Origin of the sequence: Ensifer sp. B1-9 (genome assembly GCF_050474445.1) — a bacterium.
In the GTDB taxonomy this organism is placed as follows: Bacteria; Pseudomonadota; Alphaproteobacteria; order Rhizobiales; family Rhizobiaceae; genus Ensifer.
The window spans coordinates 114,197-336,410 of record NZ_JBCHVG010000010.1; the positions used below are offsets into that span (position 1 = coordinate 114,197).

Sequence of the window (222,214 nt, forward strand, 5' to 3'; positions counted from 1 at the left end):
CCACGTTTCCGGCGAGTTGATCGCCACCGGAAACCAGAAGGAAGTAAGAATGTTCGAGAGCCTCCAGGACCGCCTTGGTTCCATATTGAATGGACTGACCGGCCGCGGCGCATTGTCGGAAGCCGATGTTTCCGCCGCGCTCCGCGAGGTTCGCCGTGCGCTGCTCGAAGCCGACGTCGCGCTCGATGTCGTGCGCTCCTTTACTGAAAAGGTTCGCGAGAAGGCCGTCGGCGCCGAGATCCTGAAGTCGATCAAGCCCGGCCAGATGGTCGTCAAGATCGTCCATGACGAGCTCGTCGAGATGCTCGGTTCCGAGGGGGTCACCATCGACCTCAATGCGCCGGCGCCCGTCGTCATCATGATGGTCGGTCTGCAGGGCTCGGGTAAGACGACGACGACAGGCAAGATCGCCAACCGGATGAAGTCGCGGGACAAGAAAAAGGTCCTGATGGCTTCGCTCGACACGCGCCGTCCGGCCGCGCAGGAGCAACTGCGTCAGCTGGGCGTGCAGACCGGCGTCGACACGCTGCCGATCATTGCCGGCCAGTCGCCGACCGATATCGCCGCGCGCGCCGTCCAGGCTGCCAAGCTCGGCGGTCACGACGTCGTCATCCTCGACACTGCCGGCCGTACCCATATCGACGAGCCGCTGATGATCGAGATGGCGGAGATCAAGCGGAAGTCCAATCCGCATGAAATCCTGCTCGTCGCCGATGCGTTGACCGGTCAGGACGCCGTCAACCTCGCCCGCAACTTCGACGAACGCGTCGGCATCACCGGCCTGGTGCTCACCCGCATGGATGGCGACGGCCGCGGCGGCGCGGCGCTCTCGATGCGGGCCGTCACCGGCAAGCCGATCAAGCTCATCGGTGTCGGCGAGAAGATGGGCGAGCTCGAAGAGTTCCATCCCCGCCGCGTCGCCGACCGCATCCTCGGCATGGGTGACATCGTTTCGCTGGTCGAAAAGGCGGCCGAGAACATCGACGCCGAGAAGGCGGCGGCCATGGCCGCCAAGATGGCCAAGGGCAAGTTCGACCTGAACGATCTCGCCGACCAGCTCAAGCAGATGCAGAAGATGGGCGGCATGGGCGGCATCATGGGCCTGATGCCCGGCATGGCCGGCATGAAGGACAAGATGGCTGCGGCCGGTCTCGACGACACGCTCTTCAAGCGTCAGCTCGCGATCATCTCGTCGATGACCAAGGCCGAGCGCACCAATCCGGACCTTCTCAAGCACTCGCGCAAGAAGCGCATCGCCGCCGGTTCCGGCACCGATGCCGCCGACATCAACAAGCTTCTGAAGATGCACCGCCAGATGGCGGACATGATGAAGATGATGGGCGGCAAGGGCAAAGGCGGCATGATGAAGCAGATGATGGGCGGCCTTGCCAACAAGATGGGCCTCGGTGGCGGCGGCATGCCTGACCTGTCGAAGCTCGACCCGAAGCAGCTCGAAGCGCTGCAGAAGCAGGCGGAAGCCGCCGGCCTCAAGCCGGGCGGAATGCCGGGCCTCGGTGGCGGTGGTCTGCCGGGTCTGGGCGGCGCCAAGCTTCCGGGCCTCGGTGGCGGTTTCCCCGGCCTTCCCGGCCTGCCGAAGAAGAAGTGAGGATCGGTAAGAGATGATTGATCCCGAAATCAAACAGGAATTGGCGGGCTACCGGCAGTCGATCGACAACATCGATGCCGCGCTCGTCCACATGCTGGCCGAACGTTTTCGCTGCACCCAGGCAGTCGGCGTTCTCAAGGCCAAGCATGATCTGCCGCCGGCCGACCCGGCGCGCGAAGAATACCAGATCGAACGCCTGCGCCGCCTGGCCAAGGATGCCAATCTGGATCCGGATTTCGCCGAGAAGTTCCTGAACTTCATCATCAAGGAAGTCATCCGGCATCATGAAGCCATCGCCGCCGATCGTTCGCATAACGCGGGCAACGCCGGCACAAACCATTCCGCTTGAACGAAGCGGTCAAGAAAGCCTGCAAGGAGTAACTGAAATGGCACTGAAAATTCGTCTCGCCCGTGGCGGTTCCAAGAAGCGTCCGTACTACCAGATCGTCGTTGCCGACGCCCGCAGCCCGCGCGACGGCCGCTTCCTCGAGAAGATCGGCTCCTGGAACCCGATGCTCGGCAAGGACGACGAAAAGCGCGTCGAGCTCGACGCCGAGCGCGTCGCCCACTGGATCGCCCAGGGCGCTCAGCCGACCGACCGCGTTCTGCGCTTCCTCGACCAGGCTGGCCTGGCAAAGCGTCCGGCTCGCAACAACCCGGCCAAGGCCGTTCCGGGCAAGAAGGCTCAGGAGCGCGCTGCTGAAGCCAAGCAGAAGGCTGAAGAAGCCGCTGCTGCCGCTGCAGAAGCTGCCGCGGAATAATCGCCGGCAAACGGTTCGGAGCGGGATCGGCGGTCTTTCGACCGCATCCCCGCTCCGGCTTGCCGTGACATAAGGAAACGGGTGGCATTTCCATGCCGCCCGTTTTCCGTTATGTGCACCGATATATCCCGAAACGGACGAGGACGATGAGCAAACTCGAAAACCCGGTTCTGATGGCGACGATCGGCGCGGCGCAAGGCTTGCGCGGCGAGGTCAGGGTCAAGTCCTTTACCGACGATCCGACGGCGCTTGGCGACTACGGCAACCTGCACAGTGCCGACGGCCGCGTGTTCGAGGTGCTCGAAATCCGCGAGGCGAAGAACGTCGTCATCGTGCGCTTCCGCGGCGTCAACGACCGCAATGCCGCCGAGGCGCTCAATGGCCTCGAGCTCTTCATCGAGCGGGACAACCTTCCGGACGAGGATCTCGACGAGGACGAGTTTTTCTATGCCGATCTCGAGGGCCTGGAAGCGATCGACGGCAATGGCACCAGCTACGGCAAGGTCAGCGGCGTTTTCGACTTCGGCGCCGGTGATCTCCTGGAGCTGAAGGGTCCGGGCAGGCGTCCGGTGCTGATCCCCTTTACCGAGTGGTCGGTGCTGGAAATCGATCTGGAAGCGGGCAAGCTGCTGGTCGATCCGGTTGCCGCCGGTCTTTCCGACGACAAGGACCAGGATTCGGGCAATCCGTTTTCCGCAAAACGCAAGTGAGCGATGCGGCGATGACCTTTCGTGCGACTGTTCTGACGCTCTATCCCGAAATGTTTCCGGGCCATCTCGGCGTTTCCCTTTCGGGCAAGGCGCTGGAGCGCGGCCAATGGTCGATCGAGGCGGTGCAGATCCGCGATTTTGCCGAGGACAAGCACCGCACCGTCGATGATACGCCGGCGGGCGGTGGTGCCGGCATGGTGCTGAAGCCCGACGTGCTCGCCCGGGCGATCGACCATGTTTCTGAGGGCGATGATCGCCCTCGGCTGCTGATGAGCCCGCGCGGCCGGCCGCTGACGCAGGCGCGGGTGCGCGAACTTGCCGCCGGTCCCGGTGTCGTCATCGTCTGCGGACGCTTTGAAGGCGTCGACCAGCGGGTGATCGATGCCCGCGGCCTCGAAGAGGTTTCGATCGGCGACTATATTCTTTCCGGCGGCGAGCCGGCGGCGCTGACGCTGCTCGATGCCGTGGTGCGCATCCTGCCAGGCGTCATGGGCAACGAGCTTTCGGGTGTTCATGAAAGCTTCGAAGGCGGCCTGCTCGAGCATCCGCATTATACCCGGCCGCAGGTCTTCGAAGGCCGCGAAATCCCGGCGGTGCTGACCTCGGGCAACCACGGCGCGATTGCCAAGTGGCGCGAGGCGGAGGCGAAACGCCTCACCGCCGAGCGCAGGCCCGACCTTCTCGATCAGCTCGTGAAGAAATAATAGGCGGCCAGCAGCAGGCCGACGGCGACGACGAGGGCGCGGATGATCACCTGCGGCACGCGCCTAGCCGCCCAGACGCCGGAGTAACCGCCAAGGGCCGCTCCCGGCACCATGATCGCCGCATGCAGCCAGGAGACGACGCCGCCGGCGGCAAAGACGACGATGGCGATGGCGGCAATCACGATCGAGATGAAGTTCTTGAGGGCGTTCAGCCGGTGGTAGCCGCCACCGGTGGCCAGCCCCAGCACTGCCAGCATCATGATGCCCATGCCGGCGCCGAAGAAGCCGCCATAGACGGAGGTGACGAACTGGGCGCCGATGCCGGCCGGATTGATCGCATGCTCGTCAACGCGCGCCTTGGGCTTCAAGAGCGGCCCGGCGGCGAAGATCGCCGTTGCCGCAAGCAGCAGCCAGGGGACCAGCGCGCGGAAGGAGGCGTTGGAAAGCGAGACGAGTAGCAGCGCGCCGCCCAGGCCGCCGAGCGCCGAGATTACACCGAGCAGCATTGCATAGCGCTTGTCGGCGCGGATCTCCTTGGCATAGGCGAGTGCCGAGGTGATATAGCCCGGGAACTGGATGATCGACGAGGTCGCATTGGCGACGATCGGCGAAAGGCCGCCAAGGGTCATCGCCCCGAAGGTCAGGAACGTTCCGCCGCCGGCGATGGCATTGACGACACCGGACAGGAAGCCGGCCGCAAAAAGCATGAGAACTTCGAAGATATGCATGGTCTCCCCCGACCCACCACGCTCGGGATAGCCGGTGGTTGTGGCGGCCGCAAGTCCGTTGCGTCCGATAATCGCCCGCGCCTATTTGCGGATTTTCTGATAGAATCATCATGTTCGGCGCGGATCGCCGAGAAAATATGGCTTCCGGGGATGACAAGCCGAACCGATTGGTGTATGTGCCGCCCCGGTTCGGGTTCTGTGCCCGTCGACCACAACAAAGAATGGCGAATCCGCTCCTGTCGGTTTCCGGCAAGACCTGAAGGCAAGCCCGACAGGTTCATCGAGAGCGCTCTGGCTGTTTCAGAAGAACTTGAAAGGTTAGACCGATGAACATCATCCAGCAGCTGGAAGCCGAACAGGCCGCCAAGATCGCCGCCAAGCGCACGCTCCCCGAATTCTCCGCAGGCGACACGCTGCGCGTCAACGTCCGCGTTGTCGAAGGCAACCGTACCCGCGTACAGGCCTATGAAGGCGTCTGCATCGCCCGTTCGGGCGGCGGCATCAACGAAAGCTTCACCGTTCGCAAGATCTCCTACGGCGAAGGCGTCGAGCGCGTATTCCCGGTTTACTCTCCGCTCGTCGAGAGCGTCGAAGTGGTTCGCCGCGGTAAGGTTCGCCGCGCCAAGCTCTACTACCTGCGCGACCGTCGCGGCAAGTCGGCTCGTATCGTCGAGAACACCGGCACGCGCGCCCGCAAGCTGAACGAAGCCGAGCGCCAGGCGATTGCCGAGGAAAAAGCACGTATCGAGGCTGAAAAGGTTGCAGCAGCTCAGGCGCTCGCCGCCGAGAAGGCAGCAGCCGAAGCCGCCGAAGCAAAGGCAGCAGCGGAAGCCGCAGCAGAATAAGATTTCAATCCCTACAGCGCCGCGCGTCTTAGACGCGCAAAGGTCGCTGTGGAAAATTGAGTTGCTGCATGTTCTTGTCCCTAAGCCGGTAAGACTTAAGGGAACATGCAGCGGCGGATTGTTGGAAGGGCGGCCTCGGCCGCCTTTCTTTTTTGGTACTATCCGCTTGTCTTTTCGACGGAATTTGTGACATTTTCCGCTGCCACAATTTTCGGGAGCCCTCCAATGACAATCCGTCGCCACGTGCTTGCGGGCATCGCAGCCGCACTTGCCGTTCCTTTCGCATTTTCTGCACCGGCCACTGCCAGCGACCTGCCCGATCTTGGCGGCAAGACGGTCGTCGTCGTCACGGAGAACGCCTACCCGCCGCTGCAGTTCGTGGATCCGAAGACCGGCGAAGCCAAGGGCTGGGAATACGACGCCATGAACGAGATCGCCAAGCGGTTGAATTTCAAGGTCGAATACCAGAACACGAGCTGGGACGCGATGATCCAGGCGGTGCATGACGGCCAGTACCAGATCGGCATGACCGGCATCACCATCAAGGATGACCGCAAGGAGAAGGTCGACTTCTCGGACCCCTATATGCGTTCGCAGCAGTTCATGCTGGTGCGCAGCGACGAAAACCGCTTCAACGACGGCAAGAGCTTCGGCGCCTTTGCCGACGGTCTGGTCGGCGCCCAGCCGGGCACCTCGCCGTTCTACACTGCCGTCTACGAAATGCTTGACGGCAACGAGCAGAACCCGCGCGTCAAGCTGTTCGAGACCTTCGGTGCGACCGTCCAGGCGCTGAAGGCCGGCGACGTCGACGTGGTACTGACCGACAGCGTCGCCGCCAAGGGCTATGTCGATTCCTCCGAAGGCAAGCTCAAGGTCGTCGGTGGCCCGCTCGGCACCGAGGATTTCGGCTTCATCTTCCCGAAGGGCTCGGATCTCGTCGCTCCGGTCAACGCCGCGATCAAGGCATTGAAGGAAGACGGCACATTCGATGCCCTCGATAAGAAGTGGTTCCTCGAATACAAGATGGGCGGCTGACCTGAGTGGCTGCCCCGCAATCTCCTGATATGTCCGGCAAGGGCGACTATCCCTGGTGGTTGGTCGCCCTTCTTGTGATCGCGGTGGCGCTTGCCGCCGTGATCGTCAGCAATGACATCTTTTCCGAAGTTTTCACTGTCGTCTTCAAGGGCCTCGGCGTCACCGTTTTCGTGACCCTCATGGGCTTCGTGCTGGCGACGACGCTCGGCCTCGGTATCGCGCTGATGGCGCTCTCCGAGCACACGGCGCCTCGGCAGATCGCGCGCTTCTATACCGAAGTCATCCGCGGCGTGCCGATCCTGGTTCTGCTGTTCTACATTGCCTTCGTCGGGGCGCCGGCGCTGGTCGTCGCCGCCAATTTCGTCTGCGCGCCATTGATCAGTGCCGGCTGGATGGACCCGGTCGTTGTGCGTGACATCTCGCTGATGTGGCGTGCAATCATCGCCTTGATGATCGGCTATTCCGCCTTCATCGCCGAGGTATTCCGGGCCGGCATCCTTTCGGTCGACAAGGGGCAGGTCGAGGCTGCGAAGGCGCTGGGACTTACGCGCTATCAGCGTTTTCGCCTCGTCATCTTCCCGCAGGCGGTCCGCGTGATCCTGCCGCCGCTCGGCAACGACTTCGTCGCCATGGTCAAGGATTCTTCGCTGGTGTCGGTGCTCGGCGTCGCCGACATCACGCAGATGGGCAAGGTTTACGCCTCCGGCTCCTTCCGCTTCTTCGAGACCTACTCGATCGTCGCCTATGTCTACCTGGTGCTGACCATCGGCCTGTCTCTGGCATTGCGGATGCTGGAGCGGCGGCTGCGACGTGCCGAGCAGCGCTGAGGCCGCTTCCACCGATTGCCGACCTGTCAGAAAATTGATATGAACACGGCCATGGAATCCAAATTCGGATGTCGCGAACAGAAAATCGTCGTGCTGCAGGATCACAAGCGCCTGCCGGCACGTTTCTTTGCGCGCGTCCACGGGGCGCTTACAAGCCGCCTATCCTGATCTCCTGATCAGCGTTCCCGGCCGCCCTGCCGCGCCGGACTCCCCTACCTTTTGAAAACTCGATGGATATACCGCCATGAGCGCACCGCGTACCCTCTATGACAAGATCTGGGACGACCACCTGGTCAACGAACAGGAAGACGGCACCTGTCTTCTCTATATCGATCGTCACCTCGTTCACGAAGTGACGAGCCCGCAGGCCTTCGAAGGCCTGCGCATGGCCGGCCGCCAGGTCCGCGCACCGGAAAAGACGCTCGCCGTTGTCGACCACAACGTTCCGACTTCGGCCGACCGCCATCTCGGCATCAAGAACGAGGAAAGCCGCATCCAGGTCGAGGCGCTCGCCAAGAACGCCGCCGACTTTGGTGTCGAATACTATTCCGAGAACGACAAGCGCCAGGGCATCGTGCACATCGTCGGCCCGGAGCAGGGCTTCACCCTGCCGGGCATGACCATCGTCTGCGGTGACAGCCACACCTCGACGCATGGCGCCTTCGGTTCGCTGGCCCACGGCATCGGCACCTCTGAGGTCGAGCACGTGCTCGCCACCCAGACGCTGATCCAGAAGAAGGCGAAGAATATGCTGGTTCGCGTCGACGGCCAGCTTCCGCCCGGCGTCACCGCCAAGGACATCATTCTCGCGATCATCGGCGAGATCGGCACCGCCGGCGGCACCGGCCACGTCATCGAATTTGCCGGCGAGGCGATCCGCTCGCTGTCGATGGAAGGCCGCATGACCATCTGCAACATGACGATCGAAGGCGGCGCCCGTGCCGGCCTGATCGCGCCCGACGAGACGACGTTTGCCTATATCAAGGACAAGCCGCGCGCCCCAAAGGGCAAGGCCTGGGACATGGCGCTCGACTACTGGAAGACGCTGCACACGGACGAAGGCGCGCATTATGATCGCGTCGTCGTGCTCGACGCCGCCAACCTGCCGCCGATCGTTTCCTGGGGCTCCTCGCCGGAAGACGTCATTTCGGTTCAGGGCATCGTTCCCAATCCGGACGAAATCCAGGAAGAGACCAAGCGGGCCTCCAAGTGGCGCGCGCTCGACTATATGGGCCTGAAGCCGGGCACGAAGATCACCGACATTGCCATCGATCGCGTCTTCATCGGTTCCTGCACCAACGGCCGCATCGAGGACCTGCGGGCGGTCGCCCAGGTCGTCGAAGGCCGCAAGGTCGCCTCGACCGTTTCGGCGATGATCGTTCCAGGCTCCGGCCTCGTGAAGGAACAGGCCGAGGCCGAGGGCCTCGACAAGATCTTCAAGGAAGCCGGTTTCGACTGGCGCGAGCCGGGCTGCTCCATGTGCCTGGCGATGAACGACGACCGGCTGAAGCCCGGCGAGCGTTGCGCGTCGACGTCGAACCGCAACTTCGAAGGTCGCCAGGGCTTCAAGGGCCGCACGCATCTGGTCTCGCCGGCCATGGCAGCCGCCGCGGCGGTGGCGGGCCACTTCGTCGACATCCGCGAATGGAAATAAGCCGGATCTGAGCTTTTCCGGCGCAAATGGCCGCCCTTCGGGGCGGCCTTTTTTGTCTGCGGGCCGCGGTCTTATCGGACGCGCAAAGGTGACTGAGCACTTTGATTTGCTGCATGTCTTTGTCGTTAAACCGAGGTCGATTTAAGGAGACATGCAGCAGGCATTCCGCGCGGCTCGGCGAAATGCGCTAAGCTGTCCACTCGTGACCTGAAGAGCCGTGGGAGGACGATGGATGAGCGACGATCTGCCTGTTCACAACTACTGCCTGATGCTGCTTCGGCATGCCAAGTCCGCCTGGCCGGCGGGCGTCGCCGATATCAATCGCCCACTTGGCGAGCGTGGCCGCAAGGCGGCGCCCCGGATGGGCGACTACATGAAGCAGCATGAGCTCGTGCCGGAACGCGCCCTTGTCTCGACGGCGAAACGTGCACAGGAGACCTGGCAATTGGTGGCGGCGGCTTTGCCGACGGGAATCGCGGTCGAGAATACCCGCGCGATCTACGAAGTGGGGGCGGCCCAGATCCTGAGCGTCCTCCGCGCCACCGATCCGGCCGTCAGGACGCTGCTCGTCGTCGGCCACAATCCCGGTTTGGAGGACCTGGCGTTCCAACTCGTCGGTTCCGGCGATGCGGACTTGCGCATGCGTATGGCGGACAAGTTTCCGACGGCTGCCCTTGCCGTGCTCGAATTCGAAGCAACGGGTTGGCGGGAGCTAGCGCCCGGCGGCGCCAAGCTCCGGCGTTTCGTGACGCCCCGGTCGCTGGCCTGACTGACACTAGCGTGTCGCGATCAGATTCGCTCCTTGCTTTAAGTCTTTGATATTTTGCATGTCGTTATCGCAAAACCGCCGCACACTTTTGCGCGACATGCTTTCGCCCTGGCCGGTATCAGAGAACCTGGATAATGGTGCCGCGCCGCATATGCGGGATCAGCCGCGACATGGCCGGCAGGCTGACCGCGACGCAGCCCTGCGTCGGCTCATAACCCGGCCGGATCAGGTGGAAGAAGATCGCCGAGCCGGCATTTCGCCGGCGAGCGATGAGGTTCCAATCCATCACCAGGCAGATGTCATAGAGCCCGTCCTCGCGCATCATCTCTTCATGGCTCGGCGTGAAAGGTGCCATGACCGGACGATTGTATTGGGCGTGGCCTGACGCGTCGCACCACAGCATGCCCCTGCGCGTGGTCCGCGTCGGCAGCGGCGTCGGCGGCAGGGAGAGCCGATCGCGCCTGACATAACCGCCGATCAGCTTCATTGCGGCGCGGGGGGTGGCGCCGTCACCCTCGCGCTTCAGGCTGGTGATGCCGCTTCGTCCGATCGCCGCCTGCTCGACGCGGCCGTCGAAGCACACCAGTGCCCGCCTTCGATCGCGCGGCGCCGGGCGGACTGTAATGATGGATTTGGCTGGTCTTTTTCCCGACGTTTTCTTGCGCATCATTCTCACGGATTTTTGCATTGCCCGTGATTTGGGGGGCACCATAAGCACGGTTGCGAATATAACGATCTGCTGCATGTCTCCTTAAATCGACCTCGATTTAAGGACAAAGACATGCCGCAAATCAAAGTGCGACAGCGACCTTTGCGCGTCTGATAAGACGCGCGGCGCTGTAGCAATGCTGGTTCGCTTGCCAACACAGGCATTTGAGCTAGTTTGAAAATGGAAGCAAACAGGAATTGTCCAATGGCGACCCGTACCATTCTTCTTGTCGATGACGACAATGACCTGCGCGAGACATTGGTCGAGCAACTCTCGCTCTACGAAGAATTCGATCTCATCCAGGAGGCGACCGCCGCCAAGGGTATCCAGACCGCACGTGGGCAGCAGGTGGATCTGCTGATCATGGATGTCGGCCTACCCGACATGGATGGCCGCGAGGCGGTAAAGCTTCTGCGCAAGGGCGGTTTCAAGGCGCCGATCATCATGCTGACCGGCCACGACACCGATTCGGACACGATCCTCGGACTCGAGGCCGGCGCCAACGACTATGTGACAAAGCCGTTCCGCTTCGCCGTGCTGCTTGCCCGCATTCGGGCGCAGTTGCGCCAGCACGAGCAGAGCGAGGACGCGACCTTCAGCGTCGGGCCCTACACGTTCAAGCCCAGCCAGAAGTTGCTGACGCTTGAGAACGGCCAGAAGATTCGTCTCACCGAGAAGGAAGCGGCGATCATCCGCTACCTCTACCGCGCCGACCAGAAGGTGGTGACGCGCGACGTGCTTCTGGAAGAGGTCTGGGGCTACAATTCCGGCGTCACCACCCACACGCTGGAAACCCATGTCTACCGGCTGCGCCAGAAAATCGAGCGGGACCCTTCCAATGCCGAGATTTTGGTGACAGAGAACGGCGGCTACAAGATCGTTCCGTAGCCGGGGTATGCATGGCGCGAAACAGCTCCACGCCATGTTCCGTTTTCCGTTACCGCCCTGCCGGGTCGGCAGCGACGTGACTTCCGGAGGTTAGCCGCTTGGCGCTCAACGATGATATCGTGCTTCTGTCCAACGTGCCGCTGTTTGCCGATATCAGCGAGGACAAGCTGCGGCTGATCGCCTTCGGCGCGGAGCGGCGCCGCATATTCAAGGGGCAGGAACTGTTTCGCGAAGGGGCGCCCGCCGATTGCGCCTATGCGATCGCGAGCGGCAGCCTGTCCTTGTCGAAGGCAGGCGCCGACGGTTCCCTGGCGCAGGTCACCACGGTCGGCCGTGGTGCACTTCTGTCGGAACTGGCCCTGATCTCGATGGTCGAACGCAAGTTCACGGCAACCGCCGAGGAAGACAGCGAGGTCATCCGCATCAACCGGCCGCTCTTCCGCCGCATGCTGGAAGAATACCCGGAAGTGGCAGAACTCGTCGAAGTGCGCATCCGCGAGAACCTGCAGGCGATGATCCGCCGGGCCGGCGCGCTCGCCGGCCGCTTTGCCTGAACTCCGATAACTGGCTTCCTTCCGTTACCACCGGTATTTCAGCGAACCGAGCACCGTGCGGCCCTGGCCGAAATAGCAGTAGCCATCGGTGCAGATCTCTTCGCGGCGGTCGCCGAGATTGGTGGCGCTGACGGCGAGCGTCAGCCCGTCGAGCTCGGGGTTCCTGACGCCGAAGTCGTAGGCGATCGAGGCGTCGAAATAGACGGCGCCGCCGTTCTTGGCCGTGTTGGCATCGGATGTGTAGGAGCTCGATGCCAGACGCATGCCGCCGCCGAGGCTCAAGCCCGCAAGCTCAGTATCGTCGGGCAGCAGATAGTTGACCCAGAGCGATGCGACATGGCGCGGCTTCGTTGACGGCACATTGCCGATCAGCGACGGGTCGACGTTCCCGGTGATTTCGGCGTCGTTGTAGTTATAGGCGGCGATAAAGCTCAGGCCGTTATCGAATTCCCTTCGTCCTTCCACCTCGAAGCCATTGGTCGTCACTTCGCCTGATGACTTGTAATAGTAGCCGGCGGGGAAGGACGCGTCCGACACATATTGCGGCGCGCCGGTCTCGACGATCCGGTAGTAGGCAGCACTCAGCGAGTAGGCCTCGCCTTCCGGCTGGTACTTCACGCCAAGCTCGATCTGCTCGCCGCTCGTCGGATCGAGCACGGTGCCGTCCGCCGAGAGTTCGGTGCGTGGCATGAAGGAAGTGCTGTAGCTGGCATAGGGCGCGATGCCGCTGTCGAAGAGGTAGAGAAGGCCCGCCTGTCCGGTCAGTTCGCCATCGTCCTTGCGATCGACGACGCCGGTGTTCTTGTTGGTGCTGGTCTGGTCGACCCAGTCGTAGCGAAGGCCGCCGACGGCGCGCCAGTTGCCGAACTCCACCTGGTCCTGGACATAGATGCCGGTCTGGCGGAGATCCCGCCCGCTGAAGCTGGTGAGAGCAGGCGTCGGGCCGCTGACGCCGAAGGTGGGGTTGTTGAGGTCTAAACGATAGGCCGGATCGACGGCGCCGAAGCCGAGGCCGAAGTCGGAGGTGATCCAGGTATAGTCGAGGCCGGTCAGGAGCGTGTGGGAGACCGCGCCGGTGTCGAAGACTGCCTCGAGCTGATTGTCGATCTGGTAGGCGCGCTGGTCGTCCTTGATGGCGACGGGAGAGCGGTCAAAGACGTGGGGTGCCACCTCGGCCCCGAATTGCAGGTAACGGGCCTTCAGGTCGAGATCGCTGACGCGGCCGTGCTGGCGGAAGGTCAGGCCGTTGTCGAATTCATGTTCGAACTTGTAGCCCGCCTGATACTGCCGGACCTTCTGATAGTCGTAGTCCGGATCGCTGTAGCGCAGCAGCCGGCCATCATGTTCGAGCACCCTCGGGCTGGCGTCGCTCTCGCCTTTCTGGCCGAGACCGTAGACGGTCAGCGACGTGCCTTCGTCCGGCCTCCAGGTAAAGGAGGGTTGCAGCAGGTAACGGTCGTCGGCGACGTCGTAGTTGGTCTCGCCGTTCCTGAAGAGCCCGACGAAGCGGTAGAGGAAATCGCCCTCGGCCGTTGTCGGGCCACCGAAATCGAAGGCGGCCTGGGTGCGGCCGATCGTGCCATATTGTAGCTCGACCTCGCTGTGCGTCTCCTCCCCAGGCATCTTCGAGATGCGATTGACGATGCCGCCGACGCCGGCTGCGCCATACATGACGGAGACCGGCCCCTTCAGGATCTCGATTCGTTCGAGGCCGTAGACCTCGGTCGGGAAGGTGCCGTAGTTCATGTAGGGCTGGCGCAGGCCGTCGCGGAAGTCGCCGGTCGTCGTCGTCTCGAAGCCGCGGATGTAGATCTGGTCGAAGCGCGGATCGAAGCCGAAGGCGCCCGTCGTGACGCCGGCGGCGTAACGCGTCGCCTGGATCATGTCCTGTACGCTGCGCTCTTCGAGTTCCTTGCGTGTGATCACCGAGACTGAGCGCGGCGTTTCGACCAGCGGCGTATCGATCTTGAATGCCGAGACATTGCGCGTCGGCGCAATCGTGTCGTTATCCTCGGCGATCGTCGCGGCTGTCTTGCCGGCCGTCACCTCGATCTTTTCCAACCGTGTCGTCTTCTGGCTTTCGGCCGATTGCGCATAAGCTGCGGTTGGCGAAAGGAACACGACGACAACGCTTGCGGCCAGGACAATGGTTGCGGAGAATGCGCGGCGCGACGCGCGCGTGAAGTGGATCGGCAAGGTCTTCGACATGTCTGGCCCTCTTGCGGGCGCACGAAAGCCCTCCGGCGAAAGCCAGAGCGGAGCACCCGAGTATCAGTGAAAACGGCAGCCCAGCGGCTGCTGGAGGCGGTGTCCCCGCCGCCCGAAAAGAGGGATAGTCCGTTTGGAAATGCGCATCAAGAAAAATATGATTCTTTTAGTCATGTTTTTCTTGATGAATCGGCAAGCACCGAAGGCCCGCGCCGCCGCTCAGGGAAGCGTCAGATATCGAAGTGGGCGATGACCGGCACGTGGTCGGAGGGGCGCTCCCAGCCGCGGGCTTCGCGCAGGATGTCGACGTGCTTCAGCGCCGGCGCCAGGTCGGCGGAGGACCAGATGTGGTCGAGCCGGCGACCGCGGTCGGCAGCTTCCCAGTCCTTCGCCCGGTAGCTCCACCAGGTGTAGAGCTTGGTCGGGGCCGGTGTGTGCTGGCGCATCAGGTCGACCCAGCCGCCACCGGTCATGACCGTGGTCAGCCCCTCGGTTTCGATCGGCGTATGGCTGACGATCTTCAGGAGCTGCTTGTGCGACCAGACGTCGTCTTCGAGTGGCGCGATGTTGAGGTCGCCGACGAGGATCGAGGAAATGCCGGCCTCGGCCTCCGCGTGCAGCAGCTTCATCTCCTCGACGAAGTCGAGCTTGTGGCCGAATTTCGGGTTGATGGTGCGGTCCGGCTCGTCGCCGCCTGCCGGAACATAGAAATTGTGCAGCCGGATCTTCTTGCCGCCGGCCTCGAAGACGACCGACAGGTGGCGGGCATCGCCGACGCCGCAATAGTCACGGCGGTCGCTGAGCTCATGTAGCGGCAGGCGCGAGATCGTCGCCACGCCGTGATAGCCCTTCTGGCCGTGCATCTCGATATGGTTGTAGCCGAGCGCCTTCAGCGGCTTCGAAGGGAACTGGTCGTTCGGGCACTTGGTTTCCTGCAGGCAGAGGATGTCCGGCTGCCACGTCTTCAGGAGATGCTCGACAAGCGGCATGCGCAGGCGAACGGAATTGATGTTCCATGTGGCGACGGAAAGGGCCATTCGTCATTCCCTGATCGGCTGGAGCCGGACGTTCGCGAAGGGAAGGCCGGCTTGAGATGGATGTTTGACATGAGCTTTAAGCAGGTCCGACGCGCCGGGACAAGGAATGCGCGAACGGGATCGCACGAAAAAGGCCGCCATCCGGCGGCCTCATGTCCGTCATGCCCGCGGTCGGGATGCCGGCGGTTGGATCTCTCTAGCCGCCCCGCTTGTTGCGGACCTCGTCGTAGGGGATCTGGAAGACCTTGTCGTCCAACGGCATCCCGGTCTGGACGTTGAAGATCATGACCGAGGTATCCTTCTTCTGCGCGTCGGTGATCGTCCATTGGCGCAGATCGTAGGTCTTCGGATCGAACATCATGGTGATGGTCGAATCGCCGAAGATCGAGCGGTCGCCAAGCACGATGGTAATGAGGTCGGACTCTTCCTTGACGTCGCGCACCATCTTGCCGGTCAGGTCGATCTTCTCGCTGAGCAGCAGGTTGAGCGGCGTCTTCGACAGCGGATAGATGTCCCAGGTCTTGAGCTTCATGTTGCCGATGACCACGGACTTGCCGTCGGCGATGACGCGCATCGGCGAGGGGGCCTCGTAGTTGAAGCGGATGCGGCCGGGGCGGCGGATATAGAACTTGCCGCCGGTCTGTTCGCCGCGCGGGCCGAACTGCACGAATTCACCGGACATGGTCTTCACCGAGGAGAAGTGATCGGCGATCTTTTGGGCGGCACTCGGCGCCTGGGCGAAGGCCTGGGTGAGATCGAGACCGGTGCCGCCGATGCCGGCAAGCGCCGCAAGCCCGCACACGAAGAGGCGGCGCGAAATCACCGGAGGATTGCGCTCGCCGATTTTGGTCTCTGTCATCTCAGTCTCCTTCATTTACCGATCATCTGGAGCGCAAGTGCGGCGCCTTCAAGGCGCCATTTTCGAGCTTTGCGGCTTGTGCTCTCACATGACCGTTACCGGTTCGACCCCTGGTCCGGGGCGTCTGCCCTTGTCTGTCGGCCGCATCAGCGGCCGGTGATTTCCGCTTCGGTCGGAACCAGGATCTCGCGCTTTCCGGCGTGGTTCGCCGGGCCGATGATGCCTTCCTGCTCCATGCGCTCGATCAGCGATGCGGCCCGATTATAGCCGATGCCGAGGCGGCGCTGCACGTAGGAGGTGGAAGCCTTGCCGTCGCGCAGAACGATCGCGACCGCCTGATCATAGGGGTCGTCGGAATCGGCGAGGTTGGAGGTGCCGGCCGGTCCGCCGCCGTCACCATCCTCGTCATCGTCCTCGGTGATGGCATCGAGATATTGCGGCACGCCCTGGGTCTTCAGATAGGCGACGACCTCCTCGACCTCGGTGTCGGAGACGAAGGGGCCGTGGACGCGCTGGATGCGGCCGCCACCGGCCATGTAGAGCATGTCGCCCATGCCGAGCAGCTGCTCGGCGCCCTGTTCGCCGAGGATCGTGCGGCTGTCGATCTTCGATGTGACCTGGAATGAGATGCGCGTCGGGAAGTTGGCCTTGATTGTGCCGGTGATGACATCGACCGAGGGGCGCTGCGTCGCCATGATGACATGGATGCCGGCGGCACGCGCCATCTGGGCGAGGCGCTGCACGGCGCCTTCGATGTCCTTGCCGGCGACCATCATCAGGTCGGCCATTTCGTCGATGATGACGACGATGTAGGGCATCGGCGACAGATCGAATTCTTCCGTTTCGTACATCGCCTCGCCGGTCTGGCGGTCGAAGCCGGTCTGTACCGTGCGGGTGATCGATTCACCCTTGGCAAGCGCCTGCTCGACGCGGCTGTTGAAACCGTCGATGTTGCGCACGCCGATCTTCGACATCTTCTTGTAGCGCTCTTCCATCTCGCGCACCGTCCACTTCAGCGCGACGACCGCCTTCTTGGGATCGGTCACGACGGGCGAAAGCAGGTGCGGGATGCCGTCATACACGGAGAGTTCGAGCATCTTCGGGTCGATCATGATCAGGCGGCACTGATCCGGGCGCAGGCGATAGAGCAGCGACAGGATCATCGTGTTGATCGCCACCGACTTGCCCGAGCCGGTGGTACCGGCGACGAGCAGATGCGGCATCTTGGCGAGATCGGCAACCACGGGCTCGCCACCGATCGTCTTGCCGAGCGCCATGGCAAGGCGTGCCTTGGAAGTCTCGAAGTCACGCGAGCCGATGAGTTCGCGCAGGTAGACGGTTTCGCGCCGCTGGTTCGGCAGTTCGATGCCGATGGCATTGCGGCCGGGAACGACGGCGACGCGGGCAGCGATCGCGCTCATCGAACGGGCGATGTCGTCGGCAAGGCCGATAACGCGGGACGACTTGATGCCGGGCGCCGGCTCCAGTTCGTAGAGGGTTACGACCGGACCCGGGCGCACGTGGATGATCTCGCCCTTGACGCCGAAATCCTCGAGCACGCCTTCGAGCATGCGGGCATTCTGTTCGAGTGCGTCGGGCGACAGCGAAGCGTCGCGGCTGACATTCTTCGGTTCGGCGAGAAAATGCATCGGCGGCAGCGTGAAATCGCCATCGTCCTCGACGAAGGAGCGCTGGGCTTCGCGCTCGATCCGCTGGCCGGCTTTCGGGCGGGGTGCCGGCGTTGCCACCCGCGAGCCCGATTTCGGCAGGCCCTGCTTCGGCGGCGCTGCCCGCGGCGCCCAGTCGGATGCCGGATCATCGTCCTCGTCGTCCGGCAGGATGCCGGCGGGGCGGCGCTCGTCGATATCGAAGGGCAGATCGTCGTCCTCGCCGTCGGCCATGATCGACGGCGGCGTGACGATGCGGCGTTCGGAGCGGTCGAGCGAGGGTTCGATGCGGTCGCCGGCAGCCATCGGCTTCGGCCGGACCGGCTCGTTCAGGGTGCCGAACTCGTCATTGTTGAAGTCGTAAGGCTCGTCATACTGACGCTTGGGCGAACTGCGCGTGCCGCTCATGCCGAAAATGCGGCGCACGCGCGCATGCATCGTGTAGCGCATATGGGCGAAGGAGCCCATCAGCAGGGTGAAGGGGCCTTCGCTGTCGTCCTCGTCCAACTCGTCGCGAACGGTACGCGCCTTGCTCGGAGTCGGTTCGGCAATCTCCTCGTCTTCCTCTTCGTCGCTGACGCCGATGAGACCGGCGCTGTAGATCAGGCACCAGGCGGCCGGTGCCGCGAAGATGCAGGCGAGCACGGTCGCGAGCGTGCCGGTCGGGAAGGCGCCGGTGAAGAGTGCGGGAAAGCGGAGAATCATGTCGCCGAAGACGCCGCCAAGACCATTGGGCAAGGGCCAGGTGATGGGCGCGGGCACGCAGCTCAGCGCCGCGCCGGCAAGCACGGAGCCGATGAACCAGGCGCCGAGGCGCTTGAATATCTTGTCGAAGCGCTTGCCGCTGATCAGCACCAGCGCCCAGGCGACGGCCGGCAGCAGCGCGACGACGCTGGCAAGGCCGAAGAATTGCATGAAGATATCGGCAAAGGCCGCACCCGGATAACCAAGCACATTGGTCGGCGCTTCCGATGTGGCATAGGAGAAGCTCGGGTCGGCGACGTTCCATGTCGATAGCGCCGCGACAGCCAGCGCCAATGCGCCGAACAGCGCAAAGCCCGCCAGCGACGCGATCTGTCGCCAAACGAAGGTGGTTAGCACGAACCGGTTGGAACGGCTGTCAAGCGTTGCCGGATTGCTTCTGCTCATATTGCCTGCTGCCCGTGTCGATCTCTAGGGCACATTGCGTGCCATGGAATCAACCTAAGCGGAGTACGGTTAATGCGACATTAACCATGCGTAGTTGCCGCTAAAATAGCGGCGCCTGTCCTGAAGATCCGTACGAAAAAGGCCCGGATCTTGCGATCCGGGCCAAAGGCGATCCGCAAAGACGGATCGCGACGGGACTTGGGTGGGGCCCTTTGTGGCGCCACGATGCGCTTAGCTGGCGTGGTATGCGGCTTCGCCGTGGGACGAGAGGTCGAGGCCTTCGCGTTCGGCTTCGACCGAGACACGCAGGCCGACGATCGAATCGACGATCTTGAAGATGATGAACGAACCGATACCGGACCAGACCACGGTGACAAGGACGCCCTTGAGCTGTGCCAAGACCTGGGTTGCGGTGCCTGCGTAACCGGCTGCGAAGTCGGCCGTCGAATAATCGACGATGCCGGCGCCGCCGAGGGCCGGGTTGACAAGGATGCCGGTGGCAATGGCGCCGAGGATGCCGCCGACGCCATGAACGCCGAAGACGTCGAGGCTGTCGTCGTAGTTGAACTTGTTCTTCACGACGTCGACGAAAAAGTAGCAGACCGGGGAGACGATGAAACCGAGCACGATCGCGCCCATCGGTCCGGCGAAGCCGGCAGCCGGCGTGACGGCGACGAGGCCGGCAACGGCACCGGACGCTGCACCGAGCATCGAGGCCTTGCCGCGCACAAGCGTTTCGACGACGGCCCAGGAGATGATGGCGGCGGCGGTTGCGAGGAAGGTGTTGATCATCGCGAGAGCGGCATAGGCGTTGGCCTCGAGGTTGGAGCCGGCATTGAAGCCGAACCAGCCGACCCAGAGCAGCGACGCGCCGACCATCGTGAGCGTCATCGAGTGCGGCGCCATGATTTCCTTCTTATAGCCGGTGCGCTTGCCGAGCAGGATGGCACCGACGAGGCCGGCGATGCCAGCGTTGATGTGAACCACCGTGCCGCCGGCGAAGTCGATCGCACCGAAGGAGAAGATCAGGCCGGTCGGAGCCGTGTAAGCGCTCGGGCCGCCCCAGAACCAGACCATGTGGGCGATCGGGAAGTAGACGAACGTGACCCAGAGAATGACGAACAGCACGACGGCCGAAAAGCGGATGCGCTCGGCGAAGGCACCGACGATCAGCGCCGGCGTGATGCAGGCAAAGGTCATCTGGAAGACGACGAAAACATATTCGGGGATGAAAACACCCTTGGAGAAGCTCTCGGCGAGCGTGGTCGTGTCGACGCCGGCGAGGAACATCTTCGACAGGCCGCCGACGAACAGGTTGAGCGAGCCGCCGTCCGTGAAGGCCAGTGAGTAACCGTAGGTGACCCAGATGATCATGACGATCGCGGTGATCATCAGAACCTGCATCAGCACGGACAGCATGTTCTTTGCCCGCACCAGGCCGCCATAGAAGAGGGCAAGACCGGGAACCGTCATGAGGAGAACGAGGATGGTGGACAAGAGCATCCAGGTGGTATCGCCCTTGTCCGGAACCGGTACGGCTGCAGCCGCTGCGGCCGGGGCCGCTTCCTGCGCGAAGGCAACGGCCGGCGCAAGCAGGGCGGCGGTGAGTGCGCCCAGGCGTCCAAGAGAGGTGGAAAGCTTAAGTGATGACATCGAGGAGTGCTCCCTGAACGGCGTGATTTACAACGCTTCTGAATCGGTTTCGCCGGTGCGGATGCGCACGGCATGGTCAATGGCATAGACGAAGATCTTGCCGTCGCCGATCTGGCCGGTCTTGGCGGCGGCCGCGATCGCTTCCACGGCCTTGTCGACGAGTTCCGAGGCAACCGCGATTTCGACCTTCAGCTTGGGCAGGAAGCTCACGGCATATTCGGTGCCGCGATAGATTTCGGTATGTCCCTTCTGGCGGCCGTAGCCTTTGACTTCGGTTACGGTCAGGCCCTGGATGCCGACAGCAGTGAGGGCTTCGCGAACCTCATCGAGCTTGAACGGCTTGATAATGGCCATCACAATTTTCATCTGGTTTCATCCTTGTTCGCCTCCGGCGGAGGCCGTCTCTCCTTGCTGCGGAGCGCCAGAGCGCCGTGCAACCGGACAATGACATTCAAGGGGCGTGCCAGATTCAGACGCTTGAGCTAAGCAAATGAAAAACAACGGGAAAAACGAAAGCCGCAGCACGGATGCTGCGGTGCAATAAAAAATCGTCAATTTAGAAGGTTAAAAAATAGGCAGATTATGGAATCTGCTTGTTTTCTATTCAGATGCCTTTTTCCGGATCAACCCTTCCTGGGCGACAGAGGCGATCAGCACGCCGGAACGCGTAAAAAGGCTGCCTCTGGTCATCCCGCGGGCACCGTGTGCACTTGGACTGTCCTGGGTATAGAGCAGCCAGTCGTCCATCTTGCAGGGGCGGTGGAACCACATGGCGTGATCGAGGCTTGCGACCTGCAGGTTCCGATCGAAGACCGAAGTGCCGTGCGCATAGAGCGAGGTGTCGAGCAGGGTCATGTCGGAGAGATAGGCAAGGATGGCCGCCTGGATATGGCGCTCGTCCGGAACGGTGCCGACCGCCTTGACCCAGACGTCCTGGATCGGCTTGCCGTCGTCGCGGGTAAAATAGTGGTGCAGCGAGGCCGGGCGGATTTCGATCGGCCGCGGCCGCTCCCAGTAGCGCCGGATCGCTTCCGGCGCATGGATGAGGAATTTCTCCTTCAGTTCCTGTTCGCCCGGCAAGGTCTCGGGCATCGGCAGCTTCGGCATCTCGATCTGGTGGTCGAAACCGTCCTCGTCGTACTGGAACGAGGCGGACATCGAGAAGATCGCCTTGCCGTGCTGAATGGCGACCACACGGCGGGTGGCGAAGCTCGAGCCGTCGCGGATACGGTCGACCTCGTAGATGATCGGCACCGATGGATCTCCCGGCCGCATGAAATAGGCGTGCAGCGAATGGACGAAGCGGTCGGCGTCGACGGTCCGCTGGGCCGCCACCAGCGCCTGGCCGATGACCTGGCCGCCGAACACGCGCTGCCAGCCGACCTGCGGGCTCAAGCCCCGAAACAGGTTTTCCTCCAGCTTCTCGAGATCGAGAATGGCAAGCAGCGCATCCATGGGTGTGGCGGTCTCAGTGGGGCGCGACATTTCGGCAGTCTCCGATGGTAGGAACGTCGATGGCATTGATCTATATAGACATAAAACGATGCTCAAGTGCGACGGGAGAAAGCGGATGCTCGATGTCTTGATTGCCGGTGGCGGCTATGTCGGCCTTTCGCTCGCCGTTTCCCTGAAGAAGGCCGCGCCGCATCTGAGCGTTATGGTCATCGACGGCGCGCCGGAAGGCGCCTGGAAGAAGGACCAGCGCGCCTCGGCGGTTGCGTCGGCTGCCGAGCGCATGCTCGACGTGCTCGGGGTCTGGGATCAGATCGCGCCGGAGGCGGAGCCGATCCGCCGGATGGTGATTACCGATTCGAAGGCGGCCGATCCGGTGCGCCCGGTGTTCCTGACCTTTGATGGCGACGGCGGCGATGGCCGGCCCTTCGCCCACATGGTGCCGAACACGGCGATGGTCGGCGCGCTGCGCGGAGCATGCGAGGAACTCGGCGTCGTCAATCGCCAGTCGACGATGGTCGAAAGCTTCAAGAGCGGCGACCATGCGGTCGACGTCACGCTTGCCGGCGGCGAAAAGCTGGAAGCGCGCCTGCTTGTGGCCTGTGACGGCGTGCGCTCCAAGCTGCGTGATGCCGCCGGCATCAAGACGGTCGAGTTCGACTACGGTCAGTCCGGCATCGTCACGACGGTCGAGCACGAGCGGCCGCACGACGGCACGGCGGAGGAGCATTTCCTGCCGGCCGGTCCGTTTGCGACGCTGCCGCTCAAGAACAATCGCTCGTCACTGGTCTGGACCGAGCGCACCGAGGACGCCGAACGGCTGGTCAAGGGCGACGATTTCCTGTTCGAAGAGGAGCTGGAGCGCCGTTTTGGCCACAAGCTCGGGCATCTGAAGGTGGTCGGCGGACGGCGGGCCTTTCCGCTCGGCCTGACGCTCGCCCGCGATTTCGTCAAGCCGCGCTTTGCCCTTGCCGGCGATGCGGCCCACGGTATTCACCCGATCTCGGGACAGGGGCTCAATCTCGGCTTCAGGGACGTCGCGGCTCTGGCGGAAACGATCGTCGAGGCGGACCGCCTCGGGCTCGACATCGGCTCGCTCGCCGTGCTCGAGCGCTACCAGAGCTGGCGGCGTTTCGACACCTTCCGCATGGGGGTGACGACCGACGTGCTCAACCGGCTGTTTTCCAACGACATCACCCCGGTCCGTATCGCCCGCGATTTCGGCCTCGGTATCGTCGATCGCTTGCCGTCGCTGAAGAATTTCTTCATCCGCCAGGCCGCCGGCATCGCCGGTGAGACCGATCCGCGGCTGCTGTCGGGTCAGCCGATCTGAACAGCGACCTTGGGATTGCCCCTCACCCTAACCCTCTCCCCGCAGGCAGGGAGAGGGGGCGAGATCTACCCGTTGCGTCGCCGCCATGCGCGACCGGACAGCAAGCAAGCGGCGGTTTGACTTTTCAGGTGCAAGCGCGCCACGCGTTTCCTTCTCCCCGCCTGCGGGGAGAAGGTGGCCGGCAGGCCGGATGAGGGGCAGTTGAGAATTATGCGATCGAGAGCCGCAGCGACCTCAATCCTCGATCTTGCGCGCTTCCGAGACCAGCATGATCGGCACGCCGTCGCGGATCGGATAGGCGAGGCGGGCCTTTTCCGAGACGAGTTCGTTGGCTTCGGCGTGGTAGCTCAAGCGGCCCTTCGTCAGCGGGCAGACGAGCAGCTCAAGCAGTTTCGGGTCGACCTTGCTGGCGTTGATATCCATGATCCGTCGCTCGCTTCACTGCAGGATGCTGTCCATATCGCCGAAGTCGCGCGCGAGCACGATCTCGGTGATGGCGATCAGGGTTTCCGCGCGTGTCTTGAGGTCGGGTGCTTCGAGCAGCGCCTGTTTTTCGGCGGGGCCATAGGGCGACATCATCGCCATGGAATTGACCAGGGTGCGGTTGCTCGCCCGTTCGACGCTTTCCCAATCGGCCTTGAGCTTGTTGGCTTCGAGATAGGCCTTGAAGGCGGCAAGCAGAGCCGCCCGGTCGACGAGGGTTTCATCATCGCGATTCTCGAGATCGGCGGCAAAGGGGCCGATGCGGAAACGGCGGTAGCCGCGCGTGCCGCCGACCTCCGAAAACAGCCGGTAGCGGCAGACCCCGGTGAGCGAGGTGATGTAGCGGCCGTCGCCGGTCTCGGCGAAGGAGGTGATGCGGCCGATGCAACCGACCTCGCAGAGCGCCTGCGTCGGGCCGGTGGCCGTCTCATTTCGGCCTTCGCAGAAGGAAGGCTGCACGATGCCGATCAGGCGGTTGCCGGAGAGCGCATCATCGAGCATCGCGAGATAGCGCGGCTCGAAGATGTTGAGCGGAAGCTGGGCACCGGGAAGCAGCAAGGCACCGGTCAGCGGAAACACCGGAATGATCTCCGGCAAGTCCTGAGGACCGAGATAGCGTGCATTTCCGACGTGCATTTTCCGATAGACCCTGAAGGTATCCGCTCTTGCCCCGCCAAGGAAGCGTGGTCACCAGACCAAAAGATGGTGCGTTCCTTGAAAATCTCAAGAGACACGCACATCGATCTTCATGGGTGAATGCGGATCGTGATCAGGTACGCACAAAAAAGGGCACCGATGGCGCCCTTTATACCTAAGCAATGCCTGACGGTTCAGGAGAACAGGATCGACGAGAGCTTGCGTCGCGCGGCGACCGTTGCCGGATCCTTCGGTCCCCAGACCTCGAAGAAGGACAGGAGTTCGCGCCGGGCGCCGTCGTCGTCGAAGCCGCGATCGCGCTTCATGATCGTCAGCAGGTGGTCGGCGGCAGCCGTCCGGTCGCCTTCGACGTTGCGGATCTTGGCAAGCAGCATGCGCGCCTCGTGATCGTCGGGGTTTGCCGCAAGGCGCCGCTCGAACTCGTCGGGATCACCGAGCTTGCGGGCTTCCTCGATCTGGTCGAGTTTCTTGCCGACCGCTGCGATGCCCGCGTCCTTGGCGAGATCTTCCGGCAGGCCGGAAAGAGCCTCTCGGGCTTCGGCGAGCTGGCCGAGGGCGATCATGCAATCGACCATGCCGGCGATCGCCACGACGTTTTCGGGGTCGGCCTGAAGCACGGCGCCGTAGAGGCCGGCGGCGTTCTGGGCATTGCCGGCATCGAGCAGCGCCTTGGCATCGGTGAGTACGGCTTCGATCTCGGCCTTGCTGTCGTCGACGGCGGGGCCGGCGATCTTTTCGATGAATTGCTTGATCTGGCTTTCCGGCACCGCGCCCATGAAGCCGTCGACCGGTCGTCCGCCGACGAAGGCGATGACGGCGGGGATCGACTGGATGCCGAGCTGGCCGGCGATCGAAGGATGATCGTCGATGTTCATCTTGACGAGCTTGACGCGGCCCGCGGCTTCCGTGACCACCTTTTCGATGACCGGCGTGAGCTGCTTGCAGGGGCCGCACCAGGGTGCCCAGAAATCGACGAGAACCGGCTGCTGGCGGGAGGCCTCGAGCACGTCCTTGGCAAAGTTGGCGGTGGTGGTTTCCTTGATCAGGTCACCGTTCGACGCGGCCGCCGGCTGGCCGAAGGAGGCCGAGCCCGTCATCTGAGTGCCGAAAGACCCTGCATAGGGATTGTCGCTGCCCGTCATTCTTCTCTCCTCGCCGGCTCGCTGGCCGGCTTACTGCATTCGCGCCAAAGATCGTATGTCAGGCCGTGACTTTCAAGACAAGCGGTTCGTGTCCGGTCGCTTCCATGAAGCGCAGCAGATCCCTGGACGCAATCGAGGTCGTCGCGTCATTCGAGAGCGGATGGCAGTTGACGATGTCGAACTTCATCAGCTCCTCGTCGAGGATCATCTTGACGTTGCCGCCGGTGTCGTTGATCGCGCCGAAGGCGGTGACGGCCCCCGGGATGACGCCCAGATATTCCATTAGCTTTTCCGGCTTGCCGAAGGAGACCCGGCTCGCCGCACCGATCACCTGGTGAACGGTCTTCAGGTCCACTGTCGCATGCTCCTCGACGGTGAGCAGGAAATAGTTGTCCTTCTTGTCCTTCACGAAAAGGTTTTTCGTGTGGCCGCCGGGGATCTCGTCACGCAGCGCCACCGATTCGGCGACGGTGAATACCGGCTCATGGTTCTTGGTTTTATGCTCGATCCCAAGTCCGTCGAGAAAACGAAAGAGGTCTTCGGCGGTCTTTGGCTGTGATTCACTCATGATTCTCATCCCTTGGGCGTTCGTTTTCGATCCTGCTTTAGGGGAGAAGCCCGTCGGCGCGCAATCTCACAGGCGGCGACGATGACCGAAAACGCGGCATTTCCGGGCTTTGCGGAGAGTCTCCAAAAAAATATTCGATTTCTCGTCATTTCCCTGTTGCATTCCAAAATCGCTTAGGCCATATACCGCCCGTCGCCGCAAGACAGCGCCGACGCCACGGTCCACCGACTACCCCCGGGCCGCGGAAAATGAGCGGGTGTAGCTCAGGGGTAGAGCACAACCTTGCCAAGGTTGGGGTCGGGCGTTCGAATCGCCTCACCCGCTCCAATTTCTCCCAACCATTTCATTTCACAATTGTTTTGGAAATGAGACGGCATTTGCCGTCAGGCGCGTCGCGCTTCGAATCCGGCCGCGGCGCCGTGCGAACAGGAGCGCTCTGCCGAACACGACGCCGCTCCTTTGGGCCGCTCGCCGCCTTCCACTGCTATAGATCGCCAGCGCCCGTGCGGGCCGCACTCAGCTCTTCATGAAGACGTAATCCGTCTCCTGCCGGCGGTTCTCGCCGGGGCGAAGCACCGCATTCGGGAAGCCGGCATGGTTGACAGCGTCCGGCCAGATCTGGGTTTCCAGGCAGAAACCGGCGAAGGGGCCGTAGCGGCGGCCCTCGAGGCCGGGGACGGGGATGTCGAGCTTCGCGCCGGTATAAAGCTGCACGCCGGGCTCCGTCGTCAGCACTTCCAGCGTGACGCCTGAATTGATGCTGCGGGCCAGCGCCACCGAGTGTTTCGCCATGGGCTCGTTCGAAAGACAGAAATTGTGGTCGTAGGCGATGCGCTCACCTTCGGTCTGGCGGCGAAGCGGCGTCATTTCCCGGAGATCGAAGGCGGTGCCCTCGACCGCACGGATTTCGCCTGTCGGGATCTGCCGTTCGTTGGTCGGCAGATAATGGTCGGCAGCGATCATGATGTCGTGGCCGAGCGCGTCGGCGCTGCCGTCGAGATTGAAGTAGCTGTGCTGGCAGACATTGGCGAGCGTCGGCCGGTCGGTCTCGGTCTCGTAGACGACGCTCAAAACGCCACCGGGCTTCAGCGCGTAGGTGCAGGTGACCTGACAATTGCCCGGATAGCCGGCGCGTCCGTCCGGATCGGTGATGACAAGCGTGACGCTGTCCGCCGTCTGGCGGGCGATCGTCCAGTTGCGCTTACCGATATTGTCGCTGCCGCCATGCAGGTGCGTGACGCCCTTCTCGTTCAATTCGAGCTGATAGGCCTCGCCGTCGAGCGTGAAGCGTCCGTTTCCGATTCGGTTGGCGCAGCGTCCGGGCGTGGCGCCGAGATAGGGCGAATGGGCGAGATAGCTTTCGAGATCGCTGAAACCGAGCACCAGCGGCGGCTCATGGCCTTCCAGCCGCAGATCCTGGATCACAGAGCCCCAGGTCAGCACATGCGCTGTAAGTCCGCCGCCGGAGAGCACCACACGATGGACCGGCTCGCCGGATGGCAGGTGGCCGAAGATTTCCGTGTTCTGATGCATATTCACCGCTGGCTCCCTCTTCGCGACGGCAGCAACCTGCGTCATTTCCGAGGATGCGGCAACCGGAAATCTCAGTGCAGGGCCACGGCGACCCTGGGGCGCTCTGAAAGACACGCGGCGCTGCAGGATATCGCCGTCATTTCAGCGGGATAATTGCTTGGTGGCGTCCTGCAGGCCGGCGAGCGTCAAAGGGAACATCCGCCCTTCGAACAGCTTTCTCACCATGGCGATCGACTGGGTGTAGCCCCAGTGCTGCTCGGGCACGGGATTGAGCCAGATCGAGCGCGGGAAATGTGCCGTCATGCGCGAGAGCCAGAGCGCGCCGGCCTCGTCGTTCCAATGCTCGACCGAGCCGCCGGGATGGCTGATCTCGTAGGGACTCATCGAGGCGTCGCCGACGAAGATCGCGCGATAGTCGCCGCCGAAGGTGCGAAGCACTTCCGTCGTGCGGGTGATGTCGGCGCGCCGGCGCCGGTTGTCCTTCCACAGGCCCTCGTAGATGCAATTGTGGAAGTAGAAATGCTCCATGTGGCGGAACTCGCTGCGGGCGGCTGAGAACAGCTCCTCGACGATGCGGATGTGATCGTCCATCGATCCGCCGACATCGAAGAACATCAAAAGCTTCACGGCATTGCGGCGCTCGGGCCGCGTCACCACGTCGAGATAGCCGTGCTCGGCGGTGGCGCGGATCGTGCCGGAAAGGTCGAACTCGTCGGCAGCGCCCTGGCGCACCCAGCGCCGCAGCCTTTTCAGCGCCACCTTGATGTTGCGGGTGCCGAGTTCGACGGTATCGTCATAATCTCTAAACTCGCGCCGGTCCCAGACTTTGACCGCGCGGCGATGGCGCGACTGGTCCTGGCCGATCCTTATGCCTTCGGGATTGTAGCCATAGGCGCCGAAGGGGGAGGTGCCGGCGGTGCCGATCCATTTCGAGCCGCCCTGGTGCCGGCCCCGCTGTTCGCGCAGCCGCTGGCGCAAGGTCTCCATCAGCTTGTCGAAACCGCCGAGCGCTTCGATCAGGCGCTTTTCTTCCTCGGTCAGGTGCTTTTCCGCGAGCTTGCGTAGCCAGTCCTCGGGGATGACGGCTTCTTCGCCCGCTTCCATCGGATTGACCGCTTCGAGACCGGAAAAGCAATGCTGGAACACCCGGTCGAAACGGTCGATATGGCGCTCGTCCTTCACCAGCGCCGTGCGCGCCAGGTAGTAGAAGGCTTCGATGTCGAAGGCGGCGATACCCGCCTCCATCCCCTCGATCAGGGACAGGAACTCCCGGAGCGTCACCGGGACCTTCGCCGCCTTGAGTTCGAGGAAGAAGGGGACGAACATCGCTAAGCCTCAGTTTTCTCCGGTGCCGATCTCCGAGAGATCGTAGGGCGTCGTCTGGTACATCTCGTTGATCCAGTTGCCGAAGAAGAGATGCGCATGGCTGCGCCAGCGGTTCTGCGGCGGCAGGGTCGAATCGTTGTGCGGGAAATAGTCGTGCGGCAACTTGATCGGCACGCCGGCATCCACGTCCCGGAAGTATTCGTCCGACAACGAGGTCGAATCATACTCCACGTGGTTGAACATGTAGAGCCGGTTGCCCTTTTTCTCGTGCACGAGGCAGACGCCCATCTCCTTCGATTCCATCAGGATTTCGAGGCTCGGCACCTTGTCGATGTCGGCGCGTCGGACCTCGGTCCAGCGTGAGACCGGGACGGCGAAGTCGTCGGAGAAGCCGTTGAGATAGACGGAGGAGCGGTTGAGGTTCTGGTGACGGTAGACGCCGAAGGCCTTCTCGGCGAGTGGATATTTCGGCACGCCGTGGAAATGGTAGATCGCCGCCATCGCGCCCCAGCAGACATTGAGCGTCGAATGCACGTTGGTCGCCGTCCAGTCGAATATCTGCTTCAGCTCTTCCCAATAGGTGACGTCCTCGTATTCCAGCGTCTCGACCGGCGCGCCGGTGATGATGAAGCCATCGAACTTGCGGCCCTTCACCTCGTCCCAGGTCTCGTAGAAGGAGAGCAGGTGATCTTCCGAGGTGTTCTTCGCGCGATGGGCGCCGATGCGCACCAGCGACAGTTCCACCTGCAGCGGCGAGGCGCCGATCAGGCGCGCCATCTGGATCTCGGTCTTGATCTTGTTGGGCATGAGGTTCAGAAGCCCGATCTGGAGCGGGCGAATATCCTGACGGATCGCCACGGTCTCGGTCATCACCCGCACGCCCTCATGCACGAGGGTTTCGAAGGCGGGCAGTGTATCGGGAATCTTGATGGGCATGGGCTTCCACTCGATCAATACAAAAAAACCGGCGGCGATTGATCGCGACCGGTCCTCGGAAATCCAACTTTCCTCGGCCCTTTAGCGACTTGTTTAACGTGGCTGCAAGCCGGCCGGCCAAATCACCACGGGGAATTTGATAGCGCGACAGGGACGCGGGGGTCAAGAAAAACGATTCGGGGGTGCGATAGACCCCTCATTCCGCTGCCGCGACTTTCTCCCCGCAGGTGGGAAGAAGGAAGGTTGCAGCATGCGCTCGGTCCAACACCGCTTGGTTGAACCGGCGGAGCATTCTGGTGATGTCTTGGCTGCTGCGCACGTCCCCTCTCTCCGCTTGCGGCGAGGGGGCTAGGGTGAGGAGCGAATTTACACCAAGTGCAGAGCGTCCCGCATTCCATATCCCAACTGTCGCCCCGCCTCGTCGATGCCGAGCCAGAAGAAGCGGAAGCGGATCGGCGGGCCGCCGCTATCCGGCGTCATCTCGCGGTGCAGCCATGTCTGCCGCTGCTCTCCAGTAAGAGCGACGTGAAAATAGTGTCGCCGATGGCAGATGGTTCTACCGTCCATCCAGTAAGAATAGTCCTGCGTGACGAGGTGCGTGAGCGGCTGCGGTGGCGTCAACCCTGTTTCCTCGACGAACTCGCGCGTTGCCGCGACTTCCGGGCTCTCGCCCGGCTCCATCGTGCCACCGGGCACCTGCAGTTCGATCTCCGGAAAGTCCGGCTCGTCGAAGACCAGCAGGCGGCCCTGCCAGGTGGCATATATCAGCACCTTGTGCGCGTCCGGGCTCATCCGTCGCGGCGCGCCATGAAGGCGAGGCGCTCGAAAAGGTGGACGTCCTGCTCGTTCTTCAGAAGTGCGCCGTGCAGCTTCGGCAGCATGGTCTTGGCATCGGCCCTGAGATCGGCCGGATCGACCTCGTCGGCCACGAGCAGCCGGATCCAGTCGAGCGCTTCGGAAGTGGAGGGCTTCTTCTTGAGGCCCGGCACCTGGCGGATGTCGTAGAAGGCCGCGAGGGCCGCCGAAAGCAGCGTCTTGCGGATGCCGGGATAGTGCACCTCGACGATACGGGCGAGCGTTTCGGCATCGGGAAAGCGGATATAGTGGAAGAAGCAGCGGCGGAGAAATGCGTCCGGCAGTTCCTTCTCGTTGTTGGAGGTGATGATGACGATCGGCCGGTGGCGCGCGCTGATCATCTCGCCGGTCTCGTAGACATGGAATTCCATGCGGTCGAGTTCCTGCAGCAGGTCGTTCGGAAACTCGATATCGGCCTTGTCGATCTCGTCGATCAGAAGCACCACGCGCCGGTCCGCCTCGAAGGCCTGCCAGAGCTTGCCCTTGCGGATGTAGTTTTTGACCTCGTTGACGCGCTCGTCGCCGAGCTGGCTGTCCCGCAGGCGCGAGACTGCGTCGTATTCGTAGAGGCCCTGCTGTGCCTTGGTGGTCGACTTGACGCTCCATTCGATGAGTTCGAGATCGAGGGCGGCAGCGATCTGGCGGGCAAGCTCGGTCTTGCCGGTGCCGGGTTCGCCCTTGACGAGCAGCGGCCGCTCCAGCCGGATCGCAGCATTGACGGCGATCATCAGGTCCTTGTCGGCGATATAGTCGGCGGTGCCTTCGAATTGCATGGTCGTCTTCCGGTTCAGCATAGGTCTAGTGGAATGAATTTGACATTTGAGTCCCGTTTTCCGCACGCGCTCAACTCAAATGTCAAATTCGAAAATTCCACTAGCATCCTAGTGTTACTAGTGGTCCTCAAGATTCCGTCATTTGCTCTCGAGGGCGCTGGGATCGCATGCAAATGTCGGAATCGGACCACTAGCAAAGCGATGCCTATGGACTATCGCATATTGGCTTAATTCGGAATCGATTTGAGAGGAGATGGCGCGAGCAGAGGGGCTCGGCGTCAGCCGCGAAGGGCGGTGACTTCGATCTCGATCAGCATTTCCGGGCGGATCAGGTCGCAGACGATCATGGTTGCGGCCGGCCGGATCTCGCCGAAGACTTCGCCGAAGATGGGGAACACCCGGTCGGCGAAGCTGGCATCGGTGACGTAATAGTGATTGCGCACCACGTCGGAAAGCGAAAAGCCCGCTTCCTTCAGCGCGCCCTCGATCGTCCTGAGGCAATTGCGCGCCTGCTCCTCCACCGTCTCGGGCATGGTCATGGTGGCATAGTCGTAGCCGGTCGTGCCGGAGACGAAGCACCAGTCCCCCATCGCGACGGCACGCGAATAGCCTGCCGTCTTTTCGAAGGGCGAGCCCGAGGAGATGAGCTTGCGCGCCATGTCGCCCGCTTTAGGCCCAGGGACGCGAGGCGCCGACCGACTTCTCAAAACTGTCGATGGCGGTCGCCTTCTCCAGCGTCAGGCCGATATCGTCGAGGCCGTTCAGCAGGCAGTGGCGCTTGAAGGCGTCGATCTCGAACTTGATCGAACCGCCGTCCGGACCGGTGATTTCCTGGGATTCCAGGTCGACCGAAAGGATAGCGTTGGAGCCGCGCGAAGCATCGTCCATCAGCTTGTCGAGGTCGGCCTGGCTGACGACGATCGGCAGAATGCCGTTCTTGAAACAGTTGTTGTAGAAGATATCGGCAAAGGACGTGGAGATCACGCAGCGGATGCCGAAGTCGAGCAGGGCCCAGGGGGCATGTTCGCGCGAGGAGCCGCAGCCGAAGTTGTCGCCGGCAACGAGGATCTTGGCGTTCTGATAGGCGGGCTTGTTGAGCACGAAGTCCGGATTGACCGAGCCATCCTCGTTGTAGCGGGCTTCGGCGAAGAGGCCCTTGCCAAGGCCGGTGCGCTTGATCGTCTTCAGGTAATCCTTCGGAATGATCATGTCCGTGTCGATGTTGACGACGGGGAGGGGTGCTGCGACACCGGTGAGCTTGACGAATTTTTCCATAACTTCAGGCCTTCGATTTCAGAAGAATGTTGCGTAGCGTTTAGAGCAGTTCTACGCAGAAATGAAGGAAAATCTGTCCAAACACGCGTCGTCGGGCGGGTGAAAATGCCCGCCCGCCCAAAGTTCCATCCAGATTTAGTCCCCGTAAGGGTCAGCCTGCCTTCACCGGGCTGTTCATTGCCCAGAGAACGCCGAAGGGATCGCGAACCTGACCATAGCGGTCGCCCCAGAACATCACCTCGACCGGCGTCACCACTTCCGCACCGGCGGCAACCGCGCGGTCCCACCAGGCATCGATGTCGTCGACGGTGAGCGTCAGGGTGAAGGCCTGCGGCTTTTCGAGCGGATGGCCGTATTCCGGATAGGCATCGGCCAGCATCAGCGAGCTGCCGTTGATGTAGAGATGGATGTGCATCGTCCGGCCCTGCTCGTCCACCGGATGCCGGTTGACTTCCTTGGCGCCGAAAGCCCGCGTGTAGAATTCGGCCGCCTTCACGGCGCCATCGACCTGAAGATAGGGCAGAAGGCCGTTCAGAACCGGTGCCGGCTTCTTCGTTTCAGTTTGCTGCGTTTCGATGTCCATGTCGTTCTCCATTCTGTTCGAAGAGCCAGGACCGTGCTGGCCTGTCTCAAGGACGGGGATAACGCGCCCGATCCGACATGGGGACGGAAAAAATTTCGCAGTCAAAATTTCGCAGTTTGGGGAGCTATGGTTTTTTCGCAGGAAGCAATGGTCAGCGAGCCGATCATCGATCGGCCCGATTCCGGATCACAGCCTGAGGATCGATCCCGATCGCTGGGGATCAGAGGTCGATGATCGTGCCGCGACCGTCGTTCCAGATGCGCATCTCGCGCTGGCCAGGGGCGGCGGCTGCGGCGGCCGGACGCGCCGTGGCGCGGGCTGGCTTGAGGTTCAGACGGGCGGCAATGGCGCTGCCGATCACGACGACGGCGGCGATGCCGGCCAGTGCCAGCGCCAGCGAAGCGGTCAGAACAAAGGCCGCGAACGTGATGGTCAAGGCTGCGGCCGTAAAGAGGACAGAGCGAATGCTTTGCATAATCGTTACCTTTCTGGTTGCGATGTGGTGGTTTGCGGCTCCGCTTGCAAGGGGTGGCTCTTATGAAAGGGTGCGGCGGTTCGCCTCGTCTTGCGGAACGAAGGAAAGGCGGGCACAACTGAAACATGAACAAGTCGATCGAACATCACCCCGTGCGCCTGCGCCGCTCGGTGCTCTCGGTGCCGGCCGACAATGCCCGTGCACTTGCCAAAGTCGCTGAACTCGCGACGGACGCCGCGATCTTCGATCTCGAGGATGCGGTGGCGCCCGAGCGCAAGGTGGAAGCGCGCGAGGCGCTGGTGCAGTTTCTGACGGCGAGCCGGTCGGATTGCGAAATCGTCATCCGCATCAATGCGATCGGCTCCGACTTCGGCCAAGGTGACCTCGCTGCGGCACTTTCTGCCAACCCCGACGCCATTCTGCTGCCGAAGGTCGAAAGCCCGGCGGATATCCAGGCGGCGGCCGACTGGCTAGCCGAGAACGATGCGCCGGAGACGCTGCGTCTCTGGGCGATGATCGAGACGCCGCGTGGCGTCATCAACGCGCCTGTTATCGCCGAAACCGGCCGCACTTTCGGCGGACGGCTCGATTGCTTCGTCGTCGGCCTCAACGATCTGCGCAAGGAGACCGGCGTGCCGGATCGCCCAGGCCGGCCCTTTCTCGTCCCCTGGCTGATGCAGATCCTGCTGGCGGCGCGGGGTGGCGGGCTCGACGTCATCGACGCCGTGTTCAACGATTTCCGCGATGCTGATGGTTTCGACGAAGAATGCCGGCAGGGCCGCGACATGGGCTATGACGGCAAGATGCTGATCCATCCGGCCCAGATCGGCCCGGCGAACGAGCGCTTCGGCGTGGAGCAGATCGCCGTCGACGAGGCGCGCGCGATCATCGCCGCCTTCGCGGCTCCGGAAAACACCGGCAAGGGCGTCATCAATCTCAATGGACGCATGGTCGAGCGGCTGCACCTCGACCAGGCCATGGCGCTTGCCGCCAAGGCGGACCTTATCGAGAAACGAAAGGCAAGATCTTGAAACTCTACCGCTTCCTGACCGGCCCCGACGACGCCTCCTTCTGCCACAAGGTGACGGCGGCGCTGAACGAGGGCTGGAGCCTGCACGGCTCACCCACCTATGCCTTCAATGCGGATACGCAGCACATGCAGTGTGGCCAGGCGGTGGTCAAGGAGGTCGAGGGCAAGGATTACACCCCGGATATCAAGTTGTCGGAGCAGTAATCGAGGGTGACTGCCCCTCACCCTAACCCTCTCCCCGCAGGCGGGGCGAGGGAACGAACCCGGCCCGCAGCGTTGTCGAACGGAAGCGTCGTCAGGAGAAATCGAGCGGCTTCTTGTTGACGCGAGCGGAGGCCGCGAGTCTCCTTCGCCCCGCGGGCGGGGAGAAGGTGCCGGCAGGCGGATGAGGGGCAAAATGACGGGTGAGCCGTACTCTCTGAAGTAGCGGAAAACCGCCCCACACTTTTCCTGGAATTGCTTTAGCCGCCGACGTGCTCGACGCTGGCTTCGATCCGTTCCATGTCGTCGTCGGAAAGGCCGAAATGGTGGCCGATCTCGTGGATCAGGACATGGGTGATGATGTCGCCCAGCGTCTCCTCGTTCTCTGCCCAATAATCGATGATCGGACGGCGATAGAGCGTGATCCGGTTGGGGAACTGGCCGGTTTCCATGGTGAAGCGTTCGCCGATGCCGCGGCCTTCGAAGAGGCCGAGCAGGTCGAAGGGCGTTTCCAGCGCCATGTCCTCGAAAACATCGTCGCTCGGAAAGTCGGCGACCTCGATGATGAGGTCGGTTGTCAGCTGACGGAACTCCTGCGGCAGGTGGCCATAGGCTTCCAGCGCGAGCTGTTCGAAAGTGGTAAGCGTCGGTGCGTGGCGTTCCCGCCAATCATCGGTGTGGTCAATGCGGGCCATAGGCACTCCTTGTTGCCCTCCATATAGCGATTTTGCCTTTGTTTTTCGAGTGTTGAATTCCGCAGACACAAGGGCAGGAATAAATTCTTAGAATTGGCTGTTGACTCATTTAGGAAGCTCTGGAATCAATTAGAACATAACATGAACATTTATGATGGGAGTTGACCGTCATGGCCGACAAAGCCGTGCAGCGGGAGACGGTACTTTCGCTCCGAGAGACCATAGCCAGGATCGAAAACCGTCGACTTCCGGGCGTCGTGCGCGCCGCCAAGGCGGCTGATCCCGGCGGCTTCCGTCAGCGCGAGGAAGACGAATCCGGCCGCAAGGCGCTTGCGCTCGGGGTTCCGGATCTGGACGCGCTTCTCGAAGGCGGTCTGCCGCTCGAAGGCATGACGGAAATCCGCAATGCCGAGACGCGTGATGCTGGTGCTGCCGCCGGTTTTGCCGCTGCACTCGGTGTGCTCTGCCAGCAGGCGCGCCTGGAAAAGGGCGAGCCGGCAGCTCCTGTTCTCTGGATCAGCCAATCGATGGCCTCCAACGAAGCGGGCATGCCCTATGGGCTCGGTCTGAAAGCTTACGGGCTCGATGTACGCGGCCTCGTCTTCAGCCTGCCACGCACGGTGAAGGATGCGCTCTGGATCGCTGAAGCCGCGCTTTCCGTTCCAAGCTTCTGTGCCGTCATCCTGGAAATTCGCGGCAATCCTGCTGCCCTTGCTCTCAGCGAAAGCCGGCGCCTGCATGTCCGCTCACGGGCGGGCCACGTTCCTCTTCTGCTCCTGCGCCAATCCGGACACGAGGAGGCCAGCAGCGCCTTCTTTCGCCTCCTCGTCGAGCCGGCGCCGGCGCGTGAGCGCCCTCTACCGGATGGATCGATGCTTCGCGGCAGCATCGGCCATCCCGTCTTTCACGTCATTGCCGAGAAGAGCAGGGCTCCTGCGCCGCTCGGCTTCTTCCTGGAGTGGAATCCCCATGACCGCCGCCTTTACCCCGTCGAGCCCCTACCAGCCGCTGCTGCGGCAGATCCAGAACCAGCGCATTCTGTCGCTCGCCTTTCCGCATCTTCCGGCCGATCGGGTCGCCCGCAAGCGCTGGGGGAACTCGTGGCTTTCCCGCGGGCGTCCTGAGCATCCGCCCGTCGTCTTCGCCGACAAGGTGAAGAGTGCGATGCGTCTCGTCGCGCTCGACGGTTATGCCGAGAAGCGTGGGTTTCACATTGGCCAGGGGGTTGCCGAGGCCCGGGCCATGTGTCCCGAGATCGATGTGCTGCCGGCCGATCCCGCCGCTGACCGGGCTCTGCTCGAGGGCCTTGCCGACTGGTGTTGCCGCTATACGCCGCTGGTCGCGCTCGATGGCGACAACGGCCTCTTTCTCGACATCACCGGCTGCGCCCATCTTCTCGGTGGGGAAAAGGCGCTTCTCGACGATCTGCTCGCCCGCCTTTTCCATCTGGGGGTCGAGGCCTGTGCGGCGATCTCCTCCTCGGCCGGGCTTTCCTGGGCGGTGGCGCGCTTCGGGTCCGAAGGCATCATTGCCCCGGATGAGGCCGCACAGGTCCTGGCGCCGCTGTCGATGGCGGCGCTCCGGCTGCCGCGGGAGACGATCGAAACGCTTGGCCGGGTTGGGCTCAAGCAGGTCGGCGACATCCTCGAAGCGCCGCGCGCGCCGCTTGCCCGCCGGTTCGGCGCGATCCTGCTTCTGCGTCTCGATCAGGCGCTCGGGCGGGAGGACGAACCTTTGTCGCCACGGCTGCCCGTCGCCGCCCTTTCGGTCGAGCGCCGTCTCGGCGAACCGGTCCAGGGCGAAGACGATATTTTAGGCCTGACGGAAGAGCTGGCGCTGCGGCTGAAGCCGGAACTGGAAAAGCGTGGGGAAGGCGGGCGGCTGTTCGAGCTTCTGCTCTTTCGCGTCGACGGCGCGGTCTTCCGCATCGCCGCCGGCACATCCTCGCCGCTCAACGAGCCGCGGCGTGTCGCCGGTCTTTTCCGCGAGCGGCTGCAGGCGGTGCATGAGGATCTCGACGCCGGCTTCGGCTTCGAAATCCTCAGGCTCTCGGTTCCGAAGAGCGAAAAATACGAGGTGATGCAGGAGGATTTTTCCGGCACGCCGGATCGCGAGCGGCCGCTTGCGGCCTTTGCCGATCGGGTCATGGCGCGGTTCGGTGCGGAGAGCCTGCTGGTGCCGGCTCTCGCAGAAAGCCATGTGCCGGAGCGGGCAGCGACTTTCCGCCCGCTCACGGATCTGGCGCTGATCAGCAAGGCTGAGGAGCCGGTGGAAAACATGCCCGCGACCCTGCTTGCCGCCGCGGCCCGGCCACAGCGGCTCTTTCCAAGCCCCGAGCCGGTGGAGGCCGTGGCCGAGGTGCCGGAGGGGCCGCCGAGAAGCTTCCGCTGGCGCCGCACGTTGCATCGCATCGCGCGCGCCGAAGGGCCGGAACGGATTGCCGGCGAATGGTGGCTCGATGGCGAGCCGTCGATGGAGCGCGATTATTTCCGGGTGGAAGATGAGCGCGGCCGGCGGTTCTGGCTGTTTCGCGAGGGCCATTACGGGGCTGCCGCCCCGCCCCGCTGGTTCATGCATGGAGTCTTCGCATGAGCGGCGCTACCCCCTATTTCGAGATCGGTGCCTGGTCGAATTTCTCCTTCCTCGAAGGCGCGTCCCATCCGGGCGAGATGGTCGTTGCGGCAAGCCGCCTCGGCATTGGTGGCCTTGGCATTGCCGACCGCAATACGGTGGCAGGGGTGGTGCGCGCCCATGCACAGGCCAAGGTGGAGAAATATGCCTTCCAGCCCGGCGCACGGCTCTCCTTTGCCGAAGATCTGCCTGACGTGCTTGCCTATCCCTTAAATCGCCGCGGCTGGGGCAATCTCTGCCGGATGCTGAGCGCCGGAAACCTGCGCGCCAAGAAGGGCACCTGCACGCTCTACGAAGCCGATCTCGTCGAATGGGGCGAGGACCTCTTGCTTGTCGTGCTGCCGGATCCGGTGATCGGCGCGCCGGAGGCAACCCTGCTTGCCGATTTCCTCAAGCGGCTGAAACCGCATTTTGCCGATCGGCTCTATCTGGCGCTGGTGCCGCGTTATGACGGCTTCGACCAGCTTGCCTTTGCCGGGCTTGCGACCATCGCCCGCCATGCGGCGGTCAAGCCCGTCGCCACCAACAGTCCGCTGTTTCACGCCGCCGCCCGTCGGCCGCTCGCCGATGTCGTCACCGCCATCCGCGAACATGTGACGATCGCGTCGGCCGGCTACCGGCTGCACGCCAATGCCGAACGGCATCTGAAGACACCTGAGGAAATGGCGCGCATCTTCCGCGACTACCCGGAAGCGATCGCCAATACCGGGCATTTCTTTGGGAGGTTGAAGTTCTCGCTGTCGGAACTCGAATATCAATATCCGGATGAGAGCATTCCGGGCGAGACGCCGACTGAGACCCTGCGGCGGCTGACGATGGAGGGAGCGCGCGAGCGGTATCCTGAAGGCATTCCCGATAAGGTTTCAACGCAGATCGAGTACGAGCTCGAGCTGATCGCGGGCAAACGCTACGAGCCCTATTTCCTGACGGTGCGCAACATCATGCAGTTTGCGCGCAGCGTGCATATCCTGTGTCAGGGCCGCGGGTCGGCGGCGAACTCCACCGTCTGTTATTGCCTGGGCATTACCGAGGTCGATCCATGTGAGACCACCCTGCTCTTCGATCGCTTCCTCTCGACCGAGCGGGACGAGCCGCCGGACATCGACGTCGATTTCGAGCATGAGAAGCGGGAAGAGGTGATCCAGCACATCTACCGCACCTATGGCAAGGAACATGCAGGGCTGACGGCCGCCGTCATCAGTTACCGGGCGCGCTCGGCCGGCCGGGAGACCGCCAAGGCCTTCGGCTTTTCCGAGGACGTGCAATCGGCGCTCGCCGGCTCGGTCTGGGGCTGGTCGGTCGCCGATCTTTCCGAGCGTGAGGCGCAGGCTGCCGGTCTCGACACGAAGGACCCGACGACGGTGAAGGTGCTCAATTATGCCACCGAGCTGATGAGCTTCCCGCGCCATCTTTCCCAGCATGTCGGCGGTTTCGTCATCACCCGCGACCGGCTCGACGAGGTGGTGCCGATCATGAACACGGCAATGCCCGACCGCTACATGATCGAGTGGGACAAGGACGATCTCGACACGCTGAAGATCCTGAAGATCGACGTGCTGGCGCTTGGCATGCTCACCTGCATCGCCCGGGCCTTCGCGCTTCTCGACCGGCATTACGGGGAGAAGAAAACGCTGCACCAGCTCTTCAAGGATGACCAGAAGGCCGTCTACGACATGATCTGCCGGGCCGATACGATCGGCGTCTTCCAGATCGAAAGCCGGGCGCAGATGAGCATGCTGCCGCGGTTGAAACCCAGGAAATTTTACGATCTCGTCATCGAGGTGGCGATCGTCCGACCGGGGCCGATCCAGGGCAACATGGTGCATCCCTATCTGAAGCGACGGGAGCAGCATGCCCGGAAGATCCCCATCGAATATCCGAGTCCTGAACTGGAGGTGGTTCTGAAGCGAACGCTCGGCGTGCCGCTCTTCCAGGAGCAGGCAATGCAGATCGCCATCACCGCCGCCGGTTTCTCGCCCAGCGAGGCCGACCAGTTGCGGCGGGCGATGGCGACCTTCAAGCGCACCGGCACCATCCATACCTTCCACGAGAAGATGATCGAGGGCATGGTCAGGAACAACTATCCGCGCGATTTTGCCGAGCGCTGCTTCAAGCAGATCGAAGGTTTCGGCGAATATGGTTTTCCCGAGAGCCATGCCGCGTCCTTTGCGCTTCTGGTCTATGTCTCCTCCTGGCTCAAGACCTATTATCCCGATGTCTTCTGCGCGGCGCTCCTGAACTCGCAGCCGATGGGTTTTTACGCGCCCGGGCAATTGGTGCGCGATGCGCGAGAACATGGGGTCCGGGTACGGCCCGTCGACATCAACCATTCGGTCTGGGATGCGGACCTTGAAGAAGGAGAGCTCGACAAGGAGGCCATCGAGCCGCGTCATCGCGAGATGGAGGACGTGATCAAGACCGGCAAGGCGATGCGCCTCGGCTTCAACTCGATCAAGGGCCTGAACCAAAAAGAGATGGAGGATAAGCTCGTTGCCAACCGCGGCGCCGGCTACCGGACAGTCCGCGATCTCTGGCTGCGCTCCGGCCTCTCCCGCTCTGCACTCGAAAGGCTTGCGGACGCGGATGCCTTCCGCTCGATCGGGCTCGATCGGCGCAAGGCGCTCTGGGCGGTAAAGGCCTTGGACGAAAAGAGTGCCGCCGAACGGTTGCCGCTCTTCGACCGGGCGGCGAAGCAAGAGTTGCGGCCGGAACCGGCGATGATCCTGCCGGAGATGCTGCCGGGCGAGCAGGTCATCAACGACTATCGCTATCTCTCCTTCTCGCTCAAGGCGCATCCGGTCTCCTTCCTGCGGGCGGCGCTTTCCGAGCAGGGCATCGTCACCAGCCGCACGCTTGCAACGGCCCCGGTCGGGCGGCGGATAACGGTCGCCGGGCTGGTGCTCGTCCGCCAGCGCCCGGGCTCAGCCAAGGGCGTGATCTTCATGACGATCGAGGACGAGACCGGCGTCGCCAATGCGATCGTCTGGCCGAAGGTATTTGCGACCTATCGGCCGGTGGTCATGGGTGCGCGCCTCGTCAAGATCCGCGGCCGGCTGCAGCGCGAAAGCAGCGTCATCCATGTGGTCGCCGAACACATCGAGGACATCACGCCGATGCTGGGACTGCTGCGTGCAGAGGTGAGGCGGTTCGGCGCGAACGACCGTGCCGATGAAGCGCTGAGACCGACCGGCGACGCGCGCGAGAAGAAAGCGCAGGGCGATCTGCGCCTGGCGATGGCGCGGCGTTCCGGCGGCAGTCCGGAGCAAACGACGGCCGAGGTGGCGGACGTGATGCCGAAGGGGCGCAATTTCCATTGAGGGCAGGGCTCGGACCCCGGCTGCCGCACAGGCAGCGGATGGGCCTTCCGGTAAAATGAGCAGGTCATCTTACGTGTGGATCGGGACGGTCCGCATGACCATTCGGCAAAGGCTACAGTCGGCGCGCTCGGCGAAGCGGTCTGATGGTGTGTAAAAATGTCGCAGAAGGCGTGTGGCATGATCGACCTAAGGTCTGCAAGAATAGTCGTTCGTATCTCTCTAAAATTTTGAAAAGACGAAGCTTTTCATCAAGATTAGAGTCGTTCTAATCGATCTGCAACTTCCGCTCGCGGAGTTTTTAGTTGACACTAAATGTCCTGTTTTGCTTTATGCGCTGATACAGGGCGTTGCGTACGACAGGCGAGACGAAATGCTGGTTTGCAGCTGCAATTTCATCACGGAAAAAGAGATCGAGGACACGATTGTCGGCCTCCTCGACGAGGACTGTTGGCAGCTGATCGTGCCGGCGAAAGTCTATCACGCGATGGAAAAGCGCGGCCGTTGCTGCGGCTGCTTCCCCAATGTCGTCGACATCATCATCCGCACCACCGAGCAATATCACGCGCACCGCGACTCGACGGACGCCGAGATATTTGATTTCATGACCCGCCTCAGACAATTCCACGAAGAGAACCGGAGGGCGGACATTGAAAGGCGACAAAAAGGTCATCGAGCAGCTTAACGAGGCGCTCTATCTCGAACTCGGTGCCGTCAACCAATACTGGTTGCACTACCGCCTCCTCGAAGACTGGGGTTACACGCTTCTCGCAAAGAAGGAGCGCGCGGAATCCATCGAGGAGATGCAGCATGCCGACAAGCTGGTCGCGCGCATCATCTTCCTTGAAGGCCACCCCAACCTGCAGACGGTTGCGCCGCTGCGCATCGGCCAGAACGTCAAGGAAGTGCTGAAGGCTGACCTCGCCGGCGAATACGACGCCCGCACCGCCTACAAGAAATCACGCGACATCTGTCACGCCGCCGGGGACTATGTCTCCATGAAGCTCTTCGAAGAACTGCTCGCCGACGAAGAGGGCCACATCGACTTCCTCGAAACCCAGCTCGATCTGCTCGACAAGATCGGTGAAGAAAAATACGGCCAGCTCAATGCCGCACCGGCCAACGAGGCCGAAGCCGACTGAGTTCGGCGCAGCTTTCCAAAGGCAAAGGCCGGCGACATCGCCGGCCTTTTTCGTCTGTGAGACGAACTCCCGCTTGTATCCTTTGAAATTACGCGCTTCCGAACGCAATGCCGCTGCACACTTTTGCGCGGCATCCTTCAGGGCGCGAGATGCGCGAAGGCCGAGACGACCTCCTCATAGACCTTGCGCTTGAATGGCACGATCAGCTCCGGCAATTCGCGCATCGGCTTCCACTCCCACGCGTCGAACTCCGGATCGTGTCCACCCGGCGGCGGGTTGATGGCGATTTCGTCCTCCTCGCCCTCGAAGCGAAAGGCATACCAGCGTTGCGTCTGGCCGCGATACTTGCCCTTGAGGCCGATGCCGATCAGATGCTCCGGCAGATCGTAGTTGATCCAGCCAGGCGCTTCCGCGAGCAGCGAGACTGTTTTCATGCCAGTTTCTTCGTAGAGCTCGCGATAGGCGGCCTTCAACGGATCCTCGTTCTTGTCGATGCCGCCCTGCGGCATCTGCCAGCGCTGCGGCGAGCCATCATATTCGGAATTGCCGACGGCGATCCGGTGCCCGGCCCAGACGAGGCCTGCGCGGTTCAGCACCATGACCCCGACACAGGGGCGATAGGGGAGGTCCTCCGCTCTGAGTTTCTTGCCCTTTTCCTTGCTCATCGGCTGCCTCTTCTTTCAATCGCCAAATCATCCTGTCGGATGGCTGTAAGCTAGTTCTGTTGCGGATCCTTGACGAGCGCGGAAACGCCGACGATCTCGATACCGCGTCCCTGTGCCTCGCCGATCCAGGAGGCAATCGCACCGACGCTTTCGTCGAAGGCGGAAGCGACGCCGATGGCGGTGCCGTTGCGGCGCGCAATCCGCTCCAGTTCGTCGAGCTTCTTCAGGATCGCGCCGCGGCTGAGCTCCGTGTCGAGCGTCAGGTCGGCAAAGCCGTGCGGTACGTCGAAGGCATCGGCAAGCTTGCCCGAGAGCGATTGCGCCGACGTTCCGTCGTCGAGGAACAGCAGGCCGCGCTTGCCGAGATCGCGCATCACCGGTTCCAGCGCATCGGCGTCCGACAGGAAGCGGCCACCGAGATAGTTCATGACGCCGGTGTAATTGGTGATCTCGGCGAGGTTCCGATGCAGCTCCGTCAGGTTCTTCTTGGCGCCGAGATCGACGCGCAACGCATTGGGGCCGGGATCGTTGGCCGGGTAGTCGAAGGGTTCCATCGGTACCTGCAGCAGGATCTCATGGCCGCCCCGGCGTGCCTCCTGCATCCAGCGCTGCAGGCTGTTTCCGGCCGTGGCAAAGCCCAGCGTCACTTCGGCCGGCAGATCGCGGATCGCTTTCTGGGTGCCGGTCTGGCTGAGGCCGAGACCGCCGACGACCAGCGCGATGCGTGTGCCGCGCGCGCCGGACCAGGGCCGGGCATATTGATCCATGGGGCGCAGACCGTCCGGACCGATGATCGGCAGACGTCCGGCCGGGCTGTCTTCCAGGAGATCGTCGTTGGGCATGGCCGCCATTCTCGGATCCTGGCCGCGGATCGGACCGACATTGATCAGGGCCGGGCCCTTGCCGTCGCGGCTGCGCGGAGAAAACTTGGTAACGGTAGAGCCGTCATCGGTGAGCGTGTGTTCGACGTCGGCGCCGGAATAGGCGGTCCCCGGCTTCATTGTTCCGCTCGCACCGGACTGGCCATTTGCCGCCTTCGCCGGCGTCTCGGCGGCGCCCTTGGCGCTCTCGGTTGCTGCCGTTTCAGGCTGGCCTCGCTTCAGTCCGTCCGGCGCAAGCGTGCCCCACAGCGACAGTCCGACAACCGACGCAATACAAATGCCGAGAAAAGAGAGCCCGAGCATCCGTCGGGGATTGCGCCTCGCCGCTGGCTTCACCCGCCGGTTCTGGCCCAGGGGGGCATTGAGATCAGTTCCCAAACGGAGCCTCGGTCGATCTGTGCGATGTTGCCGCTCCTGCATGCCTGCTTTTGATCACGGTCGATCAAAGGGCAAACATGCAGCAATTCAAAGTGCTGCAGCGACTTTGCGCGTCTGACAGGACGTGCGGCGCTCTAGAGCGAGGCGGCGTTGAGACGCTTCGCAGTTCCTCTCTCCGAGCGCACCGGTGCCCTGAGAATCAGCGGCTGCGGCAGCGTCTTTACCCCTATAATTTAGCAGAGTCGCCTTGACCAGTAGATCCGTCTTGGGCCCAGGATGCGCCCTGCTGAAATGCGGAGCGCCGCGTGCTTTTCGAACACGCGGCGCTCTCAATTCGATGCTCGCAGGCTTACTTCTTGAGCTGAGCCTGTTCGGGATTGGCCGGGAAGGCCGGGTCCGTCTTCTTGCCGCGCAGCAGGTCGAGCGCGTAGTTGAGCTGCAGGTCGTCCTTCGTCTCCGGCGGGACATAGGCGACCGAGCCCGACCCTTCTTCGGTCTCGCTCTGGCCCTGGATGTGGCCCCGCAGGTCGGACTCGCCCTGGGCCTCGACCTTGCCGAGCAGTTCCGGCGGCAGCGGCTGTTCGACCTTGATGTCGGGCGAGATGCCCGTGCCCTGGATCGATTTGCCGGACGGCGTGTAGTAGAGCGCCGTCGTCAGACGCAAGGCACCGGCTTCGCCGAGCGGGATGATCGTCTGGACCGATCCCTTGCCGAAGGAGCGGGTGCCAAGCACGGTCGCGCGCTTCAGGTCCTGCAGGGCACCGGCGACGATTTCCGACGCGGAGGCCGAACCGCCGTTGACGAGCACGATGACCGGCTTGCCATCGGTCAGGTCGCCGGGCGTCGCGTTGAAGCGGCGGGTCTCGTCCGGATTGCGGCCGCGGGTCGAAACGACCTCGCCACGCTCGAGGAAGGCGTCGGAGACGTTGATCGCCTGGTCGAGCAGACCGCCCGGGTTGAGACGCAGGTCGAGGACATAGCCCTTGAGCTTGTCGGCCGGCACCTCGGCCTTGATCTTCTCGATGCCCTTCTTCAGGTCGTCATAGGTTTTCTCGGTGAAGGAGATGACGCGCAGATAGCCGACGTCGCCTTCGGTGCGGAACTTGACGGCACGAACGGCGATGACGTCGCGCACGATCGTCAGCTCGATCGGCTTTTCCGCGCCCTTGCGCAGGATGGTCAGCTTGATCGGCGTACCGACCGCGCCGCGCATCTTCTCGACGGCGTCCTCAAGCTTCAGGCCGCGAACGTCTGCACCGTCGATCTTCGAGATGAAGTCACCGGCAAGCACGCCGGCGCGCGCTGCGGGCGTGTCGTCGATCGGGCTCGTCACCTTGACGAGATCGTCTTCCATCGTGACTTCGATACCGAGGCCGCCGAACTCACCGCGGGTCTGGGTGCGCATGTCCTCGGCATCGGCCGAGTTCATGTAGCTGGAATGCGGATCGAGCGAGGAGAGCATGCCGTTGATGGCATTCTCGATCAGCTTGTCGTCCTGCGGCGGCGTCACGTACTGCGCGCGTACGCGCTCGAAGACGTCGCCGAAAATTGCCAGTTCGCGATAGGTCGAGGTGTTGGCCGCGACAGCCGGAACGACAGCCGAATAAACCACGCCCATCGCGGTCGCGCCCATCAGCGCCCCGACCAGAACAAGTGAAGCCCTACGTATCATTTCGCGCCTTTCCAACCTCTGCTGCGGTCCACCACGGTCGGGAATCAACCGGTTTCCCGTCTTTCCGGAATTCAATGTAAAGCGTCGGCCGGTCTGTTTCCAGCGCCAAGGCCGCAGCGCTCGCCACTCTTTTTGCGCCCATCGTTGCCAATGGTTCACCGGCCACGACAAACTGCCCGGGCTGTACGCTCACTCTCTCCATCCCCGACAGCACGACGTGATAGCCGTCGCCCGGGTTGAGAATGATCATCTGCCCATAACTGCGGAAATTGCCTGCATAGACGATCCAGCCATCTGACGGCGCAGTCACCAGCGCGCCCGGATTGGTTTCCAACATGATCCCTTGCAGGGAGTGCCCCGTGCCATCTGCATCGCCGAATTTGCGCAACAGCGATCCCGCAGCCGGATAGGCAAGCTTGTTCCTCAGCTCCGAAAACACATATGCGGGGGCAATGCGGTTTTTGTCGGGCACGGCATTGCGGGCCAATTCGCGCGCCGCCTCGCGCTCGGCCTCGCTCATGCGCCGGCGCTCTTCCTCCTGCGCGCGGGCCGCTTCCGCGGCTTCGCGAACAGAGGCGATCTGGCTTTCGAGAGAGCCGATCAGGCCTTGAAGATTGGTGGCCTGGCCGGCAAGTTCCTGCGCCTTGCGCTGTTCGGCGGCAAGCTCGCTGGCGCTCGACTGGCGCAGCTTCTCCTTTTCGGCGACCAGCATCGACATGCGGCGCTCTTCTTCGAGATTGGCCGTCATCGCTGCGGTCAACTCTTCCCGCTGCCGGTCGATGCCGGTGCGGATGTCCGAGAGCGCCTTGAGGTCCGCCACCAAGTTTTCGGTTTCCTTGCGCAGGCCCGGCACGACGGCGCCGAGCAGGATCGCGCTGCGCACCGAGGCCAGCGCGTCCTCCGGCGTCACCAGGATCGCCGGCGGCGGGTTGCGCCCCATTCGCTGCAGGGCGGCGAGAACCTCGGCAAGCACGCCGCGGCGTGCGTGCAGCGACTTCCGGACGGCGTCCTCCTTGGTTCGCAGATCACTCAGTTTCTTTTCGCCGTCGACGATCTGTTGCTCAAGGCCCTGCCGCTTCTTGGCGGAATCGACAATTGCGGCGCGCAGCGTCTCGTTGGTCTTGTCGATCTCGGCGATGGTTTCGCTCAGCGCGTTGGCGCGCTCCTGCGACAGCGTGATGGTCTTCGAAAGCGCGTCGAGCTCGCTGCGCGTGCTGTTGCGGCGAAGAGTGAGGTCGGCGGCAGGATCCGGCGGGCCCTGTTCCTGGCCGACCATCGTGGCGCCGGGGGGCGCGGCTTCCTGGGCGCCTGCCGGCAGGCCGATCGCGAGCGCGACCGCAAGCGCCGCCGCCTTGCGGCCAAGCCGTCCTGCGTCGTCTCTTCCCATGCTGAAAACGCTGGCCCTGCCTCGGCGCATCATCGGTTCGCGTGCGTCCATCCGAAAAATATGAAGAAAAAACCCTAATCTGATTTGGCGCGCGCGACCAAGCATATTCTCGTTATCGCTGCGTGTGCTGCGCCAGGAATACGGGCGAAGAACCGGCGCATTAGACGCGATGGTAAGGGTGTCCGGAGAGAATGGTGACGGCGCGGTAGAGCTGCTCGGCGATCAGGATACGGACGAGTTGGTGCGGCCAGGTCATCTTTCCAAGATTGAGCACGGCATCGGCGCGGGCATGAAGGCTCGGCTCGAGGCCATCGGCGCCGCCGATCGCGATCATCAGGTCGCGCTTGCCGCTGTCGCGGAATGTCCCGAGCAGCGATGCAAAGCCTTCTGAATCCAGCGCCTTGCCGCGCTCGTCGAGAAGCACGAGCAGGCTGCCATCGGCGAGTGCCCTCTCGAGCTGGGAGGCTTCCTCCCGCTTGCGCGTGTCGGCATTCGAGGCACGGCTTTCGTTGACTTCGACGACACGGGAAAGCTCGAGACCGATTGCCCGGCCGGCCTTGGAAAAACGATCGAGATAGCGGGCCGCGAGATCCTTTTCCGGCCCCGCCTTGAGGCGGCCGACTGCGAACAATCCGATACGCATGACCTTATCCGTCCTCGCTTGCGCTGCACCACGCACTGCATAGTTCCTGAAATCGGGTCGATTCAAGGAGAATTCTGTGCAGCGTCCATGGAGCCTTGCAGCGTCGGTGCGCACCTTGTCCGGTTAACGGGCCTGAACGTCACGATCAGTCGCAACAAACTTCCGGCTGAAAGCGCCGCTCAAGACGGCGACAGCCCTTCAAATTCATGCATGACCGCAACTCGGCTCGTCCGGCATTCAGCTGCGCGGCGACCCGGTCGGTCTCAATGCAGGGTGCCGTCCTCGATCTCAGGAGCCGCCCACATCTTTTCGATGTTGTAGAACTCCCGGATCTCCGGCCGGAAGATGTGAACGATCACATCACCGGTGTCGATCAGCACCCAGTCACCGCCTTCCAGACCTTCGACACGGGCATTGCCAAAGCCCCCGTCCTTGAGGTCGGTCGTCAGGTGATCAGCAATGGCCATCACATGCCTGTTCGATCGCCCGGAGACAACGACCATGAAGTCTCCCAGCGCCGACTTTCCGGCAATGTTGATGCTGACGATATCTTCTGCCTTCGAGTCCTCTAGGCTTTCGAGGACCAGTTGAAGCGCACGGACAGCGGCTTCGTCGCTCGATCCCGTGCTGCGCGGGAATGCGGAGACCGCATATCCCTTGGCGTGTGCTGTTGTCAGGGTCTTTCCTTTCCATATGAACAGAACAGGCACTTTCGATTCGAACAAAGATCGAACCGTCCATGAATGTAGGCATCAAACCGTAGCGGTTTCAAGACAGCAGAACTGATTCCCAGGAAATCATACTCCGCCCGCGGCCCGAAGCGCGGTCGAGCTCATCGACGAACGCGGTCCGTGAATGAAGCTCCAGGCGGGGGCTGCGTGATAGGCCAGGCGGCGTGCGTCGTCCTCGTCGATGCGCGCATGATCGAAGGTCTTGGCCATGCGCGAGGAGAGGTAGGCGAGCGTCGAGCCCGGCCGGTCGATGACGGCGATCGGGAAGGTGCGGGCGATCTTCTGCCAGTTCTGCCAGCGGTGAAAGTTCTTCAGGTTGTCGGCGCCCATGATCCAGACGAAGCGAATGTCGCGATTGCGGGCGCGCACGATCTCCAGCGTGCGGGCCGTATAGCTCTGCCCGAGCGCCTGTTCGAAGGCCGTCACCTTGATGCGCGGGTTGCGCGCGATCGTTTCGCTCATGGCGATGCGGTCGGCGAGGGGCGCCAGATTGTTGTGATCCTTGAGCGGGTTGCCGGGCGTCACCATCCACCAGAGCTGGTCGAGCCCGAGCCGCTGGATCGCCGTATCGGCAACCAGCACATGGCCCTGATGCGGCGGGTTGAAGGATCCACCGAAGAGGCCGACCACCATGCCGCTTTCGACATGGGGCATGCGCAGGTAGCGGGCGTTCACCTTGCCCGCGGTCACCTCAGGGCCTGACCTGTCCAGCACCGCGCACCCGATACTTGAAGGATGTCAACTGCTCGACGCCAACGGGGCCGCGCGCATGCATCTTGCCGGTGGCAATGCCGATTTCGCCGCCCATGCCGAACTCGCCGCCATCGGCAAACTGCGTCGAGGCGTTGTGCAGCAGGATCGCGGAATCGATCTCCGAGAAGAAACGTTCGACCACCGCAGGATCCTCGGCGATCACCGCTTCCGTATGCGCCGAAGACCAGGTGCAGATGTGTTCGATGGCGCCGGAAATGCCGTCGACCAGCTTCACGGAGATGATGGCGTCGAGATACTCCGTCGCCCAATCCTCATCGGTTGCGGTCTTCAGTCCGTCGATAGAGCGTGCGAGTTCATCCGACACCCGCACTTCGCAGCCGGCCGCAAGCAGGGCGCCCAGCAGCGGCTTGGCCAGCCGCTCAGCGTCGTTGCGGTCGATCAGCAGCGTTTCGGCCGCGCCGCAGATACCGGTGCGGCGCATCTTGGCGTTGACGACGATCCTTTCCGCCATGGCAAGGTCGGCCGAGGCGTCGACATAGATGTGGCAGAGACCCTCGAGATGAGCGAAGACCGGCACGCGCGCCTCGTTCTGGACGCGGGCGACGAGGCTCTTGCCGCCCCGCGGCACGATGACGTCGATCGCGCCGGCGAGACCCGAGAGCATGGCGCCGACCGCGGCGCGATCGGCGACCGGCACCATCTGGATGGCATGTTCGGGCAGGCCGGCGGCTTTCAGCCCTTCGACCAGGCAGGCGTGGATCGCGCCGGAGGAATGGAAGCTGTCGGAGCCGCCGCGCAGGATCACGGCATTGCCGGCCTTGAGGCAGAGCGCGCCGGCGTCGGCGGTTACGTTCGGCCGGCTTTCATAGATCACGCCGATCACGCCGAGCGGCGTGCGCACGCGCTCGATATGCAAGCCGTTCGGCCGATCCCATTCGGCGATCACGTCGCCGACCGGATCCTTGAATTCGGCGATCGCGCGAATGCCGTTTGCCATGTCGCGGATGCGGCCTTCGGTGAGCGTCAGGCGGTCGATGAAGGCGGTGGCGACGCCGGTCTCGCGGGCGTTTTCGAGGTCGATCGCATTGGCGGCGAGGATTTCGTCCTTGCGCGCGACGATCGCGTCGGCCATGGCGATGAGGGCTGCATGCTTGCGTTCGGCGCTGGCGACGGCAAGCGGTCGGCTGGCGGCCTTGGCCCGGCGGCCGATCTCCAGCATGATGCTTTCGACGTCGTCCTTGTTCTTCACCTCGTCAAGCATGGATCTCATCCTTCCGGCTGCCCTCGTCCTGGGCGCGTTTTCCGGTCATCACCATATCATCGCGGTGCACCATGGCGGCGCGGCCGGCATAGCCGAGGATCACGGCGATCTCGGCCGATTTCTTGCCGGCGATCTGCCGGGCCTCGTCGGCGTCGTAGCCGGCAAGGCCGCGGGCGATCTCGCGGCCCGATACGCCGAGAATGGCGATCGTGTCGCCGCGGCTGAAGCTGCCGGTGACGGCGCGGACACCGGCCGGCAGCAGGCTCTTGCCCGAGCGCAGCGCCTCTTCGGCGCCGGCGTCGACATCGAGCGTTCCGGCTGGCAGCAATTGCCCGGCGATCCAGGTCTTGCGCGCGGTCACCGGCGAACCCGACGGGGCAAACCAGGAGGAGCGGGCGCCTTCCTCGATCGCGGCGAGCGGATGGTTCGGCTTGCCGGAAGCGATGATCATGGCGCAGCCCGCGGTGGTCGCGATCTTGCCGGCATCGATCTTGGTGCGCATGCCGCCGCGTGAAAGCTCGGAGGCCGCACCGCCGGCCATGGCTTCGATTTCGGGCGTGATCTCGGCGATCGTTTCCAGGAAACGGGCGTTCGGGTCGAGATGCGGCGGGGCAGTGTAGAGCCCATCGATATCGGAGAGCAGCACCAGGAGGTCGGCGCCGACCATGGTGGCAACGCGGGCGGCGAGGCGATCATTGTCGCCATAGCGGATTTCCGTGGTTGCCACAGTGTCGTTCTCGTTGATGATCGGCACGGCGCCGAGCTTCAGCAACTGGCTGATCGTTGCGCGGGCATTGAGGTAGCGGCGGCGCTCCTCGGTATCGCCGAGGGTCAGCAGCACCTGGCCGGCAACGATGGCGTCCGTAGAAAGGCTCTCCGACCAGGCGCGTGCCAGCGCGATCTGGCCGACGGCGGCGGCCGCCTGGCTTTCTTCCAGCTTCAGCGCGCCCGAGGGCAGCTTGAGCACCGTGCGGCCGAGCGCGATTGCGCCTGACGAGACGACCAGCACCTCGACGCCTTTGGCCTTGAGGCCGGCAATGTCGGCGCACATCGCGTCGAGCCAGGATTTCTTCAGCCCTGTGGCGCGGTCGACGAGGAGTGCCGAGCCAATCTTGATGACGACCCGGCGATACTTCAGAAGCGGCTTACGGGTCTTGCTCATGTCAGACGTTCTCCTCGCCGGACTCTTCGCCTGCCTTCGCGGCGACGATGACGCCACGAAGGGCCCTCAGCGCTTCGGTCATACCCTTGCCGACGGCGGCGGAGAGCAAGAGCGGCGGCGAGCCGCAGGCCTTCGCCAGAGCCTTGCTCTTCACCTTCAATTCGTCCTCGTCCAGCACGTCGATCTGCGACAGCGCCAGGATCTGCGGCTTGTCCTCGAGGCCGCCGCCATAGGCTTCAAGCTCGTGTTTCACCGTCTTATAGGCCTTGGCGACATCTTCTTCCTGGGCCGAAACCAGATGCAACAGCACGCGGGTGCGCTCGACATGGCCGAGGAAGCGGTCACCGATGCCGACGCCTTCATGCGCGCCTTCGATGAGGCCCGGGATGTCGGCGATGATGAACTCGTTGCCGTCGATGGTGGCGACGCCGAGATTGGGATGCAGCGTCGTAAAGGGATAGTTGGCGATCTTCGGACGCGCGCGGGTGCAGGCGGCGAGGAAGGTCGACTTGCCGGCATTCGGCAGGCCGACGAGGCCGGCGTCGGCGATCAGCTTCAGCCGCAGCCAGAGCGTTTTCTCGTCGCCTTCGAGGCCCGGATTGGCCCAATTTGGCGCCTGATTGGTGGAAGACTTGAAATGCGCGTTGCCGAAGCCGCCATTGCCGCCGGCGGCGAGCCGGTAGCGCTGGCCCTCGGCCACCATGTCGACGATCAGGGTCTCGTTGTCTTCCTCGAAGATCTGCGTGCCGACCGGCACCTTCAGCGTCACGTCTTCGCCGCCGGCGCCGGTGCGGTTGCGGCCCATGCCGTGCTGGCCGGTCTTGGCCTTGAAGTGCTGCTGGTAGCGGAAGTCGATCAGCGTGTTGAGACCGTTGACGGCCTCCACCCAGACGTCGCCGCCGCGACCGCCATCGCCACCGTCCGGTCCGCCGAACTCGATGAACTTCTCGCGTCGGAACGAGACGGCGCCTGCGCCGCCGTCGCCGGAGCGGATGTAGACTTTCGTTTCGTCGAGAAATTTCATTGGACTGCCATCTGTTCGGTGGAAGGGCGCGGTCTTAATTTGCCGCCATCGATATAGGCGGTTTATTCGGAGGTCAAAGAATATCGTGCGGTTCGTCAGCTACAACATCCAATACGGCCTTGGTCTCGATGGCCGCTTCGATCCCGAAAGGATCGCGGCTTCGATCGGGGACGCCGATATCATCGCGCTGCAGGAAGTGACCCGCGGCTTCCACCGCAACGATCACGTCGATCTTGTTGCTCGCTTCGAAAGGCTGTTCCCGGGTCATTTCACGGTCTTTCACGCACCCTGCGACGTCGACATCGGCTCGGCGATCGAAGACGGCCGGGCCGTCAGCCGCCGCTTTCAATTCGGCAACATGATCCTGTCGCGCTGGCCGATCCTTTCGACGCGGCTGATCTCCCTGCCGCGCACCCGCACGATCAGCCCGATGAACCTGCAGCGCGGCGCGACCGAAGCGTTGATCGCGACACCCAGCGGCCCGCTTCGGGTCTATTCCGTACATCTCGACCATGTGCTGCCGGCCGAGCGCATCGCCCAGATCCGTTATCTCAAGGACCGGCTGCTCGGCTATCCGCTCGAAGGCGGCGCGATCACAGGGGCGGCCGATTTCGGCCTGTCCGAGCCGCCGCATCCGGAGGACTTCGTCGTCATGGGCGATTTCAACATGGAACCGGAGACGCCGGAATACAACACCATGGTCGGTTCGCGCGACGCCTACTACGGTCGCTCGCTGCGGCTCGAGAACCCGGTCGATGCGCTCGCCCATCTCGGTCGGCTGACGCCGGAAAGCTATAGCTGGATTCATCCCGAAAACCCCGAAAGACGCATGCATCTCGACTATTGTTTTCTCAGCGCCGGCCTCGTTTCGCGGCTGACGGACGCCTGGATCGACTATGACGCCAAGGGCTCCGACCACTTGCCTGTCGGATTCGCGCTCGCATGACAAATGCCCCCCGCGAAGTGAGCTTCGCGGGGGGCTTTCAATGTGGTCGACGCAGATCGGCAGCGGTCAGCCGCGTTTCGATATGCGCGACCATGGCATTGCGGGCGAGCGCATAGACCTGGCTGCAGCCGGTGATCTGGAACCCGATCTTCTCCTGCACCTTCAGCGAGCCCGGATTGTCGGCAAAGACGCCCGAATGCAGCGTCGTTTCCGGCATGCGGCGGAAGAAGCGGTCGACCGCCGCATAGGTCGCTTCGGAGGCAAAGCCCTTGCCCCAGTAGAAACGGTTCAGCCAGTAGCCGACATGCCACTGGCCATGCCGGAGCTCGATGCCGACACAGCCGATATGCACGTCGTCGCCTGACGTGACGGCGAAGGTCCAGTCAGGCGTCAGTCCGGAGGTCCGTGACGTGAGCCAGTCGAGCGCATCCTGCAGATCGTAGGGCGCGGGAACGCGCGCCAGCATGCGCGCGACCTGGAAATCGCCGAGCGACTGGGCGATCGCCTCGGCGTCATCTCGCCGGTGCGGGCGCAGGACGAGACGCTTCGTCTCGATGACCGGGCAGGGGCCTAGACCGGGGCGGGCGACGCCCCGCTGGTGTTCGGAAACGAGCGCGTTCATCGCATGCCTCCCCAGCTTCTCAAGGAGACCCAGGTCTTGCGGTCGAGCCGGTACCACTCGACGGCGATCGAGCCGCCGAGCGCGAGGCTGCCGACCATGCCGCTGCCCTGGAATTGGAAGCCGCACTTCTGGATGACCCGGCGGGACGCCAGATTCATGACCCGGCAGCGCGCATCGATCTGGTCGATGTCACGGGTGCGGAAGGCCATGTCGGTCAGGACCTGGGCGGCCTCGGTGGCATAACCCTGGTTCCAGTAGGGCTCGCCCAGCCAGTAGCCGAGTTCCGCCGTCTTGCCGTCCGGATGCGGCTCGATACCGCAGCAACCGAGAAATGCGCCGTTGTCCGCCTTGGTAATCGCGTAGACGCACTTGCCAATCGTGCCGGCTTTCGCGCGTCGCACGAAGTCGGCGGCGTCGGCCGTCGTGTACGGGTGCGGCATGCGCGAGACCATGGTCGCGACATTGGCATTGTTGGCAAGATGGGCAAGGGCGTCGATATCGTCTTCATGGGGCGCGCGCAGAACGAGCCTGGGTGACAACAATATCGGGCAATCGGTCCTTGACCGTTGGGGCCTCAGCCTCTGCTCGGGAGACCGGGATTGGTCTTCCCTCAACAACTCGGTTTGCATGGTTTCCTCCAGAAACGAAAAAGGGGAGTTGGGTCTTGCCCCATCTCCCCTTTTCAAGTCTGGCCTGGAACCATCAGGTGCGTCAGCCGGGTCGATGAGACGCCGGCTGTTTTAGAGCGCTACCGGCTTATTCCGCTGCTTCGGCTTTCGGCATTACAGACACGTACACGCGGCCATTGGCCTTCGTACGGAAGTCCACGTTGCCGGCCGTAAGTGCAAAAATCGTGTGGTCCTTACCGAGGCCGACATTGGCGCCCGGATGCCACTTCGTGCCGCGCTGGCGCACGATGATGTTGCCTGCAACGACGTTTTCGCCGCCGAACTTCTTCACGCCAAGGCGCTTGGACTCAGAATCGCGACCGTTACGCGACGAACCGCCAGCTTTTTTGTGTGCCATTGGTGTTCTCCTTTAAACCTTAGATCCAGGAACTCAGTTTGCAGCGGCTTCGGCGGCAGCTTCGGTCTTCTTCGAAGCCTTCTTCGCCTTGCCACCGGCAGCAGCGATGTCCAGGATGCGGACGGTCGTCTGGTGCTGGCGGTGACCGCGCGAGCGCTTGGAGTTCTGGCGGCGACGCTTCTTGAAGGCGATGACCTTCTTGGCGCGGCCCTGTTCCACAACTTCAGCGCTGACAACGGCGCCTTCGACAAACGGAGCGCCGATGGTTGCATCGGCGCCGACGCCGACCATCAGGATCTCGGTGAATTCGATCTTGTCGCCTGCAACGCCTTCCAGCTTTTCGATGGTGAGGACGTCGTTGGCGGCCACGCGGTACTGCTTACCGCCGGTCTTGATGACTGCGAACATTTTTTATCCTTTCATGTTCGATCCGGCTCTTTGCCCAAGGACAAGGCCGTCTTTTTCTCAGTCGACAGGTAAAGTGGAGACTTTATAGGCTTCCACCGGTGAAAGGGCGCAAATCACACCCGATGCGGAGTAGCCAGGCCACACCACTTCATTGCGCGGATTACAGGGAATCGCGCGTGTGTGTCAAGGCGAAAGCAACAGGGGCGTTACATATTCTTCAAACAGGCACTTGCCAGCACCCGAATCTGCCGCTATGAACCCGACCGCGCTTACCGAGCGCCAACCAGTTATGCGGAGAGGTGGCAGAGTGGTTGAATGCACCGCACTCGAAATGCGGCATAGGTGCAAGCCTATCGGGGGTTCGAATCCCCCCCTCTCCGCCATTGGATCCTGGCTTATCAGTGGTCCGCGCGATGAATTGTTTCCTGTCGCCTTTGAATATCAGAGCCGAAACTGGCTAGGGCCACACTGCCGGCACGAACAAAGCTCAATGCGATAACCGGCATCCGATGCCGGCACACGGCGTCAGGGCGCAACGCTTAGTAATCAAATGCGTCAAACAGCGATGCCACGTCCATCGACGAGTCGTATCCCGGCGCCTGCACGCCTTCGAGGCCGTAGGTGAAAAAATGTTTCCGCGCGGCCCGCCAGCCGCGAACCAAGCTTGGAAAAACTGCCTCAACGTCATCCGCTTCCGCTGCATTGCCCTCGTCGCGCCAAGCAGCTTCGGATAACCATGTTCCGAGCGCAAGCTCCTGGTTGGACGGCGTAGGGCAGTCACGCCCATATTGTGCCACAAGCAACCGCTGTCTGCGCACGCAGGCGCGCCGAACAATATTTAGTGTCCAGCCATCGAGAGCTTTCAACAGCGTTGGGTCTTCAATGAGGCAATAGAAGCCCATTAGTCCTTTCATGCGTTTCAATCGACCGCCGTCGTAAAGGAACCCGGAAATATCTGCTTCCTTCAATCCTCCATAGAAACCTCTCCGCAACTCATAAATTAATCCGAGCAAGTCCCAGTCATATTGGTTTGCTCTGCTTGCTCTGGCCGGATTGAAGCCAAATTGTAGCGCCTGGATGAGATAAATGTTAATTAACCGAGAGACTTTTTGCTTAAGTTTCAAGGACGTTTTCTGGGGCATCGCAAGCCCAGTTTCCTTGAAACTGTATCCCAGATAAGTGAAATCGTTGATCGTCCTGATCTCGTGTTGGTGATCCGCCAGAACAGCTATGCCCGGCGATTTTTTTCGATTCAGTATCAGTCCGCTTTGGCTGCAATGCCGATCGAAACACTTTTCGAGCCTCTGGGCTTCCTCGTAGCTCCCGCATATGGCGACGACGTCATCGGCAAATCTAACAAACTTTCCCGATTCCGCAGCCAACTGACGATCTAAGCCGTCATTTGCAAGGTTCGCCAGAAAAAGAGACGCAGAGGATCCTTGTGGAGTTCCATTGATGCGTCTCTTGAAGGCGCCAGATACATGCGACGCTGCGTCTCCGTATTGATGATGGAGGAAAGCTTCGTATATGTATCGCTCATGAGGCGTCAGGCTAACAATAGCCTTATCAGACAGCTTATTCTTTATGTAATTTGCTGGTATTTTGTCGAAGTATTTCTCAAAATCTATTTGAACCGCAAATAACTTTCCATCCCTGTCGAAGTCATTTAGGGCCAAAATCGCATCGAATACGTTTTTATCTGGATGGTAGGCATAGGAATGAGGTGAAAAGCGCTTTTTGTTGCGTTGCAATGTCTTGCGAAGGACTACATTCGCAACGGCGGCATCAGGGATCCCGAACGCCATTACGCCTCGTTTTGACCCGTCTGACTTAGGGATTTCAAAGTAAAGCGCGGGTTGCGGCTGGTAGTTTGCCGCGAGAACTTTATGCCATATGCCGGAGGCTATAGCATTGGCATGCCTTTTGCAGTGTTCTGGATCGAAGTGTCGATGAGGAAAAGTTACCGTGGAGGCCGGCGGATGACCGGCGTCTAGGCCAGTTCGTTTCTCGAACTTGTCACGATACTTCTGTTCTGTTTGCTGAGCTTTTCTTCTTTTATCGAATGCTTTCTTGCTAAGCCGCTTGATCTCAGCACGTATCTCATTGCGCATACTCAAACTCGCAAACAAAGGCGGTGAGACACAGAGAGTAAGGGAGTCCAGTTGCCTTTCGGCCACCGTCGCCGCCTCAGTTTCCCAAGGCGTCGCCTTCGACATCATAAATGCCGGGTAATTTGTGTCCCACCTAGGCTTCGCGCCATGCAGGCAGACTGCCCCGGCAAAAATCCCAAGTCAATCGGAAATTGTAATCCGTGCAGGCGCGTTGCATGGTTTTTGCAGAATCCGCACTCGTCCGGATGTTCTGCCAAGACTGCCTTGACCGCGACGTCGACTCCGTGTGCTTGACTTCAAGCTCATCACTACCCACTCGACCAGCGGTATCCGACACCTGGATCTAGGCTATCAGGAATTACGTCGGAGAGGATTTCGCACTCACGGAGGGCTCCCGTATAGCACGTGCGCGAGGGGCTAGTTAATCAGCCCACTCATACCGTGCCTTAAGTCCATTCAGATTACGATATGGGATAGCTCCACAGTGCTGAAGCATTCCAACGACTATGCCGGGGTGGATCTCAAGTTGCTGAGCGAAGGCTTTCACTGCAAGCTCAGATCGCGGATTGGTTTTCCTAAAAGCTGCGAACCTAGCTCTACCCACGAGCTTTTCTTCGGCCCAGGAGTCGGCCTCGTCCTCGAGTCCGTCGCCCTCGCCGCCCTTATCGTCAGCGAATGCTCGACCTTTATGAAGCGTTATGTGGGCGGCTTCATGAAAGAATGTCCACCAAAAGTGGTCGTTACTCTTCATTCGCAGGGACATCTGAATGATTGCTCTGTCACCCTCAAGCCATCGCGCGGAGCCGAACAGGCATGTTTTCGATATCGGCTTTTCAAGCACGAACGCCACGCCAGCGTTGCGGCATATATCCACCATGCGGGGATAGAAAACCTCCGGTTCGCTAGTTGTCAGCTTACGGATTTCGAGCACAGCGTTCGCAAACTTCTCAGCATCGAACGCCGGCAGGTTCATCCCGCGCGCCTTCTTCTCTCCAAGGAGCAGCCACGCGGCAACATGATATTGGCTGGTATCGAAGGCCTTAGATTGTCTATGATGGACAGCTAAGTTTGCCCATCTGGCACCGAAAGCATGCGGGCTTCCGACAGCAAAGAACTCCAGGAGGGAGCTTAGAAGTCGGCCGTTATCATTGGTCGCGGGCAGCGCACCACGATCTTTCAGTTCTTTGATTGGGAATTTGGAGAGAACTTGATCCGCATCGGCCAGGGTCTGGTGGTTCGCAGCCTTGGCTTCATGGAGATCCCACTTCGCCTGCAAGCCTGTCCAGATGTTGGCCTTTAAACCAAGAACGCGTTCTAGTTTCAATGCCGTTTCTGCCGTCACCGGGTTGGTGCCGTTGATGATAGTGCTGACATGCTTCGGGCTCATGTCCGCTAGCCTGGAAAATTCGGCTTGGGACCATCCCCGGTCCTCAAGATACTCGGCAAGATGCTCACCAGGATGAGTTGCCCAATCTGGCGCCCAGTCTTCCTTCTTCCCTACAGCAACCATCGCCCAATCCCATCGCCATCACTGTTTGAAAGGTCATTTGGTTTCAATGGTAGTCAACAATAGCGCGAATCCGAATCGCGACAACGGCGGCACGGTCTATGCCTCCGTCGTCGCGACTTGGGACCGGTTCGTGATCAGGCTCAAATATGAGCCGCCAATTCCCGGTGATAGCTACCGCAAAACAGCCAGCCCATTCACCATCAAGCTGATGGCATCGATCTGGCGGATCAGTAGGGACCTCGCTGAGATTGCTCGCCTGCTCCAACACCGCTAGCCGCATTTTCAGGCGGCTAGCGCGATCACCGTATGCCTTCCTCAACTCCTTGTCAGACTCCAGCTGACGTCGAAGTTTGCCATTCGCAAAATCGATTTTCATCAACTGTCGCCCGTTACCCAATAAGTAATAGAATCGGAATCGTTACGCAATAGGTAACACAAGGCGACAAAAGATTAAAGTTCACCATCCGTGAAGTGCCGGGATAATCCTTGGCACCCCAGGGGCGTCCGACGCATGATCTTCGCTATCGATAGGAGATCGCATGGCAACGATCCGAAAACTCAGAGGACGCTGGCAAGCACAGGCGCTGTGAGCGCCGAGAAGTCGTTCGGCGTGATAAGTCTTCTGACGTCCGGTGGGTAGCAATTTCCACCGCCGGTATAGTCTCGAAACGTAGCGCGCGCCTGGGCGTTGGTCAGCACATAGAATGTTGGCGTGAGAGTTCTGAGATCCAGCTCGATGAAGATGAAGAAGTCGGCGCCGCCCTTCGTTGTCATGTCCACTGGCCAGCGCGTGATGTCCCGCGCTGGGCTTGTTCGGAATTGCCTTGTCTTCACCTCGATCGACTTAGCCAAGCCATCAATAACTATGATGACATCATGACCGGGTGCGCCTTCGGGACTGATGTAGGCTGCGTGCCCGAGGCTGTTCAGCTTTGCTACGGTGAGCAGTTCGCCGAGCGTGCCGGCCTGGAGCCTTGAAAGTAGAGTTAGCATGCGAGAGGCTCCTGCTGTTTCTGGATGAGACTGAATTGCTGGTGGCGGGAGTAGATTGTCCGAGCCCGCCCTTTCGTCGGTCGATCTTGGACAGTTATTCGCGACTTTTCTCTTCGTCCAGACGTGCCGGAATTACCCTTGGCGCCCCTCTCGGGGCATCCTACGCATGATCTCCGACACAACAGGAGATCGAAGTGGCAACAATCAGAAAGCTCAGGGGGCGCTGGCAAGCGCAGGTTCGTCGAAGGGGTATGAAGCCCCGAGCGAAGAGTTTCGACAGCAAAGCTGAAGCAGAGAAATGGGCACGTGACCTGGAAGCCCAGGTTGATCGCTTCGGAGCTGCCCCGGACACAAAGATCCTCGAGACCACGACACTCGGCTCGCTCTTGGAACGTTACCAGCGCGAGGTTACTCCTACCAAGCGCGGCGCAGTCCAGGAGGATCAAAGGATCGAGGTGCTCCGTCGCCACGATCTATCGCATCGGACCCTGATCGGTCTCAGCCAGCAAGACATTGCATCCTTTCGAGATGAACGGCTTCAATCCGTTGCTCCATCTACGACGGTTCGAGAGATGGCGATCCTCAGCCACGTCCTCGAGGTTGCAGCTCGCGATTGGGGCATGCCGCTCGCCAAGAACGTCGTGAAACTCGTGCGCCGTCCGGTGATCCGCAATGAGCGCAGCCGTCGCCTGACGGATGATGAGGAGCAGAGGTTGCTCGATGGATGTGACGCCGGACTGGTTCCTTACTTCAAGACGCTGGTAATCCTCGCAGTCGAGACGGGGATGCGTCGTGGTGAGATCCTTGGTCTTGAGTGGTCTGATATCTCGCACAATCGCCGGGTGATCACGTTGACGATGACGAAGAATGGCTCTGGACGGGAGGTGCCGCTATCTCAGCGGGCGTTCGAAGCTCTGACCGACTGGAGGGAAAAAGCTGACGTAGATCAATCTACCGTCTTCCCCATGACAGCCGGGGCGCTTGAACAAGCTTGGCGTCGACTTTTGGCTCGATCGAACGTCAAGGCTCTGCGCTTTCACGATTTGCGGCATGAAGCTGTTAGTCGCATGTTCGAACGTGGGCTGAACATGATCGAGGTCAGCAGCATCTCGGGTCACAAGGAGCTGAGAATGCTGAAGCGCTACACGCATCTGAGCGCTGACGATCTCGTTGCTCGCCTCGGGTAAATCGATCTGCGTATCTCAAAGACTGTTCGGCGGTGATCGAAGTCCTAGAAAGGGCAGACGCCGCCGAACATGATGCTTCCTGCTGGCTGAACAACTTTCGCTCCTGACTACCCATCCCCCTTGAGGCGGCGTGCAACTTCAAGTTATGCTGGCCGGAGGCTCTGGCCCCATAATATTAGCGATCCATCAAGTTGACGGCATGTTGACAGATGTTGACAAGAAGGCCGCCTGTTTTGTTTAGTGGACATCTAATTGAGGCTTCTGATGTTGACGTAAGTTTACGCTACGTTGACACAGAGCCCTCAATTGAAAAATTTCCCGATCTGTCAACATGGCCGGAAGAGCACTCTTGGCGCTCCGTGGAACGGAATTTCTGCCCGGCAGTTCGCGTTATCTGCAACCTGCAATGATCGTGTGATTGGCTGCCGCCTTCATCGCAAGGAGCTTTGTTCCTGGAAGCCGTTCGTTCACGCTTCCCTTCGCACAGATCCTTGGCTAGCCAGTGGACGAAACATAGTTGAGCAGACGCCCGCCTGAGCACCCAACACGATACGGTTTGTGATGGCTGCGAGGGAAAGCGCGTGACGTTTGAGGGCCTGCTCCTCGACTGGCATGCGCGCAGAAGGCTCGGCGTCGGGACGTTGGGCGTCTTCGTCAAAGCCGAACCGCTTCGCGAGAAAGGCGCCGCGCCTGTGCTCTGGCGTCGATTGAGAAGGCAGACTACCTGAGCCTGGTGCCGTCGATGTAGGTCCAGGCAAATGCGACGAGTGGCGTAACAGAGATCGGTTCGACGAGAGGGCGAGCGAGGAGCAATTGCTCATAGCACGGCAAGTTGGCCGGCGGTCGCATAGCCGGTCACTGGCTGCGACCGTTGTTCGACCATAGCGGAACTCGCGACAGATCCACGAAACGCGCCGGTGACGATCCTCGTGTCAACCTGAGCACGCCGGTTCCTTCTTCTCGCCGGAGAAGGTCTTAACACCGAGTCGGATGGTTTAGAGGCCGCAAGAAAAACGAAGATCACGCCGGAGAGAGTTTGAATCAGTCGGACGCCGAAGGCGTCCGGCAAGCCCGAAGGGCGCGCAGGCGAGCGAAGCGAGCGTGACCTGCTTCTTTGTGTCCGAATTTCTGACGTTGCCTCTTCAGATAATAAATATCTGAGAGATAATATGTAAGTAATGGCACATATGGGAAAACAGCAAGTTTTCGGACGAATGCTCCCCATCCAAAAAAATCGCGCATCCGGGCCTCAAGCTGACTATTCATTGATCGGAATAGCCAGAAAGGCTGTCTACTTTGAAACACGTGACCTTGAGTGAAGCTGATGATGATCGTAAGCAGAGTATCCTACGCAATCTGGTCGGCTTCTACTACGGTGAACTAGACGCCGGTGATGAAATTCGTTCGTCGGCGACAAATATGTCAGGCCTCGATGAACTCCTCGCCTCGATCGATGAGAGTCCCTTGGATCGGGTCGAACGCACGTGCCCTCCGATGTCCGTGAAACTTCGCGACGTGATCGCCGCCAAGTTGGTCGAGATCGAGGAATACCTTAAACAGAATCGGCAGCCCTATCTCGAAGCCAGGCGCAGGCAGGCTCGGCAGGACTACGCCCATGAGCGAGCCGCTGAAGGTCGATGCGTTCGTCCCTACCGACAACATCCCATCCTTCCAGGAGAAAGCTCAGACGACCGGGAGCGGCGTCTTCACCGGGTAGGCACTCGGCGCCGCGCCGGCAGGGACGAATGCACCACTCGTAGTTATGTCGACCGGTCTGGGATGACCGAGGAAGAGAAGAGGGACCGCAAACGTCAGCAGGATGCTGAGTCAAAGCGACGTCGACGAGCTGCAGATAAGGCTGCAAAGCAAGGCACAGGAATGGCGATTGGAGCCGGCCGATGAACGCGCCAAGCAAGAGTTCTATCTATTACCGGATCGGCGACGACGGCGAATGGGAGCAGTGTCGCACGACCGAGTGGCCGCCCTATCGCGCCGCGCGTCAGGCGATAAACATGATCGCTGATGTTCTCGAACGCACCAAGTCGATGTCGCCGGACGAAAGGGAGATCGAGCTCGAACGCGTCGCCTCTTTGGTAGAGCGCCTTTAGCGCCTGGACCTCCCGTTGGTCCGCCCGATCGGTGCCGTCGGTCCAACGATGGCTAAGCGTTGAGCTTACCCTTTGCTTGCGCGAGGGATGCTGCCAAGTCAGCGGCCTTCTGGCGAAGTTCATCTCTTCCTGGAACTTCGCTATCGCCACGACGCTTGTTGCTCTCGTCTTCCGCCAACTTCGTCTTGTCGAGTGGCGACAGCGCGGCGATGACGATCAGCGCGATCAGGTTGAACAGGAAGCCGAGAATGAACCAGCCAAAGGCATCGCGATTCTTGTTGGTCGCGAGGATCGCACATCCGCCTCCGAATACGAAGCCTGACAACCCAACAACTATCAGCAGTTCCATCTTCGCCTCGATCAAATGATTGCCCGAGGGAACGAAAGGGAACCTTTGTCCGATAGACGTTTCCTGTAACCGCCGATCCGGTCGCTACTTGAAGGATCAATGACTTCCGGCTCGGTGCCATTTTAATCCCGACAGAGCGAAAAGGTTCCTTTATGTCAATGGCTTAGTCGCCACCCGAGGATGGAGCACGTCGTTATGAGATCAATCGGTTACGCTCGGGTTTCGACGGTTGAGCAGAACCTGGATCTGCAAATCAACGCGCTGCAGATGGCGGGGTGCGCGGCGATCTTCACGGACCATGGGTTGTCTGGGGCCGATTTTCAGCGTCCGGGCTTGCGGACGGCGCTCCGGCAGCTGAAGTCCGGCGACATGCTCGTGGTTTGGCGGCTCGATCGGCTCGGGCGTTCTTTGATCGATCTTATCGAGACCGTGAACGGGCTTTCGAAACGTGGGTGCGAGTTTCGTTCGCTGACAGAAAACATAGACACCTCATCATCGGGTGGTCGGCTGCTGTTTCATGTCATGGGTGCAATGGCCGAGTTCGAGCGCTCGATCATCAGTGAACGCACGAAGGCCGGCATGGAAGCTGCGAGGGTGCGTGGGTCCCGAATCGGTCGCCGTCCATCAATGACGCGGGAACAGACAGAGGCGGCACGGCATGCAATCGAGATGGAGTTGAAGGCCGTCGCCGAAGTCGCGGCGATATATGGAGTTCATCCGAAGACGCTGGCTCGACTGCTCCGGGATCCGACTAAACCGAAGCATTAGCGGTCAACCAGCTCTCCAGAGCGGCAATCACGTCCGGCCTAAGCTTCGTTCCACGCAACAGTGCCATACTTACTGACGCATCCAATTTGGGATAGCCCATCTCAGCCATTACGTCGCCAGGCTTCAAGCGACGCCTCGACATTATTTCTTCGATGCGCTGTGACGCGGGCACGGTCAGCTTCTGGTCCACTGTGACGGGCGCGATGCCGGTGCCAATTGTTGGCGCAGCTGCCGTCGATGGCAATGTCACTCCCGCGCCCACCAACCATTGCAGGAAGTCATCGCGTTCTGGCCCGTTCGCCTTCGACCAGGCGTTCTTGAGTTCATGCAGCCTCGTCCTGAGCGTCTTCAGTCCGGCGGCGATGGACGCATCTGTGACGGTTGGATACTTGCCAGCTTTCAGATCAGCATAGATCGCCGGATGATCTCGCTTCAGCCTAGCCTCGAAATACTCGTTATCGCGGACCTGCTTCTTCGCCATTCGATGTCCGTTGACATTCGCCCATTCGACTAAGGGACTCGCTGGCGCGTTTGGCATGTCGGGCGCTGCGACGCAACGCCAGAATGCTCGGAGCCAGCCGCTGAGCGGCTGTGAGTCAACCAGAAGCATTCCGTCCAGCAATCAAGGCTTCCTCTTTGACCCTGACTGTTTGACTCGGATCCGGAGTGGCTTACCCTCGAGCTGGTCAACGTCGAAGGCGTCGGTCTTTCGGACGAGGTCACTGAGTTTGCGGAAGCCATAGGTTCGCGGGTCGAAGTCCGGCGCCAAATTGGCAAGCTGAGTTCCGACAGCGCCGAGCGGCACCCAGCCATCCTCGGTTTCCATCTGGCCGATGACCTTCTTGATGATCGGCGTAGCGGCACTCGGCGGCTGGAGCGACTTCGACGTGCTACTCGCGTCGCCGCCGTTGGACGTTGCGGCTGGGAGTAGGTTCTCGGTGTAGATGAATCTACGGCACGCCTGCCGAAAACTCTCCGGTGTTTTCTGCTCGCCAAAGCCGAAGACGTCGACGCCCTGCTCGCGTATGCGAGCGGCCAGACGGGTAAAATCGCTGTCGGACGACACGAGGCAGAAGCCGTCGAGGCGCCCGCTGTGCAGGAGATCCATCGCGTCGATGACAAGCGTGATGTCCGACGCGTTCTTGCCGGTCGTGTAGGCGAACTGCTGCTGTGGAATGATCGCATGCTTTGCGAGCACATCAATCCAGGCCTTCGAGCGTGCACTCGCGAAGTCGCCGTATATTCGCCGGACGCTAGCCTCTCCGATCTTCGCGATCTCCTCGAAAAGACCATCGACGATCTTTGCCGAGGCGTTGTCGGCGTCGATAAGGACGGCCAGGCGCGGCGATCGGGGTTCAACTGCCATGTCTCTGTCTCCGCAGCTCAGTCGTGTTGTGAGCCAACGCATCGCGGGCCCATTGAGCCCAGAGCTTTATGGGGGGCAGCCAAAACCACCCGCCGACCTCATCGCCGACGACCTCAGATTTTCCAACCGCGGCGCAAGCTGCAGTAAGGAGGCAGATCCATGCGGCTCGCTTTTCGTGATCCCTCTCGGCCAACACGGCGTCTATCAGTTCGAGATTCAGCCAACCGATGGTGTGAAACAGGTTCTCGAGAACGCCGCTATCGACAGCATGATCATACAGCCAATCGAATTTCTTGCGCTTGCCCGCTGCTGGCATCGCGAAGCGTGCGTCAGGCAAGAGGACGCCAAGGAATGCGTTAGGGAACGCCTCGATAACTGAAGCACCTTTTCTGATGGCGTTTTCTACAGCAACATTGTGACCGGCCAGATGCAGGACCTGCTCCGCCGTTTCCGCAGCGGCACGCCTCAAGTCGCGCCCATATCCATGATGGCTCAAGCCAGGCTTGCATCGAGACTGAAACGCGCCGCGAATGAACATCCGCTCGCATAGGCGATCGAGACTGTCAGCAGAACCAAGAGGGACGAGCGGACCATCGATCGCGATCACAGAGAACGTTGTCCTCGCCGGAATGTTCTGGCTGCGGCGCTCCCAGTCGGTATGAGTTTTTGCTGCTTTGAACGCTCTGCCTTTGCTCCAGGCAATGCCCGTCGTCGGTCGTGATCTCGAAAAGCCTACGTCGATACCGAGCAGCGCCATCCTGTCCAGGTCGATCATAACCTTTTCACCCCGCAGCGCTATCGTTCAACCCTCGGATCACTTCGACAAGCTTCTTGGTCTTCTCGAAGTCGAAGACCTGCTGCGGTCCTTCCGGCGCGATGTCAATGAACGGGCTTTCGTAGAGCAGGCCGGGATCCATCACGCCCTTCTCGGTCAGGTGCTCGATGACCATGTCGATGAACTCGACCTGGTCGGCCGTGGCGCCGCTGTCGGAGACGAAGCCGGAGAACGCTTCGGCGACGGCTGCGCGGTCGAGGCCGACCGACGAGCGGACAAAGGCACCGAAACCGTGGGCAACTTCCGTTGCCTTCTCCAGGTGCTTGGTGTCGCCGATGCCGGCTGTCAGCAGCATGGCTTGCAGTTCCTCGATATCAGTCGGCGTCAACGGCTTGCCATGGCGCAGTTTAGCGATCGCGATATGGTCCTCGTGCTCACGCAGGAAGTGCCGAGCCTTCCGCTTGAAGCGGGCAAAATCGACCTCGCCCACCTCGGGCAGGTCGATCTCCGCGCCTAGACCGAGCTCGTCCTCGAAGTCGGTGTAGACGATCTTGCGCTTGCCCTTTTCAATATGTTGCACGAGGCCGCGCAGCCTCAGCCGCACCAGTTCGAGCAGCGGAACGGTGATCCCTTCCCACCAATGATCCGAAAGGATGTCGAGGATTAGTGGATGCTGGGTGGCGATGATGGGGATTGCTGTCTGCTCATCCAGCGCGGAGGCGATTTCGATCAGCTGCTTCTTCAGCCGATCGAAGCTCTTCGAGCCCTTGATCAGCGCAAGCTCCAGGCCAAAGATCAGGAGGTCGAAACGCTTGGCTTCTTCCGGCTCGCCCTTCACTTCGCTCGGTAGCGGCGCGACTTCGCCGAGCAGCTCGTCGCGCACCGCGTCGGTCAGTTCGTTCCAGGCTGCGGCGGATTTGTATTTCTCCACGGCACGGCGCTTGCCGCGCACGATGAAATTGTCGAGGTTCATGGCCGTTACATAGGTCCGCAGCACGTCGAGCGCCTCGTCGCGGATCGTCAGTTCATTGAGCGGCTTGCCATTGCCGGCGTCGTAGCCCTCCTGGGTAGGTTCGGCTACGCCCGTAGCGTCCAGCTTGTGCTTCTCGTCCAGAGAACGCACGAGATCGAAGCGGGCGGCAAATAGCCGTTCGTTGAGGCTCTTGGCGTTGCGGCCGTCGTCGGGCTGCGGGTTCTGGCGGAAGAATTCCAGGTTCTGGCAATAGTCGAAGACGCGGAAAAATTCCTTGTCTTCGCCGGGACCGAAGAGGTCCGGGCAAAGGCGCGTGCCCCGGCCGATGATCTGCCAAAACTTCGTCTTGGAGCGGATCAGCTTGAACAGCACTAGGTTGACGACTTCCGGCACGTCGATGCCAGTGTCGAGCATGTCGACGGAGATGGCGATATGCGGGTTACCGTCTTTCTTGGAAAAGTCGTCGATCAGGCTCTGCGCATATTCGGTCTTGAAGGTGATGACGCGGGCGAAGTGGCCGGCAACATGCGGATAGGCGCGGTTGAAACGTTCCTCAATGAATTCGGCATGGCTCTGGTTCTTGGCGAAGACGATCGTCTTGCCGACACGATCGCCACCCGCCACCTTCAGCCCCTCGGTCATCATATGGGCCAGCACCTTGTCGACGGTGTCGGCATTGAACAGCCACTTGTTGACGGCCTCGGCGTTGACGCTGTCGGGCGGGTCGTCATCCTCCTCGTCCCACTCCAGCATGTCCCACTGTTCTTTCTCCGTGTCGGAGAGATCGTCGTAGCGGATGCCCTCACGCTGGAATTTCAGCGGAACGGAGACGGAATGCGGCGGCACGAGATATTCGTCCTCTACCGCCTTGTCGAGAGAATAGGCGTCGGTCGGCACGCCGTCTTCGAGGTCGAACAGGCCGTAGGTATTGCGGTCGATCTCGTCCTTCGGCGTCGCGGTGAGGCCGACGAGCAGGCTGTCGAAATAGTCAAAGATCGCGCCGTAGCGTTGGTAAACTGAACGATGTGCTTCATCGATGATGACAAGATCAAAATGGCCGGGGCCGAAGCGGGCCTGACCACTTAGTCGCTCGTCGATCAGGTTCATCATGGTCGGATAGGTGGAGAGAAAGACCCGGCCCTCACCATTCTTCTCCGTCACCAGGTTGACCGGCGAGGTCTCCGGCAGCTGACGTTTGAACTCGCGCACCGCCTGGTTCACCAGTGCCACGCGGTCGGCGAGGAACAGCACGCGCTTCACCCAGCCGGCGCGCATGAGGAGATCAACTAGGGCGATCACCGTGCGCGTCTTGCCGGAGCCGGTCGCCATGACCAGCAGGCTCTTGCGTTGCTTGTGGGTCTCGAAGGTCTCGGTCACCCGAGAGATGGCGCGGGTCTGGTAATAACGGCCAGCGATCTGCTTGTTGACAGCCAGTCCCGCGATCGGCTTGCGGCTTGTGCGCCGCTGGATCATCAGGGCCAGTTCATCCTTCTTGTAGAAGCCTGAGACGGCGCGCTGCGGATAGCCGATATCGTCCCAGATCCAGTGCTCGTAGCCGTTTGAGGTGAAGATCACGGGCCGCTGGTCGAATTGTTTCTCCAGGCAATCGGCATAAAGCTTGGCCTGCTGCTGGCCGGCGCGGGGATCGCGCTTCGTGCGCTTGGCCTCGATTAGTGCCAAGGGCTTGCCGTCGTGGCCCCAGAGCACGTAGTCGACAAACCCCTTGCCCTCGCTGTTCGGCATGCCTTCGACGGGAAACTCGCGGTCGCGCGGACTGTCCAGTTTCCAGCCGGCTTCCTTCAAGAGCAGGTCGATATAGAGATCGCGGGTCTCGACTTCAGAATAGTCGTGATGGTCGGGTCTCGCCTCGTTCTCACGGCGGGCGGCGGCTACCTCGGAGCGCAGGCGCTTGAGTTCCACGTCGAGATCGGCCTTGTCGCGCAGCATGGTCTCGAAGGCGGCGTCCTTCGCCTCCATCTCGCTCTTCATGCGGGTGAGCTCGGCGAAGGCGCGTTTTACCACCTCGTTCTTGCGGGAAAGCGGCGCCGGATCGAAGGCGATGTCGTCGGCGGGGCGTGTCCTTCGTGCATAAGTGCGGGCCAGCCAGAAACAGAGATGGAACAGTTCGCGCACCGCATTCGCCGCCTCGGCGGGCTTGGTATTGCGGCTTTCGTGAACGGCCTGGTTACCGATCTTGATAATAACGCGCGCCTTGGAAAACACCGCCTGTCCGGCGAGTTTCTGAAAGCTCGGCTCGTGGATCAGTGCCGAAATATTGCTTTGATAGGGAAATTTCAAACTCGGATCGTGCTGGTAGGCCCATTGCACGACCAGTTCGACGGTGCGCCGGGCATAGAATGCGGCCGCCCGCGGATCGCCCTCCGCCAATGCTTCCGCCCGCTTCGCGCTGTCGAAGATTTCGGGAAACTCGGCGGCGAGGAAGGCGAAGTTGGACATGTAGCCTCAGAGCTGACCGGAAAAGGCACGGTGTTGCAGGGAGGAGAAGAGGATATCCGACTGGACAAGCATGAGTTCCATTTGCTTTTTTTCTCTTTCGAGGGCAGCAACATGCTTTGCGAACATAGCTTGTTCCACAACCGACGGAAGTGGAATCTCGATGCTTTTGAGATCTCTGAGAGAAAAACGCGCCCGAGTGGCAGCAACGGTGATGCTCTTTATAAGGTGTTTGCCGAGAGACGAGTTCAGAAACGAACGCAAATATTCCTTGAGGCAAATAGCCTCGTTTACACGTATCCGAATTACGTCCTGCGTCACGATTCCGTCAGGCTCGCCGTCCGGATAAACCGCGGCCACTCCAGGAGGGTCGCCGACCTTTGATATCAACACGTCGCCCGGGCGCACGGCAGATGAACTAAGTGCTTCTGCCTTGGTTTCCGTCACGAAAGATGAGCTGACGCGCTTGTATTCTCCATCTCGGATATCTCGAATGTAAATCACGGGAACTCCGCTATCCTGCAGTTCCGATGTAAGTAGATCACTTCCGAATGGCCCGTTGCCGAAATTACCTGAGCCATTTATAGCAATATCAGAGAAGCGTATCGCTCGCGTGTTTTGAGCAGACCTAGAGTAGCTATGCCAAAAGGTTGCATTGATAGCCTCGTCTAGCAGCGCGATGGCCCGGCGGCGCTTTTTGCGCAACTGATCGGCCTTGTCCAGGATCGCCGCTATCCGTTTTTGTTCATCGATGGGCGGGAGGGGGATACTCAACGTCGCCAAATCGCGAAGAACGATGCGTCGGATTGCGCTCCCAGTCTTTTTCTTTGTTGCGGCGTCAAGCGCAGTCGCTGAACGTAGAAAGTGCGCCAGGTATTCAGGTGCGAGCATCCGGCTTGGACGCAGAATGGCCAATGATGATAAAACTGCGAAGTCTTGCGTTTCTCGGACTAAATGAACCTTTCCAACCGTTCCATCCTTGGAAAAAAGCACGTCCCCAGGCGTGGGGGCTGAGTTTTGCTTTCTTGCATTTTCAAACTCTTCCCGGCTGATCCGAGAACAATTCATGAAATCCAAGCCCTGTTCTGAGACGTCCTTCACAGTAAGAAATGGCACGCCTTTACCCACATTCGGGGGCGTGTAGTGGGTTCCGTCTGTGAGGAGATCGGTGACTTCTGCCAGTGTGAGTTGAGCGATTTTCATAGCATCGCCTCCAACTTCTTCAGCCCGGCGGCAATCTCCTCCTCCAGCTTGAGAAGCTCCGCGATGATCTCTTTCGGCGGGCGGTGGTCGGCAGCTTCGTGCACAACTTCCTTGTAGCGGTTAAGCGAGAGGTCGTAGTCGCCCGCTGCAATCTCTTCGCGCGAAACGGTAAAGCTCTGGTCGGTGCGGGCGTTGGAGCGCTCACCGCCGTTGCGTTCCTGCCAGCGGGAAACGACATCGGGCAAATTGTTCTTTACGTGCTCCTCTGCGCTCAGAGCCTGCCTGGGCACAGGCCCGAATTTTTCCTCTGCCACCAGCATCTGGCGCTTGTCGTCTAGGCTCATGCCGTCGGCTTGTAGGTCGTAGAACCAGACATGATCCGTGCCGCCGGAGTTTGTCTTGGTGAAGCAAACGATCGCCGTGGAGACGCCAGCGTAGGGCCTAAACACGCCGGACGGCAGTTTGATGATCGCGTCGAGCTTATGGTCGTCCACGAGCATCCTGCGGATCGCTTTGTGCGCCGTGGACGAGCCGAACAGGACGCCATCCGGCACGATGACCGCCGCGCGCCCGCCGGGCTTCAGGAGCTTCAGGAACAGCGCCATGAATAGGAGCTCGGTCTTCTTCGTCTTGACGATCGCGAGCAGGTCGTTGGCGGTTGTCTCGTAATCCAGCGAGCCGGCAAAGGGCGGATTGGCGAGGATCAGCGAGTATTTGTCGGCATCGTCGCCATGGGTGGAGGAGAGCGAATCCCGGTAGCGGATGTCGGCTCCCTCGACGCCGTGCAATTGCATGTTCATCGAGCCGATGCGTAACATGGTCTGATCGAAATCATAGCCATGGAACATTGTGTTGTGGAAATGCCGGTTGAGCGAGGTATCCATGAACAGCTTGCTGTGATGCTCACGCAGATGTTCGCCGGCCGCGACCAGGAACCCGCAGGTGCCGCTCGCTGGATCGCAGATCACATCCTGTGGTGTCGGCTTCGTCAGTTCCACCATCAGCTTGATGATATGGCGTGGCGTGCGGAACTGGCCGTTCTGGCCGGCCGAGGCGATCTTGCCGAGCATATATTCGTAGAGGTCGCCCTTGGTGTCGCGATCCTCCAGCGGGATTTCCGCCAGCATGTCGACCACCTTGGCGAGCAGGCCCGACGTCGGGATGGTGAAGCGTGCGCCCTTCATGTGTTCGGAATGTGCGGTCCCTTTCTCCGCCATCTCGCGCAGGAAGGGGAAGACGTTTTCCGAGACGATGAAAAACATGCGGGCTGGATCATCGTTCTTGAATCGCGACCAGCGCAACATGGCAAAGGAGATCTCTTCCTTGATCTCTCCAGTGTCGTCATTCCGGACTGTTCGGTAAACACCTTCCGGAAAGATCACCCGCTCGATCGGTCCGCCGAGCATGTTGGCCTTGTTCTCCTCGCGCGTCTGGATATCGTCCAGGCCGCGCATGAAGAGCAGATAGGTGATCTGCTCGATCACCTCGAGCGGATTGGCTATCCCGCCCGCCCAGAAGGCATTCCAGACCTGATCGACCTTCGAGCGAATTTCACCTGTGAGCATGTTTTCCCCGAATCGGACTGTTCATTTGGGGCGACCCTAAGCTACACAGTTCCAGGTTCAAAGACGGGGACGAGGATGAAAAGAGCCTGGATGGTTCGCGCCGAAAGAAACGGCCGCCTTTATGATGCCTTCAAAGAGAACTCGGTTGTTGCAATTGGGTGGCCGCAACTCGGTCCACTCGACAATCTAACGAACCGAGAGAGGATCGCCGAGCTGGTGAAGCAGGTGTGGCCCGAATGGAAGCCTCAGGCGATAGCGATGTCGGCAGGTCAAGTTCATCGTTTCCGCAATGAGATCAGCGTCGGCGACCCTGTAGTCACTTACGATCCTTCCAGACGTGTTTACCTGATTGGGGAGGTCGTTGGCGACTATCGACACGACCAGAAGTTTGATGCCGAAGATCCAAATCTGCGACCGGTGAAATGGCAAGGTGAGATCTCGCGCGATCTGCTGTCAGCTTCAAGCAAGAACACCCTGGGAGCCATTTCAACGCTCTTCTTGCTGCCACCCGAAGTGATCGAGGATTTAAGACGAGCGTTGACCTCGCACGAGCCGCCAGCCGAGAGCGTCATTGATCAGGCCCCTGAGATTGAAGAAGACATCCTCCGCAATATCCAAGCGAAGGCGCTTGAATTCACGAAAGATCGCGTCTCTGCGCTAGAATGGGACGAGATGCAGGCGCTTGTCGCCGGTCTTCTGCGCGCGATGGGTTACAAGACGCAAATATCTCCGGCCGGTCCCGATCGCGGCAAGGATATTGTGGCGTCGCCGGATGGCTTCGGATTTCAGGCTCCAAGGATAGTTGTCGAAGTCAAGCACCGGCTAGGTGCTATTGGAGCGCCCGAGATCCGTAGCTTCATTGGTGGTCATCGTCACGCGCAGGATCGTGGTCTATATGTCTCAACTGGCGGATTCACACGAGAAGCCTACTACGAAGCCGAGCGCTCGAATGTTCCGCTCGCATTGATGACGATAGACAGCTTGGTTGAGACCCTGATCGACCACTACGAAAAACTTGATCTAGAGACGCAGCAATTGGTGCCCCTCAAGAGAGTCTATTGGCCCACGTAAAAAAGCGGCGCTCTATCGGCACGCGGATATGATTTGCATTGGTCGATGCCAGCACCCGAATCTGCCGCTATGAACCCGACCGCGCTCACCGAGCGCCAACCAGTTATGCGGAGAGGTGGCAGAGTGGTTGAATGCACCGCACTCGAAATGCGGCATAGGTGCAAGCCTATCGGGGGTTCGAATCCCCCCCTCTCCGCCAGCGGCTCCCTGATTTTTCAGCCTTGCGAAAAGATCAGTGCGGCGACAAGGGCGTCCATTGGGCCAAGCTGATAGGCACATCGCTTATTTGTCACATCGTCGGCGCCATCGAAATTGTACACGCCAGTTCAAATGAAAAGCGGTCCTCGTGCCGGCCAAATTCTTGGTCAAGCCGTTTCAAGAGCGCGCTGCAAATTCAGCCATGTCATTAAGTTGCGATCCGCGATTGGAGCTGCCGCCCGTGACGATGACACCGAACCTCAATGATTGATGACGTCGAAAATTGCCTGCTTGCGTGAATCTTCATACGGTCTAAATTCACCCGGCGAGCGGGGGCAATATCACTTTATGCAATCAATAGTAGAATCATTCATCGCACGCTGGCAGAATCAAGAAGGCGGGCAAGAAAGGGCGAACTACGCGCTGTTCCTAACCGAGCTTTGCGATCTCCTTGGGTTGCCCCATGCCGATCCTGCCTCGGCCGGACACGAGGCCAATGACTATGTTTTCGAGCGCACCGTCAGGGAAGTCGCTCGCGACGGATCCAATTCATCTAGGCGCATCGACCTCTACAAGCGTGATTGCTTCATATTGGAGGCCAAGCAAAGCCGGTTTGCAGGTGAGAAGAAGCTTGATGCACCGCAACTGCCTGGTCTAGCGCCGGCTGCTCCTCGCGGCCGTCGGTCGGGCGCGAATCGCGCTTGGGACGTGTTGATGATGAACGCCCGGCAGCAGGCGGAAAATTACGTCCGGCTTCTGCCGGCATCGCATGAACCACCGCCATTTGTATTGGTCTGCGATGTCGGCCACTGCATCGAAGTCTATGCGAATTTCCGCCGCGACGGGAAAGCTTACGACCAGTTCCCAGACCGCCGCTCCTTCCGCATCTATCTAGAGGACCTGCGCGACGAGAAGATTCGCGAACGGCTGAAGGCGATCTGGAGCGATCCGCAGTCGCTCGATCCCTCGCGCCACGCCGCCAAAGTGACACGTGAGATCGCCACCCGCATCGCCAAGGTGTCGAAGGCGTTGGAAGAGCAGGGGCATGCCACCGAAGAAGTGGCGATGTTCCTGATGCGCGTGCTCTTCACCATGTTCGCCGAGGACGTGGAGCTTTTGCCAAGGGGTTGCTTCAAGGACTTGCTGAAAGATTGCGCGGCGAAGCCGGAAATCTTTCCGGGCATGATGGAAGATCTGTGGCGCGCGATGGACGAGGGGGGCTTTACCGCCACGATCCGCGAGAAGGTGAAGCGCTTCAACGGCGAATTCTTCCACAACCGGCGGGCGCTCAAGCTTGACCGCGAAGAGATCGGGGAACTGGCCGCCGCTGCTGCCTACGACTGGAAAGACGTTGAACCGGCGATCTTCGGCACCTTTCTCGAGCAGGCGCTCGACCCGGACGACCGTCGCCGCCTCGGCGCACACTACACGCCACGTGCCTATGTCGAACGCCTTGTGATCGCTACGGTGATCGACCCCTTGCGTGAGGCGTGGGACAATGCTCGCTCCACCGCTGACCGGCAGAGGTCTGAAGGCAAGGGCGAGGCCGCGATCAAGACCGTGCAGGCCTTTCACGACAAGCTGTGCGAGATCCGCGTGCTCGACCCCGCTTGTGGCACCGGCAACTTCCTCTACGTTTCTCTGGAGTTGATGAAGCGGCTGGAAGGGGAGGTTTTGGAGGCGCTGAACGATCTGGGCGGGCAGGAGGCTCTCGCCTATGAAAGCCACACGGTCGATCCGCACCAGTTTCTTGGCATGGAACTCAATCCGCGCGCGGCCGCGATCGCCGAACTGGTGTTGTGGATCGGTCACCTGCAATGGCATTTCCGCAACCGCGGCGTGGCCCCCTCTGAACCGATCTTGAAGGCGTTCCACAATATCCAGAACATGGATGCGCTGCTGGTGTGGGACGGCTACCCGCTGCCTAAGGTGGTGGACGGCAAGGAGACCTATCCAAACGCTCGTAGACCGGAATGGCCCAAGGCGGAATACATTGTCGGCAATCCGCCTTTCGTTGGCGGCAAGGATATCCGCGCCCGTATGGGCTCGGCCTATGCGGAAGCCTTGTGGAAGGCGCACAAGCACATGAACGAAAGCGCCGACTTCGTCATGTATTGGTGGGACCGTTCCGCCGAGATTCTGCTGCGCCCCAAAAGCCCGCTCAAGCGCTTCGGCTTCGTAACTACCAATTCCATCAGCCAGGTCTTCCAGCGTCGGGTGATGGAACCCTACCTGACCGCCAAGAAGCCGCTCTCCATCGTCATGGCGATCCCGGACCACCCATGGACGAAGGTGACCCGCGACAGCGCGGCCGTGCGCATCGCCATGACGGTGGCCCAGGCCGGCAAGCATGACGGTGTGCTGCTGCAGGTGACGGCGGAGGAGGGCGTGGAGACCGACAGCCCGGTGATCCTGTTCGAGGAATTCAGGGGTCAGGTGAATTCGGATTTGACGGTTGGGGTGGATGTGACGAGCGCGGTCGAGCTGAAAGCGAATGCAGCCATCTGCTCACCAGGCATGAAACTGCACGGCTCTGGTTTTATTGTGACGCCGCAGGAAGCCGAATATCTCGGGCTTGGACGTGTGCCTGACCTCGAACGGCATATTCGAATCTATCGCAATGGTCGTGATCTCACCGACCGACCACGCGGCGTGATGGCTATCGATCTGTTCGGGCTGACAGCGGAAGAGGTCCGGGTGCGTTATCCTGCGGTTTATCAACACGTGAAGATTGAAGTGAAGGAGAAAGTCGAGATCGGCGAAAAGGGGAGGAAGAAGTTTGTCGGGCGCGACTGGAACAATCGCGAAACCTATCGCGATAACTGGTGGATTTTCGGCGAACCGCGCCGAGACCTCCGTCCCGCTCTCGCTAACCTCCCTCGCTACATTGCCACCGTCGAAACCGCCAAGCACCGCGTCTTCCAATTCCTTGACGCTGCGATCCTGCCGGATAACATGCTGGTTGCCATCGGCCTGAGTGACGGCTATCCGCTCGGCGTTCTTTCGTCCCGCTTCCATGTGATATGGGCGCTTCGGGCGGGCGGATGGCTCGGCATTGGCAATGACCCGCGCTACTCCAAATCTCGCTGCTTCGATCCCTTCCCATTCCCCGACGCCAGCGAGGCGCAAAAAGCAGCCATCGGCGCCATGGCCGAAGAGCTGGATGCCCATCGCAAGCGGGTGCTGGCCGAGCATAAACACTTGACGTTGACCGGCCTCTACAACGTTCTGGAGCGGCTGAAGGCAGGCGCCAAGCCAGACGATCTCGATGTCAAGGAACGTCAGATCTTCGACGATGGGCTGGTGCTGATCCTGAAGGAACTGCACGAGAAGCTCGACGTCGCTGTGGCAGACGCCTATGGCTGGCCGGTCGACTTGGCCGAAGAGGAGGTGCTCGCCCGCCTCGTCGCGCTCAACAAGGAGCGGGCGAAGGAGGAAATGCGGGGGCTGGTGCGTTGGCTCAGGCCCGATTACCAGATCCCGCGTTTCGGAACGGAGAAGGAGAAGGCGGAGCAACTGGAGGTCGATCTGGGCGAGACGATCATCGTCGCCGGGCCTAAGCCGAACTTTCCCAAGGACGAGCGCGACCAGACTTTTGCGGTGCATCAAGCGCTTATGGAGGCCGATGGACCGCTAGAGCCGGCTATGATCGCGGCGAGCTTCAAGCAAGGGCGAAAATGCCTGCCCGCCATTTCCGCAGTGGTCGTTTCGCTTTACCGATTGGGCCTTGTCTCGACGGCAGACGGCAAAACCTTCTCCTTAAGGCGCGCAGCCTGAGCTATGAAGTTGTCCTGAAGTCGGATTTCTACGAGCGCGACCACCGACACCGCGATTTGCCCGGGCTCGCCTGAAAAAGAGGTGCTACCGGAAATGCCAAACAGCTCCGCGCCAGCTCAATCCGCCGCGTTGTTGCGGAGCCAGGTTTCCAGCGCGGCGATCACCGACAGCCGCAGGCTCGCGCCCTTGGACAGGGCGCGGGTGAGGGACATGTCGTCGCCGGCAAAACCCATCTCGGCCATGATGTCGTTCGCCCGCATTCGGCGGCGGTTCATGACGGTGCGGATTTCGGCGATCGCTTCTGGAAGCAGGTAGCGGCCGCTGGCAATGGCGGAGGGCTGGTGCGCCACGCGTGGCGGATCGACTTCAACCTGCGTTGCGGCCAGTTTCACGGCGTCGTTGCCGCTCAGCCAGTTCAGGAAAGCCTCGCGTTCGGCGGGGCTTGCCTTGGTCCAGGAATTCTTGAGCTTGTCGAGGCGGGTGCGCTCGTCCTTGAGCCCTGCTGCGACGAGCGCCTTGCGCAGTGACGGGATGCGGCCGGAGAGCAGATCCGCATGGATATCAGGGAAATCGAGCTTCAGGCGCTGCATGTCACCGGTTTCGTCGCGCTTGGTTTTCTTCGACATGCTCATTCCCGCGTCGTTCGTCCAGGCCGTTTCAGCGAAACCACATGCCTCGTCTCCGCAACCGCGTGAACTGGCGAAGCAGCGCTTTCGCGTTTCTGGCGCAGTCGCGCGGATGACAATGCCAGGGTGCCTGAGCCGAGGTGATCTCGTCCAAGCCGCCGCCGCGCTCCCACGCTTCTGCGCGACATGCTCTAGCGTGGCCGATCGTCCGGTGCGAGCGAAATAGCCCACTATCCTCTGTCCTTTGCGGACCATTGCCGATAAGAGCCGGGATCGAAGCGGTGCGCGGCGCGATATCCAATCGATATGTTCGCTCGACGCGTTGACGTCATGCATCCAGCTTTACGCAAGTCCCTTCGCCTATCGTCACCTCAATGGCCGGGATGTGACACGGCGAATGAAGGACAATGATATGTCAAACGATATCGAGCATTATCGCGACCCATCCGATTCGATGGTCGCCCTCTATCTCGCCAACAACGACGGCGACGAACTCACCGATGCCTTGGTCGCCGCGCTTGAAGACGCGTTCCGTATTCTGCGCGACGAGATCTCCGGCGAGACGATGCACTGAAGCGGTGCCGCTTATCGCGGCCGCTGGTTGGGTTGCCGCCGTAGCCGCCATGTCCGATGGACGCTGTCCGACGGAAGAATGCTCGTCAGCCCCAGTGCGCAGCTCTTCTCGGTTCGATCGAGATGTCTTGTCGCGTCAGTTTTTCCGCAGCAGCGCCTCCACCGAAAGAGCGGCCGCCAGCACCGCCGCATCCGTTCCTTTCCTGCCGACCAGCATCATGCCGGCCGGGCGCTGGAGGTTCGGCATCGGCAGCGTGATGGCGCTGAGGTCGAACTGGTTGGCGATCTGGCAATTGCGCAGCAACAGATCCTCCACGCGGTTGTATTCCGCCCGGTCCGCTTCGACGCTTGCGATCGGCACGGCGGCGATCGGTGTCGTCGGCAGCGCGATGAGATCGTAGGGCGAAAGCCGCTCGTCCATTGCGGCGGCGAGCCCGCGCCGCGTTTCCAGCAAGGCGGCGATGGCTGCATCGGGTACGGTGAGACGGCGCCGAAGCGGCAGCTTGACCCTGTCGTCGACGGGGGCCGCGGCGTCATTCAGCCAGCCGGCATGGATGCGGCTTGCTTCCAGCCCGGCGATCGAGCCGATTCGCGTCGCTTCGCCGAGCTTCTCCATCAGGTCCTCCAATGTGAAGTCGGCGATTTCCGCGCCGGCCTTGGCCAACCGGCCGAGGCTTGCCGAGAAGGCATCGGCGATTTCGGGCGAGAGGTCTTCGAACAGCCTTCCCCGGGGGATGCCGATGCGAAGGCCTGCAATCGGGCGAGCGACAAGCGGTTTCGGTTGCTCACCGGTCATCACGGCATCAGCCGTCGCGCAATCGGCAACCGTTCGCGCAAGCGGCCCGAGCGAATCGAGGGCGGGCGACAGCGGAAAGGCGCCCTGGAGTGGAATGCGGCTGGCGGTCGGCTTGAAGCCGACGATGCCGTTCAGCGCCGCGGGGATGCGTATGGAGCCGCCAGTGTCGGAACCGATGGCAATGTCGCAAGTGCCTTCGGCTGCCGAAACCCCGGCGCCGGAAGACGAGCCGCCGGGGATGAGGCTCTCGTTTGTGGCGTTGCCGGGCACCGGGTAGTGCGGATTGAGGCCGACCGCGGTGAAGGCGAATTCCGTCATATGGGTCTTGCCGATGATCACAGCGCCGGCGGCGCGCAGTCGCTGAACGACGAGGGCATCTTTCTCTGCCGGGACCGCATTGCGGCGGATGATGGAGCCGGCAAGCGTCGGTTCGCCGGCAACGTCGAAAAGGTCCTTGATCGAAACGATCTTGCCGTCGAGCGGACCAAGGTTCGCGCCGTCCCGTCGGCGGCGGTCGGCGGCATCGGCTTCCGCGCGAGCATTTTCCGCATAGAGGCGCACGAAGGCTTTTTCTTCGCGCCGGCGATCGCTAAGCCGGCTCAGGATCTGTTCCAGGCGGTCGCGGGCGGAAGTGTTGGCGGAGTGAGACACGATGATGACCTGTCGATTTTGGTGTCGCCGCGCGGCAGCATGAGGCGGGATCATTGCCCGGATTCGCATCTGCAGTCAGGCTTTCTTCTTTGATAGCAGCATTGGCGGCGAAAGCCATTGCTCCGATGCCGAACGAGGTGGTCCCCGACCTTCACCGAACTGTCGCCAAATCGTTCAAATAGTTTCATGCGGCTGTTACGTCGCTGACATCGGCATGACCAAAGGTCCGGCACGCGCGGTCGCGCTGCCGAATCGGAGGTCTGTTTGGCCGATATCCTCAAGACGCTTTCCCGGCGTTCTTTCCTGCTTTCCGCCGGTGCCGCGGGCTTCGTCGCCTCATCCGGCCTTGCGACACCCTTCTATGCCAGAGGCTACGGCCGGCCGGAATTCATTCACGGTGTGCAATCGGGTGATGTCGATACCTCCTCCGGCATGATATGGACCCGAGTGGATCGGCCGTCGCGGGTGTCGGTCGAGTATTCGACGACCGAGAGCTTCGCCAATCCGGTTCGGCTCGCCGATCTCACGGCGACGCCCCAAACCGATTGCGCAGTCAAGTGTTCGCTCGACGGGCTGCTGCCGGACCAGGACATCTTCTATCGTTTCACCGCCACGGATCTTTATGATGTCAATCGTGTCTCCGAGCCGGTGATCGGCCGGTTTCGCACCGCCCCCTTGCGCAAGCGCTCGGTCCGGTTTGTCTGGTCCGGCGATACGGCGGGCCAGGGCTGGGGCATCGACGATGTCGGTATGAAGACCTATTCGACCATGCGGCTGCACGAGCCGGATTTCTTCATTCATTCCGGCGATACGATCTATGCCGACAACCCCATCCCCGACGAGATTCCCCTTCGCGATGGCGGCGTCTGGAAGAACCGGGTGGTCACGCATGAGAAGCGCGACGTGGCGCGCACGCTCGAGGAATATCGCGGCCAATGGAAATACAACCTGCTCGACGAGCATGTCCGGCAGTTGAACGCGGTCTGCCCCACCTTCTATCAGTGGGATGACCATGAGGTCCTGAACAACTGGTCGGCCTCGACCGATCTTCGCGACGATCCGCGCTATCCGGAAAAGGACGTCGCCGTCTATGCCGAGCGGGCGGCCCGGGCGTTCCACGAGATGACACCGATCCGCACACCGGCGACGCAGCCCGGCCGCATCTTCCGCAAGGTCGGCTATGGGCCGTTGCTCGACGTGTTCTTCGTCGACCTCAGATCCTATCGCGGCGCCAACCAGGGCGAGGGCGGCGGTGCGCTGTTCGGCTGGCGGCAGGCGGACTGGCTGAAGCGCGAACTTGCCGCCTCGCGCGCGGTCTGGAAGGTGATCGCCTGCGACATGCCGATCGGTCTCGTCGTCTGGGACGATTATGCCAACAGGCGCGGTTCGGACGCGATCGCCAATGGCGACCATGGTGCGCCTCAGGTACGTGAGCGCGAATTCGCCGATCTCCTGCGCTTCATTCGCGACAACGGCATCGACAACCTCGTCTGGCTGACGGCGGACGTGCACTATACCGCCGCGCATCACTACGATCCCGCGCGCGCTGCCTTCAAGGACTTCACGCCTTTCTGGGAGTTTGTGTCGGGTCCGCTGCATTCCGGCACCTATGGGCCGAAGGAACTCGACATGACCTTCGGGCCGGAGGTCCGCTTCATGAAGGCGTCCGGCGGCGGCATCGACAGCAACCTGCCGCCGCCGGCCGGTCTGCAGTTCTTCGGCATCGTCGATATCAACGGTCAGACAGAGCAGATGACGGTCCGTTTGATGGACCGGCAGGATCAGGAACTCTGGCGCGTGACGCTCGATCCGGCCGCGATTGCATGACGAATCTGGTCCAGGCCGGTCGCTTCCCAAACCCTGTTCGCGAGGCCCCCGGCGGGTGCAAACCCATGGCCTACCGGCATTTGAACGCGGCGCTCGTGCGCGCGCCCCCTTTCGCAATCGCAAAAAAACCTGTATGAGCGCGACCATTGAAAAAGCGGCGTGGCCCATCGGGGCTTGCCCTGAACCTCCGAGACGAAAAATGAGCATTCGTAACATCGCGATTATCGCGCACGTCGACCATGGGAAAACGACCCTTGTTGACGAGCTCCTGAAGCAGTCGGGCTCGTTCCGCGAAAACCAGCGCGTTGCCGAACGCGTCATGGACTCCAACGACCTCGAAAAAGAGCGCGGTATCACCATTCTCGCCAAGGCGACTTCGGTCGAATGGAAGGGAACCCGCATCAACATCGTCGACACCCCCGGCCACGCCGACTTCGGCGGTGAAGTCGAGCGCATCCTGTCGATGGTGGACGGCGCCATCGTTCTCGTCGACGCTTCTGAAGGCCCGATGCCGCAGACGAAGTTCGTCGTCGGCAAGGCGCTGAAGGTCGGCCTGAAGCCGATCGTCGCGATCAACAAGATCGACCGTCCGGACGGCCGCCACGAGGAAGTCATCAACGAAGTCTTCGACCTCTTCGCCAATCTCGACGCCTCCGACGAACAGCTCGACTTCCCGATCCTCTACGGTTCGGGCCGCGATGGCTGGATGAACGTCGCTCCCGAAGGTCCGAAGGACCAGGGCATGGCGCCGCTTCTCGACCTCGTTCTGAAGCACGTGCCGGAGCCGACGGTTGCCGAAGGTCCGTTCAGCATGATCGGCACGATCCTTGAAGCCAACCCCTTCCTCGGCCGCATCATCACCGGCCGTATCCATTCGGGCTCGCTGAAGCCGAACCAGGCCGTCAAGGTTCTGGGCCAGGACGGCAAGCTGCTCGAAAATGGCCGTATCTCGAAGATCCTTGCCTTCCGTGGCATTGAGCGTCAGCCGATCGACGAAGCGCATGCGGGCGACATCGTCGCGATCGCCGGTCTCACCAAGGGCACCGTCGCCGATACCTTCTGTGATCCGTCCGTCGCCGAAGCGCTGACCGCGCAGCCGATCGACCCGCCGACCGTCACCATGTCCTTCATCGTCAATGACTCGCCGCTCGCCGGCACCGAAGGCGACAAGGTCACGAGCCGCGTCATCCGCGACCGCCTGTTCAAGGAAGCCGAAGGCAACGTTGCGCTGAAGATCGAAGAATCCTCCGAGAAGGATTCGTTCTTCGTCTCCGGCCGCGGCGAACTGCAGCTTGCGGTTCTGATCGAGACCATGCGCCGCGAAGGCTTCGAACTTGCCGTGTCGCGTCCGCGCGTCGTCATGCACAAGGACGACAACGGCCAGCTGCTCGAGCCGATCGAAGAAGTGGTCATCGACGTCGACGAAGAGCATTCCGGCGTCGTCGTGCAGAAGATGTCGGAGCGCAAGGCCGAAATGGTCGAGCTGCGTCCGTCCGGCGGCAACCGCGTTCGTCTCGTGTTCTTCGCTCCGACCCGTGGCCTCATCGGCTACCAGTCGGAGCTTCTGACCGACACCCGCGGCACGGCGATCATGAACCGCCTGTTCCACGACTACCAGCCCTACAAGGGTGAGATCGGCGGCCGCGTCAACGGCGTTCTCCTGTCGAACGACGCCGGAGAATCGGTCGCCTACGCGATGTTCAACCTGGAAGACCGCGGCCCGATGATCATCGACGCCGGCGAGAAGGTCTATGCCGGCATGATCATCGGCATCCACACCCGCGACAACGATCTCGAAGTGAACGTGCTGAAGGGCAAGAAGCTCACCAACATGCGCGCCGCCGGCAAGGACGAAGCCGTTCGCCTGACGCCGCCGATCCGCATGACGCTCGAGCGCGCGCTCTCCTGGATCCAGGACGACGAACTCGTCGAAGTGACGCCGAAGTCGATCCGCCTGCGCAAGCTGCATCTCGACCCGAACGAGCGCAAGCGCTTCGAAAAGGCCCGCACCGCCGGCGCGGCTTAAGCATCCTGAAATTACCGAGCCCAAAAGAACCCCGGAGCGATCCGGGGTTTTTGCTGTGTGTGCCACGGATGGGCGACTTGCGGATAAAGTTAAAAAGGCGTTAACCTTGCATAGGGTGCCGTTAAAGTTGCCTGTGGGTTAACGCTGGCCGGCAACCGGGCGGGATTCCTGTTCGCCCTGTGTGCGTTTAGAGTCGCGAGTCATGAAGACTGTTTCGATCGAGGTCCGGCCTGGAGAGCCGCAGGAAGCGGCGGCGATTGCCGACGTGCACCGCGTTTCGTGGTTGCAGGCCTATGGCGGTCTCATTCCCCATCGTCCGCTGGTTCAGATGGTCAACCGCCGCGATGAAGTGTGGTGGCGCAAGGCGACGCGTGGGCCGGCGACGCTGCTCGTCGTTGACGTTGCCGGAACCATTGCCGGCTATGCAACGCTCGGCCTCAGCCGCGCCAAGGCGCTGCCGCAGGAAGGCGAGATCTACGAGATCTATCTCAGGCCGGAATATCAGGGCATCGGCCTCGGACGCATCCTCTTCGGCGAAGCCAAGAGCCTGTTGCGTTCGCTCGGCTGCCGCGGCCTTGTCGTCTGGTGCCTCGAGGACAGCGAACACGCCTACCAGTTTTTCCAGGGCGCCGGCGGCACCGATATCGCCGAAGGCATGGAAGACTTCGGCGACAAGCACCTGAAGAAGGTCGGCTTCGTCTGGAACTGACCCGCTCCGCCTTGCGGACAACTTCCTGAAATCGAAGGCTTATTCCGGCAGTTGACTGTTGGGCTCGGCCGCCTTGTCGCCGCGCGTTCCGTGATAGCTGGCCTTGTCGATGCCGCAGCGGAAGGTCGGCGCCACCTCGTCGGCGATCTTGCGCGCAAGGGCGTTCGGATCGGGATTGGCGAGCGCGTCGACATAGCCGGCAACGCAGCCCTTGCCGTCACCCTTCTGCGCGACCTTGGAGACGACGAGGACCTGGCCCTGAAGCGCGGGGACCGAGGCGCCCGAGGCGTCCGTGTTCTCGATGAACCAGCGCAGGATCGTCGCGACCGGGGTGCCGCCCTTGGCAATCCGCCACTCCACCGTCGTGCCGGTATGGTTGAAGGGGATGAAGCTTTCGAAGGCATCGTCGGCGTAGCGCTGGTTCAGGTGGCCGAAGGAGACGCTCTGGCGGATGTCGGCTTCCTTGAACCGAACCGGGTAATCGGCGTGCCCGGGGCAGGTCATCAGCACATACATGCCTTCCTCTTCCGCGATCGTCTTGCACTTGTCGCGGCCGATGTCGATGTAGACGCTCTCATTGGCCATCACCGATCCGGCGGATAACAAAACCAGCGCCAGGGTTGCAACCTTTCCGTTCATCGTCATCTCCCTCCACCGAGATTTGGGCACTCTTGCAAGACGTTTCGCGAAGACAAAACGAGCGGTTGAATCTGCGCTACGGACGAAAGTTATGTTGCATCGCGGCATGTTTCCCTTTATCCGACGGGCACACTTCTCAACTGACCCTGGAGTAGTCCATGCGCATCGACGCGATTTCCATCGGAAAGAATCCACCAGAAGATGTCAACGTCATCGTTGAAGTTCCCGTCGGCGGCCATCCGATCAAGTACGAGATGGACAAGGAAGCCGGCACGCTGGTCGTCGACCGCTTCCTCTACACCCCGATGACCTATCCGGGTAACTACGGCTTCGTGCCGCATACGCTGTCTGACGACGGCGACCCGATCGACGTTCTGATCTGCAACACCCGTCCGCTGGTTCCGGGCTGCGTCATCAACGTCCGCCCGATCGGCGTGATGATGATGGAAGACAATTCCGGACAGGATGAAAAGATCATCGCCGTGCCGTCGTCGCACCTGACCAAGCGTTACGACAAGGTTGTCGAATACACGGATCTGCCGGAAATCACGCTCAAGCAGATCGAGCACTTCTTCGAGCACTACAAGGATCTGGAGCCCGGCAAGTGGGTGAAGATCTTCGGCTGGAAGGATGCTTCCACCGCGAGGCAGTTGATCAAGGAAGCCGTCGAGCGCGCCAAGGGCGCCAAGTAAGCTTCGAGCGGCGCAGGTCCGACGGAGGACCGCTTCAGCCGTTTTTCTGGAACTGCGCTACTGACCGACAAGCTCTGCAAGTCGTCTGAATATGTCCTCCGGGTCGCCGTCGATCCGGAGGATTTTTTTGCGCTGCGTATCGCCTGAGATGAGGGAGAGCTTGCTCTTGGCAAGCCCGAGCTTCTTCGCGAGAAAGGCAATCAGCGCCTGGTTGGCCTTGCCCTTCTCCGGAACCGCGCTGACCCGTACTTTCAGATGTTCTTCTCCGTCGGCGGCCGCTTCCACGCCATCAATGGCATCGCGACCGCCGTTCGGCGTCAGGCGTACCGTCAGGCGGACGTGGTCGCCATGCGCGGTCAAGGCCGGGTTGGCCATCGTCAGCCAAGCAGCGCCTGTGCGATCGTCGTATTTAGGAAATACCAGATAAAGTAGAGGATGACCAAGACAACCAAGGGAGAGAGGTCCACGCCGCCCATATTCGGCAGCATGCGGCGGATAGGCCGATAGAGCGGCTCCGTCAGCTGGTAGAGCGAGCGGCCGATCGTGTTGATCGCCTGGTTGTTCACGTTGATGACGTTGAACGCGTAGAGCCAGGAAAAGATGGCCGACGCGATGACCAGAAACCATACGATGTTGATGATGAAGTTCAGCGTTTCAATGACAGCAAGCATGCCGGTCTCCAAATCGTTATTGACAGACATGTAGACATTGAGACCTAAACGAGCAAGTACGCCGGTTTATCGGGCGCGATCATGTTTAACGTGAGAACGCGTGATATCCGACCCTCAGTAGGAGTCTCTTTCGCATGTCCGCCGTTCATGCCTCGCACCGTTTTGCCGCCTTCCGGCATGTCGGCTATCGCCGCTATTTCTTCTCGCGGTTCCTTGCTTACTTCGCCATCCAGATCATCTCGGTCGCCGTCGGCTGGCAGATCTATGATCTCACCCGCAATCCCTTCGATCTCGGTCTGATCGGCCTCTTCCAGTTTCTGCCGTCTCTGGTGCTGATCCTCGTCACCGGCGCGGCTGCGGACCGCTACAACCGGCGCATGATCATGGGGATCTGCATGGTCGTCAGCACGCTCTGCGCGACGGCATTGCTGTTGCTGACCGTATCCGGGTTGTTTTCACCCTGGCCGGTCTATGCGGTCCTGATCGTCTTCGGCATCGAACGCGCGTTCCTTGCGCCCGCGTCGCAGTCACTGGCGCCCAACCTCGTGCCGCCCGAAGATCTGCCCAATGCGATCGCGTGGAATTCCACGTCCTGGCAAACGGCGATGATCGTCGGTCCGGTTGCCGGCGGCCTGATCTATGCGCTCGGCGCCGTTGCGCCCTATGCCGTCGGTGTCTGCTTCTTTCTGGCCTCGGCGCTGATGGTCTTCGCGATCCCGAAGCCGGCAGCGCGCACGCAAGCCGCCGGCCAAAGCTGGGAGACGATCACCGCAGGTTTCCGCTATATCAAGGCGGAGAAGGTGGTTTTGGGTGCGATATCGCTCGATCTCTTCGCCGTGCTGCTCGGCGGCGCGGTCGCGCTGATGCCGGTCTTTGCCCGCGATATTCTCGATCTCGGTCCCTGGGGTCTCGGCCTCCTGCGCGCCGCCCCCGGCATCGGTGCCGTCAGCATGGCGGTCTGGCTGGCCGCGCACCCGATCCGCCACCGTGCCGGTTTCTACATGTTCACCGGGGTCGCGCTCTTCGGTCTCGGCACCGTTGTCTTCGGTCTTTCGGCGACGCCCTGGATCTCGATCGCCGCGCTCGTCGTCATGGGCGCTGCCGACATGATCTCGGTCTATGTGCGTGAAATCCTGATCACGCTCTGGACGCCGGACGAGCTGCGCGGCCGGGTCAACGCCGTCAACATGGTCTTCATCGGCGCGTCCAACGAGCTCGGCGAATTCCGCGCCGGCATGATGGCATCCGGCTTCGGCGCCGTCTTTGCGGTGGCCTTCGGCGGCCTGGGAACGCTGCTCGTGTCCGGGCTCTGGGCGCTCGGGTTCCCGCAGTTGCGCAAGATCGACACGCTGGACGTGCCTGATCACCACAAGTAGCGGGCACACGGCGCAGGGGACCGGCCGCTTACGCCTTTGTCGGATTTGATTTCGGCCGCTCGTCGCGCAGGAAGATCAGTTCCAGGAAGTTCTCCATCCAGGTGCGCAGCGGCCCGTCGTGCTGCATGCGTCCGTCGAGATGCGCCTTGCCCACCTGGGCGCCCGGCATCTCGAAGCGGTGCGCACCATGTACGACCCAGCGGTGCATCATGGCGCGGGTCAGTTCGCCGTGGAATTGAATGCCCCAGGCATTGTCACCGTAGCGGAACGCCTGGTTGGGATAGGTGTCGCCGGTCGCCAGCAGCTCGGCGCCGGTCGGCAGGTCGAAACCCTCGCGGTGGAAATGGTAGACCATGGCCGGCCAGTCCATCAGCGCCTTGCCGGCTTCGGTCGCGACCAGCGGATACCAGCCGATCTCGGTCATGCCTTCGTGATGCGGCGCCACGGAGCCGCCGAGATTGCGCGCCAGCATCTGGGCGCCGAGGCAGATACCGAGATAGGGCTTGTTCTCCTTGAGCGGCACGGACAGCCAGTCGATCTCGCGGCGAACGAACTCTTCCTCGTCATTGGCGCTCATCGGTCCGCCGAAGATGATCGTGCCGCTATGATGTTCCAGTGTTGGCGGCAGATCGTCGCCGAGTGCCGGCCGACGGATGTCGAGCCGAAAGCCCTTCTGCTCCAGGATCTGGCCGACACGGCCGGCGCTCGACCGCTCCTGATGCAGGATGATCAGTACGGGCTTTCGGGCGCTGGTGTCCGGCATCGGCATTTCAGTTTTCCTGTTGCGGCTCGGTGTCTTCGACGGCGTCGCTTCTCGCCGCAGCCACCTGCCGCTGCAGCACCCGATCGCGACCGGAGACGCCGAGCAGATCGGCGATCCGCCAGATCACGTGGTCTTCCATCTCGCTGCGCTCACCGTCGGCATAGACGATATCCCAGAGCATGCCGACGAGTTCGATCCGTTGCTCTTCCGAGAGGTGGCGCTTGATCTCGGCGGTGAACTGGTAGAAGTCGATCGCCTCGCTTTCCGCAGTCTCACCCGCTTCGATCAGCGCGGCAAGCGAGGCATCGTCGAGCTTGTAGTGTTTCTTGATGACCGACCGCATCTTGCGCCGTTCGGATGCAAGGATCCGGCCGTCGGCTTCCATCACCTGGAAACAGAGGGCGATGACGGCCACGCGCGGATCGCCATGCTCTATCTGCGTCGTCGGGCCGGTCAGGCCGTCGAGAAACGTTCGTAAGCGTTCAAACATGTATTTCGCCACAACCCCTTGAGAGTTCAAAACAGTCGGAAACTAGTCTTTTCCGGCGCCCTCTCGCCGGCGGCTGGATCGCGCACGCCGGGATCATCCGGCGGACGGCCGAAGAAAGGATCGGGTATACGCTCGCCGTTGGTAACCTCTTCCTTCTCCGTCTTCTTGACCGGAGTCTTGTCGGCTATCGGCTCGGATGGCTTGCGCTCCGTAACCTTGATGGGCTGCGGCTCCGGGCGTGCCTCCTCCCGTTCGGCCTCGAGGATGACCGGCGTTTCGCTGCGACGGGCTACGGGTGCCGGTTCATGCGCATGCGGCTCCACCGCCACCGGCGGCAGACTGCGGATCGCCTCGTCGGCATTCGATTGCTCGTGGTCGACGGTCGCCGAAAGCGTATGCGGGGGCGCCTTCCATTCGAACGCATCGAGCCGCCCGCTGACCGGCGACACCGGCAGCCAGGTCGGTGACGTCACGCCGTCGGCCGTCCAAGCGGGGTCGCGTGGGCTGCGCAGGGCCTGCGCCATCCAGTGGCGGATGCGGCCCTCGTCGCCGGTATCCGCCTCTTCGATATCGGCGAGCAGCAGGAAGACGCTCTCGGTCGGGTCGAGCCGGGCGGCGGCTTCCGCCTTGGTCCGCGCCAGAAGCAGTTCGCGCGCTTCGAGCGCGGCTTCGGCGACGGCAGCCATCGCCACGGCATTGTTGGGTTTCAGGGCTTCGAGCTTTCGCGCCCGCTTCAACCGGTCAACGGCGGTGTCGCCGCCACGGGCGCGCACGTAGAGCCGCGCCACGTCCGGATGCGGATCGTGCTTCCAGCTCTTTTCGAGGATCGAGGTTCCCTTGCGCAGATTGTCCTCGCGAAACAGCGCCTTGGCAGCCGTCAGCGCCGCCGGTACCAGATGTTCGTCGAGCTTCAGTGCGGCAAGCGCATCGTCGCGCGCCGCCTTCACGTCGCCGTCGAGCCTGGTGATCGCCCGAGCGGTCAGGAGCACCGCCTTCTTGCGGTCGGCTTCCTTACGCTCGACCACATGGGCGGCGCGGCTCTGGTCGAGGAGACGCAAAGCATCGTCCCACTGTCCGGCCTGGCTCTGGCTGTCGAGCGTCGCGAGCGCTGCCCAGGGCAAATGCGGTGCCTTCTCGGCGGCGCGTTCGGCATATTGCCGGGCGGCCTCGTGGGCGCCGAGGCGTTTGGCTTCGAGGTAGAGGCCACGGAGCCCGAGCTCGCGGGTCTCCGGATCATCTGCCATCAGCTCGAACTTGCGACGCGCATCGTCATACTTGCCTTCGATGAGGGCGGTCTGCGCTTCGAGCAGGTGGATCAGCGGCTCCTGGTCGGCGCTGATCAATCCGCGGGTGCGGGCGGTCATCTTGCGGGCAAGATTGGCGTCGCCGGCGCCGGCAGCGATCAGGCCGGTCGAAAGCGCCTGATAGCCACGGTCGCGCTTGCGGGCGCGGAAATAGCGGGTGACGGTGTGCGGCGAGAGCCAGATGGTGCGTACAAGCCAGACGGCGATCAGCACCGCGGCGATCAGCGAGATCAGCAGTGACGCGGCGCGCATCAGGCTCATCTCGATGAGCTGACCCTGCCAGATCAGCGAAAGTTCACCCGGTCGATCCGCGAGCCACGCGAAGCCGAGGCCGAGACCGAGCACGATCAGGATGAAAATCAGAATGCGGATCATATCTGGTACCCTCAGCCCTCTGTGCCTGGCTTTGCCATCGTCGCGGCGACGGCGGCATCGATCGCGGCTTCGACACGCAAACGCTGGTCGAGCTTGGCCTTGAAGGTCTCGCCCGCCGGTTTGGCGGCATCCGGCAGGCCATCCCACTCCAGAGCGGCGCCCTTGAGGTCGCCGTTGTTCAGCTTGTCCTCGATGCGGGCGATGACGGCTTCGGGCGTTTCACCCTCGACACTGCCGACGGGGCGCACGCGAATGCCGGACAAGGCGCCGGACACCAGCCGGTCGAAGATGCCCTCGTTCGGATCGGGCTGATTGAGGGCGTCGAGCATGGCATCGGCGGTTTTCGGGAATTCGCGGCGCAGGTCGGTGCGGGTCGGCACGCCAACCTGGGCATCCTTAGCCAGAGCGGCGACGGCCGGCTCTTCCGGTGCGATGCTGCGCAGAGCATCGAGTTCGGCAAGGAAGGGGCCGCCGCGATCGATTGCCGACTTCAGCGCCGTGACCGCGACCGCCTTGGCCATCTGGATGTCGTTGACCGGCTCGTTGAGCTTCTGTTCGGCGGATTCGATGCGGTTCGTGAGCTCGGCCTTCTCGGCAGTTGCCGCCTGTTGCGCATCGGCAAGCGCCGTCTTCAGGCCTGCGAGCTCCTTGGTGAGCGTGTCGATCTCCGCCTTCAGCGTTTCGACCTCGGCGCCCGGCGCCCCATTCGTTCCGGGTTGGGAGGCAGACTGCTCCAGAGCGGCGATACGGGCTTCGAGCGCCGTGTTGTCGACGACTGCTGTGGACGTCGGGAGTGCTGCGATCTGGTCGCGCAGGGCCTGCAGTTCACCGGAGATGTTCTGCTCGATGCCGGAACCACGATCCGGGCCAAGTCCGGGGACGATGCCCGCATATTGCAGGCCGCCGAAGCCGAGCAGCGTTACGAGGCCGCCGACGATGCCGGCCGCAAGCGCGCCGGAGTTCGATACCGGTTTCTGTCGCAGCGTCGGCTCCGGCTCATGTGTCGAGTGGGGCGGCTCTTCGGCGAAGACGGCTGCGGCCGCATCGGCGCGCTGCTCCTCGATCTCTTCTTCCAGACGCGATCCGGCGGCACTGTCGTCGCTGCTGTCCGTTGCCGTGTCATCCGCCTTTGCGTCGCTTGCCGGGTTTGCGCTTGCCACGTCCGTCACTGTCTCGCGGCTGGCTTCGGCCTCTGATTCCGCAACGGTTTTTTCCGCTTCGAGGTCGATCGTCAGCGGTTCCTTCTCGGACTTCGAGCGGCGCGGCGGGTTTTCCGATACCATGGTGACCTCTTCCCGTTGGTGCCTGTCGGCTCTTCTCTCAAACCTAGTCAGCCGGATCGGTGAGGGAAAGCCCCTCCGTTCCGTTTTTGGCCGAATCGGCATCGGACTAGCGCGGAATGCGGGCGGAAAACCGGCCACACTTTTCCTCATCCCGATTTAGAGCAATCTAAAAAGGTTTTCCTCATCAGGCCTTGCGGCGATCTGCGACATGACGTTGCCTGGCAGCGCCTCGGCAACGGCAACGCTCAGGCAAAGGTAGCGCGGGCTGAAGGACGCAGCGTCCAGACCAGCCTCCAACAGCAAAGTCGTCAGCCGCCGGGCCGTCTCCCGGGAATAGAGAAGAACGGCGTCGGGCCGGCCGGTTCGCGCGAGATCTCGCAACGCGCCCGGCGGGAGCGTGATCGGTTCCATGCGGTAGCATTCGACCGTTCTATGCTCGACACCGTGCTGGCGGAGCGTGCTCTCGAGACCGTCGGAGCGAGGCGAGCCGGTCAGGTAGAGGAGGGGCTGTTTCGGCAAGGTGCCGACGGCCGAAACGATCAGCCCGGCCAGCGCTTCGCCGGCGCCGTCTCCGACGCGGATATCGGTGAAGCCAAGTTCCGCTGCCGCCCGCGCGGTCGCCTCGCCGACGCAGAAGCACGGGGTTTTCAGATGCTGTTCCATTTCACTGCCCAGCGCTGCGAGCACCCGAACGGCTTCGGCGCTGGTCAGGACGATGGCGGAAAATGGCTGTTCGAGCGCCGCGCTGGCAACGGCCGTGAGATGCGTCGCCTGCATCAACGGCAGGAGGATCGGCTGGTGGCCGGCAGCCTGCAGCCGGCGTGCCGTCGCCTCGGCGGCGGGAAGCGGCCGGGTGACCAGCACGCGCATCGGCTCAGGTCCAGCTTGCAAAGAAGCCGGGGCCGGCCTTGGCGCGGATTTCCTCGCCCGCCTTCTTGCCGAGCGCTTCGGCTTCGGTGGCCTTGCCTTCGATGGTGACGCGATGATGCGTCTGGCCGTCGGGTGTGAGGATCATGCCGGAAAAACTGAGATGTGTGCCATCCGAGATGGCGAGACCGGCGATCGGCGTGCGGCAGGAACCGTCAAGCGTTGCCAGGAAACCGCGCTCGCAGGCGACTGCCTCATGCGTGCGCGCATCGTCGATCGCGGCGAGCAGGTCGTTGATGCGGCTGTCGCCAATCCGGCTCTCGATGCAGATCGCGCCTTGCGCGGGGGCCGGCGGGAAATCCTTGGGATCGAGCAATTCGGTCGGTACGTCGGTCATGCCGAGCCGCTTCAGGCCGGCATAGGCGAGCAGCGTTGCGTCCACCTGGCCCTCAGCGAGCTTTCGCAGCCGCGTTTCCACCTGGCCGCGATAGGTGATGACGTTGAGATCCGGGCGCAGCCGGCGGATCAGCGCCTGGCGGCGCAGCGACGAGGAACCGACGGTCGCGCCCTCGGGCAGTTCCATCAGCTTGCGCGCCGTGCGCCCGATGAAGGCGTCGCGAATGTCCTCGCGCGGCAGGAAGGCGGAAAGACAGAGCCCGTCCGGCAGCTTCGTCGGCATGTCCTTGGACGAATGCACGGCAAAATCGAGTTCGCCCGACAGCAACCGCTGTTCGATCTCCTCGGTGAACAGGCCCTTGCCGCCGATCTCGGCGAGCGAGCGGTCGGTGATCCGGTCGCCCTTGGTCGAGAGGATGACGACCTCGAACATTTCCGGCGCCAAGCCATGCGCCGCTGCGAGCCGATCGCGCGTTTCATGGGCTTGAGCGAGCGCCAGCGGGCTGCCGCGCGTGCCAATCCGGAAAGGTTTTGTTTGCATCAAAGGCTATCCATTGTTACCGGAGTTCCGTGTACCCACCTTTCGGTGTGACCGCAATCTTTGAGTATACCCTGATGTCTCCGCCCCTGCGCATCCTCGGCATAGAAACAAGCTGCGACGAAACCGCCGCTTCCGTCATTTTGCGCGATTCCGGCGGCAAGGGCCACATTCTCGGGGACGTCGTTCTCAGCCAGTTGGAAGAGCACAGCGCCTATGGTGGCGTGGTTCCGGAGATTGCAGCGCGCGCCCATGTCGAGGCGCTCGATACGCTGATCGAGGAAGCGCTGCTGCGCGCCGGTGTGACGCTTTCGGACATCGATGCGATCGCTGCGACAAGTGGTCCCGGTCTGATCGGCGGCCTGATCGTCGGGCTGATGACCGGCAAGGCGATCGCGCGGGCGACGGGCAAGCCGCTCTATGCCGTCAATCATCTCGAAGGACACGCGCTGACGGCGCGGCTGACCGACGGGCTCTCCTTCCCCTATCTGATGCTGCTTGTCTCCGGCGGCCATACGCAGCTCATCCTCGTCAAGGGCGTCGGCGAATACGAACGCTGGGGCACGACGATCGACGATGCACTTGGCGAGGCCTTCGACAAGACGGCGAAACTGCTCGGCCTTCCCTATCCGGGAGGCCCGGCCGTGGAGCGTGCGGCACTTGCCGGCAACCCCGCGCGTTTCGATTTTCCGCGCCCGCTTGTCGGTGACGCGAGGCTCGACTTCTCGTTTTCGGGTCTGAAGACGGCGGTGCGCCAGGCGGCGCAATCGCTGGAGCCGGTGACGGATGAGGACATCGCCGATATCTGCGCCTCCTTCCAGCGCGCGATTTCGCGCACGCTCAAGGATCGCGTCGGACGCGGGCTGAAGCGCTTCAAGGCAGAGCATGCTGGCGTGGCGCGCCCGGCTCTGGTGGTTGCCGGCGGCGTTGCCGCCAATCAGGTGCTGCGTTCGACGCTGCAGACCCTGTGCGCCCAATCCGGTTTCGAGTTTATCGCACCGCCGCTTTCGCTCTGCACCGACAATGCCGCGATGATCGCCTGGGCCGGTGCGGAACGCCTGGCGGCGGGCATGGCGGCCGATGGCCTCGACGTCGCGCCGCGCTCGCGCTGGCCGCTCGACGCTCAGGCACAGGCACTGCTTGGCTCCGGCAAACGCGGCGCCAAGGCATGAAATTCAGCCAAGGGCATGAAGAATTCAGCCAAGGGCATGAGAGGCCCGGCCCAGGGGCTCAGCCCGGCGTGATGCAGGATGTGACGGATAGAGAATGAACGATAATTCCAAGATCGGGCCCAAGATCGTCGTCGTCGGTGCCGGCGCCTTTGGCACCGCGCTTGCCGCGGTTGCGGCCTCGGCCGTTGGCAGCGACGTGACGTTGCTCGCCCGTCGCCGGGAGAGCGTAGAGGCGTGCCAAAGTACCGGTCGCAATGAGGATCACCTGCCGGGCATCGACCTGCCTGCGGCGTTGAAACATACGGCCGATGTCTCTGTTCTGGCCGATGCCGAGGTCGTTCTTTTCGCCATGCCGTCCCAGGCGCATCGCGATGCGGCGCGGCAATATGGCCCGCAGATCAATGCCGCCGCCACGATCGTCACCTGCGCCAAGGGCATGGAACAGGCGACCGGCCGGTTGCTGACCGATGTCCTGTCGGAGGAATTGCCCGGCCGTTCGATCGGCGTGCTTTCGGGGCCCGGTTTTGCTGCCGATATCGCCAAGGGCCTGCCGACTGCGATGGTGATCGCTGCGGCCGATGCCCAAACGGCGACGATGCTGGCAGAGGTGCTTTCAGGCCCGACCTTCCGTCTCTACCCGTCGGAGGATCGCATCGGGGTCCAGCTCGGCGGCGCGCTCAAGAACGTGCTGGCCATCGCCTGCGGCATCGTCGAGGGCGCAGGGCTCGGCGATTCCGCTCGAGCAGCGCTGATCTCGCGCGGCCTTGCCGAGATGTCGCGCTTCATTGCCGCCGAGGGTGGCGAGGCCGACACGGTGCGCGGGCTGTCCGGCCTTGGCGACCTCGTGTTGACGGCCACCAGCCACCAGTCGCGCAATCTGCGCTTCGGCATCGCGCTCGGCAAGAACGGCCGCGCCGATGGGCGCACGAGCGAACTGGTCGAAGGGGCGTTTGCTGCCTCGGTCGCCGCCCGTGTCGCCCATGATCTCGGGGTTGAAATGCCGATCACCGAAGCGGTGGCGGCGATCATCGACGGCAAGCTCGATGTCCGCACCGCACTCGAACAATTGATGACACGCCCGATTACTCAGGAATAATCCCGCAGCGGGATGAGGAAAGCGTAGGCGGGTTTCCGCTTGCATCCCGCGCCAGACGACAACCCCAGGAGGAAGCATGCTCTTCGCACTTCATTGCACCGACCAGCCAGGCGCCTTGCAGCTTCGGCTCGATACCCGCCCCGATCACGTCGCCTATCTCAATGATCTCAACGCAAAGGGCATCCTGAAAATGGCGGGCCCGTTCCTCGGCGACGACGGCAAGCCGACCGGCAGCCTGGTGATCGTCAAGGCCGAGACCATCGACGAAGCCCGTGCTTTCGCCGAAGCGGATCCCTATGCCAAGGCGGGTCTTTTCTCCAATGTCGAGATCAAGGCCTTCAACTGGGTCTTCAATAATCCGGAGGCTTGAGAGGCGATGGCGCACTGGCTCTACAAGTCCGAACCATTCAAATGGTCCTGGCAGATGCAGAAGGATGCGGGCGCCAAGGGCACCGAGTGGACCGGCGTGCGCAACTATCAGGCGCGCAACAACATGCGGGCGATGCAGATCGGCGACAAGGGCTTCTTCTACCACTCGAACGAGGGCCTGGAGATCGTCGGCATCACCGAGGTCTCGGCGCTTTCGCACCCGGATTCGACCGCAGAGGGTGATGCCCGCTGGGACTGCGTCGACATCCGCGCGGTGATGGACATGCCGCGTCCGGTGACGCTGAAGGAGATCAAGGACAATCCGAAGCTCGCCAAGATGTCGCTCGTCACCTCCATGCGCCTTTCGGTGCAGCCGGTGACCGAGGACGAATGGATCGAGGTCTGCCGTATGGGCGGGCTCGACAATCCGCCGCGGTAGTTTGTTTTCCGCGTGATTTGTCCGACCCCGGTTCCCCGCCTTTCGAATCACATCTGGAGAGCTGTTTGAAGACCGATCCGGAAAGCTTCATTCTCGCCAATACCGGCGTTCTCTCGCCGCCGCATGTGCCGGAGGTCCGCCTGCATCTGGCAACCGAGGCGCATGAGCTCTGGCTGAAGACGGAGGAGGAATTGCAGGAGATCGGCCTGCCGCCGCCGTTCTGGGCCTTTGCCTGGGCCGGTGGGCAGGGGCTTGCGCGCTATATCCTCGATCATCCGGAGGTAGTGTGCGGCAGGAAGGTCGTCGATTTCGCCTCCGGTTCCGGTCTGGTGGCGATCGCCGCGATGAAGGCCGGCGCGGCCTCGGTTCTTGCTGCCGATATCGATCCCTGGGCGGAAACGGCGGTCCGGCTCAATGCCGATCTCAACGGCGTCACGCTCTCCTATACGGGCGAGGACGTGACCGGCCGCGATCTCGACGCCGATGTCTACCTCGCCGGCGACGTCTTCTATGACAAGGCTTTCGCCGACCAACTGAAGCCGTGGTTTTCGGATCTGGCGGCAAAAGGCGTGACGGTGATCGTCGGCGATCCCGGCCGCGCCTATTGCCCGCGCGAGATGATGACGGCGCTTGCGACTTACGAGGTTCCCGTGACGCGCGCACTGGAAGACAGCGAGGTCAAGCGCACGACCGTCTGGCGCTTCGGAGCTGCTGCGGACACGGACGGTTGACAGCCCAAAGGCCTTCGATTCCAATCCGTCAAAAAAAGAGGGGATCGAACATGGCATTTGCGGGCATGAACTATCTGGCGGTGCTGATTGCCGCCATCGCGGCTTTCATCATTGGCGCGATCTATTACGGCGTTCTCGGCAAGCCCTGGATGAAGGCCGCGCGCATCGATCCCGCGAGCGCGCAGATGTCGCCGGTACTCTTCGCCATTTCCTTCGCCTCGGAACTGGTGATGGCGACCATGGTCGCCGGCGTCGTCGGCCACCTCGGTCCGGGCGACGTGACACTCGTCAACGGCATCGCCTCGGCCTTCTTCCTCTGGCTCGGCTTCGTCGCCACGACCCTCGTCGTCAACCATCGCTATCAGGGATTCGGCTGGGACCTGTCGCTGATTGACGGGGTGCACTGGCTGCTTGTGCTTCTGGCGATGGGCGCCATCATCGGCGCCATGGGCGTATCGGGCTGATCGGCCGGAAGCGCTGCGACTACCGCCGGATCACGCAGACGCCGTGTTCATAGGCGCAGGAACCGTTCATCGTTTGCGGCGTGACATTGATGATCTTGCCGCGTTTCGTCTGCGGTGGCGGCGCGTACTCGCCGCCGTCGGCATAGCCGTAATCGCCTTCCTGGTTGAAATAGATACCGTTGCCGAGGTCGACATAGGCGGAAATGCCGCCGACATAGGTGCCGATGCCCGGGATGATGTCCGGATATTCATCGCCGCCATAATAGCTCGGGCGATAGTCGCGGCGCTGGCCGCCGGATGTCCAGATCTCGCGTCCGGCCCTGTCGCGAACCCAGCCGCCGCCGGTTCCCCAGTGCTCGGCATAGGCGCCGCGATAGGGGCGATATTGCGGGAGGAGAACATGCCGCGTGCGTGTCTCGACTTCCGGCAGTCCATCGGCGATGCGTGGGCGACCATCGTGGCGGCGGCCCCCGGATGTCCAGATGTCATTGCCTGCCCTGTCGCGAACCCATCCGCCGCGATGCTCCCAGCGCCCGGCATAGGGGCCGGGGTAGGGGCGATATCGGGGGAGACCAATGTGCCGGGTGCGCGTGTTCACTTCCGGCAGCCCATTGTTGGCCATCCAGTCGCGACGCGGCATGTGATTGCGGTTCCAGCCGTTGCGGCCTGAGCGGTCCGAATACATGCGGACATGGTTGCTGCGCGTCTGGAAGCCGCGTGCTCCGCCCCAGTCGCGGGCCTCCAGGGGGATACAGGTTGTGGCGATGACCAGGCCGGCGAGCGCTAGCACTTTGGTCGCATGGATTGCCCTGAACAGAGTCATTCTGTTCGCCCTCCGGATGACGCTTAACAAATCGTTAAGATCACCTTGGGCCACTTTCGCCGGAAAGTCACGGAATTGCTTGGCTTTTTGCCGCTATCGTTAACGGATGCCCATGTCTCCGGCAGGCAGGAAAATGGCGCAATTCGTCTAATCGATTAAATTGATTTTGCACCGCAAACACACTTGTCGTTAAGCATTATGGTGATTAAAGGTCCGAATGACTGAATTGCGCACAATCAGGTGCGATACCGGACTAAAATCGTCCAGTTTTTTGGGCGAAAATCCGGGCATTCCGTGAGGTTCCGATGACGAATGTCACAAGAAGCCGGCCACTCTCGCCGCATCTTCAAATCTATAAACCGATCCCGACGATGGTGATGTCCATTGTGCACCGCATCACCGGCGGCGCGCTCTATTTCGGCACCATCCTCGTTGCCTGGTGGCTGATCGCCGCCGCATCGGGTGCGGCCTACTACGACTGGGTTAGCTGGCTGTTCGGCACGCTGATCGGCAAGTTGGTGCTCTTCGGTTACACCTGGGCGCTGGTGCACCACATGCTCGGTGGCTTGCGCCACTTCGTCTGGGATCTCGGCTACGGCTACGAGAAGCACTTCGCCACGAAGATGGCCAAGGCGACGATCATCTGTTCGGTGGCGCTGACGCTGCTGATCTGGGTGGTCGGCTATCTCGTCCGCTAACTGAGAGGAAAGACACCCATGGATATGCGCACACCTCTCGGCAAGGTCCGCGGTCTCGGTTCCGCCAAGGAAGGCACCGATCACTTCTGGCGTCAGCGCCTGACGGCGGTCGCCAACGTTCCGCTCCTGATCTTCTTCGTCATCTTCCTCGTTCGCTACGCAGGCGCCCCGCACGCGGATGTCGTCGCCGCGCTTGCGAACCCCTTCGTCGCGGTCGTCATGGCCCTCGTCGTGCTCTCGGGCCTGGTCCACATGCGTCTCGGCATGCAGGTGATCATCGAGGACTACGTGCATGGCGAAGGCATGAAGATCGCCCTTCTCATGCTCAATACGTTTTTCACGATCGCGGTTGGCGGGCTCTGTCTCTTCGCCATCCTGAAGATCGCTTTTGCAGGGTAATTTCGCCATGGCATCGAACAGTTCACCCGCTGCAAACGGCAAGGCCTATCAATATGTCGATCACGCCTTCGACGTCGTCGTCGTCGGCGCCGGCGGCGCGGGCTTGCGTGCGACCCTCGGCATGGCCGAGCAGGGTCTGAAGACCGCCTGCATCACCAAGGTCTTCCCGACCCGCTCGCACACGGTTGCCGCCCAGGGCGGGATTGCCGCCTCGCTGCAAAACATGACGCCGGACAGCTGGCAGTGGCACCTCTACGACACCGTCAAGGGTTCCGACTGGCTCGGCGACGTCGACGCCATGCAGTATCTCGCCATGGAAGCGCCGAAGGCGGTCTATGAGCTCGAGCACTACGGCGTGCCGTTCTCGCGCAACGCCGAAGGCAAGATCTACCAGCGCCCCTTCGGCGGCCACATGCAGAACTACGGCGAAGGCCCACCGGTTCAGCGTACCTGCGCTGCCGCCGACCGTACCGGTCACGCGATCCTGCACACGCTCTATGGCCAGTCGCTCAGGAACAACGCCGAGTTCTTCATCGAGTATTTCGCGCTCGACCTGATCATGTCGGATGATGGCCGCTGCACCGGCGTCGTCGCCTGGAACCTCGACGATGGCACGATCCATCGCTTCTCCGCCAAGATGGTGGTGCTGGCGACCGGTGGCTACGGCCGCGCCTATTTCTCGGCGACCTCGGCGCACACCTGCACGGGCGACGGCGGCGGCATGATCGCGCGCGCTGGCCTGCCGCTGCAGGACATGGAGTTCGTGCAGTTCCACCCGACCGGCATCTACGGCGCGGGCTGCCTGATCACCGAAGGCGCACGCGGCGAAGGCGGCTACCTCGTCAACTCCGAAGGCGAGCGCTTCATGGAGCGCTATGCGCCGTCCGCCAAGGACCTTGCCTCGCGTGACGTCGTCTCGCGCTGCATGACGATGGAAATCCGCGAAGGTCGCGGCGTCGGCAAGAACAAGGACCACATCTTCCTGCACCTGGATCACCTCGATCCGGCGGTTCTCCACGAGCGCCTGCCGGGCATCTCGGAATCGGCGAAGATCTTCGCCGGCGTCGACGTGACGCGCGAGCCGATCCCGGTTCTGCCGACGGTGCACTACAACATGGGCGGCGTGCCGACCAACTATTGGGGCGAAGTCCTGAACGCCGACAGCCAGAACCCGGAGCGCGTCGCGCCCGGCCTGATGGCGGTGGGCGAGGCCGGCTGCGCCTCGGTGCACGGCGCCAACCGCCTCGGCTCCAACTCGCTGATCGACCTCGTGGTCTTCGGCCGCGCCGCCGCGATCCGCGCCGGCCAGGTGATCGACCGCAACGAGGCGATCCCGGAACTCAACAAGGCTGCCTGCGACCGGATCATGGACCGCTTCGACCGCCTGCGTAACGCCAATGGCGGCACGCCGACGGCGGTGCTGCGCGAAAAGATGCAGCGCGCCATGCAGGAAGACGCAGCCGTGTTCCGCACCCAGGAATCGCTGGAATCGGGCTGCAAGCGCATCTCGGCGATCTGGAAGGAGATGCCCGACGTCAAGGTCACTGACCGCTCGATGATCTGGAACTCCGACCTGGTCGAGACGCTGGAACTCGAAAACCTCATGGCCAACGCCATCACGACGATCTACGGCGCCGAGGCGCGCAAGGAGAGCCGTGGTTCGCACGCCCGCGAGGACTTCACCGAGGGCCCGCTCGGCGGCCGCGACGACGTCAACTGGCGCAAGCACACGCTCGCCTGGGTGAACGAGGCCGGCGACGTCAAGCTTGACTATCGCCCTGTCCATACCGACCTGATCGCCGACGGCATCGATCCCAAGAAGATCGAGCCGAAGGCGCGCGTCTACTGATCTTGAGGAATAAGCCACATGGTTGAACTCGCTCTCCCCAAGAACTCGCAGATGACGGAAGGCAAGGTCTGGCCGAAGCCTCAGGGCGCGACCAACGTTCGCGAATACCGCATCTATCGCTGGAACCCGGATGACGGCGCCAATCCGCGCATCGATACCTTCTATATCGATATCGACGATTGCGGCCCGATGGTGCTCGACGGTCTGCTCTATATCAAGAACAAGATCGACCCGACGCTGACACTGCGCCGCTCCTGCCGCGAGGGCATCTGCGGTTCCTGCGCGATGAACATCGACGGCACCAACACGCTCGCCTGCACCAAGGGCATGGACGAGATCAAGGGCGCGGTGAAGGTCTATCCGCTGCCGCACATGCCGGTCGTCAAGGATCTGGTGCCGGATCTGACGAACTTCTACGCCCAGCACCGCTCGATCGAGCCGTGGCTGAAGACGGTGTCGCCGACGCCGGCCAAGGAATGGAAGCAGAGCCACGAGGATCGCCTGAAACTCGACGGTCTCTACGAGTGCATTCTGTGCGCCTGCTGCTCGACCTCCTGTCCGAGCTATTGGTGGAACGGCGACCGTTACCTCGGCCCGGCGGTTCTGCTGCAGGCCTATCGCTGGCTGATCGACAGCCGCGACGAAGCAACCGGCGAGCGTCTCGACAATCTCGAGGACCCCTTCCGCCTTTACCGCTGCCACACGATCATGAACTGCGCGCAGGCCTGTCCGAAGGGTCTGAACCCGGCCAAGGCGATCGGCGAAATCAAGAAGATGCTGGTCGAGCGCCGCGTCTGATCGACAGGCAGTATTCGATCGCGAAAGCGGCGGGTCCCGGGCCCGCCGCTTTCATTTCGACATGCCGGCTGGCGGTGCCGACCGAACAATCCGCGATTGTGGGACGGATTTTAGCAGGTCGGCGCTCGCGACCTCGAGTTGAGGCCCGTGTGGCACAGGCTGGCTTGCGCTTTGGCCAGACGTTTCAATCCTGCAACAGGTCGGCAGGAATCGTCGTCCCTTGATTTGGCCGGTGGATTTGCTGTATTTCGGCCTATATTATCGCGTTGCATCATGGTTCGCGGACACGAACAGGAGTAGGGATATGCGGGTTTCTCATGCGGCGGCGGGGCTGGCAATTGTGCTTGCGCTGACCGGATGCCAGCGGACATCGATGGGCGGTTTCAGTTCCCAGGATGCTTCACCCGCTCCCATTCAGGCCGCACCGGTTCCCTCGGTTTCGTCGAACCAGCTTCCGGCGCCGACCGGAAACACCTCACAATTCCCGGCTGCACCGACAAGCGGGACAATGACGCCCGGCACGGTTCAGCAGCCCGGCACGCAGGTCGCTGCCGCGGCGGGCGGCGGACTTGACGTCACCAAGGAGTCGATGGTCGGCAACTGGCGCGTATCGAGCGCCGGCAGCTCCTGCGACATGTTCCTGACGCTTACCAATCTCGGCTCCGGCTCGCGCGGCGGCACGCGCGGCTGCGCCGGCGAGCTGACGACCATGGGGTCCTGGGAAGTGGCCGGCAAGCAGGTGGTTCTCAAGGACCGCAGCGGCAATGCCATCGCCCGTCTCTACAAGACGGCCGATGCCCGTTTCGACGGCTCGACCAATGGCGGCCAGCCGGTCAGCCTCAGCCGCTGACGCTTTTTCAGCCCGGTCTCGCGCCGGGCTTTTGTTTTCCGACCCATCTCGGGTGAGACGTGCTCAATCCTGACGACAGTATCTACCGCAAGCTCGAAACGCTCGTCGAGAGCGGCGAGCGCAAGCGCGACCCCGCACAGTTTACGATTGCGCGGCGTTTCGACCATCTTTCCGCGGAGCTGCTGGCCAGCCGTCCGTCGCGCAAGACCAATGCGCTCGGTTGGCTGTTCGCCTCGCGCAAGAAGGACCATCCGCCGGTCAAGGGCCTCTACATCCATGGCGGCGTCGGGCGCGGCAAGACCATGCTGATGGATCTGTTCTTCGATACGGTGCCGATCCAGCGCAAACGTCGGGCGCACTTCCATGAGTTCATGGCCGACGTACACGAGCGCATCTACAAGCACCGCCAGAAGCTGAAGAACGGCGAGACGAAACAGGCCGATCCGATCCCGCCCGTCGCCTCGGAGCTTTTCGGCGAGGCGCGGCTGCTCTGCTTCGACGAGTTCTCGGTTACCGATATCGCGGATGCGATGATCCTTGGGCGGCTGTTCGGCGAGCTTTTCTCTAAAGGCTGCGTTCTGGTCGCGACGTCGAACGTGGCGCCGGACGATCTTTATCGCGACGGCCTCAATCGCGGCCTGTTCCTGCCCTTCATCGATCTCCTGAAGGCCAATGCCGAGGTCATCTCCCTCGACACGGACACCGACTACCGTCTGACGAAGACGGACGGTAGCCCGGTCTGGCTCTCGCCGCTCGGTCCCGAAGCGGATGCCGCGATGGCGCGGGCCTGGATCCAGGAGACCGGCAACGCTCTGGCCAGCCCCGCCGAGGTGCCGCGCAAGGGTCGCAAGATCCATGTGCCGGTCGCCTCCGGAAAGAGCGCCCGCTTTACCTTCGCCGACCTTTGCCAGCAGCCGCTCGGCGCGGCGGACTACTTGGCCATCCTCGAGCGCTATTCGACGATCTTCGTCGATCACGTGCCGCATCTGGGTCCCCACATGCGCAACGAGACCAAGCGCTTCATCCTCCTGGTCGACACGCTCTACAACAACGGCGCCCGATTGTTCGCTTCGGCCGCGGCCGAGCCACAGGATCTGCTGACCCAGAAGAAGGGCACGGAAGGCTTCGAGTTCGACCGCACGGTTTCGCGCCTGATCGAGATGCAAAGCGAAGAATATGCCGCTGAGCACCCTGCCAATCGTGCTGTTTCATGACGCACTCGTGATGGAAATTCTTACGTTTACGTAAGAATTTTATGTTCTAACCGATTGAAATTGCTCTATCCAAAAGTATCGTTTGATATTTTACCATTTGCCGTTTAATGGCTTTCGGCGAAGGTTTGGCGTTTGCCGCGTTTCAGGCCTCGATCATATTGGGATCACAAAGGAAGCACTTTCATGGCGCGCAACAAGATCGCACTTATCGGTTCAGGGATGATTGGTGGTACGCTGGCCCATCTCGCCGGCCTGAAGGAACTGGGCGACATCGTCCTCTTCGACATCGCCGACGGCATCCCGCAGGGCAAGGGCCTCGACATTGCCCAGTCCTCCCCGGTCGAAGGCTTCGACGCCAACCTCACGGGCGCCAGCGACTACTCGGCAATCGAAGGTGCTGACGTCTGCATCGTCACCGCCGGCGTTCCGCGCAAGCCCGGCATGAGCCGCGACGATCTGCTGGGTATCAACCTCAAGGTTATGGAACAGGTCGGCGCCGGCATCAAGAAGTACGCTCCGAACGCCTTCGTCATCTGCATCACCAACCCGCTCGACGCCATGGTCTGGGCGCTGCAGAAGTTCTCGGGCCTGCCGAAGAACAAGGTCGTCGGCATGGCTGGCGTTCTCGATAGCTCGCGCTTCCGCCTGTTCCTTTCCCAGGAATTCAACGTCTCGGTCCAGGACGTCACCGCCTTCGTTCTCGGCGGCCACGGCGACACCATGGTGCCGCTCGCCCGCTACTCGACCGTTGCCGGCATCCCGCTGACCGACCTCGTGCAGATGGGCTGGGTCACCAAGGAGCGCCTCGAAGAAATCATCCAGCGCACCCGTGACGGCGGCGCCGAAATCGTCGGCCTGCTCAAGACCGGTTCGGCCTACTACGCCCCGGCCGCTTCGGCGATCGAAATGGCCGAAGCCTACCTCAAGGACAAGAAGCGCGTGCTGCCCTGCGCCGCTCACCTGACCGGCCAGTACGGCGTCAAGGACATGTATGTCGGCGTTCCGACCGTTATCGGCGCCGGCGGCGTCGAGCGCATCATCGAGATCGATCTCAACAAGGCCGAGAAGGAAGCGTTCGACAAGTCGGTCGCTTCGGTCGCCGGTCTTTGCGAAGCCTGCATCGGCATTGCGCCGAGCCTGAAGCAGTAATCGCGTCCCGTTGAGCGGATGCCCAAATCCGCTCAACCTCTTTGTTTTTGCCGCATTTGTGCGACGGCAGGTGTTTCGCCTGCCTGCGGAATGCTCCAGACAGGAAAAACACCATGAACATTCATGAATATCAGGCCAAGGCTCTGCTGAAGAGCTATGGCGCACCGGTCGCGGAAGGCGTCGCGATCTTCTCCGCCGACGAAGCCGAGGCTGCTGCCAAGTCGCTCCCGGGTCCGCTCTACGTCGTCAAGAGCCAGATCCATGCCGGCGGCCGCGGCAAGGGCAAGTTCAAGGAACTCTCCGCCGACGCCAAGGGCGGCGTTCGTCTTGCCTTCTCGATCGACGAAGCCAAGGCTCATGCCAAGGAAATGCTCGGCAATACGCTCGTCACCGCGCAGACCGGCCCTGCCGGCAAGCAGGTAAACCGCCTCTACATCGAGGACGGCGCCGATATCGATCGCGAACTCTATCTTTCGCTGCTCGTCGACCGCTCGGTCGGCCAGATCGCCTTCGTCGTTTCGACGGAAGGCGGCATGGACATCGAGGCTGTTGCGCACGACACGCCGGAAAAGATCGTCAACGTCGCGATCAACCCGGAAGCCGGCGTCACCGCCGCCGATCTCGCCAAGCTCACCGCGGCCCTGAAGCTCGAAGGCGAAGCCAAGGCTGACGCCGAAAAGCTCTTCCCGATCCTCTACAAGGCCTTTGTCGAGAAGGACATGAGCCTGCTTGAGATCAACCCGCTGATCGTCATGAAGAACGGCCGTATGCGCGTTCTCGATGCCAAGGTCTCGTTCGACGGCAACGCCCTGTTCCGCCACGACGACATCAAGGCACTGCGCGACGAAACCGAAGAAGACGCCAAGGAAATCGAGGCCTCCAAGTGGGATCTCGCCTATGTGGCGCTCGACGGCAACATCGGCTGCATGGTCAACGGCGCGGGTCTTGCCATGGCGACGATGGACATCATCAAGCTCTACGGCAAGGAGCCGGCGAACTTCTGCGACGTCGGCGGCGGCGCCGGCAAGGATAAGGTCGCGGCAGCCTTCAAGATCATCACGGCCGACCCGAAGGTCGAGGGTATCCTCGTCAACATCTTCGGCGGCATCATGAAGTGCGATGTCATCGCTGAAGGTGTCGTTGCGGCCGTGCAGGAAGTCGGCCTCAAGGTTCCGCTGGTCGTTCGTCTCGAAGGCACGAATGTCGAGCTTGGCAAGAAGATCCTGAACGAATCCGGCCTGGCGATCACCGCCGCCGACGATCTGGATGACGCTGCCAAGAAGATCGTCGCCGCGATCAACGGCTAACTGAAGGACCAGACCTCATGTCAATTCTCGTCAACAAGAACACTAAGGTCCTCGTTCAGGGCCTGACCGGCAAGACCGGCACCTTCCATACCGAACAGGCGCTTGCCTATTACGGCACGCAGATGGTCGGCGGCATTCACCCGAAGAAGGGCGGCGAAACCTGGACCGGCTCCAAGGGCGAAACCCTGCCGATCTTCGCCTCGGTTGCCGAAGGCCGTGAAAAGACCGGTGCGGACGCATCCGTGATCTATGTTCCGCCGGCAGGCGCCGCGGACGCGATCATCGAGGCGATCGATGCGGAGATCCCGTTCATCACCTGCATTACCGAAGGCATCCCGGTTGCCGACATGGTGCGCGTCAAGGCTCGTCTCGACCGCTCCAAGTCGCGCCTGCTCGGCCCGAACTGCCCCGGTATCCTGACGCCGGAAGAATGCAAGATCGGCATCATGCCGGGCTCGATCTTCCGCAAGGGTTCTGTCGGCATCGTCTCGCGCTCCGGCACGCTGACCTATGAAGCCGTGTTCCAGACCTCCAACGAAGGCCTCGGCCAGACGACGGCCGTCGGCATCGGCGGCGACCCGGTCAAGGGCACCGAGTTCATCGACGTGCTGGAGATGTTCCTGGCGGACGAGGCCACGACCTCGATCATCATGATCGGCGAAATCGGCGGCTCGGCCGAAGAGGATGCGGCGCAGTTCCTCATCGACGAGGCCAAGAAGGGCCGCAAGAAGCCGATGGCCGGCTTCATCGCGGGCCGTACCGCGCCGAAGGGCCGCACCATGGGTCACGCCGGCGCCGTTGTTTCCGGCGGCAAGGGCGATGCGGAATCCAAGATCGCTGCGATGGAGCAGGCAGGCATCCGCGTGTCGCCGTCGCCGGCCCGTCTCGGCACGACGCTGGTCGAAGTCCTCAAGGGCTGATCTCAAGACTATGTCCGGGCCGGAGCGATCCGGCCCGGACAAGCTGAGCTGCCGTGTGTTGTCTTGGCTGGTTCAAGATCGGCACAGGCGGCAAACCAAGTGCCACGGTGATCCCGGCGCGTCCCTCCGATGCGCGGCGCCGTAGGAAAGGGCGCGGACCGCGCCGAACGAACATGAACGACCGGGATACCCGGCAACCCAACTTCAGTCAGGAGGCGGACAGAAACGTCCGCGTGAGACCATGACAAGGCAAGAGGCCAACGAGCAATTCCAGCTCACTTCGTTTCTGGACGGCGCCAATGCCGCCTATATCGAGCAGCTCCAAGCACGCTATGAAACGGACCCGGCGTCCGTGTCGGCCGAATGGCAGGCCTTCTTCAAGGCGCTCGCCGACCGGCCGGAAGATGTCGTGAAGGCAGCCAAGGGCGCCTCCTGGAAAAAGAACAACTGGCCGATCCCGGCCAATGGCGAACTCGTCTCCGCGCTCGATGGCGACTGGGGTACGGTCGAAAAGGTCATTGAAAAGAAGGTCAAGGCGAAGGTTGAGGAAGCCGCCGCTGCCACCGGTGTTGCCGTCAGTGCGGCCGATATCCATCAGGCGACGCGCGATTCCGTTCGCGCCATCATGATGATCCGCGCCTATCGCGCCCGCGGCCACCTGCATGCCAAGCTCGACCCGCTTGGCCTTGCTGCCCCGGTCGAGGACTACAACGAGCTTTCGCCCTCGAACTATGGCTTCGAGGACAAGGATCTCGACCGCAAGATCTTCATCGACAACGTGCTCGGCCTCGAATACGCGACCATCCGCGAGATGGTCGAAATCCTCGAGCGCACCTATTGCTCGACGATCGGCGTCGAGTTCATGCACATGTCGAACCCGGACGAGAAGGCCTGGATTCAGGAACGCATCGAAGGGCCGGACAAGGGCGTCGAGTTTACCCCTGAAGGCAAGAAGGCGATCCTGCAGAAGCTGATCGAGGCCGAAGGCTTCGAGCAGTTCATCGACGTCAAGTACAAGGGCACCAAGCGCTTCGGTCTCGACGGCGGCGAATCGCTGATCCCGGCGCTCGAGCAGATCATCAAGCGCGGCGGCCAGGAAGGCCTCAAGGAAATCGTGCTCGGCATGGCCCACCGCGGCCGCCTGAACGTGCTTTCCCAGGTCATGGCCAAGCCGCACCGCGCCATCTTCCACGAGTTCAAGGGCGGTTCCTACGCACCTGACGACGTCGAAGGTTCGGGCGACGTGAAGTACCACCTCGGCGCTTCCTCCGACCGCGAGTTCGACGGCAACAAGGTTCACCTGTCGCTGACGGCGAACCCCTCGCACCTCGAAATCGTCAACCCTGTCGTCATGGGCAAGGCCCGCGCCAAGCAGGACCAGATGGCGACCGTCTTCGAGGGCGACATCATTCCGCTGCGCGAGCGCTCCAAGGTCATGCCGCTGCTGCTGCACGGTGACGCTGCTTTCGCCGGCCAGGGCGTGATCGCCGAAATCCTCGGCCTTTCGGGCCTGCGCGGCCACCGCGTCGCCGGCACCGTGCATTTCATCATCAACAACCAGATCGGCTTCACCACCAATCCGGCCTTCTCGCGTTCGTCGCCCTATCCGTCCGACGTCGCAAAGATGATCGAAGCGCCGATCTTCCACGTCAACGGCGACGATCCGGAAGGCGTCGTCTACGCGGCCAAGATCGCGACCGAATTCCGGATGAAGTTCCACAAGCCGGTCGTCATCGACATGTTCTGCTACCGCCGCTTCGGCCACAACGAAGGCGACGAGCCGGCGTTCACCCAGCCGAAGATGTACAAGGTCATCCGCGCCCATAAGACCGTCGTCCAGCTCTATTCGGACCGACTGATCGCCGAAGGCCTGATCTCCGAAGGCGAAGTCGAGAAGATGAAGGCCGACTGGCGCGCCCACCTCGAGCAGGAGTTCGAGGCCGGCCAGTCCTACAAGCCGAACAAGGCCGACTGGCTCGATGGCGCCTGGTCTGGCCTGCGCTCGGCCGACAACCAGGACGAACAGCGCCGCGGCAAGACCTCGGTGCCGATGAAGCAGCTCAAGGAAGTCGGCCGCAAGATCTCGGAGATCCCGCCAGGCTTCAACGCGCACCGCACCATCCAGCGCTTCATGGAAAACCGCGCCAACATGATCCAGACCGGCGAGGGCATCGACTGGGCTATGGCCGAAGCGCTCGCCTTCGGTACCCTCGTCACCGAAGGCACCAAGATCCGTCTTTCGGGCCAGGACTGCGAACGCGGCACCTTCTCGCAGCGCCATTCGGTGCTCTACGATCAGCAGACCGAAGAGCGCTACATCCCGCTCGCGAACCTGTCGCCGACACAGGCCCGCTACGAAGTCATCAACTCGATGCTCTCCGAAGAGGCGGTCCTCGGCTTCGAATACGGCTACTCGCTCGCCCGCCCGAACGCGCTGACGCTCTGGGAAGCCCAGTTCGGCGACTTCGCCAACGGTGCACAGGTCGTCTTCGACCAGTTCATCTCGTCGGGCGAACGCAAGTGGCTGCGCATGTCGGGTCTCGTCTGCCTGCTGCCGCACGGCTATGAGGGCCAGGGTCCGGAGCACTCCTCCGCCCGCCTTGAACGCTTCCTGCAGCTCTGCGCCGAAGACAACATGCAGGTCGCCAACGTCACCACGCCGGCGAACTACTTCCACATCCTGCGCCGCCAGGTGAAGCGCGACTTCCGCAAGCCGCTGATCCTGATGACGCCCAAGTCGCTGCTGCGCCACAAGCGGGCGATCTCCAGCCTGTCGGAAATGGCCGGCGAGAGCTCGTTCCACCGCCTGCTGTGGGACGACGCCGAAGTCATCAAGGATGGTCCGATCAAGCTGCAGAAGGACTCGAAGATCCGTCGCGTCGTGCTCTGCTCGGGCAAGGTCTACTACGACCTGCTCGAAGAGCGCGAAAAGCGCGGCATCGACGACGTCTACCTGCTGCGTGTCGAGCAGCTCTATCCGTTCCCGGCCAAGGCGCTCATCAACGAGCTCAGCCGCTTCCGCAATGCGGAGATGGTCTGGTGCCAGGAAGAGCCGAAGAACATGGGCGCATGGTCGTTCATCGACCCCTATCTCGAATGGGTTCTCGCCCATATCGACGCCAAGTATCAGCGCGTGCGCTACACTGGCCGTCCGGCCGCCGCCTCGCCGGCGACGGGCCTGATGTCGAAGCACCTGGCGCAGCTTGCCGCTTTCCTCGAGGACGCGCTGGGGGGCTGATGCTCCCCTCGCTCTGAGCCAACAGAAACAGATATCTGATCAACGGAACAAAAATCATGGCAACAGAAATCCGCGTTCCCACCCTTGGCGAATCCGTCAGCGAAGCGACCGTCGGCACCTGGTTCAAGAAGGTCGGCGATGCCATCAAGGCCGACGAACCCCTGCTCGAACTCGAAACCGACAAGGTGACGATCGAAGTGCCGGCCCCTGCTGCCGGCACGCTTTCCGAAATTGTCGCGCAGGCCGGGGAGACCGTCGGCCTCGGCGCGCTGCTCGGCCAGATCGCCGCCGGTGACGGCGCTGCTGCCGCAGCCCCGGCTGCCGCGCCTGAGAAGAAGGCCGAGCCGGCTGCTGCCGCTCCGGCTGCCGCGGCTCCCGCCGCCTCGTCGATGCCGCCGGCACCGGCTGCCGCCAAGCTGCTCGCCGAAAACAACCTCTCGGCCGACCAGGTCGACGGTTCGGGCAAGCGTGGCCAGGTGCTGAAGGGTGACGTGCTTGCCGCCGTCGCCAAGGGCATCACGACGCCGGCCGCCGCAGAGCCGGCCAAGGTCCAGGCCCGTGCGCCGTCGACGGCCGAAGACGCCGTTCGCGAAGAGCGCGTCAAGATGACCCGCCTGCGCCAAACGATCGCCAAGCGCCTCAAGGATGCGCAGAACACCGCCGCCATGCTGACCACCTACAACGAGGTGGACATGAGCGCGGTCATGTCGCTGCGCAACAAGTACAAGGACATCTTCGAGAAGAAGCATGGCGTGAAGCTCGGCTTCATGGGCTTCTTCACCAAGGCCGTCACCCACGCGCTGAAGGAAATCCCGGCCGTCAACGCCGAGATCGACGGCACCGACATCATCTACAAGAACTACTGCCACATCGGCGTTGCCGTCGGCACGGACAAGGGTCTTGTCGTTCCGATCGTGCGCGATGCCGACCAGATGTCGATCGCCGAAATCGAGAAGGACATCGGCCGTCTCGGCAAGGCGGCGCGTGATGGCGCGCTGTCGATGGCTGACATGCAGGGCGGTACCTTCACGATCTCCAACGGCGGCGTCTATGGTTCGCTGATGTCTTCGCCGATCCTGAATGCGCCGCAGTCGGGCATTCTCGGCATGCACAAGATCCAGGACCGTCCGGTCGCCATCGGCGGCCAGGTCGTCATCCGCCCGATGATGTACCTCGCGCTCTCCTACGATCACCGCATCGTTGACGGCAAGGAAGCGGTGACCTTCCTTGTCCGCGTCAAGGAAAGCCTCGAGGATCCGGAGCGTCTGGTTCTCGATCTCTAATCTTGGCAATAGACGCGGGCGCCTCTGCGCGCCCGCGTCTATCCTCATGTCGATCGGAGACGGCGAATGATGGTTCGCCGCCGCCTTTGTCGAGGTGACTTGCCCCGGCGGGGTCGTGATACCGATCTGGATTGATCCTGAGATTGCGAGGGCTGATGGAAGCCGCGGCAGCGTCGACTGAAATCTGGGTGCTCGGCTGGAGCGTCGTGCTGCTGATCGTCCACATCCTGGCGCAGGCGCTGTCACTCGACCTCGCCGGCGACCTCGGCATCAAATACCTGCTCGGACCTCGCGATGAGCAGCGCGTTTCGAAGAGCATCGTGGCGGGACGCCTCTTGCGCTCGCTTCGCAACATGCTGGAAACCTATCCCGCCTTCGTTGCTCTTGCGCTTGCACTGGCGGTGACCGGGAAGACCGGCGGCCTCGGTGCCATTGGCGCCCTAATCTGGATTTTGGCACGGGTGGCCTACATCATCCTCTACGTGGCAGGCGTTCCCGTGTTGCGCTCCATCGTCTGGTTCGTGTCGATCATTGCACTGTTGCTGATGGTCGTCCGGCTCATGGCATAGCATCCCTGCGGCAAGGCAAGAGGAGACTGGCATGGCATTCGAACCCAATGTACCGCCGATCCAGGTGCATCTCTGCGTCAAGGATGGCATGGCGGCGATTGCTTTCTACGAGAAGGCCTTCGGAGCTCAAAACACCTTTTGCCAGTTGGCGGAGGATCGCAAGCGCGTGATGCATTCCAATCTGTCGGTGTTCGGCGGGGAGATCATGCTGCACGACGAATTTCCCGAATTCGGCGGCAGCGTGCTCTCGCCGGAGACGATCGGCGGCACCGGTGTCGCCATCAGCATCAACCTGCCGGCGGCTGCCGCTGTCGACGCGGCCTATGACCGGGCGATTGCCGCAGGGGCATCGACAGTGCTGGAGCCACAGGATACCTTCTGGCACGCACGCTACGCGCGCATCCAGGATCCCTTCGGCCACGTCTGGGCCTTCAACGCACCGGTCGCAAAACCATGAGCCAATATCTCTTTGAACTTGCCTCGCTGATGGCGATCTTCGCCTTCGCCATCGTCTCGCCCGGTGCCGACCTCGCCATGGTCATGCGCCAGTCGATCGTGCATGGCCGCCGTCCGGCCATCATCACATCCTTCGGCATCGGCAGTTCGCTGATGTTCCATGTCACCTATACGATCCTTGGTCTCGGGCTGATCATTTCGCAGTCGATCTACCTGTTCAACATCGTCAAATGGTGCGGCGTCGCTTACCTGATCTATATCGGCATCAAGGCGCTGCGTGCCGGCCAGACCGAGATCAAGGTCGAGCGCGCGGAAGGCGCGGAACCCGCCAAGAGCCAGTCGGCCGCGAAGGCCTTCGGCCTCGGCTTTGCCGCCAATGCGCTCAACCCGAAGCCGGTGTTCTTCTTCCTGTCGATCTTCTCGACCGTCGTCAGCGCCCACACGCCGATCCTCATCAAGTTCGGCTACGGTCTGGTCATGGCTTCCTGCCTGATCCTCTGGTTCGTCGGTGTCAGCCTGTTCCTGACGACGCCGGGCATGCGCGCCGCCTTCACCCGCGCCAGCAAGTGGATCGACCGCATGAGCGGCGTGGTCTTCATCGCCCTCGGCCTCAAGCTCGCGACGGAGAAGGCCGCCTGATCATGGTTCCCAGTCGTTTCGTTCCGACATTGCTTGGTTCGGCTCTGTTCGGCCTTGCGCTCGCCTCACCGGCGATCGCTGCCGACTGCAAGCAGTCGCATGCGATCTATGGCGATCGCGATGGCGGCTACGAGCTGCGTTTCGAACCGGTCGGCTCGGCAAGCGCGGCGACCAGCAATCACTTCAAGGTGGCGGTGCTGAAAGCCGGTGTGCTGCTCGACGGCATCGTGATGCCGGCAGGCGAGCCGGAGCGCGCGACGGGGCTGATCATGCACAACTGCCCGGAAGGCGACGCGACCGGTGAGGAGCTGCGCGCCTGCACCGTCTGGCAGGGCGTCGTCTACGCGCTAAACAAGGCCGGGGCAATCAGCGAGATCCCGGCCGAGACCGAGCCGGCGGCCGAGCAATTGCTGCTTCCCGATTTCGGCCCGTCACTCAGGGCGTCCAGCGCCTGGGGCAAGGGCAAGGCGGAGGCCGATAGCTGGGATTCCTTCACTCTCAAGGGATGCGCCGCATGAGCGCGCGCCCCGTTCTCCTCGTGACCGGCGGCAGCCGCGGCATCGGCGCGGCGATCTGCCTCGGCGCCGCCGAGGCCGGCTGGCGCGTCGCCGTCAACTATGCGAGCAACGACAAAGCCGCCGATGCTGTCGTCCGCATGATCGAGCGGGAAGGCGGTTCGGTAATCGCGGTTCAGGGCGATGTCGGCTCTGAAGCGGATATCCAGGCGATGTTTGCTGCCGTCGATGCGGCTTTCGGCCGCCTCGACGGCCTCGTCAACAACGCCGGCATCGTCGGGCCGACCGAGCGGGTGGACGAAATGTCCATCGACCGGCTCGAGCGCATGTTCCGCGTCAACGTCACCGGCTCCATTCGCTGTGCGGCGGAAGCAATCCGGCGCATGTCGACGCGCTATGGCCACCAGGGCGGGGTCATCGTCAATATCTCCTCGGTCGCCGCGGTGCTCGGCTCGCCGGGGCAATATGTCGACTATGCCGCGTCGAAGGGCGCTATCGACACCTTTACCGTCGGCCTTGCGCGCGAGGTCGCGACCGAGGGCATACGCGTCAACGCGATACGCCCCGGCATCATCGATACCGAGATCCACGCCTCCGGCGGCCTGCCGGACCGGGCGCGCGATCTCGCTTCCACCATTCCCGTTCAGCGACCCGGCACCGCCGAGGAAGTCGCTGACGCGGTTCTCTACCTCCTGTCGGACAAGGCGACTTATGTGACAGGAGCAATTCTCAATGTCAGCGGCGGGCGGTAACCGCCCTGAAGGAAGGATATTCTAATGGCTTATGATCTCATCGTTATCGGCAGCGGCCCCGGCGGCTATGTCTGCGCCGTCAAGGCGGCCCAGCTCGGCCTGAAGGTGGCCGTCGTCGAGAAGCGCGCAACCTATGGCGGCACCTGCCTCAACATCGGCTGCATCCCGTCGAAGGCGCTGCTGCATGCTTCCGAGATGTTCCACCAGGTCGCTCACGGCGTGGACGCGCTCGGCATCGAAGTCGTGGCGCCGAAGCTGAACCTCGAAAAGATGATGGCCCACAAGGACGCGACCGTTAAGGCCAATGTCGACGGCGTCTCGTTCCTTTTCAAGAAGAACAAGATCGACGGCATCCAGGGCACCGGCAGAGTGCTCGGCCAGGGCAAGGTCTCGGTCACCAACGACAAGGGTGAGGAGCAGATCCTCGAAACCAAGAACATCGTGATCGCCACCGGCTCCGACGTGGCGGGCATCCCGGGCGTAAAGGTCGACATCGACGAGAAGGTGATCATCTCGTCAACCGGCGGCATCGCGCTGGACAAGGTTCCGGCGCACATGATCGTCGTCGGCGGCGGCGTCATCGGCCTCGAGCTCGGCTCGGTCTGGGCCCGCCTCGGCGCCAAGGTCACGGTCGTCGAATATCTCGATACCCTCCTCGGCGGCATGGACGGCGAAGTTGCCAAGCAGTTCCAGCGCATGCTTGCCAAGCAGGGCATGGACATCAAGCTCGGCGCCAAGGTGACCGGCGTCGTCAAGGACGGCAAGGGCGCCAAGGTGACCTTCGAGCCGGTCAAGGGCGGCGATGCCGTGACGCTCGACGCCGATGTCGTGCTGATCGCCACCGGTCGCAAGCCCTACACCGATGGCCTCGGCCTGGATAAGGCCGGCGTCGTCATGGACCAGCGCGGCCGCGTCGAGATCGACCATCACTACCAGACGAGCGTTGCCGGCGTCTACGCGATCGGCGACGTGGTGCGCGGCCCGATGCTCGCCCACAAGGCCGAGGATGAAGGTGTGGCCGTTGCGGAAATCCTGGCAGGCCAGGCCGGCCATGTGAACTATGACGTCATCCCGAGCGTGGTCTACACCCAGCCGGAAGTTGCCTCCGTCGGCAAGACCGAGGAAGAGCTGAAGGCCGCAGGCGTTGCCTACAAGGTCGGCAAGTTCCCCTTTACCGCCAATGGCCGTGCGCGCGCGATGCTTACCACCGACGGTTTCGTGAAGATCCTTGCCGACAAGGAAACCGACCGGGTACTCGGCGGCCATATCGTCGGCTTCGGCGCCGGCGAGATGATCCACGAGATCGCCGTGCTGATGGAATTCGGCGGTTCGTCCGAAGACCTCGGCCGCACCTGCCATGCGCATCCGACCATGTCGGAAGCGGTCAAGGAAGCGGCTCTGTCGACCTTCTTCAAGCCGATCCATATGTAATGATTTTGCAGGGGGCTGCGGCGAGCGGCCCCCTCATTCCGGCCGGGCGTTTCGACTTGCCGGCTGCCGTTGCCGACCCATGGCGCATCGGCGCGGACTGACATTGCCGCCACCGACGTCATCCGATGCCGGCGATCCTACTCCTCAGAAGCAGACCGGACCGCGTGGAAGCGCTCCTCGAATTCGCGCCTGAGGCTGCGTCGCGCCTCGGCGGCTCGCTGCCGTTGCTTGCGGTCGGCCGTGTCCGTGACCAGCGGAGGAACAGGCGTCGGGCTGCCATCGGCATCGACCGCGACCATCGTGAAATAGCAGGAATTGGTATGGCGGCGCTCGCCGCTGCGGATGTTTTCGGCCTCGACCCGGATTCCGATTTCCATTGAGGTGCGACCGGCATGGTTGACCGCGGCGCGGAAGGTGACGAGCTCGCCGACGTGGATGGGCTGGCGGAAGATCACCTGGTCGACCGAGAGCGTTACCGCATATTGCTGCGAATAGCGCGAGGCGCAGGAAAACGCTACGCGGTCCAGGAGGTTGAGCAGCGCGCCGCCGTGGACCTTGCCGCTGAAATTCGCCATGTCCGGCGTCATCAGGACGACCATCTCGAGCTCGCGCGGGTCGTGGCTGGTTTCCATAGTCTGTCTCCTTGATGCGATTGGCGGCGTCGTAACAGAGTTATGCAGCTTGTCGCCGCGAAGGGAAGAGCGCGCGGGCTCGTGGCCCATGGGGCGTGAGACGAGGTGTGACGATTGGCCCGAGGGGCTGCGACAAGCGGCGGTCTGTGCGACGACGGTGGAGGCAGCGATCATGTTTCTCGCCTCAGATGACCGGTGTCGCCGAGGCGAAGGAGGGAACATGAAACCGAGAGCCGTGGCCGTTTCGCTGCCGAACCGCCATTTGCCGGAGGCCGATTGGGCCGACCGTTTCGAGCTTGCCCTTGATGGCAAGGGTGTGACCGCCGCGGAAGCGGCCGAACGTTCGCTTGGCCGCTCGCCACGATGGATTCGCGAGCTCTTGCGGCTGCGCAATCGCATGGTGTCCCTCGTCGGCTTGAAATCGGCAGCGCCGAGGTCCGGCCGTTTCGGCCTGGTCGGGGCGTTTCCGGTGCTGTCAAAAACCGACGACGAAGTGGTGCTCGGCTTTGACGACAAGCATCTCGATTTTCGCATCATCGTCGATGTCAGGGCAGGGTCCGCGGTCAATCAGATCGTCGGCGTCACCACGCTCGTTCGGCGGCACAATACGCTCGGTTGGGTTTACCTTGCGGCGATCACGCCGTTTCACAAGGTGATCGTGCCGACGCTGCTCGCCGGCGTCGCCGGTCCAGGCGGCATGATTGGCTGATCAGCCTCTGGCTTGAACGGCCGCCAGTCAGTTGGCGCGCGTCAGAGTGAAGCCCTGGGCACGCAGGAGTTCCACGAGGCCCTCCTTGCCCGGAAGGTGCAGTGCCCCGACCGCCATGAACGCACCGCCGTCCTTCAGGATCGGTTCGGCGCGCGTCGCCATCGTCCTGTTGCGCTCGACGATGATGCGCTGTTCGAAATCGGCATAGCCGAAATCCTCGCTGGAGGCCGTGTCAACGGCCTTCATCATCGGCATGATCATGCCGGTGTCGCCCGCGAGATAGAGATCGGTCATGGTCGCGAAGACGTCGTCGATCGTCTTGCCGAGCGCCAGCGTCTCGATGAGCGCGCGCAGATGCAGTTCGGTCGGAAGCGAATCCATCGCCGAGAGCTGTTCGATCAGCGTTTCCAGACCCTTGAGCGTCTTGCCCTGGCCGACGGCATCCTCTGCGATCTTCTTGTCGAGGAAGGAGGCGCCCGCCGCTTTTCGGGTGATCTCGCAGGCAGGCAATGCCACGAAGCTCGCGATCATCCATGGCTTCATGCGCGCAACGAGCGTCAGCGGAATGCCGCGTGCCTTGAGGCCCGCTTCGAGCTGTTCGCGGTCACCGGGCTTCAGGAAATCGGCGATCGTCTTGTTGTCCGGGAACATGGTGAGGTCGGGCCGCATCAGGATCGCGGCGGCAGATTTCTTTTCGTCGATGATCTCGTCCGATTCGACGATGACGGTCGAGGCTGCCTCGAAGGCGGCCGGCGCCTCGGACGGCAATGCCAGCACGCGCGGATCGGTAACGTGCATGGTGCCGAGCAGCCAGGAGGGCGCAATCCCGTCCTTCTCGATCTTCCAGAAAATGCCCTTGCCGTTCGGCACGGCGGCGGCTTCCGCTTCGAGGGCGGCGAATTTTGTCGGATCCGACTTGGCAAGCGCGGTCAGGACGTTCGAGCCGCGGCATTCCCCATCCTGGACGGCGTCCTGGGCATCGGCTCTGGCGACGAAGAGGAGGGCAACAAAAAGACAAGCCGCAAGGACGACGTGCAGCAGGGCGATCAGCCACAGCGTGCCGTCAGCTACTCGCGCAAGCAGGTTGCGGTGCAGGTTTCGATCAGGTCTCGCAAAGGCTGTCATCATTCTTCCCCGACGGACGGACGGTCGCTGCTGAACCCTAGGCCCGGGCCGGTCACGGCTTCCTTAAAGGGCATGGTTAATCCAAGGTTTCGCCGAAAATCAGGCACGCGGATGGGCACGATCATAGATCTCCAGAAGTCTTGCGGAATCGACGCCGGTATAGACCTGCGTCGTCGACAGGCTGGCGTGGCCGAGCAGTTCCTGAATAGTCCGGAGATCGCCGCCTCCGGCCAGCAGATGGGTGGCGAAGGAGTGGCGCAGTGCATGCGGCGTTGCCGTGTCCGGCAGGCCGAGGGCGCCACGCAGCTTCTGCATCTCGCGCTGGATGATCGCCGGCTGCAGCTTGGCGCCGCGCGCTCCGCGAAACAACGGCTCATCGGCCGCTGGCCGGTAGGGGCAGAGTTTGACATAGGCGGCGACGGCGTCACGTGCAGCCTGAATCAGCGGCACGAGCCGCGTCTTGCCGCCCTTGCCGAGGATGCGCAGCGACGAGGGCCCGCCGGCGAAATCGCCCGATGTCAGCCCGAGCGCCTCGGAAATGCGCAGGCCGCAGCCATAGAGCAGGGTCAGCACCGCGGCATTGCGCGCCGCGATCCAAGGCTCCTCGGCAAGCTGTGCCTCCGAGGTCACGACGTTGAGCGCTTCACGATCGGTCAGCGGTTTCGGCAGCGATTTCGGCTGCTTCGGCGAGCGCACCGCGGTCGCGCCCGCCGCATTGGCGAGGCCATTGCGTTCGAGGAAGCGGAGGAACGAGCGCAGCCCCGCGAGCCCACGGCCGAGCGTTCGTGCGCCAGCGCCACCCTTGCGGCGCTGGGCGAGGAAGCCGCGCAGGTCCGCCGGCCTGAGCGTCCGGATGTCGGAAAGCCGCGGCGGTCCGGCCAGATGCCCGGTCAGGAATGTCAGGAACTGGCGGGTATCGCGCTCATAGGCCTCGACCGTGTTGTCCGAGAGGCGGCGCTCGCGCATGAGCCCATCGAGCCAACGTTGGCGTTCGGCAAGGAGTTCCGGATGGCCGATGACGAGGAGCTCGTTCATTGTCGCTTCCCAAGTTGGTCCATCGGCGACAATGCCCTGACGCATCTTATGTTTTTGCTAATGCGCCCTTGGAATCTGTCATTCTTCGATCATATAGAATTGCGATGGTCAGCCGGAAAGAATCGGATCGGACTATGGCGGGACGGGATTCGGTGAACGGATTCGCGCATTTTGCTGAAGTAATCGCCCTGGTCTCACAGGGGCAGCCTGGTCACATCGTAGACACCCTGATTGCCGAGCGCGGGCAGCGCATCGTCAAGAGTCCGCTATGGCCGCTGATGCGGCCCTTTCTCTACACATTGCTGAACTACCGCAAGGCGCATGAATTCGCCGATGCGGTCGCCAACATGCCTGGCTTTCAGGCCTTCGAACATCTGAGTTCGCTGCTGTCGCTGGAGGTGCGGGTCGATCGGGCCGAGCGCATTCCGGCCAAGGGCGGCTTCCTGCTCGTCAGCAACCATCCGACCGGCATTGCCGACGGGATCGCGGTCTTCGACCTCTTGAAGACCCGGCGGCCGGACATGATGTTCTTCGCCAATCGCGACGCCATCCGCGTCAATCCGCGCTTCGTCGAGATGGTCATTCCGGTCGAATGGCGCGAAGAGCACAAGAGCAAGCTGAAGACCCGCGAGACCTTGCAGGTGACCAACCGGGCGATCGGCGAGGGCAAGGCGACGGTGCTTTTCCCTTCCGGGCGCATCGCCTATTGGGCGGATGGTTGCCTCAACGAGCGGCCATGGAAGACGTCTGCCGTGGGCTTTGCGCGCAAATACGGTTTGCCGATCCTGCCGGTGCATATGAGCGCCCGCAATTCCGGCCTGTTCTACTGGTTCGCCAAATGGTCGACGGAACTGCGCGACATGACCGTGTTCCATGAACTGCTCAACAAGAAGGGTGATCTCTTCGATTTCCGCATTGGCAACCTGATTCCGCCGGAGGCGCTGGAAGGCGAGTCTGGCGAGGTGACGAAAGCGCTCGAGCGGCACACTGTCTTCGATCTCGCAGTGGACGCGGACGCGGCGTTCGAGCCCAGGCTTCAAGTCGCGGCCGGGCTCTAGCGACCAGCCGCGCCATGTGTGCCGGCTTCACGCCGGCTGGCGGATCGGCTAGGTCTTGGCCTATGCAGCTACAATCCATGTTTGCCGAAAACTATCGTTCGCTGAAGTCGATCCGCATGGATCTGACCGGGGTCAACCTGTTCATCGGCGAGAACGGCGTCGGCAAGTCCAATCTCTATCGGGCGCTTCAGCTCGTACAGTCTGCGACACGCGGCACGCTTGCGCGCGAGATCGCCGAAGAGGGCGGCATGTCATCGGCGCTCTGGAGCGGTCGTCGGCGTGCCGACAAGCCGGCGCGCATAAGGCTCGAAACCGAGCTTCTGGACGAGGAGCGGGCGATCACCTTCCGCTACCGGATCGAGGCGGGGTTGCGCCCGCCAACGGCAGCCGCCGGCTTTGCCTATGAGCCGCAGGTCAAGGAAGAGGAACTGACGGTCGAAACCGGCCGCCGGCCGGTGACGATGATGAAGCGATCCGGCCCCGGCATCTTCGTGCGCGGCGAACGCGGGCGGATGGAGGACTATCCGGAGCAGGCGCTGACGTCCGAAACGGCGATCTCGCTGCTCGGCGACGCCGGCCATTATCCCGAGGTCGGCACCTTTCGCCGCGCGGTCGACCAGTGGCGGTTCTTCCACGGCTTCCGCACCGATCGCGATTCGCCCTTGCGCTTGCCTTGCCTCGCCGTCACGGCGCCGATGCTCGACGAGACCGGTGTCAATATGGCTGCGGTCTTCGCGACGCTTCGGCACACGCGTCAGGATACGGTCGATCTCGACCGCGCCGTCGCCGATGCCTTCGGCGGCGCCCATCTCGATGTTCCCGATCCCGGCCAGTTCGCCGAATTCTCGCTGGTCTTTCCGGATTTTCCCAACCGGCGTTTTTCGCCGCGCGAGCTTTCCGACGGGCAGATGCGCTTTCTGGCCTTGGCGGCGGCGCTGCTTTCCTATCGCCGCCCCCGCTTCATCGCACTGAACGAGCCGGAAACGAGCCTGCATCCGGACATGCTGCCGGCGCTTGCCGACATGATCGCCAGCGCCTCCCGCGAAAGCCAGATCTGGATCGTCACCCATTCGGAGCGGCTGGCGGAAGAGGTGCGCCAGCGCTGCGGCATTCGTCCGCGCCGGGTAATCCGCAAGGACAGCGCCACCTGGATCGACGGCATGCGGCTGTCGGGGCTGATGGACGATGACGAGTAGGCAACAAAAAACCCCGCATCGCTGCGGGGTTTTCTCAAACTGCTTGGCGAAGATCAGGCGATCTTCTGGCCGGTCTTGGCCCAATCGGCCAGGAACATTTCCAGGCCCTTGTCGGTCAGCGGGTGCTTGACCAGCGCCTTCAGCGTTGCCGGCGGCGCGGTAACGACGTCGGCGCCGATGAGGGCAGCTTCCTTGACGTGGTTCACGGTGCGGATCGAGGCCGCGAGGATTTCGGTCTCATAGCCGTAGTTGTCGAAGATGTGGCGGATTTCGCGGATCAGGTCCATGCCGTCGAAGGCGATGTCGTCGAGACGGCCGACGAAGGGCGAGACGAAGGTCGCGCCGGCCTTGGCAGCGAGCAGGGCCTGGTTGGCCGAGAAGCACAGCGTCACGTTGGTCTGGTGGCCGTCCGAGGTCAGCGCCTTGCAGGCCTTGAGGCCGTCGAGCGTCAGCGGCAGCTTGATGCAGATGTTGTCGGCGATCTTCGAGAGAACGGCCGCTTCCTTCATCATCTCGGCATATTCGGTTGCAGTCACTTCAGCCGAAACCGGGCCTTCGACGATCGAGCAAATTTCCTTGGTGACTTCCGTGATGTCGCGGCCCGACTTCAGGATCAGCGACGGGTTGGTGGTGACGCCATCGAGAAGGCCGAGATCGTTCAGCTCGCGGATTTCCTTGACGTCGGCGGTATCAACGAAAAATTTCATGGGGGTCACTCCCTTGGGGCACGATTGCCGTTCGGGCGCATATCTACCGCGGAGGAATTCCGTTGGCAGAAATCGCGCGCGTTGAAACTCTGGTGGAACCGTGACAAACCCTGCGGCCTGCAAGGCTGCGGTTCGCAGCGCAGTTTTCTTTAACCGAAACACGTGGCAAGGTCACGGTAAAATGACTCGCGATTCAACCGATTTATTCGGCGATTTGCTCAGGCCCGCTCCGGGCCGTCGCGTCGTGCCGGTCCTGGTGCCCATGCCGGCGCCGAAAGCCTATTCCTATGGGGTTCCTGATGGCATGGCGGTGGAGCCGGGCTCGATCGTGCAGGTGCCCCTCGGACCACGCCTCGTCGTCGGCGTCGTCTGGGATGGTGATGACGACGGCTCCGTCGATCCGAAGAAACTCAAGACGATCGAGAAGGTTTTCGACTGCCCGCCGCTGACGCGGGATATGCGGACCTTTCTCGATTGGGTTGCCGCCTATACCGTCACGCCGCCGGGGCTCGTCGCGCGCATGGCGCTCAGGGCGCCGGCGGCCTTCGATCCGGAGCCGATGGTCGAGGCCTTGCGTCTTACCGAGATGCGGCCGGAGCGCATGACGGCGGCGCGCGAGCGCGTGATAGCCGCCGCCAGCGACGGTTTCTCCTGGACGCGCTCGGGGCTCGCGCACGCGGCCGGCACCTCGTCGAGCGTGATCGACGGGCTGACCCAGCAAGGCGTCTTCGAGACCGTATTCATGCCGCCGCCGCCGGTCGTCGCCTTGCCCGATCCCGATTTCGTCGCCCCTCGGCTCGAAGGCGCTCAGAAGGACGCCGCCGCCGACCTCCTGGCGGCGGTGGAGGAGGGCGGCTTCTCGGTGTCCTTGATCGACGGCATTACCGGGTCCGGCAAGACCGAGGTCTATTTCGAGGCGATCGCGGCGACGCTTCGGGCGGGCAAGCAGGTGTTGATCCTGTTGCCGGAGATCGCGCTGACGTCGAGTTTTCTCGATCGCTTCCAGGATCGTTTCGGCGCAAAGCCGGCGGAGTGGCATTCGGACCTCGCGCCGCGCACGCGTGAAAAGGTCTGGCGTCAGGTGACGACCGGCACGGTGCGTGTCGTTGCCGGCGCCCGCTCGGCGCTGTTCCTGCCCTTCGAGGACCTGGGTCTCATCATCGTCGACGAAGAACACGACCCTGCCTACAAGCAGGAGGACCGCGTCTTCTACAATGCGCGCGACATGGCGGTCGTGCGCGGCCGGATCACCGGCTTTCCGGTCGTACTCGTCTCGGCGACGCCTTCGGTCGAAAGCCGGGTCAATGGCGAGGTCGGCCGCTACAAGCCGATCCATCTGCCGACGCGTTTCGGCGATGCGGCGCTGCCGCGGCTCGGCGTGGTCGATATGCGCCAGCATCCGCCGGCGCGCGGCGGCTTCCTGTCGCCTGTCCTCATCAACCAGATCGGCAAGGCCGTCGAGCGCGGCGAGCAGGCGCTGCTCTTCCTCAATCGCCGCGGCTATGCGCCGCTGACGCTCTGCCGTGTCTGCGGTCATCGCTTCCAGTGCCCGGATTGTGCGAGCTGGCTCGTCGAACACCGCTTCCGCGGCCAGATCCAGTGCCACCATTGCGGCTACTCGGAGAAGACGCCGGAAGCCTGCCCGGAATGCGGTACGCTCGATCACCTGGTTGCCTGCGGTCCCGGTGTCGAGCGCATCGCCGACGAGGTGGAGCGGCATTTTCCCGAGGCACGCACCATCGTGCTGTCCTCGGACCTGATGGGCGTCAAGCGTTTGCGACTGGAACTCGACGCCATTGCCCGCGGCGAAGCCGACATCGTCATCGGCACGCAGCTCGTCGCCAAGGGGCATAATTTCCCGCTGATGACGCTGGTCGGCATCGTCGATGCCGATCTCGGCCTGGCGAACGGCGATCCGCGTGCGGCGGAGCGGACTTTCCAATTGCTCTCGCAGGTCACGGGTCGTGCGGGGCGAACCGGCCTCAAGAGCCTTGGCCTCTTGCAGACCTACCAGCCGCAGCATCCAGTGATGCAGGCGATCGTTTCGGGCGATGCCGACGCCTTCTACGAGCGCGAGATTGCCGAGCGGGAGAAGGCGCTTCTGCCGCCCTTCGGCCGGCTCGCCTCGCTGATCGTCTCGGCCGATACGCGGCAGGATGCCGAGGGCCATGCACGGGGCTTGCGCATGGCCGCACCCCGGACCGATGGCATTACCATTCTCGGCCCGGCGGAAGCGCCGCTGGCGCTGATCCGCGGTCGGCATCGCTTCCGCCTGCTGGTGCATGGCCGGCGCAACAGCGACATGCAGGCCTTCGTCAAGGCGATGATCGCCGCCGGCCCGAAGGAACGCGGCTCGATCAGCGTCCAGCTCGACATCGATCCCCAAAGCTTCCTGTAAATTCAAGTTTCCTGTGATCGCCGCTTTGAAGAGGCTGTGGGCGATTCACAACCGGCGCGACATGCGCTACAGCGCCGCGCGTCTTTCGAGACGCGCAAAGGTGGCTGTAACACTTAAAACTGCTGCATAATTTTGTCCTTAAATCGATTCCGATTTCAGGAATTATGCAGTAGAGGTCAAGGACACGCCGCTTCGGCCGAGGCCGAGGCGGCGAGACAACGGGCTCATCTGTGGGAACGGGCATGGAGTTCTACATTCCGACGGAAACCGGCGAGTTCCTCGCCTTCTGCGCGGCGGCAGCCGCGGCGCTGATCGGCGTCGTGATGCTGTTTGCGCCGCGGCTTACCTTTCGCGCGGCCGGCATCGGCATCGCCGAGGGGCGGCGCGGCGGCTACGCAGAGGCGCGCTCCACCATGGGCGGCATGCATGTCGGGCTCGGCCTTGCCGCCATTCTTTTGGCGCAGCCGATGGTCTATCTTGCCGTTGGAGCGGCCTTTGCGCTTGCCGCCTTCGGCCGGATCCTCTCGATGATGAGTGACAATGGTGGCACGGTCTACAACTGGCTGGCGCTCTTCGTTCAGGCGGCACTCGCCATCCTTCCGCTCGCCTACGTCTTCGGCATGATCTGATCGTGCCCGCGGGTCATTCCGCGATTCACTGTGCAGGAAACGGATTTACGGCAAAATTCGGCCAAAGGTGGCCGACTTATGCCGCATTCCTGCCGTTCGCGTGTTGCGAGTCCAAACATCCTATGCTAGACGAACCGCGAATTGCGGGGGAAGTGGGTCGCCAGGCCTCGATATCCTGCAAGTTATTGCAGCAAATTCAAGAAGTTAAGTTGACGGCTCAACGCCAGCTCGGTTCTTGGATGAAATTGAGAGAAGCTTGTGCCCGTGGCAGACACATCCCAGCTTATTTCCGGTGTTGCAGAAAGATATGCGTCCTCGCTTTTTGAACTCGCGCTCGGCGCCGGTTCCGTCGAGGCAGTCGGTGCGGATCTTACCCGCGTCCAGGCCCTGATCGACGGCAGCGATGATCTGAAGCGGCTGATCGTAAGCCCGGTCTTTTCTGCAGACGACCAGTTCAAGGCCATTTCGGCAGTTGCCGAGAAGGCTGGCATCTCCGGGCTCGTCGGCAACTTCCTCAAGGTCGTTGCCCGCAATCGCCGCCTCTTCGCGCTGCCGGGCATGATCAAGGCTTTCCGCCTGATCGCCGCGCGCCATCGTGGCGAAATCTCTGCCGACGTCACGTCGGCCCATGCGCTCACCGCAGCGCAGGAAACTGAATTGAAGGCGACGCTGAAAAGCGTCACCGGCAAAGACGTGGCGGTCAACGTCACCGTCGACCCGTCTATTCTTGGAGGTCTGATCGTCAAGGTCGGGTCCCGCCAGATTGACACCTCCCTTCGCACCAAACTCTCTACCCTTAAGCTTGCACTGAAAGAGGTCGGCTGATGGATATCCGCGCCGCGGAAATTTCCGCAATTCTCAAAGATCAGATCAAAAATTTCGGCCAGGAAGCAGAAGTCTCCGAAGTCGGTCAGGTGCTTTCCGTCGGTGACGGTATTGCCCGCGTCTACGGCCTCGACAATGTTCAGGCAGGCGAAATGGTCGAATTCCCGGGTGGAATTCGCGGCATGGCGCTGAACCTCGAAGCCGACAACGTCGGTGTCGTTATCTTCGGTTCGGACCGTGACATCAAGGAAGGCGACACCGTCAAGCGGACTGGCGCCATCGTGGACGTCCCGGTTGGTCCGGAACTGCTTGGCCGCGTCGTCGACGCGCTCGGCAACCCGATCGACGGCAAGGGCCCGATCAATGCCAAGCAGCGCGCCCGCGTTGACGTCAAGGCTCCGGGCATCATTCCGCGCAAGTCGGTGCATGAGCCGATGTCGACCGGCCTCAAGGCCATCGACGCTCTGATCCCGGTTGGCCGCGGCCAGCGCGAGCTCGTCATCGGCGACCGCCAGACCGGCAAGACCGCCATCATCCTCGACACGGTCCTCAACCAGAAGGCCATTCACGACAATGGTCCGGAAGGTGACAAGCTGTATTGCGTTTACGTCGCAATCGGCCAGAAGCGTTCGACGGTTGCCCAGTTCGTGAAGGTTCTGGAAGAGCGCGGCGCCCTGCAGTACTCGATCATCGTTGCTGCAACGGCTTCCGATCCGGCCCCGATGCAGTACCTCGCACCGTTCGCCGGCTGCGCGATGGGCGAATACTTCCGTGACAACGGCAAGCACGCTCTCATCGGCTACGACGACCTTTCCAAGCAGGCCGTTGCCTACCGTCAGATGTCGCTCCTGCTGCGCCGCCCGCCGGGCCGCGAAGCCTATCCGGGCGACGTTTTCTACCTGCACTCCCGCCTGCTCGAGCGCGCTGCAAAGCTGAACGACGACATGGGCGCTGGCTCGCTGACGGCTCTGCCGGTCATCGAAACGCAGGGCAACGACGTTTCGGCGTTCATCCCGACCAACGTGATCTCGATCACCGACGGCCAGATCTTCCTTGAAACCGACCTGTTCTACCAGGGTATCCGCCCGGCCGTTAACGTCGGTCTGTCGGTATCGCGCGTCGGCTCGTCGGCCCAGATCAAGGCGATGAAGCAGGTCGCAGGCTCGATCAAGGGTGAACTGGCTCAGTACCGCGAAATGGCGGCCTTCGCTCAGTTCGGCTCGGACCTCGACGCCGCTACGCAGCGCCTCCTGAACCGTGGTGCACGCCTGACCGAACTCCTGAAGCAGCCGCAGTTCTCGCCGCTGAAGACGGAAGAGCAGGTTGCGGTGATCTTCGCCGGCGTCAACGGCTACCTCGACAAGCTTCCGGTCGCCCAGGTCGGCAAGTTCGAACAGGGTCTGCTTTCCTACATGCGTTCGGAAGGCAAGGACGTTCTGGAAACCATCCGCAAGGAAAAGGCGATTTCGGACGACACCAAGGCAAAGCTCAAGGCAGCAATCGACAGCTTCGCCAAGTCTTTCGCCTGAGCGGATTTCATTTAGGACGGACAACGGATGCCTTCACTTAAGGATCTGAAAAACCGGATCGCCTCCGTCAAGGCGACGCAGAAGATCACCAAGGCGATGAAGATGGTCGCCGCGGCGAAGCTTCGGCGTGCGCAGGAGGCGGCCGAGGCCGCCCGGCCTTACTCGCAGCGCATGGCTGCCGTTCTCTCCAACATCGCCCAGGCGGTTGGTGCGGACGACAGCGCGCCTGCGCTGATGACCGGGACCGGTAAGGACGATACGCACCTTCTGGTCGTCTGCACGGCTGAACGCGGCCTTTGCGGCGGCTTCAACTCGCAGATCGCCCGCCATGCCCGCGACCACGTTCGCAAGCTGCTTGCAGCCGGCAAGACGGTCAAGATCATCTGCGTCGGTAAGAAGGGCTTCGATATCCTGCGTCGCGAATATGCGTCGCTGATCATCGATCGCGTCGATCTGCGTGAAGTCAAGAAGATCGGCTTCGAGAACGCCGATCAGATCGGTCACAAGGTCATCGGGCTCTTCGAAAAGGGCGAGTTCGATGTCTGCACGCTGTTCTACTCCGAGTTCAAGTCCGTTATTTCGCAGGTTCCGACTGCGCAGCAGTTGATCCCGGCTTCGGCAGCACCGGTTGCCGCCGACGCATCGGACGCTTCGGCCGTCTACGAATACGAGCCGGACGCGGGCGCCATCCTCACCGATCTCATTCCGCGCAACATCTCCGTGCAGATCTTTAGGGCTCTGCTGGAAAACGTTGCCGGCGAAATGGGCGCGAAGATGAGCGCGATGGACAATGCGACGCGCAATGCTGGTGAGATGATCAACAAGCTGACGCTGAACTACAACCGTCAGCGTCAGGCGCAGATCACCAAGGAACTCATTGAAATCATCTCGGGCGCGGAAGCGCTCTAAGGTCACGAGAAGAGGGTAAGAATTATGGCTAAGGCAGCTACCCCGAAAGAAACCGTAGCGGAGAAGAAGCCCGCTGCACCGAGGAAGGCAGCTTCCGCCAAGACCGCAGCAGTAGCCGCAACCGGCGCTGTGGGTCGTGTAACGCAGGTCATCGGCGCCGTCGTCGACGTCGCGTTCGAAGAAGGCCAGCTTCCTCAGATCCTGAACGCGCTGGAAACCGACAACAACGGCAACCGCCTCGTTCTCGAAGTTGCGCAGCACCTCGGCGAAAACTCCGTCCGCACGATCGCCATGGACTCGACCGAAGGTCTGGTTCGCGGCCAGTCGGTCACCGACACCGGCGGCCCGATCTCGGTTCCGGTCGGCGACGAGACGCTCGGCCGTATCATGAACGTCATCGGCGAGCCGGTTGACGAAGCCGGTCCGCTGGTCACGTCCGCGAAGCGCGCAATCCACCAGGACGCTCCGGCCTATGTCGAACAGTCGACGGAAGCCCAGATCCTCGTCACCGGCATCAAGGTCGTCGACCTTCTCGCTCCTTACGCAAAGGGCGGCAAGATCGGCCTCTTCGGCGGTGCAGGCGTCGGCAAGACCGTTCTCATCATGGAACTGATCAACAACGTCGCCAAGGCGCACGGTGGTTACTCGGTATTCGCAGGCGTGGGTGAACGTACCCGCGAAGGCAACGACCTCTACCACGAAATGATCGAGTCCGGCGTTAACAAGCACGGCGGCGGCGAAGGCTCCAAGGCTGCGCTCGTTTACGGCCAGATGAACGAACCGCCGGGCGCACGCGCACGTGTTGCTCTGACCGGTCTGACGATCGCTGAAGACTTCCGCGACAAGGGCCAGGACGTTCTGTTCTTCGTCGACAACATCTTCCGCTTCACCCAGGCTGGCTCGGAAGTGTCGGCTCTGCTCGGCCGCATTCCGTCAGCCGTGGGTTACCAGCCGACGCTGGCGACCGACATGGGCGCCATGCAGGAACGCATCACCACCACGACCAAGGGCTCGATCACCTCGGTTCAGGCCATCTACGTTCCGGCCGACGACTTGACCGACCCGGCGCCGGCAACCTCGTTCGCGCACCTTGACGCCACGACCGTTCTGTCGCGCTCGATCGCTGAAAAGGGCATCTATCCGGCCGTCGACCCGCTCGACTCCACGTCGCGCATGCTCGACCCGATGATCGTCGGCGAGGACCACTACGAAGTCGCTCGTAAGGTCCAGGGCACGCTGCAGCGCTACAAGGCCCTGCAGGACATCATCGCCATCCTGGGCATGGACGAACTGTCTGAAGAAGACAAGCTGGCCGTTGCTCGCGCTCGTAAGATCGAACGCTTCCTGTCGCAGCCGTTCTTCGTTGCCGAAGTCTTCACCGGTTCGCCGGGCAAGCTCGTCGCCCTCGAAGACACGATCAAGGGCTTCAAGGGCCTGGTCAACGGCGAGTACGACCATCTGCCGGAAGCTGCCTTCTACATGGTCGGCTCGATCGAAGAAGCGATCGAAAAGGCCAAGAAGCTGGCTGCAGAAGCCGCTTGATAGCACTGTTAAGCCTCGGCGCGATGGCGCGCCGAGGCTTTCATCCTGCCTTCTCAGAGGGCAGGGAAGACATGCACAGCCGCCTTCGGGTGGCGCGCCCACGAGAAGTGAATGGTCATGGCCGATTTCAACTTTGAGCTTGTTTCCCCCGAGCGCCTGCTCCTCTCCGAAAAAGTGACGGACGTCGTCATTCCGGCGACCGAGGGCGAGATGACCGTGATGGCCAATCACGCTCCGACGATGACGACGGTCAAGCCCGGCGTGGTCACGGTGAAGACGGCTGACGGCAAGACCGAGCGCTTTGCCGTGTTCGGTGGCTTTGCCGACATCCTGCCGACCGGCTGCACGCTGCTCGCCGAGTCCGCCGTCCACGTCGACGAACTCGACCGTACGATTCTTGAAAACCGTATCGAAGCGGTTCGTGCCGAGCTGGAAGGCGCCAGAGACGAGAAGAAGACCCGTCTCGAACAGTTCATTGCCGAGCTGACGAAGCTTGGCGAGATCGTGATCCCGGCTTGAAAGGGACACCCGGAAGGGTGAAGCGAATGAGAAAGCCCCGCCTTCGAGCGGGGTTTTTTGTTCGCTGTGAGGCCTTTGTCGCGCTTTAGAGCGCAATCTTTGAGCGGGACGCGGGCGCAAAGCCGCATCCGCTTTTCCTCATCCCGCCTAAACCTTCACGTCGGCGAATAGCTTGCCCGGATCGGCGCTTTGGCTATTCTGCATCAGAAACCCTTTTGGTCCCGGAACGTTCAGCTCGAAGAGGAAGAGGCGCCGGTATGACGTCAAAGATTGTTCCGGTGATCATGGCCGGCGGACGCGGTACCCGTCTGTGGCCGCTCTCTCGCGCCGCCGCGCCGAAGCAATTCCTGCAGATTCTCTCCGACCGCTCGCAGTTTCAGCAGACGCTGGAGCGCGTTCGCGACGCCAGCCAGTTCGAGCCGGCCATCATCGTCACCAACAGCGACTTTCGCTTCATTGTCGCGGAGCAGGCCCGGGCGATCGACGTTCACCTGGGCGACATCCTTCTTGAGCCGATGGCCCGCAATACCGCACCGGCGTTGGCCGCTGCTGCCTTCCAGGTTCTCGCCCGCTACGGCAAGGGCGCCATCATGCAGGTCCTTGCCTCCGACCACGAGATCGATGCCGGCGAGGTCTACAGGGATTGCATCCTCAGGGCGCACCAGGCCGCAAGTCACGGCGAGCTGGTGACCTTCGGCATCACGCCGACGGAACCCGCGACCGGCTACGGCTACATCGAGTGCGGCGAAGAGTTGACGGCGGGCACGAACCGTGTGGCTCGCTTCGTCGAGAAGCCGGATCGTGCGAAAGCCGAAGCGATGCTCGAGACCGACCGCTACCTCTGGAACTCCGGCATGTTCATGCTGCCGGTCAATCCCTTTCTGGACGAAATGAAGCGGCACGCGCCGCAGGTCTGGGAAGCGGCGAAGCTCGCGCTGGAAGGGGCACAGAAGGATCTCGATTTCACGCGCCTGGATGCGGCGAGCTTTGCGACTGCGCCCGAGATCTCCGTCGATTATGCGGTGTTTGAAAAGACCGAGCGCGCAGCCGTCGTACCGTCTTCCTTCTTCTGGTCCGATCTCGGCAGTTGGGACGCCGTCTGGAAGACGGGAGAAAAGGACGGTGACGGCAATGTCGTCACCGACAGGGCGACGGTGTCGAACACGCGCAATTCGCTGGTCCTGTCGCGCGACATCCACCTTGCAGTTCAAGGGCTGGACGATGTCGCCGTCATTGCCGGCGAGGATGCCGTTTATGTCGGACGGCTGGCCGACAGCCAGAGCGTCGGTTCCATCGTCAAGACACTGGCGAAGTCGCCGAAGACAACGGTCCTGACCGAGATACACCCGACCTCCTATCGCCCCTGGGGCGCGGTCGCTGCCATTTCGGACGGAGAACGTTTTGCCGTCAAACGCTTGCGCGTGAATCCCGGCAAGAAGATCTCGCTGCAGAAGCATCATCATCGGGCAGAGCATTGGATTGTTGTGCACGGCACGGCGGAGATCACGATGGCCGGAGAAACGCGAATGCTGCACGAGAACGAGTCGGCCTATATTCCGCCGGGGATCGTGCACCGGCTCTCCAACCCGGGCAAGATCCCGCTGGAATTGATCGAAGTGCAGACCGGCTCCTATCTCGGCGAAGACGACATCATCCGCATCGAGGACGAATTCGGCCGAAGCTGAAGGGCTGCCCTTGAAGCATGTCGCACATAGGCGCGCCGCGGTTTTTCGATAGCGGCAGCCGAAATATCAAAGGCTTGAAGCGCAAGGAGCGAAGCTGAAAGATCGCGACCCGCTTGGTGCATCTCGACCTCGCTCCAAGGACAAAGACGTGCAGCAAATCGAGGTGCGGAGGCGACCGTTGCGTGTCTCAGAAGACGTGCGGCGCTCTGGCCCAAATGGCTGGACGACATGAAAAAAGCCCGGGCGAGAACCCGGGCTTTACATAGGTGAGAGCGGGATATCTATCCCGCTCCAAATCTGGCACGCTTCAAGCTGAAGGATCAGCCGGCGACGCGCTCGGTTTCGCCCTTCTGAGCGTAGTAGTGGCCGAAGCGGTTTGCGAGGAAGGTGTCGAGGCTGATGTCTTCCTGGCGGACAAAGCCCTTCGACGCGATCTTGCCTTCGGCGAGCAGGTCGAGCACGGCGCAGATGCTGCCTGCCGTGGTGATCTGGATACCGCTCTGCATGCGGCCGGCAACGACGCCGCTATAGACCTTGTTGGCGTAGGTTTCCTGGATCAGGCGGCCATCGCGGAAGCCCGAAACGGTGACGAAGATCACGACGACGTCCTGGGTCGTGGTCGGCAGCGCATTCTCGAAGATGTCCTTGAGAACTTCGCGGCGGTGGCGCAGGCCGAGGTCGTTGAGGAGCGCCTTCATGATCGCAGCGTGGCCCGGATAGCGGATCGTCTTGTAGTTCAGGGTGCGGACCTTGCCCTTCAGCGATTCGCAGAGAGTGCCGAGGCCGCCCGAGGTGTTGAAGGCTTCGTAGGTGACGCCGTCGAGCGAGAATTCTTCGCGCTCTTCCATGGCCGGCACTTCGATGAGGTTGCCTTCGACGATCGCCTCGCAGGGCTCGATGTATTCGTTGATGACGCCGTCGGTGCTCCAGGTCAGGTTATAGTTCAGAGCGTTCGACGGATACTGCGGCAGGGCGCCGACGCGCATGCGCACGCTTTCGAGCGTCTCGAAGCGGCTGGCGAGATCGTTGGCGACGATCGAGATGAAGCCCGGCGCGAGACCGCACTGCGGGATGAAGGCGGTGTTCGCCTTGGCGGCGATCGCCTTGACCTGGCGGGTGGATTCGACGTCTTCAGTGAGGTCGAGGTAGTGGATGCCAGCTTCGGCAGCGGCTTCGGCGATCGCCACTGTCAGGTGGAACGGAGCGGCGCTGAGCACGGCGAACTTGCCGGAGAGAAGGGCGACGAGCGCCTTCTTGTCGCCGATGTCGACGGTTGCCGTCGTGATCGCGGCATGCTTTTCGATCTGCTCCAGCTGCTCGGCGCTGCGGTCGGCGACGCAGACGCTGTAGTCGCCGGTGTGGGCGAGCATGCGAGCGATGGTGGAGCCGATCTTGCCTGCTCCGATGACGACGATATTCTTCATTCTTTCCCCCAGGGTATGAGAACTGTTTCTTTCTCCATTGTCGGGGGAAGGGTTGTTGATTTGAAGCGCTGAAATGACTAAATCGCCTATAGATATTCGGCAGATTGCCCAAGCGGACCGACGAAATGCAAATCACGGACAAGGATCGGGAGCTGCTCGCCATCCTCAGCGAAAACGCCCGCATGCCAACCGCAACGATCGCGCGGCGGCTCGGCCTGTCGCGTACGACGGTGCAGGCGAGGATCGAGCGGTTGGAGCGCGAGGGCATCATCACCGGCTATGGCGTGCGCCTGTCGGAGAGCTACGAGAAGGGGCTGGTCAAGGCGCATGTGCTGATCACCATCGCGCCGCGGGCGCTCTCCCGCGTCACCCCTGAACTCAGCGCTATCCGTGAAATCCAGACGCTGCATTCCGTCAGCGGCAGTTTCGACCTTATCGCTGTGGTCGCGGCGACGTCGATCAGCGAACTCGATCTTCTAATCGATCGCATCGGCGAGATCGATGGCGTCGACCGGACATTATCTTCGATTATCCTGTCGACCCGGATCGATCGGTAAGTCATTGCTTTCCCCAACCCGGGCGTGACAGGACCGTCACGGCCTGCGGTTGGCGGCGGGCTTGTCACCGGCGCTGGTATCGGGCGCCGGTTGCGTGCCATCCGGCACTTTCACCGGCACGTTCCATTCCGTGGGACCTTTGACGAAGCTGCGTTGACTGGCATCGCCATAGGCGAGCCATTTGCTCCGGTCGAAGTAGAGCTCGGCAATGCTCTTCGGCCGCGCGCGCGGCGGCTGGTTCGCAAGGAAATTGTAGCGTGGCGTCACCTCGTCGGACTCGCGCTTGAACTGAATGCGGCTGCCGAAACGCTTGAGGTCGAATTCCCTCAGTGCCTGGATCTGCAGCGTGACGCTGGCGGCGTCGGCCCAGCGCACATGGTCGAGAAATACGGAGGCCGCCCGTGCTGCTGCGGTGGTCACGGCTTGGCGGTCCTCGGGGCGTTCGATGTTGAGCTTGACGCGGAAGGAGGTGATTTCCTCCTCGCCGCTGCCCTTGACGAAGATGAAGATCGACGAGGGTTTGTCCTCGCCCGGACGCGGGAAGGAGACGAGCGAGGAACATTCCCACTGGGCGCGTTCTCCGGCACCGGCTTTCCATTCGAGTTCGCGGAAGCCGGCGTCACGCAATTCATCGCAAAGCGCCTTTGGATCGCTGCGGATCACGCGCATGAATTGCTGCTCCGGCGTCTGCAGATCCTGGAAGGTCCAGGCGGGCAGGGCGATGCGCGGCGGTTCGCGCCTTGCGGGCTTGTCGGCCATCGGTTCCGAGGGCTTGTTCCTCTCGAGGAAGGTCGTCGGCAGGCCCAATGCGGCGAGAACTTTCCTGAGGTTGCGCTGCTCGTTGGCGAGCAGGGCCGTTGCGAGAATGGCGGTGACGATCAGGACGAGGGCCACAAGAAAGAAGCGCAGTCCCGTCCGGCGGGCGGGCCTTTGAGCCGGCGTCTTGCCACGGGACGTGCTCATGCCGCCTCGCCTGCCCGGCGGGGCGCGATGAGGCGCGGCGCCTCCAGCGAAAGGTGAACGGTCGGCCGGGCTTCCATGGTCTCGGGTTATCAACGGGTCTGGGCCCTCTTCATCCCTGAAATCCGTCGCGGCGGCAATATGCAACCGCCGATATCGGCAAAGGACTATTGCGTCTCGGCACAACGCGCCGCTGAACGGGAGGTGCGGTGGAACTACTGCATCTTTCCTTTAACCGTAGCCGATTAATGGACAAAAACATGCAGCAACTCAAAGTGCTACAGCGACCTTTTGCGCGTCTGATAAGACGCGCGGCGCTGTAGGAAGTTGAAATCCAGGGGCGATCACATAGCTTGGCGCAAATATCGAATGGGATGCGCCATGGCAGTTTCGAGTTCAGCCGAGCTTGTGATCGACGCGTCGCTGGTACGGCGGCTGATCGCAACACAGTTTCCGCAATGGTCGGATCTCGAGGTGCGCCCGATCGAACTCGGCGGCTGGGACAACAGAACCTTCCGGCTCGGCGACCGGATGACCGTGCGCCTGCCGAGCGCCGAGCACTACGTGCAGCAGGTGGAGAAGGAGCACCGCTGGCTGCCGCGTCTGGCGCCGCACCTGCCGCTGCCCATTCCCATGCCCCTGGCCAAGGGCATGCCCGGCGAAGGCTTTCCCTGGCGCTGGTCGGTCTACCGCTGGCTTCCGGGCGAAACATTGGCGGTGGAGCGGGTTGCGGATATCCGCGACGTGGCGAAGGATCTCACGCGGTTTCTGCGCGCCATGCGACAAGTGGATACGGCCGGCGGGCCGTTGCCCGGCGACCACAATTTCCATCGTGGCGGCCCGCCAGGCTTCTATGACGCGCAGACGCGCCAGGCGCTCACGCTGCTCGAAGGCGAGGTCGACACGACGGCCGCCAGGGAGGTGTGGGAAGCCGCTCTTGCTGCACCGTTCGAGGAGCCGCCCGTCTGGTTTCACGGCGATATCGCCTGGGGCAACCTGCTGGTCGAGCACGATCGCTTAAGCGCCGTCATCGATTTCGGCACCTCGGGCATCGGCGATCCGGCCTGCGATCTCGCTATAGCCTGGACGTTCTTCCACGGCGAGAGCCGTGACGTCTTCCGCGACGGCATGGCACTCGATCGCGGCGCCTGGGCGCGCGGGCGGGGCTGGACCCTGTGGAAGGCGCTGATCGTTCTTGCCGGCATGACCGGCGCGCCCGCAAGCGAGAAGGCAAAGCAGCGCGCGGTGATCGAAGACGTGCTTATGGATCATCGCCGCTACGGCTGAGGCCGGTTGCGCTTCGGACAGGCGCGAGCTTGACCGGGCGGCGGCAAATGGCCTTCAGGTCGGGCACACGCGGGACGACCCGCGTCGGTGCTTCGCATAGGGACGGCCCGACTACCTCGACCGAGATACTGGTGTCGATGGCGTCATGCAGCCCCAACGCCCGCGGCACGTCCGCGTGACCTTCCTTCTCCTGGAACAGCCCGATCAATAAGCGCCCGCTTCGTGGAACGATCTCGGTCGTCGGCGCTTATCCAACACATTGACGCGTCGGTGGCCGCCGTTGCGTGCCGCCGATATTTCGTCACCAGCGCACGAGGTTGATGATGGCTGGACCCATCGAACAATTCGAGATCAAGTCGCTCCTTCCGATTGCCGAGGTCGGCGGCCACCAGATCAGCTTTACCAATTCGGCCGCCTACATGGTGCTGACCGTCGCGATCGCCAGTCTCTTCCTGATCCTGTCAACGCGAAGACACGGCCTGGTGCCGAACCGGGCGCAGGCGGCGGCCGAGATCCTCTATGAGTTTGCGGCAAAGACGCTCCGCGACAACGCCGGCGAGAAGGGCATGCGCTTCTTCCCGCTGGTCTTCTCGCTGTTCATGTTCATTCTGGTCGCCAATGTGATCGGCACGTTCCCCTATGCCTTCACGGTGACGAGCCATATTGCCGTGACCTTTGCGCTGGCGATGCTCGTGTTCCTGACGGTCACGCTCGTTGGTATCTACCGGCACGGCTTCGGCTTCCTGCGACTGTTCATGCCGGCGGGCGTGCCATTGATTCTGGCGCCGATCATCATCCCGATCGAGGTGGTCTCCTACCTTGCGCGCCCCGTCAGCCACTCGGTTCGTCTGTTCGCGGTCATGCTGGCCGGCCACATCACCCTCGAGGTTTTCGCCGGCTTCGTCGTGGGGCTCAGTGGCCTCGGGGCACTCGGAATCCTGGCTGCGGTCATGCCCCTCCTGATGACGGTGGCGCTGACCGGGCTCGAACTGCTGATGGCGCTGATCCAGGCCTATATCTTCACCATGCTGACCTGCATGTATCTCAACGACGCGCTTCATCCGAGCCACTGAGAGCAGGCAAAGGCGGCTCCCTGCAACGGGAGCCGCGTCGTCACTCGACCGTCGTTCGCCGCGCTTCGATCCGGTAGGTCCGCCAGGATGACCAGGCGAAGGCGAGCAGGAACATTGCGGTCATAAGCAGCACGATGGTCGGCGCCGGCGCGCTGTCGATGAAGAAGGAGAGGTAGACGCCGCAGAAGGAGGCCGTCATCGCTAGGAGCACGGCAACGACGAGCATCGCGCCCATGGTGCGGGTGATCAGGAAAGCGATGGCGCCCGGTGCGATCAGCATGGCGATGGCAAGGATCAGGCCCACCGCCTTCAGCGCGCCGACGATCGTCAGCGACAGGATCGCGAGCAGCCCGTAATGCAGCCAGTTGACCGGAAGGCCGACGGCCTTGGCCTGGGCGGGATCGAAGGCGTGCAGCAGGAAATCGCGCCATTTAACGGCGAGAATGCCGGTGGCGACCAGCGCGATCACGCCGGTTTCGATTATGTCCGGCCAGCCGATACCGAGCATGTCGCCGAAGAGGATATGGTCGAGGTGCACGTCGCTCTGGATCTTGGTGTAGAGCACCAGCCCGAAACCGAACATGCCGGAGAAGACCACGCCCATGACCGTGTCCTGCTTGATACGGCTGTTCTCCTTGAGATAGCCGGTCAGAAGCGCACAGGACATGCCGGCTGCGAAAGCGCCGACGGCCAGCGGCAGGCCGACGATGTAGGAGATCACGACGCCGGGGAAGACCGCGTGCGAGATCGCGTCGCCCATCAGCGACCAACCCTTCAGCACCAGGAAGCACGAGAGCATCGCCGTCGGGATCGCGACCAGCACCGAGATCAGCAGCGCGTTGCGCATGAACTCGAATTCAAAGACGGCGAGCAGCATGTCGAGCGAGATCATCGGGCCGCCTCCACCGGTTCGGCGCCACGCCTGCGCGCGGCGAGAAGCCCGTGTTTCGGGGCGAAGACGAAGGCCGTCAGGAAGATCAGCGTCTGCAGCACGATGATGATGCCGCCGGTGGCACCATCGAGGAAGTAGCTGAAATAGGCGCCGAAGAAGCTCGTGAGCGCCCCGATGGCGACGCTGATCACGATCAGCCGCGGAAAGCGGTCGGTGAGCAGGTAAGCGGTGGCGCCCGGTGTCACCACCATGGCGATGACGAGGAAGGCGCCGACGGTCTGCAGTGCTGCGACGGTGCAGGCCGAAAGCAGCGTGAAGAACAGCACCTTGAGGAAGGTGGTGGGAATGCCGATCGAGCGGGCATGGCTTTCGTCGAAGAAGGTCACCATCAGGTCCTTCCACTTCGCCGTCAGGATGACGAGCGATACGATGCCGATGATGGCAAGCTGCAGCGTATCGGCGGGCGTGATCGCCAGGATGTTGCCAAGCACGATCGTCTGGATGTTCACCGAAGTCGGCGACAGCGACACCATGAAGAGCCCGAGGCCGAAGAAGGAGGTAAAGATCAGGCCGATGATCGTGTCCTCCTTCAGACGGGTACGCTGATTGAGAAACAGCATGGCGCCGGCCGCGAGCGCGCCGGAGAAAAAGGCGCCGATGGAAAACGGCAGGCCGAGCATGTAGGCGCCGGCGACACCGGGGACGATCGAGTGCGAAAGGGCGTCACCGATCAGCGACCAGCCCTTCAGCATCAGGTAGGAGGAAAGGAAGGCGCAGACGGCGCCGACCAGCGCGCTGACCCACATGGCGTTGAGCATGTAGCCATAGGTGAAGGGTTCCAGGAGCGTGGCCGTCATTTGCCGTTTGGCTCCCCGTCCGTTTCGGGTTTTGCCGGCTGCGCCACCATTCGGTCCTTGTCGCCATACATGACCAGCGGGCGCTCGTCGTCGGTGATGACGGCAAGCTGCCGCGGATCGGCATCGTCATGCAGGTTTTCGCCGCCGAGCACGAAGTGCCGGAGCACGCCGCCGAAGGCGAGTTCGAGGTTTTCGCGGGTGAAGGTGGTTTCGGTCGGGCCATAGGCGAGAACCGTGTTCTTCAGCAGCACGGTGCGGTCGCAGAACTCCGGCACGCTGCCGAGATTGTGGGTCGAAACCAGCATGACCCGGCCCTCGTCGCGAAGGCCGATCAGCAGGCGAATGATCGCGTCCTCGGTCTTGACGTCGACGCCGGTGAAGGGTTCGTCCAGCAGGATGACCTTGCCATCCTGGGCAAGGGCGCGCGCGAGGAAGACGCGCTTCTTCTGGCCGCCGGAGAGTTCGCCGATCTGGCGCTTGCGGTAGTCGCTCATGCCGACGCGCGCGAGCGCTGCCGCGACTGCCTCATGGTCGGCCTTCTTCGGGATGCGCAGCATGTTCATGTGACCGTAGCGGCCCATCATGACGACGTCCTCGACCAGAACCGGGAAGTTCCAGTCGACCTCTTCGGCCTGCGGCACATAGGCAACGAGGTTCTTCCTGAGTGCCTCCGGAACGGAGCGCCCAAGGATCGAGATTTCGCCGCGCGACAGGCGGGCAAAGCCCATGATCGCCTTGAACAGCGTCGACTTGCCGCTGCCGTTGACACCGACGAGCGCCGTGATCGTGCCCGTCGGGATTTCGAAGGTGGCGTCGCGCAGGGCGCGCAGGCCGTTGCGGTAGGTGACGGTGGCTCCTGAGACGCTGATGCCACTGCCCTGTTCGCCGGATGCCGGCGTGGGGCCGGAGCGGGGCTTCACTTGCAGATTCATTGCGAAAGTCCCTTGGCGATGGTTTCCGATGTGACGCGCAGCAGGTCGATATAGGTCGGAACCGGACCGTCCGCTTCGCTCAAGGAATCAACGTAGAGCACGCCGCCGTATTTGGCACCGGTTTCGCGCGCGACCTGCTCGGCCGGGTCGGGAGAAATCGTACTTTCGGAGAAGACGACAGGAATGTGGTTGGCCCGGACGGCGTCGATCACCTTGCGGACTTGCTGCGGGGTGCCCTGCTGGTCGGCGTTGATCGGCCAGAGATAGAGTTCCTTCATGCCGAAATCGCGGATCAGGTAGCTGAAGGCGCCTTCGCTCGAGACCAGCCAGCGCTTGTCCTCGGGGATCTTGGCGATCTCGGCGCGGATCGGCGCAATGGTCGCCTCGATCTTCTGTTTGTAGGCCTCGGCATTGGCCTTGTAGGCCTCGGCATTGGCGGGATCGAACTTCACGAAGGCATCACGGATGTTGTCGACATAGATCAGCGCGGCCGACGGCGACATCCAGGCATGCGGGTTGGGCTTGCCGGTGTAGGGGCCCTCGGCAATGCCCATGGGTTCGACCCCAGTCGAGACGACGACGCCCGGCACATCATCGAAATTCTGGAAGAACTTCTCGAACCAGCGCTCCAGGTTCAGGCCGTTCCACAGGATCAGCTTGGCGTCGTGCGCCTTCAGGATGTCGCGCGGGGTCGGCTGGTAGTTGTGGATCTCGGCACCCGGTTTGGTGATCGATTCGACGACGGCCGCGTCGCCCGCGACGTTTTTTGCCATGTCGGCAATGACCGTGAAGGTCGTCACTGCCTTGAACTTTTCCTGCGCTGAGCTGGTGCCCGGAGCGAGCGCGATGGCTGCCAGGGCAGCGGCCGCTGCCAGGATCGCGCGCCTCGTCTGATCGATCATTCACTACTCCCAGATGTTGACGCCCACAGGAGTAGGCGAATGATTTGCATAAGTCAATGCAAATGAGAAGCATTCGCAACTAGCTATTTTCAAAACCGGTGCCCTTGGCTAGTGTACGACCATGAAACAGAACAAGAATCGTGTCGAAGAGCTGGAAGGCGTTTTGCGGGATGGCGGCGTGCGCGTGACGCGTCAGCGCTCCGCAATCCTGAAGATCCTCGCCACCGCCGAAGACCATCCAGATGCAAACGAACTGCATCGCCGGGCGAAGGAGCTCGACGCCACCGTCTCGCTTTCGACCGTCTACCGGACGCTGTCGGCGCTCGAACAGCAGGGCGTGGTGCATCGCCATGCCTTCGAAAGCGCCACCGCGCGTTTCGAGACCGCCGACGCGCCGCATCACGATCATCTGATCGACATCGATACCGGTGCGGTCATCGAGTTCCGCTCCGACAAGATCGAACAGTTGCAAGCGGAGATTGCCGCCGAGCTCGGCTACGATCTGGTGCGGCACCGGCTCGAGCTCTACTGCCGCAAGCGCAAGGACTGAGCCAAGCTCGTTGGGGCCGCAACGCCTCCTGTTGCCTTCAAATGAAAGAAAGTCAGCCGCGACCCGGGACGGCGGAAGTGCGCCACCGCGCCGGCATGGTCATGGCGGCAACGCCGACAATGACGCAACCGAGGCCGGCCCAGGCGGTGTCCGATAGCCGCTCGCCGAGGAAGAGCGCGCCGATGGCGACGCCGACGGGCACGCGCAGATAGGCCTGGGCCGTGGCGCCGACCGAACCCAGGGCCTGGATCAGCCGGAAATAGATGGCGAAGGCAAGCGCGGTCGAGAAGACGGCAAGGCCGAGAAGGGCGAGCAGCGAAGCCATCGACGGCGCCAGCGTCCAGGGCCGATCGACAACGAGGCTGGTGGGGATCAGCAGCACCGTGCCCGCGATCAGCGAGCCGGCGGCGGGCATCATCGGATCCAGACCCTTGAAGCCGCGCCCGAAGATCGCGGCGCCGGCATAACAGACGGTCGCGAGCACGACGGCGAGCTGCGGCAGCAATTGCGCGCCGAGACCGCCGAAGGCCTCCATGCCGATGATCAGGCTGATACCGGTCATGCCTGCGATGACGCCGACGAGCTTGCGGATAGTGACCGGCTCGTGGCGGGTGATGAGGGCCGTCATCAGGAACGTGAAGATCGGCGTCGTCGCGTTGAGGATCGAGGCGATGCCGGCATCGATCGTCTGTTCGGCCCAGGCAATCAGCGTGAAGGGTACGACGCTGTTGAGGCAGGCCTGGAACAGGAACCGCCGCCAAGTCGCCACGTCGCGCGGCATCGCCAGGCCACGCCAGCGGAGAACCGCGAGAAGCAGGACACCGGCGATCAAGGTGCGGGCAGCAATCAGCGTGACCGGCGGAATGGTTTCAACGCCGATCTTGATAAAGGTGTAGGAAGCGCCCCAGAGCGTTGCAAGCGCAAGCAAGAGGAGGAGCTCGAGGGAGAGATTGGTCTTGGCCATGGCAAGGGAACCTTCGTGTCGTCGTCGTTGCCATTCTCCTAGCGCGGTGGGGACGGCAGATGCTTCGGTGACGGTCGAAGTATCGAAATGTGCATGAGACAACAAAGCCCCGGCCACCTTTCGGGGCCGGGGCAGATGTTTTCGGCATCGCTCAGTGGCTGTCGGCGAGCTTGGCCGGGTCGAGGGAGGCGGACCTTTCAAAGCTCAACCCATTGAAGAAGGCGTTGAGCATCACCGCCGAGATCGAGGCGAGCACGATGCCGGACTCGATGATCGGGTGGATCACATGCGGCAGCCACATCAGGTAGTTCGGCGCAATCAGCGGGATCAGGCCGAAACCGACGGAGACGGCGACGACGAAGAGGTTGTTGCGCGACGACTTGAAGTCGACGGTCGACAGGATGCGCACGCCCGTTGCCGCCACCATGCCGAACATCACGAGGCCGGCGCCGCCGAGAACGAAGGTCGGCACCGCCTCGACCAGCGCGCCCATCTTCGGGATCAGGCCGAGTGCGATCATGATGACGCCGCCCATCACGCAGACATAGCGGCTTTTCACGCCCGTGACGCCGACGAGGCCGACATTCTGCGAGAAGCTCGTATAGGGGAAGGTGTTGAACAGACCACCGATCATGGTGCCGAGGCCATCGACCCTAAGCCCCGCCGTCAATTGCTGCTGCGACACCTCGCGGCTGGTCATTTCACCGAGCGCCAGGAACATGCCGGTCGATTCGATCATGACCACGATCATCACCAGCGACATGGTGGCGATCAGAACCGGATCGAAGATCGGCATGCCGAAGCGCAGCGGCGTGACCACGGCGAACCAGCCGGCGTCCGCCACCCGGTCGAAATGCATCATGCCGAGCGCCGCGGCGACGACACAGCCGACGACGACACCGGTCAGCACTGCGATGTTGCTGATCAGCCCGCGACCGAAGCGTGCGATCACGAGAATGGAGACGAGCACGAAGGCGGCAAGGGCGATATGGCTCGGCTCCGCGTAGAGCGGGTTTGGCACCGTGGCGCCGAGCACCAGGCCATCAGGAATGGCGGGTCCGCCGGCGGCGGCAGCCTTCTTCAATTCGGCCAGCCATTCGGCATGGGTCGGATCGACGAGCTTCGGCGCCGTCGGCCCGAAGGGATTGCCGAAGATCCAGTTCACGCCCACGCGCATCAGCGAGACGCCGATGACGAGAATGATGGTGCCGGTGACGACCGGCGGGAAGAACCTGAGCAATCTGCCCATCAATGGCGCGAGCAGGAGTGCGACGAGGCCGGCTCCGATGATGGCGCCGAAGATCATGCGCGCCCCTTCCTGCCCGGGCGTCATCGCTGCCATCGAAACCATCGGGCCGACGGACGCGAAAGTAACGCCCATCATGACCGGAAGACGGATGCCGATGCCGCGGCCGAGGCCGAGCGACTGGATAATGGTGACGATGCCGCAGACGAACAGGTCGGCCGAGATCAGAAAAGCGACGTCCTCAGGGCTGAGCTGCAGCGCCCGGCCGACGATCAGCGGCACCGCGACGGCACCGCCATACATGACAAGAACATGCTGGATCCCGAGGGTCGCGAGCCTGCCCACCGGCAGCTTCTCGTCCACCGGGTGTATGCTGGAAACGTCGCTCATGGTTCCTCCTCCCATCACGTCGACCAGTCCGGCTCCCCCGTCCTCCAACAGGGGAATGCAATTTTTCCGTGTCGAGGCAGAATGTCGCAAGTATCGCCAGAACGAAAACACTTTCTGGAATCCGGGGGAAATCCGCCAAGATGCGGGCAGGCCGGAACGCGTGTTGCGAGGTCGCGGCGCTTGCCCAAGGCGGCGGCCTGACGAATCCAAAGATCATGCAACGTAGCCGCAATGCGAAGCATCGATGGTTTCTTGCGCCGGTGAAATGCTCCGGTGCGTTCGTTTTGGGATCACGATCAATGGTGTCTTGGAGACAGGCCTTCCGGCATCTGGCCGCTGTACTGTTCACGCTCGCCTTCGCCCTTCCACCGGCTGCTGCGCGCGCCAGCGGTGCGACCTTTCCCGGGCAGTGGCAGCAGGTGGCGTCAGGAACGGACGCATGTGAGACCTGCTGGGTCGAAATCAGGCGGAACGGTCCTGTCCTGAAGGTAACGGGCAAGGACGGATGGTTCGCGGTGGTCCATCTCGGGCGCGCTGGAGGCGGCTATAGCGCCGAGGGGATCGGCCGTTGGAGCGAGGGCGGCGACAGTCACTATCGCGGCCAGCCCTTCGACATCCGGATCGCGATCGTCGACAAACATCTCTACATGGACATGACGGTGCGGATGGACGATGGCTCGACACGGGCGGTCAGGGCGATCTTCGACAAGCGCCGGTCCGAGAAGTCCAGGCGCTTGCGGCTGGCGCGCATGTAGGTCGCGGCCATTTCTTCCGAGGGATGCCGAAAGAAAAACCGGGGCCGTTGCCGACCCCGGTGCCGCATCTCCTGAAGAGAAGAGGCCGCCCGTCTTGCAGGCGGCCCCGTTTTTTACTGCTGCCAGCTCTTGACCAGATCGTCGTAGTTGACGGTCTGCGGCTTGTCCTTCTCGTTCTCGACCTTCAGCTGCGGAGCGAGGTTGCCCTTGGAAGCGGCGTCCTTGTTCCAGTATTCGAGATCGTGCTCTTCGGCGAGCTTCGGGCCGATGTCGCCCTGGACGCCCGAGCGTTCCAGACGGGAGAGAACCTTCTCCTGCTCGGCGCACAGCGAGTCCATGGCTTCCTGGGCAGTCTTCGCACCCGAGGAGGCATCGCCGATCGCCTGCCACCAAAGCTGAGCCAGCTTCGGATAGTCAGGAACGTTCGTGCCGGTCGGCGACCACTGCAGGCGGGCCGGCGAACGGTAGAACTCGATCAGACCGCCGAGCTTCGGAGCGCGATCGGTGAAGCTCTTGTGGTCGAGCGTCGACTGGCGGATGAAGGTGAGGCCGACATGGCTCTTCTTCACGTCGACGGTCTTCGAGGTCACGAACTGCGCATAGAGCCAGGCGGCCTTGGCGCGATCGTCGGGCGTGGACTTCAAGAGCGTCCAGGAACCGGCGTCCTGGTAACCGAGCTTCATGCCGTCCTTCCAGTAGACGCCGTGCGGGCTCGGAGCGAAACGCCACTTCGGCGTGCCGTCTTCGTTGACCACAGGCAGACCCGGCTTGACGAAGTCGGCAGTGAACGCCGTGTAGGTGAACATCTGCTGGGCGACTTCGCCCTGCGACGGAACCGGACCGGATTCGGAGAAGGTCATGCCCTGGGCGGCAGCCGGTGCATAGGCCTTCATCCAGTCGAGATACTTCTGGATCGAGTAGACCGCGGCCGGGCCGTTGGTGTCGCCGCCACGGGCTACGCAGGAGCCGACGGGACGCGAATTCTCGTCGACCTTGATGCCCCACTCGTCGACGGGCTTGCCGTTCGGGATGCCCTTGTCGCCGTTGCCGGCCATCGACAGCCAGGCGTCGGTGAAGCGCCAGCCGAGCGACGGGTCCTTCTTGCCGTAGTCCATGTGGCCATAGACCTTCTTGCCGTCGATTTCGCGGCCGGTGAAGAACTCGGCGATGTCTTCGTAAGCGGACCAGTTGACCGGAACGCCGAGCTCGTAGCCGTACTTGGCCTTGAAGTCCGCCTTGTTCTTCTCGTCGTTGAACCAGTCGTAGCGGAACCAGTAGAGGTTCGCGAACTGCTGGTCGGGCAGCTGGTAGAGCTTGCCGTCCGGCGCCGTCGTGAAGGACTTGCCGATGAAGTCGTCGATGTCGAGGTTCGGGTTGGTGACGTCCTTGCCTTCATTGGCCATGAAGTCGGTCAGGCTGCGGGCCTGCTGGTAGCGCCAGTGGGTACCGATCAGGTCCGAGTCGTTGATGTAGGCGTCGTAGACGTTTTCGCCCGACTGCATCTGCGTCTGCAGCTTTTCGACGACGTCGCCTTCGCCGATCAGGTCGTGGGTGATCTTGATGCCGGTGATGTCGGAGAAGGCCTTGGCGAGAACCTTCGATTCGTATTCATGGGTGGTGATCGTTTCGGAAACGACCTTGATTTCCATGCCGGCGAAGGGCTTGGCCGCATCGACGAACCACTGCATTTCGGCTTCTTGGGCCGCGCGGTCGAGCGAGGACAGGTCGCCGATCTCGCTGTCGAGGAACTTCTTCGCCTCGTCCATGCCGGCGAATGCCGTGCCGGTAAAGGCCAGCAGCATTGCCGCCGTCGTAGTCAAAAGATGCCGTCGCATAATTCCCTCCCTTAGGTTTGCGAGTGCGGTTCTTTAGGTTTTGACGGGCCGCTACCCAGCGGCCCGTCAAATCGGTTCGCCTCAGACGTAGCGGAAGACACCGACGGCATAGACCAGGGAGAGCGCGAGCGCCCACCACAGGTTCTGTCCGCCGACGAAGCCGAGCCACGCGAGGTGAATGAAGGCGCTGCCGAGCAACGACACGAAGAGGCGATCGCCCCGCGTGGTCTCGAAGCGCAGGATGCCGACGCGCGGATTGCCGCCCGGCGAGGCATATTCCCAGACTGCCATCATCGACAGCAGTGCGAAGATCGTCAGGAAGAACATGGCCGATGGGAACGACCAGGCCATCCAGCCCCCGGCGACCAGCGGCGCGAACCAGTCGCGCGCGCCGTCCTTGATCGGCAACATGCTGATCAGCAGCCCGGCGACGGCGGCATAGACGACGAGAACGGCGGCGAAGGGCAGTTGCCAACGGGCCTTGCGATTGGGTTGAGCGGTCATCATACCCTCCCGAGGGCAAAGCCCTTGGCGATGTAGTTGCGAACGAAATAGATCACCAGCGCGCCCGGAATGATGGTGAGCACGCCGGCAGCGGCCAGCACGCCCCAGTCGAGGCCCGAGGCGGAAACCGTGCGGGTCATGGTGGCGGCGATCGGCTTCGCGTCGGTGGTTGTCAGCGTGCGGGCAAGCAGGAGTTCGACCCAGGAGAACATGAAGCAGAAGAAGGCGGCGACACCGATGCCCGAGGCGATCAGCGGCATGAAGATCTTCACGAAGAAGCGCGGGAACGAGTAGCCGTCGATATAGGCGGTTTCGTCGATTTCCTTCGGCACGCCCGACATGAAACCTTCCAGGATCCAGACGGCGAGCGGCACGTTGAACAGGCAGTGGGCGAGCGCCACGGCGATGTGTGTGTCGATCAGGCCAAAGGCCGAATAGAGCTGGAAGAAGGGCAGCGCGAAGACCGCCGGCGGCGCCATGCGGTTGGTCAACAGCCAGAAGAACAGGTGCTTGTCGCCGAGGAAGCGGTAACGCGAGAAGGCGTAGGCCGCCGGCAGCGCTGCCGTCACCGAGATCACCGTGTTCATGACGACGTAGATGATCGAGTTGATGTAGCCGTTGTACCAGGACGGATCGGTGAAGATCACCTGGTAGTTCCGGAGCGTCGGGTTCACTGGCCAGAGCGAGAAGGTGCTGAGGATCTCGCTCGTCTCCTTGAAGCTCATGTTGACGAGCCAGTAGATCGGCAGCAGCAGGAAGACGATGTAGATCGTCGGCACCAGCCAGGACAGGCGTTCGGTAAGCGGTTTTGTCTGCATGTTGGTTCTCCTCCCGCTCACGTCAGCCTTGCGCGTCGCTCGTGGTCATCACGGTGTAGAAGATCCACGAGAGCAGCAGGATGATGAGGAAGTAGATGATCGATAGCGCTGCCGCCGGACCGAGGTCGAACTGGCCGATGGCCGTCTTGACGAGGTCGATCGACAGGAAGGTGGTGGAGTTGCCCGGGCCGCCGCCGGTGACGACGAAGGGTTCGGTATAGATCATGAAACTGTCCATGAAGCGCAGCAGGAAGGCGATCAAAAGCACGCGCTTCATCTTCGGCAGCTGGATGTAGCGGAACACCGACCAGCGCGAGGCCCCATCGATCTTGGCCGCCTGGTAGTAGGCGTCCGGGATCGAGACGAGGCCGGCATAACAGAGCAGCACGACGAGGCTCGTCCAGTGCCAGACGTCCATGACGATCAGCGTCACCCAGGCGGCGACAGGGTTCTGCACGTAGTTATAGTTGATACCCATGCCTTCGAGCGTGCGGCCGAGCAGGCCGATGTCGACGCGGCCGAAGACCTGCCAGATGGTGCCGACGACGTTCCACGGGATCAGGAGCGGCAGCGCCATCAGGACGAGGCAGACCGGCACGCCGAGACCCTTCTTCGGCATGTTGAGGGCAATGATGATGCCGAGCGGGATTTCGATCGCCAGGATGATCGCCGAGAAGATCAGGTTGCGGGTGAGTGCATCCCAGAACCGGTCGGACGTCAGCACCTGGACGTACCAGTCGGTGCCGGCCCAGAAGAACGCGTTATTGCCGAAGGTGTCCTGGACCGAATAGTTGACGACGGTCATCAGCGGGATGACGGCCGAGAAGGCGACCAGCACGAGGACCGGCAGCACCATGAACCAGGCCTTGTTGTTCCAGGTCTTTTCCATGATCAGGCCTCCTCGCCGACGCGCCAGGAATCGGCGTAGATGTTGATGGCTTTCGGATCGAAGCGGACGCGCGGCTCGGCGGGGATCTCGCCGTCCTCGTCGACGATGATCGAGATCGGCTGGTCGGCGAAACGGGCGCGGACGATCTTGTGGCGGCCGATATCCTCGACCTTGGTGATCGCGACCGGCATGCCCTCGCGGCCGATCGAAACGAATTCCGGGCGGATGCCGAGCTCGGTCTTGGCGCCGGCCTTGACCTTGGGCAGGAAGTTCAAGGCCACGTGTTCGCCGCCGACAGTGGCGGTGTTGCCGTCGAGCTTGACCGGCAGCACGTTCATGCCCGGCGAACCGATGAAGTAGCCGACGAAGGTGTGGCGGGGGCGCTCGAAGAGCTCGGCCGGCGTGCCGATCTGGACGATCTGGCCGTCATACATGACGACGACCTTGTCCGCGAAGGTCAGTGCCTCGGTCTGGTCGTGGGTGACGTAGACCATGGTGAAGCCGAACTGCTTGTGCAGCCGCTTGATCTGCGAACGCAGCACCCACTTCATTTCCGGATCGATGACTGTCAGCGGTTCGTCGAACAGGATGGCGCTGACGTCGTTGCGCACGAGACCGCGGCCGAGCGAGATCTTCTGCTTCTGGTCGGCGGTAAGGCCGCGAGCGGTCTTCTTCGCCCAGCCGCCGAGACCGATCATCTCGATCGTCTCCTTGACGCGGCGGTCGACCTCGGCTTCGGGCACGTGCCGGTTCCGCAACGGAAAGGCCAGATTGTCGTAGACGGTCATCGTGTCGTAGATCACCGGGAACTGGAACACCTGGGCGATGTTGCGTTCCTGGGTAGAGAGATGCGTCACGTCCTTGCCGTCGAAGAGGATGCGCCCTTCCGACGGGTTGATCAGGCCGGAGATGATGTTGAGCAGCGTGGTCTTGCCGCAGCCGGACGGGCCGAGCAGCGCATAGGCGCCGCCGTCGTTCCATTCGTGATGCACTTCCTTCAGCGCATAGTCGTTTTCCGACTTCGGTTTTGCGCCGTAGGCGTGGCGGATGTGTTCCAGGTCGATGCGTGCCATGTTTTCCTCCCAACGCCTCCCTTAGGCCGCGCCGCCGATGGCGCGTCCATCGGGCCCGAAGGCCATGAGATGGCGGGTGTCGACGAAGACCTCGAGGGTCGCGTCCGGTTCGATGTCGTGAATGCCCGGCGCCAGCATGACCCAGCGCGCATTGGCGAAACCGACGTGAATGAAGCTCTCCGATCCGGCGATCTCCGAGATCGCGGTCTTCACGGAGAGCGCGTCGCCGCCGCCATTCGGCCGGTCGAAGGAGATGTGGTGCGGCTGGAAGGCGACGGTGCAGGGACCGTCGGCAATCGCCGCCAGGTGCGCCGGGACCGTCAGTACGGACTTGCCGTCGAGCGCAAAGAGTGAACCGGTCTTGACGAGTTCGATCGTGTTCAGCGGCGGGTCGGCGAAGGTGCGGGCGGTGATGAGGTCGGTCGGACGACGATAGACGTCGATCGTCTTGCCGAACTGGGTGACGCGACCCTGGCTGAGAGCTGCGGTGTTGCCGCCAAGCAGCAAGGCTTCCGATGGCTCGGTGGTGGCATAGACGAAGATCGCGCCTGAGGCGGCGAAGATCTTCGGCAGTTCCTCGCGCAGTTCCTCGCGCAGCTTGTAGTCGAGGTTGGCGAGCGGTTCGTCGAGCAGCACGAGATCGGCATTCTTGACGATGGCGCGCGCAAGAGCCGTGCGCTGCTGCTGGCCGCCCGAGAGGTTCAAGGGCGTGCGGTCGAGATAGGGTGTGAGCTTCAGGAGCTCGGCTGCCTTGCGGACTTCGCGGTCGATGGTGGCGGCATCGGCGCCGCTGATGCGCATCGGCGAGGCGATGTTCTCATAGACGGTCATCGCCGGATAGTTGATGAACTGCTGGTAGACCATGGCGACAGAGCGCTTCTGCACCGGCAGGCCGGTGACGTCGGTGCCGTCGAAGATCAGCGAGCCGGAGGCGGGCTTGTCGAGACCGGCCATCAGCCGCATCAGCGACGTCTTGCCGGAAAGGGTCGGGCCGAGCAGCACGTTGAGCGACCCCCTCTCCAGCACCAGGTCGGTCGGGTAGATATGCGTCTCCCCGCCCACGACCTTGGATATCTTCTTCATTTCAAGCATCGAATTCTCCACCCAGCCATCGGCAGTCCAGAGCGTTTCCACGCCGGCGCGGACGCTCCATCTCATCGTTTTCCTGCATTTCCGGACGCAAAACCGCTGCGCACCCTTGCGTCCGGAAATGCTTTAGAATGCGGTCTTCAGGCGGCTGCGTTGGCCGCGCCCCGCATGTACTCCTCCAGTGCTGCCGCCTCGCCGGGCGTCAGCTTCAATCCCAGTTTCGTGCGGCGCCACAGCACGTCCTCGGCGTGCCGCGCCCATTCCTTGGTCATCAGCCACCTGACTTCGGCCTCGTAGAGATCCGCGCCGAAATGGTGGCCGAGTGCGGCCTCGCTCGAAGCAGGGCCGAGGAGCGTGGCGGCGCGTGTGCCGTAGAGGCGCACCAAGCGCCGCGCGTGTGCCGGCGCAAGGAAGGGATACTGCTTCTGCAGCCTTGCGACTTCGTCGGCATAGCCCTGGGCGGGAAAATCGCCGCCCGGCAGCCTCGATCCGGCCGTCCATTTCGATCCCTTGACGCCGATTGCCTCGCCGATCTTGTCGAGCGCGGATTCGCCGAGGCGGCGGTAGGTCGTGAGCTTGCCGCCGAAGACGTTGAGCAACGGCGCCGCACCCTTGTCGCCCTCGACCCGCAGCACGTAGTCGCGGGTTGCCTCCTGCGCCTTGCTGGCGCCGTCGTCATAGAGCGGGCGCACGGCGGAGTAGGTCCAGACGATGTCGTCCTTCGTCACCGGCTCCAGGAAATACTCGCTTGCGGCCTTGCAGAGGTAGTCGACTTCGGCGTCGCTGATGCGGACATCGGCGGGGTTGCCGGTGTAGTCGCGATCGGTGGTGCCGATGAGGGTAAAGTCTTCTTCATAGGGAATGGCGAACATGATGCGGCCATCCGGGTTCTGGAAGAAATAGGCGCGCGGGTCGTCGAACTTCTTCTTCACGACGATGTGGCTGCCCTGGACGAGGCGGACATTGTGAACGTCGTTCTTGCCGAGCGCGCCGGAAAGCACCGTGTCGACCCAGGGGCCGGCCGCATTGATGAGCATGCGGGCCCGCAGGACCTTGCGTTCGCCGCTGGTCTGGTTTTCGGTCTCGACCGTCCAGAGCGCGCCATCACGCCTTGCCGAGACGACACGGGTGCGGGCCATGATGACGGCGCCGCGGTCGGCGGCGTCGCGGGCGTTCAGCACGACGAGGCGGGCGTCGTTGACCCAGCCGTCGGAATATTCGAACGCCTTGTTGAACAGGCGCTTCAGCGGCTTGCCGGCCGGATCGCGGTTCATGTCCAGCGTCGCCGTCGGCGGCAGCAGCTTGCGGCCGCCGATGTGATCGTAAAGGAAGAGGCCGAGGCGGATGAGCCAGGCCGGGCGCAGGCCGCCCTTATGATAGGGTAGCACGAAACGCATCGGCCAGATGACGTGCGGCGCCATCGCCCAGAGCACTTCCCGCTCCATCAGCGCCTCGCGCACGAGGCGGAACTCGTAATGCTCGAGATAGCGCAGGCCGCCGTGAATGAGCTTGGTGGAACCGGAGGAGGTGCCGGAAGCGAAGTCGTTCATTTCGGCCAAGGCGACCGAATATCCACGACCGGCCGCGTCGCGCGCGATGCCGCATCCGTTGATGCCGCCGCCGATAACGAAGACGTCGTAGATTGCCTGCTCTGACACTGCTGTTTCCCCTCCACTTTTCGCGACGCACAAATTGATGCGTCAGCGAAAGTGAAATCAGTTAAAACGAAAACATATCGAATGTCAAACGAATGCTCCCCGAATCTTTAGCGGTGCCTAAACCGCTCGTCTCAGGCGTCGGTTTCGATCAGCCGAACGTCCTGTTCGGCGCAGATTTTCCTGACATTTTCGAGCGTGCAGCGATCGGTGATGAAGGTCTGCACCTGCGAGATGTGACCGATGCGCACCGGCGCGGTTCTTTCGAACTTGGTCGAATCGGAAACGAGGATGACATGGCGCGCATTGGCGATGATTGCCTGTGCGACCTTCACTTCGCGGAAATCGAAATCGAGAAGCGCGCCGTCATGGTCGATTGCCGAGGCGCCGATGACGGCGAAATCGACCTTGAACTGTTTGATGAAGTCGACGGCGGCCTCGCCGACGATACCGCCGTCGGAACCACGCACGACGCCGCCGGTGATCACCACCTCGATCGAGGGGAAGACGCGTAAGCGATTGGCGACATTTATATTGTTGGTGATGACCATCAGTTCCTTGTGGTCGAGAAGGGCCTCGCCCACGGCCTCGGTCGTCGTACCGATATTGATGAACAGCGAGGCATTGTCGGGAATGAGTTCGGCGGCGGCCTTGCCGATTGCCTGTTTCTCCGGTGCTGCGATCTGGCGGCGGGCATCGTATTTGACGTTTTCCTTGCCGCTCGGGAAGATCGCGCCGCCGTGGATACGGTTCAAAACCTTGGCGTCGCAAAGGTCGTTCAGGTCCTTTCGGATGGTTTGCGGCGTGACGGAAAAGCGCTGGGCCAGCTCCTCCACGAGCACGCGACCCTCGCTCTTTGCCAGTTCCAGGATCTCCGCCTGCCGACCCGTCAGATACATTCCATCCTCCCCATTTTCGTTTTGTTTCATAATATGCAAAAACGAAAGTCGCGCAATTTCATAAATTGGCGTTTATCGTGAAACCGGTTTCGCCATGGTTTAAAATGCGGGAGCGCGTTGCATTCGTTTCGGCGATGGGCGACGCTGCCCCGAGGAGCGAAGAGGGGAAAGACATGTTTCATCCGGCCTTGTTCAAGGGCATGACCGTCGTCGTCACCGGCGCCGGGCGCGGCATCGGGCTGGAGGTCGCGCGGCAATTCCTGGACTGCGGCGCGCGCGTACTCGTCCATGCCGGCCGGTCGATCGGCGAGCTGCCCGACTTTCTCGAATCGGCGGCGACCGAGGGGCGGGCGCATGTGGTGACGGCGGATTTTCTGGCGCCGGATGGCGTCGAGAGCTTGGCCGAGGCGGTGCGCAGCCGGTTCGAAAGCGTCGATATCCTCATCAACAATGCCGGCACGATGGTTGGTCGCTTTCCCGCGGCGGAACTCACCGACGAACAATATCGGACCGTCGTGCAGCTCAACCAGACCGCGGTCGTCGAGATGACGCGGGCGATGCTGCCGTTGCTGCGCAAGGGCACGCATCCGGCGATCGTCAACACCGTGTCGATCTCGGCGGTCACAGGCGGCAGTGCCGGCTCTTCGATCTATTCGGCCACCAAGGCCTTCGTCGCCACCTATTCCAAGGCGCTGGCGCGCGAACTCGCGCCCGAGGGCATCCGGGTCAACTGCGTTTCGCCCGGCACGATCACCACCGACTTTCATCAGCGCTATTCGTCGCCGGAAAAGCTGGAGGCGACCCGCAAGACCATTCCGCTCGGCCGGCTGGGAACGGCGGAGGATTGCGCGCCGGCCTACCTCTTCCTCGCCTCGCATGTGCTGTCGGGTTACATCACTGGCCAGGTGCTGGAGGTGAATGGCGGGCAACTGATCGCTTGAGTATGTGTTTGCGGTAGCATTCGCCGCTCATCCCCCTGCCGGGACCTTCTCCCCGCACGTGGGGAGAGAGCTGGGGTGAGGGGCGAACCACCCCGTTAGGGTGAGGGGCAGGGCAGTCCCCAAAGGGTAGACATGATCGATAAGCTGGAAATGTTCCTCGTTCTCGCGCGCGAACGGCACTTCGGCCGCGCGGCGGAGGAGTGTGGGGTGACGCAGCCGACATTGTCCGCCGCCATTCGTCAGCTCGAGGATCAGCTCGGCGTCATGCTCGTCAGTCGCGGGTCACGTTTCCAGGGACTGACGCCCGAGGGACAGCGGGTGCTGGAATGGGCGCGCCGCATCGTCGGAGATGCCCGGACGATGCGGGAGGAGATGCGGGCGGCGCGCAAGGGCCTTTCCGGCCATATCCGCCTGGCGGCGGTGCCGACGACGCTTGCCATGGTGCCGATGATCACGGCGCCGTTCCAGGAAAAGCACCCCGACGTCACCTTCTCCGTGCAGTCGACGACATCGGTGCAAATCCTGGCGCAACTCGAAAATCTCGAGATCGACGCCGGATTGACCTATCTGGAGAACGAACCGCTCGGCCGGGTGACCAGCGTTCCCTTGCAGGTCGAGCGCTACCACCTCGTCACCGCCGCCGGGACGCCGCTTTCGGAGCGGGAAAGCGTGACCTGGAAAGAGGTTAGCGACGTTCGGCTTTGTCTATTGACGGCCGACATGCAGAACCGCCGCATCATCAACCAGCATTTTTCGGAAGCCGGCGCCGTTGCCAGTCCGACGCTCGAATCAAACTCGATGATCGTCCTTTTTTCGCATGTGCGCACCGGTCGCTGGGCCAGCATCATGCCGTTCAACGTCGCGAAATCATTCGGTTTTCACGAGGACATCCGGATGATTCCGATCGTCGATCCGGATGCCCGCCACACGGTTGGCTTGGTTGCGACGCATCGCGAGCCGTTTACGCCACTCGTCTCGGCCCTGCTGCATGAGGCGCGCATTCTCGGCGAGCGAAACCAGGCTCAATAGATTTTTTCTATCGATCGACGGAACAGCCTTATTGACCCATTGGGACATAAGCGCGAAGCTTTTTCGATCATGGCCGGAGACCGCCGGGGAACGGCCTCTGTGAGACAAGTGAAATGTCGGCTGGGCCGGTTGCTCGTTTCGGGTGCCGCCATCCTAGCCCACGAGCCGGGAGGGCTCCCGTTGAATATCCATCAGCCGCGCGCCGATATCGCGGAAACCACGCTCGCCATCGTCGAGGAGCTGAAGGGGCTCGAGGGGCCGCTGCTTCCGATCCTGCACGGGATCCAGGAAGAGTTCGGCTATGTGCCGCAGGAATGTTTGCCGCTGATAGCGCGCGAGCTCAACCTGTCACGCGCCGAAGTCTATGGGGTGATGACCTTCTACCATGACTTCCGCGAGCATCCGGCCGGGCGCCACGTGCTGAAGCTCTGTCGTGCCGAGGCCTGCCAGTCGATGGGTGGAGACCAGCTTGCCGAGCGGGCCAAGCGGCTGCTCGGCATCGACTTTCACCAGACGACGCCGGATGGCGCGGTGACGCTGGAACCGGTCTACTGTCTCGGGCTCTGTTCCTGCGCACCCTCCGCCATGCTCGACGGAGAGGTGCATGCCCGGGTCGATGCCGCCGAACTGGAAGTGCTCGTTCAGGAGGCGCGTCGATGACGGTGAAGATCTATATCCCGCGGGATGCGGCCGCCGTGGCGCTCGGCGCCGAGAAGGTCGTGACGGCGATGAGCGAGGCGATCGCTTCGCGCGGTCTCGATGCAGTGATCGTGCGCAATGGTTCGCGCGGCATGCACTGGCTGGAACCGCTGGTCGAAGTGGAGACGGCCGAGGGCCGTATCGCCTATGGTCCGGTCAAGGCGCGCGACGTTGCCTCGCTCCTCGATGCCGGCCTGCTGGAGGGCGGCGATCACGCGCTCTGTCTCGGCAAGACCGAGGAGATCCCCTTCCTCAAGCAGCAGACGCGGCTGACCTTTGCCCGCTGCGGTGTCATCGATCCCCTGTCGCTCGACGACTACCAGGCTCATGGCGGGCTCGCCGGCCTGCGCAATGCCATCGCGCTGACACCGCAGGATATCGTCACGCAGGTGACCGAGAGCGGCCTTCGCGGCCGCGGCGGCGCCGGCTTCCCGACCGGCATCAAGTGGAAGACGGTGCTCGATGCTGCGGGTGAGCGCAAATACATCGTCTGCAATGCCGACGAGGGCGACAGCGGCACCTTTGCCGACCGGATGATCATGGAGGGCGATCCCTTCGTGCTGATCGAGGGCATGGCGATCGCCGGCATCGCGACCGGCGCCTCCAAGGGCTTCATCTATACCCGCTCCGAATATCCGCATGCGATCGCGGTGATGGCAGAGGCGATCGAGATCGCGCGCAGGGCGGGCGTGCTCGGGCCCTCGGTGCTCGGGTCGGGCCGTGCCTTCGACATGGAGGTGCGCACCGGCGCCGGCGCCTATGTCTGCGGCGAGGAAACGGCGCTGCTGAACAGCCTCGAAGGCAAGCGCGGCATCGTGCGCGCCAAGCCGCCGCTTCCGGCCCACAAGGGCCTCTTCGACTGTCCGACGGTGATCAACAACGTGATCTCGCTCGCCTCGGTGCCCATCATCATGGACAAGGGCGCAGCCTTCTACCGCGACTTCGGCATGGGCCGGTCGCGCGGCACCATCCCGATCCAGATCGCCGGCAATGTCAAACATGCCGGCCTGTTCGAAACCGCTTTCGGCCTGGCGCTCGGCGACATCGTCGACCAGATCGGCGGCGGCACGGCGAGCGGCCGGCCGGTGAAGGCGGTACAGGTCGGCGGTCCGCTCGGCGCCTACTTCCCGCGGGCGCTGTTCGATACGCCGTTCGACTACGAGGCCTTTGCCGCGCGCGACGGTCTCATCGGCCATGCCGGCATCGTTGTTTTCGACGATACGGTCGACATGCTGCACCAGGCACGCTTCGCGATGGAATTCTGCGCCGTCGAAAGCTGCGGCAAGTGCACGCCCTGCCGCATCGGTTCGACCCGCGGCGTCGAGGTCGCCGACAAGATCGCGGCCGGCATCGAGCCGGAGAAGAACCGCGAACTGCTCGCCGATCTCTGCAACACCATGAAGTTCGGTTCGCTCTGCGCGCTTGGCGGCTTTACGCCCTATCCCGTCATGAGCGCCATGACCCATTTTCCGGATGATTTTCAGCCGGCACCGCGCGTTGAAGCGGCGGAGTGAGGAGGAAGACCATGTCTCTCATTCATGAAATCGACTACGGCACTCCCGCTTCCAAGTCCGAAAAGCTGGTGACGCTGACGATCGACGGGCGCGAGGTCACCGTGCCTGAGGGTACCTCGATCATGCGCGCGGCGATGGACGCGGGCATCGAGGTGCCAAAGCTCTGCGCCTCCGACATGATGGATGCCTTCGGCTCCTGCCGGCTCTGTCTCGTCGAGATCAAGGGACGCGCCGGCATGCCGGCCTCGTGCACGACGCCGGTGGCGGCCGGCATCGAAGTCTCCACCCAGACACCACGGCTGAAGGACGTTCGCCGCGGGGTGATGGAACTCTATATCTCCGACCACCCGCTCGACTGTCTGACCTGTGCGGCCAATGGCGATTGCGAACTGCAGGACATGGCCGGCGCCGTCGGTCTGCGCGACGTGCGCTATGGCTACGATGGCGAGAACCACGTCACTGCGCGCAACAATGGCGAAATCAACGCCAAGTGGATGCCGAAGGACGAGTCCAATCCCTATTTCACCTATGACCCGGCGAAATGCATCGTCTGCTCGCGTTGCGTGCGCGCCTGCGAGGAAGTGCAGGGCACCTTTGCGTTGACGATCGGCGGCCGCGGATTCGACAGCCGCGTATCGGCCGGCATGGCGGAAGACTTCATGTCGTCGGAATGCGTGTCCTGCGGCGCCTGCGTGCAGGCCTGCCCGACGGCGACGCTCACGGAAAAATCGGTCATCGAGATCGGCCAACCGGAACATTCGGTCGTCACCACCTGCGCCTATTGCGGCGTCGGCTGCTCGTTCAAGGCGGAAATGCGCGGCGAGGAACTGGTGCGCATGGTGCCGTGGAAGGACGGCCAGGCGAACCGCGGCCATTCCTGCGTCAAGGGCCGCTTCGCCTATGGTTATTCCAACCACAAGGACCGCATCCTCAATCCGATGATCCGCGAGAAGATCACCGATCCCTGGCGTGAGGTCACCTGGGAGGAGGCCTATGCGCATGTGGCCTCCGAATTCCGCCGGATCCAGTATCAGTACGGCCGTGATTCCGTCGGCGGCATCACCTCGTCGCGTTGCACCAATGAAGAGACCTATCTGGTACAGAAGCTGGTACGCGCCGGCTTCGGCAACAACAATGTCGATACCTGCGCCCGCGTCTGCCATTCGCCGACCGGCTACGGTCTCGGCCAGGCCTTCGGCACCTCTGCCGGCACGCAGAACTTCGACAGTGTCGAGTTCACCGACGTCGCCGTCATCATCGGCGCCAACCCGACCGACGGTCACCCGGTCTTCGGTTCGCGGCTGAAGAAACGCTTGCGCGAAGGCGCCAAGCTGATCGTCATCGATCCGCGCCGCACCGACATCGTGCGCTCGCCACATGTGGAGGCCGCCTATCACCTGCCGCTGAAGCCCGGCACCAATGTCGCGATCCTGACGGCGATCGCGCATGTGATCGTCACCGAGGGGCTTGCCGACGAGAAATTCATCCGCGAGCGCTGCGACTGGTCGGAGTACGAGGACTGGGCCGCCTTCGTCGCCGAACCGCATCACAGCCCGGAGGCGACCGAAGCCTATACCGGCGTGCCGGCCGAGCTCGTGCGCGGTGCCGCGCGGCTCTATGCCACCGGCGGCAACGGCGCGATCTACTATGGTCTCGGCGTCACCGAGCACAGCCAGGGATCGACGACGGTCATGGCGATCGCCAACCTCGCCATGGTCACCGGCAATATCGGCCGGCCGGGTGTCGGCGTGAACCCGCTGCGCGGCCAGAACAACGTTCAGGGCTCCTGCGACATGGGTTCGTTCCCGCACGAGCTGCCGGGCTACCGCCATATCTCTGATGACGCGACCCGCGAGACCTTCGAGAAGCTCTGGGGCGTCGAGATTTCAAGCGAGCCTGGCCTGCGCATCCCCAACATGCTCGATGCCGCCGTCGACGGCACCTTCAAGGCCCTCTACATCCAGGGCGAGGACATCCTGCAGTCGGATCCGGACACCAAGCATGTGGCCGCCGGTCTCGCCGCGATGGAATGCGTCGTCGTGCACGACCTCTTCCTCAACGAAACCGCGAACTATGCCCATGTCTTCCTGCCGGGCTCGACCTTCCTGGAAAAGGACGGCACCTTCACCAATGCCGAGCGCCGCATCAACCGGGTGCGCAAGGTGATGACGCCGAAGAACGGCTATGCCGACTGGGAGGTCACGCAGAAGCTCGCTCAGGCCATGGGGCTTGACTGGAACTATCGCCACCCGTCCGAGATCATGGACGAGATTGCCGCGACGACGCCGAGTTTCGCGCTGGTCTCCTATGACTATCTCGACAAGATGGGCTCGGTGCAGTGGCCCTGCAACGAGGCGCATCCCGAAGGTTCGCCGATCATGCATGTCGACGGGTTCGTGCGCGGCAAGGGCAAGTTCATCCGCACCGAATATGTCGCGACCGACGAGCGCACCGGTCCGCGCTTCCCGTTGCTGCTCACCACGGGCCGCATCCTCAGCCAGTACAATGTCGGCGCCCAGACGCGGCGCACCGACAATGTCGCCTGGCACGCGGAGGACCGGCTGGAGATCCATCCGCACGATGCCGAACAGCGCGGCATCCGCGATGGCGACTGGATCAGGCTTGCTAGCCGCGCCGGGGAAACGACGCTCCGCTCGCTGATCACCGATCGCGTGGCGCCCGGCGTCGTCTACACCACCTTCCACCACCCGTCGACGCAGGCGAACGTCATCACCACCGACTTCTCCGATTGGGCCACCAACTGCCCGGAATACAAGGTGACGGCGGTGCAGGTGATGCCGTCGAACGGTCCGTCCGACTGGCAGGTGGACTATGACGAGCAGGCCCGCCAGTCGCGCCGGATTGCCGGCAAGCTGGAGGCGGCGGAGTGATGGCCCGCACTGCGATCGATCATGGCGACGTTTAAGACATCCAAAACCGTTCCCGAGGCCGCCCGTCGCAACGGCGCGCTTCGGGACGGTGTGCGGGCCGTGCCGGAGGAAACGCCTGTCGCCTTCTCCTATGGCGGCTCGACCCATGCGGTGATGATGGCGACGCCCGGCGATCTCGAGGATTTCGCCGTCGGCTTCAGCCTGACCGAAGGCATCATCACGGATCCCGGCCAGATCGAAGCGGTCGAGGTCGTCGCCGAGACGGTGGCGAACAATCTCGGCATCGACCTGCAGATTGCGCTTCGCGACGAAGAGAACGATATGCTCCGCCGGCGTCGCCGGCACATGGCGGGTCCGGTCGGATGTGGCCTGTGCGGCATCGAATCGATCGAGCAGGCGGTGCGGCCGACTCCGGATGTTTCCCGTTCGAAGTTGATACTGTCGCAGGAGGATGTGGTCTCGGCCGTGGCGCTGCTCAACGGCCAGCAGCCGCTGCATTTCGAGACGCGTGCCGTGCACGGTGCCGCCTTCTTTGTGCCGGGACGCGGCCTGATCGCCGTGCGCGAGGACGTCGGACGGCACAATGCGCTCGACAAGCTGGTGGGTGCTGCCGCGCGCGCCGGCTTCAAGGGCAGCGAAGGCGCAGTCGTCGTCACCAGCCGTGTGTCCGTCGAGATGGTGCAGAAGACGGCGGTTGTCGGCAGTCCCGTGATCATCGCCATTTCTGCGCCGACAGCGCTTGCCATCCGCACGGCGGAGGCCGCAGGCATGACGCTGGTTGCGCTGGTGCGCGGCGACGAATTCGAAATTTTCACCCATGCCGAACGCATCAAGTCCGGAGCCGTCGCCGATGTCGCATGACAACACCAACGCCAAGCTGATCTACATGGCGAACCAGATCGCCACCTTCTTCAAGAGCCAGCCTGAGAGCGAGGCGGCGCAGGGCGTTGCCACCCATATCAACAAGTACTGGGAGCCGCGCATGCGGCGAAAATTGTTCGAGCATATCGACGAGGGCGGCGAAGGCCTGACGCCGCTGGTGCTGGAGGCGGCCGCAAAGATCAAGCGTCCCGAAGCGGCCTAGACTGCCTTCCTCACCCGCAAAAGCTTTCTGCGCGCTCATCGACAGCGCGTTTTCCCAAGCGGGCACTCTCCTGAAAAGATCTAAGGGAAGGCGGCTACCGGTCGCCGCCTTCCCCATTCCCGAGCGCGGGGTGCAGGGATGTGCGCTCAGAAATTCTGCCAGCCGTCTGCGGCTGATGCCGCAGCAAGGCTTGTTCGTTGCCTGCCGCGCAGGGCGCGGGCCGTCGCATGCAGGCGTGACGGCTGCCCGCGATCTTCGAGGTGGCGGTTCGCGTCGACGACCTGGCCCTGCTCGCCGTAGCGGAACTGGCAGAGCAATTCGTGCAGGGCTTCGGCCTCGCGGGCCATGGCGTGACTTGCGGCCGTGCTTTCCTCGACCATGGCGGCGTTCTGCTGGGTCGCCTGGTCCATCGAATTGACCGCCTGGTTGATCTCCTTGAGACCTGTGGACTGCTCCCGTGCCGCTTCCACGATCGCCGAGACGTTGGCGTTGATCTCCTGGACCTGGACGAGGATTTCTTCGAGCGCCGCCCCGGTCTGGCCGACCAGCGACACACCGTTCTTGACGTGTTCGGTCGAGGTGCCGATCAGCGCCTTGATGTCCTTGGCGGCACTGGCCGAGCGCTGCGCCAGCTCGCGCACCTCCTGGGCGACGACGGCAAAGCCCTTGCCGGCTTCACCAGCCCGCGCCGCCTCGACGCCGGCGTTCAGCGCCAAGAGGTTGGTCTGGAACGCGATGTCGTCGATCACGCCGATGATGTTGGAGATTTCGCGGGAAGACTGTTCGATCTGGTCCATGGCGCCGATCGCGCTCTTGACCACATTGCCGGAGCGTTCGGCACCGGCCTTGGTCTTGGCGACGAGGCCTCCCGCCTCCTCGGCGCGGCGGCTGGAGTCCGAGACGGTCGTGGTGATCTCGTCGAGCGCCGCGGCGGTCTCTTCCACGGAAGCGGCCTGCTGTTCGGTGCGTTTCGACAGGTCGTCGGCGGCGGCTCGGATCTCGCGGGCGCCGGAGGCGATCGCGCTGGCATTGTCGCCGACGGTCCGCATCGCCCCGCGCAACTTGGCGGTCGCATCGTTGAAGTCGGTGCGCACCGCTTCCATGCTTGGCACGAACGGCGTGTCGAGGTTTCGCGTCAGATCGCCTTCGGCGAGCGCCCGCAGGCCCGCGCCGAGGCTGTTGATGGCGCTCATGCGTTCGCTGACATCGGTCGCGAACTTGACGACCTTGTAGACCTTGCCGCTGAAGTCGCGGATCGGGTTATAGGCCGCCTGGATCCAGATTTCCTTGCCGCCCTTGCCGTAGCGCACGAACTCGTTGGAGAAGAACTCGCCGGCGGCCAGCCGCTTCCAGAAGTCGGCATATTCGGCAGTGCGGGCATAGTTCGGTTCGCAGAACATGCTGTGGTGCTTGCCCTGGATTTCCTGGAGACTGTAGCCGAGCGCGGCGCAGAAGTTTTCGTTGGCGGTCAGGATCTCGCCCGATGGCGTGAACTCGATCACGGCCTGGGAGCGGGAGATCGCATCCAGCTTGCCGGCATCTTCGGTGGCCCTTGCCTTGGCAGCAGTGATGTCGCTGGCGAACTTGACCACCTTATAGGGCTTGCCGTTGCGAAGGACCGGGTTGTAGGTCGCCTGGATCCAGATTTCGCGGCCGCCCTTGGCAACACGCTTGTAGGCATTGGCGTCGAATTCGCCGCGGCCGAGCCGGGCCCAGAAGTCGCGGTATTCCTGCGTCTGGGTATGGTCGGCGGAGCAGAACATGCGGTGATGTTGGCCGACGATTTCGCTGAGGTTGTAACCGAGGGCCTGGCAGAAATTCTCATTGGCAGTCAGGATCTTGCCGGTCAGGTCGAACTGGATGATGGCCTGCGACTTCGAGAGCGCGGCGATGATCTGGTTCGCGTCTGCAATTTTTCCGAGAGCGAACATTATAACCCTCTTCTCGTTTGTTGGCTCAAGCCGGGGGCTTCGTGCCTCCTTTGACAGGGTTTGCGGGGCCGAAGCGGCGCAACTCCCGGACTAAGACAAATGCCGGCCCGGCCGAAAAATGTGTGGTCGTCCCGCGCCGGCCTACGGGGTCAGCGACTTCGTGCTTCGTGAGGGGAGTTCGAACTGCGGGGCTTCATGCCCAGGCGCCGTGTTGATGCAATCTAGGTTAGTGACAGGACTATTAAGCAGGTGTTAAAATAGCGACTATCAAATTTCAGTTGTAAGAACTCGTAGATCGCAATTTTAGTTGAATTAGCTCTTCCTGTTTTTCTGCAGTATTGCCCTCTGGCTGAGCAAATAACCAACAAAAAACCGCCCGACGAGACGCCGGACGGCCGTGAATGTCGCTGACCTGTTAATTTAGGCGGCCAGTTCCTCGACGTCGCGTTCCTTGAACATGCGGGCGAGGTTCAGGAAGCAGATCATGCCGCTCTCATTGGCGATGATGCCTTCGGCGAAGCTCTTGTCGAAGGATGCGGTCACTTCCGGCACCGGCTGGACCTGGCTGCCCTGGACGGTGAGGATGTCGGAGACCCGGTCGACGACGAGGCCGATCACCATGTTGTGCACTTCGGCGACGACGATGGCGCTGCGTTCGTTGGCCGTCGTCGATTTCATGCCGAGCTTGTGGGCGAGGTCGATGATCGGGATCACCGTGCCGCGCAGGTTCATGACACCGATCACTTCCGGCGGCGAATGCGGAATGGGGGTGGAGGGCGCCCAGCCGCGGATTTCGCGGATCGTCGTCGTCTTGACGCAGAATTCCTGATCGTGGAGGCGGAACGCAATGATCTCCAGCGTCTCGCCGTCGAAACCGGCCGTCCTGATTGTGTTGGTCATCGAAGGTCCTTCCAGCTTTCCGGTCGACGCCTATGGACGCGACACCGCCAAACTCAAGAAATCTCCGCATGGCTGCCGGCGCTGGGAGCGCGGCGATGGTCCGTTGGGGAGAGATCCTTACAGTCCGCCGATCACATCCGGCGGGGCGCAGCTGCATCATGCGCGGAAGAACCGCTTTGCGCTTTGGGAAGGGACTATAGGCCGGGATTCGTTAAGACTTGCTTTTGCAGCCGCTCACGAACCAATCCGCCCCGAGGTTGCCCCCGGGGCGGAGGATTGAAACGGGTCAGGCGGAGGCGAGGACCGCCGCGAAGTGCTCTACGGCCCAATCCACCTGGTCGGCGGTGATGACGAGCGGCGGGGCGATGCGAATGGTGTCGCCGTGGGTGTCCTTGGCGAGGATGCCGCGCTCCTTCAGCGCCTCGCAATATTTGCGGGCGCCGCCGGCCTCCGGCACCAGCTCCACCGCCAGCATCAGGCCGCGACCGCGCACTTCCTTGATGATGTTGGAGCGGATGTCGGTGAGCCCCTTCTGGAAGCGCTCGCCCATCCGTGCCGAATTCTCGATCATGCCTTCCTCGGTCAGCGCTTTCAGCGCCGCACGGGCAATGGCGCAGGCGAGCGGGTTGCCGCCGAAGGTCGAGCCGTGCTGGCCGGGCTTCAACACGCCCAGAACTTCCGAATTGGAGAGCACGGCCGAAACCGGATAGAAGCCGCCGGAGAGAGCCTTGCCGATCAGCGTCACGTCGGCCTCGATGCCTTCGTGCTCTTCGGCGAGCAGCTTGCCCGTGCGGCCGAGGCCGGTCTGGATTTCATCGAGGATCAGCGTGATCCCATGCTTGGTGCAGAGCTCGCGGATGGCGGTGAAGTAGCCGGCCGGCGGAACGATGACGCCGGCTTCGCCCTGGATCGGCTCGACGAGGAAGGCAACGGTGTTCTCGTTGATCGCGGCGCGGAAGGCGTCGATGTCACCGAAAGGCACGACCTTGAAGCCGGGGGCGAAGGGGCCGAAGCCGGTGCGGGCGTCCGGATCGGTCGAAAAGCCGACGATGCCCATGGTGCGGCCATGGAAGTTGTTGGCGCACACGATGATCTCCGCCCTGTTCTCGGCGACACCCTTGACCTCGTAGCCCCACTTGCGCACCGCCTTGACGGCGGTTTCGACGGCTTCGGCGCCGGAGTTCATCGGCAGTACCTTGTGCGAGCCGGTCAGAGCCGCAATCTCTTCGTAGAAATGGGCGAGCTGGTCGTTGCGGAAGGCGCGGGAGGTGAGCGTCAGCTTCTGCGCCTGCTCCATCATCGCCTTCAGGATCTTCGGATGGCAGTGGCCCTGATTGACGGCGGAATAGGCCGAGAGGCAATCGAGGTAGCGATTGCCCTCCATGTCCCAGACATAGACGCCTTCGCCGCGTGAGAGCACCACGTCGAGCGGCTTGTAGTTATGCGCGCCGAGCCGGTACTCGGTTTCGATCAGGGCTGCCGTCGTATTCATACATTGTCCTCCGTTTGTTATCTCAGGCGCTGCGGGTCGGCCGGTCGAGCACACGGCGGCCGAAGAGGCTCGCCGTCAGTTCGACCAGGATGCGCGCGCTCTTGCCGCGGTCGTCGAGGAAAGGGTTGAGCTCGACGACGTCGAGCGAGGAAACCAGCCCGCTTTCCCAGAGCATTTCCATGATCAGGTGCGCTTCGCGGAAGGTGGCGCCGCCGGGAACGGTGGTGCCGACGCCCGGCGCGAGTTCCGGGTCCATGAAATCGACGTCGAGGCTGACATGCAGCAGGCCGTTGGCGGCACGAACCTCTTCGAGGATCTGGCGCATGATGTGGGCCATGCCGAGTTCGTCGACGGCGCGCATGTCATAGACGCGCACGCCATGCTCGGTGATCTCTTCGCGCTCGCGATCGTCGACGGAGCGGATGCCGACCTGGAAGACATTCTTCGGATCGACCAACGGGCGATCAGCCGGCAGGATCGGGGCGAATTCCGCTTCGCCACAGAAATAGGCGACCGGCATGCCGTGCATGTTGCCCGAAGGCGAGGTCGACGGGGAATTGAAGTCGGCGTGGGCGTCGAGCCAGAGCACGAAGAGCGGCCGGCCGACTTCGGCGGCGTAACGCGCCATGCCGGAGACGCTGCCCATGGAGAGCGCGTGGTCGCCGCCGAGGATGATCGGGAAGTGGCCCTGGCGAACCGTGTCGTGCACGGAATCATGCAGCGCGCGGGCGAAGGCGGCGACGATCTGCAGATTGTTGGCGCCGGGGTGGTTGGCGAGGTCGCGGGCCGGCAGCGGCTTGACGTCGCCTTCGTCGTGAACCGTGTGGCCGAGGTCGCGCAGCACCGTGTCGATGCCGGCGATGCGCAGCGCCGTCGGCCCCATGGCCGCGCCGCGTCGTCCAGAACCTTCTTCGATGGGTGCGCCGATCAGCGTGATGGTCGTCATATCCGCCCGATTCCTTCTCAAGATAATTCCGTGTGTGCCCGGTTGGGATCGCGCGGATTATGGCCAAAATGCGTGTCAGCAAAAAGATGGAAAACTGCCGATTAGTGAGATAAAATCGACAGATTGATAAGCAACATTTTACAAAGTGACAGGCAATGGATGATCTCGATCAGGCACTGATCAGCGCCTTGCGCCAGAATGCGCGCATTCCCGTTTCGACGCTATCGGAAATGACGGGCGTCTCGCGCGCGACCGTTGCCGCCCGTATCGACAGGCTGGTCGCCAGTGGCACGATTGCCGCCTTTACCATCCGCACCGGCGCGGAAATTCCCGCTTCCGGGGTCCGCGCCGTGGTGATGATCGAAGTCCACGGAAAGATGGCCGACCGTGTTGCCGAGCAATTGCGCGGCTTGCCACAGGTCCGCGCACTGCACAGCACCAACGGCCGCTGGGACTTCATCGCCGAGCTCGAGGACCGCGACCTCGTCTCCTTCGACGAGACGCTGCGGCGCATCCGCCTGATCGACGGCATCACCGTCACGGAGACCAATATCCTGTTGAAAACCAGCAAGATGACCGGCGCATTCTGAGCGGTTTGCTCCACCCTGAGCCGGTAACGAAATCGGATCCCGGAGTCGATTTGTTCTTGCTTTGTTCTAGTGTTTCGCTATGATGTGCGCCTCACCCAAGATGGAGGATGTCATGGTTGCCAATGGCGGCAGGCTTGCCGATCGGCAGATCTGTGTGAAGCTGTTTGTCAGGCATGGCGACGAGGATCGCGCCATCGCCTTTTATCGCGAGGCGCTCGGCGCCGAGCTCCTGCAGCGGCATGAATGGCCGAGCGGGATCCTCACGAGCGCGGATTTGAGGATCGGGGAATCGGTGTTCCGGATTGCCGGGGCCAACCCGCGCCGTGATGCGGAACCCGAGCTTGGGGGACCGCGCTCGCCGCATGCGCTCGGTACCACGGCGGTGATCCTGGAACTGCATGTGCGGGATGTCGATCGTGTCATCGGCCGGGCGATCGGTGCCGGTGCCAGCCTTCGGAACCCGGCCGAAACCTTGTCGACGGGCGATCGTGTCGGTGCCTTCATCGATCCCTTCGGCCATATCTGGGCGCTGTTCAATGCCATTGAGGATGCCGACATCGTCGATCTGAGCATCGAGGCCCGCAACGCCGCCTGAGGCGTTGCGGGCCTTTCGCTACATTGCTGCGTGCTTGGGCGGACATGTTGGTCGCCGCGCGTTAATCAGCGGTCATCAGAAGAACTCGTCGAGCAGGCAGTAGAAGTCGCGTTTGTCGGGATCGTCCGTGTCGATGCCGTAGGCGGCCAGAAACGGCTCAACCCATTCCTCGCCGAGATTGTGGGTGATGCTGCGGCAGGCAAGCGCGATGTCCTGGTAGCGATCGGCGACGCCCAGCCGGCTGCAATCGATGAAGCCGGAAAACCGGCCATCCTTCTCGATGATGTTCGGCAGGCAGGCGTCACCGTGGGTGACCACGAGCGTGTCGGGCGAGGGCAAGCGGGCTTGCAGCTCGGCAAAGAGATCGGTCGCCGTTCGACCGATCCTCGTTTCATCGAAATCGTCTTCATCGACAAGGCCGGCTTCGGTGCGCGCGCTCGCAAGGGCGATGCGCCTTTCGATCCGGTGATCGAAAGGGCAGCCGGCGACATCCAGCGCATGCAGGCGTTTCAGGGCGTCCGCCAGGATGGCGATCCGGTCCCTTGGCGGCCGCGTCGTGGACGCGAGGTCGGTGCCCTCGACGGCCCGCAGCAGCAGCCAGTTCGTTTCCGTTTCGAAGGCGCGGGCGATCACTCGCGGGCACGGCATGCCCTGCGACGCCAGCCAATCGAGCCGCGCCGCTTCGTCGACATATTCACCGAAGGGGCTGGCAGCCTCGACCTTCAGCACCAGCATCGGGCGATCTGGCGCCTGCAGCAGAAAGATGCTCGAGTCCGATTGTCCGAGCGTGTCGCGGTTCCAGTCATACCCGGCAACGAGCGGCCGGAAATTCTCGGGCAATTCGAGATGCGGTTTTTGGGAAGACAAGACGATCACCTGAAAAATGAATGAAGCAAATTGGCCGCGATGGCGGCCGACGCCGATGTAGGCTCGCTGCGGCGGCAATTCCACACGTGATGTGCGCGCATTCACGCGGACCGGGATCGTATTCGGTCCGCGGGCCGTATTTTAATCTGGTCAGACTGTCGTCGGGGAGAGCGCTGCCAGGCAAGTCGCCGCTCAATACTCCTTCTCGAAGAAGATGCCGCCCGCTGCGGAGCCGTCGCCGGCGGCGGAGCCCTTGAGCTTCACGCCCTTGCCGACATCGAGATTGATGACTGCCTTGCTGGAAGAGGAATCGGAGCCCTGCTGCAGCTCGATATAGGTCCGGTCGTTGAGATATTTGCCGGCCCGCACCGAGGCGCCGCCCTTCTCGTCGGTGGTGACGTCGAGGTCGTCGACGCCGAGCTTGTTGCGCAGGCCGTCGAGCAGCGACGTCGAGCCGCCACCGGCAAGCTGGCTGACGGCGGAGGCGAGCTGGGCGATCTGGAAGGCCGAGAGGTTCGACAGCGACCGGTTGAAGATGAGCTGCGCCAGGATCTCGTCCTGCGGCAGCGCCGGCGATGACGAAAAACCGATCTGCGGATTGTTGGCCATCCCCGAGACCGAGACGGTGATGGTCGTCGCGCCGACGCTCGAGGTTGCCTTCAGATTCAGTGTCGGGATCAGATCGCCGCCGAAGCCGATCTTGCCCTCGGTGAAGGTCAGGCGTTTGCCGAGGATTTCCAGCCGGCCGCGGCGCATTTCGAAGCCGCCGGATACGATCGGCTGCACCGCGGTGCCACGGATCGTCAGGTCGCCGCCGAGTTCGGCGTCGATGCCGCGGCCGCGCACGAAGACCTGGTTGGCACCGACGCCGAGATCGAAGGCGATGACGCCGCTGGCATTGGCGCCGGCAGCCGGCACCTCGTCCCTGCGCAGATCCTTGACCATCTTCTGCACCTTGGCGGGCGCGTTCTTGTGCTTGATGTCGATCGCCGAGAGCGAGGTCGGCAGCTTCTCGGGAATGGTGATCGACGCCTTGCGGATCGTCACCTTGCCGCCGAGCGTCGGGGTCGCGACCAGCGGACCGGTCAGCGTCATTTCGCCGGCAAGATTGGCGTTGAACAGCGTGCCGTCGACGTAAGTTGCATTGTTCAGGCGGATCGTCAGGTTGGCCGGGAAACCGGAGCCTGGAACCGTGCCGACAGTGCCAGTCGCCTCGATCGAGCCGCCGGTCGCGAGATTGGCCGAGAGCTTCGAGATCGTCGCTTGCTTGCCGTCGAGCGAGACATTCGCCGTGAGGTCGTTGAGCGCCAGATTGCGGCGCACGTCGACGAGCCGGCCGCCAGCGGTCGTGACGGTGCCGGCGATTTGCGGCGCCTTGGCGGAGCCGGAAATCGAAAGGTCGATGCCCGCCTGGCCCGTCAGCGTGAAGCCTTTATCCGCCATCAGGTTGGCAATGAGGGCAAAGGGGAGGTTGCCGTTGAACTTCATCGCGATGGGCATGTTGCCGCCGATATCGACATTGCCGCCGCCCTTGAAGGAGAGGCCGCCGGCGCCCGAAAGCGTCGTGTCGAGCGTTACCTTGTTGTTGGCGAACTTGCCGTCGGCGGCGATGTCGAAGGCGGCGACCCCGGCCGTGCGTGCCGCGGCGAGCGAAGCGCCGGACCACTTGAGGTCGTAGGTAACAACCGGAGCCGATGCTGCACTATCGACATCGACGGTGCCGGCAATCGTGCCCTCGGCGCTGAGGTCCGGCGCGAAGGCATTGATCAACGCCGCCGGAAGGGCGTTGAGTTTCGCAGCGATGTCGAGTTTTTCGCCGGCGGTGCCGTTGACGGCGATGGTCCCCTTCGATGCCTGGATCGTCAGCGCGTTGAGGTGGACGACGCCGTTTTCGATGGCAATGACCGTCGGCTGGGCCAGCTTCAGTGGGATGCCCTTCGGCGTCGCGCCGAAGGAGGCGAGCCGAATTTCCGTGCGTCCCTTCGCACTCGTGAGATCGCCCTTGGCCGCGAGCGGACCGCCGTCATATTTACCGTCGATCGAGAAGCCGGTGCGCCCGGCCTGCTGCTGGAAAGCGACGGCGAGACCGTCGACCCGGTTTGGCCCTTGCGCGATCGTCTCGGCGCGCACGCTGCCTTTGATGGCAAGGGCGGCCACATCGGAGATCGTGATATCTGCGGTCGGCTTGGCAATCGTCAGGGCGTCGCGCTTGATGCCGCTGCCGCCGGCCTTGACGACGACGGAGGTGATGCCGTTTGCGGTCTTGATTGCGGCCGACCCGTTGAGATCGCCCGAAGCCTTCTGTCCAGCCATGGCTGCCAGCAGGCCAAGATCGGGCAGGTTGAAATCGATCGTGCCGTCCGGCTTGAAGTCCGGGGTGAAACTGATCGCACCGGTCAGCTTGTTCTCGCCGATCCGGGCTTCGAGCACGGGGATCGCGGTGCGCCCGTCCTTCGAGACGACGTCGGCCTTGACGTCGATTGCCTGGCCGTCGAGCGCGCCGGTGGCGGTCAGGCTCGCCTGCGGGCTTGATGGGTTGGCCTTCGCGTCGGCCCTGATCGTAAGATCGCTGAGCGTGCGTCCGGCGAGCGTGGCGCCGCTCGAGGTCAGTTCGGCCTTGATGCCGAGCTCGGCGAGCGGGCCGGTCACCGCTGCCGTGAAGTCAGCCTCGCCCTTGGCGTCGGCCAGGAGCTTGCCGAGATTGGGTAGTTTTCCCTTGAGATCGGTCGTCAACTGGCCCTGAGCCAGGGCGACGGTGCCGGCTGCTTCGATCGTGCTCGATTTGAGCTCGAGACCCTCCACGGAAACGTCGCCGTCGCTCGTCGTCTTTACTTCCCCGGCAAGCGCGATGGTGCCGTCGAACTTGGCCGCAGCGGCCGGCGGCAGGGCTCCCGGAACGGCAAAGAGCTTGAAGGCGGCGGCGACGGTGTTTTCTTCTCGCGAGAAGGCGCCCGTGAGCGAGCCGCCAATGCCGGGGCTTTCGATCGTCACCGGATCGAAGCCTATGCTCTCCTTCGTCACCGCGAGGCTGGCGTCAACCTTCATCGGCGCCTGCACCAGCCGGGCGAGGTTGGCGTCGTTGAAGCCGGCTTCGCCCACGTCGAGCACGGTCTTCACCGGACCGGACTGGGCCTGAAGGTTGAAGCCGTCGCTGCGGGCCGACAGTTTGACGGAACCGAGCGCAACATCCGGCAGCGTCACCGAGGCGACGTCGGCGGCGAGATCGAGGATGGCCGCTTGCGCGTCGCCGATCAGCGACAGGTTGACGGCGTTGATCTTTGCCTGGGCTTCACCCTTCTGCAGCGGCCAGCGGAAGTCGATCGCACCGTTGGTGCCGGCAAGGCGGGCCTGCAGATTGTTGTCGCCCTTGCTGTCGAAGGTGCCGAAGGCGCCGAAGGTGAGCGCGCCGGTCGCGATCTGCCCCTTGTCGACGCGCACCATGCCCTGGCCGTTGAACGCGGCGGCAACGTCGATGCTGGTCTCGCCCTCGAACATCGGACGCAGGGCCGGCGGCATCAGCGAGCCGAAGCCGCCGCCGCCGGTGACGGTGAGCCGGTGCATGCCATCCGGCGTCTGGACGTGGCGACCGTCGAGCTTGAGGACCTCGCTGCCGTCGAGCGCAGCCGTCGCTGTGCCGGCCCAATCGGAAAGCGGTCCCTGACCGGTCAGCTTGATCTTGACCGCAGGTTCGTTGGGCAGGCGAAGCAGCTTTGCCAATACACCGTTGCTAGGCTCGTCCACGGTCGCTTCGAGCTTCAGCTCGTTGCCCGCCGGATTGAAGACGATATCGGCGACGGCGCGCGCTTCCGGCCGGTCGCGCTGGGCGGCGGTCAGGCCAAGGGCGATGCTCTCGTTGGTCGCATTGATCTTGCCGCTGGCCGTCAGGAACTGGTCCTCGCCTGCGATCGCCTTGCCGATGACGATTTCCTTGAGATCGATCGCGTCGATCTTGACGTCGACGGGAAGCACGAAGGTCGAGCGTACTTCCTTGGTCTCGGTCGAGGGGATCGGCAGGCGTTCGACACGCACCGAGCCGGCGGAGATCGCCGCAGCGTCGAAGCGGAAGGAGAGGAGGGCCGCCGGCGACCAGTTGAGCTTGAGGTCGCGAACCTCCGCATAGACGCCCTGGCCGTCGAAGAGCGTGATGCTTCCCGCCGCAAATTCACCTGTCAGAAGTGCGCTCGGATCGGCGATCCGCACGATCTGGTCAGGCGTTGCCGCATATTTCTCGATTGCCCAGGCGACGAGCCGGGCGCCGGGAGTCGTGAAGCCCACGAAGGCGACGAGAAGGAGGGCAACGACCGCAATCACGCCAAGCACACGAAGGCCATAGCGCAGCGTCGCGCGAAGGAAGCGGACGACCTGATTCATGTTCTACCCATAGCGCAAGTTGCGCTGCAGCGGAATCGCCGCAGGGCGAAACTATCAACGGATGAGGGCAATTTGCCGAACTCGCTGCATAATTCCTCAAATCTGGATCGATTCGAGGAATTATGCAGCAGATCTAAAGTGTTACAGCGACCTTAGCGTGTCTTGAAAGACGCGCGGTGTCGTAGGGGGAATCGGCCCGAATCGTCAAAATCAGGAATCAGAAGGATTGGCCGATACCGGCATAAATCCCATACTTCGTGCCGCCGGGGTATTTGTTCAGCGGGACCGCGAAGTCGAGACGGATGGGGCCGAAGGGCGTGGCGTAGCGCAAGCCGATGCCGGCGCCGGCGCGAATGTCGGAGAAGTCGGGCGTCGTTTTCGCCGAGACGGTGCCGGCATCGATAAACGGGACCACGCCGATCGTGTCGGTGATCGCGATGCGGGCTTCGAGCGAGGCGTTGACATAGGAGCGCCCGCCGGTCTCCCTGTTTTCGGAGTTGCGCGGGCCGATCTCCTGGTAGGAGTAGCCGCGCACCGAGCCGCCGCCGCCGAGATAGAAGCGACGGTTCGCCGGGATATCCTCGAGCCCGCCGCCGCCGACGAGCACGCCGGCGCCGATCTTGCCGGCGAGAACGAAACGCTTCTCGTCGCCGAGCGCATGGTAGCCCGATGCCGACGCTTCGAAAGACGAGAAGAAGGTCTGGCCCTTGATCTCGTAGCTCGGCTTGGCGTTGATCATCGCCCGGTAGCCTTCGGTCGCGTTCAGCTTGTCGTTGCGGGTGTCGCGCACATATTCGAGCGGAATGGCGGCAGTCAGGTAGGAATTCGAGCCGAAGGCGTCGTCGATGTTGGCCCAGCTCAGCTCGCCGCCCCCCGAGACGGTGTCGGTCGGCGAGAGTTCGAATGTCGCACCGGCCGCACCCGTCAGGATCTTGGCACGGTAGGCGTCCGGATCCTGGATGTTGGCCTTGACGCTGGCAGTAAACGTCGAAGCGGGGCCGAAGGCACCGGGCTTGGCGAAGAGAATGCCGACCGAATAGTCGAGCTTGCCCAGTTCCTTTGTCTCGCCGATGCGGTCGACCGAGCCTTCGATGCGCAGCGATTCCGCCCGCCCGAAGAGATTGCGGTGTCCCCAATAGCCTGAGAGACCGAGACCGTCCGTAGTCGAAACCTGGGCGCCGAAGCCGAAATACTTGTGCTTGCCTTCGGAGACCTCGATCTTCATCGGGATCGACCCATCGGGCGAGAGCGCGTTGGCTTCCTTGATCGTCACGCTCGAGAACACGCCGAGCTGGCGCAGGCGCTCGGATGCCTTGCGGATATCCTCGGGCGAATAGGGGCGGCCCTCATTGAGGCGCGAATAGTCGCGCACGAAGGCGGGATCGACAGTCTTGGTTCCCGACACGCTGACATCGCCGACAGGCGCGATCGGACCGCCGCTTGCGCCGATAACGACGTCGACGGTGGAATTGGCGTGATTGGCGACGGCGCTGCGTTCGGTAAGCTTGGCGAGCGGCCGGCCCTGCTCGCGCAGGTCGTTCACGACCTTTTCGCCAGCCTTGATGATCAGCGTCGAATCGGCGCGGGCACCGGCCGGCAGGCCGTAGTCATCCGGGTTGAAGCCGGCAGCATCGCCTTCGAACTTGACGGAGCCGACCGTAAAGGCGGGCCCGGGCGTGACGGTGACGATTACCGGGATTGCCTGCCCATCGGGGAAGGCGGGGTCCGGCGGCAGGCTGTCGATGTCCTGGCCGTTGACGCGAATTGCCACGGTGCCGCCATAGCGGGCTTTTTCGTAAAGGGCTGCGAGCAGACGGTCGCGATCGTCGCGGGCGCGGATGGCAAGGCCGAGATCGCCGGACACGGGCTTTTCCTGGCCCTGGACGAGCTGCGAGCTGTTTTCCAGCGCTTCCTTCAGCTCCTTGTCGTCAGTGCCGGCGTCGAAGGTAAGCGTATAGTTGACCGGGTCGATGACCGGCGCTTCCTCTTCGTCGCTCTCGAAGAACTTCATGCCGAAGAGCTTGAAGGCATGGGCGCTTTTGGCGGAAATCGGGCCGAGCGCAAACGAGAAGGCGACTGCAAGCGCAGTTGCGGCCTTCCAGTACGCAATACTCGACCGTGGTGGGGACATTCGCTTCCGCATCCCGTCTTCAGGCGACCCAATACAAACTGCCTGCATATGCGGCCGGGTCACTATTGCATGCCTAAGGTTTTCCATCTGTTAACGATGACGGCCGGCCGCATCCACCCCTGATGCCGCTTTTCGGTGGCGATTTGCTGGAAAAAGCTTCGAAATGTTGTCGGTGCAGCACAACCATAGGCTCCGAACGGACGGTTTCCAGCCAGGCGTTCCGACGATTTTGTCGGGCGCGTGGCTGGCTTTGTTCGCGGTTCGTCAGGGTTAGGCCGCTTCCGGCAGTGCGCGCAACTGCGGCACGCGGGAGGCTATGATGACGAGAAACTGGATCAGGAAACCCGCGGCGGCGACCGCCAGACATAGCTCGACTCCGAAGCGCGTGGCGACGACGGCCCCGAGCGCTGCACCGATTGGCCGCGCTCCGAACGTGGCCGTGGTGATGAAGGCGGAAACCCGGCCAAGCATGGCATTCGGCGTGACGGCCTGTCGCAAGGTGAGGGTCGCGATCGACCAGAGCACGGGGCCGGCGCCGAACAGAAAGAAGCTCAATCCGGCGAGGGCGCCGGACGGTATCCAGATCGTCGAGAGCATTACTGCGGCCGCCGCCAAACCGCCGAGAGGACCAAGTGCGATCATCACGCCGAACGAAATACGGCGCGCAATGGCGGGCGCGGCGACCGCACCGATCATCATGCCGGCGCCGTAAATGCCAAGGGTGATGCCGACGCCCGTGGCCGTCAGGCCGAGGGTTTGGATGGCATAGGCGACATAGACCGCCTGCAGCACGAACCAGGCCGTGTTGAAGACGATGGCGGTCACGAGGATGGGCCTGAGGAGCGTGTGGCCGGCAAGGAACCGTGCGCCCTCGATCAGATCCTGAAGGAGTTTGCGTTTTGCCGTCGCGGGCTGGTGTTGATCGCCAACACCGGCAAGCAGGACCACGGAGAGAAGAGAAAGGCATGTGGCGACGACATAGGCGAGCGAAGCACCCGTCCATGCCACGATTGCGCCGCCGATTGCCGGTCCGCCCGAATAGGCAAGGCTCCGGGCGAGTTCCAGCCAACGGTTGGCGTCGGCCAGTCGGGCGCGCGGAACGATCGCCGGGACAAGGGCGGGGGCGGCGACGTTGTAGCAGACGGTGCCGATGGCTCCGACGAAACCCATCACGGCCAGAAGCGGCAGGGTCAACAGACCGCTGACCATCAGGAGCAAGGTAGCGACCAGCGACAGTGCGCGCAGCATTTCCGAGGACACCATCAGCCTGCGCCGCGACGTGCGATCGGCGACGAGCCCGGCGGGAATGGAAAGCAAGAGGAACGGAAGCGTCTGGGCCATCTGCAGCCATCCGGTTTCCGCCGGCCCGGCTGCGAGCAGAAGCACGGCAGCGAGCGGAGCGGCAGCCAGTGCCATCTGCTCGGAGAACTGCGCAAACAGATTGGACCAGCCGATGCGCCTGAAGGCGGGCGGCAAGGGAATGCTTGGTGATTTCGACATGGAACGACCTCGATGGTGATATCTCGAGGACAGCAGACGGACTTGCGCGACCGATAACCACCCGGTTTGCGCGCGTCGGATCATTTCTTGGGGGCACGCCCCGGATTCGCCGGGCGCCGGAACGAAAAACCCCCTCAGGGCGTCGGCCATGAGGGGGTAACTAATCCTGCGGTGGGCTTGCGCTACGCCGAAGGATGATCGCCTTCGCTCGCCTTAGCGCGGGCAGGCGTCGATGTAGCGGCGGCCGTAGCGGTCGCGGTAGTAGCACTGTCCCGGCTGTTCGCTGACATGGCCGATGACTGCGCCGGAAACGCCGCCGATGGCTGCGCCGACCGCTGCGCCACGGACGTCGCCGGTGATCGCGCCGCCGATGATCGCGCCGGAAACGGCACCGATGCCGGCGCCCTTCTCCGTCTGGGTGCAGCTTGCGACCGACAGGGCGACCAGCACAAGTGCGATGGCTTTCTTCATGTTGTCCTCTCCGATCTCTACGGATCTCAGCCTCTTGCTCAGTCCGTCCCTTGGATGATGGCGGAGCCGGGATCATCCCGCTCCACCTGAACTTGCAGTTCGGAAAATACGCGGTCCCGATTTAAAGTCTACGGGAGACCTGCGGTTTCTTCCGGCGCGCAAGATAATGATATCGTTCCTGAACGGGACATGAAGGAGCAGTTCCCCGCGATACAACCGGCGTGGAAAAATTTTGTCGTTCGGCGGGCGGTAGCGGTTGCGGCATTCCAAAAAAAGACAAATGATACAAACAAGCCTGCGAAATCTGGGAGGAACGGATTCGTCGGCGACGGGCATCGATATCAGTTGGCGCGTACCCTAGTCGCGTGAACCATCTCACCCGACTTTTCGGCCGCGCTCGTGTTGGCATTGACCGACCCCGGAGGAGCGAAATGGCGAAAGTGACAATGACGGTCAACGGCCGTCAGGTGAGTGGTCATTGCGACGACCGCACATTACTGGTGCAATTCATACGCGAAAATCTTGGACTGACGGGCACCCATGTCGGCTGCGACACTTCGCAGTGCGGCGCCTGCGTCATCCATATGGACGGAAAATCGGTCAAGAGCTGTTCCATCCTCGCCGCGCAGGCGGCCGGATCCACGATCACCACCATCGAAGGGCTGGCGGCCGACGGCGAACTCCACCCGGTGCAAGCGGCGTTCAAGGCCAATCACGGCCTGCAATGCGGCTTCTGCACGCCAGGCATGGTGATGACGGCCGTCGACATGATCCGCCGGCACCAGGGGCAACTCGACGAGGCGACGGTTCGAGCCGAACTCGAAGGCAACATCTGTCGCTGCACCGGCTACCACAATATCGTCAAGGCGATCCTTGCCGCCGCCGCCGAAATGAGCGGCGCACGCGTGGCCGCAGAATAGCGGCCGGACGGGGGGCGAAGAGAGCGTCGCCCTGCATGTCATCGAAGGACTGTCGCTGGAAATCTCGGGAGGAGATCGGCAATGGGAGTTGAAGGCATTGGCGCGCGGGTGGCGCGCAAGGAAGACAAGCGGTTCCTGACCGGCAAGGGCCGCTACACCGACGACATGTCCGTGCCGGGCATGAAATACGCAGTCTTCGTGCGCAGCCCGCATGCGCACGCCAAAATCCTCAAAGTGGACGCATCCGCAGCCAAGGGCATGCCTGGCGTCATCGACGTGCTCGACGGCAAGCAGCTTCTTGCCGACGGAATTGGCAATCTGATCTGCGGCTGGATGATCCACTCCAAGGACGGAACGCCGATGAAGATGGGCGCCTGGCGACCGCTCGCGCATGAGGCGGTGCGCTATGTCGGCGATGCCGTGGCAATCGTCGTGGCCGACAGCGTGGCCGAAGCCCGCGACGCGGCCGAGGCCGTCGTCGTCGACTATCAGGAGCTTCCTGTCGTGACCGATGCGTCGAAGGCGCTGGAGCCAGGCCAGCCGCAGCTTCACCCGGAGGCGGCCAACAACCTGATCTTCGATTGGGAACTCGGCGATGCGGCCGCGACCGACAAGGCGATCGCCGCGGCCGCGCATGTCACCGAGATCGAGATCCACAACAATCGGCTCTCGCCCAACCCGATGGAGCCGCGCGCCACGCTCGGCATCTACGACAGCGGCGACGATCACTATACCTGCTACACGACCAGCCAGAACCCGCATGTGGCGCGGCTGGTGATGAGTGCCTTCTATAACGTTGCGCCGGAAAACAAGCTCCGCGTCATCGCCCCCGATGTCGGCGGCGGCTTCGGCTCGAAGATCTACATCTATCCGGAGGAGATCGTCTGTCTCTGGGCTTCGAAGCGCACGGGCGTCCCGGTCAAATGGACGTCCGATCGCACCGAAGCCTTCCTTACCGACGCGCATGGCCGCGACCATGTGTCGAAGGTGAAGATGGCTTTCGACGCCAACAACCGCATCATCGGGCTCAAGGTCGACACGATCGCCAATCTCGGCGCCTATATGTCGCTCTTCTCGTCGGCGGTGCCGACCTATCTCTATGCGACGCTGCTCTCCGGGCAATATGACATCCCGGCGATCCATGCCAATGTGCGCACCGTCTACACCAACACCGCCCCGGTGGATGCCTATCGCGGCGCCGGACGGCCCGAGGCGACCTACCTGCTCGAGCGCACGATGGAGACGGCGGCGCGCGAGCTTGGCGTCTCGCCGGCGGAGCTGCGGCGGGTCAATTTCATCCGCTCCTTCCCGCACCAGACGCCGGTCATCATGAATTACGACGCAGGCGACTACGACGCTTCGCTCGAAGCGGCGATGAAGGCGGCCGACTGGAACGGCTTTGCCGCGCGCAAGGCGGAAGCTGCCGGCCGCGGCATGAAGCGCGGCATCGGCATGAGCTGCTACATCGAGGCCTGCGGCATCGCGCCCTCGGCAGCCGTCGGTTCGCTCGGTGCCGGCGTCGGTCTTTGGGAATCGGCCGAGGTGCGCGTCAATGCCGTCGGTACGATCGAAGTCCTGACCGGGTCGCACAGCCACGGACAGGGCCACGAGACGACCTTTGCCCAGCTCGTCGCCGACCGCTTCGGCGTGCCGCTCGACAGCGTCAACATCGTGCATGGCGATACCGACAAGGTGCAGATGGGCATGGGCACCTATGGCTCCCGCTCCGGTGCCGTCGGCATGTCGGCCGTCGTCAAGGCGCTCGACAAGGTCGAGGCCAAGGCGAAGAAGATCGCCGCGCATCTGATGGAAGCGGACGAAAGCGACATCGTCATCGAGAACGGCGAACTGAAGGTCGCCGGTACCGACAAGGCGGTGCCCTGGTTCCAGATGGCCCTTGCCGCCTATACCGCCCACAATCTGCCTGCCGGCATGGAGCCCGGACTGAAGGAGGGAGCCTTCTACGACCCCGCCAACTTCACCTTCCCGGCCGGCTGCTACATCTGCGAGGTGGAGGTCGATCCCGAGACGGGGCGGACCAAGATCATCCAGTTCGTCGCCGCCGACGACTTCGGCAACATCATCAACCCGATGATCGTCGAGGGGCAGGTGCATGGCGGGCTGGCGCAGGGCATTGGCCAGGCGCTGCTCGAAGGGGTGCACTACGATGCCTCGGGCCAGCTTCTGACGGCGAGCTACATGGACTACGCCATGCCGCGCGCCGACGACCTGCCGTCGTTCCAGGTCTCGACCTCGAACACGCCCTGCCCGAACAATCCGCTGGGCATCAAGGGCTGCGGCGAGGCCGGCGCCATCGGCTCTCCACCGGCGCTGATCAATGCGATCACCGACGCTATCGGCAACAATGCGCTGACCATGCCGGCAACACCGCAGAAGGTGTGGGCGGCGGCGCAAGCAGCCAGCTGATCGGGAGGACACCCATGTACGAGACCCAATATCACCGGGCGTCCTCGGTTCAGGATGCCGTCAAGCAAATGGAAGCGGCCGGCGAAGGCAAATATGTCGCCGGTGGCATGACGCTGATCCCGACGATGAAGCAGCGGCTGGCCGCCCCGAGCGACCTGATCGATCTCCGTCACATCGGCGAGATGCAGGGTATCACGGTCTCCGGTCGGTCGGTGCGGATCGGCGCGGCAACGACCCACCATGACGTGGCGTCGTCGGCGGCGCTCAAAGCCGTCTGTCCGGCGATCTGTGGCCTTGCCGGCCATATCGGCGATCCGCATGTGCGGCACATGGGCACGATCGGCGGTTCCATCGCCAACAACGACCCGGCGGCCGACTACCCGGCGGCGATGCTGGCGCTCGGCGCGACAATCGTGACCAACAGGCGCGAGATCGCGGCTGACGACTTCTTCACCGGCCTGTTCGACACGGCGCTGGAAGGCAGCGAGATCGTCACCGCCATCACCTTCGATGCGCCTGCGAAGGCTGCCTACCAGAAGTTCGCCAACCCGGCGTCGCGCTATGCGATGGCCGGCGTGTTCGTCGCGCGACGCGACGATGGCGACGTCCGGGTGGCCGTTACCGGGGCGGGAGCGAACGGCGTGTTCCGGCATGGCGATATGGAAGCGGCGCTCGTTGCCAACTGGTCGCCGGATGCGCTGAGCAATGTCAGCGTCGATGCCTCGGAGCTGCTCTCCGATATTCACGCGGACGCGGCCTACCGCGCCAATCTGGTGAAGGTCATGGCCAAGCGCGCCGTGGCGGCGGCCTGACCGGGATGGAGCATTGTCAAACAACAAAAAAAGGGGACGGCTTCGGTCGTCCTTTTTTCATCCTTGCTTGACTTCGATCAAGCTTGAAGAGATGAACATGCGCTAAGGCTTTCTTTGGAATGTTTCAAAACTAGGGCTCTCCGGGTTGAAACGGTTTCAGTGAAAGCAGCGAAGATGCTTCGGCCCGAAAATGCTAGATCATCCCGGATGCATTCATTGGACGCGCAGCGCTTCAGGGGCCTTTTGCCGCAGGTGGCAGATGCCGAGCATTCCGAGGTTGACCCCAGGTCGCTTTGAATCAAGAAAAGCGATCGGGCACTGGAGAAAATGATGGATTTCGAGAATTTCTTTAAGAACGAGCTGGATGGGCTGCATCAGGAAGGCCGCTACCGGGTTTTCGCAGACCTCGCCCGTCATCGCGGCAACTTCCCGAAGGCAGCGCGCCATACGGCCGATGGCGTCCAGGAAGTCACCGTCTGGTGTTCGAACGACTATCTCGGCATGGGCCAGCATTCCGTTGTCACCGAGGCGATGAAGCGCGCCATCGACGAATGCGGCGCCGGCGCCGGCGGCACCCGTAACATCTCCGGTACCAACCACTATCACGTCCTGCTCGAGCGCGAGCTCGCGGACCTGCACGGCAAGGAATCGGCGCTGCTGTTTACCTCGGGCTACGTGTCCAACTGGGCAGCACTTGGTACGCTCTGTTCCAAGATTCCCGGTGTCATCGTCTTCTCGGACGCCGGGAATCACGCTTCGATGATCGAGGGGATCCGTCACTCCAAGTGCGAACGCGTCATCTTCAAGCACAATTCGGTCGCTGACCTCGAAGCCAAGCTCGCCGCCGCCGATCCGCGCGCGCCGAAGATCATTGCTTTCGAGTCCGTCTATTCGATGGACGGCGACATCGCGCCGATCAAGGAATTCTGCGATCTTGCCGACAAGTACGGCGCCATGACCTATCTCGACGAAGTGCATGCCGTTGGCATGTACGGTCCGCGTGGCGGCGGCATTGCCGAACGCGAAGGCCTGATGCACCGGCTGACGGTCATCGAAGGCACGCTCGGCAAGGCCTTCGGCGTGATGGGCGGTTATATCACCGGTTCTGCGGCGCTCTGCGACTTCATCCGCTCGTTTGCTTCCGGCTTCATCTTCACGACGGCGCTGCCGCCGACGCTTGCTGCCGGTGCGCTTGCCTCGATCCGTCACCTGAAGGAAAGCCAGGTCGAACGCTTCGCGCACCAGGAGCGCGTGCGTCGTCTGCGTTCGCTGCTCGACCAGCGCGGTATCCCGCACATGCCGAACCCCAGCCATATCGTGCCGGTCATGGTCGGCGACGCGGCCAAGTGCAAGTGGATCTCCGACCTGCTGCTTGACAATTTTGGCGTCTACGTGCAGCCGATCAACTATCCGACGGTGCCGAAGAAGACCGAGCGCCTGCGCATCACGCCGACGCCGCTGCACTCGGATGCCGACATCGATCACCTCGTCGGCGCGCTGCATTCGCTGTGGTCGCGCTGTGCGCTGGCAAGGGCGGTTGCCTGAGGCGTACCAACGTTCTCTGGAGTTGCCCCTCATCCTAACCTTCTCCCCGCCAGCGAGGAGAAGGGACGAGCGCCACAGCTGAAGCCTCACCTCAAGAATGCTGCGAGCAATCGTCGTAGCTTTGAGCAGTGCCACGGGTTTCCTTCGCCCCGCGTGCGGGGAGAAGGTGCCGGCAGGCGGATGAGGGGCGAAGCGCCCAATGAACCTGCAGAGTAAGCCTGACTATCGAATGAGCCCGGCCGCCAGTTGTCGGGCTTTTTCGTCTGCGGCGAAAACGTCGTCCATGGTTATCGCCGCCGGAAGATCGGCGAGCGCGTCCATGACCTTTTCGACGATCTCCGCCATGGCCAGAAATCCGGTGCGTCCGGCGATAAAGGCGTCGAGTGCCGTTTCCTTGGCACCGTTGAGCACCGCCCCCTGCACGCCGCCCTCGACCATGGCGCGGCGCGCCAGGCGGATCGCCGGAAAGCGCACTTCGTCCGGTGCCTCGAAATCGAGGCGCGACAGCTTGGCGAAATCGAGCCGCTCGATCGGCAGGCTGCAGCGGCTGGGATAGGAAAGCGCATAGCCGATGGCGGTGCGCATGTCCGGGCAACCGAGCTGCGCCAGCACCGAGCCGTCCGTGTAGCCGACCATCGAATGGATTACCGACTGCGGGTGCACGATCACTTCGACCTGTTCGGGCCTGAGGGCGAAGAGGTGCTTCGCCTCGATCATCTCCAGTGCCTTGTTGAACATCGAGGCGCTGTCGATCGAGATCTTCAGTCCCATCGACCAGTTCGGATGGGCGCGCGCGACATCGGCGGTCACGTGCCGCATGTCCTCGAGCGACTTGGTACGGAACGGGCCGCCCGAAGCCGTCAGGATGATGCGCTCGACGGCGTGGCGCTGCTGTTCCTCGAGCACCTGGAAAATGGCGTTGTGTTCGCTGTCGACCGGCAGCAATCGTCCGCCGCCCTTCTTCACCGCCTCGATGAAGAGGCTGCCGGCGGAAACCAGGCACTCCTTGTTGGCGAGCGCAATGTCGGCGCCGCGGCGGGCGGCGGCGAGGGTGGGGGCGAGACCGGCATTGCCGACAATGGCCGCCATTACCCAATCAGCGTCGCGTTCGGCCGCTTCGATCAGGCCACTCCTGCCGGCGGCGACGGCAATGCCGGTGCCGGCAAGCGCCGCTTTCAGGTTTTCGTATTGGCTCTCATTGGCGGTGACGGCAAGCTCCGCCCCGGCCTTCACCGCCTGTTCGGCGAGCAGGGGGATGTTGCCGTTGCCGGTGACGGCGACGACTTCGAAGCGCTCGCGACCGCCAAGACGCGCGATGACGTCGAGCGTGTTGGTGCCGATCGAACCGGTCGACCCGAGGATCGTCAGTCGGCGCTTCGCATTGTCGCGGGATGCCATGCCAATACCCATGTTCTTCTTTTTCGGAGGGAATGCGCGGGGCGGCTTTCGTCGCGAGCGTAGCGCATGATCTTCGCCAGATCGATCCGAACTTTTATATTGTGCGCTAGGCTCTACAGGCGAATTCCGCCGGCAACAAGGGCGCGGTCTTCAATCCGTCTCGTCCAGGGGCTAAGAATCGGGCTGCTGAGTCGAAGCCCGAAGGAGTTCGCGATGCTGAAAGTCATAACCGCCGTTTCCTGCGCCTGCGTGACGATCGAGATGGCTTCGATGCAGCCGGTTGCGGCCGAAGACGTGCCGCAGCAGCTCGTTGGCACCTGGCTCGCCGAAGATATCGGCGGCGGCGGTGTGGTCGACGATCTGCAGTCGACGCTCGAAATCCGTGAGGACGGCACCTTTGGCGGCATGGCCGGCTGCAACCATTTCACCGGTACCTTCAGTCTGTCGGGCACGAAGATCACCTTCGGGCCGGCCGCATCGACACGCAAGATGTGCGTGCCGGCAGCGATGACCCAGGAGCAGAAATTCCTCGAGGCGCTTCGCAGCGAACTCTCCTGGACAGTCGAGGGATCGAAGCTCGTTCTCGCCAAGGCGGGAGGCGCGACCGCCATGAAGCTCGCATTGATGACCGCCGGCTCTCAGGGCGCCGATGTGACGATCCGCGTGCCCGGCGCCGATGCCGTGGATCGGAAAGCGGTTCGCTACGATTGCGGCGGCAAGACCATCGAGGCGCAGTATATCAATGCGGGCGACGTATCCCTGGTGACCTTTACGATTGACGGCACCTTCGTCGTGGCATCGAACGTGATCTCCGGCTCCGGCGCCCAATATGCCGGCGGGCAATATATCTGGTGGACCGAGGGCGACGAGGCGACGCTTTTCGACGTGACGAAGGGCGAAAATGACCAGGGCATCGCCTGCAAGTCTGCTCCCTGACGCCTTTTTCGCCTGCGTTTCCACGTCGGTTGGCGCAATCCGGCCAAAGACGTGCCGGGCAACTCGGAACCTTTGCCCTCGCTCCATAGTTACAATCCCGGCGCTGTCGCGCTTTCGTTGTGAAAAGGGAGTTGATCCATGGGGCTGCTTATCGGAATCCTGATTACGTTCCTCGTCATCGTGTTGGTGCTTTATCTCGTCCAGCGACTGCCGCTCGACGCACGCGGCAAACAGATCGTCCAGATCATCGTGATCATCATCGGCATCGTCTCTCTGTTGAAATACCTGGCCGTCTTCTGACACGCCGCCTTCTAGCCAGAGGCCGGTTCAATGGACCGGTGGCCTGCGGCTATGTGCATCATGCTGACAAGAGCTGACAGCAGCTTCGACTAGGGTCCCGTCATCACAAGAAGGAGATCCGAAGATGCTGTCACCGAACCTGGTCCTGCTCTATGTCGACGACCCGGCAAAAAGCGCCCTATTCTATGCCGATCTGTTCGGGCGCGAACCCGTCGCTTCCTTTCCTGCCTATGTCGCCTTCGGACTCGAAAACGGCCTGACCTTCAGCCTCTGGTCTACCCAGGCGAGGGACTTCGTTTCGTCCGGCACCGGCCATCGCTCGGAAATCGCCTTCATGGTGAAGGATGACGCGGAGGTCGAACGCCTCTATGCGGATTGGCGCCGGCGCGGAATAGCAATCGAGCAGGAGCTGAAGACTGCCGTGTTTGGTCGCACTTTCGTCGCTCTCGATCCGGATGGCCATCGGCTGCGCGTCTGCCGGCCGGATAATTGAGCCGTCACCGAGTAGCGGCGGTCGCCCGCAGTCAGGGATGATATCAGCACGATCAGCCTCCGTGCCGAAAGCAGGGCGATCGGCACTCTGCGAGGCGGCAGCAGTGCGTATCACCAATTCGAGTAGGAGTGGCGGTGATAGTGCCGCCTTGGCGGGGCGCTCAGAGCGCCACCGAGGATCGCACCAACGGCGAAGCCGCCGATAAATGCGCCAATATCGCTGTGATGATGCCGGTGGTGATAGTAATCGTCATCATCTTCGTCGTAGTAGCGACGGTCGTATCGCCATCCATCCTCATCATCGTCATCGTAGTACCACTGGCGATGACGATGCGTGACCTGCTCGACATTCGATAGGCCGGCCTTCAGTGGACTGACCGACGGAAATGCCTGTACCGGGCCCACGCTGGAGAGAGCCGTTGCCAGCGAAAGCGCAATAATAGCCAGCTTTTTCATGAGCTTTCACCATTCTCCTTCTTCAAGGAAAATGATCGAGAGGCCGTTTTGTGCCGTATGCGGCGGCCGGTAACGATTTCGTGATTGGTGATCCTGCGGCTCCCCGGGAAAGGGCTGTCGCAGTCTGGTGGGGAACGCCGATGAACCCAACAAAAAAGGTCGGGACGACCCGACCTTCCTCATCACCGTCAACCGATGCCAGTTCATCCGTGGTCATCGGCGAGGTGTAAGTTTCTACTAGCCGCTGTTCGTGACAGGCACATGACGCGCATGCGTCTTTCATTCCCGGTCGGTCGGTGGCATCGGAATTTTTGGCCGACCTGAACGCCATCGCTGCCTTCGTCGCGGTTGCCCAGTTTGAGCGTTTCGGCCGGCGAATGCCAGTATCTACCGTCTGCCGCGAGGTGACATTCGAGGAGCATTTGGTCGTAACGCTGCTTCGGCGCAGGACGCGTAAGCTGAGCCTGACGGCTCGGGGGTGGGGCCGCCGCAGACGGTATTATTTGGATAAACACCTGAAAATAAATGGTGATCCCGGCGCGATTCGAACGCGCGACCCCCAGATTAGGAATCTGGTGCTCTATCCTGCTGAGCTACGGGACCACTCGGATAGCACCCATACAAAAGCAGGAGGTTTTCGCCAAGTGTTTTTGCGCGGTAGCGCCCCGAAATGCGCGATAGCCGCCCTTGCGTGCGCCGTCCGATCCTCGCGCGTCAGGTCACCAGATGGGGCTGGTCTTTCAGGTCTTCCGAATGCTAAGCAAGGCGGGCGTTGGCGGGAGGAAGCCGGCGCTCTCCCTGAGACCTTCATCAGAGACCTGATCCAGATATGTTCATCGGAATAGATTGGGGCGGCACGAAAATGGAAGTCATCGCGCTTGGCCGCGATGGCGAAACGCGCGCCCGTCACCGCGTCGCGACCCCGACGAGCGGCTACGACGACTGCATCCGCGCCGTTCTCGATCTCGTCGCCGCCGCCGAGCAGACGGCCGGCGAAAAGGGCTCGATCGGCATCGGCATTCCCGGCAGCCCCAATCCGCGCACCGGCATCGTGCGCAACTCCAACGCGGTGTTGATCAACGGCAAACCGCTCGGACGCGACCTCGAAACTGCGCTCGGCCGGCCGGTGCGTCTCGCCAACGACGCCAATTGCCTGGCGGTTTCGGAAGCGGTCGACGGTGCCGGCAAGGACGCGCACGTGGTCTTCGGCGTCATCGTCGGCACCGGCCATGGCGGGGGGCTGGCGATCGACAAGAAGGTGCATGCCGGATACCAGGGCGTTGCCGCCGAAATCGGCCATTACCCGCTGCCCTGGATGACGAAGGACGAGTATCCCGGTCACAGGTGCTGGTGCGGCAAGCACGGCTGCCTCGACATGTATGCCTGCGGCACCGGCGTCGAACTCGACTACCGGATCACGACAGGCACCGAACGGCGCGGACGTGACATCATCGATGCGAAACGGGCGGGCGACCCGGTGGCGACCGGCGTCTACGAGCGCTTTGTCGACCGGCTGGCGCGCAGCCTGGCGCTGCTCACCAACATCGTCGACCCCGACGTCTTCGTGCTTGGCGGCGGCATGTCGAATGTCGACGAGATCTATGACGACGTGCCGCTTCGCGTGGTCAACTATCTCTTCGGCGACACGTTCGAGACACCCATCCGCAAGGCCCTGCACGGTGACAGCTCCGGCGTGCGTGGCGCGGCTTGGCTCTGGAAGGATTAATCCCATGAATATCGACAAGGATCTGGCCCGCATCGCGCGGCAGGAACAGGAATTGCAGTTCGAGCGTTTCGATCTGGAAACGGCCTGGGAACTCGGCTCGCTGCTGCGCAAGATGGCAGTCGAACGCAATTTCGGCGTGGTGATCGACGTCACGCTGTTCTCGATGCAGGTATTCTACGCAGCGCTCGACGGGTCGACGCCGGACAATCCGAACTGGGTGCGCCGCAAGCGCAATACCGTGTTCCGGCTTTTCAAGAGCAGCTATGCCACCGGTCGCGAACTCGCGAAGGCGCAAACCAATCTGCAGGCCAAGCTTGGGCTGTCGGATGCCGACTATGCCGCGCATGGCGGCAGCTTTCCGATCGTTGTCAAGGGTACAGGCTGCATCGGTGCCGTCACGGTTTCCGGGCTGCCGCAGCGCGAGGACCACAACATGGTGGTCGAGGCGCTCGCGATCTTGCTCGGCAAGGATCATGACGGCTTGAAGCTCGAGGGCTGAGCGTTGGCAGACAATATCTTTTCTCAGTCTCGCGTTCTCTCGCAGTGGCTGGCTGACAAGGCCCTGCCGCTCTGGCGCGACGCGGGTGTCGATGCCGCCGGCGGTTTCGTCGAGACGATCGATACGGCCGGTGAGCCGACCCGCGCCAACCGGCGTGCGCGGGTGCAGCCGCGGCAAGTCTATTGTTTTGCGGAAGCCGGCCGGCGCGGATGGAGCGGTGACTGGCGCGGTGCCGCTGAAGGCGGACTTGCCTATTTCGATCGCGTCTTCAAACAGCCGAGCGGCTTTTATGGCGCGCTCGCCGATGCCGATGGCAATCTGCTCGACGGCGCCTTCGATCTCTACAACCAGGCCTTCGCCCTGTTGGCTTTCGCCTACCTTGCCGAGGTCATGCCGGCACGCAAGGCCGAGATGATCGAACGCAGCAACGACCTTCGGTCTCGGATCGAAGCTCACGTCAAGCATCCGGTCGCGGGGTTCGAGGAAGACAATCCCCCGCGCCTGCCGCTCTGCTCCAACCCGCATATGCATCTCTTCGAGGCTTGTCTCGCCAGCGAGATGGTGGACGGATTCGATCAGGTCGCCTGGGCCAATCTCGCCGACGAGATTGCGGATCTGGCGATGGATCATTTCATCGACGCCGAGACCGGCGTTCTGCGTGAGTTCTTCGATCACGACTGGGCACCCTTTGCCGGCGACAAGGGTCGGATCGTCGAGCCCGGCCATCTTTTCGAATGGGCCTGGCTGCTGCTGCGCTGGGCGGAGCGCCGCGGCAGCGCCGAGGCGATCGTCAAGGCGCGGCGGCTCTTCGATATCGGCGAGGCGCACGGCATCTCAGCGGATCGCAACGTCGCGATCATGACGCTGCTCGACGATCTTTCGGTGGCCGACCCGATCGCGCGGCTCTGGCCGCAGACCGAGTGGCTGAAGGCGTCAGTCCGCTTCGCGGCACTCACCAACGGCGCTGAGCGTGAACGCTATCTCGCCTCGGCCGCCCGGGCGGCGGCAGCACTTCAGGCGTTCCTGGAGACGCCAGTTGCGGGCCTCTGGCGCGACAAGCAGAAGGCCGATGGCAGCTTCATCGAGGAACCGGCGCCAGCGAGCAGCTTCTACCACATCCTCTGCGCCATCTATGAGACCGAGGATTGCCTGGCGCGGCTCTGAACAGCCCTACCGATACAGGCCTATCTTCATGGTCCGTCGCAATCGCGGCGGGCCATTTTCTTTGGCGCGGCGGGCAAATGTGATCGCGTCATATGTTGACATAAAGATATCTTTATGTGATTGACTCATTTATTGTTTGTCGTTTTCAGAACGGGAGATTTCCCATGTCCGCCATCGGCGCCCTTTTCGGTGACGTTTCCTCCAAGCCGAATGGCTCCGAGATCAAGCGAGCGCTCGCCCAAGCGGCGCATGAGCGCATCCTGATCATGGATGGCGCAATGGGCACGGAGATCCAACAGCTCGGCTTCATCGAGCAGCATTTCCGCGGCGACCGATTCGGCGGCTGCGCCTGTCACCAACAGGGCAACAACGATCTCCTGACGCTGACGCAGCCGAAGGCGATCGAGGACATTCACTACGCCTATGCGATCGCCGGCGCCGACATCCTCGAGACCAACACCTTTTCATCGACCCGCATCGCCCAGGCCGATTACGGCATGGAGGACATGGTCTATGAGCTCAACCGCGACGGTGCCCGGCTGGCGCGGCGCGCTGCCAGGCGGGCCGAGGCCGAGGACGGCCGCCGCCGTTTCGTCGCCGGCGCGCTCGGGCCCACGAACCGCACGGCGTCGATCTCGCCCGACGTCAACAATCCCGGCTACCGCGCCGTCACCTTCGACGACTTGCGCATCGCCTATGCCGAACAGATCCGCGGCCTGATCGATGGCGGCGCCGACATCATCCTGATCGAGACGATCTTCGACACGCTGAACGCCAAGGCGGCGATCTTCGCCACCAAGGAAGTCTTCGCCGAGAAGGGCGTCGATCTGCCTGTGATGATCTCCGGCACGATCACCGATCTCTCGGGCCGCACGCTCTCCGGCCAGACGCCGACCGCCTTCTGGCACTCGGTGCGCCATGCCGAGCCCTTCACCATCGGCCTCAACTGCGCGCTCGGCGCCAACGCCATGCGCGCCCATATCGACGAGCTCTCGGGTGTCGCCGACACCTTCGTCTGTGCCTATCCCAATGCCGGCTTGCCGAACGAGTTCGGCCAATATGACGAGACACCCGAGCAGATGGCGGCCCAGGTGGAAGCCTTCGCCCGTGACGGTCTCGTCAATATCGTCGGCGGCTGCTGCGGTTCGACGCCAGCCCATATCAGCGCCATTGCCAAGGCGGTTGCCAAGCATCCCCCGCGCGAGATCCCCAAGGTCGAGCCGCTGATGCGGCTGTCCGGGCTGGAGCCCTTCACGCTGACGTCGGACATTCCGTTCGTCAACGTCGGCGAGCGCACCAACGTCACCGGCTCGGCCAAATTCCGCAAGCTGATCACGGCCGGCGACTATTCGGCCGCCCTCGACGTCGCGCGCGACCAGGTGGCGAACGGCGCTCAGATCATCGACGTCAACATGGACGAGGGCCTGATCGATTCGAAGCAGGCGATGGTCGAGTTCCTGAACCTCGTCGCCTCCGAGCCGGACATCGCCCGCGTGCCTGTCATGATCGACTCGTCGAAATGGGAGGTGATCGAGGCGGGCTTGAAATGCGTGCAGGGCAAGCCGCTGGTCAATTCGATCTCGATGAAGGAAGGCGAAGAGGCGTTCCTGCATCACGCTAGGCTCTGCCGCGCCTATGGGGCGGCCGTCGTCATCATGGCCTTCGACGAGGTCGGCCAGGCCGACACCAAGGCGCGCAAGGTCGAGATCTGCACCCGCGCCTACAAGCTTCTGACGGAAGCGGCGGGTTTCCCGCCAGAGGACATCATCTTCGACCCGAACATCTTCGCCGTGGCGACGGGCATCGAGGAGCACAACAATTACGGTGTCGACTTCATCGAAGCGACACGCGAGATCATCGCCACCCTGCCGCATGTGCATGTGTCGGGCGGCGTCTCCAACCTCTCCTTCTCCTTCCGCGGCAACGAGCCGGTGCGCGAGGCGATGCATGCGGTCTTCCTCTATCACGCCATCCAGGCGGGCATGGACATGGGCATCGTCAATGCCGGCCAGCTCGCCGTCTATGACGCGATCGATCCGGAGCTGCGCGAGGCTTGCGAAGACGTGGTGCTCAACCGTCGCGCCGATTCGACCGAGCGCATGCTGGAAATCGCCGAGCGTTATCGCGGGCAGGGCGGCGCGCAGGGGCGCGAAAAGGATCTCTCCTGGCGCGAATGGTCGGTGGAGAAGCGTCTTGAACACGCGCTGGTCAACGGTATCACCGAGTACATCGAGGCCGATACGGAGGAGGCGCGCCTTGCCGCCGCGCGGCCGCTGCATGTCATCGAAGGTCCGCTGATGGCCGGCATGAACGTCGTTGGCGACCTCTTCGGATCGGGCAAGATGTTCCTGCCGCAGGTGGTGAAATCCGCGCGTGTGATGAAGCAGGCGGTCGCCGTGCTACTGCCGCACATGGAGGCGGAGAAGCTTGCCAATGGCGGCCAGGCGCGCGAAAGCGCCGGCAAGATCCTGATGGCGACGGTCAAGGGCGACGTGCATGACATCGGCAAGAACATCGTCGGCGTCGTGCTTGCCTGCAACAATTACGAGATCATCGATCTCGGCGTCATGGTGCCCTCGGCGAAGATCCTCGAAGTGGCGCGCGAGCAGAAGGTCGACATCATCGGGCTTTCGGGCCTGATCACCCCCTCGCTCGATGAGATGGTGCATGTCGCCTCCGAGCTCGAACGCGAAGGTTTCGACGTTCCGCTTCTGATCGGCGGCGCGACGACCAGCCGTGTCCATACGGCGGTCAAGATTAATCCGCGCTATGACCGTGGCCAGACGGTCTATGTCACCGATGCAAGCCGTGCCGTCGGCGTCGTCTCTAGCCTGTTGTCGCCGGAAGCCCGCGACAATTACATCGAGACCGTTCGTGCCGAGTATCGCAAGGTCGCCGACGTGCATGCACGCAACGAGGCGGAAAAGCGCCGTCTGCCACTGTCGCAGGCCCGCGCCAACCAGCACAAGATCGACTGGGCGAACTACCAGGCAAAGACGCCGTCCTTCCTCGGCACGCGCGTGTTCGAAAGCTGGGATCTCGAAGAACTCGCCCGCTATATCGACTGGACCCCGTTCTTCCAGACCTGGGAGCTGAAGGGTGTCTATCCGAAGATCCTGGAGGACGAGGCGCAAGGCGCCGCAGCCCGGCAATTGTTCGACGATGCGCAGGCGATGCTGAAGAAGATCATCGAGGAGAAGTGGTTCGCGCCGAAGGCCGTGGTGGGTTTCTGGCCGGCGGGAACAGTCGGCGACGACATCCGGCTCTTCACCGGCGACGACCGGACATCCGAGCTCGCGACCTTCTTCACGCTCCGCCAGCAACTGACGAAGCGTGACGGTCGCCCGAACGTGGCGCTTTCCGATTTCGTCGCCCCGGCGGGCAGCGGTTCCAACGACTATGTCGGCGGCTTCGTCGTCACCGCCGGCATCGAGGAAGTTGCGATTGCCGAGCGTTTCGAACGCGCCAACGATGACTACTCGTCGATCCTGGTCAAGGCGCTGGCCGACCGCTTCGCCGAGGCCTTTGCCGAGCGCATGCACGAATATGTGCGCAAGGAGCTCTGGGGCTATGCGGCCGACGAGGCTTTCACGCCCGAGGAAATGATCGCCGAGCCCTATGCCGGCATCCGCCCGGCGCCCGGCTATCCGGCGCAGCCCGACCATACGGAGAAGGCGACGCTCTTCCGGCTGCTCGATGCGGAAGCCACAATCGGTGTCAGCCTGACCGAGAGCTATGCGATGTGGCCGGGCTCATCGGTTTCCGGCCTCTATATCGGCCATCCCGAAGCCTATTACTTCGGTGTCGCCAAGGTCGAGCGCGATCAGGTCGAGGATTATGCCGAGCGCAAGCGCATGCCGATCCGTGAGGTCGAGCGTTGGCTTTCGCCGATCCTCAACTATGTGCCGATGCCGGAGTCCGAGGCCGCCGAGTAACCATGGCCGACGGGAAGGGTGGGGCGAGATCGACGCCCCATCATGTAGTCGGGCGATCGGGCGGGACTAACGCGGCAGCTTTGCCAGGAAGGCGTTGAGCGCTGCATTGAACCGGTCCGGCCGCTGCAGCGGTGCGAAATGGCTGACGCCGGGAAGCAGGATGAATTCGGCGCCGGGAATGCTGCGGGCGAGATAGTCCGCATGCTCGCGCTTGATGAACTCGTCATTCTCGCTCTGAACGATCGCGACCGGGACGCGGATCCGGCCGAGGTCCTCGGCCGTGTAGTTCGGCTCGGTCTTTTGCATCTCGCTGACGGCGTCGACGAAGGCGCCGAAATCGCCAGGTGTTGCCGACAATTGCTTGTAGTCGCTCGAATGGCGGCCGAAGCAGCGGTCGAGGATCGGACTCGGTTCGATCTCCCTGGTTCCACTCGGGTCCATGTTGCAGGCGAAGAAGAAGACGCCGGCGGCACGCTCCGGCGCCATCGAGGCGAGAACGAGCGCAATGCAGGCGCCGTCGCTCCAGCCGGCAAAGGCGGCCGTCTCGATCTGCAGCCTGTCCATGACGGCGAGCACGTCGGATGCCATCAGTTCATAGCTATAGGGTTGGGTATCGCGGGTGCTGCGGCCGTGGCCGCGGCTGTCGATCAGGATGACACGGCGACCGGCCTCCAGCAGTGCCGGGACCTGGTAGCCCCAGTTGCCGCTGTGGCCAAGGCCGCCGTGCAGCAGGATCACCGGTGCGCCCTTGCCATAGGTCGCATACCAGATGCTTGCGCCGTTCCGCTCGACATGGCCCTCGGCCGCTGCGGTCGGCAGGGGCGCTGCACCATTGTCGGCGAACGCGGCAAGGTCGTCGTCCTGGAACTCCATGCACTCGGTCTCCGGCGCCTGATTCGCGACGCGGAAAGCCTAGTTCACCGGCTGCGGTTCGGGAAAGTGCCAGGAACCGTCAAGGATCTCCTGACGCGGCCGGTAGAGCCGCACCGTGTAGTTCCATCCGTCGGTCACGGGAAGACAGTTGGCGATCTTGCCGTCGCAGCCGCCGAACTGGATCGAGACGCCACCGTCATCAGCCTTCTTTGCCGTGATATCGTTAATCGTGTAGGCGTCGTAGGGGTTCTTCTCGTAAAAACCCTGGGCATCATAGACGCTGACCGACCAGAAGGCGTCGACCGGCACATCCTTGACCTCGAGCTTGTAGACGGTTTTGCCGTCGTTCTTGGCGGGCGTGACATTGAGATAGGTCGCGTCCTTGTCGGGATTGCCGCCCCAGCCGGTCGCGGTGCCGATAAGATGGCGGATCGGGTCGACCTCTTGCCGGGTACCGAAGGCTTTCTTGAAGTCCGGCAGGGTGGAGCCAAGCGCGAGCAGGGCCTCGCGCACCTTCTTCTGGCTTGCCGGGTCCCAGGCCGGAATCTCGAATTTTCCTGCTCCCTGCTGGTTCACCTTGATCGCATCCTGTAGGGCATGGACGTCAGCGATATCCTTCGGGTCGGCCGGATCGACGAGGGTACGGACGCCGACAACGACGTAGCGCGTGCCGACCTTTTCCTTGGTGAGCGTCGTTTCCCCGGCGCCGTAGACGACCTCCGGCACATAGTGGTCTTCATTGATCACCTGCATCGACATGAAGCGCTTTCCCGCGCATGGTGATGGTGACCGGCCCAGCATCGAGATCGAACACGGCCGACGAATAGAGGGTGTCGCGGTTGAGGCGAATGACCGTCTGATTGTCGATCGAAGCGGGCTCGCGCCGATGCAGGAATTTTCCGAGGGCACCGTCCTTGACCATGCTTGCCGCGTACATGTCGCTCTCGGCGCGAATGAAGTTGTCGACGCCAACCGTAATGGGGTCGGCGGCGGTAGATTGTGCGGCGCCGGCCATCACCAATGCACCGGCCATGAAGAACGAACGATAATGCGTCATGCTCGAATCCTCTTTGATCAGTTGGCGCGCCGCATCGGCGGCGCTTTCCATTTGCCGTCCAATGCGTCGGGCTTCGGCCAGTAGAGCCGCATGGCGGTGAAGAACGGGCCGCTCGGTGCCGGCAGCCAGTTGGCTTCCTTCTCTGTGCCGGGTGAATCGTGCTGAATGTAGAGTGTCACGCCGCCATCGGCGTCCTTTTTCAGATCCGCCAGCATCGACGAGTTGATCAGGTATCGGTTGAGCGGATTGGCATAGAGCAGGCTGGACGGCAGCTCGTAGAGCGTCAGCGACCAGAAGGCATTGACCGGCGGCAGCATGCCCGGTTCGAAACGCAGCGTGTACTTGTTTTCACCCGAGAGCGGCTTCTTGCGTTCATCGGTAAAATAGGCGGGATAGACCACCTCGTCCTTGGAGTTACCGTAGATGCCGAGCACGGCGCCGGACATGCGGTCGAGATAGTGGCCGTTCAGATACTCACGCGTGCCGAAACTGTCTCCGCTCGTTCGTTTGCCGGTGTCGAGTTCGGTTTCCTTGTACTCTTTGAATGCGGCCCAGGCGTCAGCCATGCCGCTTTCGATCGCCTGCTGCATGTCAGGTGGAAATGTGTCGAAATCGAAACTCTTGCCGGCGCCGACATTGATCCTGGCGAAGCGCTCCATCAGCTCGGTTTCCGACGGGTTCGTCGGGCAGAAGCCGAGTACGAAGTTGAGGATCCTGAAGAATTCCGGCGAAGTCTTCTCCTCTTCGGCATTGAGCGGTTTCACAAAATCGACGGCTGGAGCCGGTGCGGGTGCTTTCTGGCCGAGGAAGCTCGAAAGCGGCTGCACCTGGTAGCCCGCCTGGATCTTCTTGACGTTTTCAATGTCGGCGGGATTGAACATCTGGGTGCGATAAAGCACGAACGCGAATTCGGTTTCCGAGCGGATCACCGCCTTGATCCCGGGCGGCGTTTCGCCTTTCCAGTCCGGTCCCGCCAGCAGGAAGCTGCCAGCCTCGTTGCCGGTGGCGCGGCTACCGACATAGGCGAAGTTGAACGTATACATGTCGATGAACTGGAGCGAGTAGTAGCGCTCCTTCTCGACCGCCGGCACGGTCAGGACCAGCGGTTCTGCGCGCAAGTCCGCTCCGAGGAAGGAATAGGGCGTATCGGAGTTCGGTGTCTGGATCGCCTTGTCGTCAGGCGTATAGACCCGTGCGGTGTTGTTGAGCGTGTTCCACGCGCTCTTGAACTCAGGATTGCCGCGATCGACGAAGTAGGAATATTGCACGCGATAGCTGTCGACGAGCGGAAAGCCGTAGATATAGGCTTCCTTGGCGATGGCGCGCGCCTCTTCTGTCGAGAGGCCAATGTCGGCAGCGCTCGCCCTTGTTACCTTGAGGGCGGGCAGAGCCGTCGCGAGAGCGCCGAGCATCAGCAGTGACCGTCGTTTGAGCATGGCAGATACCTTCGGATGATCGCCGACGATCGTGTCAGCTCGACGGAGCACCGCAAGTACGTAACTGTTACGGCGCAGAGCAGGCGTCCTGCCGTTGCGCGCCGATGGCGCTGTTTGCCAAGCTGCGGTAACATCTGCCGCTGGGGTACATCGTACGTTGAGAGCTCGTCGATGGAGCGCCGTCTCGCTGCCGTCCTGATTGCGGATGTCGTCGGCTACAGCCGCCTGAGCCGGCTCGACGAGGAAGGGACGCGCCTTCGATTCCAGTCGGACCTGTGCACCATTCTCGAGCCGCTCTTTCGCGAGCATCACGGGCGGCTGGTGAAGACGATGGGTGACGGTCTGCTCGTCGAATTCCGCAGCGTCGTGGATGCGGCGCAGTGCGCGATCGATATCCAGAAACGCAAGGCGGCGGCGCAGGATGAGCGGGGGCCTGACGGCGAGAGGCTGGACTTCCGCATCGGCATCAATCTCGGTGACATCATCGTCGAAGGCGACGATATCCACGGCGATGGCGTCAATATCGCCGACCGGGTGCAAGGGCTGGCCCATCCGGGCGGCATTGCGATATCGGGCACCGCCTATGACCAGATCAGCTCCAAGCTGAAGGTCGGATTTGCATCTCTGGGGTGGCAACCGGTGAAGGGGCTCGCCGATCCGATCCGTGTCTACCGCGTGCTCCTCGAACCCGAAGCCGTGGGCAAGACCTTTGGCGAAAAAAAGGGGCGAGCCGCCCGCCAAGGCGTGGCGATCGGTTTGGCTGCGCTGCTGCTGGCGGTCGTGATCGCTTGGTGGCAACCCTGGACGCTGATCGCGTCGATAAATCCGGCGCAGCGCTTCGCCTATCCCCTGCCGGACCAGCCTTCTGTCGCGGTGCTGCCCTTTATCAATGTCAGCGGCGACAGCGATCACGATCACCTGGCGGAAGGCCTGACCGACGATCTCATCACCGAACTGTCGAAGGTCTCCGGCCTCTTCGTCATCGCCCGGCATTCGGTATTCGCGCTCAAGGGCAGCGCCGACAAGATCCAGGACATCGCCGCCGAACTCGGCGTGCACTATGTGCTGGAGGGCACGCTGCAGCGCGCCGATCAGCGGCTGCGCATCAACGTCAAGCTCATCGATGCGGTGAGCGGGCTTTCGCTTTGGGCGGAACGCTACGACCGGCAATATGCCGACCTCTTTGCCGTTCAGGACGACGTGATCGGCAAGATCATTGCCGCGCTCGAGGTCAAGCTCAGCGAGGGCGAGCGCGACCAACTGGCGCGCATTCCCACCGACAATCTCGAGGCCTATGACAATTACATGCGGGCGGAGCAGCAGGGCCTCATCTGGCGCGATGTCGATACCTATCGACAGACGCTTTCCTTCTACCAGCGGGCGATCGATCTCGATCCGAACTTCGCCGATGCCCATGCCGGCATCGCCCGTGTTGCCGTCGATGTCTGGCGCAATGACTACAACTACCTCTGGTCGGCAGCCGTGGCGCGCAAGATCGCCTATGACGCCGCGGGCCAGGCCTTGAAGCTCGATGCCAACAATGCCCGCGCCCATACGGTGCTGGCGCTGCTTCAGCTCGTCGATGGACGCGCGATGGAGGCGAAGGAATCGGCGCTCAGGGCCGTCTCCGCCCAGCCGAACGATGCGGAGGCGCTTGCCAACCTGGCGCTGGTGCTTGCCCAGACCGGCGAACACGCGCAGGCGATCGAGGATATCGACCGGGCGCTGAGGCTCGATCCGTCGCCATCCTCCAGCCTGCAGCTTCTCGCCGGCATCGTCTATTACACCGCGCGACGGCTCGAACGGGCGATCCCCTTGATCGAGGCGGCGAGCGAGGCGCTGCCAAAGGTGGAAGCGGCGCGGGAATATCTGGCTTCGGCCTATGCCCAGCGCGGCGACCAGCAGAGCGCGGCGGCGGAGGCGGCGGAGCTGCTGAAGCTCTTTCCGGACACCAACCTCACCTATTACGGCTATCTCTACGACTACTGGCGCGAAGAGGATCTCTACCGGCACCTCTTCGGCCTGCGCGTGGCGGGGATCCCGGAATGGCCTTTCGGCTTCGTTGGCGCCGCCAGCGACCGGCTCGGCCCGGCGGAACTGCAACGACTGACCGTGGACAAGACCTGGGTCGGGGTACACAAGAACGGAACGAGTTTCGCGCAGTTCTTCGACAAGGTCGGCAATACCGCCTACCGCACCAGCAACACCAACATCACCGGCCGCATCGAAGTGAAGGGCAACCAGCTTTGCGAGAAATATGACGGGTATTTTCTCAACCGCATGGTCTGCGGCTATGTCTATCGCAACACCGCGAAAGGCGAGCGTACCGCCGACTACATCAACGTCACGCCGCAGGCGCTGAAGTTCTTCTCGATCGAGCAATGACGGCGATCACGAGGCGTCGGTAGGAAGAGCCTGGTCGACGCCTCGGGCGCCTCTGCGGAAGCCGCTTCACGCACCCTGGGGCCGCTTCAGGGCGAGGGTTTCGTCCAGTTGATCGATGCCTTTTCGGTGAGCAGCGTCTGCTCGACCTCGGACCAGTGCTTGCGTGAATCGACCACTTTGTTCGGGTTCTTCACCAGACCCTCGGCGGCGCCCGGATCGTAGCTGAGATACAGCTTGTCCTCGATGATGCGCCAGGCCTTCGGGTCGATGTTGGTCGTCACGGTGCCGAAGGAGACGCCGTCGGCGCAATAGCCGCCATATTGCGGCGCATACCGGGTCGGCTCCTTCATGAACTGGTCGCGGTGCTCGGCGCTGGCGAATTGCCAGGTGGCGCCGAGCCAGCGATAGGTGAATTCCGGCGATCCTTCGACCGCCTTGTTCTCGGTGAAATAGGCGACCGGATCATATCCCTTGATCGCCACGTCGCCGAAATAGCCCGTGTTGACAGGCTCTTCCGCGCGCGCTGTGCCGGTGAATGCAAGGAATATCGCCGTCGCCGCGATCGCGGCCGCTATCGGATATCGAGACATGCCATGCCCTCCGTTTCCGGATGTATTCGTCATTGTCGTTTGGTGCATTCGCCGTAGAGCCAATCGCCGACGAGATCGGCTTTCTGGCAGGTCGCTCCCGCCTTCAGGAGAAGCTCGGCGGTCGGCCAGTGCGAGCGCCATCCCGCCTGTGTCAGCGGCGTGTAGCCGTTGCGCTCCTTGGCTTCGATGTCGGCCTTGTTGGTCAACAGGAAGGCGACGATCTCGGCGTGGCCTTCTTCGGCTGCCGCGTGCAGCGGCGACATCTTGTAGAAGTTGGCGACATCGTTGACGGCAGCCCCCTTGGCGACGAGCAGTTTGGCGGTTTCGAGATTGCCGCCATAGGCGGCGGCGTGCAGCGCCGTCAGGCCGCCCTTGTTGCGGATCTCGATGTCGCACCCGCGATCGATGAGCAGAGCGACGACCGCGGTGTGCCCTTTGAGCGCGGCGATCAGCAATGCCGGCTCGCCGGCCGCATCGGGCTCGGCTATGTCGGTTCCCTGGTCGAGCAGTTGTTTGACGCGTTCGGTATCGCCGTCCCTTGCCGCGTCGTGCAAAGGGCCCGCCATGGCTGCCGCGGTAAAGAACGCCATCGCGGCAAACGAAGCAAAAAGAGATTTCATCGCGCAAACCTCCGCCCCGGCTTCGGTCTCGCCCAATTGGAAAGAGCAAAAATACCACGGGGCAGTCGGCGGAAACAGGCGTTACCGCCGCCGAATCCATAATCCTTTTGGGTGTCCGCGATGACGAATGCCTGTCAGGCGGCGACCTGCATCAGGTCGAGCATGCGGTCGATGGCGCTCGGGATGGGCGCGATAATCGGCGTCGAGAACATCGGCTGGAGCTGTTCGGCCGCCTGGCCCAGCGGACCGCCGCCGATGATGACGGCCTCGGCGCCGTCCAGTTCGACACACTGGCGGACGGCGTCACCGAGGGCGTCCAGCAGGCATTCCGGGTGGGCGGAGAGCGCCAGCGGATCGCCGGACGTGCAGCGGATGCCGGTATATTGCTCCCAGACGCCGAGATCGCGGGCGCGATCGTCGATCGCCTGGATCAATTCCGGCGTCGTGGTGGCGACGCCGAACTTGCGGCCGCCCTGCGAGGCCTCGATCATCGAGGCCTCGCAGATGCCGATCACGGGGATCGCGAGGCGATGCTTGAGGGCGGCAAGGCCGGGATCGCCGAAGGCGCTGACGACAATGCCGAGGCACCCGGCCCCATGTCTTTCACCGATCTCGACGACCTCGGCAGCGGCCGCATCCAACTGCTCGGGCGTCACGATCATCGGCGGGTTCCGCATGGCCGTGGCGACTGCCACGGCCATGCGTCCCGATGCGGCCCGGCGTGCGATGGCGACCATCATGTCGCTGGTGGCATGCGAACTGTTCGGGTTGATCAGAAGGATATGTGCGCTCACGTTCTCAGTTCCACGCCGACTTTGATTTCAGAAGTGCCAGCCTTTGCGAGGTCGGCGTCCGCAGGCTGGGTCAAGTCTTCCATCGACATGCCGTAGGTCTCGGGCCCGAGCTGGATGCAGAAGGCGAAGACCGCATACATGCCGGCGGCGAGACCGAAGACCCCGACCATGCCGTAGGTGTCGAACAGCGCTCCGGCGATGGTGGGAATGAAGGAACCCGCGGCCGAGCCGGTGGCCAGGATCAGCGCCACGCCGAAGGCACGGATGCGGGTCGGGAAGAGTTCGGGGGCATAGATCCAGATCGAGGTGTTGAGCAGCAGCACGAAGAACTGGAAGATCGCGCCGAAGAGCAACACCAGATAGATGTTGGCGCCGAGATAGGCGATCGAGACGGCCGCAAGGCAGGCGCAGGCGGCACCGAGGGTCAGCACCTTCTTGCGCGGGAAATAATAGCCGAACATCGAGGCGGCGATGGCACCGAGCACGCTGCCGCTCTGGATGATCATGCTGTAGAGCAGGCTGCCCTGAAGCGTGTAGCCCATGGACACGAAGATGATCGGCATCAGCGTCAGCACCGAAAGCTGGGCGCCGTAGCTCATCAGGATCGCGATGGCGACCGGAATGGTGCGGCCGATGAAGGGCGCGCGAAAGAGTTCCTTCCAGTCGCTCCTGGCCGGTTCCTCACCCTTCAGGTGGTCCTTGGTCAGATATTCCTGAACCTTGAGATTGCGTGGTCGCAACGAGCCGGAGGCAAGGATCGAAAGCACCTTGTTGGCCTCGTCGATCTTGCCCTGCGAGGCGAGGAAACGCGGTGTTTCCGGCACCAGGCGGCGGTAGAAGACGACGAGCAGGGCCGGCAGGGCGAGCGAGGCGAAGAGCCAGCGCCAGCTATTTTCACCCGGGAAGAGGGTGAAGATCATCAGGCCGAAGGCAGGCGCCAGGAAATTGCCGAAACCGCCGGCGCCGACATTGACGAGGCCGGCCGCCGTGCCGCGGAATTTTGGCGAGCAGAACTCCGACAGCATGGTTACCGCGGTGGAGATCTCGCCGCCGACGCCGAAGCCGACGATGGCGCGGGCGAAGCAGAGCATCGCGAAATTCGGCGCCATGGCGCAGGCGGCCGAGCCGATGGTGAAGAGCAGGAGATTGATCGTCAACATCACGCGCCGGCCATAACGGTCGCCGAGGATGCCGGAGAGCAGGCGCCCGAGGGCGGCGCTGCCGAAGGTGATGGTGTTGAGGAAACCGATGTCGGTTCCGGTAAGGCCCCAATGTTCTTTCAGGATCGGGCCGGCGACGCCGATGGTGTTCTGCTCGAAGCTGTCGAACAGGCAGCCGATGAGGACGAGCGCGAGGATCTGTTTGTGGGCGCCCGTGACGCCGATCTTGGTGAAGGCTGATTCCAACTGTCTGATGACCGGCGATGACCTGCCGGAAGGCACCATATTTTCCGCTGCCATGGTTCGTTCCCCTTTATGGCTTAACAACGTGAAAATGTGAAAACTCAGTTTCATGAAATCTACATCATGAAATCCTGGTTTCATAGAAGATTCTATGATGCGCTGCGAAAGGACCAGGCCGTTTCGTCACGCAATCGACGGAATGCAGATTTCGTGCCATTTTATGAGAAACTGTGGTTTCTTGTTTCGTGTCAAAGCCTTGGCGGCAGGTTGCCTTTGCGCCCGGCGTTGAAACTCAAATTTCCCGTGCGCAAAAAATATTCTGGCGTTTCAGGCAAATGCCCAATCGACGCTCACAATTCCTCAAGTGCATCGTTGATCGCTTCGATGCCGCGGAGCCGATTTCGGCCGGCCGTGCCGGCGATTTCGATGCATCGCGTCGTCAGGAGATGGCAGAGCGCCATGACTGAGACGTGGTTGAAGAGGGGGCCTGGCGCCAGCGTCTGGCAGCGGAAATGCCATTCCGCCTGGTTGAGGAAGGGCACACCCTCGTCGGTGATATAGAGCAGCCGTGCGCCGGACTTTTCCAACTGTGCGAGCAACGGCTCCATCAGGGAAACGCGTCGACGCAGGCCGAAGAGGATGATGACATCGTCGCGATCGATGCTGACCAGATGCTCGCCCAGTGTCTGGCCGCCACCGGGAATGGCCGAGATGTTCTCGATCACCTGCGTCATCTGCCACTGCAGATAGGTGGCGAAGGAATGGCTGGCGCGAAAGCCGATGACCCAGACCTTGCGGGCCCCGAGAATGGCGGTTGCCGCCGCCGTCACCTGGGTCTCGGAGATTGCGAGGAAGGTCGCCTCGATGTTGGCGACCCCTTGCGCCACATGCGAGGAGAGCGACTGCTCGCCGCCGCTGTCGGTGGCGGTCGCCAGGAAGAGGCGCGAACCGGTCTGCTTGTCGGCGCGGGCATGGCGGCGCGCCTCCTCGTAGTTCTCGTAGCCGAGGCGCTGGATAAAACGCGAAACGGTAGCCTTCGACACATGCGCCAGCGCGGCCAGTTCCTGGGCCGAGTAGCTCGCGACCTCGCCGGGAAAATCGCAAAGGAAGTCGCCCAGCCGCCGTTCGGCCGGATGCAGTTCCGGCAGCACCTGGCGGACGCGCGTGAGGAAGGAGCGTTCTTTGGGGCTCATGTCGATTCCATGAAACTGTCGTTTCACGGCAATCTCTGATTTTCGCGGCGATATTGCAAGCGAGGCGGGCGGGTGCCGCCTCGCTTTCAACTGCGGCCGGGGCGTCGGCGCAAACGCCGCTGCGCCGTCGACGTCAGTATTTCGCGGGTACGTAGAGTTCCGGCGGCAGCACCTTGCGCTCGTAGTCCGGGTTGAAAACGCGTTCCGGCAGGGATATTTCCTCGTGCGGCACGTCCTCGTAGGGGATCTGTGTCAACAGGTGATCGATGCAATTCAGCCGGGCGCGCTTCTTGTCGTTGCCTTCGACAATATGCCAGGGCGCTTCGGGAATGTTGGTGCGGGCGAAGGTCTCTTCCTTGGCCTTGGTATAGCTTTCCCAGCGCACCCGCGACTGCAGATCCATCGGCGAGAGCTTCCACTGCTTCAGGGGATCGTGGATGCGCACCAGGAAGCGCATCTGCTGTTCTTCGTCGGTGATCGAGAACCAGTACTTGACGAGCCGGATGCCGGAGCGGACCAGCATGCGCTCGAATTCCGGAACGTCGTTGAAGAATTGCTCGACCTGGTCTTCCGTCGCGAAGCCCATGACCCGCTCGACGCCGGAGCGGTTGTACCAGGAGCGGTCGAAGAGCACGATCTCGCCGCCGGCCGGCAGGTGCGGCACGTAGCGCTGGAAGTACCATTGCGTCTTTTCACGGTCCGAGGGTGCCGGCAGCGCGGCGACGCGCACGACGCGCGGATTGAGCCTCTGGGTGATGCGCTTGATCACGCCGCCCTTGCCGGCGGAATCGCGCCCCTCGAAGATCACCACCACTTTTTCCTTGTGGTAGACCACCCAGTCCTGAAGCTTGATCAGCTCCGACTGCAGCCGCAGCAGCGTGCGGAAGTAATCGATGCGCGGGATCGATGGCGGGTGGTTCTTGCGGTAGATCTTGCGGATCTCTTCGGAGAGCACCGGTTCGGAAAGCTCGAGTTCGTAGTCTTCGTCCAGCGTGTCGGCCAGTTCCGCCTCCAGCCAGTCCTGCATTTCGATCCCGTCGTTCGATCTGTTCATCTGACCCTCCGAATACAGCCCGTCCGGTGGCAGCTTTGAGCTGCTATCCTTAGTCGGCTTATTTCACAGCCGCATGAAGGGAATTTGACGCCGGGCTCCCGCGCGCGCCCCGAGCGTCTCTATTCCTTGAGATACCAGCCCCACGGTTCGTCGGCGTCGAAGCTGGTGATCTGCTTGGTCTCGAGATAGTTCGAAAGGCCCCAGCGCCCGAGTTCGCGGCCGATTCCCGACTGCTTGTAGCCGCCCCAGGGAGCCTCGGTGAAGGTCGGCTGCGAACAATTGATCCAGACGATGCCGGCGCGAAAGGCGCGGGCCACACGCTCGCAGCGTTCCCTGTCGGCCGACATGACCGCCGCCGCCAGCCCGAAGCGGCTGTCATTGGCCATTCGGATTGCGTCCGCCTCCTCGCGGAACGGCTTGACGCAAACGACCGGGCCAAAAATCTCCTCGCGCCAGACGAAGCTGTCTTCGCGCATGTCTGTGAGCACGGTCGGCTCGAGGAAATAGCCGCTGTTGAGGCCTGCCGGGCGGCCGCCGCCGGCGGCGACCGTGGCACCGTCCTGCCGGGCGCGGTCGATGGCGCCGAGGACCTTGTCGTACTGACCCTGGGAAACGATAGGCCCGAGCAGCGTGCCGTCCTCGAGGCCGTTGCCGATGGTGATCTTCGCGGCCTCCTCGCACAGGCGTTTGACGACCGTCTCGTAGATCTCTTCCTCGACGAGCACGCGCGAGGTCGCCGAACAGACCTGGCCCTGGTTCCAGAAGATGCCGAACATGATCCATTCGACGGCCTTGTCGATGTCGCTGTCGGCAAAGACGACGAAGGGCGATTTGCCGCCAAGCTCGAGGCTGACATTCTTGATGTCCTGGGCGCCGGCCATCATTACCTTGCGGCCGGTCACGACAGAGCCGGTGAAGGCGAGCTTGTCGAGCAACGGATGCTCGGTGAGCGGCTGGCCGGCATCCGCGCCGGTGCCGGTAACGATATTGAGCACACCGGGGGGCAAGCCGACTTCCTCGGCGATGACGCCGAGTTCCAGCGCCGTCAGCGGCGTCAGTTCCGAGGGCTTGAGCACGATTGTGCAGCCGGCGGCCAGCGCCGGCGCCACCTTCCAGGAGACCATCAGCAGCGGGTAGTTCCAGGGCGTGATCGCACCGACCACGCCGAGCGGCTCGCGCACGGCGCGTGCGGTGAAGCGGCTGTCGCCGACGGCGATCGTCTCCTCCGAATTGGCGTCCAGTTCCTCGGCAAGGCCGGCATAGTAGCGGAAGCAGCCGGCGGCATCGTCGATGTCCCAGAGTGCTTCCGGCAGCGGCTTGCCGTTGTCGGCGACCTCGAGCCGCGCCAGCGAGTGGCGCTTTTCCTCGATCTTTGCGGCGATCGCCCGAAGAAAGGCTGCGCGCTCGGTGCCTGACAGCTTCGGCCAGGGGCCGCTATCGAAGGCGATACGCGCTGCCTTTGCAGCCCGGTCCACATCCTCGTAGGTTGCTGCCGGCGCACGGTGGATGATCTCCTCCGTCGCCGGGTTGACCACGTCGAACGTACCGCCGCGCCGCGGCTTTTCCCATTTGCCATCGATGAACAACCGGTCCTGCATCCCATACCCCTTTTTAGCCCGAACCGAGTATGGCCAGACTAAGCCGATCGCGCCAGCCGCAAGTTACGGCCGACGTTGATCTTTTTGGTTTGGAGAAGTCGCTTTAGCGGTCGGCAACCTGCCCACGCCATGCGAGGAACGGCAGAACCGGGAGCACGGCGCAGGCACTGGCAAACAGCCAGAATTGCCCGAGGGACATGAACCCGCTCGCATGCATCGCTCCTGACAGCACCCCGATGGCAAGGCCCAAATCCATCAGCGGCAGGGTGAGGGTGTAGAACACCGTCTGGCGCTCCAGAGACAGGCATCGCTGCACCAGGGTGAAGTAGGCCGCGAAGGCGACCATCTCCGGCATGCCTCCGATAATCAAAAGCGCCATGGCCGTACCGTGGTTGGGCGCGAAGATCAGCGCGAAGGTCGAGATGCCCTCGAGCAGGCTTGTGACGAGATAGGCAATCAGCAGCGTACGTGCATCGGTCAGTGCCCTTGCCAGCCGGTTTGAGACGAGGGCGCCGAGGAGGGCGCCCAACCCCTGGGCGCCGAGCAGCACGGTCCACATCTCAGGCCCGAGGTGGAACTGGTCGCGGTTGAGCCAGAACAGGAACGGCTGCAGCGCGCCAAGCGAAACCATGTAACCAAGGGCGGGGAGGAGCAGAGCCCAGAGTAGCGGATTGTCGCGCATGATCGCGATTGCCTCCTGCCGGAAATTCATGGTGTTGGAGGCCGACGGCTCGCGTGGCGGCTGGTTGCCGGCATGGCGCAGCAGGAGAGTTGCCGCGACGGCATGGGAGAGCGCCAGGGCGAAAAGGGTACTCGAGATAGAGGTTGCCGCGGCTGCGAGGCCTGTCGCCGGCGGGCCGAAGATCTTGGCGAAGCGGTCGATGGCCTGAAAGGCTGTATTGGCCTCCATGTTGCGGCCGGGCGGAACCGATGCGGCGCGAAGCGCCAGGAGGCCCGGCGCGATCACCGTATCGGCCAGGCCGATGAGGATGACGATGGCTTGGAACGTCACGGTATCCGGCGCCAGCGCCAGACCAGGGATCGCTGCCGCAATGCCCGCGATTGCGAAGATGACCGGAATGCGTGGGCCTGTCCTTCGGATGAGCGCAGTGGCAAGCGGCGCAAACAGGAGGCGCGGCAGAAGGCGAAGCACCAGGCTGCCGATCAGTTCCGCGCCGGCGCCGAAGCGTGCCGCGACAATGAGCGGCAACGCGGCAACAAGCATCCAGGAGCCGAAGGAATGAACGACGAGAACGAGGCAGATGCGCCGAAAGGCGGCTGAGCCCCAGAGATTTGATGTGGTCATGACGAGCCCGAGAGCAGGCAGTCGATCCGGGTGCTCCTTCACAAAGGGGGCGGGCGGATCGATGCGAACGAAATCGGTCCGCTCAACTGGCGGACGGTTCTGGGCTCACAACTGCAAGCCCCGCCTTGCGGGGCAGGTCAGGCCATCAAATGGGGTTCGCTCGACATGAGCAGCCATCTACCATGCGCGCTTCTCACGTGACAAGCGGCAGCCACGCTGGTCGAGGCTGCCGCCGCGTTGCGGCCATGCGCTATCGCGTTGCATCGGCCAATGCCGGTGTGACATTGGCGATCTGCGTGACGACCATGCCGCCGACGATCAGCAGCAGGCCGGCGAGCCGCGCCGCATTGACGGGCTTTACCGGGAAGCCCATCAGGCCGAAGTGATCGATCAGCATGGAGATGGCCATTTGGCCGGCGATGACGGCGACGATGAAGCTCGCCGCGCCGAGCTTCGGCGCAAGGATGAGAGCCGCAGTGATGTAAATCACGCCGGCGGCGCCGCCGATCCAGATCCACCACGGACCCTTGAATGCCGCCGCAAGGCTGGGCAACGGCGCCCGGAAGGCGATCAGCAGCGGCAGGATGAGTGCGAGGCTGACGCCGAGCGAGACGACCGTCGCCCAGAGCGGATGGCCGAGGAGGCGGCCGAGGTTGGCATTGGCACCGGCCTGGAAGGGGACGACGGCGCCGGCGAAGATCGCCGCGGTAAGCAGGAGGAGGGAGGAGAGACTGGGCATTGTTTTTTCCTTCTTGATTGGGGCATCCTCTCCCATCGATACCAGGAATGGAAATTCCAAATTCGCACGTGCTATATTCGTTTCATGAATAATCTAGCTGGAATCGACCTGAACCTGCTCGTCGTGCTCGACGCTCTGCTGGCGGAACGCCATGTCTCGCGTGCGGCCATCCGGCTGAACAAGAGCCAGCCGGCCGTCAGCCACGCGCTGGCGCGATTGCGTACGCTTTTCGACGATCCATTGCTCGTGCGCCATGGCGGTCAGCTCGAGCCGACCGCGCGCGCACTCGAGATCGCGCCACGGCTCGCCGAGGCGCTCGCTCACATGCGCCAGCTCATGGGGTCGCAGCCGTTCGATCCGGCGCGTGAGCGCCATGTCTTTCGGCTGGCGATGTCCGACTACGCCGCACTCGTTCTGCTGCCGCAATTGATGGCGGTGCTGCGCCGGCAGGCCCCGAACGTCGACCTCATCGTCTGCCAGGCGAGACGCGAGGTGATGATGTCGCAGGTGGTGGACGGCGAGATCGATCTGGCGCTCGGCGTGTTTCCTGGACTGGCCGAGGATCTCCGGACATCACTCCTCTTCGAGGAGCATTTTGCCTGCCTGGCCGATGGCGCCAGTCTCAATGGTGAAAAGACGATGGATCTCGCGGCCTATCTGGAGCGGCCGCACATTCTCGTCTCGCTGCGCGGCGATGCCGGCAACGAGATCGACCTGGCGTTGGCGGCCACGGGACACAGGCGCCGCATCGCTCTGGCGCTGCCCCATTGGAGCGCGGCGCCTGGGCTCGTGCGCGGAACCGACCTCGTGCTGACGGTGGCGCGTCGCATCTTGCCGCGAGACGCGGAGATCGGATCATTGGCCGTCTTCGATCCGCCCTTTGCCATCCCGCCCTTTGCTTTCCGGCAAATCTGGCACCGGCGACGCGACGGTGACCCCGCCCATCGCTGGCTCCGGGATCTGATCGCCCACATCCTCGCGCCGCCGGAGGCGCTTTCGGCCAATGCGCTGTCCTGAAGAGCGTGACCCTGAAAACGAAAAGGCCCGGTCAGCCGTGCCGACCGGGCTTTCTTCATGGGCGTTGTTTGGCGTCAGTCGTGGCTGACGCCCTGGATCGCCGAAACTTGCCATTGCGCGCCGGGCTTGCGCACGAAGGTCCAGAGTTCGACCGCCTCGGTCAGATTGTCCGGATCGCCGCTGATCACCTTGCCGGTCGTACGGTCGCGCATCACGTCGATGCTTTCGTAACGCATCGCAACGGTCGCGTAGTCCGTCCCGTTTTCCGACCAGGCTTCGGCGACGTCGCCCTGGACGAGATGCACGTCGCGCACATCGTTCTTGACACCGCTCGTCGCGTTGTCGCTGAGCTCTTCGGCCAGGTAGGACATGGCCTCCGGCGTCGTCAGGCGACGCAACGTGCCATAGTCCTCCGCGGCGTAGGCCGCCTGCACGTCCTTCAGCATCTTTTCGAACTGGTCGAGGTCAGCCTGCTGGACGCCGATTTCATCGGCGGGACCGTCGGCAACCGGAGCCGGCGCCGGTGCTGCAGCCGGGCGCGCAGTTGTCTGATCACCCGCCTGGCCGCCGCCGATGCTCGGGATCTTGAACGAGGGCGCGCCGGCCGAGGACGGCTGACCTGACGACCGCTCGGACGGGCCGGCATAGGCCGGCTGCTGGCGGTTGCGGCCGAAGAAGCGCATGGCGAGCATGATCAGGCCGCCGATCAGAAGCATCTGCACGATCAGTCCGAGGAAGCCGGCGGCGCCGCCGAAGCCGCCGCCCATCAGCATACCGATCAGGCCGCCAACCATGAGGCCGCCGAGCAATGATCCGCCGAAACCGCTGAAGAAGCCGGGGCGGCTGTTCGGCTGGTTAGCGGTGGTCGGGCGCGTTTGGCCGGCCGCCGGGCTGGTCGTGGTCGGGCCGGCGTCCTGACGCGGCGTCATCGAACGGTCGATCGGCGCCGCGTTGGTCGGCGCGGTACGGGTGACGGGCGGCTGCGAGAAGGTGCGGGTGCCGCGGCTGCCGAAGCCGCCGCCCGAACGCCGCGCTTCGGCGACGTCCACAACGGTCAACGCGACGGTCAAGCCGATCGCCAACATTGCCAGAGCTCGTCCAAAACGCCCAAATCGCTGCATTGCCATCAAAACCCCTAATCTTGCTTGGGCCCAAAACTGAGCCATCATCGTCCGAATATAGGGGCTCAAAGCCTGAGATTTAAGCTTTCCGCGTCGCTTTTCGGCCAGTTTACCGTTATCCGCCGCCGCTCCCCGTGCCGAATCCGATCCGGAATCAGCACCTTCGATGGGGGGGCGGTGCGACGCGTTTCCTGAGGCCAATCGCTGCACGCCTTGGCTGGATTTGCTCTATCGATTGGCCGCCAGGATCATCGTCGCTGCCTTTTCGGCGATCATGATCGTCGGCGAATTGGTGTTGCCCGAAGTGATCGTCGGCATGATCGAGGCATCGGCGATCCGCAATCCCCTAAGACCGCGAAAGCGCAGTTCCGGATCGACGACGCTTTCCGGATCGGCACCCATGCGGCAGGTCCCGACCGGGTGGAAGATCGTCGTGCCGATATCGCCGGCCGCGCGTTTCAGATCGTCCTCGGACTCGTAGGAGGGGCCTGGCTTGAACTCGACCGGATTGAAGCGGGCGAAGGAGGGCTGCTTGACGATCCGCCGCGTCAGCCGGATCGCGCGGACGGCGACGTTGCGATCCGCTTCGGCGGTCAGATAGCGCGGCCGGATGTCCGGTGCGGCGGCGAAGTCCGGGCCCTTCAGATGCACCGAGCCGCGGCTTTCGGGCCGCAGATTGCAGACGCTGGCAGTGATTGCGGGGAAGGAGTGAACCGGTTCGCCGAACTTGTCGAGCGAGACGGGTTGAACGTGATATTGCAGGTCGGGCGTTTCCTTCTCCGGGCCGGACCTGGTGAAGATGCCGAGCTGGCTCGGCGCCATTGCCATCGGTCCGGAGCGCCTGAGCAGATATTCGAGCCCGATCGACGCCTTGCCGAAAAGCGAGTTCGCCTTCTCGTTGAGGGTGGGCACGCCGGTGACCTTGTAGGCCATGCGAAGCTGAAGGTGATCCTGCAGGTTCTCGCCGACGCCCGCGCGTTCGTGACGAAGCTCGATGCCATTTGCCTGAAGCACGTCGCCGCGGCCGATGCCAGAGAGTTCGAGAATATGCGGCGAGCCGATCGCGCCGGCGGAAAGCACGGTTTCGCGGCTGGCGCGGGCACGCTTGATCGTGCCGTCGTGCTGGAACTCGACGCCGGCGATGCGGTCGCCTTCGATGATCAGCTTGCGCACATGCGCCTTGGTGAGAACCGTGAGGTTGTCGCGCTTCTGCGCCGGGCGAAGGAACGCCTTCGCCGTATTCCAGCGGATGCCGGAGCGCTGGTTGACGTCGAAATAGCCGGAGCCCTCGTTGCTGCCGCGGTTGAAATCCAGTGTTTCGGGAATGCCGGCTTCGGAGGCTGCCTTCTGGAAAGCATCGAGAACCGCCCAGCGCACGCGCGCCTTCTCCACCCGCCATTCGCCGCCGGCCCCATGCATTTCGTTGGCGCCCCGATAGTGATCCTCCGATTTGCGGAAGAGCGGCAACACGTCGTCCCAACCCCAACCGGTGCAGCCGAGCTGGCGCCAATGGTCGTAGTCCTGCGCCTGGCCGCGCATGTAGATCATGCCGTTGATCGACGAGCAGCCGCCGAGCACCTTGCCGCGGGGATAGCCGAGCGAGCGGCCGTTGAGGCCTTCTTCGGCGGCCGTGGTGAAACACCAGTCGGTGCGCGGATTGTTGATGCAATAGAGATAGCCGACCGGAATATGGATCCAGTGATAGTTGTCGCGGCCGCCGGCCTCCAGCAGCAGCACGCGATGCCCTCGGTTTTCGGAAAGGCGGTTGGCAAGCACGCAGCCGGCACTACCCGCTCCGACGACGATGTAGTCGAACGTGTCCATGGGTTCTCTCTCGATGTTTCGGGGCTCGATCCGTCAGTGATCGGGATCGGGCGACGGCTTCTTCCCGCCCGCGGCGCGGGCGACAGGAGGCCAGCTACTGTCTGTGTTCAAAACCGAGTTTGCGGCCGAGCCGCGAATTATAGAACTCGCCGACGATGCCGCGACGGAAAAGCAGCACGCAGACCATGAAGACGAGGCCGGTGATGATCGTCACCGGGAATTCCGAGGTCGCGAGATAATTCTGCAGCGTCACCACCAGCCCGGCGCCGAAGAGCGGGCCGATCAGCGTGCCGATGCCGCCGAGCAGCGTCATCAGGATCACTTCGCCGGACATCTGCCAGCCGACGTCCGTGAGGGTCGCGAACTGGAAGACCAGCGCCTTGACGCCGCCGGCAAGGCCGGTGAGCGCCGCCGACATGACAAAGGCTGCGAGCTTGTAGTTGCGCACGGAATAGCCGAGCGACACGGCGCGCGTCTCGTTCTCGCGGATCGATTTCAGGATCATGCCGAAGGGCGAGTGGATGATGCGCCAGATGATGGCGACACCGATGACGAAGACGCCGAGCACGAAATAGTACATGCTCGTCGACTGGCTGAGATCGATGAAGCCGAAGAGGTGGCCGCGCGGCACGGACTGGATACCGTCCTCGCCCTTGGTGAATTCCGCCTGCAGGCAGAAGAAATAGAACATCTGCGCCAGCGCCAGCGTGATCATGGCGAAATAGATGCCCTGCCGGCGGATCGCCAGATAGCCGACGATCAGGCCGAGCAATGCCGCACCGCCGACGCCGACAAGGATGCCGAGCTCCGGCGGCAGGCCCCATTCCTTGACCGCGTGCGCGGTGAAATAGGCCGCACCGCCGAAGAAGGCCGCATGGCCGAAGGAGAGCAGGCCGGTATAGCCGAGCAGCAGGTTGAAGGCGCAGGCAAAGAGCGCAAAGCAGAGGAGCTTCATCAGGAAGACGGGATAGAAGAATAGGGGCGCCAGGACGAGGAGTGCCAATCCTATTCCCAGGAACAGGGTCTGGGCGACCACCGGGTTCTTTTCCTTCGGTTTTTCGATGTCGAGTGTCAGCGTCATATCAAGCATCCCGGCCGAAGAGGCCTGCCGGCCGTATCATGAGAACGATGGCCATGATCACGAAGATCACGATGTTGGAGGCTTCCGGATAGAAGACCTTGGTCAGTCCCTCGGCGACACCGAGCAGGTAACCGGTAACGATCGCGCCCATGATCGAGCCCATGCCGCCGACCACCACCACGGCGAAGACGACGATGATGATGTTCGAACCCATGAGGGGAGAAACCTGGTAGATCGGCGCGGCGAGCACGCCGGCAAGGGCGGCAAGCGCAGCCCCCAGCGCATAGGTCAGCGTCAGGAGGAACGGCACATTGATGCCGAAGGATTGCACCAGAACCGGGTTTTCGGTGGCGGCACGCAGATAGGAGCCGAGCTTGGTCTTCTCGATCACCAGCCAGGTACCGATGCAGACGATCAGCGAGAAGACGATCACCCAGCCGCGATAGATGGGCAGGAACATGAAGCCGAGATTGGTGCCGCCGGCAAGCTGCGACGGTGTCGCATAGGGCTGGCCGGACGCGCCATAGAGATAGCGAAAGGTGCCTTCGATGGTCAGCGCCAGGCCGAAGGTGAAGAGCAGGCCGTAGAGCGGATCGAGCGTATAGAGCCGGCGCAGCATGGTGCGCTCGATGACCGCGCCGACGAGACCGACGGCGACGGGTGCCACGATCAGCGCCGGCCAATAGCCGATGCCGAAATGCGACAGCAGCATCCAGGCGAAGAAGGCGCCGAGCATGTATTGCGCGCCGTGGGCGAAGTTGATGACGCGCAGGAGGCCGAAGATGATCGCCAGGCCGAGGCTCAAAAGCGCATAGAACGAGCCGTTGATCAGTCCGATCAACAGTTGCCCGAGAAAGGCTTGCATGGGAATTCCGAAGATCGTGCTCATGGTTCAGACTCCCAGCACATCATGCAGCATGTCCATGCGGGTCGCGAGTTCCGCAACCGGGAATTCGCCGACCATCTGGCCATGATCCATCAGGTAGAAACGATCGGCAACCTTGCTGGCGAAGCGGAAGTTCTGTTCGACCAATAGCACCGTCATGCCGCGCTGCTTCAGGGTTTTCAGCACGTCGCCGATGCGCTGGACGATGACCGGGGCAAGTCCCTCGGTCGGTTCGTCGAGCAGCATCATCCGTACGCCGGTGCGCAGGATCCGGGCGATCGCCAGCATCTGCTGTTCGCCGCCGGAGAGCTTCGTGCCGGGGCTGCTGCGGCGTTCGTAGAGGTTCGGGAAAAGCTCGAAGATCTCATCGATCGTCATGCCGCCCTTGGCGACCGCCGGCGGCAGCAACAGATTTTCATGGACCGAAAGCGTCGAGAAGATGCCGCGCTCCTCCGGGATGAAGCCGAGGCCGTGATGGGCGACCCGGTGCAGCGGCACTTTCATCAGGTCCTCGCCGGCAAAGCTGATCTCACCCTTGCGCTTGCGCACGATGCCCATGATCGAGCGCAGCGTCGTCGTCTTGCCGACGCCGTTGCGGCCGAGAAGGGTGACCATCTCGCCTTCGCCCACCGTCAGGTCGACGCCGTGCAGGATGTGGCTTTCGCCGTACCAGGCATTGAGGCCGGAGACTTTCAGGAGCGTTTTCATGTCAGGCCTCCTCCGTGCCCATATAGGCAGTGCGCACGCGCGGGTCCGCCGACACCTTCGCATAGTCGCCTTCGGCCAGGATCTCGCCGCGCTGGAGCACGGTGACGTGGTGGCAGAGCGTCGAGACGACGGAGAGATTGTGCTCGACCATCAGCACGGCGCGCTCGCGCGCGACCTCGCGGATGATCTCGGCGACCATACCGACATCCTCGTGGCCCATGCCGGCCATCGGCTCGTCGAGCAGCAGCACCTTGGGATCGAGCGCCAGGGTGGTGGCGATTTCCAGCACGCGCTTGCGGCCATAGGAAAGGTCGGCGGCAACAGCGTTGCGCTCGCGCTCCAGGCCGACCGAGCGGATCAGCTGGTCGGCCTTGGCATTGAGCCCGTCAAGCGCCGAGATCGGCTTCCAGAACTGGGTGGCAAGCCCGTTCGGCCGCTGCAGCGCGACGCGCACGTTGTCGAGCACCGTCAGGTGCGGAAAGACGGCGGAGATCTGGAAGGAGCGCACCAGGCCCATGCGCGCCACCTTGTCCGGCGCCGTGCGGGTAATGTCCTCGCCAAGCAGCGTGATCGTACCATCGGTCGGCTGCAGGAACTTGGTCAACAGGTTGAAGACCGTCGTCTTGCCGGCGCCGTTCGGACCGATCAACGCATGCACGCGGGCGTGATGGACGTCGAGATTGACGTTGTTGACGGCGGTGAAGCCGCCAAAGTCACGGCGCAGACCGCGGGCGGACAGAACCACCCGCGGCGCGCCATTCGGTTCGCTGACCGGTGCGCTCATTGCGATCGGACCGCTTACGACTTCACGAGGTCGCAGCCGCTCTTGGCCGGATCGATGAAGGCTTCGGCGCCCGGAATGGTGGCGAGAACCTTGAAATAGTCCCAGGGTTCCTTGCTTTCGTCGGGCTTCTTCACTTCCAACAGGTACATGTCATGGATCATGCGGCCGTTCTCGGCGACCTTGCCGTTCTGGGCGAAGACGTCGTTGACCGGAAGCGCGCGCAGTTCCTTGGCGACGGCATCGGCATCGTCAGTGCCGGCCTTCTCGATCGCCTTCAGATAGGAGAGCACGGCCGAATAGGTGCCGGCATGGACCATGTTCGGCATCTTGCCGGTGCGCTCCATGAAGCGCTTGCCGAATTTGGCGCTCTCTTCGTTGCGGTTCCAGTAGAAGCCTTCCGTGAGCGTCAGCCCCTGGGCTGCCTCCAGGCCGAGGCCATGGACTTCGGCGAGCGTGAAGAGGAGGGCAGCGAGGCGCTGGCCGCCCTGGACGATGCCGAATTCGGCGGCCTGCTTGATGGCGTTCGAAGTGTCGAGGCCGGCATTGGCAAGACCGATCACCTTGGCGCCGGAGGATTGCGCCTGCAGCAGGAAGGAAGAGAAGTCCGTGGTTGCCAGCGGATGGCGGACGGAGCCGACCACCGTGCCGCCGTTTTCCTTGACGTAGTTGCTGGTGTTTTCCTCGAGCGAATAGCCGAAGGCATAGTCGGCGGTCAGGAAGAACCAGCTGTCGCCACCCTGCTTGACAAGTGCGCCGCCGGTGCCGACCGCAAGCGCGTGCGTGTCGTAGGCCCAGTGGAAGCCATAGGGCGAGCACTGCTTGCCGGTGAGCTCGGTGGTCGCGGCGCCGGTGTTGATGGTGATCTTCTTTTTCTCCTTCGACAGCGCCTGCACGGCAAGGCCGACCGAAGAACTGGTGAGTTCCATGATGCTGTCGACCTGTTCGGTATCGTACCATTGACGGGCGATGTTGGAGGCGATGTCGGCCTTGTTCTGGTGGTCGGCGGTGATGACTTCCACCGGCACGCCGAGCACCTTGCCGCCGAAATCCTCGACCGCCATCAGCGCCGCCTCGTAGGAGGACTTGCCGCCGAAGTCGGCATAGACGCCGGACTGGTCGTTGAGAATGCCGATCTTGACCTTGCCGTCGGATGCGTCGGCGAAAGCGGCCGTGCTGCTGGCGAGCATTGCCGCCAAGGTTACGATCAGTTTCTTCGTCATCATGTCCTCCTCCAGAGACGTAACCGTCGCGCGAAAATGCGCGCGGGTTCCGGCGCGCCAGTTGACGATGCCGGATCGTTCATTTCGTTCTGTTCATATTTGGCCAGACAAGCTCCTCAGTTGTCGGCTCTGGTCGTTACAATCCGGAAAAAAACGCTTGGATGCAAGCGGCCCGAACCGTAAATTGCAAACAGGGTCTGTTCATTTTCGAACAGATGGGGAGTGGCGATGAATCCGAATTTTACCTGGGACGATCTGCAGTTCTTTCTCGCAGTGGCCCGCACCGGACAATTGTCGACGGCGGCGCGGCGGTTGAGGACCAGCCACGCCACCGTTTCCCGCCGTATCGATCGCCTGGAGTTCGCCCTCAAGGTGAAGCTGTTCGAGCGCAATCCGCGCGGTTACGTTTTGACCAGCATGGGGCAGCGCTTCATCGAAACCGCCGAACGCATCGAGCGCGAGACCGAGCAATTGCAGCTCGACATCAATGACGGCCTGACGGCGCAGCGCGGCGTCGTCAGGCTGAGCACGCTCGAAGGTTTCGGCAACTTCTTCTTGGCCGATCGCTTGGCGGATTTTGCGGCGAGCTACCCGAATGTCTCGCTCGAACTGGTGGCGATCCAGCAGATCATGTCGCTGTCGCGCAAGGAAGCGGATATCCAGGTGGCGCTGACGGCGCCGAAAGCCGGCCCCTACCATTCCGAGGTGCTGACCCCCTATACGCTGCATGTCTATGGCGCACGCGGCTACCTTGGGAAGCATGCGCCGATCAAAGGTCGCCACGATCTCGCGGCGCACCGTTTCGTCGGCTATATCGAGGACATGATCTTTGCGCCCGGTCTCGACTATCTCGGGGAACTGCAGCCGGGGTTGCGGGCGCATTTCCAGAGTTCGAGTATTTTGACGCAGCTGAAGGCGGTGCGGCAGGGGCTCGGTCTCTGCGTGCTGCCGCACTTCATGGCGCGGGAAGAGCCGGACCTGGAAATCGTCCTGCCGGAGGAGATCGAGCTCAAGCGCACCTATTGGATGGTCTGCCATCGGGATCTGGTGGCGGTGCCACGGGTGAAGGCGGTACGGGAATTCCTGATGCAGATCGTCAGGGAGAGCCGGGGGTATTTCACCCGTGAAGCGACGCCGCTGCCGGCAAGCCTGCGACGCCTGTCACGGACGTGATTTCTGCCGGATGATGGCGAGATGCGGTCTCCTGAAGCCAGGCGGAGTGATTTGCGCCCCGAAAGTCCGTGGCTTTGCTCCCCAAAATCTCCCGAGTTTATCAACAGTGGAATTTATTGTTTAGAATCAAGTAGTTGTCGAATTTTGAAGTTTTTTTGAAAATGTCTGTTGACGTGTTGGAGGTGTGGGGTCTATAAGCCCGATCACTGACGAGGGCGGCGGCGCTGCTGGCGACGACGACCTTCGCTCTAGAGTTTCCTTGGTTGGCTGAGGCTGATTTTGG

Annotated in this window: 204 protein-coding genes, 4 tRNA genes, 2 pseudogenes and 1 riboswitch; of the genes and pseudogenes, 97 read left to right on the forward strand and 113 right to left on the reverse strand. The window is 62.6% G+C overall.

The features are described from left to right. Window positions 1-49 precede the first annotated feature (49 nt). The 5 genes from ffh to trmD all read left to right on the forward strand — a co-directional run bounded on the left by ffh (window position 50) and on the right by trmD (window position 3,781). Entirely contained in the window at window positions 50-1,606 is a 1,557-nt protein-coding gene (ffh, locus tag ACQ5BM_RS19580; RefSeq protein WP_429814721.1) for a signal recognition particle protein, read from the forward strand. A gap of 13 nt (window positions 1,607-1,619) precedes the next feature. After that, window positions 1,620-1,955 (forward strand): chorismate mutase, encoded by a 336-nt coding sequence (locus ACQ5BM_RS19585; protein WP_065374094.1) that lies wholly within the window; start codon window positions 1,620-1,622, stop codon window positions 1,953-1,955. 37 nt (window positions 1,956-1,992) lie between these two features. Then, entirely contained in the window at window positions 1,993-2,367 is a 375-nt protein-coding gene (rpsP, locus tag ACQ5BM_RS19590) for a 30S ribosomal protein S16 (RefSeq protein WP_429814724.1), read from the forward strand. Between the two features lie 146 nt (window positions 2,368-2,513). After that, complete coding sequence (gene rimM / locus ACQ5BM_RS19595; RefSeq protein ID WP_429814727.1) at window positions 2,514-3,077, forward strand: ribosome maturation factor RimM; 564 nt, start codon at window positions 2,514-2,516, stop codon at window positions 3,075-3,077. 11 nt (window positions 3,078-3,088) lie between these two features. After that, the gene (gene trmD, locus ACQ5BM_RS19600) at window positions 3,089-3,781 is read left to right on the forward strand and encodes a tRNA (guanosine(37)-N1)-methyltransferase TrmD (protein ID WP_429814730.1); all 693 of its coding nucleotides are present in this window, start codon (window positions 3,089-3,091) and stop codon (window positions 3,779-3,781) included. On the opposite strand, the gene ACQ5BM_RS19605 is transcribed toward trmD, so the two are convergent. After that, entirely contained in the window at window positions 3,763-4,509 is a 747-nt protein-coding gene (locus tag ACQ5BM_RS19605) for a sulfite exporter TauE/SafE family protein (RefSeq protein WP_429814733.1), read from the reverse strand. The two genes, trmD and ACQ5BM_RS19605, sit on opposite strands and share 19 nt — an antisense overlap. A 326-nt stretch (window positions 4,510-4,835) precedes the next feature. Between ACQ5BM_RS19605 and rplS the strand changes: the two genes are divergently transcribed. The 5 genes from rplS (at window position 4,836) to ACQ5BM_RS19630 (ending at window position 9,639) form a co-directional block, all read left to right on the forward strand. Further along, window positions 4,836-5,354: a 50S ribosomal protein L19 gene (rplS, locus tag ACQ5BM_RS19610; RefSeq protein WP_043625625.1), complete on the forward strand. Its 519-nt coding sequence runs from the start codon at window positions 4,836-4,838 to the stop codon at window positions 5,352-5,354. A gap of 225 nt (window positions 5,355-5,579) precedes the next feature. Next, entirely contained in the window at window positions 5,580-6,389 is an 810-nt protein-coding gene (locus ACQ5BM_RS19615; RefSeq protein ID WP_429814736.1) for a basic amino acid ABC transporter substrate-binding protein, read from the forward strand. A gap of 29 nt (window positions 6,390-6,418) precedes the next feature. Continuing rightward, a complete protein-coding gene (locus ACQ5BM_RS19620) occupies window positions 6,419-7,216 on the forward strand; it encodes an amino acid ABC transporter permease (RefSeq protein WP_429815222.1) in 798 nt (265 codons plus the stop codon). 244 nt (window positions 7,217-7,460) lie between these two features. After that, complete coding sequence (gene leuC, locus ACQ5BM_RS19625) at window positions 7,461-8,870, forward strand: 3-isopropylmalate dehydratase large subunit (protein ID WP_429814739.1); 1,410 nt, start codon at window positions 7,461-7,463, stop codon at window positions 8,868-8,870. 232 nt (window positions 8,871-9,102) lie between these two features. Beyond that, on the forward strand, window positions 9,103-9,639 hold the full coding sequence (locus ACQ5BM_RS19630) for a SixA phosphatase family protein (RefSeq protein ID WP_429814742.1): 537 nt from the start codon (window positions 9,103-9,105) through the stop codon (window positions 9,637-9,639). Window positions 9,640-9,757: 118 nt separating this feature from the next. Here ACQ5BM_RS19630 and ACQ5BM_RS19635 read toward each other — a convergent pair whose 3' ends face one another. Continuing rightward, entirely contained in the window at window positions 9,758-10,306 is a 549-nt protein-coding gene (locus tag ACQ5BM_RS19635; RefSeq protein ID WP_429814745.1) for a L,D-transpeptidase family protein, read from the reverse strand. Between the two features lie 246 nt (window positions 10,307-10,552). On the opposite strand from ACQ5BM_RS19635, the gene ACQ5BM_RS19640 reads away from it, so the two are divergent. Beyond that, window positions 10,553-11,236 (forward strand): response regulator transcription factor, encoded by a 684-nt coding sequence (locus ACQ5BM_RS19640; RefSeq protein ID WP_429814748.1) that lies wholly within the window; start codon window positions 10,553-10,555, stop codon window positions 11,234-11,236. Window positions 11,237-11,334: 98 nt separating this feature from the next. Then, window positions 11,335-11,790 (forward strand): cyclic nucleotide-binding domain-containing protein, encoded by a 456-nt coding sequence (locus ACQ5BM_RS19645; RefSeq protein WP_429814751.1) that lies wholly within the window; start codon window positions 11,335-11,337, stop codon window positions 11,788-11,790. Window positions 11,791-11,814: 24 nt separating this feature from the next. On the opposite strand, the gene ACQ5BM_RS19650 is transcribed toward ACQ5BM_RS19645, so the two are convergent. The 7 genes from ACQ5BM_RS19650 to tesB all read right to left on the reverse strand — a co-directional run bounded on the left by ACQ5BM_RS19650 (window position 11,815) and on the right by tesB (window position 21,848). Continuing rightward, window positions 11,815-13,998 carry a TonB-dependent siderophore receptor gene (locus tag ACQ5BM_RS19650; protein WP_429814754.1) on the reverse strand — a complete coding sequence of 728 codons (2,184 nt, stop codon included), beginning with the start codon at window positions 13,996-13,998 and terminating at the stop codon, window positions 11,815-11,817. Between the two features lie 230 nt (window positions 13,999-14,228). Then, window positions 14,229-15,035: an exodeoxyribonuclease III gene (locus ACQ5BM_RS19655; protein ID WP_247959417.1), complete on the reverse strand. Its 807-nt coding sequence runs from the start codon at window positions 15,033-15,035 to the stop codon at window positions 14,229-14,231. 196 nt (window positions 15,036-15,231) lie between these two features. Continuing rightward, a complete protein-coding gene (locus ACQ5BM_RS19660; RefSeq protein WP_429814757.1) occupies window positions 15,232-15,894 on the reverse strand; it encodes an outer membrane lipoprotein carrier protein LolA in 663 nt (220 codons plus the stop codon). A gap of 146 nt (window positions 15,895-16,040) precedes the next feature. Further along, window positions 16,041-18,710: a DNA translocase FtsK 4TM domain-containing protein gene (locus ACQ5BM_RS19665; RefSeq protein ID WP_429814760.1), complete on the reverse strand. Its 2,670-nt coding sequence runs from the start codon at window positions 18,708-18,710 to the stop codon at window positions 16,041-16,043. 231 nt (window positions 18,711-18,941) lie between these two features. Beyond that, window positions 18,942-20,363, reverse strand: coding sequence for an ammonium transporter (locus ACQ5BM_RS19670; protein WP_429814763.1), 1,422 nt, complete (start codon window positions 20,361-20,363; stop codon window positions 18,942-18,944). A 27-nt stretch (window positions 20,364-20,390) separates the two neighbouring features. Further along, entirely contained in the window at window positions 20,391-20,729 is a 339-nt protein-coding gene (locus ACQ5BM_RS19675; RefSeq protein WP_077968248.1) for a P-II family nitrogen regulator, read from the reverse strand. Window positions 20,730-20,963: 234 nt separating this feature from the next. Continuing rightward, the gene (gene tesB, locus ACQ5BM_RS19680) at window positions 20,964-21,848 is read right to left on the reverse strand and encodes an acyl-CoA thioesterase II (RefSeq protein WP_429814765.1); all 885 of its coding nucleotides are present in this window, start codon (window positions 21,846-21,848) and stop codon (window positions 20,964-20,966) included. Window positions 21,849-21,933: 85 nt separating this feature from the next. Between tesB and ACQ5BM_RS19685 the strand changes: the two genes are divergently transcribed. Further along, window positions 21,934-23,148 carry a ubiquinone biosynthesis hydroxylase gene (locus ACQ5BM_RS19685; RefSeq protein WP_429814768.1) on the forward strand — a complete coding sequence of 405 codons (1,215 nt, stop codon included), beginning with the start codon at window positions 21,934-21,936 and terminating at the stop codon, window positions 23,146-23,148. Window positions 23,149-23,382: 234 nt separating this feature from the next. Here ACQ5BM_RS19685 and ACQ5BM_RS19690 read toward each other — a convergent pair whose 3' ends face one another. The 4 genes from ACQ5BM_RS19690 to ACQ5BM_RS19705 all read right to left on the reverse strand — a co-directional run bounded on the left by ACQ5BM_RS19690 (window position 23,383) and on the right by ACQ5BM_RS19705 (window position 25,998). After that, complete coding sequence (locus ACQ5BM_RS19690) at window positions 23,383-23,571, reverse strand: Trm112 family protein (protein WP_043626122.1); 189 nt, start codon at window positions 23,569-23,571, stop codon at window positions 23,383-23,385. A gap of 15 nt (window positions 23,572-23,586) precedes the next feature. Continuing rightward, window positions 23,587-24,267: an LON peptidase substrate-binding domain-containing protein gene (locus tag ACQ5BM_RS19695; protein WP_429814771.1), complete on the reverse strand. Its 681-nt coding sequence runs from the start codon at window positions 24,265-24,267 to the stop codon at window positions 23,587-23,589. A 194-nt stretch (window positions 24,268-24,461) separates the two neighbouring features. After that, window positions 24,462-25,430, reverse strand: coding sequence for a thioredoxin (gene trxA, locus ACQ5BM_RS19700; protein WP_429814774.1), 969 nt, complete (start codon window positions 25,428-25,430; stop codon window positions 24,462-24,464). Between the two features lie 58 nt (window positions 25,431-25,488). After that, window positions 25,489-25,998, reverse strand: coding sequence for a prolyl-tRNA synthetase associated domain-containing protein (locus ACQ5BM_RS19705; RefSeq protein ID WP_429814776.1), 510 nt, complete (start codon window positions 25,996-25,998; stop codon window positions 25,489-25,491). A 252-nt stretch (window positions 25,999-26,250) separates the two neighbouring features. Here ACQ5BM_RS19705 and ACQ5BM_RS19710 point away from each other — a divergent pair. Further along, a tRNA-Gly gene (locus tag ACQ5BM_RS19710) sits at window positions 26,251-26,325 on the forward strand. Window positions 26,326-26,514: 189 nt separating this feature from the next. On the opposite strand, the gene ACQ5BM_RS19715 is transcribed toward ACQ5BM_RS19710, so the two are convergent. The 9 genes from ACQ5BM_RS19715 to ACQ5BM_RS19755 form a co-directional block, all read right to left on the reverse strand. Beyond that, the gene (locus tag ACQ5BM_RS19715) at window positions 26,515-27,531 is read right to left on the reverse strand and encodes an aldose epimerase family protein (RefSeq protein WP_429815225.1); all 1,017 of its coding nucleotides are present in this window, start codon (window positions 27,529-27,531) and stop codon (window positions 26,515-26,517) included. Window positions 27,532-27,672: 141 nt separating this feature from the next. After that, on the reverse strand, window positions 27,673-28,857 hold the full coding sequence (locus ACQ5BM_RS19720; RefSeq protein ID WP_429814779.1) for a vWA domain-containing protein: 1,185 nt from the start codon (window positions 28,855-28,857) through the stop codon (window positions 27,673-27,675). A gap of 9 nt (window positions 28,858-28,866) precedes the next feature. Further along, a complete protein-coding gene (gene metA / locus ACQ5BM_RS19725; RefSeq protein ID WP_429814782.1) occupies window positions 28,867-29,793 on the reverse strand; it encodes a homoserine O-acetyltransferase MetA in 927 nt (308 codons plus the stop codon). A 61-nt stretch (window positions 29,794-29,854) separates the two neighbouring features. Further along, window positions 29,855-29,932: riboswitch (SAM riboswitch) on the reverse strand. Window positions 29,933-30,159: 227 nt separating this feature from the next. Beyond that, window positions 30,160-30,585 (reverse strand): NUDIX hydrolase, encoded by a 426-nt coding sequence (locus tag ACQ5BM_RS19730; RefSeq protein ID WP_429814786.1) that lies wholly within the window; start codon window positions 30,583-30,585, stop codon window positions 30,160-30,162. Further along, window positions 30,582-31,421, reverse strand: coding sequence for an AAA family ATPase (locus ACQ5BM_RS19735; protein ID WP_429814788.1), 840 nt, complete (start codon window positions 31,419-31,421; stop codon window positions 30,582-30,584). The genes ACQ5BM_RS19730 and ACQ5BM_RS19735 overlap by 4 nt, the downstream gene beginning before the upstream one ends. 278 nt (window positions 31,422-31,699) lie before the next feature. After that, on the reverse strand, window positions 31,700-32,080 hold the full coding sequence (locus tag ACQ5BM_RS19740) for a RidA family protein (protein WP_247959425.1): 381 nt from the start codon (window positions 32,078-32,080) through the stop codon (window positions 31,700-31,702). 10 nt (window positions 32,081-32,090) lie between these two features. Further along, window positions 32,091-32,696: a 3-isopropylmalate dehydratase small subunit gene (leuD, locus tag ACQ5BM_RS19745; protein ID WP_429814791.1), complete on the reverse strand. Its 606-nt coding sequence runs from the start codon at window positions 32,694-32,696 to the stop codon at window positions 32,091-32,093. Window positions 32,697-32,847: 151 nt separating this feature from the next. Further along, window positions 32,848-33,279, reverse strand: a complete 432-nt coding sequence (locus ACQ5BM_RS19750; protein WP_429814794.1) for a VOC family protein — start codon at window positions 33,277-33,279, stop codon at window positions 32,848-32,850. 220 nt (window positions 33,280-33,499) lie between these two features. Then, complete coding sequence (locus ACQ5BM_RS19755) at window positions 33,500-33,754, reverse strand: hypothetical protein (protein WP_429814796.1); 255 nt, start codon at window positions 33,752-33,754, stop codon at window positions 33,500-33,502. Window positions 33,755-33,879: 125 nt separating this feature from the next. On the opposite strand from ACQ5BM_RS19755, the gene ACQ5BM_RS19760 reads away from it, so the two are divergent. Next, a complete protein-coding gene (locus ACQ5BM_RS19760) occupies window positions 33,880-34,785 on the forward strand; it encodes an HpcH/HpaI aldolase/citrate lyase family protein (RefSeq protein WP_429814799.1) in 906 nt (301 codons plus the stop codon). After that, window positions 34,782-34,988, forward strand: a complete 207-nt coding sequence (locus tag ACQ5BM_RS19765; RefSeq protein ID WP_429814802.1) for a DUF1737 domain-containing protein — start codon at window positions 34,782-34,784, stop codon at window positions 34,986-34,988. Before ACQ5BM_RS19760 ends, ACQ5BM_RS19765 begins: the two co-directional genes overlap by 4 nt. Before the next feature lie 257 nt (window positions 34,989-35,245). Here ACQ5BM_RS19765 and ACQ5BM_RS19770 read toward each other — a convergent pair whose 3' ends face one another. Continuing rightward, window positions 35,246-35,680, reverse strand: a complete 435-nt coding sequence (locus ACQ5BM_RS19770) for a metallopeptidase family protein (protein ID WP_429814805.1) — start codon at window positions 35,678-35,680, stop codon at window positions 35,246-35,248. Window positions 35,681-35,850: 170 nt separating this feature from the next. Here ACQ5BM_RS19770 and ACQ5BM_RS19775 point away from each other — a divergent pair, with 170 nt between their 5' ends. The 5 genes from ACQ5BM_RS19775 to bfr all read left to right on the forward strand — a co-directional run bounded on the left by ACQ5BM_RS19775 (window position 35,851) and on the right by bfr (window position 42,767). Next, window positions 35,851-36,804 (forward strand): ImuA family protein, encoded by a 954-nt coding sequence (locus tag ACQ5BM_RS19775; RefSeq protein WP_429814808.1) that lies wholly within the window; start codon window positions 35,851-35,853, stop codon window positions 36,802-36,804. Then, entirely contained in the window at window positions 36,719-38,272 is a 1,554-nt protein-coding gene (locus tag ACQ5BM_RS19780; RefSeq protein ID WP_429815228.1) for a DNA polymerase Y family protein, read from the forward strand. Before ACQ5BM_RS19775 ends, ACQ5BM_RS19780 begins: the two co-directional genes overlap by 86 nt. Next, the gene (locus ACQ5BM_RS19785; protein ID WP_429814811.1) at window positions 38,269-41,628 is read left to right on the forward strand and encodes an error-prone DNA polymerase; all 3,360 of its coding nucleotides are present in this window, start codon (window positions 38,269-38,271) and stop codon (window positions 41,626-41,628) included. Before ACQ5BM_RS19780 ends, ACQ5BM_RS19785 begins: the two co-directional genes overlap by 4 nt. A 322-nt stretch (window positions 41,629-41,950) precedes the next feature. Beyond that, window positions 41,951-42,310: a (2Fe-2S)-binding protein gene (locus ACQ5BM_RS19790; RefSeq protein ID WP_429814814.1), complete on the forward strand. Its 360-nt coding sequence runs from the start codon at window positions 41,951-41,953 to the stop codon at window positions 42,308-42,310. Continuing rightward, window positions 42,276-42,767, forward strand: a complete 492-nt coding sequence (gene bfr, locus ACQ5BM_RS19795) for a bacterioferritin (RefSeq protein WP_247959431.1) — start codon at window positions 42,276-42,278, stop codon at window positions 42,765-42,767. Before ACQ5BM_RS19790 ends, bfr begins: the two co-directional genes overlap by 35 nt. A 137-nt stretch (window positions 42,768-42,904) precedes the next feature. Here bfr and ACQ5BM_RS19800 read toward each other — a convergent pair whose 3' ends face one another. The 10 genes from ACQ5BM_RS19800 to obgE form a co-directional block, all read right to left on the reverse strand. Further along, entirely contained in the window at window positions 42,905-43,432 is a 528-nt protein-coding gene (locus ACQ5BM_RS19800; RefSeq protein ID WP_429814817.1) for an RNA pyrophosphohydrolase, read from the reverse strand. 50 nt (window positions 43,433-43,482) lie between these two features. Continuing rightward, on the reverse strand, window positions 43,483-44,691 hold the full coding sequence (locus tag ACQ5BM_RS19805; protein ID WP_429814820.1) for a divergent polysaccharide deacetylase family protein: 1,209 nt from the start codon (window positions 44,689-44,691) through the stop codon (window positions 43,483-43,485). A 349-nt stretch (window positions 44,692-45,040) separates the two neighbouring features. Beyond that, a complete protein-coding gene (locus ACQ5BM_RS19810; RefSeq protein WP_429814823.1) occupies window positions 45,041-46,363 on the reverse strand; it encodes a S41 family peptidase in 1,323 nt (440 codons plus the stop codon). Next, window positions 46,353-47,750, reverse strand: coding sequence for a murein hydrolase activator EnvC family protein (locus ACQ5BM_RS19815; RefSeq protein WP_429814826.1), 1,398 nt, complete (start codon window positions 47,748-47,750; stop codon window positions 46,353-46,355). Before ACQ5BM_RS19815 ends, ACQ5BM_RS19810 begins: the two co-directional genes overlap by 11 nt. Before the next feature lie 160 nt (window positions 47,751-47,910). Beyond that, a complete protein-coding gene (gene rlmH, locus ACQ5BM_RS19820; RefSeq protein WP_429814829.1) occupies window positions 47,911-48,393 on the reverse strand; it encodes a 23S rRNA (pseudouridine(1915)-N(3))-methyltransferase RlmH in 483 nt (160 codons plus the stop codon). Between the two features lie 263 nt (window positions 48,394-48,656). Beyond that, complete coding sequence (gene rsfS, locus ACQ5BM_RS19825) at window positions 48,657-49,103, reverse strand: ribosome silencing factor (protein ID WP_173518198.1); 447 nt, start codon at window positions 49,101-49,103, stop codon at window positions 48,657-48,659. Window positions 49,104-49,190: 87 nt separating this feature from the next. Continuing rightward, window positions 49,191-49,778 carry a nicotinate-nucleotide adenylyltransferase gene (locus ACQ5BM_RS19830; RefSeq protein WP_429815231.1) on the reverse strand — a complete coding sequence of 196 codons (588 nt, stop codon included), beginning with the start codon at window positions 49,776-49,778 and terminating at the stop codon, window positions 49,191-49,193. A 37-nt stretch (window positions 49,779-49,815) separates the two neighbouring features. After that, window positions 49,816-51,099, reverse strand: coding sequence for a glutamate-5-semialdehyde dehydrogenase (locus tag ACQ5BM_RS19835; RefSeq protein ID WP_429814832.1), 1,284 nt, complete (start codon window positions 51,097-51,099; stop codon window positions 49,816-49,818). Next, complete coding sequence (proB, locus tag ACQ5BM_RS19840; protein ID WP_429814834.1) at window positions 51,092-52,261, reverse strand: glutamate 5-kinase; 1,170 nt, start codon at window positions 52,259-52,261, stop codon at window positions 51,092-51,094. The genes ACQ5BM_RS19835 and proB overlap by 8 nt, the downstream gene beginning before the upstream one ends. A gap of 1 nt (window position 52,262) precedes the next feature. Further along, window positions 52,263-53,285 (reverse strand): GTPase ObgE, encoded by a 1,023-nt coding sequence (obgE, locus tag ACQ5BM_RS19845; RefSeq protein WP_429814837.1) that lies wholly within the window; start codon window positions 53,283-53,285, stop codon window positions 52,263-52,265. 85 nt (window positions 53,286-53,370) lie between these two features. On the opposite strand from obgE, the gene ACQ5BM_RS19850 reads away from it, so the two are divergent. Continuing rightward, window positions 53,371-54,231 (forward strand): endonuclease/exonuclease/phosphatase family protein, encoded by an 861-nt coding sequence (locus tag ACQ5BM_RS19850; RefSeq protein ID WP_429814840.1) that lies wholly within the window; start codon window positions 53,371-53,373, stop codon window positions 54,229-54,231. A gap of 37 nt (window positions 54,232-54,268) precedes the next feature. On the opposite strand, the gene ACQ5BM_RS19855 is transcribed toward ACQ5BM_RS19850, so the two are convergent. The 4 genes from ACQ5BM_RS19855 to rplU form a co-directional block, all read right to left on the reverse strand. Continuing rightward, window positions 54,269-54,853: a GNAT family N-acetyltransferase gene (locus ACQ5BM_RS19855; protein ID WP_429814842.1), complete on the reverse strand. Its 585-nt coding sequence runs from the start codon at window positions 54,851-54,853 to the stop codon at window positions 54,269-54,271. Continuing rightward, complete coding sequence (locus tag ACQ5BM_RS19860; protein ID WP_034802649.1) at window positions 54,850-55,482, reverse strand: GNAT family N-acetyltransferase; 633 nt, start codon at window positions 55,480-55,482, stop codon at window positions 54,850-54,852. Before ACQ5BM_RS19860 ends, ACQ5BM_RS19855 begins: the two co-directional genes overlap by 4 nt. 127 nt (window positions 55,483-55,609) lie before the next feature. After that, window positions 55,610-55,879: a 50S ribosomal protein L27 gene (rpmA, locus tag ACQ5BM_RS19865; protein WP_037470908.1), complete on the reverse strand. Its 270-nt coding sequence runs from the start codon at window positions 55,877-55,879 to the stop codon at window positions 55,610-55,612. 33 nt (window positions 55,880-55,912) lie between these two features. Next, window positions 55,913-56,287 (reverse strand): 50S ribosomal protein L21, encoded by a 375-nt coding sequence (gene rplU / locus ACQ5BM_RS19870; RefSeq protein ID WP_057254969.1) that lies wholly within the window; start codon window positions 56,285-56,287, stop codon window positions 55,913-55,915. A gap of 293 nt (window positions 56,288-56,580) precedes the next feature. On the opposite strand from rplU, the gene ACQ5BM_RS19875 reads away from it, so the two are divergent. Then, window positions 56,581-56,670: transfer RNA gene (locus ACQ5BM_RS19875), tRNA-Ser, on the forward strand. 156 nt (window positions 56,671-56,826) lie between these two features. Here the strand turns inward: ACQ5BM_RS19875 and ACQ5BM_RS19880 are convergent. From ACQ5BM_RS19880 to ACQ5BM_RS19895, 4 genes are all read right to left on the reverse strand, one after another. Continuing rightward, entirely contained in the window at window positions 56,827-58,503 is a 1,677-nt protein-coding gene (locus tag ACQ5BM_RS19880; RefSeq protein WP_429814845.1) for a reverse transcriptase domain-containing protein, read from the reverse strand. 316 nt (window positions 58,504-58,819) lie between these two features. Then, window positions 58,820-59,908 (reverse strand): HigA family addiction module antitoxin, encoded by a 1,089-nt coding sequence (locus tag ACQ5BM_RS19885; RefSeq protein ID WP_429814847.1) that lies wholly within the window; start codon window positions 59,906-59,908, stop codon window positions 58,820-58,822. A gap of 43 nt (window positions 59,909-59,951) precedes the next feature. Continuing rightward, entirely contained in the window at window positions 59,952-60,284 is a 333-nt protein-coding gene (locus tag ACQ5BM_RS19890; RefSeq protein WP_429814849.1) for a type II toxin-antitoxin system RelE/ParE family toxin, read from the reverse strand. A 182-nt stretch (window positions 60,285-60,466) separates the two neighbouring features. Continuing rightward, window positions 60,467-60,901 carry a hypothetical protein gene (locus tag ACQ5BM_RS19895; RefSeq protein WP_060611155.1) on the reverse strand — a complete coding sequence of 145 codons (435 nt, stop codon included), beginning with the start codon at window positions 60,899-60,901 and terminating at the stop codon, window positions 60,467-60,469. A gap of 194 nt (window positions 60,902-61,095) precedes the next feature. Between ACQ5BM_RS19895 and ACQ5BM_RS19900 the strand changes: the two genes are divergently transcribed. Further along, window positions 61,096-62,088 (forward strand): site-specific integrase, encoded by a 993-nt coding sequence (locus tag ACQ5BM_RS19900; protein WP_429814852.1) that lies wholly within the window; start codon window positions 61,096-61,098, stop codon window positions 62,086-62,088. 1,422 nt (window positions 62,089-63,510) lie between these two features. Here ACQ5BM_RS19900 and ACQ5BM_RS19905 read toward each other — a convergent pair. Beyond that, a complete protein-coding gene (locus ACQ5BM_RS19905) occupies window positions 63,511-63,750 on the reverse strand; it encodes a hypothetical protein (RefSeq protein ID WP_429814854.1) in 240 nt (79 codons plus the stop codon). A 236-nt stretch (window positions 63,751-63,986) separates the two neighbouring features. Between ACQ5BM_RS19905 and ACQ5BM_RS19910 the strand changes: the two genes are divergently transcribed. Then, window positions 63,987-64,196 carry a hypothetical protein gene (locus tag ACQ5BM_RS19910; protein ID WP_429814856.1) on the forward strand — a complete coding sequence of 70 codons (210 nt, stop codon included), beginning with the start codon at window positions 63,987-63,989 and terminating at the stop codon, window positions 64,194-64,196. Between the two features lie 52 nt (window positions 64,197-64,248). Here the strand turns inward: ACQ5BM_RS19910 and ACQ5BM_RS19915 are convergent, their stop codons facing one another. Then, window positions 64,249-64,545: a hypothetical protein gene (locus tag ACQ5BM_RS19915; RefSeq protein WP_429814859.1), complete on the reverse strand. Its 297-nt coding sequence runs from the start codon at window positions 64,543-64,545 to the stop codon at window positions 64,249-64,251. Window positions 64,546-64,740: 195 nt separating this feature from the next. On the opposite strand from ACQ5BM_RS19915, the gene ACQ5BM_RS19920 reads away from it, so the two are divergent. Next, window positions 64,741-65,313 (forward strand): recombinase family protein, encoded by a 573-nt coding sequence (locus ACQ5BM_RS19920; protein WP_429814862.1) that lies wholly within the window; start codon window positions 64,741-64,743, stop codon window positions 65,311-65,313. On the opposite strand, the gene ACQ5BM_RS19925 is transcribed toward ACQ5BM_RS19920, so the two are convergent. From ACQ5BM_RS19925 to ACQ5BM_RS19950, 6 genes are all read right to left on the reverse strand, one after another. Then, window positions 65,297-65,794, reverse strand: coding sequence for a hypothetical protein (locus tag ACQ5BM_RS19925; protein ID WP_429814865.1), 498 nt, complete (start codon window positions 65,792-65,794; stop codon window positions 65,297-65,299). The genes ACQ5BM_RS19920 and ACQ5BM_RS19925 overlap by 17 nt on opposite strands. A 141-nt stretch (window positions 65,795-65,935) precedes the next feature. Further along, window positions 65,936-66,679, reverse strand: coding sequence for an NYN domain-containing protein (locus tag ACQ5BM_RS19930; protein WP_429814868.1), 744 nt, complete (start codon window positions 66,677-66,679; stop codon window positions 65,936-65,938). Then, window positions 66,669-67,454: a DUF429 domain-containing protein gene (locus ACQ5BM_RS19935; protein WP_429814871.1), complete on the reverse strand. Its 786-nt coding sequence runs from the start codon at window positions 67,452-67,454 to the stop codon at window positions 66,669-66,671. Before ACQ5BM_RS19935 ends, ACQ5BM_RS19930 begins: the two co-directional genes overlap by 11 nt. Window positions 67,455-67,461: 7 nt before the next feature. Further along, the gene (locus ACQ5BM_RS19940) at window positions 67,462-70,884 is read right to left on the reverse strand and encodes a DEAD/DEAH box helicase family protein (RefSeq protein ID WP_429814874.1); all 3,423 of its coding nucleotides are present in this window, start codon (window positions 70,882-70,884) and stop codon (window positions 67,462-67,464) included. A 6-nt stretch (window positions 70,885-70,890) separates the two neighbouring features. Continuing rightward, entirely contained in the window at window positions 70,891-72,084 is a 1,194-nt protein-coding gene (locus ACQ5BM_RS19945; protein ID WP_429814877.1) for a restriction endonuclease subunit S, read from the reverse strand. Beyond that, the gene (locus tag ACQ5BM_RS19950; protein ID WP_429814880.1) at window positions 72,081-73,649 is read right to left on the reverse strand and encodes a type I restriction-modification system subunit M; all 1,569 of its coding nucleotides are present in this window, start codon (window positions 73,647-73,649) and stop codon (window positions 72,081-72,083) included. Before ACQ5BM_RS19950 ends, ACQ5BM_RS19945 begins: the two co-directional genes overlap by 4 nt. Before the next feature lie 75 nt (window positions 73,650-73,724). Between ACQ5BM_RS19950 and ACQ5BM_RS19955 the strand changes: the two genes are divergently transcribed. From ACQ5BM_RS19955 to ACQ5BM_RS19965, 3 genes are all read left to right on the forward strand, one after another. Next, the gene (locus ACQ5BM_RS19955) at window positions 73,725-74,720 is read left to right on the forward strand and encodes a restriction endonuclease (RefSeq protein WP_429814883.1); all 996 of its coding nucleotides are present in this window, start codon (window positions 73,725-73,727) and stop codon (window positions 74,718-74,720) included. A gap of 109 nt (window positions 74,721-74,829) precedes the next feature. Further along, window positions 74,830-74,919 (forward strand) — tRNA-Ser (locus ACQ5BM_RS19960). Between the two features lie 269 nt (window positions 74,920-75,188). Next, entirely contained in the window at window positions 75,189-78,695 is a 3,507-nt protein-coding gene (locus ACQ5BM_RS19965; RefSeq protein ID WP_429814886.1) for a class I SAM-dependent DNA methyltransferase, read from the forward strand. Between the two features lie 116 nt (window positions 78,696-78,811). Here ACQ5BM_RS19965 and ACQ5BM_RS19970 read toward each other — a convergent pair whose 3' ends face one another. After that, the gene (locus tag ACQ5BM_RS19970; RefSeq protein ID WP_429814888.1) at window positions 78,812-79,321 is read right to left on the reverse strand and encodes a hypothetical protein; all 510 of its coding nucleotides are present in this window, start codon (window positions 79,319-79,321) and stop codon (window positions 78,812-78,814) included. A 412-nt stretch (window positions 79,322-79,733) separates the two neighbouring features. Here ACQ5BM_RS19970 and ACQ5BM_RS19975 point away from each other — a divergent pair, with 412 nt between their 5' ends. Then, window positions 79,734-79,895, forward strand: a complete 162-nt coding sequence (locus ACQ5BM_RS19975; protein WP_093233178.1) for a hypothetical protein — start codon at window positions 79,734-79,736, stop codon at window positions 79,893-79,895. Window positions 79,896-80,030: 135 nt separating this feature from the next. Here ACQ5BM_RS19975 and ACQ5BM_RS19980 read toward each other — a convergent pair whose 3' ends face one another. Further along, window positions 80,031-81,341: an amidase gene (locus tag ACQ5BM_RS19980; protein ID WP_429814891.1), complete on the reverse strand. Its 1,311-nt coding sequence runs from the start codon at window positions 81,339-81,341 to the stop codon at window positions 80,031-80,033. 264 nt (window positions 81,342-81,605) lie between these two features. Here ACQ5BM_RS19980 and ACQ5BM_RS19985 point away from each other — a divergent pair, with 264 nt between their 5' ends. The 3 genes from ACQ5BM_RS19985 to ACQ5BM_RS19995 all read left to right on the forward strand — a co-directional run bounded on the left by ACQ5BM_RS19985 (window position 81,606) and on the right by ACQ5BM_RS19995 (window position 85,903). Further along, window positions 81,606-83,168, forward strand: a complete 1,563-nt coding sequence (locus ACQ5BM_RS19985) for an alkaline phosphatase D family protein (RefSeq protein WP_429814894.1) — start codon at window positions 81,606-81,608, stop codon at window positions 83,166-83,168. A gap of 199 nt (window positions 83,169-83,367) precedes the next feature. Continuing rightward, complete coding sequence (typA, locus tag ACQ5BM_RS19990; protein WP_429814897.1) at window positions 83,368-85,194, forward strand: translational GTPase TypA; 1,827 nt, start codon at window positions 83,368-83,370, stop codon at window positions 85,192-85,194. Between the two features lie 202 nt (window positions 85,195-85,396). Beyond that, complete coding sequence (locus ACQ5BM_RS19995; RefSeq protein ID WP_173517776.1) at window positions 85,397-85,903, forward strand: GNAT family N-acetyltransferase; 507 nt, start codon at window positions 85,397-85,399, stop codon at window positions 85,901-85,903. A 39-nt stretch (window positions 85,904-85,942) separates the two neighbouring features. On the opposite strand, the gene ACQ5BM_RS20000 is transcribed toward ACQ5BM_RS19995, so the two are convergent. Further along, complete coding sequence (locus ACQ5BM_RS20000) at window positions 85,943-86,542, reverse strand: hypothetical protein (RefSeq protein WP_429814900.1); 600 nt, start codon at window positions 86,540-86,542, stop codon at window positions 85,943-85,945. Between the two features lie 158 nt (window positions 86,543-86,700). Between ACQ5BM_RS20000 and ppa the strand changes: the two genes are divergently transcribed. Continuing rightward, window positions 86,701-87,234, forward strand: coding sequence for an inorganic diphosphatase (gene ppa / locus ACQ5BM_RS20005; protein WP_173517774.1), 534 nt, complete (start codon window positions 86,701-86,703; stop codon window positions 87,232-87,234). A 57-nt stretch (window positions 87,235-87,291) separates the two neighbouring features. On the opposite strand, the gene ACQ5BM_RS20010 is transcribed toward ppa, so the two are convergent. Together ACQ5BM_RS20010 and ACQ5BM_RS20015 are read right to left on the reverse strand one after the other, a co-directional pair. After that, a complete protein-coding gene (locus ACQ5BM_RS20010) occupies window positions 87,292-87,609 on the reverse strand; it encodes a DUF167 domain-containing protein (RefSeq protein WP_429814903.1) in 318 nt (105 codons plus the stop codon). A 2-nt stretch (window positions 87,610-87,611) separates the two neighbouring features. Then, window positions 87,612-87,905, reverse strand: coding sequence for a YggT family protein (locus tag ACQ5BM_RS20015; RefSeq protein WP_429814906.1), 294 nt, complete (start codon window positions 87,903-87,905; stop codon window positions 87,612-87,614). Window positions 87,906-88,039: 134 nt separating this feature from the next. On the opposite strand from ACQ5BM_RS20015, the gene ACQ5BM_RS20020 reads away from it, so the two are divergent. After that, the gene (locus ACQ5BM_RS20020) at window positions 88,040-89,281 is read left to right on the forward strand and encodes an MFS transporter (protein ID WP_429814909.1); all 1,242 of its coding nucleotides are present in this window, start codon (window positions 88,040-88,042) and stop codon (window positions 89,279-89,281) included. A gap of 28 nt (window positions 89,282-89,309) precedes the next feature. On the opposite strand, the gene ACQ5BM_RS20025 is transcribed toward ACQ5BM_RS20020, so the two are convergent. The 6 genes from ACQ5BM_RS20025 to hemC form a co-directional block, all read right to left on the reverse strand. Beyond that, window positions 89,310-90,050, reverse strand: a complete 741-nt coding sequence (locus ACQ5BM_RS20025; protein WP_429814912.1) for a glutamine amidotransferase — start codon at window positions 90,048-90,050, stop codon at window positions 89,310-89,312. Between the two features lies 1 nt (window position 90,051). Further along, window positions 90,052-90,534, reverse strand: coding sequence for a TerB family tellurite resistance protein (locus tag ACQ5BM_RS20030; protein ID WP_429814915.1), 483 nt, complete (start codon window positions 90,532-90,534; stop codon window positions 90,052-90,054). A 26-nt stretch (window positions 90,535-90,560) separates the two neighbouring features. After that, window positions 90,561-92,213 carry a heme biosynthesis protein HemY gene (locus tag ACQ5BM_RS20035; protein WP_429814918.1) on the reverse strand — a complete coding sequence of 551 codons (1,653 nt, stop codon included), beginning with the start codon at window positions 92,211-92,213 and terminating at the stop codon, window positions 90,561-90,563. Window positions 92,214-92,224: 11 nt separating this feature from the next. After that, window positions 92,225-93,496, reverse strand: coding sequence for a COG4223 family protein (locus ACQ5BM_RS20040; RefSeq protein ID WP_429814921.1), 1,272 nt, complete (start codon window positions 93,494-93,496; stop codon window positions 92,225-92,227). Window positions 93,497-93,652: 156 nt separating this feature from the next. Beyond that, entirely contained in the window at window positions 93,653-94,366 is a 714-nt protein-coding gene (locus ACQ5BM_RS20045) for a uroporphyrinogen-III synthase (RefSeq protein ID WP_429814924.1), read from the reverse strand. Window positions 94,367-94,370: 4 nt separating this feature from the next. Next, window positions 94,371-95,300, reverse strand: coding sequence for a hydroxymethylbilane synthase (hemC, locus tag ACQ5BM_RS20050; protein ID WP_429814927.1), 930 nt, complete (start codon window positions 95,298-95,300; stop codon window positions 94,371-94,373). Window positions 95,301-95,374: 74 nt separating this feature from the next. Between hemC and tsaD the strand changes: the two genes are divergently transcribed. From tsaD to ACQ5BM_RS20080, 6 genes are all read left to right on the forward strand, one after another. Next, window positions 95,375-96,469 (forward strand): tRNA (adenosine(37)-N6)-threonylcarbamoyltransferase complex transferase subunit TsaD, encoded by a 1,095-nt coding sequence (tsaD, locus tag ACQ5BM_RS20055; RefSeq protein WP_429814930.1) that lies wholly within the window; start codon window positions 95,375-95,377, stop codon window positions 96,467-96,469. Between the two features lie 94 nt (window positions 96,470-96,563). Continuing rightward, complete coding sequence (locus ACQ5BM_RS20060; protein ID WP_429814933.1) at window positions 96,564-97,565, forward strand: NAD(P)H-dependent glycerol-3-phosphate dehydrogenase; 1,002 nt, start codon at window positions 96,564-96,566, stop codon at window positions 97,563-97,565. A 76-nt stretch (window positions 97,566-97,641) separates the two neighbouring features. Next, window positions 97,642-97,935, forward strand: a complete 294-nt coding sequence (locus ACQ5BM_RS20065) for a YciI-like protein (RefSeq protein ID WP_429814936.1) — start codon at window positions 97,642-97,644, stop codon at window positions 97,933-97,935. A 6-nt stretch (window positions 97,936-97,941) separates the two neighbouring features. Next, a complete protein-coding gene (locus ACQ5BM_RS20070; RefSeq protein WP_429814939.1) occupies window positions 97,942-98,373 on the forward strand; it encodes an EVE domain-containing protein in 432 nt (143 codons plus the stop codon). A 65-nt stretch (window positions 98,374-98,438) separates the two neighbouring features. Further along, on the forward strand, window positions 98,439-99,104 hold the full coding sequence (locus ACQ5BM_RS20075; RefSeq protein ID WP_429814942.1) for a class I SAM-dependent methyltransferase: 666 nt from the start codon (window positions 98,439-98,441) through the stop codon (window positions 99,102-99,104). A 50-nt stretch (window positions 99,105-99,154) separates the two neighbouring features. Continuing rightward, window positions 99,155-99,568, forward strand: a complete 414-nt coding sequence (locus tag ACQ5BM_RS20080; RefSeq protein WP_429814945.1) for a DUF1761 domain-containing protein — start codon at window positions 99,155-99,157, stop codon at window positions 99,566-99,568. Window positions 99,569-99,587: 19 nt separating this feature from the next. Here ACQ5BM_RS20080 and ACQ5BM_RS20085 read toward each other — a convergent pair whose 3' ends face one another. Next, the gene (locus ACQ5BM_RS20085) at window positions 99,588-100,391 is read right to left on the reverse strand and encodes a hypothetical protein (protein ID WP_429814948.1); all 804 of its coding nucleotides are present in this window, start codon (window positions 100,389-100,391) and stop codon (window positions 99,588-99,590) included. Window positions 100,392-100,696: 305 nt separating this feature from the next. Here ACQ5BM_RS20085 and sdhC point away from each other — a divergent pair, with 305 nt between their 5' ends. The 17 genes from sdhC (at window position 100,697) to lpdA (ending at window position 118,458) form a co-directional block, all read left to right on the forward strand. Further along, complete coding sequence (gene sdhC, locus ACQ5BM_RS20090; RefSeq protein WP_173517759.1) at window positions 100,697-101,089, forward strand: succinate dehydrogenase, cytochrome b556 subunit; 393 nt, start codon at window positions 100,697-100,699, stop codon at window positions 101,087-101,089. 18 nt (window positions 101,090-101,107) lie between these two features. Then, a complete protein-coding gene (gene sdhD, locus ACQ5BM_RS20095) occupies window positions 101,108-101,488 on the forward strand; it encodes a succinate dehydrogenase, hydrophobic membrane anchor protein (RefSeq protein ID WP_429814951.1) in 381 nt (126 codons plus the stop codon). Between the two features lie 7 nt (window positions 101,489-101,495). After that, entirely contained in the window at window positions 101,496-103,337 is a 1,842-nt protein-coding gene (gene sdhA, locus ACQ5BM_RS20100; protein WP_429814954.1) for a succinate dehydrogenase flavoprotein subunit, read from the forward strand. Between the two features lie 18 nt (window positions 103,338-103,355). Continuing rightward, window positions 103,356-104,135, forward strand: a complete 780-nt coding sequence (locus ACQ5BM_RS20105; RefSeq protein ID WP_429814957.1) for a succinate dehydrogenase iron-sulfur subunit — start codon at window positions 103,356-103,358, stop codon at window positions 104,133-104,135. A gap of 304 nt (window positions 104,136-104,439) precedes the next feature. Further along, window positions 104,440-104,985 carry a protease inhibitor Inh/omp19 family protein gene (locus ACQ5BM_RS20110; RefSeq protein WP_429814960.1) on the forward strand — a complete coding sequence of 182 codons (546 nt, stop codon included), beginning with the start codon at window positions 104,440-104,442 and terminating at the stop codon, window positions 104,983-104,985. A gap of 59 nt (window positions 104,986-105,044) precedes the next feature. Beyond that, window positions 105,045-106,199: a cell division protein ZapE gene (gene zapE, locus ACQ5BM_RS20115; RefSeq protein WP_429814963.1), complete on the forward strand. Its 1,155-nt coding sequence runs from the start codon at window positions 105,045-105,047 to the stop codon at window positions 106,197-106,199. A 183-nt stretch (window positions 106,200-106,382) separates the two neighbouring features. Continuing rightward, the gene (gene mdh, locus ACQ5BM_RS20120) at window positions 106,383-107,348 is read left to right on the forward strand and encodes a malate dehydrogenase (protein WP_113535265.1); all 966 of its coding nucleotides are present in this window, start codon (window positions 106,383-106,385) and stop codon (window positions 107,346-107,348) included. A gap of 113 nt (window positions 107,349-107,461) precedes the next feature. Continuing rightward, the gene (gene sucC, locus ACQ5BM_RS20125) at window positions 107,462-108,655 is read left to right on the forward strand and encodes an ADP-forming succinate--CoA ligase subunit beta (protein WP_429814966.1); all 1,194 of its coding nucleotides are present in this window, start codon (window positions 107,462-107,464) and stop codon (window positions 108,653-108,655) included. Window positions 108,656-108,672: 17 nt separating this feature from the next. Continuing rightward, on the forward strand, window positions 108,673-109,575 hold the full coding sequence (gene sucD, locus ACQ5BM_RS20130) for a succinate--CoA ligase subunit alpha (protein WP_429814969.1): 903 nt from the start codon (window positions 108,673-108,675) through the stop codon (window positions 109,573-109,575). Window positions 109,576-109,816: 241 nt separating this feature from the next. Continuing rightward, window positions 109,817-112,813, forward strand: coding sequence for a 2-oxoglutarate dehydrogenase E1 component (locus ACQ5BM_RS20135; protein WP_429814972.1), 2,997 nt, complete (start codon window positions 109,817-109,819; stop codon window positions 112,811-112,813). 56 nt (window positions 112,814-112,869) lie between these two features. Then, window positions 112,870-114,096, forward strand: coding sequence for a 2-oxoglutarate dehydrogenase complex dihydrolipoyllysine-residue succinyltransferase (odhB, locus tag ACQ5BM_RS20140; protein WP_429814975.1), 1,227 nt, complete (start codon window positions 112,870-112,872; stop codon window positions 114,094-114,096). Between the two features lie 155 nt (window positions 114,097-114,251). Next, entirely contained in the window at window positions 114,252-114,665 is a 414-nt protein-coding gene (locus ACQ5BM_RS20145; RefSeq protein ID WP_429814978.1) for an MAPEG family protein, read from the forward strand. Window positions 114,666-114,696: 31 nt separating this feature from the next. Further along, the gene (locus ACQ5BM_RS20150) at window positions 114,697-115,122 is read left to right on the forward strand and encodes a VOC family protein (protein WP_429814981.1); all 426 of its coding nucleotides are present in this window, start codon (window positions 114,697-114,699) and stop codon (window positions 115,120-115,122) included. Continuing rightward, a complete protein-coding gene (locus ACQ5BM_RS20155; RefSeq protein ID WP_429814984.1) occupies window positions 115,119-115,760 on the forward strand; it encodes a LysE family translocator in 642 nt (213 codons plus the stop codon). Before ACQ5BM_RS20150 ends, ACQ5BM_RS20155 begins: the two co-directional genes overlap by 4 nt. 2 nt (window positions 115,761-115,762) lie before the next feature. After that, window positions 115,763-116,278 (forward strand): hypothetical protein, encoded by a 516-nt coding sequence (locus tag ACQ5BM_RS20160; RefSeq protein ID WP_429814986.1) that lies wholly within the window; start codon window positions 115,763-115,765, stop codon window positions 116,276-116,278. Continuing rightward, window positions 116,275-117,027 carry an SDR family oxidoreductase gene (locus tag ACQ5BM_RS20165; protein ID WP_429814988.1) on the forward strand — a complete coding sequence of 251 codons (753 nt, stop codon included), beginning with the start codon at window positions 116,275-116,277 and terminating at the stop codon, window positions 117,025-117,027. Before ACQ5BM_RS20160 ends, ACQ5BM_RS20165 begins: the two co-directional genes overlap by 4 nt. 24 nt (window positions 117,028-117,051) lie before the next feature. Continuing rightward, window positions 117,052-118,458: a dihydrolipoyl dehydrogenase gene (gene lpdA / locus ACQ5BM_RS20170; protein ID WP_429814991.1), complete on the forward strand. Its 1,407-nt coding sequence runs from the start codon at window positions 117,052-117,054 to the stop codon at window positions 118,456-118,458. Window positions 118,459-118,595: 137 nt separating this feature from the next. Here the strand turns inward: lpdA and ACQ5BM_RS20175 are convergent, their stop codons facing one another. Then, a complete protein-coding gene (locus ACQ5BM_RS20175; protein WP_429814994.1) occupies window positions 118,596-119,090 on the reverse strand; it encodes an acyl-CoA thioesterase in 495 nt (164 codons plus the stop codon). A 220-nt stretch (window positions 119,091-119,310) separates the two neighbouring features. Between ACQ5BM_RS20175 and ACQ5BM_RS20180 the strand changes: the two genes are divergently transcribed. Beyond that, window positions 119,311-119,799: a DUF2867 domain-containing protein gene (locus ACQ5BM_RS20180; protein ID WP_429814997.1), complete on the forward strand. Its 489-nt coding sequence runs from the start codon at window positions 119,311-119,313 to the stop codon at window positions 119,797-119,799. Window positions 119,800-119,826: 27 nt separating this feature from the next. On the opposite strand, the gene ACQ5BM_RS20185 is transcribed toward ACQ5BM_RS20180, so the two are convergent. Both ACQ5BM_RS20185 and ACQ5BM_RS20190 read right to left on the reverse strand, forming a co-directional pair. Then, the gene (locus ACQ5BM_RS20185) at window positions 119,827-120,924 is read right to left on the reverse strand and encodes a TraB/GumN family protein (protein ID WP_429815000.1); all 1,098 of its coding nucleotides are present in this window, start codon (window positions 120,922-120,924) and stop codon (window positions 119,827-119,829) included. 99 nt (window positions 120,925-121,023) lie between these two features. Beyond that, window positions 121,024-121,959 (reverse strand): tyrosine recombinase XerC, encoded by a 936-nt coding sequence (locus ACQ5BM_RS20190; RefSeq protein WP_429815003.1) that lies wholly within the window; start codon window positions 121,957-121,959, stop codon window positions 121,024-121,026. Window positions 121,960-122,093: 134 nt separating this feature from the next. Between ACQ5BM_RS20190 and ACQ5BM_RS20195 the strand changes: the two genes are divergently transcribed. Together ACQ5BM_RS20195 and ACQ5BM_RS20200 are read left to right on the forward strand one after the other, a co-directional pair. Then, on the forward strand, window positions 122,094-123,017 hold the full coding sequence (locus ACQ5BM_RS20195; RefSeq protein ID WP_429815006.1) for a GNAT family N-acetyltransferase: 924 nt from the start codon (window positions 122,094-122,096) through the stop codon (window positions 123,015-123,017). A gap of 62 nt (window positions 123,018-123,079) precedes the next feature. Continuing rightward, window positions 123,080-124,213 carry an AAA family ATPase gene (locus tag ACQ5BM_RS20200; RefSeq protein WP_429815009.1) on the forward strand — a complete coding sequence of 378 codons (1,134 nt, stop codon included), beginning with the start codon at window positions 123,080-123,082 and terminating at the stop codon, window positions 124,211-124,213. Window positions 124,214-124,266: 53 nt separating this feature from the next. Here the strand turns inward: ACQ5BM_RS20200 and fsa are convergent, their stop codons facing one another. Next, window positions 124,267-124,920 carry a fructose-6-phosphate aldolase gene (gene fsa / locus ACQ5BM_RS20205; protein WP_173517736.1) on the reverse strand — a complete coding sequence of 218 codons (654 nt, stop codon included), beginning with the start codon at window positions 124,918-124,920 and terminating at the stop codon, window positions 124,267-124,269. 181 nt (window positions 124,921-125,101) lie between these two features. On the opposite strand from fsa, the gene ACQ5BM_RS20210 reads away from it, so the two are divergent. The 8 genes from ACQ5BM_RS20210 to ACQ5BM_RS20245 all read left to right on the forward strand — a co-directional run bounded on the left by ACQ5BM_RS20210 (window position 125,102) and on the right by ACQ5BM_RS20245 (window position 134,956). Next, window positions 125,102-127,318, forward strand: coding sequence for a primosomal protein N' (locus ACQ5BM_RS20210; RefSeq protein WP_429815013.1), 2,217 nt, complete (start codon window positions 125,102-125,104; stop codon window positions 127,316-127,318). Window positions 127,319-127,560: 242 nt separating this feature from the next. Beyond that, window positions 127,561-127,947 carry a DUF4345 domain-containing protein gene (locus ACQ5BM_RS20215; RefSeq protein WP_429815016.1) on the forward strand — a complete coding sequence of 129 codons (387 nt, stop codon included), beginning with the start codon at window positions 127,561-127,563 and terminating at the stop codon, window positions 127,945-127,947. Between the two features lie 258 nt (window positions 127,948-128,205). Continuing rightward, entirely contained in the window at window positions 128,206-128,772 is a 567-nt protein-coding gene (locus ACQ5BM_RS20220) for a F0F1 ATP synthase subunit delta (protein ID WP_429815018.1), read from the forward strand. Continuing rightward, window positions 128,772-130,301: a F0F1 ATP synthase subunit alpha gene (atpA, locus tag ACQ5BM_RS20225; RefSeq protein WP_429815021.1), complete on the forward strand. Its 1,530-nt coding sequence runs from the start codon at window positions 128,772-128,774 to the stop codon at window positions 130,299-130,301. Before ACQ5BM_RS20220 ends, atpA begins: the two co-directional genes overlap by 1 nt. Before the next feature lie 27 nt (window positions 130,302-130,328). Beyond that, window positions 130,329-131,210 (forward strand): F0F1 ATP synthase subunit gamma, encoded by an 882-nt coding sequence (locus tag ACQ5BM_RS20230; RefSeq protein ID WP_429815024.1) that lies wholly within the window; start codon window positions 130,329-130,331, stop codon window positions 131,208-131,210. Between the two features lie 24 nt (window positions 131,211-131,234). Then, window positions 131,235-132,752 (forward strand): F0F1 ATP synthase subunit beta, encoded by a 1,518-nt coding sequence (gene atpD, locus ACQ5BM_RS20235; protein ID WP_429815027.1) that lies wholly within the window; start codon window positions 131,235-131,237, stop codon window positions 132,750-132,752. 117 nt (window positions 132,753-132,869) lie between these two features. Beyond that, window positions 132,870-133,271 carry a F0F1 ATP synthase subunit epsilon gene (locus ACQ5BM_RS20240; protein WP_429815030.1) on the forward strand — a complete coding sequence of 134 codons (402 nt, stop codon included), beginning with the start codon at window positions 132,870-132,872 and terminating at the stop codon, window positions 133,269-133,271. A 257-nt stretch (window positions 133,272-133,528) separates the two neighbouring features. Further along, window positions 133,529-134,956, forward strand: a complete 1,428-nt coding sequence (locus ACQ5BM_RS20245; protein ID WP_429815032.1) for a mannose-1-phosphate guanylyltransferase/mannose-6-phosphate isomerase — start codon at window positions 133,529-133,531, stop codon at window positions 134,954-134,956. A gap of 320 nt (window positions 134,957-135,276) precedes the next feature. Here the strand turns inward: ACQ5BM_RS20245 and ACQ5BM_RS20250 are convergent, their stop codons facing one another. Then, complete coding sequence (locus ACQ5BM_RS20250; protein WP_429815035.1) at window positions 135,277-136,380, reverse strand: saccharopine dehydrogenase NADP-binding domain-containing protein; 1,104 nt, start codon at window positions 136,378-136,380, stop codon at window positions 135,277-135,279. A gap of 125 nt (window positions 136,381-136,505) precedes the next feature. Here ACQ5BM_RS20250 and ACQ5BM_RS20255 point away from each other — a divergent pair, with 125 nt between their 5' ends. Further along, on the forward strand, window positions 136,506-136,937 hold the full coding sequence (locus tag ACQ5BM_RS20255; protein WP_429815038.1) for an Lrp/AsnC family transcriptional regulator: 432 nt from the start codon (window positions 136,506-136,508) through the stop codon (window positions 136,935-136,937). A 36-nt stretch (window positions 136,938-136,973) separates the two neighbouring features. Here the strand turns inward: ACQ5BM_RS20255 and ACQ5BM_RS20260 are convergent, their stop codons facing one another. Next, complete coding sequence (locus ACQ5BM_RS20260) at window positions 136,974-137,900, reverse strand: DUF6030 family protein (protein ID WP_429815040.1); 927 nt, start codon at window positions 137,898-137,900, stop codon at window positions 136,974-136,976. A 378-nt stretch (window positions 137,901-138,278) separates the two neighbouring features. Here ACQ5BM_RS20260 and ACQ5BM_RS20265 point away from each other — a divergent pair, with 378 nt between their 5' ends. Both ACQ5BM_RS20265 and ACQ5BM_RS20270 read left to right on the forward strand, forming a co-directional pair. Beyond that, on the forward strand, window positions 138,279-139,184 hold the full coding sequence (locus ACQ5BM_RS20265; RefSeq protein ID WP_429815043.1) for an aminoglycoside phosphotransferase family protein: 906 nt from the start codon (window positions 138,279-138,281) through the stop codon (window positions 139,182-139,184). A 323-nt stretch (window positions 139,185-139,507) separates the two neighbouring features. Continuing rightward, on the forward strand, window positions 139,508-140,257 hold the full coding sequence (locus ACQ5BM_RS20270; protein WP_429815045.1) for a F0F1 ATP synthase subunit A: 750 nt from the start codon (window positions 139,508-139,510) through the stop codon (window positions 140,255-140,257). A 40-nt stretch (window positions 140,258-140,297) separates the two neighbouring features. Here ACQ5BM_RS20270 and ACQ5BM_RS20275 read toward each other — a convergent pair whose 3' ends face one another. From ACQ5BM_RS20275 to ACQ5BM_RS20290, 4 genes are read right to left on the reverse strand one after another with little or no spacing between them, the layout of a single operon-like run. After that, the gene (locus ACQ5BM_RS20275; RefSeq protein WP_429815048.1) at window positions 140,298-141,149 is read right to left on the reverse strand and encodes a metal ABC transporter permease; all 852 of its coding nucleotides are present in this window, start codon (window positions 141,147-141,149) and stop codon (window positions 140,298-140,300) included. After that, entirely contained in the window at window positions 141,146-142,006 is an 861-nt protein-coding gene (locus tag ACQ5BM_RS20280; protein ID WP_429815050.1) for a metal ABC transporter permease, read from the reverse strand. Before ACQ5BM_RS20280 ends, ACQ5BM_RS20275 begins: the two co-directional genes overlap by 4 nt. Then, entirely contained in the window at window positions 142,003-142,938 is a 936-nt protein-coding gene (locus ACQ5BM_RS20285; RefSeq protein WP_429815053.1) for a manganese/iron ABC transporter ATP-binding protein, read from the reverse strand. Before ACQ5BM_RS20285 ends, ACQ5BM_RS20280 begins: the two co-directional genes overlap by 4 nt. Beyond that, a complete protein-coding gene (locus tag ACQ5BM_RS20290) occupies window positions 142,935-143,840 on the reverse strand; it encodes a metal ABC transporter substrate-binding protein (RefSeq protein ID WP_429815056.1) in 906 nt (301 codons plus the stop codon). The genes ACQ5BM_RS20285 and ACQ5BM_RS20290 overlap by 4 nt, the downstream gene beginning before the upstream one ends. Window positions 143,841-143,961: 121 nt before the next feature. On the opposite strand from ACQ5BM_RS20290, the gene ACQ5BM_RS20295 reads away from it, so the two are divergent. After that, complete coding sequence (locus ACQ5BM_RS20295; protein ID WP_429815058.1) at window positions 143,962-144,390, forward strand: Fur family transcriptional regulator; 429 nt, start codon at window positions 143,962-143,964, stop codon at window positions 144,388-144,390. Window positions 144,391-144,442: 52 nt separating this feature from the next. Here ACQ5BM_RS20295 and ACQ5BM_RS20300 read toward each other — a convergent pair whose 3' ends face one another. Beyond that, complete coding sequence (locus tag ACQ5BM_RS20300) at window positions 144,443-145,354, reverse strand: DMT family transporter (protein WP_429815061.1); 912 nt, start codon at window positions 145,352-145,354, stop codon at window positions 144,443-144,445. A 151-nt stretch (window positions 145,355-145,505) separates the two neighbouring features. Beyond that, the gene (locus ACQ5BM_RS20305; protein WP_429815064.1) at window positions 145,506-146,990 is read right to left on the reverse strand and encodes a nucleobase:cation symporter-2 family protein; all 1,485 of its coding nucleotides are present in this window, start codon (window positions 146,988-146,990) and stop codon (window positions 145,506-145,508) included. Between the two features lie 299 nt (window positions 146,991-147,289). Here ACQ5BM_RS20305 and ACQ5BM_RS20310 point away from each other — a divergent pair, with 299 nt between their 5' ends. Next, window positions 147,290-147,745 carry a hypothetical protein gene (locus tag ACQ5BM_RS20310; protein WP_429815067.1) on the forward strand — a complete coding sequence of 152 codons (456 nt, stop codon included), beginning with the start codon at window positions 147,290-147,292 and terminating at the stop codon, window positions 147,743-147,745. Between the two features lie 113 nt (window positions 147,746-147,858). Here the strand turns inward: ACQ5BM_RS20310 and ACQ5BM_RS20315 are convergent, their stop codons facing one another. From ACQ5BM_RS20315 to ACQ5BM_RS20350, 8 genes are all read right to left on the reverse strand, one after another. Next, a complete protein-coding gene (locus ACQ5BM_RS20315; protein WP_429815070.1) occupies window positions 147,859-149,580 on the reverse strand; it encodes an ABC transporter substrate-binding protein in 1,722 nt (573 codons plus the stop codon). An 81-nt stretch (window positions 149,581-149,661) separates the two neighbouring features. Next, the gene (locus tag ACQ5BM_RS20320) at window positions 149,662-150,084 is read right to left on the reverse strand and encodes a DUF2160 domain-containing protein (protein WP_429815072.1); all 423 of its coding nucleotides are present in this window, start codon (window positions 150,082-150,084) and stop codon (window positions 149,662-149,664) included. Next, window positions 150,084-150,902, reverse strand: a complete 819-nt coding sequence (locus ACQ5BM_RS20325; RefSeq protein ID WP_113540999.1) for a carbohydrate ABC transporter permease — start codon at window positions 150,900-150,902, stop codon at window positions 150,084-150,086. The genes ACQ5BM_RS20320 and ACQ5BM_RS20325 overlap by 1 nt, the downstream gene beginning before the upstream one ends. 22 nt (window positions 150,903-150,924) lie before the next feature. Next, entirely contained in the window at window positions 150,925-151,791 is an 867-nt protein-coding gene (locus tag ACQ5BM_RS20330; protein WP_057255038.1) for a carbohydrate ABC transporter permease, read from the reverse strand. A 2-nt stretch (window positions 151,792-151,793) separates the two neighbouring features. Beyond that, a complete protein-coding gene (locus tag ACQ5BM_RS20335) occupies window positions 151,794-152,864 on the reverse strand; it encodes an ABC transporter ATP-binding protein (protein ID WP_429815075.1) in 1,071 nt (356 codons plus the stop codon). A 21-nt stretch (window positions 152,865-152,885) separates the two neighbouring features. Next, window positions 152,886-153,956 carry an ABC transporter ATP-binding protein gene (locus ACQ5BM_RS20340; RefSeq protein WP_429815234.1) on the reverse strand — a complete coding sequence of 357 codons (1,071 nt, stop codon included), beginning with the start codon at window positions 153,954-153,956 and terminating at the stop codon, window positions 152,886-152,888. Window positions 153,957-154,093: 137 nt separating this feature from the next. Then, on the reverse strand, window positions 154,094-155,611 hold the full coding sequence (gene glpD / locus ACQ5BM_RS20345; protein ID WP_429815077.1) for a glycerol-3-phosphate dehydrogenase: 1,518 nt from the start codon (window positions 155,609-155,611) through the stop codon (window positions 154,094-154,096). Between the two features lie 131 nt (window positions 155,612-155,742). Next, the gene (locus tag ACQ5BM_RS20350) at window positions 155,743-156,507 is read right to left on the reverse strand and encodes a DeoR/GlpR family DNA-binding transcription regulator (protein WP_077967971.1); all 765 of its coding nucleotides are present in this window, start codon (window positions 156,505-156,507) and stop codon (window positions 155,743-155,745) included. A 173-nt stretch (window positions 156,508-156,680) separates the two neighbouring features. Between ACQ5BM_RS20350 and ACQ5BM_RS20355 the strand changes: the two genes are divergently transcribed. The 7 genes from ACQ5BM_RS20355 (at window position 156,681) to ACQ5BM_RS20385 (ending at window position 164,665) form a co-directional block, all read left to right on the forward strand. After that, window positions 156,681-157,448, forward strand: coding sequence for an SDR family NAD(P)-dependent oxidoreductase (locus ACQ5BM_RS20355; RefSeq protein ID WP_429815081.1), 768 nt, complete (start codon window positions 156,681-156,683; stop codon window positions 157,446-157,448). A gap of 132 nt (window positions 157,449-157,580) precedes the next feature. Continuing rightward, entirely contained in the window at window positions 157,581-158,477 is an 897-nt protein-coding gene (locus ACQ5BM_RS20360) for a LysR family transcriptional regulator (RefSeq protein ID WP_429815084.1), read from the forward strand. 180 nt (window positions 158,478-158,657) lie between these two features. Further along, window positions 158,658-159,137, forward strand: a complete 480-nt coding sequence (locus ACQ5BM_RS20365) for a formate dehydrogenase subunit gamma (RefSeq protein WP_173517707.1) — start codon at window positions 158,658-158,660, stop codon at window positions 159,135-159,137. Next, window positions 159,134-160,690 (forward strand): formate dehydrogenase beta subunit, encoded by a 1,557-nt coding sequence (locus tag ACQ5BM_RS20370; protein WP_429815086.1) that lies wholly within the window; start codon window positions 159,134-159,136, stop codon window positions 160,688-160,690. Before ACQ5BM_RS20365 ends, ACQ5BM_RS20370 begins: the two co-directional genes overlap by 4 nt. An 11-nt stretch (window positions 160,691-160,701) precedes the next feature. Next, the gene (fdhF, locus tag ACQ5BM_RS20375; protein ID WP_429815089.1) at window positions 160,702-163,581 is read left to right on the forward strand and encodes a formate dehydrogenase subunit alpha; all 2,880 of its coding nucleotides are present in this window, start codon (window positions 160,702-160,704) and stop codon (window positions 163,579-163,581) included. A 21-nt stretch (window positions 163,582-163,602) separates the two neighbouring features. After that, window positions 163,603-164,442, forward strand: coding sequence for a formate dehydrogenase accessory sulfurtransferase FdhD (gene fdhD / locus ACQ5BM_RS20380; protein WP_429815091.1), 840 nt, complete (start codon window positions 163,603-163,605; stop codon window positions 164,440-164,442). After that, window positions 164,432-164,665 (forward strand): formate dehydrogenase subunit delta, encoded by a 234-nt coding sequence (locus ACQ5BM_RS20385; protein WP_427347776.1) that lies wholly within the window; start codon window positions 164,432-164,434, stop codon window positions 164,663-164,665. Before fdhD ends, ACQ5BM_RS20385 begins: the two co-directional genes overlap by 11 nt. A gap of 146 nt (window positions 164,666-164,811) precedes the next feature. Here the strand turns inward: ACQ5BM_RS20385 and ACQ5BM_RS20390 are convergent, their stop codons facing one another. The 4 genes from ACQ5BM_RS20390 to rocF form a co-directional block, all read right to left on the reverse strand. Next, entirely contained in the window at window positions 164,812-166,596 is a 1,785-nt protein-coding gene (locus tag ACQ5BM_RS20390; RefSeq protein WP_429815095.1) for a methyl-accepting chemotaxis protein, read from the reverse strand. A 420-nt stretch (window positions 166,597-167,016) separates the two neighbouring features. After that, window positions 167,017-167,496: a chemotaxis protein CheW gene (locus ACQ5BM_RS20395; protein ID WP_429815098.1), complete on the reverse strand. Its 480-nt coding sequence runs from the start codon at window positions 167,494-167,496 to the stop codon at window positions 167,017-167,019. A 286-nt stretch (window positions 167,497-167,782) separates the two neighbouring features. Then, a complete protein-coding gene (rocD, locus tag ACQ5BM_RS20400; protein WP_429815100.1) occupies window positions 167,783-168,988 on the reverse strand; it encodes an ornithine--oxo-acid transaminase in 1,206 nt (401 codons plus the stop codon). A 22-nt stretch (window positions 168,989-169,010) separates the two neighbouring features. After that, window positions 169,011-169,934 (reverse strand): arginase, encoded by a 924-nt coding sequence (gene rocF, locus ACQ5BM_RS20405; RefSeq protein WP_429815102.1) that lies wholly within the window; start codon window positions 169,932-169,934, stop codon window positions 169,011-169,013. A gap of 155 nt (window positions 169,935-170,089) precedes the next feature. Here rocF and ACQ5BM_RS20410 point away from each other — a divergent pair, with 155 nt between their 5' ends. Further along, a complete protein-coding gene (locus ACQ5BM_RS20410) occupies window positions 170,090-170,524 on the forward strand; it encodes an Lrp/AsnC family transcriptional regulator (RefSeq protein WP_429815105.1) in 435 nt (144 codons plus the stop codon). Window positions 170,525-170,636: 112 nt separating this feature from the next. After that, entirely contained in the window at window positions 170,637-171,119 is a 483-nt protein-coding gene (locus ACQ5BM_RS20415) for a VOC family protein (RefSeq protein WP_429815108.1), read from the forward strand. 75 nt (window positions 171,120-171,194) lie between these two features. Here ACQ5BM_RS20415 and ACQ5BM_RS20420 read toward each other — a convergent pair whose 3' ends face one another. From ACQ5BM_RS20420 to ACQ5BM_RS20440, 5 genes and pseudogenes are all read right to left on the reverse strand, one after another. Then, window positions 171,195-171,986 carry an APH(3') family aminoglycoside O-phosphotransferase gene (locus tag ACQ5BM_RS20420; RefSeq protein ID WP_429815111.1) on the reverse strand — a complete coding sequence of 264 codons (792 nt, stop codon included), beginning with the start codon at window positions 171,984-171,986 and terminating at the stop codon, window positions 171,195-171,197. Window positions 171,987-172,178: 192 nt separating this feature from the next. Beyond that, window positions 172,179-174,995: pseudogene (locus ACQ5BM_RS20425) on the reverse strand (translocation/assembly module TamB domain-containing protein); the annotation flags it as partial. 1,579 nt (window positions 174,996-176,574) lie between these two features. Beyond that, window positions 176,575-178,488: an autotransporter assembly complex protein TamA gene (locus ACQ5BM_RS20430; protein WP_429815114.1), complete on the reverse strand. Its 1,914-nt coding sequence runs from the start codon at window positions 178,486-178,488 to the stop codon at window positions 176,575-176,577. Between the two features lie 270 nt (window positions 178,489-178,758). Then, complete coding sequence (locus ACQ5BM_RS20435) at window positions 178,759-179,988, reverse strand: MFS transporter (RefSeq protein ID WP_429815117.1); 1,230 nt, start codon at window positions 179,986-179,988, stop codon at window positions 178,759-178,761. Window positions 179,989-180,201: 213 nt separating this feature from the next. After that, window positions 180,202-180,459, reverse strand: coding sequence for a YMGG-like glycine zipper-containing protein (locus ACQ5BM_RS20440; protein WP_065774087.1), 258 nt, complete (start codon window positions 180,457-180,459; stop codon window positions 180,202-180,204). Window positions 180,460-180,890: 431 nt separating this feature from the next. On the opposite strand from ACQ5BM_RS20440, the gene ACQ5BM_RS20445 reads away from it, so the two are divergent. The 4 genes from ACQ5BM_RS20445 (at window position 180,891) to hemA (ending at window position 186,163) form a co-directional block, all read left to right on the forward strand. After that, window positions 180,891-181,379, forward strand: a complete 489-nt coding sequence (locus ACQ5BM_RS20445; protein ID WP_034802397.1) for a (2Fe-2S)-binding protein — start codon at window positions 180,891-180,893, stop codon at window positions 181,377-181,379. A gap of 81 nt (window positions 181,380-181,460) precedes the next feature. Next, window positions 181,461-183,806 carry a xanthine dehydrogenase family protein molybdopterin-binding subunit gene (locus ACQ5BM_RS20450; RefSeq protein WP_429815122.1) on the forward strand — a complete coding sequence of 782 codons (2,346 nt, stop codon included), beginning with the start codon at window positions 181,461-181,463 and terminating at the stop codon, window positions 183,804-183,806. A 14-nt stretch (window positions 183,807-183,820) separates the two neighbouring features. Then, window positions 183,821-184,618 (forward strand): FAD binding domain-containing protein, encoded by a 798-nt coding sequence (locus tag ACQ5BM_RS20455; protein ID WP_429815125.1) that lies wholly within the window; start codon window positions 183,821-183,823, stop codon window positions 184,616-184,618. Between the two features lie 330 nt (window positions 184,619-184,948). Beyond that, window positions 184,949-186,163 carry a 5-aminolevulinate synthase gene (gene hemA, locus ACQ5BM_RS20460; protein ID WP_429815128.1) on the forward strand — a complete coding sequence of 405 codons (1,215 nt, stop codon included), beginning with the start codon at window positions 184,949-184,951 and terminating at the stop codon, window positions 186,161-186,163. Between the two features lie 222 nt (window positions 186,164-186,385). Here hemA and dxr read toward each other — a convergent pair whose 3' ends face one another. Then, window positions 186,386-187,561, reverse strand: coding sequence for a 1-deoxy-D-xylulose-5-phosphate reductoisomerase (dxr, locus tag ACQ5BM_RS20465; protein WP_429815130.1), 1,176 nt, complete (start codon window positions 187,559-187,561; stop codon window positions 186,386-186,388). Window positions 187,562-187,774: 213 nt separating this feature from the next. Between dxr and ACQ5BM_RS20470 the strand changes: the two genes are divergently transcribed. The 3 genes from ACQ5BM_RS20470 (at window position 187,775) to ACQ5BM_RS20480 (ending at window position 189,290) form a co-directional block, all read left to right on the forward strand. Further along, the gene (locus tag ACQ5BM_RS20470; RefSeq protein ID WP_429815133.1) at window positions 187,775-188,497 is read left to right on the forward strand and encodes an META domain-containing protein; all 723 of its coding nucleotides are present in this window, start codon (window positions 187,775-187,777) and stop codon (window positions 188,495-188,497) included. Between the two features lie 138 nt (window positions 188,498-188,635). Then, window positions 188,636-188,797 carry a Thivi_2564 family membrane protein gene (locus tag ACQ5BM_RS20475; RefSeq protein ID WP_429815136.1) on the forward strand — a complete coding sequence of 54 codons (162 nt, stop codon included), beginning with the start codon at window positions 188,636-188,638 and terminating at the stop codon, window positions 188,795-188,797. 124 nt (window positions 188,798-188,921) lie between these two features. Further along, complete coding sequence (locus ACQ5BM_RS20480; RefSeq protein WP_429815139.1) at window positions 188,922-189,290, forward strand: VOC family protein; 369 nt, start codon at window positions 188,922-188,924, stop codon at window positions 189,288-189,290. 110 nt (window positions 189,291-189,400) lie between these two features. On the opposite strand, the gene ACQ5BM_RS20485 is transcribed toward ACQ5BM_RS20480, so the two are convergent. Both ACQ5BM_RS20485 and ACQ5BM_RS20490 read right to left on the reverse strand, forming a co-directional pair. Then, the gene (locus ACQ5BM_RS20485; protein WP_429815142.1) at window positions 189,401-189,745 is read right to left on the reverse strand and encodes a hypothetical protein; all 345 of its coding nucleotides are present in this window, start codon (window positions 189,743-189,745) and stop codon (window positions 189,401-189,403) included. A 526-nt stretch (window positions 189,746-190,271) separates the two neighbouring features. Beyond that, window positions 190,272-190,348 (reverse strand) — tRNA-Arg (locus ACQ5BM_RS20490). Between the two features lie 226 nt (window positions 190,349-190,574). Here ACQ5BM_RS20490 and ACQ5BM_RS20495 point away from each other — a divergent pair. From ACQ5BM_RS20495 to metH, 4 genes are all read left to right on the forward strand, one after another. Next, on the forward strand, window positions 190,575-191,471 hold the full coding sequence (locus ACQ5BM_RS20495; protein ID WP_429815144.1) for an ROK family protein: 897 nt from the start codon (window positions 190,575-190,577) through the stop codon (window positions 191,469-191,471). 4 nt (window positions 191,472-191,475) lie between these two features. After that, on the forward strand, window positions 191,476-191,970 hold the full coding sequence (locus ACQ5BM_RS20500) for a heme-degrading domain-containing protein (protein ID WP_429815146.1): 495 nt from the start codon (window positions 191,476-191,478) through the stop codon (window positions 191,968-191,970). Window positions 191,971-191,973: 3 nt separating this feature from the next. Next, window positions 191,974-193,134 (forward strand): AGE family epimerase/isomerase, encoded by a 1,161-nt coding sequence (locus ACQ5BM_RS20505; protein ID WP_429815149.1) that lies wholly within the window; start codon window positions 191,974-191,976, stop codon window positions 193,132-193,134. A 164-nt stretch (window positions 193,135-193,298) separates the two neighbouring features. After that, window positions 193,299-197,069 carry a methionine synthase gene (gene metH / locus ACQ5BM_RS20510; protein WP_429815152.1) on the forward strand — a complete coding sequence of 1,257 codons (3,771 nt, stop codon included), beginning with the start codon at window positions 193,299-193,301 and terminating at the stop codon, window positions 197,067-197,069. 66 nt (window positions 197,070-197,135) lie between these two features. On the opposite strand, the gene ACQ5BM_RS20515 is transcribed toward metH, so the two are convergent. From ACQ5BM_RS20515 to ACQ5BM_RS20525, 3 genes and pseudogenes are all read right to left on the reverse strand, one after another. After that, window positions 197,136-197,942, reverse strand: a complete 807-nt coding sequence (locus ACQ5BM_RS20515) for an alpha/beta fold hydrolase (protein WP_429815154.1) — start codon at window positions 197,940-197,942, stop codon at window positions 197,136-197,138. 39 nt (window positions 197,943-197,981) lie between these two features. Further along, window positions 197,982-198,999, reverse strand: a pseudogene (locus ACQ5BM_RS20520) (DUF1214 domain-containing protein). Window positions 199,000-199,016: 17 nt separating this feature from the next. After that, window positions 199,017-200,435: a DUF1254 domain-containing protein gene (locus ACQ5BM_RS20525; protein ID WP_429815157.1), complete on the reverse strand. Its 1,419-nt coding sequence runs from the start codon at window positions 200,433-200,435 to the stop codon at window positions 199,017-199,019. A gap of 171 nt (window positions 200,436-200,606) precedes the next feature. Here ACQ5BM_RS20525 and ACQ5BM_RS20530 point away from each other — a divergent pair, with 171 nt between their 5' ends. Beyond that, window positions 200,607-202,820 carry an adenylate/guanylate cyclase domain-containing protein gene (locus tag ACQ5BM_RS20530; protein WP_429815159.1) on the forward strand — a complete coding sequence of 738 codons (2,214 nt, stop codon included), beginning with the start codon at window positions 200,607-200,609 and terminating at the stop codon, window positions 202,818-202,820. 86 nt (window positions 202,821-202,906) lie between these two features. On the opposite strand, the gene ACQ5BM_RS20535 is transcribed toward ACQ5BM_RS20530, so the two are convergent. The 9 genes from ACQ5BM_RS20535 to ACQ5BM_RS20575 all read right to left on the reverse strand — a co-directional run bounded on the left by ACQ5BM_RS20535 (window position 202,907) and on the right by ACQ5BM_RS20575 (window position 212,117). Next, the gene (locus tag ACQ5BM_RS20535) at window positions 202,907-203,410 is read right to left on the reverse strand and encodes a YHS domain-containing (seleno)protein (protein WP_429815162.1); all 504 of its coding nucleotides are present in this window, start codon (window positions 203,408-203,410) and stop codon (window positions 202,907-202,909) included. 29 nt (window positions 203,411-203,439) lie between these two features. Further along, window positions 203,440-204,030 (reverse strand): ankyrin repeat domain-containing protein, encoded by a 591-nt coding sequence (locus ACQ5BM_RS20540; RefSeq protein ID WP_429815165.1) that lies wholly within the window; start codon window positions 204,028-204,030, stop codon window positions 203,440-203,442. Between the two features lie 134 nt (window positions 204,031-204,164). Beyond that, a complete protein-coding gene (locus ACQ5BM_RS20545) occupies window positions 204,165-204,824 on the reverse strand; it encodes an aspartate/glutamate racemase family protein (RefSeq protein WP_429815168.1) in 660 nt (219 codons plus the stop codon). After that, window positions 204,821-206,284, reverse strand: a complete 1,464-nt coding sequence (locus tag ACQ5BM_RS20550; RefSeq protein ID WP_429815170.1) for an MFS transporter — start codon at window positions 206,282-206,284, stop codon at window positions 204,821-204,823. The genes ACQ5BM_RS20545 and ACQ5BM_RS20550 overlap by 4 nt, the downstream gene beginning before the upstream one ends. A gap of 293 nt (window positions 206,285-206,577) precedes the next feature. Continuing rightward, window positions 206,578-207,420 (reverse strand): MurR/RpiR family transcriptional regulator, encoded by an 843-nt coding sequence (locus ACQ5BM_RS20555; protein WP_429815173.1) that lies wholly within the window; start codon window positions 207,418-207,420, stop codon window positions 206,578-206,580. A 133-nt stretch (window positions 207,421-207,553) separates the two neighbouring features. Further along, on the reverse strand, window positions 207,554-208,474 hold the full coding sequence (gene ppk2 / locus ACQ5BM_RS20560) for a polyphosphate kinase 2 (RefSeq protein ID WP_429815175.1): 921 nt from the start codon (window positions 208,472-208,474) through the stop codon (window positions 207,554-207,556). A gap of 119 nt (window positions 208,475-208,593) precedes the next feature. Then, window positions 208,594-210,072: an aldehyde dehydrogenase family protein gene (locus tag ACQ5BM_RS20565; RefSeq protein WP_429815178.1), complete on the reverse strand. Its 1,479-nt coding sequence runs from the start codon at window positions 210,070-210,072 to the stop codon at window positions 208,594-208,596. A gap of 103 nt (window positions 210,073-210,175) precedes the next feature. Then, window positions 210,176-211,378, reverse strand: coding sequence for an MFS transporter (locus ACQ5BM_RS20570; protein WP_429815180.1), 1,203 nt, complete (start codon window positions 211,376-211,378; stop codon window positions 210,176-210,178). Between the two features lie 250 nt (window positions 211,379-211,628). Then, complete coding sequence (locus ACQ5BM_RS20575; protein WP_429815182.1) at window positions 211,629-212,117, reverse strand: DMT family transporter; 489 nt, start codon at window positions 212,115-212,117, stop codon at window positions 211,629-211,631. Window positions 212,118-212,201: 84 nt separating this feature from the next. Here ACQ5BM_RS20575 and ACQ5BM_RS20580 point away from each other — a divergent pair, with 84 nt between their 5' ends. Next, window positions 212,202-213,134 carry a LysR family transcriptional regulator gene (locus tag ACQ5BM_RS20580; RefSeq protein WP_429815185.1) on the forward strand — a complete coding sequence of 311 codons (933 nt, stop codon included), beginning with the start codon at window positions 212,202-212,204 and terminating at the stop codon, window positions 213,132-213,134. 74 nt (window positions 213,135-213,208) lie between these two features. On the opposite strand, the gene ACQ5BM_RS20585 is transcribed toward ACQ5BM_RS20580, so the two are convergent. The 7 genes from ACQ5BM_RS20585 to ACQ5BM_RS20615 all read right to left on the reverse strand — a co-directional run bounded on the left by ACQ5BM_RS20585 (window position 213,209) and on the right by ACQ5BM_RS20615 (window position 220,758). Further along, window positions 213,209-214,255 (reverse strand): Tim44 domain-containing protein, encoded by a 1,047-nt coding sequence (locus ACQ5BM_RS20585; RefSeq protein ID WP_429815237.1) that lies wholly within the window; start codon window positions 214,253-214,255, stop codon window positions 213,209-213,211. A 228-nt stretch (window positions 214,256-214,483) separates the two neighbouring features. After that, complete coding sequence (locus ACQ5BM_RS20590; protein ID WP_429815187.1) at window positions 214,484-216,079, reverse strand: GMC family oxidoreductase; 1,596 nt, start codon at window positions 216,077-216,079, stop codon at window positions 214,484-214,486. A gap of 94 nt (window positions 216,080-216,173) precedes the next feature. Further along, window positions 216,174-217,169: a branched-chain amino acid ABC transporter permease gene (locus tag ACQ5BM_RS20595; RefSeq protein WP_429815190.1), complete on the reverse strand. Its 996-nt coding sequence runs from the start codon at window positions 217,167-217,169 to the stop codon at window positions 216,174-216,176. After that, entirely contained in the window at window positions 217,162-218,049 is an 888-nt protein-coding gene (locus tag ACQ5BM_RS20600) for a branched-chain amino acid ABC transporter permease (RefSeq protein ID WP_429815192.1), read from the reverse strand. Before ACQ5BM_RS20600 ends, ACQ5BM_RS20595 begins: the two co-directional genes overlap by 8 nt. Before the next feature lie 3 nt (window positions 218,050-218,052). After that, window positions 218,053-218,754, reverse strand: a complete 702-nt coding sequence (locus tag ACQ5BM_RS20605) for an ABC transporter ATP-binding protein (protein ID WP_429815194.1) — start codon at window positions 218,752-218,754, stop codon at window positions 218,053-218,055. A 1-nt stretch (window position 218,755) separates the two neighbouring features. Then, window positions 218,756-219,538: an ABC transporter ATP-binding protein gene (locus ACQ5BM_RS20610; RefSeq protein ID WP_429815196.1), complete on the reverse strand. Its 783-nt coding sequence runs from the start codon at window positions 219,536-219,538 to the stop codon at window positions 218,756-218,758. Window positions 219,539-219,552: 14 nt separating this feature from the next. Then, window positions 219,553-220,758: an ABC transporter substrate-binding protein gene (locus tag ACQ5BM_RS20615; RefSeq protein ID WP_429815199.1), complete on the reverse strand. Its 1,206-nt coding sequence runs from the start codon at window positions 220,756-220,758 to the stop codon at window positions 219,553-219,555. Window positions 220,759-220,986: 228 nt separating this feature from the next. Here ACQ5BM_RS20615 and ACQ5BM_RS20620 point away from each other — a divergent pair, with 228 nt between their 5' ends. After that, window positions 220,987-221,931 (forward strand): LysR family transcriptional regulator, encoded by a 945-nt coding sequence (locus ACQ5BM_RS20620; RefSeq protein ID WP_429815202.1) that lies wholly within the window; start codon window positions 220,987-220,989, stop codon window positions 221,929-221,931. Between the two features lie 100 nt (window positions 221,932-222,031). On the opposite strand, the gene ACQ5BM_RS20625 is transcribed toward ACQ5BM_RS20620, so the two are convergent. Further along, window positions 222,032-222,214: hypothetical protein (locus ACQ5BM_RS20625; RefSeq protein WP_429815204.1), on the reverse strand; the 183-nt coding region annotated here is incomplete at its 5' end.

Excerpts from the sequence above, each read along its gene's own strand:
- ACQ5BM_RS19685 (WP_429814768.1), top strand. The coding sequence starts at position 21,934 with ATGCTCGATGTCTTGATTGCCGGTGGCGGCTATGTCGGCCTTTCGCTC.
- ACQ5BM_RS20320 (WP_429815072.1), bottom strand. The coding sequence starts at position 150,084 with ATGACCGCTCAACCCAATCGCAAGGCCCGTTGGCAACTGCCCTTCGCC.
- ACQ5BM_RS20150 (WP_429814981.1), top strand. The coding sequence starts at position 114,697 with ATGGCATTCGAACCCAATGTACCGCCGATCCAGGTGCATCTCTGCGTC.
- ACQ5BM_RS20310 (WP_429815067.1), top strand. The coding sequence starts at position 147,290 with ATGGTGTCTTGGAGACAGGCCTTCCGGCATCTGGCCGCTGTACTGTTC.
- ACQ5BM_RS19605 (WP_429814733.1), bottom strand. The coding sequence starts at position 4,509 with ATGCATATCTTCGAAGTTCTCATGCTTTTTGCGGCCGGCTTCCTGTCC.
- ACQ5BM_RS19885 (WP_429814847.1), bottom strand. The coding sequence starts at position 59,908 with ATGGTTGCTGTAGGGAAGAAGGAAGACTGGGCGCCAGATTGGGCAACT.
- ACQ5BM_RS19785 (WP_429814811.1), top strand. The coding sequence starts at position 38,269 with ATGAGCGGCGCTACCCCCTATTTCGAGATCGGTGCCTGGTCGAATTTC.
- ACQ5BM_RS20360 (WP_429815084.1), top strand. The coding sequence starts at position 157,581 with ATGATCGATAAGCTGGAAATGTTCCTCGTTCTCGCGCGCGAACGGCAC.
- ACQ5BM_RS20190 (WP_429815003.1), bottom strand. The coding sequence starts at position 121,959 with ATGAACGAGCTCCTCGTCATCGGCCATCCGGAACTCCTTGCCGAACGC.
- ACQ5BM_RS19695 (WP_429814771.1), bottom strand. The coding sequence starts at position 24,267 with ATGCACGTCGGAAATGCACGCTATCTCGGTCCTCAGGACTTGCCGGAG.
- ACQ5BM_RS20495 (WP_429815144.1), top strand. The coding sequence starts at position 190,575 with ATGTTCATCGGAATAGATTGGGGCGGCACGAAAATGGAAGTCATCGCG.
- ACQ5BM_RS19660 (WP_429814757.1), bottom strand. The coding sequence starts at position 15,894 with ATGACAGAGACCAAAATCGGCGAGCGCAATCCTCCGGTGATTTCGCGC.
- ACQ5BM_RS19720 (WP_429814779.1), bottom strand. The coding sequence starts at position 28,857 with ATGTTCGTCCCCTTCTTCCTCGAACTCAAGGCGGCGAAGGTCCCGGTG.
- leuC (WP_429814739.1), top strand. The coding sequence starts at position 7,461 with ATGAGCGCACCGCGTACCCTCTATGACAAGATCTGGGACGACCACCTG.
- ACQ5BM_RS19955 (WP_429814883.1), top strand. The coding sequence starts at position 73,725 with ATGAAAAGAGCCTGGATGGTTCGCGCCGAAAGAAACGGCCGCCTTTAT.
- fdhF (WP_429815089.1), top strand. The coding sequence starts at position 160,702 with ATGTCTCTCATTCATGAAATCGACTACGGCACTCCCGCTTCCAAGTCC.
- sdhD (WP_429814951.1), top strand. The coding sequence starts at position 101,108 with ATGGATATGCGCACACCTCTCGGCAAGGTCCGCGGTCTCGGTTCCGCC.
- ACQ5BM_RS20135 (WP_429814972.1), top strand. The coding sequence starts at position 109,817 with ATGACAAGGCAAGAGGCCAACGAGCAATTCCAGCTCACTTCGTTTCTG.
- hemC (WP_429814927.1), bottom strand. The coding sequence starts at position 95,300 with ATGCAAACAAAACCTTTCCGGATTGGCACGCGCGGCAGCCCGCTGGCG.
- ACQ5BM_RS20315 (WP_429815070.1), bottom strand. The coding sequence starts at position 149,580 with ATGCGACGGCATCTTTTGACTACGACGGCGGCAATGCTGCTGGCCTTT.
- ACQ5BM_RS20530 (WP_429815159.1), top strand. The coding sequence starts at position 200,607 with ATGGAGCGCCGTCTCGCTGCCGTCCTGATTGCGGATGTCGTCGGCTAC.
- ACQ5BM_RS19715 (WP_429815225.1), bottom strand. The coding sequence starts at position 27,531 with ATGCATCAGAACACGGAAATCTTCGGCCACCTGCCATCCGGCGAGCCG.
- ACQ5BM_RS19655 (WP_247959417.1), bottom strand. The coding sequence starts at position 15,035 with ATGGCCCTTTCCGTCGCCACATGGAACATCAATTCCGTTCGCCTGCGC.
- ACQ5BM_RS20250 (WP_429815035.1), bottom strand. The coding sequence starts at position 136,380 with ATGAAGAATATCGTCGTCATCGGAGCAGGCAAGATCGGCTCCACCATC.
- tesB (WP_429814765.1), bottom strand. The coding sequence starts at position 21,848 with ATGTCGCGCCCCACTGAGACCGCCACACCCATGGATGCGCTGCTTGCC.
- ACQ5BM_RS20340 (WP_429815234.1), bottom strand. The coding sequence starts at position 153,956 with ATGCTTGAAATGAAGAAGATATCCAAGGTCGTGGGCGGGGAGACGCAT.
- ACQ5BM_RS19815 (WP_429814826.1), bottom strand. The coding sequence starts at position 47,750 with ATGGGAAGAGACGACGCAGGACGGCTTGGCCGCAAGGCGGCGGCGCTT.
- ACQ5BM_RS19740 (WP_247959425.1), bottom strand. The coding sequence starts at position 32,080 with ATGGCGCGCAAGCTCATCTCCTCGGGCTCGCCCTTCGAAAAGACGGCA.
- atpA (WP_429815021.1), top strand. The coding sequence starts at position 128,772 with ATGGATATCCGCGCCGCGGAAATTTCCGCAATTCTCAAAGATCAGATC.
- ACQ5BM_RS19640 (WP_429814748.1), top strand. The coding sequence starts at position 10,553 with ATGGCGACCCGTACCATTCTTCTTGTCGATGACGACAATGACCTGCGC.
- tsaD (WP_429814930.1), top strand. The coding sequence starts at position 95,375 with ATGTCTCCGCCCCTGCGCATCCTCGGCATAGAAACAAGCTGCGACGAA.
- ACQ5BM_RS20335 (WP_429815075.1), bottom strand. The coding sequence starts at position 152,864 with ATGGCACGCATCGACCTGGAACACATCCGCCACGCCTACGGCGCAAAA.
- ACQ5BM_RS19635 (WP_429814745.1), bottom strand. The coding sequence starts at position 10,306 with ATGCGCAAGAAAACGTCGGGAAAAAGACCAGCCAAATCCATCATTACA.
- rpsP (WP_429814724.1), top strand. The coding sequence starts at position 1,993 with ATGGCACTGAAAATTCGTCTCGCCCGTGGCGGTTCCAAGAAGCGTCCG.
- ACQ5BM_RS20575 (WP_429815182.1), bottom strand. The coding sequence starts at position 212,117 with ATGCCCAGTCTCTCCTCCCTCCTCCTGCTTACCGCGGCGATCTTCGCC.
- ACQ5BM_RS19895 (WP_060611155.1), bottom strand. The coding sequence starts at position 60,901 with ATGCTAACTCTACTTTCAAGGCTCCAGGCCGGCACGCTCGGCGAACTG.
- ppa (WP_173517774.1), top strand. The coding sequence starts at position 86,701 with ATGCGCATCGACGCGATTTCCATCGGAAAGAATCCACCAGAAGATGTC.
- ACQ5BM_RS20570 (WP_429815180.1), bottom strand. The coding sequence starts at position 211,378 with ATGACCACATCAAATCTCTGGGGCTCAGCCGCCTTTCGGCGCATCTGC.
- sucD (WP_429814969.1), top strand. The coding sequence starts at position 108,673 with ATGTCAATTCTCGTCAACAAGAACACTAAGGTCCTCGTTCAGGGCCTG.
- ACQ5BM_RS19775 (WP_429814808.1), top strand. The coding sequence starts at position 35,851 with ATGGCCGACAAAGCCGTGCAGCGGGAGACGGTACTTTCGCTCCGAGAG.
- ACQ5BM_RS20270 (WP_429815045.1), top strand. The coding sequence starts at position 139,508 with ATGGCTGGACCCATCGAACAATTCGAGATCAAGTCGCTCCTTCCGATT.
- ACQ5BM_RS20555 (WP_429815173.1), bottom strand. The coding sequence starts at position 207,420 with ATGAGCCCCAAAGAACGCTCCTTCCTCACGCGCGTCCGCCAGGTGCTG.
- ACQ5BM_RS20290 (WP_429815056.1), bottom strand. The coding sequence starts at position 143,840 with ATGATCGATCAGACGAGGCGCGCGATCCTGGCAGCGGCCGCTGCCCTG.
- ACQ5BM_RS19735 (WP_429814788.1), bottom strand. The coding sequence starts at position 31,421 with ATGCAATTCGAAGGCACCGCCGACTATATCGCCGACAAGGACCTGATG.
- ACQ5BM_RS19730 (WP_429814786.1), bottom strand. The coding sequence starts at position 30,585 with ATGAGCCCGGACGCGCACAAGGTGCTGATATATGCCACCTGGCAGGGC.
- ACQ5BM_RS19810 (WP_429814823.1), bottom strand. The coding sequence starts at position 46,363 with ATGATACGTAGGGCTTCACTTGTTCTGGTCGGGGCGCTGATGGGCGCG.
- ACQ5BM_RS19940 (WP_429814874.1), bottom strand. The coding sequence starts at position 70,884 with ATGTCCAACTTCGCCTTCCTCGCCGCCGAGTTTCCCGAAATCTTCGAC.
- fsa (WP_173517736.1), bottom strand. The coding sequence starts at position 124,920 with ATGAAATTTTTCGTTGATACCGCCGACGTCAAGGAAATCCGCGAGCTG.
- ACQ5BM_RS20260 (WP_429815040.1), bottom strand. The coding sequence starts at position 137,900 with ATGAGCACGTCCCGTGGCAAGACGCCGGCTCAAAGGCCCGCCCGCCGG.
- ACQ5BM_RS20605 (WP_429815194.1), bottom strand. The coding sequence starts at position 218,754 with ATGAAAACGCTCCTGAAAGTCTCCGGCCTCAATGCCTGGTACGGCGAA.
- sucC (WP_429814966.1), top strand. The coding sequence starts at position 107,462 with ATGAACATTCATGAATATCAGGCCAAGGCTCTGCTGAAGAGCTATGGC.
- ACQ5BM_RS20275 (WP_429815048.1), bottom strand. The coding sequence starts at position 141,149 with ATGATCTCGCTCGACATGCTGCTCGCCGTCTTTGAATTCGAGTTCATG.
- proB (WP_429814834.1), bottom strand. The coding sequence starts at position 52,261 with ATGAGCAAGACCCGTAAGCCGCTTCTGAAGTATCGCCGGGTCGTCATC.
- ACQ5BM_RS19915 (WP_429814859.1), bottom strand. The coding sequence starts at position 64,545 with ATGGAACTGCTGATAGTTGTTGGGTTGTCAGGCTTCGTATTCGGAGGC.
- ACQ5BM_RS20595 (WP_429815190.1), bottom strand. The coding sequence starts at position 217,169 with ATGCTTGATATGACGCTGACACTCGACATCGAAAAACCGAAGGAAAAG.
- ACQ5BM_RS20485 (WP_429815142.1), bottom strand. The coding sequence starts at position 189,745 with ATGAAAAAGCTGGCTATTATTGCGCTTTCGCTGGCAACGGCTCTCTCC.
- ACQ5BM_RS20500 (WP_429815146.1), top strand. The coding sequence starts at position 191,476 with ATGAATATCGACAAGGATCTGGCCCGCATCGCGCGGCAGGAACAGGAA.
- ACQ5BM_RS20035 (WP_429814918.1), bottom strand. The coding sequence starts at position 92,213 with ATGATCCGCATTCTGATTTTCATCCTGATCGTGCTCGGTCTCGGCCTC.
- ACQ5BM_RS19670 (WP_429814763.1), bottom strand. The coding sequence starts at position 20,363 with ATGTCATCACTTAAGCTTTCCACCTCTCTTGGACGCCTGGGCGCACTC.
- ACQ5BM_RS19995 (WP_173517776.1), top strand. The coding sequence starts at position 85,397 with ATGAAGACTGTTTCGATCGAGGTCCGGCCTGGAGAGCCGCAGGAAGCG.
- ACQ5BM_RS20390 (WP_429815095.1), bottom strand. The coding sequence starts at position 166,596 with ATGTTCGCTCTCGGAAAAATTGCAGACGCGAACCAGATCATCGCCGCG.
- ACQ5BM_RS20240 (WP_429815030.1), top strand. The coding sequence starts at position 132,870 with ATGGCCGATTTCAACTTTGAGCTTGTTTCCCCCGAGCGCCTGCTCCTC.
- rlmH (WP_429814829.1), bottom strand. The coding sequence starts at position 48,393 with ATGCGTATCGGATTGTTCGCAGTCGGCCGCCTCAAGGCGGGGCCGGAA.
- ACQ5BM_RS20255 (WP_429815038.1), top strand. The coding sequence starts at position 136,506 with ATGCAAATCACGGACAAGGATCGGGAGCTGCTCGCCATCCTCAGCGAA.
- ACQ5BM_RS20480 (WP_429815139.1), top strand. The coding sequence starts at position 188,922 with ATGCTGTCACCGAACCTGGTCCTGCTCTATGTCGACGACCCGGCAAAA.
- ACQ5BM_RS19630 (WP_429814742.1), top strand. The coding sequence starts at position 9,103 with ATGAGCGACGATCTGCCTGTTCACAACTACTGCCTGATGCTGCTTCGG.
- sdhC (WP_173517759.1), top strand. The coding sequence starts at position 100,697 with ATGACGAATGTCACAAGAAGCCGGCCACTCTCGCCGCATCTTCAAATC.
- ACQ5BM_RS19800 (WP_429814817.1), bottom strand. The coding sequence starts at position 43,432 with ATGAGCAAGGAAAAGGGCAAGAAACTCAGAGCGGAGGACCTCCCCTAT.
- ACQ5BM_RS19925 (WP_429814865.1), bottom strand. The coding sequence starts at position 65,794 with ATGGCGAAGAAGCAGGTCCGCGATAACGAGTATTTCGAGGCTAGGCTG.
- ACQ5BM_RS20175 (WP_429814994.1), bottom strand. The coding sequence starts at position 119,090 with ATGGAAACCAGCCACGACCCGCGCGAGCTCGAGATGGTCGTCCTGATG.
- ppk2 (WP_429815175.1), bottom strand. The coding sequence starts at position 208,474 with ATGAACAGATCGAACGACGGGATCGAAATGCAGGACTGGCTGGAGGCG.
- ACQ5BM_RS20215 (WP_429815016.1), top strand. The coding sequence starts at position 127,561 with ATGGAGTTCTACATTCCGACGGAAACCGGCGAGTTCCTCGCCTTCTGC.
- typA (WP_429814897.1), top strand. The coding sequence starts at position 83,368 with ATGAGCATTCGTAACATCGCGATTATCGCGCACGTCGACCATGGGAAA.
- ACQ5BM_RS20580 (WP_429815185.1), top strand. The coding sequence starts at position 212,202 with ATGAATAATCTAGCTGGAATCGACCTGAACCTGCTCGTCGTGCTCGAC.
- ACQ5BM_RS20440 (WP_065774087.1), bottom strand. The coding sequence starts at position 180,459 with ATGAAGAAAGCCATCGCACTTGTGCTGGTCGCCCTGTCGGTCGCAAGC.
- fdhD (WP_429815091.1), top strand. The coding sequence starts at position 163,603 with ATGGCGACGTTTAAGACATCCAAAACCGTTCCCGAGGCCGCCCGTCGC.
- ACQ5BM_RS20180 (WP_429814997.1), top strand. The coding sequence starts at position 119,311 with ATGAAACCGAGAGCCGTGGCCGTTTCGCTGCCGAACCGCCATTTGCCG.
- ACQ5BM_RS19665 (WP_429814760.1), bottom strand. The coding sequence starts at position 18,710 with ATGAGCAGAAGCAATCCGGCAACGCTTGACAGCCGTTCCAACCGGTTC.
- ACQ5BM_RS20330 (WP_057255038.1), bottom strand. The coding sequence starts at position 151,791 with ATGGAAAAGACCTGGAACAACAAGGCCTGGTTCATGGTGCTGCCGGTC.
- ACQ5BM_RS20070 (WP_429814939.1), top strand. The coding sequence starts at position 97,942 with ATGGCGCACTGGCTCTACAAGTCCGAACCATTCAAATGGTCCTGGCAG.
- ACQ5BM_RS20540 (WP_429815165.1), bottom strand. The coding sequence starts at position 204,030 with ATGAAATCTCTTTTTGCTTCGTTTGCCGCGATGGCGTTCTTTACCGCG.
- ACQ5BM_RS20040 (WP_429814921.1), bottom strand. The coding sequence starts at position 93,496 with ATGGTATCGGAAAACCCGCCGCGCCGCTCGAAGTCCGAGAAGGAACCG.
- ACQ5BM_RS20585 (WP_429815237.1), bottom strand. The coding sequence starts at position 214,255 with ATGCAGCGATTTGGGCGTTTTGGACGAGCTCTGGCAATGTTGGCGATC.
- obgE (WP_429814837.1), bottom strand. The coding sequence starts at position 53,285 with ATGAAATTTCTCGACGAAACGAAAGTCTACATCCGCTCCGGCGACGGC.
- ACQ5BM_RS19880 (WP_429814845.1), bottom strand. The coding sequence starts at position 58,503 with ATGTCGAAGGCGACGCCTTGGGAAACTGAGGCGGCGACGGTGGCCGAA.
- ACQ5BM_RS20450 (WP_429815122.1), top strand. The coding sequence starts at position 181,461 with ATGGGAGTTGAAGGCATTGGCGCGCGGGTGGCGCGCAAGGAAGACAAG.
- ACQ5BM_RS20045 (WP_429814924.1), bottom strand. The coding sequence starts at position 94,366 with ATGCGCGTGCTGGTCACCCGGCCGCTTCCCGCCGCCGAGGCGACGGCA.
- trmD (WP_429814730.1), top strand. The coding sequence starts at position 3,089 with ATGACCTTTCGTGCGACTGTTCTGACGCTCTATCCCGAAATGTTTCCG.
- ACQ5BM_RS19950 (WP_429814880.1), bottom strand. The coding sequence starts at position 73,649 with ATGCTCACAGGTGAAATTCGCTCGAAGGTCGATCAGGTCTGGAATGCC.
- ACQ5BM_RS19975 (WP_093233178.1), top strand. The coding sequence starts at position 79,734 with ATGTCAAACGATATCGAGCATTATCGCGACCCATCCGATTCGATGGTC.
- ACQ5BM_RS20305 (WP_429815064.1), bottom strand. The coding sequence starts at position 146,990 with ATGAGCGACGTTTCCAGCATACACCCGGTGGACGAGAAGCTGCCGGTG.
- ACQ5BM_RS20000 (WP_429814900.1), bottom strand. The coding sequence starts at position 86,542 with ATGAACGGAAAGGTTGCAACCCTGGCGCTGGTTTTGTTATCCGCCGGA.
- ACQ5BM_RS20295 (WP_429815058.1), top strand. The coding sequence starts at position 143,962 with ATGAAACAGAACAAGAATCGTGTCGAAGAGCTGGAAGGCGTTTTGCGG.
- ACQ5BM_RS19615 (WP_429814736.1), top strand. The coding sequence starts at position 5,580 with ATGACAATCCGTCGCCACGTGCTTGCGGGCATCGCAGCCGCACTTGCC.
- ACQ5BM_RS20620 (WP_429815202.1), top strand. The coding sequence starts at position 220,987 with ATGAATCCGAATTTTACCTGGGACGATCTGCAGTTCTTTCTCGCAGTG.
- ACQ5BM_RS19890 (WP_429814849.1), bottom strand. The coding sequence starts at position 60,284 with ATGAAAATCGATTTTGCGAATGGCAAACTTCGACGTCAGCTGGAGTCT.
- ACQ5BM_RS19970 (WP_429814888.1), bottom strand. The coding sequence starts at position 79,321 with ATGTCGAAGAAAACCAAGCGCGACGAAACCGGTGACATGCAGCGCCTG.
- ACQ5BM_RS19965 (WP_429814886.1), top strand. The coding sequence starts at position 75,189 with ATGACGTCGAAAATTGCCTGCTTGCGTGAATCTTCATACGGTCTAAAT.
- ACQ5BM_RS20195 (WP_429815006.1), top strand. The coding sequence starts at position 122,094 with ATGGCGGGACGGGATTCGGTGAACGGATTCGCGCATTTTGCTGAAGTA.
- ACQ5BM_RS19755 (WP_429814796.1), bottom strand. The coding sequence starts at position 33,754 with ATGCAAAGCATTCGCTCTGTCCTCTTTACGGCCGCAGCCTTGACCATC.
- lpdA (WP_429814991.1), top strand. The coding sequence starts at position 117,052 with ATGGCTTATGATCTCATCGTTATCGGCAGCGGCCCCGGCGGCTATGTC.
- ACQ5BM_RS19705 (WP_429814776.1), bottom strand. The coding sequence starts at position 25,998 with ATGAGTGAATCACAGCCAAAGACCGCCGAAGACCTCTTTCGTTTTCTC.
- rplU (WP_057254969.1), bottom strand. The coding sequence starts at position 56,287 with ATGTTCGCAGTCATCAAGACCGGCGGTAAGCAGTACCGCGTGGCCGCC.
- ACQ5BM_RS20285 (WP_429815053.1), bottom strand. The coding sequence starts at position 142,938 with ATGAATCTGCAAGTGAAGCCCCGCTCCGGCCCCACGCCGGCATCCGGC.
- ACQ5BM_RS20230 (WP_429815024.1), top strand. The coding sequence starts at position 130,329 with ATGCCTTCACTTAAGGATCTGAAAAACCGGATCGCCTCCGTCAAGGCG.
- ACQ5BM_RS20445 (WP_034802397.1), top strand. The coding sequence starts at position 180,891 with ATGGCGAAAGTGACAATGACGGTCAACGGCCGTCAGGTGAGTGGTCAT.
- ACQ5BM_RS19935 (WP_429814871.1), bottom strand. The coding sequence starts at position 67,454 with ATGATCGACCTGGACAGGATGGCGCTGCTCGGTATCGACGTAGGCTTT.
- ACQ5BM_RS20550 (WP_429815170.1), bottom strand. The coding sequence starts at position 206,284 with ATGGCAGCGGAAAATATGGTGCCTTCCGGCAGGTCATCGCCGGTCATC.
- ACQ5BM_RS20165 (WP_429814988.1), top strand. The coding sequence starts at position 116,275 with ATGAGCGCGCGCCCCGTTCTCCTCGTGACCGGCGGCAGCCGCGGCATC.
- ACQ5BM_RS20410 (WP_429815105.1), top strand. The coding sequence starts at position 170,090 with ATGGATGATCTCGATCAGGCACTGATCAGCGCCTTGCGCCAGAATGCG.
- ACQ5BM_RS19690 (WP_043626122.1), bottom strand. The coding sequence starts at position 23,571 with ATGGATATCAACGCCAGCAAGGTCGACCCGAAACTGCTTGAGCTGCTC.
- odhB (WP_429814975.1), top strand. The coding sequence starts at position 112,870 with ATGGCAACAGAAATCCGCGTTCCCACCCTTGGCGAATCCGTCAGCGAA.
- ACQ5BM_RS20515 (WP_429815154.1), bottom strand. The coding sequence starts at position 197,942 with ATGGAGTTCCAGGACGACGACCTTGCCGCGTTCGCCGACAATGGTGCA.
- ACQ5BM_RS20525 (WP_429815157.1), bottom strand. The coding sequence starts at position 200,435 with ATGCTCAAACGACGGTCACTGCTGATGCTCGGCGCTCTCGCGACGGCT.
- rpmA (WP_037470908.1), bottom strand. The coding sequence starts at position 55,879 with ATGGCACACAAAAAAGCTGGCGGTTCGTCGCGTAACGGTCGCGATTCT.
- ACQ5BM_RS19910 (WP_429814856.1), top strand. The coding sequence starts at position 63,987 with ATGAACGCGCCAAGCAAGAGTTCTATCTATTACCGGATCGGCGACGAC.
- hemA (WP_429815128.1), top strand. The coding sequence starts at position 184,949 with ATGGATTTCGAGAATTTCTTTAAGAACGAGCTGGATGGGCTGCATCAG.
- ACQ5BM_RS20160 (WP_429814986.1), top strand. The coding sequence starts at position 115,763 with ATGGTTCCCAGTCGTTTCGTTCCGACATTGCTTGGTTCGGCTCTGTTC.
- ACQ5BM_RS20435 (WP_429815117.1), bottom strand. The coding sequence starts at position 179,988 with ATGTCGAAATCACCAAGCATTCCCTTGCCGCCCGCCTTCAGGCGCATC.
- ACQ5BM_RS20455 (WP_429815125.1), top strand. The coding sequence starts at position 183,821 with ATGTACGAGACCCAATATCACCGGGCGTCCTCGGTTCAGGATGCCGTC.
- ACQ5BM_RS19905 (WP_429814854.1), bottom strand. The coding sequence starts at position 63,750 with ATGTTGTCGGTAGGGACGAACGCATCGACCTTCAGCGGCTCGCTCATG.
- ACQ5BM_RS19860 (WP_034802649.1), bottom strand. The coding sequence starts at position 55,482 with ATGCAAACCGAGTTGTTGAGGGAAGACCAATCCCGGTCTCCCGAGCAG.
- ACQ5BM_RS20245 (WP_429815032.1), top strand. The coding sequence starts at position 133,529 with ATGACGTCAAAGATTGTTCCGGTGATCATGGCCGGCGGACGCGGTACC.
- ACQ5BM_RS20385 (WP_427347776.1), top strand. The coding sequence starts at position 164,432 with ATGTCGCATGACAACACCAACGCCAAGCTGATCTACATGGCGAACCAG.
- ACQ5BM_RS19760 (WP_429814799.1), top strand. The coding sequence starts at position 33,880 with ATGAACAAGTCGATCGAACATCACCCCGTGCGCCTGCGCCGCTCGGTG.
- ACQ5BM_RS19830 (WP_429815231.1), bottom strand. The coding sequence starts at position 49,778 with ATGCCCCATGTCGAAAGCGGCATGGTGGTCGGCCTCTTCGGTGGATCC.
- metA (WP_429814782.1), bottom strand. The coding sequence starts at position 29,793 with ATGCCCATCAAGATTCCCGATACACTGCCCGCCTTCGAAACCCTCGTG.
- ACQ5BM_RS20145 (WP_429814978.1), top strand. The coding sequence starts at position 114,252 with ATGGAAGCCGCGGCAGCGTCGACTGAAATCTGGGTGCTCGGCTGGAGC.
- ACQ5BM_RS19620 (WP_429815222.1), top strand. The coding sequence starts at position 6,419 with ATGTCCGGCAAGGGCGACTATCCCTGGTGGTTGGTCGCCCTTCTTGTG.
- ACQ5BM_RS19650 (WP_429814754.1), bottom strand. The coding sequence starts at position 13,998 with ATGTCGAAGACCTTGCCGATCCACTTCACGCGCGCGTCGCGCCGCGCA.
- ACQ5BM_RS20080 (WP_429814945.1), top strand. The coding sequence starts at position 99,155 with ATGGCATTTGCGGGCATGAACTATCTGGCGGTGCTGATTGCCGCCATC.
- rocD (WP_429815100.1), bottom strand. The coding sequence starts at position 168,988 with ATGAATACGACGGCAGCCCTGATCGAAACCGAGTACCGGCTCGGCGCG.
- ACQ5BM_RS20350 (WP_077967971.1), bottom strand. The coding sequence starts at position 156,507 with ATGTATCTGACGGGTCGGCAGGCGGAGATCCTGGAACTGGCAAAGAGC.
- leuD (WP_429814791.1), bottom strand. The coding sequence starts at position 32,696 with ATGGAAAAATTCGTCAAGCTCACCGGTGTCGCAGCACCCCTCCCCGTC.
- ACQ5BM_RS20015 (WP_429814906.1), bottom strand. The coding sequence starts at position 87,905 with ATGCTTGCTGTCATTGAAACGCTGAACTTCATCATCAACATCGTATGG.
- rplS (WP_043625625.1), top strand. The coding sequence starts at position 4,836 with ATGAACATCATCCAGCAGCTGGAAGCCGAACAGGCCGCCAAGATCGCC.
- ACQ5BM_RS20210 (WP_429815013.1), top strand. The coding sequence starts at position 125,102 with ATGACTCGCGATTCAACCGATTTATTCGGCGATTTGCTCAGGCCCGCT.
- sdhA (WP_429814954.1), top strand. The coding sequence starts at position 101,496 with ATGGCATCGAACAGTTCACCCGCTGCAAACGGCAAGGCCTATCAATAT.
- ACQ5BM_RS19945 (WP_429814877.1), bottom strand. The coding sequence starts at position 72,084 with ATGAAAATCGCTCAACTCACACTGGCAGAAGTCACCGATCTCCTCACA.
- atpD (WP_429815027.1), top strand. The coding sequence starts at position 131,235 with ATGGCTAAGGCAGCTACCCCGAAAGAAACCGTAGCGGAGAAGAAGCCC.
- ACQ5BM_RS20395 (WP_429815098.1), bottom strand. The coding sequence starts at position 167,496 with ATGACCAACACAATCAGGACGGCCGGTTTCGACGGCGAGACGCTGGAG.
- ACQ5BM_RS19770 (WP_429814805.1), bottom strand. The coding sequence starts at position 35,680 with ATGGCCCGCATTGACCACACCGATGATTGGCGGGAACGCCACGCACCG.
- ACQ5BM_RS19920 (WP_429814862.1), top strand. The coding sequence starts at position 64,741 with ATGAGATCAATCGGTTACGCTCGGGTTTCGACGGTTGAGCAGAACCTG.
- rocF (WP_429815102.1), bottom strand. The coding sequence starts at position 169,934 with ATGACGACCATCACGCTGATCGGCGCACCCATCGAAGAAGGTTCTGGA.
- ACQ5BM_RS20065 (WP_429814936.1), top strand. The coding sequence starts at position 97,642 with ATGCTCTTCGCACTTCATTGCACCGACCAGCCAGGCGCCTTGCAGCTT.
- ACQ5BM_RS20110 (WP_429814960.1), top strand. The coding sequence starts at position 104,440 with ATGCGGGTTTCTCATGCGGCGGCGGGGCTGGCAATTGTGCTTGCGCTG.
- ACQ5BM_RS20430 (WP_429815114.1), bottom strand. The coding sequence starts at position 178,488 with ATGTCCCCACCACGGTCGAGTATTGCGTACTGGAAGGCCGCAACTGCG.
- ACQ5BM_RS20590 (WP_429815187.1), bottom strand. The coding sequence starts at position 216,079 with ATGGACACGTTCGACTACATCGTCGTCGGAGCGGGTAGTGCCGGCTGC.
- ACQ5BM_RS20300 (WP_429815061.1), bottom strand. The coding sequence starts at position 145,354 with ATGGCCAAGACCAATCTCTCCCTCGAGCTCCTCCTCTTGCTTGCGCTT.
- ACQ5BM_RS20185 (WP_429815000.1), bottom strand. The coding sequence starts at position 120,924 with ATGACAGCCTTTGCGAGACCTGATCGAAACCTGCACCGCAACCTGCTT.
- ACQ5BM_RS20280 (WP_429815050.1), bottom strand. The coding sequence starts at position 142,006 with ATGACGGCCACGCTCCTGGAACCCTTCACCTATGGCTACATGCTCAAC.
- ACQ5BM_RS20600 (WP_429815192.1), bottom strand. The coding sequence starts at position 218,049 with ATGAGCACGATCTTCGGAATTCCCATGCAAGCCTTTCTCGGGCAACTG.
- ACQ5BM_RS20475 (WP_429815136.1), top strand. The coding sequence starts at position 188,636 with ATGGGGCTGCTTATCGGAATCCTGATTACGTTCCTCGTCATCGTGTTG.
- ACQ5BM_RS20060 (WP_429814933.1), top strand. The coding sequence starts at position 96,564 with ATGAACGATAATTCCAAGATCGGGCCCAAGATCGTCGTCGTCGGTGCC.
- ACQ5BM_RS20085 (WP_429814948.1), bottom strand. The coding sequence starts at position 100,391 with ATGACTCTGTTCAGGGCAATCCATGCGACCAAAGTGCTAGCGCTCGCC.
- ACQ5BM_RS20105 (WP_429814957.1), top strand. The coding sequence starts at position 103,356 with ATGGTTGAACTCGCTCTCCCCAAGAACTCGCAGATGACGGAAGGCAAG.
- trxA (WP_429814774.1), bottom strand. The coding sequence starts at position 25,430 with ATGACGGGCAGCGACAATCCCTATGCAGGGTCTTTCGGCACTCAGATG.
- ACQ5BM_RS20535 (WP_429815162.1), bottom strand. The coding sequence starts at position 203,410 with ATGTCTCGATATCCGATAGCGGCCGCGATCGCGGCGACGGCGATATTC.
- ACQ5BM_RS20200 (WP_429815009.1), top strand. The coding sequence starts at position 123,080 with ATGCAGCTACAATCCATGTTTGCCGAAAACTATCGTTCGCTGAAGTCG.
- ACQ5BM_RS19585 (WP_065374094.1), top strand. The coding sequence starts at position 1,620 with ATGATTGATCCCGAAATCAAACAGGAATTGGCGGGCTACCGGCAGTCG.
- ACQ5BM_RS20470 (WP_429815133.1), top strand. The coding sequence starts at position 187,775 with ATGCTGAAAGTCATAACCGCCGTTTCCTGCGCCTGCGTGACGATCGAG.
- ACQ5BM_RS20415 (WP_429815108.1), top strand. The coding sequence starts at position 170,637 with ATGGTTGCCAATGGCGGCAGGCTTGCCGATCGGCAGATCTGTGTGAAG.
- ACQ5BM_RS20020 (WP_429814909.1), top strand. The coding sequence starts at position 88,040 with ATGTCCGCCGTTCATGCCTCGCACCGTTTTGCCGCCTTCCGGCATGTC.
- ACQ5BM_RS20615 (WP_429815199.1), bottom strand. The coding sequence starts at position 220,758 with ATGACGAAGAAACTGATCGTAACCTTGGCGGCAATGCTCGCCAGCAGC.
- ACQ5BM_RS20155 (WP_429814984.1), top strand. The coding sequence starts at position 115,119 with ATGAGCCAATATCTCTTTGAACTTGCCTCGCTGATGGCGATCTTCGCC.
- ACQ5BM_RS20370 (WP_429815086.1), top strand. The coding sequence starts at position 159,134 with ATGACGGTGAAGATCTATATCCCGCGGGATGCGGCCGCCGTGGCGCTC.
- dxr (WP_429815130.1), bottom strand. The coding sequence starts at position 187,561 with ATGGCATCCCGCGACAATGCGAAGCGCCGACTGACGATCCTCGGGTCG.
- mdh (WP_113535265.1), top strand. The coding sequence starts at position 106,383 with ATGGCGCGCAACAAGATCGCACTTATCGGTTCAGGGATGATTGGTGGT.
- ACQ5BM_RS20030 (WP_429814915.1), bottom strand. The coding sequence starts at position 90,534 with ATGTTTGAACGCTTACGAACGTTTCTCGACGGCCTGACCGGCCCGACG.
- ffh (WP_429814721.1), top strand. The coding sequence starts at position 50 with ATGTTCGAGAGCCTCCAGGACCGCCTTGGTTCCATATTGAATGGACTG.
- ACQ5BM_RS19855 (WP_429814842.1), bottom strand. The coding sequence starts at position 54,853 with ATGAACGCGCTCGTTTCCGAACACCAGCGGGGCGTCGCCCGCCCCGGT.
- ACQ5BM_RS19835 (WP_429814832.1), bottom strand. The coding sequence starts at position 51,099 with ATGCTTGACGAGGTGAAGAACAAGGACGACGTCGAAAGCATCATGCTG.
- metH (WP_429815152.1), top strand. The coding sequence starts at position 193,299 with ATGTCCGCCATCGGCGCCCTTTTCGGTGACGTTTCCTCCAAGCCGAAT.
- rimM (WP_429814727.1), top strand. The coding sequence starts at position 2,514 with ATGAGCAAACTCGAAAACCCGGTTCTGATGGCGACGATCGGCGCGGCG.
- ACQ5BM_RS20025 (WP_429814912.1), bottom strand. The coding sequence starts at position 90,050 with ATGCCGATGCCGGACACCAGCGCCCGAAAGCCCGTACTGATCATCCTG.
- ACQ5BM_RS19930 (WP_429814868.1), bottom strand. The coding sequence starts at position 66,679 with ATGGCAGTTGAACCCCGATCGCCGCGCCTGGCCGTCCTTATCGACGCC.
- ACQ5BM_RS19750 (WP_429814794.1), bottom strand. The coding sequence starts at position 33,279 with ATGGACATCGAAACGCAGCAAACTGAAACGAAGAAGCCGGCACCGGTT.
- ACQ5BM_RS20565 (WP_429815178.1), bottom strand. The coding sequence starts at position 210,072 with ATGCAGGACCGGTTGTTCATCGATGGCAAATGGGAAAAGCCGCGGCGC.
- ACQ5BM_RS20010 (WP_429814903.1), bottom strand. The coding sequence starts at position 87,609 with ATGGCCAACCCGGCCTTGACCGCGCATGGCGACCACGTCCGCCTGACG.
- ACQ5BM_RS20325 (WP_113540999.1), bottom strand. The coding sequence starts at position 150,902 with ATGCAGACAAAACCGCTTACCGAACGCCTGTCCTGGCTGGTGCCGACG.
- ACQ5BM_RS20265 (WP_429815043.1), top strand. The coding sequence starts at position 138,279 with ATGGCAGTTTCGAGTTCAGCCGAGCTTGTGATCGACGCGTCGCTGGTA.
- ACQ5BM_RS20610 (WP_429815196.1), bottom strand. The coding sequence starts at position 219,538 with ATGAGCGCACCGGTCAGCGAACCGAATGGCGCGCCGCGGGTGGTTCTG.
- ACQ5BM_RS20355 (WP_429815081.1), top strand. The coding sequence starts at position 156,681 with ATGTTTCATCCGGCCTTGTTCAAGGGCATGACCGTCGTCGTCACCGGC.
- ACQ5BM_RS19675 (WP_077968248.1), bottom strand. The coding sequence starts at position 20,729 with ATGAAAATTGTGATGGCCATTATCAAGCCGTTCAAGCTCGATGAGGTT.